Source organism: Chitinilyticum aquatile DSM 21506, from assembly GCF_000430805.1.
In the GTDB taxonomy this organism is placed as follows: domain Bacteria; phylum Pseudomonadota; class Gammaproteobacteria; order Burkholderiales; family Chitinibacteraceae; genus Chitinilyticum; species Chitinilyticum aquatile.
In genome coordinates, this window is record NZ_KE387259.1 from 113957 (window position 1) to 344642 (window position 230686).

Annotated in this window: 207 protein-coding genes, 8 tRNA genes, 5 pseudogenes and 2 riboswitches (2 of these 222 cut by a window edge); of the genes and pseudogenes, 124 read left to right on the forward strand and 96 right to left on the reverse strand. The window is 60.3% G+C overall.

The window, feature by feature from the left end; translation table 11 throughout:
- Window positions 1-69, forward strand: the 3' portion of a protein-coding gene (locus H559_RS0113715) for an FIST domain-containing protein (protein ID WP_028453133.1). 978 nt of this gene lie to the left of the window's left edge; only the last 69 of its 1047 coding nucleotides appear in the window; its start codon lies off the left edge, out of view; it ends in the stop codon at window positions 67-69.
- A 98-nt stretch (window positions 70-167) separates the two neighbouring features.
- Entirely contained in the window at window positions 168-599 is a 432-nt protein-coding gene (locus H559_RS0113720) for a DUF1841 family protein (protein ID WP_211230948.1), read from the forward strand.
- A gap of 78 nt (window positions 600-677) precedes the next feature.
- On the opposite strand, the gene H559_RS0113725 is transcribed toward H559_RS0113720, so the two are convergent.
- From H559_RS0113725 to cyaY, 3 genes are all read right to left on the reverse strand, one after another.
- The gene (locus tag H559_RS0113725) at window positions 678-2111 is read right to left on the reverse strand and encodes a beta-barrel assembly-enhancing protease (RefSeq protein ID WP_028453135.1); all 1434 of its coding nucleotides are present in this window, start codon (window positions 2109-2111) and stop codon (window positions 678-680) included.
- Between the two features lie 68 nt (window positions 2112-2179).
- The gene (locus tag H559_RS0113730) at window positions 2180-2584 is read right to left on the reverse strand and encodes a YqaA family protein (RefSeq protein ID WP_028453136.1); all 405 of its coding nucleotides are present in this window, start codon (window positions 2582-2584) and stop codon (window positions 2180-2182) included.
- Window positions 2581-2901, reverse strand: a complete 321-nt coding sequence (gene cyaY / locus H559_RS0113735; RefSeq protein ID WP_028453137.1) for an iron donor protein CyaY — start codon at window positions 2899-2901, stop codon at window positions 2581-2583. The genes H559_RS0113730 and cyaY overlap by 4 nt, the downstream gene beginning before the upstream one ends.
- Before the next feature lie 64 nt (window positions 2902-2965).
- Here cyaY and lptM point away from each other — a divergent pair, with 64 nt between their 5' ends.
- Window positions 2966-3259: an LPS translocon maturation chaperone LptM gene (gene lptM / locus H559_RS23070; protein WP_034641424.1), complete on the forward strand. Its 294-nt coding sequence runs from the start codon at window positions 2966-2968 to the stop codon at window positions 3257-3259.
- Window positions 3260-3326: 67 nt separating this feature from the next.
- Here lptM and H559_RS0113745 read toward each other — a convergent pair whose 3' ends face one another.
- The 4 genes from H559_RS0113745 to H559_RS0113760 form a co-directional block, all read right to left on the reverse strand.
- On the reverse strand, window positions 3327-3980 hold the full coding sequence (locus tag H559_RS0113745) for a Crp/Fnr family transcriptional regulator (protein ID WP_051279499.1): 654 nt from the start codon (window positions 3978-3980) through the stop codon (window positions 3327-3329).
- 63 nt (window positions 3981-4043) lie between these two features.
- Window positions 4044-4697 (reverse strand): Crp/Fnr family transcriptional regulator, encoded by a 654-nt coding sequence (locus tag H559_RS0113750; protein ID WP_028453139.1) that lies wholly within the window; start codon window positions 4695-4697, stop codon window positions 4044-4046.
- A 35-nt stretch (window positions 4698-4732) separates the two neighbouring features.
- Window positions 4733-5128 carry a hypothetical protein gene (locus H559_RS0113755; protein WP_028453140.1) on the reverse strand — a complete coding sequence of 132 codons (396 nt, stop codon included), beginning with the start codon at window positions 5126-5128 and terminating at the stop codon, window positions 4733-4735.
- A 102-nt stretch (window positions 5129-5230) separates the two neighbouring features.
- Entirely contained in the window at window positions 5231-5587 is a 357-nt protein-coding gene (locus H559_RS0113760) for a dihydroneopterin aldolase (RefSeq protein WP_028453141.1), read from the reverse strand.
- 73 nt (window positions 5588-5660) lie between these two features.
- On the opposite strand from H559_RS0113760, the gene plsY reads away from it, so the two are divergent.
- Window positions 5661-6290: a glycerol-3-phosphate 1-O-acyltransferase PlsY gene (plsY, locus tag H559_RS0113765; protein ID WP_034641433.1), complete on the forward strand. Its 630-nt coding sequence runs from the start codon at window positions 5661-5663 to the stop codon at window positions 6288-6290.
- 68 nt (window positions 6291-6358) lie between these two features.
- On the opposite strand, the gene H559_RS0113770 is transcribed toward plsY, so the two are convergent.
- Complete coding sequence (locus H559_RS0113770) at window positions 6359-6964, reverse strand: thermonuclease family protein (protein ID WP_051279502.1); 606 nt, start codon at window positions 6962-6964, stop codon at window positions 6359-6361.
- On the reverse strand, window positions 6957-7835 hold the full coding sequence (gene hpnC, locus H559_RS0113775; RefSeq protein WP_308417172.1) for a squalene synthase HpnC: 879 nt from the start codon (window positions 7833-7835) through the stop codon (window positions 6957-6959). The genes H559_RS0113770 and hpnC overlap by 8 nt, the downstream gene beginning before the upstream one ends.
- A 108-nt stretch (window positions 7836-7943) precedes the next feature.
- On the opposite strand from hpnC, the gene H559_RS0113780 reads away from it, so the two are divergent.
- The 8 genes and pseudogenes from H559_RS0113780 (at window position 7944) to H559_RS0113810 (ending at window position 14566) form a co-directional block, all read left to right on the forward strand.
- Entirely contained in the window at window positions 7944-8267 is a 324-nt protein-coding gene (locus H559_RS0113780) for a ComEA family DNA-binding protein (protein WP_051279504.1), read from the forward strand.
- Window positions 8268-8484: 217 nt separating this feature from the next.
- Window positions 8485-9216, forward strand: a pseudogene (locus tag H559_RS23425) (methionine ABC transporter ATP-binding protein); the annotation flags it as partial.
- A gap of 66 nt (window positions 9217-9282) precedes the next feature.
- Entirely contained in the window at window positions 9283-9498 is a 216-nt protein-coding gene (locus H559_RS23495) for an NIL domain-containing protein (protein WP_308417175.1), read from the forward strand.
- On the forward strand, window positions 9498-10166 hold the full coding sequence (locus H559_RS0113790; RefSeq protein ID WP_028453147.1) for a methionine ABC transporter permease: 669 nt from the start codon (window positions 9498-9500) through the stop codon (window positions 10164-10166). Before H559_RS23495 ends, H559_RS0113790 begins: the two co-directional genes overlap by 1 nt.
- 159 nt (window positions 10167-10325) lie before the next feature.
- Window positions 10326-11108, forward strand: a complete 783-nt coding sequence (locus H559_RS0113795) for a MetQ/NlpA family ABC transporter substrate-binding protein (protein WP_028453148.1) — start codon at window positions 10326-10328, stop codon at window positions 11106-11108.
- A 209-nt stretch (window positions 11109-11317) separates the two neighbouring features.
- Window positions 11318-13339 carry a BCCT family transporter gene (locus tag H559_RS0113800; RefSeq protein ID WP_028453149.1) on the forward strand — a complete coding sequence of 674 codons (2022 nt, stop codon included), beginning with the start codon at window positions 11318-11320 and terminating at the stop codon, window positions 13337-13339.
- A gap of 70 nt (window positions 13340-13409) precedes the next feature.
- Complete coding sequence (locus H559_RS20515) at window positions 13410-13763, forward strand: nucleotide pyrophosphohydrolase (RefSeq protein ID WP_034641436.1); 354 nt, start codon at window positions 13410-13412, stop codon at window positions 13761-13763.
- A 155-nt stretch (window positions 13764-13918) separates the two neighbouring features.
- Window positions 13919-14566 (forward strand): hypothetical protein, encoded by a 648-nt coding sequence (locus tag H559_RS0113810; RefSeq protein ID WP_028453150.1) that lies wholly within the window; start codon window positions 13919-13921, stop codon window positions 14564-14566.
- Between the two features lie 111 nt (window positions 14567-14677).
- Here the strand turns inward: H559_RS0113810 and H559_RS0113815 are convergent, their stop codons facing one another.
- Window positions 14678-15646 carry a threonine dehydratase gene (locus H559_RS0113815; protein WP_034641439.1) on the reverse strand — a complete coding sequence of 323 codons (969 nt, stop codon included), beginning with the start codon at window positions 15644-15646 and terminating at the stop codon, window positions 14678-14680.
- Window positions 15647-15709: 63 nt separating this feature from the next.
- Between H559_RS0113815 and H559_RS20520 the strand changes: the two genes are divergently transcribed.
- Window positions 15710-17083 (forward strand): aminotransferase-like domain-containing protein, encoded by a 1374-nt coding sequence (locus tag H559_RS20520; protein ID WP_034641442.1) that lies wholly within the window; start codon window positions 15710-15712, stop codon window positions 17081-17083.
- Here H559_RS20520 and H559_RS0113825 read toward each other — a convergent pair.
- The 6 genes from H559_RS0113825 to alr all read right to left on the reverse strand — a co-directional run bounded on the left by H559_RS0113825 (window position 17080) and on the right by alr (window position 23594).
- Complete coding sequence (locus H559_RS0113825; RefSeq protein WP_211230949.1) at window positions 17080-17748, reverse strand: DUF502 domain-containing protein; 669 nt, start codon at window positions 17746-17748, stop codon at window positions 17080-17082. The genes H559_RS20520 and H559_RS0113825 overlap by 4 nt on opposite strands.
- On the reverse strand, window positions 17745-18038 hold the full coding sequence (locus tag H559_RS20525; protein ID WP_034641444.1) for a hypothetical protein: 294 nt from the start codon (window positions 18036-18038) through the stop codon (window positions 17745-17747). Before H559_RS20525 ends, H559_RS0113825 begins: the two co-directional genes overlap by 4 nt.
- 13 nt (window positions 18039-18051) lie before the next feature.
- Window positions 18052-19260 (reverse strand): RtcB family protein, encoded by a 1209-nt coding sequence (locus tag H559_RS0113835; RefSeq protein ID WP_028453153.1) that lies wholly within the window; start codon window positions 19258-19260, stop codon window positions 18052-18054.
- A 653-nt stretch (window positions 19261-19913) separates the two neighbouring features.
- A complete protein-coding gene (locus H559_RS0113840) occupies window positions 19914-21077 on the reverse strand; it encodes a BaiN/RdsA family NAD(P)/FAD-dependent oxidoreductase (RefSeq protein ID WP_028453154.1) in 1164 nt (387 codons plus the stop codon).
- 118 nt (window positions 21078-21195) lie between these two features.
- Window positions 21196-22422, reverse strand: a complete 1227-nt coding sequence (locus H559_RS0113845) for an aspartate kinase (RefSeq protein WP_028453155.1) — start codon at window positions 22420-22422, stop codon at window positions 21196-21198.
- Window positions 22423-22523: 101 nt separating this feature from the next.
- Window positions 22524-23594: an alanine racemase gene (gene alr / locus H559_RS0113850; protein WP_028453156.1), complete on the reverse strand. Its 1071-nt coding sequence runs from the start codon at window positions 23592-23594 to the stop codon at window positions 22524-22526.
- Here alr and H559_RS22820 point away from each other — a divergent pair.
- Entirely contained in the window at window positions 23593-23766 is a 174-nt protein-coding gene (locus tag H559_RS22820) for a hypothetical protein (RefSeq protein ID WP_155845440.1), read from the forward strand. The genes alr and H559_RS22820 overlap by 2 nt on opposite strands.
- A 2-nt stretch (window positions 23767-23768) precedes the next feature.
- On the opposite strand, the gene H559_RS0113855 is transcribed toward H559_RS22820, so the two are convergent.
- From H559_RS0113855 to H559_RS0113910, 11 genes are all read right to left on the reverse strand, one after another.
- The gene (locus H559_RS0113855) at window positions 23769-24530 is read right to left on the reverse strand and encodes a transporter substrate-binding domain-containing protein (protein WP_028453157.1); all 762 of its coding nucleotides are present in this window, start codon (window positions 24528-24530) and stop codon (window positions 23769-23771) included.
- Window positions 24531-24589: 59 nt separating this feature from the next.
- Complete coding sequence (locus tag H559_RS0113860) at window positions 24590-25678, reverse strand: ABC transporter ATP-binding protein (RefSeq protein WP_028453158.1); 1089 nt, start codon at window positions 25676-25678, stop codon at window positions 24590-24592.
- A 12-nt stretch (window positions 25679-25690) separates the two neighbouring features.
- Window positions 25691-26548 (reverse strand): carbohydrate ABC transporter permease, encoded by an 858-nt coding sequence (locus H559_RS0113865; protein WP_028453159.1) that lies wholly within the window; start codon window positions 26546-26548, stop codon window positions 25691-25693.
- A complete protein-coding gene (locus H559_RS0113870; protein WP_028453160.1) occupies window positions 26541-27440 on the reverse strand; it encodes a carbohydrate ABC transporter permease in 900 nt (299 codons plus the stop codon). Before H559_RS0113870 ends, H559_RS0113865 begins: the two co-directional genes overlap by 8 nt.
- An 87-nt stretch (window positions 27441-27527) precedes the next feature.
- Window positions 27528-28772, reverse strand: a complete 1245-nt coding sequence (locus H559_RS0113875; protein ID WP_028453161.1) for an ABC transporter substrate-binding protein — start codon at window positions 28770-28772, stop codon at window positions 27528-27530.
- 146 nt (window positions 28773-28918) lie between these two features.
- Window positions 28919-29569 carry a response regulator transcription factor gene (locus H559_RS0113880; RefSeq protein ID WP_028453162.1) on the reverse strand — a complete coding sequence of 217 codons (651 nt, stop codon included), beginning with the start codon at window positions 29567-29569 and terminating at the stop codon, window positions 28919-28921.
- Window positions 29566-31857, reverse strand: a complete 2292-nt coding sequence (locus H559_RS0113885) for a PAS domain-containing sensor histidine kinase (RefSeq protein WP_162143337.1) — start codon at window positions 31855-31857, stop codon at window positions 29566-29568. The genes H559_RS0113880 and H559_RS0113885 overlap by 4 nt, the downstream gene beginning before the upstream one ends.
- A 247-nt stretch (window positions 31858-32104) precedes the next feature.
- Window positions 32105-32578 (reverse strand): copper chaperone PCu(A)C, encoded by a 474-nt coding sequence (locus H559_RS0113895; protein ID WP_028453165.1) that lies wholly within the window; start codon window positions 32576-32578, stop codon window positions 32105-32107.
- A gap of 48 nt (window positions 32579-32626) precedes the next feature.
- Window positions 32627-34372, reverse strand: coding sequence for an ATP-binding SpoIIE family protein phosphatase (locus H559_RS0113900; protein WP_028453166.1), 1746 nt, complete (start codon window positions 34370-34372; stop codon window positions 32627-32629).
- 18 nt (window positions 34373-34390) lie between these two features.
- Window positions 34391-34696 carry an STAS domain-containing protein gene (locus H559_RS0113905; RefSeq protein WP_028453167.1) on the reverse strand — a complete coding sequence of 102 codons (306 nt, stop codon included), beginning with the start codon at window positions 34694-34696 and terminating at the stop codon, window positions 34391-34393.
- 124 nt (window positions 34697-34820) lie between these two features.
- A complete protein-coding gene (locus tag H559_RS0113910; protein ID WP_028453168.1) occupies window positions 34821-35978 on the reverse strand; it encodes a sensor histidine kinase in 1158 nt (385 codons plus the stop codon).
- 166 nt (window positions 35979-36144) lie between these two features.
- On the opposite strand from H559_RS0113910, the gene H559_RS0113915 reads away from it, so the two are divergent.
- The 6 genes from H559_RS0113915 to H559_RS0113940 all read left to right on the forward strand — a co-directional run bounded on the left by H559_RS0113915 (window position 36145) and on the right by H559_RS0113940 (window position 42607).
- Window positions 36145-37098 carry a chemotaxis protein gene (locus H559_RS0113915; protein WP_028453169.1) on the forward strand — a complete coding sequence of 318 codons (954 nt, stop codon included), beginning with the start codon at window positions 36145-36147 and terminating at the stop codon, window positions 37096-37098.
- Window positions 37099-37130: 32 nt separating this feature from the next.
- A complete protein-coding gene (locus tag H559_RS0113920) occupies window positions 37131-38066 on the forward strand; it encodes a chemotaxis protein (protein ID WP_028453170.1) in 936 nt (311 codons plus the stop codon).
- A 41-nt stretch (window positions 38067-38107) separates the two neighbouring features.
- Window positions 38108-38497 (forward strand): chemotaxis response regulator CheY, encoded by a 390-nt coding sequence (gene cheY, locus H559_RS0113925; protein ID WP_028453171.1) that lies wholly within the window; start codon window positions 38108-38110, stop codon window positions 38495-38497.
- 32 nt (window positions 38498-38529) lie between these two features.
- Window positions 38530-39336, forward strand: coding sequence for a protein phosphatase CheZ (gene cheZ, locus H559_RS0113930; RefSeq protein ID WP_028453172.1), 807 nt, complete (start codon window positions 38530-38532; stop codon window positions 39334-39336).
- Window positions 39337-39356: 20 nt separating this feature from the next.
- Complete coding sequence (locus tag H559_RS0113935) at window positions 39357-41285, forward strand: chemotaxis protein CheA (RefSeq protein ID WP_028453173.1); 1929 nt, start codon at window positions 39357-39359, stop codon at window positions 41283-41285.
- A 104-nt stretch (window positions 41286-41389) separates the two neighbouring features.
- Window positions 41390-42607, forward strand: a complete 1218-nt coding sequence (locus tag H559_RS0113940; protein WP_028453174.1) for an EAL and HDOD domain-containing protein — start codon at window positions 41390-41392, stop codon at window positions 42605-42607.
- A 215-nt stretch (window positions 42608-42822) separates the two neighbouring features.
- On the opposite strand, the gene tgt is transcribed toward H559_RS0113940, so the two are convergent.
- Entirely contained in the window at window positions 42823-43938 is a 1116-nt protein-coding gene (gene tgt / locus H559_RS0113945) for a tRNA guanosine(34) transglycosylase Tgt (RefSeq protein ID WP_211230950.1), read from the reverse strand.
- A gap of 98 nt (window positions 43939-44036) precedes the next feature.
- Complete coding sequence (queA, locus tag H559_RS0113950) at window positions 44037-45077, reverse strand: tRNA preQ1(34) S-adenosylmethionine ribosyltransferase-isomerase QueA (protein WP_028453176.1); 1041 nt, start codon at window positions 45075-45077, stop codon at window positions 44037-44039.
- 205 nt (window positions 45078-45282) lie between these two features.
- Here queA and aroQ point away from each other — a divergent pair, with 205 nt between their 5' ends.
- From aroQ to H559_RS23430, 8 genes and pseudogenes are all read left to right on the forward strand, one after another.
- Window positions 45283-45738, forward strand: coding sequence for a type II 3-dehydroquinate dehydratase (gene aroQ / locus H559_RS0113955; RefSeq protein WP_028453177.1), 456 nt, complete (start codon window positions 45283-45285; stop codon window positions 45736-45738).
- 52 nt (window positions 45739-45790) lie between these two features.
- Window positions 45791-46249, forward strand: coding sequence for an acetyl-CoA carboxylase biotin carboxyl carrier protein (gene accB, locus H559_RS0113960; RefSeq protein WP_028453178.1), 459 nt, complete (start codon window positions 45791-45793; stop codon window positions 46247-46249).
- 61 nt (window positions 46250-46310) lie between these two features.
- Window positions 46311-47684: an acetyl-CoA carboxylase biotin carboxylase subunit gene (gene accC, locus H559_RS0113965; protein WP_028453179.1), complete on the forward strand. Its 1374-nt coding sequence runs from the start codon at window positions 46311-46313 to the stop codon at window positions 47682-47684.
- A 145-nt stretch (window positions 47685-47829) separates the two neighbouring features.
- Window positions 47830-48843: an SDH family Clp fold serine proteinase gene (locus H559_RS0113970; protein WP_028453180.1), complete on the forward strand. Its 1014-nt coding sequence runs from the start codon at window positions 47830-47832 to the stop codon at window positions 48841-48843.
- A gap of 12 nt (window positions 48844-48855) precedes the next feature.
- Window positions 48856-49302: a hypothetical protein gene (locus tag H559_RS0113975; RefSeq protein WP_028453181.1), complete on the forward strand. Its 447-nt coding sequence runs from the start codon at window positions 48856-48858 to the stop codon at window positions 49300-49302.
- Window positions 49299-49652, forward strand: coding sequence for a hypothetical protein (locus H559_RS0113980; RefSeq protein WP_028453182.1), 354 nt, complete (start codon window positions 49299-49301; stop codon window positions 49650-49652). Before H559_RS0113975 ends, H559_RS0113980 begins: the two co-directional genes overlap by 4 nt.
- An 87-nt stretch (window positions 49653-49739) precedes the next feature.
- Entirely contained in the window at window positions 49740-50627 is an 888-nt protein-coding gene (prmA, locus tag H559_RS0113985; RefSeq protein ID WP_028453183.1) for a 50S ribosomal protein L11 methyltransferase, read from the forward strand.
- Between the two features lie 44 nt (window positions 50628-50671).
- Window positions 50672-50776 (forward strand): annotated as a pseudogene (locus H559_RS23430) (MJ0042-type zinc finger domain-containing protein); the annotation flags it as partial.
- A gap of 13 nt (window positions 50777-50789) precedes the next feature.
- Here H559_RS23430 and H559_RS23220 read toward each other — a convergent pair.
- The gene (locus H559_RS23220; RefSeq protein ID WP_245579378.1) at window positions 50790-51050 is read right to left on the reverse strand and encodes a hypothetical protein; all 261 of its coding nucleotides are present in this window, start codon (window positions 51048-51050) and stop codon (window positions 50790-50792) included.
- Here H559_RS23220 and H559_RS23225 point away from each other — a divergent pair.
- The 5 genes from H559_RS23225 to H559_RS0114015 all read left to right on the forward strand — a co-directional run bounded on the left by H559_RS23225 (window position 50954) and on the right by H559_RS0114015 (window position 55524).
- Window positions 50954-51838, forward strand: coding sequence for a DUF3426 domain-containing protein (locus H559_RS23225; RefSeq protein ID WP_505636076.1), 885 nt, complete (start codon window positions 50954-50956; stop codon window positions 51836-51838). The two genes, H559_RS23220 and H559_RS23225, sit on opposite strands and share 97 nt — an antisense overlap.
- A 116-nt stretch (window positions 51839-51954) precedes the next feature.
- Window positions 51955-52482: a thiol peroxidase gene (tpx, locus tag H559_RS0114000; protein ID WP_028453185.1), complete on the forward strand. Its 528-nt coding sequence runs from the start codon at window positions 51955-51957 to the stop codon at window positions 52480-52482.
- 123 nt (window positions 52483-52605) lie between these two features.
- A complete protein-coding gene (gene tpx, locus H559_RS0114005; RefSeq protein ID WP_028453186.1) occupies window positions 52606-53106 on the forward strand; it encodes a thiol peroxidase in 501 nt (166 codons plus the stop codon).
- A gap of 94 nt (window positions 53107-53200) precedes the next feature.
- A complete protein-coding gene (locus H559_RS20535) occupies window positions 53201-54028 on the forward strand; it encodes a DUF3025 domain-containing protein (protein ID WP_051279507.1) in 828 nt (275 codons plus the stop codon).
- 230 nt (window positions 54029-54258) lie between these two features.
- Window positions 54259-55524 carry an extracellular solute-binding protein gene (locus tag H559_RS0114015; protein WP_034641451.1) on the forward strand — a complete coding sequence of 422 codons (1266 nt, stop codon included), beginning with the start codon at window positions 54259-54261 and terminating at the stop codon, window positions 55522-55524.
- Window positions 55525-55637: 113 nt separating this feature from the next.
- On the opposite strand, the gene H559_RS0114020 is transcribed toward H559_RS0114015, so the two are convergent.
- Window positions 55638-56171, reverse strand: a complete 534-nt coding sequence (locus H559_RS0114020; protein ID WP_028453188.1) for a gamma carbonic anhydrase family protein — start codon at window positions 56169-56171, stop codon at window positions 55638-55640.
- A 713-nt stretch (window positions 56172-56884) separates the two neighbouring features.
- Here H559_RS0114020 and H559_RS20540 point away from each other — a divergent pair.
- The 3 genes from H559_RS20540 to H559_RS0114045 all read left to right on the forward strand — a co-directional run bounded on the left by H559_RS20540 (window position 56885) and on the right by H559_RS0114045 (window position 60182).
- Window positions 56885-58423, forward strand: coding sequence for an alpha/beta hydrolase (locus H559_RS20540; RefSeq protein ID WP_051279509.1), 1539 nt, complete (start codon window positions 56885-56887; stop codon window positions 58421-58423).
- Window positions 58424-58545: 122 nt separating this feature from the next.
- The gene (locus H559_RS0114040; protein ID WP_028453190.1) at window positions 58546-59616 is read left to right on the forward strand and encodes a DUF3829 domain-containing protein; all 1071 of its coding nucleotides are present in this window, start codon (window positions 58546-58548) and stop codon (window positions 59614-59616) included.
- Window positions 59616-60182 (forward strand): hypothetical protein, encoded by a 567-nt coding sequence (locus tag H559_RS0114045; protein ID WP_028453191.1) that lies wholly within the window; start codon window positions 59616-59618, stop codon window positions 60180-60182. The genes H559_RS0114040 and H559_RS0114045 overlap by 1 nt, the downstream gene beginning before the upstream one ends.
- A gap of 77 nt (window positions 60183-60259) precedes the next feature.
- Here the strand turns inward: H559_RS0114045 and H559_RS0114050 are convergent, their stop codons facing one another.
- Window positions 60260-61381: a hypothetical protein gene (locus H559_RS0114050; RefSeq protein WP_155845441.1), complete on the reverse strand. Its 1122-nt coding sequence runs from the start codon at window positions 61379-61381 to the stop codon at window positions 60260-60262.
- Complete coding sequence (locus H559_RS0114055; protein WP_028453193.1) at window positions 61378-62475, reverse strand: hypothetical protein; 1098 nt, start codon at window positions 62473-62475, stop codon at window positions 61378-61380. The genes H559_RS0114050 and H559_RS0114055 overlap by 4 nt, the downstream gene beginning before the upstream one ends.
- Window positions 62476-62591: 116 nt before the next feature.
- Here H559_RS0114055 and H559_RS0114060 point away from each other — a divergent pair, with 116 nt between their 5' ends.
- The 9 genes from H559_RS0114060 (at window position 62592) to H559_RS0114100 (ending at window position 70134) form a co-directional block, all read left to right on the forward strand.
- On the forward strand, window positions 62592-64643 hold the full coding sequence (locus H559_RS0114060; RefSeq protein WP_028453194.1) for a M3 family metallopeptidase: 2052 nt from the start codon (window positions 62592-62594) through the stop codon (window positions 64641-64643).
- 99 nt (window positions 64644-64742) lie between these two features.
- Entirely contained in the window at window positions 64743-65168 is a 426-nt protein-coding gene (locus H559_RS20545) for a hypothetical protein (protein ID WP_051279511.1), read from the forward strand.
- A gap of 83 nt (window positions 65169-65251) precedes the next feature.
- Entirely contained in the window at window positions 65252-65920 is a 669-nt protein-coding gene (locus tag H559_RS21895) for a hypothetical protein (RefSeq protein ID WP_028453195.1), read from the forward strand.
- Window positions 65921-66157: 237 nt separating this feature from the next.
- The gene (locus H559_RS0114075) at window positions 66158-66655 is read left to right on the forward strand and encodes a type III secretion system chaperone family protein (RefSeq protein ID WP_155845442.1); all 498 of its coding nucleotides are present in this window, start codon (window positions 66158-66160) and stop codon (window positions 66653-66655) included.
- 8 nt (window positions 66656-66663) lie between these two features.
- On the forward strand, window positions 66664-67377 hold the full coding sequence (locus tag H559_RS0114080; protein WP_028453197.1) for a hypothetical protein: 714 nt from the start codon (window positions 66664-66666) through the stop codon (window positions 67375-67377).
- A gap of 14 nt (window positions 67378-67391) precedes the next feature.
- Window positions 67392-68201, forward strand: a complete 810-nt coding sequence (locus H559_RS0114085; RefSeq protein ID WP_034641454.1) for a hypothetical protein — start codon at window positions 67392-67394, stop codon at window positions 68199-68201.
- A gap of 188 nt (window positions 68202-68389) precedes the next feature.
- A complete protein-coding gene (locus tag H559_RS0114090) occupies window positions 68390-69154 on the forward strand; it encodes a hypothetical protein (protein ID WP_034641456.1) in 765 nt (254 codons plus the stop codon).
- Window positions 69155-69242: 88 nt separating this feature from the next.
- Window positions 69243-69776 carry an SEL1-like repeat protein gene (locus tag H559_RS0114095; RefSeq protein WP_028453200.1) on the forward strand — a complete coding sequence of 178 codons (534 nt, stop codon included), beginning with the start codon at window positions 69243-69245 and terminating at the stop codon, window positions 69774-69776.
- A gap of 109 nt (window positions 69777-69885) precedes the next feature.
- Window positions 69886-70134: a hypothetical protein gene (locus tag H559_RS0114100; RefSeq protein ID WP_211230951.1), complete on the forward strand. Its 249-nt coding sequence runs from the start codon at window positions 69886-69888 to the stop codon at window positions 70132-70134.
- A gap of 44 nt (window positions 70135-70178) precedes the next feature.
- Here H559_RS0114100 and H559_RS20555 read toward each other — a convergent pair whose 3' ends face one another.
- On the reverse strand, window positions 70179-70793 hold the full coding sequence (locus tag H559_RS20555; RefSeq protein ID WP_245579385.1) for a CoA pyrophosphatase: 615 nt from the start codon (window positions 70791-70793) through the stop codon (window positions 70179-70181).
- A gap of 122 nt (window positions 70794-70915) precedes the next feature.
- Window positions 70916-71006: riboswitch (glycine riboswitch) on the forward strand.
- A gap of 156 nt (window positions 71007-71162) precedes the next feature.
- On the opposite strand from H559_RS20555, the gene gcvT reads away from it, so the two are divergent.
- From gcvT to H559_RS0114125, 4 genes are all read left to right on the forward strand, one after another.
- On the forward strand, window positions 71163-72257 hold the full coding sequence (gene gcvT, locus H559_RS0114110) for a glycine cleavage system aminomethyltransferase GcvT (RefSeq protein WP_028453202.1): 1095 nt from the start codon (window positions 71163-71165) through the stop codon (window positions 72255-72257).
- A 104-nt stretch (window positions 72258-72361) separates the two neighbouring features.
- Window positions 72362-72748 carry a glycine cleavage system protein GcvH gene (gene gcvH / locus H559_RS0114115; RefSeq protein WP_028453203.1) on the forward strand — a complete coding sequence of 129 codons (387 nt, stop codon included), beginning with the start codon at window positions 72362-72364 and terminating at the stop codon, window positions 72746-72748.
- A gap of 149 nt (window positions 72749-72897) precedes the next feature.
- Window positions 72898-75756: an aminomethyl-transferring glycine dehydrogenase gene (gene gcvP, locus H559_RS0114120; protein ID WP_034641458.1), complete on the forward strand. Its 2859-nt coding sequence runs from the start codon at window positions 72898-72900 to the stop codon at window positions 75754-75756.
- Window positions 75757-75863: 107 nt separating this feature from the next.
- Complete coding sequence (locus H559_RS0114125) at window positions 75864-76379, forward strand: glycine cleavage system transcriptional repressor (RefSeq protein ID WP_028453205.1); 516 nt, start codon at window positions 75864-75866, stop codon at window positions 76377-76379.
- A 111-nt stretch (window positions 76380-76490) separates the two neighbouring features.
- Here H559_RS0114125 and H559_RS0114130 read toward each other — a convergent pair whose 3' ends face one another.
- Entirely contained in the window at window positions 76491-77120 is a 630-nt protein-coding gene (locus tag H559_RS0114130) for a trimeric intracellular cation channel family protein (protein ID WP_034641460.1), read from the reverse strand.
- A gap of 422 nt (window positions 77121-77542) precedes the next feature.
- Window positions 77543-81430: a response regulator gene (locus tag H559_RS0114135; RefSeq protein WP_081413076.1), complete on the reverse strand. Its 3888-nt coding sequence runs from the start codon at window positions 81428-81430 to the stop codon at window positions 77543-77545.
- A gap of 143 nt (window positions 81431-81573) precedes the next feature.
- Between H559_RS0114135 and metG the strand changes: the two genes are divergently transcribed.
- The 10 genes from metG (at window position 81574) to clpB (ending at window position 96221) form a co-directional block, all read left to right on the forward strand.
- Window positions 81574-83619: a methionine--tRNA ligase gene (metG, locus tag H559_RS0114140; RefSeq protein ID WP_028453208.1), complete on the forward strand. Its 2046-nt coding sequence runs from the start codon at window positions 81574-81576 to the stop codon at window positions 83617-83619.
- A gap of 75 nt (window positions 83620-83694) precedes the next feature.
- Window positions 83695-84672, forward strand: a complete 978-nt coding sequence (locus tag H559_RS0114145; protein ID WP_051279516.1) for an L-threonylcarbamoyladenylate synthase — start codon at window positions 83695-83697, stop codon at window positions 84670-84672.
- Window positions 84673-84799: 127 nt separating this feature from the next.
- Complete coding sequence (locus H559_RS21900; RefSeq protein ID WP_051279518.1) at window positions 84800-85348, forward strand: GspH/FimT family pseudopilin; 549 nt, start codon at window positions 84800-84802, stop codon at window positions 85346-85348.
- Complete coding sequence (locus H559_RS21905; RefSeq protein ID WP_162143339.1) at window positions 85338-85973, forward strand: PilW family protein; 636 nt, start codon at window positions 85338-85340, stop codon at window positions 85971-85973. The genes H559_RS21900 and H559_RS21905 overlap by 11 nt, the downstream gene beginning before the upstream one ends.
- Before the next feature lies 1 nt (window position 85974).
- On the forward strand, window positions 85975-87210 hold the full coding sequence (locus tag H559_RS0114160) for a pilus assembly PilX family protein (protein ID WP_028453211.1): 1236 nt from the start codon (window positions 85975-85977) through the stop codon (window positions 87208-87210).
- Window positions 87210-87794: a prepilin-type N-terminal cleavage/methylation domain-containing protein gene (locus H559_RS20570; RefSeq protein ID WP_034641461.1), complete on the forward strand. Its 585-nt coding sequence runs from the start codon at window positions 87210-87212 to the stop codon at window positions 87792-87794. The genes H559_RS0114160 and H559_RS20570 overlap by 1 nt, the downstream gene beginning before the upstream one ends.
- 174 nt (window positions 87795-87968) lie before the next feature.
- On the forward strand, window positions 87969-90233 hold the full coding sequence (locus H559_RS0114170) for an arginine/lysine/ornithine decarboxylase (RefSeq protein WP_028453212.1): 2265 nt from the start codon (window positions 87969-87971) through the stop codon (window positions 90231-90233).
- An 88-nt stretch (window positions 90234-90321) separates the two neighbouring features.
- Window positions 90322-91872, forward strand: coding sequence for a diguanylate cyclase domain-containing protein (locus tag H559_RS0114175; RefSeq protein ID WP_028453213.1), 1551 nt, complete (start codon window positions 90322-90324; stop codon window positions 91870-91872).
- Window positions 91869-93473: a GGDEF domain-containing protein gene (locus H559_RS21910; RefSeq protein ID WP_162143340.1), complete on the forward strand. Its 1605-nt coding sequence runs from the start codon at window positions 91869-91871 to the stop codon at window positions 93471-93473. Before H559_RS0114175 ends, H559_RS21910 begins: the two co-directional genes overlap by 4 nt.
- Window positions 93474-93635: 162 nt before the next feature.
- Window positions 93636-96221: an ATP-dependent chaperone ClpB gene (gene clpB, locus H559_RS0114185; protein WP_028453214.1), complete on the forward strand. Its 2586-nt coding sequence runs from the start codon at window positions 93636-93638 to the stop codon at window positions 96219-96221.
- A 136-nt stretch (window positions 96222-96357) separates the two neighbouring features.
- Here clpB and H559_RS0114190 read toward each other — a convergent pair whose 3' ends face one another.
- Together H559_RS0114190 and H559_RS20580 are read right to left on the reverse strand one after the other, a co-directional pair.
- Window positions 96358-98877: a beta-N-acetylhexosaminidase gene (locus tag H559_RS0114190; RefSeq protein WP_155845444.1), complete on the reverse strand. Its 2520-nt coding sequence runs from the start codon at window positions 98875-98877 to the stop codon at window positions 96358-96360.
- 455 nt (window positions 98878-99332) lie between these two features.
- Complete coding sequence (locus tag H559_RS20580; RefSeq protein WP_162143341.1) at window positions 99333-100061, reverse strand: substrate-binding periplasmic protein; 729 nt, start codon at window positions 100059-100061, stop codon at window positions 99333-99335.
- A gap of 75 nt (window positions 100062-100136) precedes the next feature.
- On the opposite strand from H559_RS20580, the gene purL reads away from it, so the two are divergent.
- From purL to H559_RS0114210, 3 genes are all read left to right on the forward strand, one after another.
- Window positions 100137-104087: a phosphoribosylformylglycinamidine synthase gene (gene purL, locus H559_RS0114200; protein ID WP_028453216.1), complete on the forward strand. Its 3951-nt coding sequence runs from the start codon at window positions 100137-100139 to the stop codon at window positions 104085-104087.
- 205 nt (window positions 104088-104292) lie between these two features.
- Window positions 104293-104613, forward strand: a complete 321-nt coding sequence (locus tag H559_RS0114205) for a hypothetical protein (RefSeq protein ID WP_155845446.1) — start codon at window positions 104293-104295, stop codon at window positions 104611-104613.
- A gap of 4 nt (window positions 104614-104617) precedes the next feature.
- Window positions 104618-105340 (forward strand): N-acetylmuramoyl-L-alanine amidase family protein, encoded by a 723-nt coding sequence (locus H559_RS0114210; RefSeq protein WP_051279523.1) that lies wholly within the window; start codon window positions 104618-104620, stop codon window positions 105338-105340.
- Window positions 105341-105538: 198 nt separating this feature from the next.
- Here the strand turns inward: H559_RS0114210 and H559_RS0114215 are convergent, their stop codons facing one another.
- The 9 genes from H559_RS0114215 to yajC all read right to left on the reverse strand — a co-directional run bounded on the left by H559_RS0114215 (window position 105539) and on the right by yajC (window position 113979).
- Entirely contained in the window at window positions 105539-106633 is a 1095-nt protein-coding gene (locus H559_RS0114215) for a porin (protein WP_028453219.1), read from the reverse strand.
- A 336-nt stretch (window positions 106634-106969) separates the two neighbouring features.
- Window positions 106970-107728: a flagellar brake protein gene (locus tag H559_RS0114220; protein WP_162143342.1), complete on the reverse strand. Its 759-nt coding sequence runs from the start codon at window positions 107726-107728 to the stop codon at window positions 106970-106972.
- A gap of 94 nt (window positions 107729-107822) precedes the next feature.
- Entirely contained in the window at window positions 107823-108410 is a 588-nt protein-coding gene (locus tag H559_RS0114225; protein ID WP_028453221.1) for an SCO family protein, read from the reverse strand.
- A gap of 17 nt (window positions 108411-108427) precedes the next feature.
- Window positions 108428-109126 carry a dethiobiotin synthase gene (gene bioD, locus H559_RS20585; protein WP_051279527.1) on the reverse strand — a complete coding sequence of 233 codons (699 nt, stop codon included), beginning with the start codon at window positions 109124-109126 and terminating at the stop codon, window positions 108428-108430.
- Window positions 109127-109182: 56 nt separating this feature from the next.
- Window positions 109183-110076: a malonyl-ACP O-methyltransferase BioC gene (gene bioC, locus H559_RS0114235; RefSeq protein ID WP_028453222.1), complete on the reverse strand. Its 894-nt coding sequence runs from the start codon at window positions 110074-110076 to the stop codon at window positions 109183-109185.
- Window positions 110073-110720: a DedA family protein gene (locus tag H559_RS0114240; protein WP_028453223.1), complete on the reverse strand. Its 648-nt coding sequence runs from the start codon at window positions 110718-110720 to the stop codon at window positions 110073-110075. Before H559_RS0114240 ends, bioC begins: the two co-directional genes overlap by 4 nt.
- A 77-nt stretch (window positions 110721-110797) precedes the next feature.
- Window positions 110798-111733, reverse strand: coding sequence for a protein translocase subunit SecF (gene secF, locus H559_RS0114245; RefSeq protein WP_028453224.1), 936 nt, complete (start codon window positions 111731-111733; stop codon window positions 110798-110800).
- Window positions 111734-111748: 15 nt separating this feature from the next.
- Window positions 111749-113578 carry a protein translocase subunit SecD gene (gene secD / locus H559_RS0114250; RefSeq protein ID WP_028453225.1) on the reverse strand — a complete coding sequence of 610 codons (1830 nt, stop codon included), beginning with the start codon at window positions 113576-113578 and terminating at the stop codon, window positions 111749-111751.
- A 74-nt stretch (window positions 113579-113652) separates the two neighbouring features.
- Window positions 113653-113979, reverse strand: a complete 327-nt coding sequence (gene yajC, locus H559_RS0114255) for a preprotein translocase subunit YajC (RefSeq protein WP_028453226.1) — start codon at window positions 113977-113979, stop codon at window positions 113653-113655.
- A gap of 633 nt (window positions 113980-114612) precedes the next feature.
- On the opposite strand from yajC, the gene smpB reads away from it, so the two are divergent.
- Window positions 114613-115134, forward strand: a complete 522-nt coding sequence (smpB, locus tag H559_RS0114260; RefSeq protein ID WP_281171390.1) for an SsrA-binding protein SmpB — start codon at window positions 114613-114615, stop codon at window positions 115132-115134.
- A 277-nt stretch (window positions 115135-115411) separates the two neighbouring features.
- On the forward strand, window positions 115412-116509 hold the full coding sequence (locus H559_RS0114265) for a porin (protein ID WP_028453228.1): 1098 nt from the start codon (window positions 115412-115414) through the stop codon (window positions 116507-116509).
- Window positions 116510-116572: 63 nt separating this feature from the next.
- Here H559_RS0114265 and H559_RS0114270 read toward each other — a convergent pair whose 3' ends face one another.
- The 4 genes from H559_RS0114270 to typA all read right to left on the reverse strand — a co-directional run bounded on the left by H559_RS0114270 (window position 116573) and on the right by typA (window position 122013).
- Window positions 116573-118342: a M61 family metallopeptidase gene (locus H559_RS0114270; protein ID WP_028453229.1), complete on the reverse strand. Its 1770-nt coding sequence runs from the start codon at window positions 118340-118342 to the stop codon at window positions 116573-116575.
- A gap of 18 nt (window positions 118343-118360) precedes the next feature.
- Window positions 118361-119626: a GGDEF domain-containing protein gene (locus H559_RS20590; RefSeq protein ID WP_051279528.1), complete on the reverse strand. Its 1266-nt coding sequence runs from the start codon at window positions 119624-119626 to the stop codon at window positions 118361-118363.
- A gap of 66 nt (window positions 119627-119692) precedes the next feature.
- Entirely contained in the window at window positions 119693-120088 is a 396-nt protein-coding gene (locus H559_RS0114280; RefSeq protein WP_028453230.1) for an RNA-binding S4 domain-containing protein, read from the reverse strand.
- Window positions 120089-120198: 110 nt separating this feature from the next.
- Window positions 120199-122013: a translational GTPase TypA gene (gene typA, locus H559_RS0114285; RefSeq protein ID WP_028453231.1), complete on the reverse strand. Its 1815-nt coding sequence runs from the start codon at window positions 122011-122013 to the stop codon at window positions 120199-120201.
- A gap of 1096 nt (window positions 122014-123109) precedes the next feature.
- Here typA and H559_RS0114290 point away from each other — a divergent pair.
- The 3 genes from H559_RS0114290 to H559_RS21915 all read left to right on the forward strand — a co-directional run bounded on the left by H559_RS0114290 (window position 123110) and on the right by H559_RS21915 (window position 126234).
- Window positions 123110-123676 (forward strand): recombinase family protein, encoded by a 567-nt coding sequence (locus H559_RS0114290; protein ID WP_028453232.1) that lies wholly within the window; start codon window positions 123110-123112, stop codon window positions 123674-123676.
- Window positions 123677-123855: 179 nt separating this feature from the next.
- Window positions 123856-124377 (forward strand): KilA-N domain-containing protein, encoded by a 522-nt coding sequence (locus tag H559_RS20595; protein WP_051279530.1) that lies wholly within the window; start codon window positions 123856-123858, stop codon window positions 124375-124377.
- Between the two features lie 1050 nt (window positions 124378-125427).
- Entirely contained in the window at window positions 125428-126234 is an 807-nt protein-coding gene (locus H559_RS21915; RefSeq protein WP_028453233.1) for an antA/AntB antirepressor family protein, read from the forward strand.
- A gap of 307 nt (window positions 126235-126541) precedes the next feature.
- Here the strand turns inward: H559_RS21915 and H559_RS0114305 are convergent, their stop codons facing one another.
- From H559_RS0114305 to H559_RS0114335, 5 genes are all read right to left on the reverse strand, one after another.
- A complete protein-coding gene (locus H559_RS0114305; RefSeq protein WP_028453234.1) occupies window positions 126542-128353 on the reverse strand; it encodes a synaptonemal complex protein 1 in 1812 nt (603 codons plus the stop codon).
- Window positions 128350-128826, reverse strand: a complete 477-nt coding sequence (locus H559_RS0114310; RefSeq protein WP_028453235.1) for an ABC-three component system middle component 2 — start codon at window positions 128824-128826, stop codon at window positions 128350-128352. The genes H559_RS0114305 and H559_RS0114310 overlap by 4 nt, the downstream gene beginning before the upstream one ends.
- Window positions 128819-129850, reverse strand: coding sequence for an ABC-three component system protein (locus H559_RS0114315; protein ID WP_028453236.1), 1032 nt, complete (start codon window positions 129848-129850; stop codon window positions 128819-128821). Before H559_RS0114315 ends, H559_RS0114310 begins: the two co-directional genes overlap by 8 nt.
- A gap of 679 nt (window positions 129851-130529) precedes the next feature.
- A complete protein-coding gene (locus H559_RS0114330; RefSeq protein ID WP_155845448.1) occupies window positions 130530-131987 on the reverse strand; it encodes a site-specific integrase in 1458 nt (485 codons plus the stop codon).
- 49 nt (window positions 131988-132036) lie between these two features.
- Window positions 132037-132113, reverse strand: a tRNA-Arg gene (locus H559_RS0114335).
- A gap of 302 nt (window positions 132114-132415) precedes the next feature.
- Here H559_RS0114335 and H559_RS23435 point away from each other — a divergent pair.
- Together H559_RS23435 and H559_RS23440 are read left to right on the forward strand one after the other, a co-directional pair.
- Window positions 132416-132739 (forward strand): annotated as a pseudogene (locus H559_RS23435) (c-type cytochrome); the annotation flags it as partial.
- A 63-nt stretch (window positions 132740-132802) separates the two neighbouring features.
- Window positions 132803-133033, forward strand: a pseudogene (locus H559_RS23440) (c-type cytochrome); the annotation flags it as partial.
- A gap of 498 nt (window positions 133034-133531) precedes the next feature.
- Here the strand turns inward: H559_RS23440 and H559_RS0114355 are convergent.
- A complete protein-coding gene (locus H559_RS0114355) occupies window positions 133532-136213 on the reverse strand; it encodes a bifunctional acetate--CoA ligase family protein/GNAT family N-acetyltransferase (RefSeq protein ID WP_028453240.1) in 2682 nt (893 codons plus the stop codon).
- A gap of 178 nt (window positions 136214-136391) precedes the next feature.
- On the opposite strand from H559_RS0114355, the gene ppa reads away from it, so the two are divergent.
- From ppa to H559_RS0114395, 8 genes are all read left to right on the forward strand, one after another.
- Window positions 136392-136922 (forward strand): inorganic diphosphatase, encoded by a 531-nt coding sequence (gene ppa, locus H559_RS0114360; RefSeq protein WP_028453241.1) that lies wholly within the window; start codon window positions 136392-136394, stop codon window positions 136920-136922.
- A 183-nt stretch (window positions 136923-137105) separates the two neighbouring features.
- Window positions 137106-138734, forward strand: coding sequence for a methyl-accepting chemotaxis protein (locus H559_RS21920; protein WP_051279532.1), 1629 nt, complete (start codon window positions 137106-137108; stop codon window positions 138732-138734).
- A gap of 340 nt (window positions 138735-139074) precedes the next feature.
- Window positions 139075-140277, forward strand: a complete 1203-nt coding sequence (locus H559_RS0114370) for an ammonium transporter (RefSeq protein WP_028453242.1) — start codon at window positions 139075-139077, stop codon at window positions 140275-140277.
- Between the two features lie 188 nt (window positions 140278-140465).
- On the forward strand, window positions 140466-141260 hold the full coding sequence (locus tag H559_RS0114375) for a sugar phosphate isomerase/epimerase family protein (RefSeq protein WP_028453243.1): 795 nt from the start codon (window positions 140466-140468) through the stop codon (window positions 141258-141260).
- A 121-nt stretch (window positions 141261-141381) separates the two neighbouring features.
- Window positions 141382-141978: a hypothetical protein gene (locus H559_RS21925; RefSeq protein ID WP_028453244.1), complete on the forward strand. Its 597-nt coding sequence runs from the start codon at window positions 141382-141384 to the stop codon at window positions 141976-141978.
- A gap of 253 nt (window positions 141979-142231) precedes the next feature.
- Entirely contained in the window at window positions 142232-143143 is a 912-nt protein-coding gene (locus H559_RS0114385; RefSeq protein WP_028453245.1) for a TraB/GumN family protein, read from the forward strand.
- A gap of 223 nt (window positions 143144-143366) precedes the next feature.
- On the forward strand, window positions 143367-144404 hold the full coding sequence (locus tag H559_RS0114390) for an aldo/keto reductase (protein ID WP_028453246.1): 1038 nt from the start codon (window positions 143367-143369) through the stop codon (window positions 144402-144404).
- Window positions 144405-144608: 204 nt separating this feature from the next.
- On the forward strand, window positions 144609-144935 hold the full coding sequence (locus H559_RS0114395; RefSeq protein ID WP_028453247.1) for a hypothetical protein: 327 nt from the start codon (window positions 144609-144611) through the stop codon (window positions 144933-144935).
- A gap of 26 nt (window positions 144936-144961) precedes the next feature.
- Here the strand turns inward: H559_RS0114395 and H559_RS0114400 are convergent, their stop codons facing one another.
- Both H559_RS0114400 and H559_RS0114405 read right to left on the reverse strand, forming a co-directional pair.
- Window positions 144962-145720 carry an ABC transporter ATP-binding protein gene (locus H559_RS0114400; RefSeq protein ID WP_028453248.1) on the reverse strand — a complete coding sequence of 253 codons (759 nt, stop codon included), beginning with the start codon at window positions 145718-145720 and terminating at the stop codon, window positions 144962-144964.
- Complete coding sequence (locus tag H559_RS0114405) at window positions 145720-146706, reverse strand: FecCD family ABC transporter permease (RefSeq protein WP_051279533.1); 987 nt, start codon at window positions 146704-146706, stop codon at window positions 145720-145722. The genes H559_RS0114400 and H559_RS0114405 overlap by 1 nt, the downstream gene beginning before the upstream one ends.
- 91 nt (window positions 146707-146797) lie before the next feature.
- Between H559_RS0114405 and H559_RS0114410 the strand changes: the two genes are divergently transcribed.
- Window positions 146798-149716 carry an HD domain-containing phosphohydrolase gene (locus H559_RS0114410; RefSeq protein ID WP_028453250.1) on the forward strand — a complete coding sequence of 973 codons (2919 nt, stop codon included), beginning with the start codon at window positions 146798-146800 and terminating at the stop codon, window positions 149714-149716.
- A 208-nt stretch (window positions 149717-149924) separates the two neighbouring features.
- On the forward strand, window positions 149925-150716 hold the full coding sequence (locus tag H559_RS20615) for a substrate-binding periplasmic protein (RefSeq protein WP_051279535.1): 792 nt from the start codon (window positions 149925-149927) through the stop codon (window positions 150714-150716).
- A gap of 30 nt (window positions 150717-150746) precedes the next feature.
- On the opposite strand, the gene H559_RS0114420 is transcribed toward H559_RS20615, so the two are convergent.
- From H559_RS0114420 to rpsU, 7 genes are all read right to left on the reverse strand, one after another.
- Entirely contained in the window at window positions 150747-151592 is an 846-nt protein-coding gene (locus tag H559_RS0114420; RefSeq protein ID WP_245579379.1) for a cobalamin-binding protein, read from the reverse strand.
- Between the two features lie 61 nt (window positions 151593-151653).
- The gene (gene cobO / locus H559_RS0114425; protein WP_028453252.1) at window positions 151654-152253 is read right to left on the reverse strand and encodes a cob(I)yrinic acid a,c-diamide adenosyltransferase; all 600 of its coding nucleotides are present in this window, start codon (window positions 152251-152253) and stop codon (window positions 151654-151656) included.
- A 65-nt stretch (window positions 152254-152318) separates the two neighbouring features.
- On the reverse strand, window positions 152319-154163 hold the full coding sequence (locus H559_RS0114430) for a TonB-dependent receptor domain-containing protein (RefSeq protein WP_028453253.1): 1845 nt from the start codon (window positions 154161-154163) through the stop codon (window positions 152319-152321).
- A 128-nt stretch (window positions 154164-154291) separates the two neighbouring features.
- Window positions 154292-154505: riboswitch (cobalamin riboswitch) on the reverse strand.
- Between the two features lie 125 nt (window positions 154506-154630).
- Window positions 154631-156565, reverse strand: a complete 1935-nt coding sequence (rpoD, locus tag H559_RS0114435; RefSeq protein WP_028453254.1) for an RNA polymerase sigma factor RpoD — start codon at window positions 156563-156565, stop codon at window positions 154631-154633.
- Between the two features lie 133 nt (window positions 156566-156698).
- Window positions 156699-158666: a DNA primase gene (gene dnaG / locus H559_RS20620; protein WP_051279537.1), complete on the reverse strand. Its 1968-nt coding sequence runs from the start codon at window positions 158664-158666 to the stop codon at window positions 156699-156701.
- Window positions 158667-158758: 92 nt separating this feature from the next.
- On the reverse strand, window positions 158759-159199 hold the full coding sequence (locus H559_RS0114445; RefSeq protein ID WP_028453255.1) for a GatB/YqeY domain-containing protein: 441 nt from the start codon (window positions 159197-159199) through the stop codon (window positions 158759-158761).
- Window positions 159200-159301: 102 nt separating this feature from the next.
- The gene (rpsU, locus tag H559_RS0114450; RefSeq protein WP_028453256.1) at window positions 159302-159514 is read right to left on the reverse strand and encodes a 30S ribosomal protein S21; all 213 of its coding nucleotides are present in this window, start codon (window positions 159512-159514) and stop codon (window positions 159302-159304) included.
- A 160-nt stretch (window positions 159515-159674) separates the two neighbouring features.
- Here rpsU and tsaD point away from each other — a divergent pair, with 160 nt between their 5' ends.
- On the forward strand, window positions 159675-160688 hold the full coding sequence (gene tsaD, locus H559_RS0114455; protein ID WP_028453257.1) for a tRNA (adenosine(37)-N6)-threonylcarbamoyltransferase complex transferase subunit TsaD: 1014 nt from the start codon (window positions 159675-159677) through the stop codon (window positions 160686-160688).
- A gap of 113 nt (window positions 160689-160801) precedes the next feature.
- Here tsaD and H559_RS0114460 read toward each other — a convergent pair whose 3' ends face one another.
- Window positions 160802-161452: a fumarylacetoacetate hydrolase family protein gene (locus H559_RS0114460; protein WP_028453258.1), complete on the reverse strand. Its 651-nt coding sequence runs from the start codon at window positions 161450-161452 to the stop codon at window positions 160802-160804.
- A 38-nt stretch (window positions 161453-161490) separates the two neighbouring features.
- Window positions 161491-162411: a CobD/CbiB family protein gene (locus H559_RS0114465; RefSeq protein ID WP_028453259.1), complete on the reverse strand. Its 921-nt coding sequence runs from the start codon at window positions 162409-162411 to the stop codon at window positions 161491-161493.
- 186 nt (window positions 162412-162597) lie between these two features.
- Here H559_RS0114465 and H559_RS0114470 point away from each other — a divergent pair, with 186 nt between their 5' ends.
- Complete coding sequence (locus H559_RS0114470) at window positions 162598-163191, forward strand: superoxide dismutase (RefSeq protein ID WP_028453260.1); 594 nt, start codon at window positions 162598-162600, stop codon at window positions 163189-163191.
- Between the two features lie 176 nt (window positions 163192-163367).
- Window positions 163368-164159 (forward strand): hypothetical protein, encoded by a 792-nt coding sequence (locus H559_RS0114475; protein ID WP_028453261.1) that lies wholly within the window; start codon window positions 163368-163370, stop codon window positions 164157-164159.
- 79 nt (window positions 164160-164238) lie between these two features.
- Here H559_RS0114475 and H559_RS0114480 read toward each other — a convergent pair whose 3' ends face one another.
- From H559_RS0114480 to H559_RS0114525, 10 genes are all read right to left on the reverse strand, one after another.
- On the reverse strand, window positions 164239-165030 hold the full coding sequence (locus H559_RS0114480) for a phytanoyl-CoA dioxygenase family protein (protein ID WP_051279539.1): 792 nt from the start codon (window positions 165028-165030) through the stop codon (window positions 164239-164241).
- A gap of 67 nt (window positions 165031-165097) precedes the next feature.
- The gene (gene ypfJ, locus H559_RS0114485; protein ID WP_028453263.1) at window positions 165098-165994 is read right to left on the reverse strand and encodes a KPN_02809 family neutral zinc metallopeptidase; all 897 of its coding nucleotides are present in this window, start codon (window positions 165992-165994) and stop codon (window positions 165098-165100) included.
- Between the two features lie 99 nt (window positions 165995-166093).
- Complete coding sequence (locus H559_RS20625) at window positions 166094-166984, reverse strand: hypothetical protein (RefSeq protein WP_051279542.1); 891 nt, start codon at window positions 166982-166984, stop codon at window positions 166094-166096.
- A gap of 163 nt (window positions 166985-167147) precedes the next feature.
- Window positions 167148-167804: an adenylate kinase gene (adk, locus tag H559_RS0114495; protein WP_028453264.1), complete on the reverse strand. Its 657-nt coding sequence runs from the start codon at window positions 167802-167804 to the stop codon at window positions 167148-167150.
- 36 nt (window positions 167805-167840) lie between these two features.
- Window positions 167841-168626: a 3-deoxy-manno-octulosonate cytidylyltransferase gene (gene kdsB, locus H559_RS0114500; protein WP_028453265.1), complete on the reverse strand. Its 786-nt coding sequence runs from the start codon at window positions 168624-168626 to the stop codon at window positions 167841-167843.
- Between the two features lies 1 nt (window position 168627).
- Window positions 168628-168807: a Trm112 family protein gene (locus H559_RS0114505; protein ID WP_028453266.1), complete on the reverse strand. Its 180-nt coding sequence runs from the start codon at window positions 168805-168807 to the stop codon at window positions 168628-168630.
- On the reverse strand, window positions 168746-169792 hold the full coding sequence (gene lpxK, locus H559_RS20630) for a tetraacyldisaccharide 4'-kinase (protein WP_051279544.1): 1047 nt from the start codon (window positions 169790-169792) through the stop codon (window positions 168746-168748). Before lpxK ends, H559_RS0114505 begins: the two co-directional genes overlap by 62 nt.
- Window positions 169779-170273 carry a YcxB family protein gene (locus tag H559_RS0114515; protein WP_155845451.1) on the reverse strand — a complete coding sequence of 165 codons (495 nt, stop codon included), beginning with the start codon at window positions 170271-170273 and terminating at the stop codon, window positions 169779-169781. Before H559_RS0114515 ends, lpxK begins: the two co-directional genes overlap by 14 nt.
- Window positions 170274-170359: 86 nt before the next feature.
- Complete coding sequence (locus tag H559_RS0114520; protein ID WP_028453268.1) at window positions 170360-170788, reverse strand: ExbD/TolR family protein; 429 nt, start codon at window positions 170786-170788, stop codon at window positions 170360-170362.
- 13 nt (window positions 170789-170801) lie between these two features.
- Complete coding sequence (locus tag H559_RS0114525) at window positions 170802-171419, reverse strand: MotA/TolQ/ExbB proton channel family protein (protein ID WP_308417173.1); 618 nt, start codon at window positions 171417-171419, stop codon at window positions 170802-170804.
- 340 nt (window positions 171420-171759) lie between these two features.
- Between H559_RS0114525 and xseA the strand changes: the two genes are divergently transcribed.
- Entirely contained in the window at window positions 171760-173118 is a 1359-nt protein-coding gene (gene xseA / locus H559_RS0114535; protein ID WP_028453270.1) for an exodeoxyribonuclease VII large subunit, read from the forward strand.
- Window positions 173119-173142: 24 nt separating this feature from the next.
- On the opposite strand, the gene H559_RS0114540 is transcribed toward xseA, so the two are convergent.
- The 5 genes from H559_RS0114540 to H559_RS0114560 all read right to left on the reverse strand — a co-directional run bounded on the left by H559_RS0114540 (window position 173143) and on the right by H559_RS0114560 (window position 177925).
- Window positions 173143-173823 carry a Fe2+-dependent dioxygenase gene (locus H559_RS0114540; protein ID WP_028453271.1) on the reverse strand — a complete coding sequence of 227 codons (681 nt, stop codon included), beginning with the start codon at window positions 173821-173823 and terminating at the stop codon, window positions 173143-173145.
- A 105-nt stretch (window positions 173824-173928) separates the two neighbouring features.
- Entirely contained in the window at window positions 173929-176082 is a 2154-nt protein-coding gene (locus tag H559_RS20635; protein WP_051279545.1) for a TonB-dependent receptor, read from the reverse strand.
- Window positions 176083-176156: 74 nt separating this feature from the next.
- Entirely contained in the window at window positions 176157-176570 is a 414-nt protein-coding gene (locus tag H559_RS0114550) for an ExbD/TolR family protein (RefSeq protein ID WP_028453272.1), read from the reverse strand.
- Window positions 176557-177228 carry a MotA/TolQ/ExbB proton channel family protein gene (locus H559_RS0114555; RefSeq protein WP_028453273.1) on the reverse strand — a complete coding sequence of 224 codons (672 nt, stop codon included), beginning with the start codon at window positions 177226-177228 and terminating at the stop codon, window positions 176557-176559. Before H559_RS0114555 ends, H559_RS0114550 begins: the two co-directional genes overlap by 14 nt.
- A 4-nt stretch (window positions 177229-177232) precedes the next feature.
- The gene (locus tag H559_RS0114560; protein ID WP_051279547.1) at window positions 177233-177925 is read right to left on the reverse strand and encodes an energy transducer TonB; all 693 of its coding nucleotides are present in this window, start codon (window positions 177923-177925) and stop codon (window positions 177233-177235) included.
- Window positions 177926-178098: 173 nt separating this feature from the next.
- Between H559_RS0114560 and purB the strand changes: the two genes are divergently transcribed.
- The 3 genes from purB to H559_RS22825 all read left to right on the forward strand — a co-directional run bounded on the left by purB (window position 178099) and on the right by H559_RS22825 (window position 181598).
- Complete coding sequence (purB, locus tag H559_RS0114565) at window positions 178099-179469, forward strand: adenylosuccinate lyase (protein ID WP_028453275.1); 1371 nt, start codon at window positions 178099-178101, stop codon at window positions 179467-179469.
- Between the two features lie 167 nt (window positions 179470-179636).
- Window positions 179637-181088: a YdgA family protein gene (locus tag H559_RS0114570; RefSeq protein ID WP_028453276.1), complete on the forward strand. Its 1452-nt coding sequence runs from the start codon at window positions 179637-179639 to the stop codon at window positions 181086-181088.
- 138 nt (window positions 181089-181226) lie between these two features.
- A complete protein-coding gene (locus H559_RS22825) occupies window positions 181227-181598 on the forward strand; it encodes a hypothetical protein (RefSeq protein ID WP_155845452.1) in 372 nt (123 codons plus the stop codon).
- A 98-nt stretch (window positions 181599-181696) separates the two neighbouring features.
- On the opposite strand, the gene H559_RS0114580 is transcribed toward H559_RS22825, so the two are convergent.
- Both H559_RS0114580 and pxpA read right to left on the reverse strand, forming a co-directional pair.
- Window positions 181697-183067, reverse strand: coding sequence for a peptide MFS transporter (locus H559_RS0114580; protein WP_051279549.1), 1371 nt, complete (start codon window positions 183065-183067; stop codon window positions 181697-181699).
- A gap of 67 nt (window positions 183068-183134) precedes the next feature.
- Window positions 183135-183875, reverse strand: coding sequence for a 5-oxoprolinase subunit PxpA (pxpA, locus tag H559_RS0114585; RefSeq protein WP_028453279.1), 741 nt, complete (start codon window positions 183873-183875; stop codon window positions 183135-183137).
- A 619-nt stretch (window positions 183876-184494) separates the two neighbouring features.
- Between pxpA and nirB the strand changes: the two genes are divergently transcribed.
- The 4 genes from nirB to H559_RS0114605 all read left to right on the forward strand — a co-directional run bounded on the left by nirB (window position 184495) and on the right by H559_RS0114605 (window position 188443).
- Complete coding sequence (gene nirB / locus H559_RS0114590; RefSeq protein ID WP_028453280.1) at window positions 184495-187044, forward strand: nitrite reductase large subunit NirB; 2550 nt, start codon at window positions 184495-184497, stop codon at window positions 187042-187044.
- Window positions 187044-187364 carry a nitrite reductase small subunit NirD gene (gene nirD / locus H559_RS0114595; RefSeq protein WP_028453281.1) on the forward strand — a complete coding sequence of 107 codons (321 nt, stop codon included), beginning with the start codon at window positions 187044-187046 and terminating at the stop codon, window positions 187362-187364. The genes nirB and nirD overlap by 1 nt, the downstream gene beginning before the upstream one ends.
- A 78-nt stretch (window positions 187365-187442) precedes the next feature.
- Window positions 187443-188132, forward strand: a complete 690-nt coding sequence (locus tag H559_RS0114600) for a helix-turn-helix transcriptional regulator (protein WP_028453282.1) — start codon at window positions 187443-187445, stop codon at window positions 188130-188132.
- Window positions 188133-188368: 236 nt separating this feature from the next.
- Window positions 188369-188443, forward strand: a tRNA-Thr gene (locus H559_RS0114605).
- Between the two features lie 21 nt (window positions 188444-188464).
- Here the strand turns inward: H559_RS0114605 and H559_RS0114610 are convergent.
- Window positions 188465-188974, reverse strand: coding sequence for a GNAT family N-acetyltransferase (locus H559_RS0114610; protein ID WP_028453283.1), 510 nt, complete (start codon window positions 188972-188974; stop codon window positions 188465-188467).
- A 66-nt stretch (window positions 188975-189040) separates the two neighbouring features.
- Entirely contained in the window at window positions 189041-189829 is a 789-nt protein-coding gene (locus H559_RS0114615; RefSeq protein ID WP_028453284.1) for a TatD family hydrolase, read from the reverse strand.
- A gap of 100 nt (window positions 189830-189929) precedes the next feature.
- Between H559_RS0114615 and H559_RS0114620 the strand changes: the two genes are divergently transcribed.
- Window positions 189930-190883, forward strand: coding sequence for a TerC family protein (locus tag H559_RS0114620; RefSeq protein WP_034641474.1), 954 nt, complete (start codon window positions 189930-189932; stop codon window positions 190881-190883).
- Window positions 190884-191014: 131 nt separating this feature from the next.
- Here H559_RS0114620 and H559_RS0114625 read toward each other — a convergent pair whose 3' ends face one another.
- Entirely contained in the window at window positions 191015-192076 is a 1062-nt protein-coding gene (locus H559_RS0114625) for a DUF475 domain-containing protein (protein WP_051279603.1), read from the reverse strand.
- A gap of 251 nt (window positions 192077-192327) precedes the next feature.
- Between H559_RS0114625 and H559_RS0114630 the strand changes: the two genes are divergently transcribed.
- Window positions 192328-193185 (forward strand): PIG-L deacetylase family protein, encoded by an 858-nt coding sequence (locus H559_RS0114630; protein ID WP_028453287.1) that lies wholly within the window; start codon window positions 192328-192330, stop codon window positions 193183-193185.
- A gap of 309 nt (window positions 193186-193494) precedes the next feature.
- On the opposite strand, the gene recQ is transcribed toward H559_RS0114630, so the two are convergent.
- On the reverse strand, window positions 193495-195276 hold the full coding sequence (recQ, locus tag H559_RS0114635) for a DNA helicase RecQ (RefSeq protein ID WP_028453288.1): 1782 nt from the start codon (window positions 195274-195276) through the stop codon (window positions 193495-193497).
- A gap of 138 nt (window positions 195277-195414) precedes the next feature.
- On the reverse strand, window positions 195415-195969 hold the full coding sequence (locus H559_RS0114640; RefSeq protein ID WP_028453289.1) for an NUDIX domain-containing protein: 555 nt from the start codon (window positions 195967-195969) through the stop codon (window positions 195415-195417).
- A 134-nt stretch (window positions 195970-196103) separates the two neighbouring features.
- Here H559_RS0114640 and hutW point away from each other — a divergent pair, with 134 nt between their 5' ends.
- The 17 genes and pseudogenes from hutW to H559_RS0114715 all read left to right on the forward strand — a co-directional run bounded on the left by hutW (window position 196104) and on the right by H559_RS0114715 (window position 213476).
- Window positions 196104-197435: a heme anaerobic degradation radical SAM methyltransferase ChuW/HutW gene (hutW, locus tag H559_RS20645; protein ID WP_051279551.1), complete on the forward strand. Its 1332-nt coding sequence runs from the start codon at window positions 196104-196106 to the stop codon at window positions 197433-197435.
- Entirely contained in the window at window positions 197432-197977 is a 546-nt protein-coding gene (gene hutX / locus H559_RS23355; protein WP_308417174.1) for a heme utilization cystosolic carrier protein HutX, read from the forward strand. Before hutW ends, hutX begins: the two co-directional genes overlap by 4 nt.
- Window positions 197974-198342, forward strand: a pseudogene (locus tag H559_RS23445) (NAD(P)H-binding protein); the annotation flags it as partial. The gene hutX and the pseudogene H559_RS23445, both read left to right, overlap by 4 nt.
- Complete coding sequence (locus H559_RS23450) at window positions 198317-198628, forward strand: NAD(P)H-binding protein (protein ID WP_373277362.1); 312 nt, start codon at window positions 198317-198319, stop codon at window positions 198626-198628. The pseudogene H559_RS23445 and the gene H559_RS23450, both read left to right, overlap by 26 nt.
- A 70-nt stretch (window positions 198629-198698) precedes the next feature.
- Window positions 198699-198860, forward strand: a complete 162-nt coding sequence (gene hemP, locus H559_RS22400; protein WP_081413082.1) for a hemin uptake protein HemP — start codon at window positions 198699-198701, stop codon at window positions 198858-198860.
- 114 nt (window positions 198861-198974) lie between these two features.
- The gene (locus H559_RS20660) at window positions 198975-201134 is read left to right on the forward strand and encodes a TonB-dependent hemoglobin/transferrin/lactoferrin family receptor (RefSeq protein ID WP_081413083.1); all 2160 of its coding nucleotides are present in this window, start codon (window positions 198975-198977) and stop codon (window positions 201132-201134) included.
- Window positions 201135-201277: 143 nt separating this feature from the next.
- The gene (locus H559_RS0114665; RefSeq protein ID WP_028453290.1) at window positions 201278-202354 is read left to right on the forward strand and encodes a hemin-degrading factor; all 1077 of its coding nucleotides are present in this window, start codon (window positions 201278-201280) and stop codon (window positions 202352-202354) included.
- On the forward strand, window positions 202351-203187 hold the full coding sequence (locus tag H559_RS0114670; protein ID WP_028453291.1) for a heme/hemin ABC transporter substrate-binding protein: 837 nt from the start codon (window positions 202351-202353) through the stop codon (window positions 203185-203187). The genes H559_RS0114665 and H559_RS0114670 overlap by 4 nt, the downstream gene beginning before the upstream one ends.
- Window positions 203184-204218 (forward strand): FecCD family ABC transporter permease, encoded by a 1035-nt coding sequence (locus H559_RS0114675; RefSeq protein WP_081413084.1) that lies wholly within the window; start codon window positions 203184-203186, stop codon window positions 204216-204218. The genes H559_RS0114670 and H559_RS0114675 overlap by 4 nt, the downstream gene beginning before the upstream one ends.
- Window positions 204215-205033 (forward strand): heme ABC transporter ATP-binding protein, encoded by an 819-nt coding sequence (locus H559_RS0114680; RefSeq protein WP_081413085.1) that lies wholly within the window; start codon window positions 204215-204217, stop codon window positions 205031-205033. The genes H559_RS0114675 and H559_RS0114680 overlap by 4 nt, the downstream gene beginning before the upstream one ends.
- A 94-nt stretch (window positions 205034-205127) precedes the next feature.
- Window positions 205128-205934, forward strand: a complete 807-nt coding sequence (locus H559_RS0114685; protein WP_034641477.1) for a ChaN family lipoprotein — start codon at window positions 205128-205130, stop codon at window positions 205932-205934.
- 200 nt (window positions 205935-206134) lie between these two features.
- Window positions 206135-208813, forward strand: coding sequence for a cation-translocating P-type ATPase (locus tag H559_RS20665; RefSeq protein WP_034641481.1), 2679 nt, complete (start codon window positions 206135-206137; stop codon window positions 208811-208813).
- 75 nt (window positions 208814-208888) lie between these two features.
- Window positions 208889-209680 carry a HesA/MoeB/ThiF family protein gene (locus tag H559_RS0114695; protein WP_051279555.1) on the forward strand — a complete coding sequence of 264 codons (792 nt, stop codon included), beginning with the start codon at window positions 208889-208891 and terminating at the stop codon, window positions 209678-209680.
- On the forward strand, window positions 209673-210719 hold the full coding sequence (locus H559_RS0114700) for a substrate-binding domain-containing protein (protein WP_028453296.1): 1047 nt from the start codon (window positions 209673-209675) through the stop codon (window positions 210717-210719). Before H559_RS0114695 ends, H559_RS0114700 begins: the two co-directional genes overlap by 8 nt.
- A 281-nt stretch (window positions 210720-211000) precedes the next feature.
- A complete protein-coding gene (locus tag H559_RS20670) occupies window positions 211001-211432 on the forward strand; it encodes an NfeD family protein (protein ID WP_051279557.1) in 432 nt (143 codons plus the stop codon).
- Window positions 211433-211546: 114 nt separating this feature from the next.
- The gene (locus H559_RS0114710) at window positions 211547-212494 is read left to right on the forward strand and encodes an SPFH domain-containing protein (RefSeq protein WP_028453297.1); all 948 of its coding nucleotides are present in this window, start codon (window positions 211547-211549) and stop codon (window positions 212492-212494) included.
- Window positions 212495-212543: 49 nt separating this feature from the next.
- Window positions 212544-213476, forward strand: a complete 933-nt coding sequence (locus tag H559_RS0114715; RefSeq protein ID WP_028453298.1) for an exopolyphosphatase — start codon at window positions 212544-212546, stop codon at window positions 213474-213476.
- 68 nt (window positions 213477-213544) lie between these two features.
- On the opposite strand, the gene H559_RS0114720 is transcribed toward H559_RS0114715, so the two are convergent.
- The gene (locus H559_RS0114720; RefSeq protein ID WP_028453299.1) at window positions 213545-214405 is read right to left on the reverse strand and encodes a polysaccharide deacetylase family protein; all 861 of its coding nucleotides are present in this window, start codon (window positions 214403-214405) and stop codon (window positions 213545-213547) included.
- 93 nt (window positions 214406-214498) lie between these two features.
- Window positions 214499-214804 (reverse strand): PilZ domain-containing protein, encoded by a 306-nt coding sequence (locus H559_RS0114725; protein ID WP_028453300.1) that lies wholly within the window; start codon window positions 214802-214804, stop codon window positions 214499-214501.
- 128 nt (window positions 214805-214932) lie between these two features.
- On the opposite strand from H559_RS0114725, the gene H559_RS0114730 reads away from it, so the two are divergent.
- The 13 genes from H559_RS0114730 (at window position 214933) to H559_RS0114790 (ending at window position 223438) form a co-directional block, all read left to right on the forward strand.
- The gene (locus H559_RS0114730) at window positions 214933-215151 is read left to right on the forward strand and encodes a hypothetical protein (RefSeq protein ID WP_028453301.1); all 219 of its coding nucleotides are present in this window, start codon (window positions 214933-214935) and stop codon (window positions 215149-215151) included.
- A gap of 134 nt (window positions 215152-215285) precedes the next feature.
- Window positions 215286-215361: transfer RNA gene (locus H559_RS0114735), tRNA-Val, on the forward strand.
- A 7-nt stretch (window positions 215362-215368) separates the two neighbouring features.
- A tRNA-Asp gene (locus H559_RS0114740) sits at window positions 215369-215445 on the forward strand.
- Between the two features lie 34 nt (window positions 215446-215479).
- A tRNA-Val gene (locus H559_RS0114745) sits at window positions 215480-215555 on the forward strand.
- Window positions 215556-215562: 7 nt separating this feature from the next.
- A tRNA-Asp gene (locus H559_RS0114750) sits at window positions 215563-215639 on the forward strand.
- A gap of 34 nt (window positions 215640-215673) precedes the next feature.
- Window positions 215674-215749 (forward strand) — tRNA-Val (locus H559_RS0114755).
- Window positions 215750-215756: 7 nt separating this feature from the next.
- Window positions 215757-215833: transfer RNA gene (locus H559_RS0114760), tRNA-Asp, on the forward strand.
- Between the two features lie 134 nt (window positions 215834-215967).
- Complete coding sequence (locus tag H559_RS0114765; RefSeq protein ID WP_081413087.1) at window positions 215968-217224, forward strand: PAS domain-containing protein; 1257 nt, start codon at window positions 215968-215970, stop codon at window positions 217222-217224.
- A 57-nt stretch (window positions 217225-217281) separates the two neighbouring features.
- Entirely contained in the window at window positions 217282-221169 is a 3888-nt protein-coding gene (gene hrpA, locus H559_RS0114770; protein ID WP_034641485.1) for an ATP-dependent RNA helicase HrpA, read from the forward strand.
- A gap of 251 nt (window positions 221170-221420) precedes the next feature.
- A complete protein-coding gene (locus H559_RS0114775; protein WP_028453304.1) occupies window positions 221421-221996 on the forward strand; it encodes a septation protein A in 576 nt (191 codons plus the stop codon).
- An 18-nt stretch (window positions 221997-222014) separates the two neighbouring features.
- Window positions 222015-222317, forward strand: coding sequence for a YciI family protein (locus H559_RS0114780; protein WP_028453305.1), 303 nt, complete (start codon window positions 222015-222017; stop codon window positions 222315-222317).
- Between the two features lie 9 nt (window positions 222318-222326).
- Window positions 222327-222590 carry a BolA family protein gene (locus tag H559_RS0114785; RefSeq protein ID WP_211230956.1) on the forward strand — a complete coding sequence of 88 codons (264 nt, stop codon included), beginning with the start codon at window positions 222327-222329 and terminating at the stop codon, window positions 222588-222590.
- A gap of 41 nt (window positions 222591-222631) precedes the next feature.
- A complete protein-coding gene (locus H559_RS0114790) occupies window positions 222632-223438 on the forward strand; it encodes a peptidylprolyl isomerase (RefSeq protein WP_081413088.1) in 807 nt (268 codons plus the stop codon).
- A gap of 102 nt (window positions 223439-223540) precedes the next feature.
- Here H559_RS0114790 and H559_RS0114795 read toward each other — a convergent pair whose 3' ends face one another.
- Both H559_RS0114795 and H559_RS0114800 read right to left on the reverse strand, forming a co-directional pair.
- On the reverse strand, window positions 223541-224794 hold the full coding sequence (locus tag H559_RS0114795; RefSeq protein ID WP_034641488.1) for an HD-GYP domain-containing protein: 1254 nt from the start codon (window positions 224792-224794) through the stop codon (window positions 223541-223543).
- Window positions 224795-225013: 219 nt separating this feature from the next.
- A complete protein-coding gene (locus H559_RS0114800) occupies window positions 225014-227008 on the reverse strand; it encodes a UvrD-helicase domain-containing protein (RefSeq protein WP_028453309.1) in 1995 nt (664 codons plus the stop codon).
- A gap of 139 nt (window positions 227009-227147) precedes the next feature.
- Here H559_RS0114800 and H559_RS0114805 point away from each other — a divergent pair, with 139 nt between their 5' ends.
- Complete coding sequence (locus tag H559_RS0114805) at window positions 227148-228086, forward strand: flagellar brake protein (protein WP_028453310.1); 939 nt, start codon at window positions 227148-227150, stop codon at window positions 228084-228086.
- 69 nt (window positions 228087-228155) lie between these two features.
- On the opposite strand, the gene H559_RS0114810 is transcribed toward H559_RS0114805, so the two are convergent.
- The gene (locus H559_RS0114810; protein ID WP_034641491.1) at window positions 228156-229088 is read right to left on the reverse strand and encodes a 5-oxoprolinase subunit C family protein; all 933 of its coding nucleotides are present in this window, start codon (window positions 229086-229088) and stop codon (window positions 228156-228158) included.
- Window positions 229079-229750, reverse strand: a complete 672-nt coding sequence (gene pxpB, locus H559_RS0114815) for a 5-oxoprolinase subunit PxpB (protein ID WP_245579380.1) — start codon at window positions 229748-229750, stop codon at window positions 229079-229081. Before pxpB ends, H559_RS0114810 begins: the two co-directional genes overlap by 10 nt.
- An 83-nt stretch (window positions 229751-229833) precedes the next feature.
- Between pxpB and H559_RS0114820 the strand changes: the two genes are divergently transcribed.
- Window positions 229834-230686 carry the 5' portion of a cyclic di-GMP phosphodiesterase gene (locus H559_RS0114820; protein WP_034641493.1) on the forward strand. Its footprint extends 431 nt past the window's final position, so the window shows 853 of its 1284 coding nt (coding positions 1-853); it begins with the start codon at window positions 229834-229836; its stop codon lies beyond the right edge, outside the window.

The window sequence follows — 230686 nt, forward strand, 5'->3', positions numbered from 1 at the left end:
CAGCTTGCCCCCCTAGCCAAGGGACTGCAGGTTCTCGACAATAGCGTCCTGGTCGTCCTTTTCGACTGACCATGGTCGGCGCGCAGTAGCAATCATCCGGCAGCCAGCCGGCACACTACGTCGCCCATTGCACAACCCGCCATCCATCACTCGTCCGGAAGTGTCACATGCTGTTCAACCCCAGCCGGGAAGAAGCCCGCCGTTTTTTCATCAATACCTGGCAGAAACACCTGCACGGACAGGCGCTGGCCGATCTTGAAGCCATCGTGGTCGATATTCTGGAAGCCCATCCGGAATACCACCGTTATCTGCAGGAAGACTATCTGGATCGAGACTGGCCGCCCGAACATGGCGACACCAACCCCTTCCTGCACATCAGCCTGCACCTGGCGATCGCCGAACAGCTCTCGATCGACCAGCCGCCCGGCGTGCGGGCGCTCTATGGCGAACTGCGCACGCGCCACGGCGATGCGCACAAGGCGCTGCACGACATGCTGGAATGCCTGGGAGAAATGATGTGGCAGGCGCAGCGCCAGCAGACACAGCCAGATCCGGCGGTCTATCTGGATGGCCTGCGACAGCGCGCCCGCAACACGTGAACGCCGCCATCGCCATGAATACCCTATGGCGTACCAAGCTGCAGCCAATAGAAAAAAAAGGCTACAGACCAATACCCGCTAATTCCTGCGAAGCTGCTCCAGATCCCGAATGCGGGACTCGATACCGGAGAGCAGATAGAAATCCGTGCCGGGCTGCTGCAAGGCCAGCTGAAACTGCTCCAGTGCCGGGCCGTACTCCTGCAGGCGCACATAGTATTCACCCATGGCCCGGTGCTTCTGCATCAGCTTGTCCTCCGCGCCGTACACGCGTGCCGAGCGCAGATACAGCCAGGCGTCACCGGGATACAGTGAAATCCCGTCATCAACCAGCGCCCTGGCCTGGGCGAGTTGCCCGGCGGAGGTCATGGCATCAATCGTCCCGTACAGCAGCGCCCGGCTACCGACAAAGCGCGATGACGCTGCCTTCAGCAGGGTGACCGCCTCGGCATCCTTGCTCTGCCCCTGCAGGATCTGCCCGGCCAGATATTCCAGAGCCGGATGGGATTGCCCGCCAAACACGACCTTCGCCCTCTGCAATGCCTGCCAGGATGCGTCATACTCGCGCACCTGAAAATAGGCATAGGCTAGGCCATAGCGTGCAGCCGCCTCGCTGGCGTAACGCTTGTCCTGCACCGTTTTCAGGTAGAAATCCACCGCATTGCGCGGCCCCAGCTGCTGCGCACGCAACTTTTCACGCAGAAAGAGGAAATCCGGCGAGTCCGGCACCTGGCGGTATGGCTGCTCGCTGAGCCGTCCCTGCGCATCGGCAATCCGCTTGTAGGTCACCGGGTGCGTACGCAGAAACTCCGGCGCATTCGACTCGACCACGCGATTGTGTTTTTGCAAGCGCTCGAAAAACGCCGGCATGCTGGCTGGATCGTAACCGGCAGCAATCAGCGTCTGCATGCCCAGCCGATCAGCCTCCTGCTCGAAGGCATAGGTAAAATCGAGTTGCTGCCTGGCGGTTGCGCCGAGGCCAGCCATCATCACGGCGCCACCGGCACCGCTTTGCCCGGCCTGCGCCGCCAGAATGGCCAGCGCCAGCGAGGCCACCGAAATCCAGACTCCGGAGCGGGTGCCATCCAGCATCCGCGCCATGTGCCGCTGGCTGACATGGGCAATTTCATGCGCCAGCACACTGGCAAGTTCCGACTCATGCTGCGCCATCACGATCAGCCCGCTGTGCACGCCGATATAACCGCCCGGCATCGCAAAGGCATTCACCGACCGGTCCTGCAGCCCGAAAAACGTGAAACGACTGTCTCCGACCTCGGCCGCCTCGACCAGGCGATAGCCGACCCGGTTCAGGTAGGCCACCACCTCGGGATCATCGATCATCAAGCCGGTGCGGCGAATTTCAATCATCGCAGCCTGCCCGATTTCGCGCTCCTGCTGCGGACTGAGCGTCTGCGAAGCCACATCGCCAATATCAGGCAGATTGCTCGCCGACAAGGGTAAAGCCAGCAACTGGCTGGCGAGCGTTACGGCAACCATCGTTTTTCGCAAGAGCATTCCACGCACCCGAAATCAGTTTCAAGAAGCGGACGGGCCTGACGGCCTGTTCATCCGCCCAATTACAGCTACAGCCAGTGCAGGGCCAGCCCGGCCAACAGCAGATAGCGCAGCATCTTGCCGGCCACCACCCAGCCCAGCACCGGCCGCCATGGCCAGCGCAGCCAGCCGGCGATCGCGCACAGCGCATCACCCATCACCGGAACCCAGCTGAAAAAGAGGCTGGGCGGCCCCCAGCGCAGCGCCAATCGCGCAGCACGGCCCTGCCCCGGCGGCTGCGGCAGGCGACGCGCCAGCCACACGGTCAGCAGCGCGCCCAGTACATTGCCTGCCCCGGCAACCAGCACCAGCATCAGCCAGCTCTGCGGTGCATAAGCCAGCAAGGCAAGCAGCGCGGCTTCCGAGTTTCCGGGCAGCAGTGTTGCCGACAGAAACGCCGATGCAAACAGCCCGGCCAGCGCCCAGAGGGTCATGCCAGCGGGATGCTAACCGGTTCCCCGGCATGCAAGCTCAGCGCGGAGGAGAGATCGGCAAAGAATTCGCCTTCACCCCGCGTACTTTGCCACTGCCCATCCTGCCAGCGATAGTGAAAACCACCATTGCGCGCAGCCAGCCAGATTTCCTGGTTGGGGGTATGCCGGTTCACGATCACCTTGCTGCCGTCAGTAAACTCCAGCTCCAGTACATTGCCCGCGCGCAAGGGATCGATATCCACATCCAGATCATCAAGACACGATTCGATGTGCGCAAATACCGCATCGCTCTGCGCGAGGAATTCCCCTTCAGTCATGGCTTATCCTAATGCATGCTAAAATCGCGATTTTGCATCAAAGTGTGCCGGAGCGGCGTTTCGAATGCGCAAATTCATCCTGATATCACTCAGCCTTGGCCTGCTGGCCGCCTGCGGCTTCAAGGGACCGCTGTATCTGCCAGACAGCGAGAAAGGCAAGAAACGCACCGAACATGAACAGCGGCGAGCCTCTGCCGCCGCCGCCGCCGCCTCGGCCGCAGCCGCTGCCGCAGCAAAAGACGCCGAGATTGAAGCCACTGCGCGCCGCAAGGCCAGCATGGCCAGCGCGATGCAGTCCGAAAATCCGGCCAGCACCACGCCACAGCCAGATAACGCGCCCCCCGCCAGCCAGCCCTGAGCCCGGGGCTGCGAGCAATGCAAAAAGGCGGGAATATCCCCGCCTTTTTGCATTTTTATGCCCACGCTCAGAAGCGCTCGGGCAGCTTCTGCAGCAGAATGATGCGCTTGTTTTCCAGGCGGATATAGCCACCGAAAACCAGCTCTTTCAGAATCCGCGCAATCATTTCGCGCGAGGAGCCAACACGATCGGCAATCGCCTGCTGCGTCAGCGGCTCATTGACCATTTCCTGCCCGTCCACATCGACTACCAGCGACTCCAGCAGGGCGCGCAGACGGCCATATACGTCCAGCAGCGCCAGATTCTTCATCGTATAGGACAGACGGCGCACCATGCCGGCCAGATTCACGATCAGCATGTCTTTCACGTGCGGGAAGGCCTGCAGGGCAGCATGGAAATCGGTTTTGGTGAACATCAGGAAATCACTGTCTTCCTCGGCCTGCGTCGACCAGCCGCGCGGCTCGTCATCCAGCAACGAAATCTCGCCCAGCGCCAGCCCCGGCTCTCCAATCATGAATACGAATTCCTTTCCCTGGGCATCGCTCGTAAACATGCGGGTACGCCCTTCAAGCAGCACGTACATCGCATCTGCCGGGTCACCCTCGCGAAACAGGAACCCTCCCTTGGGTACATGGCGGCGCACTGCTGCACGCAATACATAATCCAGCTCTTCATCGTCAAAACCGTTAAAAAGGGGAATGGCGCGGATCAGCTCTTTCATGGATATCTCTTCGGTAGGGGGCAGCGCAAACACTGCCACAGGTATATTTCAGTTCATTTCGATTCAGAATCGCTCAGGCAGACGCTGCAGCAGCACGATCTGGCGCTGCTCGATTCGGACATAGCCACCAAACACCAGTTCCTTCATGATCTTGGCAATCATTTCGCGCGAAGCGCCCACCCTCTCGGCAATCGCCTGCTGGGTCAGCGATTCCGACACGACCTGCACGTCACCCTGATCAACCGCCAGGCTCTCCAGCAGCAGACGAACCCTGCCATAAACATCCATCAGCGCCAGATTCTTGACCGTTTCCGCCAGATGTTTGATGGTGCGATAGGCAGCGACCAGCATTTGATCCTTGATTTCCGGATGGGCATCAAGCAAAGCCTGATAATCACGACGGTAGATGACCTTCAGGTCGCAATCCTCTTCGGCGATCGCTGACACAAGACGCGGCTCCCCCATCAGCATCGCGCCCTCCCCCCAGGACATACCCGGTTCGATGAAGCCGAGTACATATTCCTTGCCGGCGTCATTACTGGAAAACAAACGCAGCCGACCACTGACCAGAATGTAGATCTGCTCGGCGGGCTCGCCCTCGCTGTAGAGCAACTGCCCTCTGGGCAAGACCTTACGAACAGCCAGGTTTTCAATCTGCTGCAGGATGGCTTCCGACAGGCTGGCAAAGGCCTCGATACTGGATAGCGGAGAATTCATATCAAATCGTCGTCCGGATTTGGATTGGCTGCGGCTCAATGAGCAGGAGCAGATTCGGCCGCCTTGTCGCCGTTCCCGGCCGACACGGTTCCCGGCTTTTCATCAGCCGAGCCCCCTTCCTTGAAGGAGGAAGCCGCTGGTGCATCAATATCCTGCTTGTTGATAGGTGAATCAGGCGGAGGCGGTACGATGTCGATCTTCTTCGTCAGCATGTACTCGTTCATTTCTTTCCAGCCAGCGAAGATATCCGCCTTGGGCACCTTGGGATTGCGACGGTAGCAATCTTCGAGCGAACGCCCGCTGTGCCGGCAGGCGGCACCAATCGCGTTGCCATTGGCCTGCTGCTTGTTGAGCGCCTGGTTGATCTGGTCACAGCCCTGCAAGGCGAGCAACAGGGGCAGAGCCAGCATCAGCTTACAGAGTGTTTGCACAAATCCCGCCCTCACAACACGATTCTCAAGACGATTGTAAGTGAATTAATGCCAATGTGCAGTAGTGACATTCCGCATGTCGCATCCCCGGCATGGTGATGCTCAGGCGCGGTGGCCGCGCTCGATGGAAACACCGACCCGTGCGACTTCGGTCAGAATGCCCGGCTTCACAACGGTCACCTTCACCCAGGGAGCGCCGAAGTCATGCAGGATGACGTGCGCGATGTGTTCGGCCAGCGCCTCCAGCAGCAGGAAATGCTGCTCCGCAAGTACCCGGCGCAGGTGCTGCACCAGCTGGTCATAATCAATCGTATCGCCCAGTTCGTCACTGACGCAGGCGCGCGCCGATGGCAGCCCCACATCCAGATCGATTTCGACCGCCTGGGGCGCCGTGCGCTCCCAGTCATACCAGCCGATCACGGTGCGGGCACGGATGCCGTGCAAGAAAATAGTATCCATCATTATCACCGGCGTTGGCCGGCACCCTCAAGAATGGCTAGAATCGCGAGCTTTGGATTGTAATGGAATCGGCATGACCCCGCTCGCCCTCACCCTGATTTGTTCGCTGGTCGCCTATCTGCTCGGCTCGCTGTCCTTTGCCGTGATCGTTTCGCGCCTGTCGGGCCTGGCCGACCCGCGCACCTACGGCTCCAACAATCCGGGCGCCACCAACGTGCTGCGCAGCGGCAACAAAAAGGCCGCCGCGCTGACGCTACTGGGCGATGCACTGAAAGGCCTGCTGGCCGTGGGGCTGGTGCGCCTGCTGGCCGCACCGCTGGGTTTGACCAACGAGGACATCGCGATTGCCAGCGTGGCCGTCATCGTCGGCCACATGTGGCCGGTGTTTTTCGGCTTCAAGGGCGGCAAAGGCGTCGCCACCTCGCTGGGCGTGCTGCTGGCGCTCAATGGCTGGATGGGGCTGGCCGTACTCGCCGTGTGGCTGTTTGTCGCCAAGGTGATGAAGATTTCGTCGCTATCCGCGCTGTGTGCGGCGCTGGTCGCGCCGCTCGCCTGCTGGCTGTTCACCCAGAACCAGAGCTGGCTGATGGCGGTAAGCATCATTGCCGCCCTGCTGATCTGGCGGCACAAATCGAATATTGCCGGCCTGCTCTCGGGGCGGGAAGGCAGGATCGGCCAGAAGGCCGATGACGAGAAAAACTGATACCCAAAACCCTATCACCCTGTAGCCAAACAATTAAAATGGCCACAGGGCGATACGCCTCTACAGATTCACTTTTCATCGCGGCGATCACGCCGCCACTGCCAGGGCGGCGTGGGGTCTGAATCCTGCCACAGCCCCAGCCCGCCCGCCTTGGCTGCGTCCTCCGCCTCCGTGAACTCGCGGAACTCGCCAGCAGCAAGATCCTTCTTTGCATACTGGCGGTACACCCAGGCATAGCCTTCCGCGACCTGCTCCAGATTGATATAGCGTCCGTCGCGGCGCACTTCCGCCACGCCCCGCCCATAGCGGTCGACGTCGGTAATTCTTGCTTCAACCACGGCACGATAGACCCGGTCTGACAATGACTTCTTGGCCTGCATGCCAAAGGCCTGCTTTTTTTCGGGGCTGTCGATGTAGGCCAGCCGCAGCTTGTATTCGACCTTGCCCTCGCCGAGCAATGTCACGGTATCCCCGTCCGCCACGCCAACCACTTCGCCCTGCAGCACCATGCCGCGACTGAGCTTGCCCTTCTCCGTCGGCCCCTGCAGTTGCGGCAGGCAGGCAGCCAGCGCCAGCAACAGCACGACGGCAGCAAGAATCCGTTGCGGCCAGCTGCGGGCCCCTGCCAGCTGCCGTACGCCGCGCAGCACAGCATTTGCCGGATTTCTAGCCATGGCAACCTCCCGCTTCACGCTGCGGGCGATACCACGGCGCCAGCAGTGCACGGCCGAGAATGAACGGCCAGTCTCCCGCCTTCAGCTCGGGGCGTGCGGTAAAGACGTCGTAATCAACCTGCTTCAACTTAGTCAGCACGCGATCGGCCGACAGCACGATGGTGCGGATTTCCAGCCCGACACGGCCAGGCAATTCCAGCCCCAGCGGGGAACCGGCACGCAGCATTTTCCAGGTGCGCTCGCACTGGAAAGCCTGCAGGCGGCGGAAAGCCGGTGTAGCTACGCCGACGGCCAGATCATCTTCGCTCACGCCGAAGCGCGCCAGATCGTCCTGCGGCAGATAGATGCGCCGGCGCGGCTTGTTGAAATCAATGGCGACGTCCTGCCAGAAATTCACCAGCTGCAGCGCCGAACAAATGCCGTCGGACATTGCCAGCTTGCGGGTATCGGTCTGCCCGAAAATATGGAGCAGGATGCGCCCGACCGGATTGGCCGAACGGCGACAGTAATCCATCACCTCGCCGAAATCCTGATAGCGCTGCTTGGTCACGTCCTGCCGGAAAGCCGAGAGCAGATCTTCAAACAGCTGCAACGGAATTGCGTAATCACGGATCACCGGCGCCAGCGCGGCGTAGCGCGCGGTCTGCGGCTCGATGCCGGCATCGATGCGCGCGAGCTCGGCGCTGCATTCTGCAAGCTGCGCCAGCCGTTCCTCGACGCTGGCATCACCCTCGTCGGCAAGGTCGTCGGCATGCCGGGCGAAATGGTAAACCGCCGCAATCGGCTTGCGGAACCGCTTGGGCAGCAGCAGCGAGCCCACCGGGAAATTCTCGTAGTGTTCGACACTTTGATGGGGGGTCAGCGCGACCAAATTCCATTCCTTTACACAGTCTGACGTTGAATTGATGCACCGCAAAAGCCTGCTATAGTGAGCAGGCAATGCAATTGCGCCATTCTAACCGACCGGAGATTGAAACCCATGCTGAAAAAACTGCTTGTCGCCCTGTTTGCCGGCCTTGCCCTCTGCACCACCGCACTGGCGGCGGTCGACCTCAACACCGCCAACCAGCAGCAACTCGAGAGCCTGAAGGGCATCGGCCCGGAAAAGGCCAAGGACATCATTGATTACCGCACCAAGAATGGCCCGTTCAAGACGACAGAGGACATCATGAAAGTGCCGGGCATCAAGGAAGGCACCTACGCCAAGATCAAGGGCGATATCACCGTCGGTGGCAAGGCGGCAGCTCCGGCAGCACCAGCCAAGGCTTCGGCCGCAAAGGCATCGGCGCCAGTCAAGAAATAAGCTGCTTTCCGGCGCAGAGCCCCCCGCTTGCGGGGGGCTTTTTCATGCGCGCCGCAAAACGGAGCACCGCATGATGGTGCTTTCCCTGCTGCCGGGAAATGCGCATTCCCTTTATCCTTACCATGCGCCGGCATGTAAACAGCATTATTTGTACTTACAGCTCCGCCGGGGCAATGTTATAAAAAGACCACCCAGCCACCCCAGCCAAGGGCCTTCTGTGATCCAGTTAAACCAGATCCATAAAAGCTACCGCGTCGACGGGCGCGACATCCCCGCACTGAACGGCATCGATCTGTCGGTCGCCGCCGGCGAAATTTTCGGCGTCATCGGTCATTCCGGTGCCGGCAAATCCACGCTGATCCGCCTGATCAACCTGCTCGAACGCCCCAGCGCCGGCCGCATCCATATCGACGGCAGCGACATCACCGCACTCGATGGCGCGGGCCTGCGCACCCTGCGCCAGCAGGTCGGCATGATCTTCCAGCACTTCAACCTGCTGGGTTCGAAAACCGTGGCGCGCAATATCGCCTTTCCGCTGGAAATTGCCGGCGGCCTGAGCCGTGCACAAATCGACGCCCGCGTTGATGAACTACTCGACCTCGTCGGGCTGGCGGAGCACAAGCACAAATATCCGTCGCAGCTCTCCGGCGGGCAAAAGCAGCGCGTCGGCATTGCCCGCGCGCTGGCCAACCGTCCCAAAGTACTGCTGTGCGACGAAGCCACCAGCGCGCTTGACCCGCAGACCACCCAATCGGTGCTGCAGCTGCTGGCGAAGATCAATCGCGAGCTGAACCTGACCATCGTGCTGATCACGCACGAAATGGATGTGATCCGCAGCATCTGCGACCGCGTAGCGGTGATCGACGGCGGCAAGATCGTCGAAATGGGGCCGGTGACGCAAGTCTTCCTGCACCCGCAGCACCCAACCACGCAGCGCTTTGTCTCGGAAGCCGAGCACATCGACGAAAGCGTGCAGCAGGATGCCTTTGCCCATGTGCCGGGCAAGATCGTGCGCATGACCTTCATCGGCGAAACCACCTACGAAGGTTTTCTCGGCAACGCCGCACGCGAGTTCGGCATTGATTTCAGTATTCTCTCGGGGCGCATCGAGCGCATCAAGGAGACCCCCTGCGGCCAGATGCTGCTGGCGTTTACCGGTGATGATGCAGCCGTTGCCGCTGCGTTTGCCCAGTTCCGCAGTCGCGGCATTGATATTGAGGAGCTCCGCTGATGGACCTGAGTTTTCTGAGCGAAATCGACTGGCCGGAAATCGGCACCGCCAGCCTCGACACCCTGCTGATGCTGGGCGGCTCGCTGCTGTTTACCGTGCTGCTGGGCCTGCCGCTGGGCATCGTGCTGTTCCTGACCTCCAGGGGCCAGCTGCTGGCCAACGCGGCACTGAACCGCGCGCTCGGCGTCGTCGTGAACGTGCTGCGCTCGATCCCCTTCATCATCCTGCTGATCGCGCTGATGCCGGTCACCGAATTCATCACCGGCACGCGCATCGGCCTGCTGGGGATGATTCCTCCGCTGGTCATCGGCGCCGCGCCCTTCCTCGCGCGGCTGGTGGAAACCGCGCTGCGCGAAGTCGAGCACGGCGTAATCGAAGCCGCGCAGGCCATGGGCGCAAACACGCGCCAGATCCTGTGCGGCGTACTGCTGCCCGAATCGCTGGGCGGCCTCTTGGCCGGCATCACCGTCACCGCCATTACGCTGGTGTCCTACACCGCCATGGCCGGTCTGGTGGGCGGCGGCGGGCTGGGCGATCTGTCGATCCGCTACGGTTATTACCGCTACCAGACCGAAATCATGATGGTCACCATCGTGCTCTTGCTGGTACTGGTGCAGATCCTGCAGATGGCGGGCGACAAGCTGGTACAGCACTTTGGCCGCAAATAACCAGCGGTAACTTTTTTTAGTTCGAATCAGTCTTTTTGATTTTATAAGACGATGATAATCTCCCTTTTCAGCAAGGACACATACATAAAGGTATGCATCCAGAAGCAATAGCTTTAAAGGGCTATAGCCATATACCCATCCCAAAAGGAAGCAATGAACATGAAAACGCTCGTCGCACTTGCCGCTGCCGCCGCAGCCTTTACCGCCTTCTCCGCCTCCGCCGCAGAAAAGCTGACCGTTGCCGCCACGGCCATTCCGCACGCCGAAATCCTCGAATTCATCAAGCCGGCACTGGCCAAGCAGGGTGTCGAGCTGAACGTGAAAGTGTTCACCGACTACGTGCAGCCGAACGTCCTGGTCGCTGAAAAGAAAATCGACGCCAACTTCTTCCAGCACCAGCCCTACCTGAACGAATTCAACAAGGGCCGTGGCACCAATCTGGTCAGCGTGGCCGGCGTGCACGTCGAGCCCTTCGGCGCGTATTCCAGCAAGGTGAAAAAACTGGCCGACCTGCAAGAAGGCGCCACCGTCGCCATCCCGAATGACCCCACCAACGGCGGCCGCGCGCTGCTGCTGCTGGAAAAAGCCGGCCTGATCAAGCTGAAGGACAGCAAGAACATCCTCGCCACCCCGAAGGACATTGCGCAGAACAGCAAGAAGCTGAAGTTCAAGGAACTGGAAGCCGCCACCCTGCCGCGCGTACTGAACCAGGTTGACCTTGCGCTGATCAACACCAACTACGCGCTGGAAGCCAAGCTCAACCCGAGCAAGGATGCGCTGGTGATCGAAGGCGCCGAATCGCCGTATGTGAACATTCTGGTTGTGGAAGCCAGCAACAAGGACAAGGCCGCAGTAAAGAAACTGGCCGCCGCACTGAAGACCCCGGAAGTGAAGGCCTTCATTCTGGAAAAATACAAGGGTGCTGTCGTACCGGCTTTCTAAGCTGAACACGGATTGCTCATGAAAAACGGCACCTGCGAGTGCCGTTTTTCATGGCGACTACCCGCTGCCCGCCATACCCTCATGCCGCCAAGGTAAATAGTTCGTCGCGGTGCAGGGCAGGCCAATGCCATAATCACGGACGTACCCCACGTCTGTTTCAGTTCTTTGCAGTCCGGGTGCCCACTTCGAAACCACACAAGGAGGAGACGTTGGACACACCGCAAACCGTCGCGGCCTCGCGCCGCACCACGCTGTCCATGCCGGTTTTCATCCCGAGCATCATCATCATCGCCAGCCTGCTGGCTGTCTGCACCTTCAACCCCAAAACCGCCGAAGCCTTCTTCGCCGCAGGCCAGAGCTGGATCACCGCACATTTCAGCTGGTTCTACGTGCTGGCGGTTGCCACCTTCCTGATTGTCCTCATCACCATTGCCAGCAGCCGCTTTGGCGACATCCGCCTGGGCCCGGACGATGCGCGCCCCGATTTCAGCTTTACCTCCTGGCTGGCGATGCTGTTTGCCGCCGGCATGGGCATCGGGCTGATGTATTTCGGTGTGGGCGAGCCAATGATGCACTTCCTGTCTCCGCCTACCACTGAAGCCGGCACGATGGCCGCCGCGCAGGAAGCGATGACCACCACCTTTTTCCACTGGGGCTTCCATGCCTGGGCAATTTATGCCGTGGTCGGGCTGGTGCTGGCCTATTTCGGTTTCCGCTACAAGCTGCCGCTGACGCTGCGCTCGGGCCTGTACCCGATTTTCAAGGAACGCATCCACGGCCCCATCGGGCATGCAGTGGACGTATTTGCGCTGGTCGGTACGATCTTCGGTATCGCCACCACGCTGGGCTACGGCGTGCTGCAATTGTCCGCCGGCCTGCATCGCCTGACCGGCTGGGAAACGGGCAGCCAGCTCTTCCAGTTCGGCCTGATTGCGGTCGTCGTCGGCATGGCCGGCATTTCGGCGGCCACCGGGCTGGACAAGGGTGTACGGCGCCTGTCCGAGCTGAACCTGTTCCTTGCCATCGTGCTGCTGGCCTTCGTGCTGTTTGCCGGCCCGACGCTGCCGGTGCTGGGGATGCTGAGCGAAAACATCGGCAATTACCTGTCCGGCATCGTGAGCATGACCTTCCGCACCTTCAGCTATGCGCCAGCGAGCTCGGAAGGCTGGTTTGGCGGCTGGACGATTCTGTACTGGGCCTGGTGGATTTCGTGGTCGCCGTTTGTTGGCCTTTTCATTGCGCGCATTTCGCGCGGCCGCACCATTCGCGAGTTCATCATCGGTGTGCTGCTGGTGCCGACCGCCTTCAATCTGCTGTGGATGACCGTGTTCGGCAACACCGCCATCTGGCTCGATCTGAACAGCGCGGCCGGTGCGCTGGGCGCGACCGCCAACAATGTCGATGCGCTGCTGTTCAACTTCTTCGACCTGCTGCCGCTGGCCGGCGTGACCTCGACGCTGGCCGTCATCCTGATCGCCGTGTTCTTCGTGACCTCGGCCGATTCGGGCGCGTTTGTCATCGACAACATCGCCACGCAGGGCAATGACAGATCACCGATCTGGCAGCGCCTTTTCTGGGCGGCACTGCTGGGGCTGACTGCCGCCATCCTGCTGGCCGCTGGCGGCCTGAAGGCCTTGCAGTCGATGACGCTGATTGCAGCGCTGCCGTTTGCAATGATCATGCTGCTGCTGTGCGTGGGGCTGATTCGCGGCCTGTGCGCCGACCGCCTGCACTTCTCGCGCGAACTTTCACCCGCCACCAATTTCTGGAACGGGCAGATGTGGAAGGCCAGGCTGGATCAGCTGCTGCGCCTGCCGGACCAGGCCGACGTGGCGAGCTTCATCGCCCGCGTGGTCAACCCGGCACTGCAGGAGGTTTGCGCAGAACTGAACCGTCGCGGTGTCACCAGCCGCGTCGAGGAAGTCGCCGAGCATGGCGTGGCGCTGATCGTGCCGCAGGAAGCCGGCCGCGACTTCGTTTACGGCGTACGCATTGAAAGCCGCCCGGCACCGGCATTCAACCCGCTGGCCGCAGCCCAGAGTGGTGATGGTGACGACCCGCTCTTCGAGCCGATGACCTACTTCGAAGACGGTCGCGCCGGCTACGACATCCAGTACCTGACCCGCCAGGAAGTGATTGCCGACGTGCTGCGCCAGTACGAACGCTATCTGCAGCTGGCGCAGGTCAGCGGCACGCAGCTGCTGCATTCGGCACCCGGGCACACCGGCTGATTGCGCCCACTGACGTATTGGCCTGAAACCCTTTATCATCAAGGCTTTCAGGCCAATACCTTTTATAGCGATGGATATTCTCAAGGTTCAGCAGCAACTGCGGGATTTCAGCGCCGCGCGCGACTGGGATCAGTTTCACACCCCGAAAAATCTGGCGATGGCGCTATCGGTCGAAGCCGCCGAGTTGGTCGAGCTCTACCAGTGGCTGACGCCCGAGCAGGCCGCAGCCGCGAGTAGCGACCAGGCCTTTGCCACGCGGCTGGGCGAGGAAGTTGCCGACATCCTGCTCTATCTGCTGCGCCTGGCCGATCGCACCGGGCTTGATCTGGATGCAGCCGTCACGCGCAAGCTGCAGCTCAATGCGCAGAAATACCCCGTTGCCAGCAGTTACGGTCGCGCCAAGCATCTGGGCGAGCCGAGCTGATACCGCCTGTCTCCCCTTCCGGGTGTGCGGCTTGACCACGGCGCCCCCCTGTACGCCAGAATGAATTAATCCACTGATTTTTCGTGATTATTTCCATTCCGGCATGCAAGGGCATGCCGCTAGACTGGGATACCACATCCAGCGAGGAGACAGCCATGTCCACCACCATTTCCGCACTGCAGAGCACCACCCTCACTCCGGTGGCTGGCAAGGTGTCTGGCCGCCAGGATGGCAGGGAAAAGGCGCAGACGACGACTGTTGCGCAGGAAAAAGTCAGCCTGAACCAGACCGCAAGCTCCGCGCTGACCTACAGCAAACCGCGCGCGGAGGCCGCGACCGACATCCAGGCAATGCTCGACGAATCGAACCGCAAGGTCGACGAGCTGATGAACCTGATCCGCCCGCTGGTGGAGCAGCAGGGCCTGAGTCTCGCCAAAGTCGCCAGCGGCGAGCAGAAGCTGACCGTTGACCAGGCAACGATCGACAAGGCGAAAGCCGATATTGCCGAAGATGGCGAATTCGGCGTGCGCAAGGTTTCCGAGCGCATCCTGAGCTTCGCCAAGTATGCGATGGGGAACGACCCCGCCAACCTCGACAATATCCGCGATGCGGTGAAACTGGGTTTCGATCAGGCGAAAGAAGCACTTGGTGGCGCGCTGCCGGAAATCAGCCAGCAAACCTACGACACCATCATGGCAGAATTTGACCGCTGGGAAAAAGACGGCATCCCCGAAGGCAGCACCGTCAGCCTGAGCAAGCCGGAATCCGCGGCGAGCGGCACGGAATCCCGCAAGGCAGCCTGAATCAGCACTCCTTCCATCTGGCAAAAGCCCGGCAAGCCGGGCTTTTCTATTTTCAAGGGTATACAGCCAGAACCTTCTCAATTAAATGGCTACAGCAATATACCCATCAAATCAATGCAGGACAGCTCCAGACAGCACGCTGGCAAACTGGCCATGATCGACATTGGCTCCTGTCACCACCACGCCGACGCGCCGGCCAAAATTGCGCTCAGCCTCCAGCATCGCGCCCGCCAGTGATGCCGCGCCGGCACCTTCCGCCACATTGTGCGTATCGGTGTAAAGGCAGCGCATCGCCTCGGCCACCGCGGTGTCGCTCACCTGAACGAAGCGGCTGACGCCACGGCGGATGATGGACAGCGCCAGCGCGTCGGGCGTACGGCACGCCAGCCCGTCAGCGAGCTGCGTCGATACGGCATGCGATTGCAGTTCACCACTGGCAAACGACAGCGCATATGCGGGCGCATGAACGGATACCACGCCGACGATTTCGACCTGGTGCCCGAGCGCGGCTTTCGCCGCCACCATCGCACAGATGCCCGAGCCCATGCCAACCGGCACATACACCACATCCAGCTTCGGCTGGGCACGCAGGAATTCCAGGCAATAGCTCGCCACGCCCGCGATCAGGTCGGAGTGCAGCGCCGGCACGGCATGCAGGCCGGCTGCCGCAGCGTGGCGGGCAGCCATTTCGCGCGCGGCCTGGAAGTCCTCGCCCTGCTCGATCAATTCGACGCCCAGCGCGCGCATGGCGGCATTTTTTTCCCGGCTGTTGCCATGCGGCACGACGATGGTCGCCGGCAGGCCCAGGCGTTGCGCGGCAAAACCGACCGACTGCCCGTGATTGCCGCGTGTTGCCGCAATCAGCCCTTCCGGGCGCTGGCGCTGCAGCAGGCGCTCCAGATACACCAGTCCGCCACGCACCTTGAACGATCCGGTCGGGGCGTGATTTTCATGCTTGACCCAGACCTCGGCTCCCAGCCTCTGCGACAGCAGCGGCCAGTTGTATTGCGGTGTGGGAGGCAGAACAGAATGAACCAGGCTGGCGGCAGATTCGAGTTCGTTCAGACTGGGCAGCGTCATGGTGAAATCCTTGGCTTGAGGGTATGCTGCATTGTGTATGCATTTCGAAGGCAAAGTGTCTGCATGACAGCATGGATTCCCGACCTCGCCCGCTTCCCCGGCCCCACTTACCGCGCCATTGTCGATGCGCTGGCGCATGACATCCAGACCGGTGTCCTGCGCCCCGGCAGCAAGCTGCCGCCGCACCGTCTGCTGGCCGATCTGCTCGGCGTGAATGTCAGCACCATCACACGCGCCTACAAGGAGGCCGCCAGCCGCTACCTGATCGGCGGCGAGCATGGCCGTGGCACCTATGTGCTCGGCCATCAGGACGGGCTGAACCTGTTTGCACTGGCTGATCGCGAACGTTTCATCGATCTCTCGGTGAACACGCCCGCCTACCCGCTGCACGACAGTGATCTGGAGCAGTCATTGCAGCAATTGCTGCGCCAGGGCGATGCCGGGCGCCTGCTGCAGTACCAGAGTGCGCAGGCCTGGCAGCAGCAGCGCGTGGCTGCAGCGCGCTGGCTGGCGCTGCGTGGCGTCGAGGCAGCACCTGAGCGCATCATTCTGTGCGGTGGCGCGCAACATGCCGTCACAGCTGCGCTCAGCCTGCACTGCCGGCGCGGTGACACGGTGCTGGTCGAGGCGCTCACCTACCCCGGCATGATGGCGATTGCCCGCCAGCTCGGCCTGCAGCTGCACCCGCTCGGCATGGACAATGCCGGCGTGCGGCCCGATGCACTGGATGCGGCGCTGGCGCAGGACATCGGACGGATTGCGGTGCTGATGCCGACGCTGCACAACCCGACCACCATCACGATGCCGCTGGCACGCCGCCGCGCCATTGCCGAAGTACTGCAACGCCACGATGCGCTGCTGGTGGAAGAAGACGTCTACGGCCACCTGCCGCCCGATGCGCCACCCGCGCTGGCGACACTTGCCCCCGAGCGGGCCATTTACATCAGCAGCCTGTCAAAAAGCGTGGCACCGGGCTTGCGTTTCGGCTTTCTGCACGATCCGCACGCCAGCCGGCAGGCTCTCGACGATGCCCTGCACAATACAAGCTGGCTGGTCAGCCCGCTGATGGCACAACTGGCCTGCAACTGGATTCACGATGGCACGGCCGAGCGCCGGCTAAGCTGGCAGCGACAGGAACTGACGGCACGCCGCGACATCGCGCAGCCCCTGTTCGCGCCACTCGCCGCGCAGGGCATCAGGCTGGCGCTGCCGGAAGCCTGCCCGCACGGCTGGCTGCAATTGCCGGCCCGCATTGATTCGGAAGCACTGATCGGCAGATTGCGCCAGCAAGGTATAGCCACTGCAGCTGGCGGATTATTTGGGGTGCAGCGGCATACCCATGTCAACGCTCTGCGCCTCTGTGTAGGCGCTGCCAGCAGCCAGGCCATTCTGGCGGCGACGCTGGCCCGGATTGCGGACGAACTGGGCGAGTTCTAGAAGGCGGCTTGCCGCTCGACGGCCTTCTGCAGATCCGGCGGCGGTGTAATCCCCATCGAGACATAAATGCTGGTGAGCTTGTCGACGCCGATCTGCGCCGGGCGAATCCAGTCGGTCGGCACATACAGAAGGCCTCCGCCAATTGGCACGGGTGCAGTGGGGACCAGAATCGCCTGATAGGTACGCCCTTCCAGCTCGACCGGCACCGGGTTGGGCATCAGCGCCAGCACGGCGACGCCGTCGCCACCAAAAAAACACCAGACCGGGCTCATGGCACCGATGTCGGCATCCTCTTTCTGGTCCAGCAGGCCGACAAAGCGGTCGGCAAGGTTGTACAGATTGCCGAACAGCGGAATCTTGCGCAGCGTGTGATCGACCAGTCGCGCAATCGGGCGGTTCAGCCGCGATTGCACCAGCACGCCGAGCGGGTAGATGGCGGCCACCAGCAGGAGTGTTCCCAGCAGGTATTCCAGAATCGGATTGTTGACGAAGTGCTGCCCCAGATAGGCAAAGAGCTGACCCAGCCTGCTGCCGGGGCCGATGTACTGGTTAAGCAGATTGACCACCCAGGCTATCAGCGCAAGCGTCAGCATGAGGGGAAGAAGGGCAAGAAGGCCGGCCAGCCAGGTCGTCAGGATGGCCTTGAGACTGCGTTTGATGATCATCGATTTTCAGTGAAAGAGAAGCTGCCCCACAACGGGCAAGGCCGTACTTTACCACCGAACGCACGCGCGGCTTCACCGGCCCGCTGCACCATGAAAAAGGGCAAGCCTTGCGGCTTGCCCTCGGTTTCCTCCCATTCGTCACTGCCACCCCGGCCCTGCCAGCTGACCAGCCGGCTTTTCAGCTGCTGGCGCGCGTCGCGCCGTTGCGTTTTTTCACTCTTTCCATGTGCGCCCGCCTTGCGCTGGCGGGCCGCCAGCGCATAGGGATTGCGCGGTTTGGCTGTTTTCATCCTTTTCTCCTGATCAGCCCTTGATGCAAAGCACCTGTTTGAGGGTATGAACAACCTCGACCAGATCAGCCTGCTGGGCCATGACCCGGTCGATATCCTTGTAGGCAGCGGGAATTTCATCCACCACCCCGCCATCCTTGCGGCACTCCACGCCTTCCGTCTGTTTCGCCAGATCGAAGTGGTTGAAACGCTTTCTGGCTTCAGTCCGGCTCATGCGTCGCCCCGCGCCATGGCTGCACGAGCAGAAGGATTCGGCGTTGCCCAGCCCGCGGACAATATAGCTGCGCGTACCCATGCTGCCGGGAATGATGCCGAGCTGGCCAGCATGCGCTGCAATCGCCCCCTTGCGGGTGATGAATAGCGACTCGCCCAGATGGGTTTCCCGGCTCACGTAATTGTGATGGCAGTTGATCGCTTCATCGGTCAGCACGAAGGGGGGCAGATGCGGCTTCATCGCATCGACCACCAGGCGCATCATTTCCCTGCGATTGGTCAGCGCGTAGTCCTGCGCCCATTCGACGGCTTCGACATAATCATCGAATAGATCGGAGCCAGCGCTGAAGTAGGCCAGGTCACGATCAGGCAGATTGACCTGATGGCGCCGCATGTCTTTCTGTGCGGCATTGATGAAGTAGCGGCCGATGACATTGCCGGTGCCACGGCTGCCGGAGTGCAGCATCACCCATACCCGCAGGGCTTCATCCAGACATAACTCGATGAAGTGATTCCCGCCCCCCAGCGTGCCGATCTGGCAGATCCAGGTGCGGGCAAACTGCCGCTGCATTTTCATGAGCCCCGGATGGCGGCCAAGCAGGCTGTCCAGCCTGTCATTGAGCGGACGCGCAATGCGCTGATGCGATGATCCGCGTACGCGATCCCATTCATGCTGGCCGAAGCCCACCGGCACGGCCGCTTCAATGGCGGAGCGGACTCGTGCCAGCGTTTCCGGCAGATCGCTGGCCGTGAGCGACGTGCGCACGGCATTCATACCGCAGCCGATGTCCACGCCGACAGCGGCCGGAATGATTGCATTGCGGGTGGGAATGACCGAGCCCACGGTGGCTCCGATCCCGAGGTGAACATCGGGCATGGCGGCAATGTGGCCGTGCACGATCGGCAACTGGGCCGTGTTGAGCAATTGCTGCAAGGCATCAGGCGCGATATCGTCGGTCCAGATCTTGACGGGTACGCGCGCCTTGTCGAGTTGTTGTATTACTGGCATAAATTGAATTCCATAAACAAAAAGCCCCGGTTTCAAGCCGGGGCCTTTGGCGAACCCGGCGTGCCAGCGCACGCCGAATCCGGGGAATTCGGGCGCTGTATCAGGCGATGATTTTCACAAAACGGGTCACGGCTAAACTCCTTGTGCTGGGTACGTGAGCGAATCACGTGACGGGTTGAACAAACGGGCTGATGACTGCATTGCCGGAGCACCAATGAAAACGGGGTGCTCGAAGCACCCCGTTTATACCGCCGGATTCCGCTGTCCTGCTACTTCTTTGCTTCAACTTCACTACATTTGCAACTACTGCACAACAGTTGGGTTGAAAAAAACAAGCGACTCAGGAACTGCTACTGCATAAAGAACGAAGGCCGACCCGGTACTGCTTTTCATCTGCACTCTTTGTGCTCCAGCCACGGATGGCTGCGAATTGGGTCTGCACGTGAACTACAACAACAGCTAACGGAACTTCATTACTGCGTACTGCACTACTACTGCAACGGCTGTGTAACGACTTCTCAGCGGCATCCGGTTTAGGCAACCCTTGGGCGGGTTAGCTTAGGCGACCACTCGGGTCGCATCACGAAACTGCCAAACTTTAACTTCCAAGCTCTGCTCCTTTCGTGAGTTGCTGATGCAATTTCAAGATATACCTAAACATTCAAACCTGCAACATATCCGGATGACCAAGCCCACTGAAAATTGTAACCACCCAGCCAGCCGGTCACATCAACCACTTCGCCGATGAAGAACAGGCCCGGTACATCACGCGCCATCATGGTTTTGGAAGACAGCGCAGCGGTGTCCACTCCGCCCCGCGTCACCTCGGCCTTGCGGTAGCCCTGCGTGCCTGACGGGATGATGGCCCAGTGATGCAGGCGCTGCAGTATCGCCTCGATTTCCGGAGGGTTGAGCTGCTTGAGCGGCCGGTTTTCGTCGCCGAGAACGGCTTGCGCCACGCGACGCGGCAGATGCTCGGCCAGCAGGTTGAGTACGGACTTGTCGCGTTGAGCGACCGGGAAAATGGCCTCATCGGGCACATCCGGCAACATGTCAATCACGATGGGTTTACCCGGCTCCCAGTAGCTGGAAATTTGCAGAATGGCCGGGCCCGATACCCCTTTGTGCGTCAACAGGAGGGCCTCGCGAAAAGTGGTTCTGTCACAGGAAACAGTCGTGCCGTCGAGAGCGATTCCGGCCAGTTCACCCCACAGATCCTGCGGCTGGAATGTCAGCGGCACCAGCGCCGGGACAGTGGGTATCAGCGGCAAACCAAATTGCTTCGCCAGCTCGAAGCCAATACCCGTAGCACCTATCTGCGGAATCGATAAGCCGCCGGTTGCCACGACCAGTGACTGGCAAAGCCAGTTCTCTTTCGACGTCCGTACGACAAAGCCGCCTTCCGGCGCCTTTTCCACCTCGAACAGCTCGGTCCCCATGCGCCAGTTCACACCGGCATCGTCTGCCTCTTTCTTGAGCATGGCGATCACCGCTTCCGAGCCCTGATCGCAGAACAGCTGGCCGAGTGTTTTCTCGGTCCAGGAGAGGCCGTGCTTCTGCATCAGCGCCATGAAATCGTGCTGCGTGTACTGCTTGAGTGCCGACTTGACGAAGTGTGGATTGGCCGAGAGATAGCACTCCGGCCGAACATGCAGATTGGTGAAATTGCAGCGCCCGCCACCGGAAATGCGGATTTTCTCGGCCAGTTTTTCGGCATGATCCAGCAGCACGACACGCCGCCCCATCTGGCCGGCGGTAGCCGCACACATCATGCCGGCAGCGCCAGCCCCCAGCACCACAACATCGGTTTCCAGCATCTTTTTCACTCCATGTCCGCCGACAAGCGGCTGTCACTCTGTTGCAACACCATGAAAAAACCCCGGCATGCGCCGGGGTTTTGGCTGCGAAGGCCGAGGCCGCAGCCTCGCCAGTCGATCAGGCCGCCTGCTCCAGACCGAAAGCCTTGTGCAGTACGCGTACGGCCAGCTCCAGATATTTTTCGTCCAGCACCACGGAAATCTTGATTTCCGAAGTCGAGATCATCTGGATGTTGATGCCTTCTTCAGCCAGCGTGCGGAACATGGTGGACGCCACGCCAACGTGCGAGCGCATGCCCACACCGACGATGGATACCTTGCAAATCTTGTCGTCACCGCTGACTTCACGCGCACCCACGTGCTTCTTCACTTCGTCTAGCACCTTCAATGCGCGCGGGAATTCACCCTTCGGTACAGTGAAGGAGAAGTCAGTGGTGCCATCCTGGCCGACGTTCTGGATGATCATGTCGACGTCGATGTTGGCATCGGCCACCGGGCCGAGGATCTGGTAAGCGATGCCCGGCTTGTCCGGAACGCCGATCACGTTGATACGGGCTTCGTCACGGTTGAAGGCGATGCCGGAGATGACTGGTTTTTCCACGGTAGAGTCTTCCTCGAAAGTGATCAGCGTACCTTCGCCTTCTTCCTGGAAGGACGACAGCACGCGCAGTTTCACATTGTATTTGCCGGCAAATTCGACCGAGCGGATTTGCAGAATCTTGGAGCCCAGGCTGGCCAGCTCGAGCATTTCTTCGAAGGTGATGGTCGAAAGCTTGCGCGCTTCCGGCACCACACGCGGATCGGTGGTGTAAACGCCATCCACGTCGGTATAGATCTGGCACTCGTCAGCCTTGAGCGCGGCAGCCAGTGCCACACCGGAAGTGTCCGAACCGCCACGGCCCAGCGTGGTGATGTTGCCTTCGGCATCCACTCCCTGGAAGCCGGCGACGATCACGACGCGTCCTGCGTTCAGGTCAGCACGCATGTTGGCATCGTCGATGTGCTGGATGCGGGCCTTGGTGTGGGCGGAATCGGTAAGTATCTTGACCTGGCCACCGGTGTAGCTTACGGCATCAACACCCTGCTCTTTCAGCGCCATTGCAAGGAGGCCGATGGTGACCTGTTCGCCGGTGGAAACAATGACGTCCAGCTCGCGCGGATCGGGCTGAGCCTGGATTTCCTTGGCCAGCGCGATCAGGCGGTTGGTCTCACCGGACATCGCCGAAACCACGACCACAATGTCGTGCCCTTGCGCCTTGAACTTGGCCACGCGCCGCGCCACGTTCTTGATGCGGTCGGGAGAACCGACCGACGTGCCGCCATATTTCTGGACAATCAGTGCCATGATGCAACCTGCAGGTTGGAAAGTGTTTCAAAATAAGCCCGACATTGTAAAGCAATGCCCTGACTTGTGGGAGTATCAGCCGGACTGTTATGCAAAAAAACTCAATCGACTGTAAAGGGAACGCGCGGTGCCACGGCACACATCAGCTCGTAGGAAATCGTTCCGGCGGCAGTGGCTACTGCATCGATGCTGACCTGGCTACCCCATAGTTCGACCGGCGAGCCCACGACCGCAGCAGGAACCGGGTCCAGATCCACTGCCAGCATGTCCATCGACACCCGGCCGATCAGCCGTGTCAGCACGCCATTGACTGCCACCGGCGTGCCGGTCGGCGCATGGCGCGGATAACCATCCGCATAGCCGCAGGCGACCGTTCCGATCCGCATCGCGCGGTCTGCGACAAACGTCGCGCCGTATCCGACTGCGTCACCGGCAACAAGTTCACGCACGCTGATCAGTTCTGAAGTCAGCGACATGGCTGGCTGCAGGCCGATGCTGGCTGCACTGCGATCGGCAAACGGGGATGAACCATAGAGCGCAACGCCGGGGCGCACCCAGTCGCCATGCGCTTCCGGGTAATCGAGCAGCGCGGCCGAATTGGCAAGGCTGACCGGGACATCTAGGCCGGCGGTAGCGGCACGGAAACGCGCCAGCTGTGCGGCGATCCCTGCTTCGGGCTCGTCGGCAGTGGCGAAATGCGTCATCAGCGTCACGCTGGCGACACTGGGCATGGCTTGCAGCCGCGCCAGCAATGCCGGCGCGTCTTCAGCGGCGAAACCGAGGCGGTTCATGCCGCTGTTGAGCTTGAGAAAAATCGCCAGCGGCCGCGCCAGATCGGCATCAGCCAGCCAGCGCAACTGCTCCGGAGAGTGCACCGCGCAGCCGATTGCATGGCTGGCGCACAGCGGCAGCTCGTCAGCGGAGAACACGCCCTCAAGCAGGACAATCGGCTGTGTGTAACCCATTTCGCGCAAGCGGATGGCACTCGCCAACTCCAGGGTTGCCCAGCCATCCGTCGCGGCCAGAGCTGGCGCCACACGCTCAAGCCCATGCCCGTAGGCGTTGGCCTTCACCACCGCGAACATCATCGCGCCGGAGCTGCGCGCCTTGAGCAGGGCAAGATTGTGAGTCAGTGCGGCGGGATGGATGCGGGCAAGCAGGGGGCGGTTCATGGCCAAGCATTCACGAGGGATAAAGTCCGCCGATTATACGCCTGGCGTCAGCTGGCTGTTGGCAAAAATTGCCGCCAGCGGCCACAGGGATGCGGCTGGAAAAACAGGATACCCCAAATTGTATACATACAAAGCCATTTATTATCAATGGTTACAGACTCATACCCAATGAAATTACTTTTGATACTCTGCAGGCTGCAATTGAAACTGAGCCAGCACGGCCAGCCACTCCCGGTCGCGAGCCAGCCGCGCCGGCAACGCCAGCACAAAGTCATTCAATGCGGCATCGCTGCCGGACGTAAACAGATGGCGGTCATAGCGGCTGCGCGGCACCGCCGAGAGATGGGAATCACGGGGCAGTGAAGGAAAACGCTGCGCCAGCCAGAAATAGCCGCTGCGGGAAACAAAAATGGCGTCCACGCGCCCCGCCATCAATTTGCGAACATTGGCTTCCAGCGTCGGCACGTCCTCGCGCAAAATCAGGCCGCGGCCGACCAGCGCATCCACATCGACATAGCGATGCCCAAGAATGCCGCCCAGGCGCAAGCCCTGCAGGGATTCGGGGCCGCGCCATTCCAGCGCCAGCTCCGGCCGGGACAGCAGCAGATCCTCGTCATGCAGCAAGGCTGCGCTCCAGAGAAATCGCTGCTGCCGCACATCGTCGAACCATTGCGGATTCACCCAGGGCACTACACCCTGCCAGCCCGGCGTTGCCAGCAACTGGTCCAGCCGTTTGCGCGGCAGCATTTGCAGCACAAACGCGTAGCGCCCCTGCGACAGCGCACTCATGCGTTCGGCGAGGCGCTGGTTCAGCCCTTCGCCATCCGGAATCACAAACGGCGGGTAGTCATAATGACTGTAAAGCATGACCGTGCGCGGCGCCGCAGACGCCACGCCAAACAGCCAACACAGCAGGAAAATCAATCCCCGCAGCATGAGAAGCGCCCTCCCAGATCCGCCGTGCGATGCCCCGCGCCGCACACAGCGAAACATGTTCAGGATAGACGTGTTTCTGTTACCGCATCAAACAGCACGGCCTTGCCCAGATCCGGTGCGAGCCAGGCCAGCTCGCCCGGTTGCGGAGCGTGGCGCGGATGCACGCGAGCGATGATGTCACGGCCGTTGAGCTGGCTGAACAGCATGGTGTCAGGTCCGGTTGGCTCGATGATGCGGATACGGCATGCCACGCCATTGCCCGCCCCGGCCAGATCAAACTGCTCCGGCCGCAGCCCGAGAATCACGGCCTGCCCGACCCGGCCTGCCTGCGCCAGGCGCGGTGGCAGGGCGCAGAATACCGGCTCGCCCTCCCCTTGCAGCGCGACACCGATGACGCCCTGCTGTTCGGCAATGTGACAGGGAATGAAATTCATCGCCGGCGATCCGATGAAACCGGCAACAAACAGATTGGCCGGTGCGTCGTAGATTTCCTGAGGGCTGCCGAACTGCTGGATGACGCCATCCTTCATCACCGCAATGCGGTCGCCCAGCGTCATCGCCTCGATCTGGTCGTGGGTCACATACACAATCGTCGTCTTCAGGCGCTGGTGCAGCTGCTTGATCTCCGCGCGCATTTCCACGCGCAGCTTGGCATCCAGATTCGAGAGCGGCTCGTCGAACAGGAAGAGCTTGGGATTGCGCGCCAGCGCGCGTCCCATGGCCACGCGCTGGCGTTGCCCACCCGACAGTTCGCTCGGCTTGCGCCCCAGCAGGTGTTCGATCTGCAGCATCTTGGCGACACGGGCGATGATCTCGTCCTGCTCCGCTTTTGGCACCTTGCGTGTTTCCAGACCGAAGGCGATGTTCTGCCGCACATTCATCGTCGGATACAGTGCATAGCTCTGGAACACCATCGCAATGTCGCGGTCTTTCGGCGCGACATTGTTCACGACGCGGTCAGCGATGTGCACTTCGCCGCTCGTGGGCGCCTCCAGTCCGGCGATGATGTTCATCAGCGTTGATTTGCCGCAACCCGAAGGCCCCACCAGAATCAGAAACTGGCCGGCGTCGATCTCGATATTGATGCCCTTCAGGATGTGGGTATCCCCGAAGGATTTGGTCACGTTCTTGATGGCCAAAGCACCCATGTTTTTACTCCCTTAACCTTTTACTGCGCCGGCAGTCAGCCCGCGCACGAAATATTTGCCAGCCAGCACGTAGACGACAATGGTCGGCAGCGCGGCAATCAGCGCCGCAGCCATGTCGACGTTGTATTCCTTCACGCTGGTCGAGGTATTGGCCAGATTGTTCAGGCCAACAGTAATCGGACGCGATTCGATGCTGGAGAACACCACGCCGAACAGGAAATCGTTCCAGATCTGGGTGAACTGCCAGATAACGGTCACGGTCAGGATCGGCGTGGACATCGGCAGGATGATGCGGAAGAAAATCCGCCAGAAGCCGGCACCATCAAGCCGCGCCGCCTTGATGAGTTCATCCGGAATGCCGACATAGTAATTACGGAAAAACAGCGTGGTGCTCGCCAGCCCGCAAACCACATGCACGAAAACGAGCCCGCTGATCGAACTGGCCATGCCGAACACACCCAGCGTCTGCGCCATCGGCAACAGCAGTACCTGGAAGGGGATGAACACACCAAAAAGAATCATCGCAAAGACAACTTCCGAGCCGCGGAATTGCCATTTCGACAGTACATAGCCATTGACCGCACCCAGCACGGTGGAGATTGCCACCGCCGGGATCACCATCATCACCGAGTTCCAGAAATACGGCGCGAGACCGCCGCAATCGACCCCGGTGCACGCCGATGACCAGGCCTTGCTCCATGCAGCGAAGGTAATGTCGAGCGGCAGCGACAGCAGGTTGCCGGCGCGGATTTCATCCATGCTTTTGACCGAAGTAGTCAGCATCACGTAGAGCGGCAGCAGGTAGTACACCGCCACCAGGAACAGCACGCCATAAATGACAGTGCGCCAGAATTTGGATTGATCAGCCACGGCGCTTGCTCCTCAGCTCGGAATACAGATAGGGAACGACCAGAGCGGCAACAGTAGCCAGCATCATCATCGACGATGCGGCGCCAAGCCCCATCTGGCCGCGCGTGAACGCCATCTGGTACATGAAGGTCGCCGGCACGTCGGACGAAAAACCCGGGCCGCCACCGGTCAGCGCCATCACCAGATCGAAGCTCTTGATGGCGATGTGCGACAGGATCATCAGTGTGGAGAAAAAAACGGGGCGCAGCGCCGGCAGTACGATGCGCCAGTAGATGCGCGGCAGGCTGGCGCCATCGATCTGCGCCGCCTTGATGATGCTGTCGTCGATGCCGCGCAGCCCTGCCAGAAACAGCGCCATCACGAAACCGGACGACTGCCAGATCGCAGCAATCACCACGGTGTAGATCGAGTAATCCGGGTTCACCAGCCAGTCGAAAGTGAAATTGGCAAAGCCCCAGTCATGCATGAGCTTTTCCAGTCCGAGGCCCGGATTGAGCATCCACTTCCAGGCTGTGCCGGTAACGATGAATGAAAGCGCGAGCGGATAAAGATAGATCGTGCGCAACACGCCCTCGGCACGGATTTTCTGATCCAGCAGAACGGCCAGGAAAATGCCGATTCCCATCGCGCCGGCGATGAACAGCAGACCGAACAGGCCGAGATTCTGTACCGCCACCCACCAGCGCTCGTTCTCGAACAGGATGCGGTACTGGTCCAGGCCAACCCATTCGTAATTGGGCATGATGCGTGAAGCGGTAAACGACAGATAGCCGTTCCAGGCAATGAAACCGTAAATGAATACCAGCGACAAGACGAAGGATGGCGCCAGAACCAGGCGCGGCAGCCATCGTTCCGCGAAGCCGTAATGGGCGGAATGCGTGGTCGTAGACATGGTGGATCTCCGGCCCGCCACCGGATGGTGGCGGGTATACAGCTACAAGACTTGATTAATAATGGCTACAGAAACATACCCATCTCATCACTTGGTCTTGGCAGCGGTGGCAAGCTTGTCGGCGGCTTGCTGGGCTGTCATCTTGTCGTCATTCCAGAATTGCGAGATCACGTCGAACATCGCACCCTGGGTGGCGGACGACATCGCCATGCCATGAGCCCAGGACGGCGCCAGCGTGTTGCCGGCAGCAGCAGCCTTGAAATCTTCGGACGACTTCTTGCCGCATTCGTCAAACTTGCTCATGTCGAGGCCGGTACGCGCCGGAATCGACCCCTTGTTGAGGTTGAAGCTTTCCTGGAAGGACGGACTCATCAGTGCGGTGGCCAGATCCTGCTGGCCTTTCACTGCGTCCTTGTTCGGTTGCTTGAAGAAGACGAAACTGTCGATATTGAAGGTGAAATCCTTGGCTGTTCCCGGCGCGGCGACGCACAGGAAATCCTTGCCCGGCACCTTGCCGGCGGCCAGGAACTCGCCCTTGGCCCAGTCACCCATGAACTGCATCGCTGCCTTGCCGTTGATGACCATCGCCGTTGCCAGATTCCATTCGCGGCCCGGAGCGTTCTTGTCGGTGTAAGGCTTGAGCTTCTTGTAGGTGTCCAGTGCCTTCAGCATGGTCGGGCTCTTGATCGTTGCCTGATCCAGCTTCACAAATGCCTTCTGGTAGAAGTCCGCGCCACCCACGCCCAGCGCGATGCTCTCAAATACGGTGGAATCCTGCCAGGGCTGGCCGCCATAGGCGAGCGGCTGGATGCCGGCCTTTTTCAGCGCTTCCATTGTGACAAACAGCTCATCGATGGTGCCGGGCACCTTGGCATTGGCCTTTTTCAGCAGCGTCGGGTTGACCCACAGCCAGTTCACGCGATGCACATTCACCGGAGCAGCTACATACTGCCCCTTGTATTTCATCACATTGGCCACGACGGGAGGCAGCAAGGTATCCCATTTGTCTTTTTTGGCCACATCGTCGATCGATGCCAGCACGCCTTCAGCGCCCCATTCCTGGATTGCCGGCCCCTTGATCTGTGCGGCCGCCGGCGGATTACCGGAGACAACACGGGTTTTCAGGGCAGTCATGGCGTTTTCACCGCCGCCACCGGCCACGGCAAAATCCTTCCATTTGTGGCCCTTGCCTTCCATGGTTTTTTTCAGTTCGCCTGCCGCCTTGGCTTCGCCGCCAGACGTCCACCAGTGCAGAACTTCCACTTCGGCTGCCTGGGCGGAAAAAGCGAGCAACATGCCGGCAGACAGCGCCGCGAGTTTCGGGTAAGCCATGTATCGATCTCCTAGTCGTGGTATGAACCGGATCTTTATCGGTAGACCCTGGTGTAGTGCACTTTAGATTGACTACACGGGAGACAACATCAGGTAATCACCGCTTGGGGCAAGGCCTTACACTCAAGCAATGATTCGCTGTCAGATCAGGGGTGCGGGCACCACGATTCCAGTGGAATATCCTTCAGCATCGCCGCCAGCTCCATCGCTGAATGCACGCGCATCTTGGTAAAGATGCGGGCTCGATGCACTTCGACGGTCTTGATGCTGATGTCCAGCCGGTCAGCTACCTGCTTGTTGAGCTTGCCAGCCAGAATCTCGCGCAGGACCTGCCGCTCGCGCGGGGTCAGCTCCTCAAGACGCGTCAGCACCGAATCCTGATGCGTGCGGCTGGCACGCACTTCAGCGTCGCGCGCCAGGCAGGCCTCGACCTTGGCCAGCAACTTGTGATGATCGCAGGGCTTTTCCAGAAAATCGGCCGCCCCCTCTTTCACCGCATTGACCGCCATCGGCACATCACCATGGCCGGTGAGGAAAATGAGTGGCGGCATGTAGGCGAAGTCTTCTTTCAGGCGGGCAAACAGAGCCAGCCCGCTCATCCCCGACATCCGCACGTCGACAATCAGGCAGGAATAATTTTCGGGGTGGCCTTCCTCGAGAAACAGTTCGGCCGAGGAGAAGGTCTTGACCGGCCAGTTGCGGGTTTCGAACAGCAGATCCAGCGAGTCGCACACGGCAACGTCGTCATCGATCACGGCGATCTGGGGCTTGTATTGATTCACGTGGACTGGATTCATGCGGACTCCTGGGAAGAAAAACCCGCCTGCACGACTGGCAGCCGGAAACAGAAAAGCGTACCGCCGGCCGGGTTTGCTTCGGCCCAGAGATGCCCGCGGTGCTGCTCGATCACCGAACGGCAGATATTGAGGCCCATCCCCATGCCATCGGTCTTGGTACTGAAAAAGGGCTGGAACAGTTGCTCGGGGTGGGCAATGCCGCTACCCCGGTCAGCAACCCGCACCAGCAGGTAATGATCCTCGCGTTCGGCGGTCACCGTAATGCGGCGGTCTGCCACCGGCGTATCGGTCATTGCCTCGATGCCGTTCTTGATCAGGTTGAACAGCACCTGCTCCAGCATCACGCGGTCTCCGGACAGCGCCGGCAGGCGCGCGGGCAGGCGGATATCAATCGTAGTACGGAAACGCTTGGCTACCGGCTCGAGCAGCTGGCGCGGCATTTCCAGCAATTCTTCAAGACGCAGGATTTCGGTTGTCGGCGTACGCTTGAGCACGAATTCGCGGATGCCCCGGATGATCTTGCCGGCGCGGCGCGACTGTTCGCCAATCTTGCCCAGTGTGGTGCGCACCTTTTCCAGCGGCGGCACCGGCTGCTCCAGCAGACTGGCGCAGGCAGCACTGTAGCTGGCAATCGCAGCCAGCGGCTGATTGAGTTCGTGCGACAGGCTCGAAGCCAGCTCGCCCATGCTGACAAGCCGGGCGGTATGCTGGAGTTTTTCATCGCGCATGCGTTCTGCCTCGACGGCCTGCCGCTGCGCGGTAATGTCGGTAGCGATTTCCAGCCAGACCGCCTGCCCGTCCACCCACTGGATCGGCCGGCGCTGCACCTGATACCAGCGATTGGTCTGCACATCGAGGCAATCCGCCACCATGCCTTCGCCGGGCAGAGCCCTGTCCTGCTGCATCGGCAGAAGACAGACGGAACCGGCATCATCGGGCAGGCGAAAGGTATTGGCGTGATGCTCATTGCGGTAGCGCAATTCGCCGGTCTGCATGTCCCAGACGGATACGGCCGCCATCAGCCCGTCGAGTACGGTCAGCATCTGCTGGCGCGACGCGGCCAGCGCTTCGCGCTCCTGCCTGAGTTCGGTGATGTCGTACATTGACGCCATCCAGCCGCGATGCTCGCCCCGGCTGTCGATCAGCTTGGAGGAATACAGGCGCACATCAAAGCGTTCGCCATTGCGCCGCATGAAACGCAGCTCAAAGCCGTTGGCCGGACAGTCTCCCTGCAGGATGGCCTGATATGCCGCCGAACACCTTGCCAGCTCCTCCGGAGGCCAGAAGGGCATCGGCGGTTGCTGGCCGATCAATTCGGCGCTGCTCCAGCCCACCATTTCTGCAAAGGCCGGGTTCACGTACATCAGCCGGCCCTCGCGATCCATGGCTCGCAAGCCGCTGACCAGCGAGTTTTCCATCGCGGCACGGAACAGGATTTCATCCGACAGCACCCGCTCGGCCTTCTGCCGCTCCTGCAGACGCTGCCGCATCAGGTGCAGCGCCCAGCCAACCAGCAGCACAAAACACAGCACCAGACACCAGACACCAAGCCGTACCCAGGCGCCATGCCGTTGCTGCACCGCTACAGCGCGCAGGCGCAAGCCCTGCCCCGGCGGGTCAAAACTGACTTCGCGCACCACCGCACCTTCGAGCAGCGGCATATTGCGCAGGGGGGCCAGCACCTTGCCCTGCACGTCGATCAGCTGCAGATCGTAGCGCTGCACCATCCACCACGGAACGCGCTGCTGCAGCAGGCCAGGCAAACCATAGGTGATCAGTACCGCGCCCTGATAGACCGTGCCATGAAAAAACGGCACGGCCTGCATCACCATCGCCGCATCATCATGATGCAGGACGTTCGAATAGACCGGATAACCCAGGATGGCCGCACCATCCAGCATTTCAGTCACGCGGGCATCTTCCAGTGCCGGCAGCGACGGGGGGCGACTGCTGTAGACCGGCAGGCCGCTTTGTCGCACACCGGAGGCATTCACCCATTCAATGGCCAGAATTTCCGGATTGCCGCGCAGCAGTCCTTCCGCCCTGACCCGGAAATCGTTGCTGCTGATTGCGCCGGCCGCCAGCGCATAAGCGAGGTTCTCCAGCACGTTCTGGTTGGTCTGCAGACGAACCCTGACTTCCTGCTCCTGCCAGAGCAGATCCTGCGCCATGGTCGCCTGTTGGCGACTCACTTCCTTGTGCCAGTCCACCCACAGATAGACGCCGAGCGCAACAACGACCAGTGCCAGCATGATGTAGGCGAAAGACCAGGGCCATTGCCTGCGCAAGCGAAAACCGATTCCTGACCACAAGCTGTTTTTCATAGCATCAAGCATAAGGCTCCGGCTCCGGCGGCCACATACAGTATTGCCCTAGAATTCATCATCTCGCTACGCACAGGCTCAATGTGCGCAACGGGCAGCCCCATAGCAATAATACTATAGGGTATATGCTCATAAACAATCATTTCCAAGGGATACAGGGTTATACCCAACAAAAAAGGCTGCCGAAGCAGCCTCTTTCGATCGGGAACCATCAATGTCCGGCATGGCCTTCTTTTGCACCCATGGCCTCGATCTGGACATCGACCCTGACCGTACCACTCTTGGCAAAAACAAGTGTCATCGGGAAGGTTTCGCCTTCCTTCAGCGGGCGCTTAAGGTCAATCAGCATGACGTGGTAACCACCGGGGGCCAGTTTGACTTCTGCACCCGCCGGTAGGGCAACCCCCTTGACCGCCTTCATCTGCATGACGCCATCGGCCATTTTCATCTCATGCAACTCCACCCTGGCTGCGACATCACTTTCCGCGCGCAGAAGTTCATCGGCATCGCCCCCGTTCCTGATCTGCAGGAAGGCACCTGCAACCTTGGCCCCCGGAGCCGTCGCGCGCGACCAAGGATGGTCAATTTTCAGCTTCCCAAGCGTAAAGTCATGTGCGATGGCCAAGCTGGAACACATCAGCAATGCACCAGCCCAACCCAGTAGAACTTTCTTCATTTCAGTCATTTCCTGCGTGCTTCAAGTAAATCGATAAGTTTCAAAACAGTTGTACCATCAGTCTGCTGCATTAACATGGGGCTGCCGATTGCGGGATGGCCGGTAAAATGCCAGAACTTCGCTGCCGTTGCCGACAAACTGCACGCCCACGCAGAGCGCCCGCAAAAGCAGAATGCCCCTGCCATGCGCAAATGTGGTCTGCCCTGCTTCAGCCCTGCTCCAGCCAGACCAGTCAAAACCGGCACCACTGTCTTTAACACGGATTTGCAGCAACTCGCTGCCACCATAGTCCAGTCCGGCCAGGTCGATTTCTATCCGCCCCTCGGTCAGCCCTGCAAGGCGAACCGCCCTTTCCTGCAGGTATTCTTCCATGCCGGCAGCAGTCTGTTTCAGTTTCGAATCCAGTCCCAGCAGGCCGTGGTCAACCGCATTCACGAACAATTCGGTGAGAATCAGAAAGACATCGGACTGGGAGTGCGTCAGTGATTTGACCTCGTTCACAAAGGTCATCATGAAAGGCACAGTATTGATATAGCGCAGTTCATCCGCGCCAAGCGTCAAGCTGTAGCGCCATTTGCACAGATCCAGCGCTCGCAGCGAAGGCATGGTAAACCCCGGCTCGATGGCCGGAGATTCCGTCCCGGCACGCTCGGCTGGCTTGGCATCAACACCAAATGACATCAGCACCAGCGAAACATCGTCATGGTGCGAATGGCCTTGCAGAAATTCGGACAGGCTTTCCTTGACGCTCTCAATCCGGTTGCCGCATAGATTATTGCCTATCGCCTCCAGTACACGTTCGATACCGAAAGCGCCGCCCTCTGGGCCGTTTGCCTCGATCAACCCATCCGAGCAGGCAACCAGCAATCCGGCTTGGTCGAAATAATGCCTAACCGGGGCAAAATCCATACTGTGGCTGGGAATGATGCCCAAGGGAAGATTGGAAGACGGCACACTTTTAAGCAAACAGCCCTGCAGATCGACAATCTGCAGGGCAGGCATGCCGCCATTCCAGATTTCAACGCAGTCATTGGCTTCATCCAGCGCCAGCAGGGTGACTGCAACGAAACGTCCGACCGGCAAGACCTGCCGAATCTTGTTGTTCATCTCGGCCAGAATGTCGGAAATGCTGTAGCCCTTTTCCGTCATGCTGTAAAAAGGCTGGGTCAGCGGCAATACATTCAGCGCTGCAGTCAGGCCATGGCCAATCCCGTCTGCCAGCAGTACATGCAACACCTGACCTGGTGTGCGGGCCGCCGCGATCAGATCTCCTGACAGGCTCTCGGCTGGCGAAAGCCAGTATTCCAGACCAGGATCGGACAGTCGCTCGGCATTCACCATCTGGTCGATCAGATGGCGGGCAACCCGTTTTTCTTCTTCCGCGCGATCATAGTAATCGGCAAGTTTGGTTGATTGCTCGACCACCTGCCGATTGAGGTCGAGCGTTCTGCTGAACGCCTTGAGCTTGGCTTCAAGCACACGGAAATTGACCGGCTTGTTGATGTAATCATCAGCGCCCTGCTCAATTGCCTCGGCCAGTCGGTTCTCTTCACCGACACCGGTGACAAAGACAATAGGTACCCATAGCGCCCCGGCCTCCGCCTTGATCATGGCGGCGGCCTCCGGGCCGGACATGACCGGCATCATCATGTCCATCAGCACCAGGTCCGGTCGTTGACCACGCCATGCCTCTACCGCTTCCACACCATTACGCGCCTGGATTGCCGTATGACCAAGGGCCTCGACAAAGCGCGATATCAGAAGCAGTACAGCATCCGTATCGTCAACTACAAGGATTTTCATTTATATGCGAAAGATGGCTTAGCGGATAGTGAATATCTTGCCAAAACAGGCGATTTCCAGAACCTGTTTAACCGCATCCCGGCAATTCACCAGGGCCAGTGTCTTGTTTGCCGAGCCAATTTTTTCCTTCAACAAGAGCAGCATTCCCAGAGCAGAACTGTCGAGATAATTGACATTCTGGAAATCAACCAGCACTTCACGGACATCTGCGTTGGCAATCAGTGATTCACATACCTGGCGGAATTCGCGATGAGCACTGAAATCAAACTGCCCAGACAGAATCACACGCCCTGTGCTGCCTTCGATTTGTACTGTCGGCGTCATATCTATCACGACCTCTAATTACTTGTTTTATTGAAAAATGCGGCTCGGCAAAATGCGCCACGATTGGAAACGCTCAACTGCACGCACAGCCTGCGCAAGAATTGCTCTTTAAGGTAGTACGCACCTAAACGACAGGCAAGCGTAATATGAACATCGCCCCATGATCCGGAAGGTTTTCAACACTCACATCCCCCCCCCAGGCCGTTACAAGATTGCGAACAATGGCCAACCCCAATCCAGTACCCTCTTTTCGCGTGGTGAAGAATGGCTCGAACAGGCGAGGAAGTACTTCAGGCAAGACTCCTGGTCCCTGATCCGCAATCGACAGACAGGCCATTCCATCCTTCTGCCAGAGTCTAACTCGCAACGGCATACCGACGAAAGCCACATGAAGGGCGTTTTCGATCAGATTGCCTATCACGCCGATCATTTCACGCCGGTTAACCAGTATGCACACATCGTCCGCCTCCACCCGGCACTCCAGGTGAACTCCTGCAGCAGCAATGGCTTCGGCTAGATGATGGACGCTCTCAGCAAGTACATCAGCAAAAACCAGAACTTCAGCCTGCTGCTGCTGCCCCCTGACAAAACGCAGCATATTTTGAATCAAAACCTCCAGATGCTGTAAGCGATTTTGTATCTTGCCAGCAACACGTAGGCGATCCTGCTCGCCAAGTCCTGCCTTAGACAGATGCCCTGCATACAGCATGGCCGCAGCGAGCGGAGTGCGAAGCTGATGCGCCAAACCTGCTGACATCTCACCCATGGCGACAAGACGCTCATTGCGGGCCAAGGCATGCTGCATCTGATGGAACTCAGTCATGTCATGGATGAGAACCAGGCTGCAATCCTCTTCCGGCACCGGGTTGGTGACTACAGAAAACCACACTTCCTTGCCATCTCGCAGAAACCGCTTCAAATCCATTTCTTCGGTGGATTCCAGATGCAGTTGCTGCCATACATCCCAGCTATCGCCGGGATGCAGATTGGGCAACATGGCCCTGGCTGCGCGATTCAGCGAAGAGACTTCACCACCAGCCCCCAACTCGACCACGCCACCAGGCAACTGTTCGAGAAGTGCGGACAGCCGCCGGAAAAGAGCTCCCTTTTCATCAAGCTGTTGCTTCAGCTTCCCGTTTGCCAGTTCAAGCTGATCTGTAAGAAATCCAACTTGCTGCTGCAGATCGGCATATGATGAAGAAAGCTGACGGGATGCTTCGGCAAACATCGAAAATGCTGCCTCCAACTCAAGCGGATCAAGCCGCTCAGGGGGTGAAGCCATGATCAGGTATCCTTGTTGCAGTGGTTCTTTTCGATTATAAAGAGGCGAGACGTTGTGCAGATGCAGGTTCAGGCTGAAGAATCGTATGCCATTTGTTAAATGTAACGGTTAAACTGCCGATAACAGCGTTTTCTAATGCACGACATGGATTCAACAGGAGGAAGTTGTGTCAGATCTTCTGAAAAACATCGACGCCCGTACCAAACTGGCCGGCACAAACAAACTTGAAATCCTCTTGTTCACCTTGGGTCTGGATCAGCGCTCCGGCCGTAGGGAGACCTTCGGAATCAACGTTTTCAAGGTCCGCGAGGTCATGCGCACCCCGGAAATTACGCAGGCACCTGAAATGCCCTCCTCCGTGGAAGGCATGGTCAGCCTGCGTGGCACACTCGTTCCCGTGATCGACCTGGCCAAGTACGCGGGAATTGTGACCGAAAGCAAGCCGGAAATCATGATAGTTTCCGAGTACAACGGCCATACTCAGGGCTTTCTGGTTGAAGCGGTCGATACCATCCTGCGACTGGACTGGTCGGTGATGCGGGTTCCGCCCGACATGCTGACCATGCAGATGGGCGGCCTGGTCACCGCTGTCACCGAACTTGAAAGTGGCAAACTAGTCATGATGCTGGATGTCGAAAAAGTTCTGGCCGAGACAACAGCCGGCGCAACACAGATTGACGTCAACACCATTATCCAGGACAAAAATTTCGTCACAAAAACAGTCTACTTCGCCGATGATTCGGTGGTCGCACGCAAGCAGATCGAAATGACGCTGGATGCAATGCAGGTGCGCCACATGCACGCCATCAATGGCAAACGAGCTTGGGATGACCTCCTGCGTCTCGCGCAATCGGCAGACATTCAGGGCAAAACCGTCAAGGATCTGGTCCAACTCATCCTGACAGATGTTGAAATGCCGGAAATGGATGGCTACATGCTCACACGGATGATCAAGAGTGATCCTCGCTTTGTAGGCATTCCGGTTCTGATGCATTCATCGCTATCGGGGCTTTCCAATCAGAAACTTGGTCAATCCGTCGGGGTTGATGGCTACGTGGCAAAGTTCGAGCCACATAAGCTTTCTGAAACAATCGCCAATTTTCTGCTCAAAGATGTTTAACAATTAATGTGTCTAGATAGCGAGTAATCATCATGACTCAACAAGCAAATCTGCTGGATAGTGTCGATGCGCGCACCAAACTCGCAGGCTCCAACAAAATGGAGATTTTGCTCTTCACTCTGGGCACGCGTGAAATTTTCGGCATCAATGTATTCAAGGTTAGGGAGGTTTCGCAGACCCCCAAAATCACAAAAACTCCGAACATGCCACATGGTGTGGAAGGCGTCATTTCCTTGCGGGGCAACATTATTCCTGTCATTGCCCTGTCACGCTTTGTGGCCACACAGGAGCCGACGGATGCCGACACGACCAGCACCATGATCGTGACCGAGTTTTCCAAACACACCCAGGCATTTCTGGTTCATGACGTTGACAGAATCATTCGAGTGGACTGGGACAAGGTTCGTGCTCCGGAAACCATGCTTGCAGGCAATCAGGCACTGATCACCGCCATCACCGAGCTGCCTGACGGCAAGCTGGTTTCCATTCTGGATGTGGAACAGATCTTGTCGACCGTCATTGGCGAACCGGTTATCCCCGAACTCCCCAAAGCGGCCCTCGACCCCGATACTTTCATGTTTTTCGTCGACGATTCCATGGTGGCCCGCAAAGAAATCGTTGGTGTACTCGACAAGATCGGCATCAAATACTACCAGGCAAACAATGGCAAGGAAGCCTGGGACAAATTGCAGAATCTGGCCAATCGCGCAGCACACGATGGCGAACGGCTGAAAGATAAATTGAAGATGGTACTGGTTGACGCCGAAATGCCGGAAATGGACGGCTATGTACTAACCAAATACATCAAGTCTGACCATCGCTTCCAGGGAATTCCGGTTGTCATGCACTCCTCGCTTTCCTCGAATGCAAACAGGGCAATGGGATCGAGTGTCGGCGTAGATGCCTATGTTGCGAAATTTGATCCTCTGATTCTTGCAGACACTCTGACCCCACTTCTGGTCAGCTAAATTATTGAATACCAGCCGCATATGCTGGGCGGAGTAAACATATGAATGATCAGAACATGCGCTTCCTCGTCGTGGATGACTTTTCCACGATGCGCCGCATCGTCCGAAACCTGCTGAAAGAACTGGGCTATTCGAATGTCGATGAGGCAGAAGATGGCCAGGTCGCAATGCATAAATTGAAAAATGGTACATTTGATTTTGTAGTTACCGACTGGAACATGCCGAATGTCACCGGTATTGAACTGCTCCGCCAGATCAGGGGAGATGCGCAACTCAAGCATCTACCTGTATTGATGGTTACGGCAGAAGCCAAGAAAGAGAATATTATCGAAGCAGCTACTGCAGGGGCCAACGGCTATATTGTCAAGCCATTTACTGCGGCTACTCTGGATGAAAAACTGAAGAAAATTTTCGCCAATATGGCCAAATAAACAAAACGAATGCAGAAGCACAGGAGAGAACTGTGAGCGATAACGCACTGAATAGCGGTGACTCGGCAGAGCTGGAAGCACTGTTTGATAGCATTCTGGCCACAAGCCAGCCAGCAGCAACGCCAGAACCCAGCGCCACCGCGACCGTAACATCAACTAGCGCCCCTGCACCGACGGAGCAAGAAGAAGAACGCATCGCGACTTCGCAGTCCGAAGAACATGACGCCATGGCCGAACCTGCCAAGTCGATGTTTTCGCACATTGGCCAGTTGACGCGCAAGCTGCACGACACACTTCGCCAGCTTGGCTTGGACAAATCACTGGAACAGGCTGCATCCCAGATTCCTGATGCGCGTGATCGCCTTTCCTATATTGCAACGATGACCGAACAGGCTGCGGAGCGAACGCTAAATGCGCTGGATGTAGCCAAACCGTTGCAAGACAAGATCGGCACGGATGCCGCAACCCTCCATGCTGAATGGAACAAACTTTTTGCCAATCAGCTGAGTGTTGACGAGTTCAAGCGCCTTGCCGAGAAAACCAGAGACTATCTTGGCAATACCAGCCACGACTCGGACAAGATAAACGCCCAGATGCTCGAGATCATGATGGCACAGGATTTTCAGGATCTGACTGGCCAGGTTATCAAGAAAGTACTGACCATGGCCAAGGAAATGGAGCAGCACCTGCTCGATTTCCTGCTGATGTTTTCTCCGCAAGGTATCAAGCAGGATGAAAGCTCATTACTTAATGGTCCGGTAGTCAAAGCAGAAGGTCGCACCGATATCGTCACCAATCAAGAACAAGTTGATGATCTGCTGGAAAGCCTCGGGTTCTAAGCCCCACAAGGAGAGCGATAATGAGTGACTTTGGCGGAATGGAAGACCTTCTTCAGGATTTTCTGACGGAATCGTCGGAATTGCTCTCTGAAGTAGACAACAAACTTGTCGAGCTGGAAAAGCGCCCGAATGACAGGGCTCTTTTGAATGATATTTTCCGTGGGTTCCATACTATCAAGGGTGGGGCAGGCTTTCTGAACGTCGACCCTATGGTTAGCCTCTGCCATCGCACCGAAAATCTGTTCGACAAATTGCGCAATGGTGAAATCACACTCACCCCCGAAATCATGGACGCCATTCTGGCTGCAACTGGCGTAGTGAGGGACATGTTCGGCGCAATGTCACAAGCCCGCCAACCTGCACCGGCCGACCAGCACTTGCTGCAGGCACTGGATAATGTGCTGGAGGGAAAGAGCGCTGCAGCGGTTTCGCACGAGCCCCCTCCCGTCAAACCCGTAGCAGAGGAACGCGCTCCATTGCCACAGCCTGGAAGTCCGGACTGGAATCAGCTTTATGACGGACTGCTCGGTACGACCACCGCAAGTAGCCATAATGCACGCGAGGAACAACGTCCTTCTCCGGCTCTATCGGTGGAAATTCTCGAACCAGAAGAAGCGGAGCCCCAAGTTGCCGCACCAGTCAGACAGGTTGTCGCTGACCCGATGTCCGCATTGAAACCGGCTCCTGCAGCGACGCTCAACAAGCCGGCAACATCAAGCCAGCAACTTTCAGCTCCTGAAACCACCATCCGTATCGATACGGTTCGCCTTGATCAGGTATTGAACCTGTCCGGCGAAATTGGCCTGACCAAAAACCGCCTGACTACATTGCGCTCGGACATCATGGCCGGCAAGATGGATAGTGCAACGCTGAAGTCAATGGACGAGGCCATCGGACAGCTCGATCTGCTGGTCGGGGATCTGCAGAATGCGGTCATGAAAACCCGCATGCAGCCGATTGGCCGACTGTTCCAGAAATACCCCCGCCTCGCTCGTGACCTAGCCCGCCAGCTTGGCAAGGATGTCGAACTGGTCATTACGGGTGAAGAGACCGAGCTCGATAAAACAATGCTGGAGGATTTGAATGACCCTCTGGTGCACTTGGTGCGCAATGCGGTTGATCACGGCATTGAAACGGCGGATGAACGCGCAGCCAGCGGCAAATCGAGCAAGGCGATCGTAGAACTGTCAGCAACTCAGGTCGGAGATCACATCCTGATCGAGATCACCGACGATGGCCGTGGCATGCGCCCTGACGTCATCCGTCGCAAAGCTGTGGAAAAAGGCCTAATTGACGTCGAGACGGCCAACAGCCTGGACGACAAGCAAAGCCTGCAGCTGATTTTCCTGCCCGGCTTTTCCACCAAGGATCAGATTTCCAGCGTTTCCGGACGCGGCGTCGGCATGGATGTAGTGAAAACCAACATCCAGCGCCTGAATGGCCGGATTGACATCCAGTCCATTGTTGGCGAAGGCTCACGCTTCACGATTTCGCTGCCGCTCACGCTGGCCATTCTGCCAGTTCTGGTTGTCAAGGTTTGTGACCAGCCGTTTGCTGTTCCTCTGGCCATGGTGAGAGAAATCATCACCATCCGGCAAGACCAGGTTCAGGAGGTATCCGGCCGGGCGACCATTGTTGTGCGCGATGAAATTCTTTCCGTGCGCTCGCTGGCTCATCTGATCGGCTGGCAGGAAACCCAGCTTCCGCAGTTTGGCGTACTGATGCAATCGGCAGAGCATTCCTTCATCCTTGCCGTGGACAGTTTCATCGGGCGTGACGATGTTGTCATCAAGCCGCTCCAGAACATTCGCCCCAAGGGAATTGCTGGTGCTACCCTGTCCGGGGATGGCTCCATCGTACTCGTGCTCGACATGGAAGACCTGCTGGCCTCGGCTCATGCTGACAACTCGGCCATCATGACCTCACGCTTGGTGGAACAAACCTACTGAGACCGGCAGGACAGACTAGGTGGGACTGACAGACCAGGTTTCCGTCAGTCCCTGCAGCCCCGTTTACTGACCGCTTTGCGGTTGAACCGCAAATGGAATACAAGATGCAAGAACATGCATTCGTCGGGCGACAGCCCATTCTGAACCGACAGCAGCAGATCATCGGCTATGAGCTGCTTTTCCGGCTCGACAAGGATTCGGTGAGCGCCGATTTCACCAGCGACATGCAGGCCGGCACCAATGTTCTCGTCAACACCCTGTCGAATATGGGCACGGACTGGCTGGTAGGCAGCAAGCTGGCGTTCATCAACGTTGCGGAGGCCATGCTGGAGAGCAACTTCCTCGAGTTGCTGCAACCCAATCGCGTCGTACTGGAAGTCGTTGAGTCGACCCAACCGACGCCGGAACTGCTGGAGCGCCTGAAAGACCTGCGTACCCAGGGTTTTGGGATCGCGCTGGATGATTTTGTCCTGACACCGCAAACCGTGCCCTTCATGGAGCATGCCAACTATATCAAGCTGGATATCCAGCAGCTTGGCATGCCACAGGTTCCCGGCCTGTCGAAGGAACTGCGGCGCTACCCAGCTCTGCAGGTCGCCGAAAAGGTTGAAACCAAGGAAGAATTCAAGCAGTGCCTCGATATTGGCTTTGACTGCTTCCAGGGCTATTACTTTGCCCATCCGGAAACGCTCTCTGCCAAGGTCATCAACCCAGGCTATGCCAATATCCTGAACCTGCTGAACATGCTGCGGAACAATGCTGAGATCCGTGACATCGAGAATGCGCTCAAGCGCGATGTGGCACTGTCATTCAAACTGCTGCGCTACATCAACTCGGCCGGTTTCGGACTTTCCTGCGAGATCCAGTCCTTCCGCCATGCAGTCACGATTCTTGGCTACCAGAAACTCTATCGCTGGCTGACTCTGCTTCTGGTTACCGCCGGCGCGGAAACTGGCGCTGCGCCGGCACTGCTCAAGACTGCGGTCACCCGTGGCCGTCTTGTGGAGTTGCTAGGCAGCCATTTCCTCGACGGTCAGGAACGCGACAACCTCTTCATTGTCGGGATGTTCTCCCTGCTCGACGTGCTGCTCGACATGCCGATGGACCAGATTCTGGAAACACTGATCCTGCCGGAAAACGTCTGCGATGCCCTGCAGCATCGTAGCGGCATCTACGGCCCCTTCCTCGAACTGACCGAGGCCTGTGAAGATCCGGAAATGACCGAAGTGCCGCGCATCTGCGAGCAATTGCAGATCAGTCCGGAAATGCTGAACAAGGCGCATGTGCAATCGCTGGCATGGGTTGAAGAACTCGGAGTGTGATTTACCTCGGGCAGCAAAGCACGTAGCACCATGTCAAAAAGCCGTTCCTGCCAAGGAACGGCTTTTTACTTTCCCCCAGATAATGGAGCAACAGTGATGGCGGAAGCGAACCTGGAATGATCAACAAGTACACCGCCTGAAATCGACTACACCCCGCCCCTTGCTCAAACCAGCCCAGGGCAAAAAATTCGCTCCGAGCCCCGGGCGATGCATCATCAGACTCCGCGGGCACGATCCCCATGGAAACGGGTAACAAAGGCCGGGAAAGCATCGGCCTCGATGGCTGCACGCATTTCCGCCATCAGTACCTGGTAGTAGCGCAGGTTGTGGATCGTATTGAGCTGGGCACCAAGAATTTCGCCACTGCGGAACAGATGGTGCAGGTAGGCACGGCTGAAGTTGCGGCAGGTATAACAATCGCACGACTCGTCGAGCGGGCGCTTATCCTGGCGATGGAAGGCATTCTTGATCTTGATGTCGCCATAGCGCGTGAACAGCATGCCATTGCGCGCGTTGCGGGTAGGCATCACGCAGTCGAACATGTCGATACCTTGCGAAACTCCGTAGACCAGATCTTCCGGCGTTCCCACGCCCATCAGGTAGCGCGGCTTGTGCACCGGCAGCTTCGGCGCGGTGTGCGCCAGAATGCGGACCATCTCTTCTTTCGGCTCGCCGACACTCAAGCCACCAATGGCCATGCCGTGAAAGCCGATGTCGTCGAGGCCGGCCAGCGATTCGTCACGCAGATCTTCATGCATGCCTCCCTGCACAATGCCAAACAGCGCATTCGGATTTTCCAGTCGATCGAATTCATCACGCGAGCGACGCGCCCAGCGCATCGACAAGCGCATCGAATCGGCTGCCTGCTTGTGATCTGCCGGGTATGGCGTACATTCGTCGAAGATCATCACGATGTCGGAATTGAGCACCTTCTGGATGCGCATCGATTCTTCCGGCGTCAGCATGAGCTTGTCGCCATTGACCGGACTCTGGAAACGCACCCCCTCCTCGGTGATCTTGCGCATGTCGCCCAGGCTAAACACCTGAAAGCCACCTGAGTCGGTGAGGATCGGCTTGCTCCAGCCCATGAAATCGTGCAGGCCGCCGAACTGGCTGACCACCTCCAGCCCCGGGCGCAGCCACAGGTGGAAGGTATTGCCCAGGCAGATTTGCGCTTCGATTTCATGCAGATCACGCGGCGTCATCGCCTTGACCGTGCCATAGGTTCCCACCGGCATGAATACCGGCGTTTCCACCACACCGTGGTTAAGCGTCATGGTGCCGCGACGCGCGCCACCACTGGTAGTTTTCAGTTCAAAAGTCAGACTCATGCTTTCCTCGCAAACCGGATAAACAGTCCGGCGCCACATTACATAACAAGGTATATACCCACGGCCATTTAAATAAAATGGCTACAGGCGCATACCCATCAAATCTGCTTTTCCAGCAACATGGCATCGCCATAGCTGAAAAAACGGTATTCATTCTTTACGGCATGCGCATACGCAGCACGCATCGTATCCAGCCCGGCAAACGCGGCGACCAGCATCAGCAGGGTCGAGCGCGGCAAGTGGAAATTGGTGATCAGGCGATCAACGATGCGGAACTCGTAACCGGGCGTGATGAAGATATTGGTATCACCTTCCGGCTCGGCCAGCAGACCCTGCTGCGACGCTGCTTCGAGCGCACGCAGGCTGGTGGTTCCCACCGCGATGATGCGCCCGCCAGCCTCTTTGGCGGCCTTCAGCCGCGCTACCACATCCGGCGCGATGCGGTAGCGTTCGTGATGCATCGTGTGGTCCTTGATGTTTTCCACCTGGACAGGCTTGAAGGTGCCTGCCCCCACATGCAGAGTCAGAAACTCAGTCGCGATACCGCGGCTGCGCAACTCCGCGAGCAAGGCATCGGTAAAATGCAGGCCGGCCGTTGGCGCCGCCACCGCACCGGGGTCACGGGCGTATACGGTCTGGTAGCGCTTCGCGTCCTCCTCATCCGGTGTATGCGTGATGTACGGTGGCAGCGGCAGACTGCCCGCAACATCCAGCATGTCGAGCACCGTACGCACACCTTGCGGAGCGCCATCAAAATCAAACTCCAGCAGAAACATCTCGGCCTGCCGTTCGATCATCGTCGCGCGAAAGCCGCCGTTGAAATGCAGAATCGCACCGGGCTTCGGGGATTTGCTGGCCCGCACCATCGCCAGAACCCGGCTTTCGCCCAGTACCCGCTCGACCAGCGCCTCGATCTTGCCACCGGAAGCCTTCTCGCCGAACAGACGCGCCTTGATCACGCGCGTATCATTGAACACCAGCACATCACCGGCACGCAGCAACTCCGGCAGGCAGGCAAAACGGTCATCACGAAGCGCAGCACCGTCCACGTGCAGCAGACGGCTTGCCCCGCGCTCGGCAGGCGGAAACTGTGCGATCAGGTGTTCGGGCAAATCATAGTCAAAATCGGCAATATGCATCGGAACAGACCCGCAAGGGCGAAGTAGCAAAACTACGGGATGATACCATCTGTTACGCCCGCGAGGCCGCACCAACATTAGTTTCCGCTACTACAAACCGCCGAACGGGCGTGGAAAGTTACCGGAAAATGCCGGCTTTTTCTGGACAAGTTCGCCCATCCTGCGGCAAACTCCCGCCGATAAACGATGACGATAGGTTGATTGCATGTCTGAAACGCAGTCGATACTGGTGTTACACGGCCCGAACCTGAACCTGCTGGGTGTACGCGAACCCCAGCACTACGGAGCGGAGACGCTGGCCAGTATCAACCAGAGACTGATTGACCTCGGGCAGGCACATGGCGTACCCGTCACGTGCTTCCAGTCCAACCGCGAATACGAGCTGATCGAGCGCGTACATGCCACGCTAACCGATGGCACTGCATACATCGTCATCAATCCGGCCGCGTTCACCCACACCAGTGTGGCGCTGCGCGATGCACTGGCCGGAGTCAAAAAACCGTTTGTGGAAGTTCATCTCTCCAACGTGCATGCCCGCGAGGCATTCCGTCACCATTCCTATTTTTCGGATCTGGCGACCGGGGTGATCTGCGGGCTGGGTGCCAAGGGTTACGAATATGCCCTGCACTTCGCGTTGGCCCAATTACAGCCGGCAAACTGAAGAACCGGCGTTTCGAGCTTTCTCACTGAGTAGAGATAAAGGGGTTGTTCTCATGGATCTGCGTAAACTTAAAAAACTGATCGACCTGGTCGAAGAGTCCGGCATTGCCGAACTGGAAGTGACCGAGGGCGAGGAAAAAGTTCGCATTACCCGCGTCAATCAGAATGTGGCCGCATTTGCGCAGCCCATGCACTATCAGCTGCCGCCTGCTGCGGCGCCTGCTGCTGCCCCCGCTGCAGCCGAAGCCCCTGCCGACATCGGCAATGGCCTGCCGGCCGGGCATGTCGTCAAGTCACCGATGGTCGGTTCCTTCTATCGCGCGTCCGGCCCGGACAGCAAGCCGTTTGTCGAAGTTGGCCAGACCGTCAATGCTGGCGACACGCTGTGCATCATCGAAGCCATGAAGCTGATGAATGAAATCGAAGCCGATGTCTCCGGCACCGTGAAGGCCATCCTGATCAGCAATGGCGAGCCGGTCGAATACGGCGAACCGCTGTTTGTTATCGCTTGATTCTGTGAGACGTCCGGCGTGATTTCGCCGGTCTCCCGCAACCTCACGGAGTTTCCCCAGCATGTTTGACAAGATTCTTATCGCCAACCGCGGCGAAATTGCGCTGCGAGTTCTGCGCGCCTGCCGCGAAATGGGCATCAAGACCGTGGTCGTGCATTCCGAAATCGACCGCGAAGCCAAATACGTCAAGCTGGCCGACGAATCGGTCTGCATCGGCCCGAACCCCTCGCCACAATCCTACCTGAACATGGCAGCCCTGATTGCCGCAGCCGAAGTCACTGGCGCGCAGGCCATCCATCCCGGCTACGGTTTCCTCAGTGAAAATGCTGACTTCGCGCAGCGCGTGGAAGAGTCCGGTTTTGCCTTCATCGGCCCGACACCGGAATCGATCCGCATCATGGGCGACAAGGTATCGGCCAAAGACGCCATGAAAAAGGCCGGCGTACCCTGCGTACCCGGCTCGGATGGCGCGCTGCCGGACGACCCGAAGGAAATGATCGCCATCGGGCGCAAGGTCGGCTATCCGGTCATTATCAAGGCTGCAGGCGGTGGCGGTGGCCGCGGCATGCGCGTGGTACACAACGAAGAAGAACTGCTGCGCTCGGTCGAAATGACCAAGAGCGAAGCGCAGGCAGCGTTTGGCAACCCGGTGGTCTATATGGAGAAATTCCTGCAGACGCCGCGCCATGTCGAAATCCAGATTCTGGCCGACCAGCATGGCAATGCCATCTATCTCGGCGAACGCGACTGCTCGCTGCAGCGCCGCCACCAGAAAGTCATCGAAGAAGCACCGGCACCGGGCGTGACCGATGAGCAACGCAAGCGCGTCGGCGAAGCCTGCGCGGCCGCCTGCCGCCTGATCGGCTACCGTGGCGCCGGCACTTTCGAATTCCTGTACGAAAACGGCGAGTTCTACTTCATCGAGATGAACACCCGCGTACAGGTGGAGCATCCTGTCACCGAGATGATCACCGGAATCGACATCGTGCAGGAGCAGATCCGCGTTGCGGCCGGCCTGCCACTGCAGTACACGCAAGAAGACGTCGTACTGAAAGGCCACTCGATCGAGTGCCGCATCAATGCCGAAGACCCGCTCAAGTTCATCCCGAGCCCGGGTCGCATCACCACCTGGCATACTCCAGGTGGTCCGGGCGTGCGCGTTGATTCGCACGTCTACACCGGCTATTTCGTTCCGCCCAACTACGACTCGATGATCGGCAAGATCATCACCTACGGCAAGACGCGCGAGCAGGCGATGGCACGCATGCGCATCGCCCTGTCGGAAATGGTCGTGCAGGGCATTTCGACCAACATTCCACTGCACCAGCAGCTGTTGCTGGATGCGGAATTCATCAAGGGTGGCACCAGCATCCACCATCTGGAACACCAGATGCCGGAAATCCGCGCGCTACTGGAAAAGAAGCTCGCCAGCTAGGCAAGCCATACACCCTTGCATCAAAAAAGGCAGCTTCGGCTGCCTTTTTTGTCGTCAACGTCACAGCTGGCAAATACGGCATAGCCATGATGGTGTGCCCGCTGCTAGGATTCTTGCTTCCTCTGTCAATATTTTGCAGGTCAGCATGGACGATCAAGCGCAGCAAACCATTCAGGAAAAGCAGCCACCGGTGCTGTTCAAGGAAACCCAGCAACTGGTACGCCAGATTTCCGCACAACTCGACGGCACCCTGCTGTGCTACTGGAACAACCCGCGTGGTGAGGTGTGCCACAACGATGTCCTGGTGTTGTACGAACTGCTGGAAAGCATCGGCCGCCAGGAAAAAGTCTATCTTTTCATCAAATCGAATGGCGGCAATGGCAAGGCCTCGCTGCGCTTCGTGAACCTGCTGCGCCAGTACACACAGCGCTTCATTGCGCTGGCACCACTGGAATGTGCGTCGGCGGCCACCATGATTGCCATCGGCGCCGACCAGATCCAGATGGGCCCGCTGGCATACCTGACTGCAGTCGATACCTCGCTCACGCACGACCTCTCGCCCATCGACCGCGACAATGACCGCGTCAGCGTCAGCCTGGACGAACTCAAGCGCGTAATCCGCCTGTGGCGCGAAGAGAAATCCGACTCAATGGAAAACCCCTTCAAGTCGCTCTACCAGTATGTGCATCCGCTGGTGATCGGCGCGGTTGACCGCGCCGATTCGCTGTCGATCATGCTGTGCCGCGAGTTGCTCGCCAGCCATATGGATGATGAAAGCGCCATCGAACGCATTGCCAGCGAACTCAATACCAAGTATCCGTCGCACTCGTATCCGATCCTGATTGACGAAGCGCGCAGGCTGGGGCTGAAAACCGATCCGATGGACCCGCGCATCAATCAGCAGCTGCTGCAGCTCAACAAGCTCTACAGTGAAATGGGCCAGAAAGCCACCACCGATTACGACGACACGCATGCCCACGGCAACGAAATCCTCAATATTTTCGAAGCCCCGGGCATCCAGCTCTACTTCCAGCAGGACATGGACTGGTTCTACCGCGAACAGGAACGGCGCTGGATCCGCATGAACGACAACTCCAGCTGGCGCAAACTGGAAAGCATCGGCGGCAAAACACGCCGCAGCGTGCTGCATATCGCCTGACGGGATGCCGGCATGAGCACCCACCACATCATCCAGTCCGGCAACTGGCAAATGGAAATCCCGGCCGACTGGGAAGAGCCGGATCCGGATTCGGACCGGCTCTACTTTGAGTCGGCCGACGGAGAAAAAGGCCTCTATCTGCTGAGTATCCATTACGAGGCTGGCGAAGACGCCCACAGCGTGGCCGACGAGCTGCTCGCACTCGACGCGGCCGGCTGGGAGGATGACCCAAGTTACGAATGGCAGATACCCTGCAACGAACGCCTCGAAACAGACGCCGGCCTCATCCATTACTTCGAGCGTTACGACCCCGTCCTGCAATACCGCATCGTCACCAAACTGCTTGTGCGCCTGCCGGTCGTGGTGCGTGGCACATTTCACGATTATGCGTGCACTGATCATGAGACCTCGCGCGTTTGGTTCAGCCGGATGATTGCCTCACTGGAGTTGCATGCATGAGTTATGACCTCTGTTTCTGGCGCCAATCAGGGCTGGAAACAAGCCTTCCAGCCGATATTCATGCCACTCTCTGCGCGGGCGAGTTCCATCCGGGGCTGGATGAGCTTCCGGTCGCAGCCATGCTGCAGGCGCTGGCAACGCTGCTCGGGCCGGACTGGGAGCAATCCGATCCGAGCTGCTGGCAGTCACGACATGGCAAGCCCCGTGTTTTCGAGCTGGCTCATTCCTCACAGCATTTTCTGTTCTGCTGCAAGGGACTGACTGGCGATGACATGAACCAGCTCATCGACTGGGCATGGGAATTCGATTGCCGCCTGTTTGACCCGCAAACCGGCGAGCGCTACGCATAGCTGACACCCTTCCGCCAGCCAGTCCTTTCCCGCAGCCGGCGCAGATGCGACAATGTCGGTCATTTTCCCTGTACTTCCGGATTTCCAATGCCCTGGCAAGAACTGCGCATCACCACTGACTCCCGCCACGCCGAAGCCCTTTCCGACGCACTGTTTGACCTCGGCGCCCTCTCGGTTTCCATCGAAGATGCCGCCGCCGGAACCGCAGCAGAAAAGCCCATCTTTGGCGAACCGGGCGAACCGGTGGACCAGCTCTGGGACAACAGCATCGTGGTCGCGCATCTGGATGAAGGCATGGATGCCGACCTGAGCGTGGCTGCAGCAGCCCAGGCCATCGGCGAGCCTTTGCCACAGTACGAGGTGGTCACGATCGAAGAACAGGACTGGGTACGCCTGACGCAATCGCAGTTCGACCCGATTCCGATTTCGCAGCGCCTGTGGATCACGCCGACCTGGCATGAATGCCCCGATCCGGCCGCGGTCAACATCCAGCTTGATCCGGGCCTGGCATTCGGCACCGGCAGCCACCCCACCACCCGCCTGTGCCTGCAGTGGCTGGATGCCAATCTCAAGGGCGGAGAAACCGTGCTGGACTATGGCTGTGGCTCTGGCATTCTGGCCATCGCGGCGAAAAAGCTCGGCGCCGGTGACACAGTGGGCGTCGACATCGACCCGCAGGCCATGATCGCGTCCGCGCAGAATGCCGAACAGAATGAGGTAGACATCGCCTTCTTCCTGCCGGATGACGTTCAGGGCGGCCAGTTCGACGTGGTTGTTGCCAATATTCTCACCAACCCGCTGAAGGCTCTGGCGCCCATGCTGGCCGGCCGGGTAAAGACGGGCGGCCGCATTACGCTTTCGGGCATTCTGAGCGAACAGGCCGACGACGTGATGGCGATCTACGCACAATGGTTCGACTTCGCCCCAGCCGCCAGCCATGAAGGCTGGGTGTGTCTCTCCGGCACACGCCGCTGACATCCTGCGCCAGCCTGTGAGGAAAACCGGCTAGAATACGCGCCATGAGCCAGATCACCCGCTGCCCCAACTGCGCCACGACCTTCCGCGTATCCGACCAGCAACTGGCCGCATACGGCGGCAAGGTACGCTGCGGGCGTTGTGCCTTTGTATTCAATGCGCTCAACTGCCGTGTAGAAGGTGAAGTGGCGGCAACGGCAACTCCGGCCGGCGCGGGAGAACAACCGGCCACCCCGGCAGCACGCAGCAGCACTCCAGCCGCACGCCCGCAGCAGGCGGCAGGAAACCCCAATCAGCCAACGGAGGCAAGCCAGCCCGCAACCGTGGTGGCACCTGCACCTGCACCTGCACCTGCACCTGCACCTGCACCTGCACCTGCACCTGCACCTGCACCTGCACCTGCACCTGCACCTGCACCTGCACCTGCACCTGCAACCGAGCATACCCAGAGCCATATACAGCCACAAGCTGCAATTCAAAAGGGCTCCACAGCAATACCCGACAATGAACAATCAGCAAAGGACAAGGCTCGACTAAAATCCTTGCGGCGTAGCGACCGCCTGGCTGCACACACACACATGCCGCTGCCCGGTAGCCGCAAGGCAGTGCTCCCGGAACCGGAAACGATGCCGGAAGCCGCTGCCGCAGTAAGCAGCAAGGAAAAGAGCAGTTCCGATTACAACCCGATCCGCCTGCCGGAAGACGAGGCTCTGTTCGATCCGGTGCCCGTGCACAGGGGCGAATGGAAGTGGGCCATTCTGTCCGGACTCATGCTGGCACTGCTCCTGGCGCAAGCCGCCTTCCTGTTCCGCCAGTCGCTCAGCATGCGTCATCCGGTGCTGCGTCCTTACTTCGTGCAATTGTGCGGAGAATTCGGCTGCGCAATGCCGCTGCCGCGCGAAGCTGACCAGCTGAAGCTCGAGTTTTCCGAGCTGACCTTCGTTCCGGGCCACCCGAACCTGATCCAGATGACCGCCACCCTGCGCAATCTGGCCGCCTTCGAGCAAAGCCTGCCCCTGCTGGAACTGACGTTGACCGATGACCAGAAGCGCGTGATCGCCAAGCGTGTTTTCAAGCCGCAGGATTACCTCGCCCCCGGCGAAAAGAACCGCCAGTCACTGCTGCCGTCGGACGAATTGCACGCCTTCCTGCAGCTTGACCAGGGCGAAGCGCAGGCGACTGATTTCTCGCTGTTCTGGTTCTACGACTAGTTCACACCCGCAGCCGCAGCACAGACACCGCAACATCCGGTGGACGCCGGCACTGGCGCTGCTGCCCGGACTAGCCTACGCTGTAAGCACTGTCCTTTTTTACGAGGTTGTGCCCCATGTCCACCGTCTTGCTCAATGGCACCCCGATCAATGTCGGCGGCCGCTTTCCCCGCGCCGGAGATCCGGCCCCCAGTTTCATGCTGGTCGATACCAATCTGCAGGATGTTGCGCTCTCGAAATTCTGGAAACGCAAGAAACTGATCGCTGTCGTACCCAGCCTGGATGCCGCCATCGGCATGGTGATTGCCAAGCGCATGGAGGGACTGGGCTACGAACTGGACCACACCGTACTGCTCACCGTATCGGTCGATACGCCCTACGCACTGTCGCGCATCGGCGAGAGCGAGGGCTTTCACAAGGTGCAGCTGATGTCCACACTCCGCGGACGCGATTTCCACAAGGATTATGGCGTCATGATCACCGACGTGCCGCTCTCCGGCCTGATGGCTACCGCGCTGATCGCACTGGACGAAACAGACACCGTCGTCTACTCCGAACTGGTCAGCGACATCAACAGCGAGCCGAACTACAACGCGGCCATCGAAGCCCTCAACCCGCCAAAGGCAGAAGAAACCGAAGCCTGAGGCGCGCGTCACAAGCCTTCGCAGAGCAAGCCCGCAATTGCGGGCTTGCTTTTGCCTTCATCAATTGTTAGATTCAATCAAACAAGCAATCCCAATAGCCACACACTTCATAAGGAGATACCCATGGCTTCCGTTACCCTTGGCGGCAATTCTGTTGCACTGAATGGTTCTTTCCCGCAAGCAGGTGCCAAAGCGCCTGCGTTTACGCTCGTCGGCAAGGACCTCGCCGATGTTGCGCTGGCCCAGTTTGCCGGCAAGCGCAAGATTCTCAACATTTTCCCGAGCGTCGATACGGCCGTGTGCGCCGCCTCGGTGCGCCGTTTCAATGAAACGGCAAGCCAGCTGGCCAATACCGTCGTCCTGTGCATCTCGGCCGACCTGCCGTTCGCGCAGAGCCGCTTCTGCGGTGCCGAAGGCCTGGAGAACGTTGTCACCCTGTCGACCATGCGCGGCCGCGATTTCCTCGCAGCCTACGGCGTCGACATCGCCAGCGGCCCGCTCGCCGGCGTTGCTGCACGTGCCGTCGTCGTACTGGATGAAAACGACACGGTGCTGTTCAGCCAGCTCGTTCCGGAAATCAAGGACGAGCCGGACTACGCTGCAGCTCTCGCCGCACTGGCCTGATTCACCACCGCCTGTTTTGCAATGCGCCGGCACTCGCCGGCGCATTTGTTTTATAGTGCCGCTTACGCCCTCTTCCCGATAGCCACTCCGCCTCATGCCGTCCCTGCCCTGGCCACACCCGGCATTCAGCCATCCGGGGTTCGCGCCGTTCCGGCCCTTTCTCTCCCGGTTCAGCCTCTTTCCCGATCATGCCGACTGGGCTGCATGCGCAGCACCTTGCCAGCTTGACAGCGGCATCCCGGTCCGTTTCGTCGCCCCCGAACTCATTAGCGATTACTACGAAACCGCCATCACCCGCGACGGCACGGTAGCAACGCGCGCAGACAACTGGCATGACGCCTTCAATGCACTGATCTGGCACCATTTTCCGCACAGCAAACTCGCATTCAATGCCCTGCATCAGCGGGAAATCACACGCAGCAGCAATCCGGCGCAGCGAGGACCGGTACGCGATGCCGCCACGCTGCTCGATGAATGCGGGCTGCTGATTACCAGCAGTGACCCGGCGCTACTGGATGCGCTGGCAGCCCATGACTGGCAAGCACTCTTTGCTGCTGAGCACTGGAGCGTGCGGCTGGGTGCCTGCGTGATCGGCCATGCCACGCTGGAAAGCCTGCTGAATCCCTTCATCGGCCTCACCGGCAAATGCGTGCCGGTGCTCGTGCCACCCGAGTATTTCAATCAGGATTCGCAGCACCAGCTGGCAGCACTGGATCGCACCCTGGCAACGGCAATCAGCGCAGGCTGGCTGCAATCGCCACGCCAGTTGCCCGTACTGCCCTGGCTGGGAATTCCGGGCTGGTGGCCGGAACAGGATGCGGCTTTTTACGCGGATACGACACATTTCTGCCCGCAACCCCCTCGGCAGCGTCACAGTCACACCACGAGAGCTCAAAACGCATTAACATTAGTAATCGCTTAGCAGGGTGGTACTCGAGAGCCGGGTTCCGGCCCGACGTGCGCAGGGACAAACCCGCCGCATGCCAGCCCTCTGAGCTGGATAGCCCTGATACTTGCTTTCATCCTGTTGCCCGGCATGGCCGTGCAGCAGGGAACACAGGCTGGATTGCACCAGCCTGCCAGGCCAGCGCGGGCCGGCGGCAAACCGGCTGGCGCATGTCAGATACCGAACACGCGATGCGGAGAATGTGCATGAAACACCCGTGGAAAGCCTTGTGTACCACAGCCCTGCTGGCCTTGCTGGCAAACCCGGCCAATGCCAAGGTCAAGATCGAATTCTGGACCATGAGCCTCGCACCGAAGTTCGAGCCCTATTTCAAGACGCTGGAAAAGAAATATGAAGCCGAGAACCCGAATGTCGACGTGGTCTGGGTGGACTACCCGTGGGACCAGATCCGCGGCAAGGCCTTTGCCGCCATCGCGGTAAACCAGTCGCCGGCACTGATCAACTTCAACGTGGAATGGGCGTATGACTTTGCCCAGTTCAACGCCATCCGCCCGATTGATGACATGCTGGGTGCGGATCGCGACAAATACACCGCCGGTGCGCTGGCTGACGTGACCTTCAAGGGCGGCAAAACCTACGCCTTCCCCTGGTACAACGCGGTATCAGTGCTCGCCGTCAACAGCACCATCTTCAAGCAGGCCGGACTGAACCCCGCACAACGCCTGACCACACTGGACGAACAGCTCGCCGCAGCCACCGTCATCGCCAGCAAAACCAAGATTCCGGGCCTGGCGCCGACTCTGGGTCAACCCATCGGGCTGTTCATGGCAGAAGGCCTGCCCATCGTGCAAGATGGCCGCGCAGTGTTCAATTCGCCCAAGCATGTCGAACTGATCCGCAAGTATGCAGCCGCCTACGCGGCAGGCGCTCTGGCCAAGGACGGCCTGTTCGCCGAAGACAATTTTGCCAATTCGATCAAGATGTACAACGCCGGCAAGCTGGCCATGCTGGAGACCTCGCCGACCGCATTGAAAACGGTAAAGGAAGAAGGCAAGGCCGTGTATGCCGTGACTGAAGTGATGCCGGCCACCGCCGGCCCGACCGGTGTGGTGAAGGGCGGCTGGCTGTTCAACTTTGTCGTGCCGAAAAACATCGATCCGGCCATCGTTCCCGAAGTCGCCAAGTTCGCCAAGTTCCTGACCAACGACGCCAATCAGCTGGAATTCTCCAAGGCCACTGGTGGCACCTTCCCGTCGGTGCGCCAGGCGACGCAGGATGGCTTCTTCCAGAAGCTGCCAGCCAATGCCGGCGCACTGGAAAAGGGTCGTGCGATCGGTGCGGCCTCGCTCGACAACGTGCGTACACTCACGCTGCTGGGTGTGGCCAACCCCGACCCGCTGCGCAAGAAGCTGATTGAAGAAGTGGAATCTGCCGTTACCGGCCGCAAGGACGCCAAGCAGGCACTGGATACCGCAGCGGCCTACTGGAATGCCAACATGAACAAGAAGTAAACCTGCTACGGCAGAACGACAATGCCCTCGCTTGCGAGGGCATTGTCGTTTATACGCACCAATGTATTGACTTACAGCCATTCACGCGAAATGGCTACAGGCACATACCCTGACTATATCGCATCACGGTATTTCGCCATCAGGCGGACATAGTGCGCGGCGGAATAGTTGAAGCTTTCCAGTTCCTCGGGTGTCAGATCACGCACGGCCTTGGCGGGTCGGCCGACGTAGAGCTTGCCGGATTCCAGTTCCTTGCCGGGCGGTACCAGCGAGCCGGCGCCGATCATCACGCGTTTGCGGATGACGGCGCGGTCCAGAATGATGGTTCCCATCCCGACCAGCACTTCATCTTCAATCGTGCAGCCATGCAGAATCACGCCATGGCCAATGGTCACGCGATTGCCGATCACCAGTGGCGCGCCAGCCGGGTCGTCCGGGCGCTTGTGCGTGACATGAAGCACGGCATTGTCCTGCACATTCGAATCATCACCGATATGGATGTGGTTCACGTCGCCGCGCAGTACCGCGCACGGCCACACCGAAGCATTGCGGCCCAGCTTCACATCGCCGATTACCTGCCCGGCTTCGTGCACCCAGGCTCCTTCGCCCAGCTGCGGGCTAATGCCGTCAAATTTGCCGATTGCCATCCTGTTTCTCCCTCCTTTAGGCCAGCACAAAGCACGAGCTTAGCAGAAAGCCCTGTCGGCAAGACCGGGATCAGCCGTGAGCGCCCCTTCAGTCATGCCTATCACACCGGGGCCGCCGGGCTTGGTTCGGCATGAAGTGCGCGCGCTCGTCCAGCCAGTGCCCGGTTTTAGGGTGCAATGCCCAAGCCTACATCCTCACCAATCTCTACCAGGGGCACACAGCCAATCTGACCGTAGTGGCACAGGAACTGGTTAGCCTTGTCGGGCATTTTCGCCTGAACTAAATACATTGCAATGTATATGGCTGCAACCCTTCACATGAAATGGATGCAGCCACATACCAAAAACCCATCCTGATTATGTCTCTGCTTCAGAATCGTCATTCCCGCGTACGCGGGAATCCAGATGACAGTATGAAATCAGGCTTTGCTCTGGATGCCCGCCTTCGCGGGCATGACGAAAAAAGAGTATCTGAAAGAGAGACATAATCAGGAAACCCATACCCTTTTCGTCTGACTGCAAATTCATTTCTGCGCGACTAGGCTGCATGACGCCATTGCACAAGACTCCCCAGCCGAGGCTATGCCGCTGCAGCCGCATAAAACAGCATCCGGCCGCCGGTGTCGGTCTTTGTCAACACGGTGACAGAAAGGCACAAAACCGACCGCCGGATTGCCGTAATATCGCAGCATCATTCCTGACCTGCTGCCGCCATGTCCCTGCGCCATCACCTACTCCGGCTTACCCCTATCCGCTACCTGCTGCGCCTGCCCACTGTCCGCCTGGTGATGATCCTGCTGGCGGGTGCGCTGCTGCCGGTGATCGCGCTCACCGTGCTGTGGCTGCGGCAGCTGCCCGAACTCTCGCTATGGCATACGCATGTCCCACCCGGAGAATTTACCGCGCAGCGTCAGGATATCCGCACACTGGCCGATTACCGCAAGCTCGAGGATGCCTTGCTTGCCGACGTGGCCAGCCAGGTCGTCGCGCGCACACCCGCTGACGAGCAGCGCCTGATCAACCGCTACTCGCCGCGCTCGCTGGCCAACCCGCTGGATTACGCACAGAACTGGAACCGCACCTTCGAGCTGCCGGGCGACGCCGCCAAACCGGCGGTACTGCTGCTGCACGGCCTGTCCGATTCGCCCTACAGCCTGCGCACACTGGCGCAGGCACTCAACCGTCAGGGCTACCACGTGGTCGGCTTGCGCCTGCCGGGGCACGGCACCGTACCGGCGGCGCTCACGCAATTTGCCTGGCAGGACGCGGCAGCGGCAGTGCGGCTGGCAATGCGCGATCTGGCCGCACGCCGGCAGCCAGTCCACCTCGTCGGCTATTCGACCGGTGCGACTCTCGCGCTGGAATACCAGCTGGCCAGGCTGCGCGGCGAGGCCTTGCCGCCACTGGCGAGCATGACGCTGATTTCACCCGCCGTTGGCGTCACGCCTGCTGCCGGCTATGCCAGCTTCGTCAAGCTGCTGGCACCGATCAGCGGCATCGGCGCTGCGGCGTGGAGCGACATCGTGCCGGAGTTCGACCCCTACAAGTACAACTCCTTTCCCTTCAATGCCGCCGTCCAGATCGACCGACTCACCAGCGCGGTCAAGGCCGGCATCCGCCAGCAGGCGCCACTGCAGGACTGGCCACCGACCAGCGTCTTCATTTCAGCTGTCGACAACACGGTCGTTCCGCAAGCGGCCGTGACCGACTTCATGAGTCAGCTGGCCTCGCCGGGGCATCAGCTCATGCTGTTCGACCGCAACCGCTACATCGAAATGAGCCCGGTACTGCGCGACGATCCTGGCCAGTGGGCGCTCGCACTGGCCGACCAGAGCACGACACGGCCCTACCGTCTGCTCTTGCTGAGCAATCGCCGCGACACCAGCAGCCAGGAGCTGCTGATCGAGGACTATCCGGCCGGCAGCCTCGTGCATGAAGACCGGCTCAGCGATTACGTCTGGCCCGAAGGTGTCTTCGCGCTTGCCCATGTATCGCTTCCCTTCCCGCCCGACGATCCGCTGCTGGGGGTGGAAGGCGCAGCCAAAACCACGCCACTGAACCTCAGCCGCCGCCTGGTGGGCGAGCGCGGCGTGCTTGCCATTGGCGCGGGCGATCTGCTTCGCCTGCGCTACAACCCCTTCTACACGCTGGTGGAAAACGAAACGCTGTCATTCATCGCGCAGCATTCTGCAACGGGAGCCAAAACCCGGACCGGGCAGCAGACCCCAACACAGACGCAGCCGCTCAAGTAATCACTGACCGGAGAGTCATCGTCATGCAGTGAAGCCGCGCACAACGGCCTTCTGCTCGCCGGCGCGCACTGGACGCAATCTGCTAGGATTGCGCCACATTACTTTCACACAGAGAAATAATCATGAAGGGGATAACCAGTGCAATTCTGATTACGGCGCTCAGCACAGCACTCAGCGGTTGCGACCGTCTGCAGCAAGCCAGCAGCAGCGCGGCCAGTGCGGTCACGCAAGCCGGACAGGCCGTGCAGAAGCAAACCCGGGTCAATCCGGCCGACAAGATGAACGGCTATCTTTCTGTCATCGAACTCGCCGGCAGCATCAGCACCGGCGACGCCAATGGCAATCAGCAAAATCATTTCCTGACCCATACACTGAGCCGTCTCGAGCAAAGCAATGACACGATTGCCGAGATGAGCAACGCACAGGGTGAACCGATCCGCAGCAAGGTTTTCAGCATGCCCAACAATGGCATCAGCGTCAGCCTGAAAGTCATGAGCCCGATCAGCAGCGATAGCGTGAGCAACTATGCGGAAGCCATCAAAACACTACGCGCCATGCAGCCGGCCTACCCCAAGGCGGACGAAATTGCCGGCCAGCTGCCAGCGGCCCTGCAGGCAGCGGCGCAGGCGCATAACAAACTGGTCGACTACTACAAGAGCGAAGCCTACAAGCTCGATGATCTGGCTAAGGCCAAGACACTGCACCGCGATTTCCTCAGTGCCTACGCGGCACTGGCGGCCCTGAACGCAAAGCTGTCGGCCGAGCGCGAAATTGTTTATGAGCAGATGCACCAGCAAGAACTGGCCGAGCTCAGAAGCAGCGGGCAAAAAGCACTGCTGAGCGTATTCGAAACACACGACGCCGCCACCGCACTGGTCGAGCAGATGATTGATCTTCACAACAAGGGGCAGCTGGCCCGCCATCCCCGCGAGCAGTTGAGCCAGCAAATCGACCGGCTTGAGCAGTTCGCCGCGCAGACAGAAGCCATGGCCAACGATCCGGCCCAGCTGAAAACCGAAGACCTGAAACAGTACGAACTGGAAAATCTGGCACGCGAAACCCGCATGCTGATCGTGCAGGCACGCCTGCTGGAACGCTCACTGGGCAAGTCCGGACAGGCGTTGCAATATCTTGAGCGTATGGACCAGATTCGCGGCACGATCATCAATCACTACAACCAGATCGTTTCCTGATGAACCGGCAGCACACGCTGCCTGCTGCCATATGGCACAGCAGCCAGGCAATCCTGCTGCTGGCTGCGCATCTGATCCTGCTGGGACTGGTCGCACCGCAACTGCCCTTCTTGCTGATGGCCGCGTTCTGGCCCGATGCTCTGCCACACATCGCGACGGGCTGCCGTGCGGCGCTGGGCAGCCTGCTGGTATTGCTGTTGCTAGGCTGGCACTACCGTACACGGCGCAGCGCAATCTCCAACTCCAGGCCTGAATGGTGGCCGTTCGCGGACCGGTTGATGCAGGCTCTGGCAATCATCCTGACCCTGATCCTGCTGGGGGCATGGCTACTGGGTACGCGGGAATGGTTTACCCGCCCCGACGCCCGCAGCAGCCTGCCCTTCCCCCTGCTGATCCAGATTGCCTGTCTGGCCGGGCTGGCCGCACTCTGGCCACAAACCGGTGCAGTCCGCCTGCGCCAGCTAGCCCTGCTGATTGCGGTTCTGAGCCTGCTGTTTGCCACATTCAGCCAGCAGTTTGGCTGGCACCTGGACTACGAAAGCTGGATCAGGCACGGCATGCCCTGATCGCTCAGGCCACTTCTGGATTGCGCCGGCAGCGCATACAGAAACAGAGCGCGAACCGATGCAGATTGCTTCAAAGCTCAAAGACTGGCATGACTGCGGCAGGTTTCGCACAGCAAAGCAAAGCGGCTGGCGCGACGGCCGCCACCGGGCCAATGGCTCCAGACATAGCGCCGGGCGGGCGCGCTCCTCCCCTGAAAGAGGATGAATGCCGCAGGCAGGGGAGTCTGCACATAGCTTTCCTCGGGAATATCGCGCGGCTGGCGACCGATTTCGTGCGTGCGCCGTTCGGCCCAACCCATCACGGCAACGGTTTCCAGTTCGACCGACTCGATCTGCTGCCAGCGCAAGCTGCCATGCCGCAGACTGCGGATGCCGGCAGCGCTGACCACGACACGATCCAGATAGGCAATCGCCAGACCGGCCGCGTACAGCAGGCAAATCACGCCAAACAGAAACAGCCACACAGCATCACGCAACTGCAGTGCAGCGGGCACCGCCGTCATCAGGCCCACGAGCAGCAGCCAGAAAAACAGCCCGCCCTGTTCCTGCATCGGATAAAACACCGCGCCCTTGCGCCAGACGTGCGCTGGATAAACCGGCGCACTTGCGGCGGCGGGCAGATAGTGCAGCAATCGGCCCAGTTCGGTGCGGAAGTGAACGCCGGGATCGCTGTCATCACCCCATCCCGTACGGTCGGGAAAACTCAGCATGCGCAGTGTCGGCTTGCCGGGCGCATCAAGGTAGAGCACGGCCTGAATGGCATCGGCCAGATTGCGGGTCTGGGCATGGCCGAATCCCGCCATCATCTGCAACTCGACCCGCAGCGTCAGCGCATCCCAGCACCATGACTCGCCACTTTCCAGCCGCAAGCCTGTGTGATCGAAGCGCAACGCCAGCTCGGGTGGCGAATGCCGATAGCCATAAATGCCGACCAGCAGCCACGCCAGGGGGATCAGCAGCAGTACAGCCGCGCCCTGCAGGCTCAACAGCGATCCACCGCCAAGCAGATACGAGCCGCCATCAATCATCACGAAGATCAGCGCAGGCAAAAACAGCACCAGCCCCACAATCAGCACCAGTACCGAGTACTGATCCAGCAACTGCTGCAGTGGCGTCATGCACTGCACACTGAGCCGCCCTTCCCTGTGCCCGCCAGGCAAATCGCTTCCCTGCGCCTGTTTTCTCCTGCTCTTGCTCATGCCTTATTTCCTGAATCAGGCCTGCCAAAACGCCGCAGCGCATCCTCGCACAGCGCACTCAGATCGGCCGCGCGCCGGCTGCCAATCAGCAGCTCAGGCCACGACCAGCGCAGCGGCGCGCGACTGGCATCATGAAAGTGCAGCAGCACGCTGTACTGATCAGCCCCCTGCGAAAGATCGGTCACCTCCGCATCCACCGCGCGGATGTCCTGCCAGCTCACCCGGCCATACACGCGACTGCTAAAGCCCGCCTCGTCAAAATCGACCGTGTCGTTTTGCTGCACGATCATCACCCCCACGCCCGCAAGCATGCACAGCATCAGTAACGATACAGCCAGCCAGTCGGGAACCGCAGGCCCCAGCGCCTGCAGAACAAACATCCCCGCAAAACACAGCAGCAAGCTCAGGACGAAGGCCGCCAAAGAACGCCTGCCCGCCCCCTCCGGTGCTCGCTCGGCGATCGGGTGCCAGCGCGCACCGCGCTCCCACGGTAGCCAGCTTTGCCAGCGGCGCCAGCCCCCTGCCTGCACGCCGCCCGGCAGGGGCCAGTCAAACTGGCGGCTGGCAAACGCACCGGCCGGCAGCAGTCGCTGCAGGGCCGCCAAGTGCGCCAGCAGATCCGGATTGCTGTTCCGATCCAGGCGGAACTGCCGCTCGGGCTCGCCGGGGAGCCGCAGCCAGAGCCGCGCCTGCCGCACCGTTGCCGCACGACGGGTCGGAGCACCAACAGCATTGGTCAAACGCCAGCGTAGCCGGACATCACCCCAGGGTATCGGGCTGCAATCGCCCAATTGAAGGGCTGTGGACGTATACACCAGCGGGGTATCTTCAATGCGGGGCGCCAGCCAGAACAGCAACCCGGCACCAGCCGTGCCGCCGCCCAGCCACAGCCACCACGGCCGCCCGAAAGAAGGCAGCACCCGGTCACCAAGCAGCCACAGCATTACCCCATTGAGCGCAATCAGCACGAACACCAGCAAGGCTGTGCCCAGCAGCTTTTCCAGCCGCTCGCTGGCGGGAGTGACGGGCTGCAGCTGCAGGGTGCCGGCCACAAGAGCGGGTTGCGGGGGCTTGGTGCGCTTTTTGGCGGGCATGCGCTTCCGTACAGGATCGTGATTCGGGCTGTCGATTATGCCATTAGCGGTGCGCTTGTTTTTGCTGCCACCAGCCCCATGTAATCAAGATCACCCAAGCTGCCGAGTTACCCGCCATGAGCACTGCCAACCCGCTTCTCGATTTTTCCGGCCTGCCGCGCTACGCCGAGGTCAAACCCGAACACGTCAACCCGGCACTGGACGAGCTGCTGGCCGCTGCGGAAACCGCCGTCAAACACAGCGAATCCGTCGTCGATTCCGGCGATATCCGCTGGGACACCTTTGTCGCCCCCGGCCACGACGCCATGGAACAGCTCGGCCGCGCCTGGGGCGTGGTCGCGCATCTGGAATCAGTGGTTTCCAGCCCGGAGCTGCGCGAGGTCTACAACGCCAACATTCCGCGCATTTCCAACTTCTACACCGAGCTGGGCCAGAACGAAAAGCTCTACGCCGGCTACAAGGCGCTCTTGGCCAGCGGTGAATTTGCCGGTTATTCGCAGGCTCGCAAGACCATCGTCGAACACGCGGTGCGCGACTTCAAACTCTCCGGTGCCGAGCTGCCGGACGCGCAAAAGCAGCGCTATGCCGAGATCGCCGAAAAGCTGGCCGAGCTGACCACCCGCTTTGCGCAGAACGTGATGGATGCTACCGACGACTATGCGCTGTATATCGATGAAGCCAGCGAACTTGATGGCGTACCGGCCGATACCCTGGCAGGTTTCAAGGCAGCCGCCGAGACTGAGGGCAAGAGCGGTTTCAAGATCACGCTGAAGATGCCGTCCTACCTGCCCATCCAGCAATTCGCCAGCAGCCGCGACCTGCGCGAAAAGCTCTACCAGGCCTATGTGACGCGTGCGTCCGAATTCGGCCCGGCCGAGCGCGACAACACGCCGCTGATTCATGAAATCCACCAGCTGCGCCAGGAAGCCGCGCAGCTGCTCGGTTTTGCCACCTTCGGTGAAGAATCGCTGGCGACCAAGATGGCCGATACGCCATCTGAAGTGCTGGGTTTCCTGCGCGACCTGGCGGTACGCGCCAAGCCCTATATGCTGGAAGACCGCGCCGAGATGGAAGCCTGGGCCAAAGAGAAATTGGGCTACGACCAGCTGCAGCCCTGGGACTCGGCCTTTATCGCCGAACAGATCCGCGAAGCGAAATACGCGTTTTCCGAGCAGGAAGTGAAGCAGTATTTCACCGAGCCCACGGTACTGGCTGGTTTCTTCCAGCTGGTCGAGCAGCTCTACAGCATCCGTTTCGTGCAGGAAGACGCACCGGTCTGGCATCCGGACGTGCGCTACTACCGGCTGGAAAACCTTGATGGCAGTCCAGTCGGCGGCATCTACATGGACCTCTACGCGCGCGAAGGCAAGAAAGGCGGCGCGTGGATGAACGACGTGCGCGGCCGCCACAAATTCGACGACGGCCGCGTGCAAACGCCAATCGCGCTGATCGTCTGCAATTTCGCCAAGGGCATCGACGGCAAGCCTGCGCTGTTCCCGCATGACGACGTGATCACCCTGTTCCACGAAATGGGCCACGCGCTGCACCACCTGCTGACCGAAGTCGACGAACTCAGCGTGTCCGGCATCAACGGCGTCGAGTGGGACGCTGTCGAGCTGCCCAGCCAGTTCATGGAAAACTTCTGCTGGGAATGGCAGGTGCTACCACAGCTCACGCACCACATCGACAGCGGCGCATCCCTGCCGCGTCCACTGTTCGACAAGATGCTGGCCGCCAAGAACTTCCAGTCCGGCAGCTTCATGCAGCGCCAGCTGTACTTCTCGATCTTCGACATGGAGCTGCACCAGCGCCTGCCCGCGCAGAACGTGGTCGAACTCGCGCGCGAAATCCAGCTGGAGCTCGGCATCCCGCTACCACCGGACTACAACCGCTTCCCGCAATCGTTCAGCCACATTTTCGCCGGCGGCTACGCGGCGGGCTACTTCAGCTACAAGTGGGCCGAAGTACTCAGTGCCGATGCCTATGCGGCCTTCGAGGAAGCCGCCGCAGCCGGCGAGCCGATTGTGAACCCGAAGGTCGGTGCGAAGCTGCGCAGCGAAATTCTGGCGCGTGGCGGCGAGCGTGACGCGCTCGCCAACTTCGTAGCCTTCCGTGGCCGCAAACCGCAGATCGATGCGCTGCTGCGCCACACGGGGCTGGCGAAGTAGTCCGAGACTTATGCAACGAAAACAGGCAGCCAACGCTGCCTGTTTTCATTTCCAGGCTCAAGCCTTAGAGTAGTTGGACACCCGAGCAAGGAGATGCGCATGACGACTACACAGCTCTGGCTGCAGTCCAGCATGTTTACCATCGAGCCCGATGAAGACCAGCAGACCAATCCCGGCTGTTATGGTCGACAACTTGCGCACTGGCTAGCGGGGCAATTGCAGCAGAGCTGGCCAGCGGCAGAGGTCATTGCGGAAGACTGGGGCTGGTGTATCGTGGTTCAGCGCCAGCCGTTTCTGCTATGGGTCGGCTGCAGCAATGTTCTTGATATTAACGAGGCAGGAGGCTCCGGCACTCCATCAAAACAGGACCAGATCGTCTGGTCCTGTTTTGTCGAAGCGGAAATCCCCCTGCTGCGGAAGTTATGGCGCAAACCGGATACGCAGCCTGCGGTGAAAAGCCTGTTTGGGCAAATCCGGCAGATCATTGCGGCTGAGCCTCTACACCGACTGTGCGAATCGCCATGAAGCAGCTTGTTCGACGGCACAGCATCCGCCTGAGGGCGCGGCTCATCGGGATTTGTCAGTAAAACTGGATACAGGAACAGGCCATGGGGCTGGATGCCGTTGAATTGCTCTGCGCTGTCGAAGACGAGTTCGGCATCGTGATTGCTGACGATGTCGCAAGCAGCATCACCACGCCACGCCAGCTGGCCGATGCCGTGGCCGCTCAGCTGACCACGGCGAACACTCAGCCTCCAGCTTGCATCAATCAGGCGCAATTCTACCGTTTGCGCTCCTGGCTGCAGGCCGAGTACGGCATCGCCCGCCGCAGCATCACACCAGACACCGCCATCCGCTCGGTGCTGCCGCCATCGCTGCGACAGCACTGGCGGCAACTCAAAACCGCCATCGGCCGGCACGACATGCCGAATTTGCGCTGCACCAATCTGGTTCGGCTGCTGCTCGTCGCAGGCTGGCTGGGCGGCATCGCCTTATTGAGCTGGTTTGGATTGAGTCCAGGCATCAGCATCCTGATTGCCCTTGTTCCGGGAGGATGGTGTATCGCTTGGCTCTCAACCAAACTCGCCAGTGCGCTTCCCAATGGCATCACAAAATTACGCGACCTGCTGCCCCATTTGGCACACGCTCAACCCTGGCAACGAAGCGACGACGAAATCCTGCAGCGCGTCATCCAGCTCACCAGTGTGCAGCTCGGCATTCCGCTTGCCAACATTCATCCGGATTCGCATTTTGTGAAAGATCTGGGGCTTAGCTGAGAAAGTTACCCCCGCCAGATACATGTCGCGCCTTGGCGGCAACGGTCAAGTGCCCCCCTGCCTTTTCCAGTGCGCGGCGTAGCCGCCTGTGACCTAGCTCACACAGGGTAGCGGTATACCACTGCGCACAAAACCAACAAATCTTGTCAGCATTTACCAACCAAGGTATAAGCTGCAGCCTTGCCCGTACCCAGCTACGCCAGTGGCGCCTTTCTGCACGACTGCCAAGGTTCGTTCATGCGATCAGTCCTCATCACCTCCTTCTGCACCCTCACCATCCTGCCCGGCCTGGCTCAGACCGAAGAAGCCGCCGGCATCACGCCGCGCATGTTCATGGCCGAGGCCATCGAGCGGGCGATTGGCCCCGACAAGGACGCGGTTACGCAGGAAGAAGACGCGCAGGGGCAACCGGTCATTCTGGTCAACCGCAAAAGCATGCCCTATCAGATCACGCTGCGCGGCTGCAAGGCGCAGCAATATTGCAAGCAGGCGGAATTTACCGCCCGCTGGCCAGCCAGCAAAGCGGTAACGCTGAACGTGGTCAACGAACACAACCTGCTCAAGGGCCGCTATGGCCGCATGCAGCTGGACAAGCAGCAACGCCCGGTGCTGCAGGCCTACTTCCCGCTCTACACCATGATGGGGCCGGACGACATCAGCACACTGGTCTGGCACTGGAATAACGAGCTGAAGGATGCCAACTGGGTGGTGACAACCATCCAGCCCAAAGAGTAAGCCGCACCATGATCGAGCACATCCGCCACCCACTGCCTTTTCTGCGCATCTATCCGCCCGACGAGCAGGTCTTTGCCGAGCCAGTGGCGCGACAACGCCAGCATCTGATGCCGCTCGTCTCGGTCGATCTTTCGGCGGTCAATCCAGGCTGGCAAGGCTGGCTGCACGTAGTCAATCCGTATGAACCTCTGGATGGCCAGGTGGGTGATCAGACTGGCGAGTATCACGGCGGTTACGTGCAGAACAACTGGCTGGCATTTCGCGTTGATGACGCGCAGCGCTATCACTGGCTGGGTGACTGGCGCTATTTCCTGCTGGAGTGCGATTTGAGCACCGGCGATACCGGGCAGGCGAGCTTGCGCAATTTCCAGCAGCAACTGGCCCACCACTACGCCAAAACCGAGCGGGGCTACCAAGACCGCAAAGCCAAATATCTGGCCAAGGGCTGTCTGCCCTGCCCGTGGTCGGACGAGCCCTTCCCGCTCGTCGAGCAACTGGGCGGCACGGCGGCCTACGACAACTGGTGCTGCATGGGCCGGCGCGAAGCAGTCCCGGTGAATATCGACGACCGTGATGATGTGTATCCGATGACACCGGACGGTGAACGCTTCCAGTTCGTCTGCAGCGTCGATGCCAGCCATTACGGTGACTACGGGACGCTGATTCTGCTCTTCTATCACCCGGGCCTGCGCATTGCGCTGCAAACGTTCAACTGGTCATAAACCGGAGGCTGAGCTTGGATAATCTCTTGTGGGGCAATTTTCCGGATCTCGCAATTTTTCGCCAGCGCGAAAAACTGCACGGCTACTCGCTGGAAGACATGCGCCCCAGCCTGAGTCAGGGCTTGCCCTATCCGCCGGATTTCGCCAGCCGCTTTCCCCGGTTGGCCGAATTGCTGGATCGGGCGCGCGTAACGGATTTTGTGCTGGATGACCTGCACAAAGAGATCAGGCTACTGGCATGGACAACGCACAGCGGGGCCTGGGTATGCTGGACGTGCTGCCCGCCACAGGATATTGCGCTTCTCGAGACAGGTCAGCTCCATCCCGAACAGCAACTGCTGCTAGAGGTAGTCGGTGGAATCTGTTTGTGCCCTGGCATCATCAACGCGGGCGAGCTCGACTCCAGCCCGGCAGACAATTTCGCACTGAATCAGGATTTCGTCTTTTTTGCGTCGGACACCCCGCTCGACACGCTGCTCTGGGTTGAAGATTATGACTACGCCCATGCAACGCAAGATCCACAAAGCAATGACGGTGAACGCGTGCACAACTACACCAGCTTTGACGATGGCAGCTGGCTGGTATTGGCTCACGCGGCCGATGGCAGCGAAGTGCTCTGCCACCGCGAAACAGGACAATTACTGGTCTTCGCGGGCAGCCACTGCAATCCGCGTCTGAAGCCTCACCCTGTATATCGCTGGACAGGCAGCTACGGTGGCCAACAGACGGACTACCTGCTGCAAATCGAAGGAGTTGCCGGTTGGCACGACTGGGTCGAAATGCTGGCAAGCCAATGGCTTACGCACACCCAGCCAAGTGCTTAACCCAAATCGCCGTCCTGACATGGCAATGTCCCAAACTCTGTGCGTGGCTGAATTTGCTGCAATTCGTCACGGCCAATCCCCACGACAAGAGACCACTGCGGCAAAACATACATCCTCTCTGATACCAATATACACAACACCCCATACCATCACAGCCAATGATCACAGAGCTTTGCCCGCCAATACCCATGCAAGCACTCCTTGAACCTGTCGCACTATCCAGCAGCCGCTTTCCCTGCCCCAGCTACCGCCTAAGCGGCCTCGTGGATAACGACAGTTTGATGGCCATCTACGGCGAGATGTCGGCGGCACACCCGCACAGCCGCTTTCTCTTCACGCTGGACGATCTGGGCCAGGCCCTCTACACCTCGATGCACTGCCGATCGTCACTGGATCTGGATAATGCGCACGGGCTGGATCTGTCCGTCCTGCCAGCCAGCTGTTTTGATGACGGCGAGTATTACGGCGCCATGATGCACCCGGCTGAATTTTTCATCCGCGAGCGCAATTGCCGCCAGCTGATGGCATCGGCCCGGCTGGAAGACGCCTTTGCCTGTGGCCTGAGCCTGAACGATGACGACCGCTGCCTGCTGGGTGCCGCCTGCGCCGATTTGGGCACCGTACTGGATGATGTCTGCTATCTGCTGCAAGTGCCCGTAGCGCGTGCCTGCGATACGCTGTTTGCCTTTCCGAACGGCTACTTCGCCTGCGATCTGGGCCCGGCAGCTCTCTACGCCTTGGCGCGACATCTGGAAGACGAATTCGGCTACCGGCTCTGCGGCCTCGGCGCCGCGCTGGTGGCCTTCCTGCCAGACCGCAGGCTGGATGCAAACGCACTGGCCAGCCTGTGCGACGTGCTGGCTCAGCTCTATGGCGACGATGCGCTGCGCTACTGGTTCGCCCCGCACATCGACGGGAGGCAACTGCTGGTGCTGAAATATACGGACGGATAAAGCGTGCACGGCCAGAAATGGCCAGCACCAGTCAAAAACAACTGCCTTGCCAATACACAGAAGCGGCCGCTTCACAGGAACTGAAATCATGACCTCACTGCATCGCACTGCACTTTGTCTGCTTGCCACCCTGTTGCTGGCCGCTACGGCGCAGGCCGCCCCCGGTGATGCCGAGGTGGAAAAAGGTATCCATGCCTATTTCAAGGAAGAAAACACGGCCAAGGCCTTCAAGTATTTCCAGGCGGGAGTGGCCAAGGGCAATGCGCTGGCAATGGCCCATCTCGGCCAGATGTACGAGCACGGCGAAACCGGCAAGGTGGACATGAACAAGGCGCTGGGCCTGTATCTGGATGCGGCGGAAAGGCAGGAGTCACAAGGCTTCATGCAACTGGCCCACTTCTTCAATGAAGGCCGGCCGCCCATCAAAAAGAACTGGGCCGTCGCCTGGGCGCTGGTCAATACCGTCCCCTTGCGTGAAGATTATTCGACCAGCCTGCGCGATGCGCTGGAATGGCAAGCCAGCGACGAAGAGAAGAATGCCGGCAAGGCGCTGATTGCCCGCATCCGACAGGAAGGCGTCCGCCCGGCCCTGCGCCCCTATCTGCCGGCCAGCGTGAAGTAAACCAGCTACCCCGACAGATAATTATTTAATGTATTACTACACAGCCCTTGCGACGAAATGGCTTCAGACTCATACCTATCACCCTATCAAACCTGCACAAGGAAACGCCATGCGTAAAATGACCTCCGCCGTTCTGGCAATGACTGCGCTGCTGGCTCTTGCCGCCTGCAGCAACCCTGCCAAACCGCCACTGCCGGGCAGTGACCGCGATAAGCATGGCTGCATCGGTTCGGCTGGCTATAGCTGGTGCGAGCACGAAGGAAAATGCGTGCGGCCCTGGGAGCTGGCCAGCGAGAAAGGTCTCGCCAGCGAGGCCGTCGACGCCTACTGCCGGCAGCCGCGCGCTGATGCCAAGTAGCCTTGCCATTTGAAGGTTGAAGCCGCAGGAACCCGCATGTCTGGTCAGGCTGCCGGCGGCACATCCTTCTGCCCCAGCAGCACCGCCAGCTGCAGCAGCATTCCTGCCGTTGCGCCCCACACGGTGCGCCCGTCGCACTCGATAAAGAGGCTCATCCCCGCCTTGCCATTGCGCTCGACGCGCCGCCACTCATAGCGTGACGTATCCAGCAGCGCCAGCAGCGGCAACTCGAACACCTCGGCCACTTCATCAGGGCAGGCCTCGGCGCGATACGCCGTGTCGAGCAGCGCCAGCACCGGCGTGACATGGAACTGCGTGATCGTGATGTAGCCGGGCAGCAGCCCCAGCGGGCGCACCAGAGCAGAATCAAGGGCGATTTCTTCCCGCGCCTCGCGCAGGGCCGTCGTGACGAGATCGGCATCATCCGCATCGACGGCACCACCGGGAAAGGCGATCTGGCCGGGATGCTTGGGCAGATGCTCGGCCCGGCGCGTCAGCAGCAGCATGGGTTCGCTGCGCGGCACAACAGCCACCAGCACCGCTGCCTGGCGGGTGGCGTGGCGCAGCTGCCAGTCGCCGCGCACCTCGCGCGGACCATGCTGCAGGCCATGGGCAAACCAGCTTTCCAGCATGCTGGCATTCATTGCGGCAGAAGGCATCACCGGTCTATCAATCCTGCGATGGAGAATAATTCCCCAGTCTAGCGCAGCACGGCGAAAAACCGCAGGGCAGGCTGAATCGATTTGGCGCTTGCCTGCCGCACCGCCCTTCACGATAATCCCCGCTGGATGCAGGAGAGCGCGGTACATCAGGCCGCCACCGAAGGCGCAACACACCCGGAATCGCTCAGGTAAACGGACTGCATTCAGCACCAACACTCTGGAGAGTGGCGCGTCCTGCATGCACAGTGGCGCACCCGCCGAAGGGGCTAACGGCAGCGATGCCGGAAAATCTCAGGCCGTGAGACAGGGGGGTGAGGACATGGACGCGACAAGTCCATGCAATGCACAACCACCCCTGGATGACTCATGAGCACTCAAACTACTCCGCTCAACGCCACCCACCGCGAATCCGGCGCCAAGATGGTCGATTTCGCCGGCTGGGACATGCCGATCCATTACGGCTCGCAGCTGAAAGAACACGAAACCGTCCGCGCGGATGCCGGCATGTTCGACGTGTCGCACATGACCGTGATCGACGTGGCCGGCGAAGACGCCACGGCCTACCTGCAAAAACTGATCGCCAACGACGTGGCGCGCCTGGGCTTTGACGGCAAGGCGCTCTATTCCGGCATGCTCAACGAGGCTGGCGGCGTGATTGATGATCTGATCGTGTATCGCGTCGACGGCTTCGCGGGCTACCGCGTAGTGGTCAATGCGGCCACCCGCGACAAGGATCTGGCCTGGATGCAGCAGGTGGCCAGCAGCTTCAAGGTCGAACTGCAGGAACGCGCGGAACTCGCCATGATCGCCGTGCAGGGCCCCAACGCCATCGCCAAGGCCTGCAAGGTGATTCACGAAGAATGGGAAAGCACCGTCAAGGCGCTCAAACCTTTCCAGGGTATTGCCCTGCAAGGCGGCTGGTTCATTGCCCGCACCGGCTACACGGGCGAAGACGGCCTGGAAATCATGCTGCCGGCCGATGAAGCCGCGCTGTTCTGGAAGGCACTGGCCCACGCCGGCATCGCCCCGATTGGGCTGGCCGCGCGCGACACCCTGCGCCTGGAAGCCGGCATGAACCTGTACGGCCACGACATGGACGAAAGCATTTCGCCGCTGTCGGCCGGCATGGGCTGGACCATCGCCTGGGAACCGGTGGAGCGTGACTTCATCGGCCGCAAGGCGCTGGAAGCACAGAAAGCCGCCGGCGTGGCGCAGGTTCAGGTCGGCCTCGTGTTCGAGGGCAAGGGCGTGCTGCGCGAAGGCATGCGCGTCGTGACCGAGAACGGCGACGGCGTGATCACCAGCGGCACATTTTCTCCTACCCTGAAGCAGTCCATCGCCATTGCCCGCATTCCGGCGGGCAGCAGCGGCCAGGTGTCGGTCGATGTGCGCGGCAAGCTGGAGCCGGCGCGCATCGTCAAGATGCCCTTCGTGCGTAACGGCAAGGCCGTCTTTGCCTGATACAGATGACCTGACGCAGTTAACGTCTGCATGGGTATCACCATGCAGGCCAGCAAGACCAATACCTACAAAGCAATACCATTCAACCTATCTGAGGAAAGATCATGAGCAAGGCACCTGCTGAACTGAAATACGTTGAAACCCACGAATGGCTGCGTCTGGAAGCCGATGGCTCCGTCACCATCGGCATTACCGACCACGCACAGGAGCTGCTGGGTGATGTCGTTTACGTTGAGCTGCCGGCAGTGGGCAGCGTACTGGCCAAGGATGCACAGGCCGGCGTGGTCGAGTCGGTCAAGGCCGCCAGCGACGTGTACGCACCGATCGCCGGTGAAGTCGTGGCGATCAACGACGAACTGGTCGGCGCGCCGGAAACCGTCAATGCCGATCCGTATGGCGCGGCTTGGTTCTTCCGCATCAAGCCGGCCGATGCCTCGGTGCTCGACGGCCTGATGAGCGCCGACGACTACCTCGGCCAGATCGGCGCCTGATCATCGCCTGACTGCGCACCGTCAGCACCCGCAGACACACAAGGTATTGCCTTGCAGCCATTCAATAACAAAGGCCGCAGGGCAATACCCATACGATAACCACTGCGCGGTGCGGTGCGCGCCTGCCTCACGGATACAGAGATACACGCATGAGCACGCTTACCCAACTGGAAGGCCACGACGCCTTCATTCATCGCCACCTTGGCGTCTCCGCCGCGGAAGAAGCCGCGATGTGCGCGACGCTGAAGGTCGCCAGCCGCGCCGAGCTGGTCGCCCAAACCGTCCCCGCGCAGATTCGTCTGAATGCCCCGCTGGCGATTGGCGCACCGATGCGCGAAGAAGACGCGCTGGCCAAAATCCGCGGCTATGCCAGCCAGAACATCATCAAGAAGTCGCTGATCGGCCTGGGCTATTACGGCACCCACCTGCCGACCGTCATCCTGCGCAATGTGCTGGAAAACCCGGGCTGGTACACCGCCTACACACCGTATCAGGCCGAAATCGCGCAAGGCCGCCTGGAAGCCCTGCTGAACTACCAGCAGATGATCATCGACCTGACCGGTCTGGAGCTCGCCAACGCCTCGCTGCTGGATGAAGCCACCGCCGCCGCCGAGGCGATGGCGATGGCGCGCCGCATTTCCAAAGCCGCCAGCAATGCCTTCTACGTTGACGAAGGCGTGTTCCCGCAGACGCTGGACGTGCTGAAAACCCGCGCGGAAGGCTTCGGCTTCACGCTGATCACCGGCCCCGCAATGGATGCCGCCAAACACGACGTGTTCGGCGCACTGTTCCAGACGCCGAATGCCAGCGGCGAACTGACCGACTTCACCGCGCTGATCGGCGAGCTGAAGGCCAAGGGCGTGGTCACTGCCATCGCCTGCGACCTGCTGGCGCTGGTACTGGCCAAGGCGCCGGGCGAAATGGGCGCGGACATTGCCTTCGGCTCCGCCCAGCGTTTCGGCGTGCCGATGGGCTTTGGCGGCCCGCACGCAGCGTTTTTCGCCACCCGTGACGAGCACAAGCGCTCGGTTCCCGGTCGCATTATCGGCGTATCAGTGGACGCACGCGGCAAGACCGCACTGCGCATGGCGCTGCAAACCCGCGAGCAGCACATCCGCCGCGAAAAGGCCAACTCCAACATCTGCACCTCGCAGGTGCTGCTGGCCAATATCGCCGGCTTCTACGCCACCTATCACGGTCCGGAAGGCCTCAAGCGCATCGCCAGCCGCGTGCACCGCAGCACCCAGATTTTCAAGGCCGCGCTGGTACAGCACGGTGTATCTGTCCAGAACGCGCAGTTCTTCGACACCCTGACCATTGCCAGCAGCGACGCGGGCAGCATCGCCGCCCGTGCACTGGCAGCAGGTTTCAATGTGCGCGTTGCCGCCAACGCCATCAGCATGTCGTTCGACGAAACCACTACCCGCGCCGATCTGGCCGCCCTGCTGGCCGCCTTCGTGCCGGGCGCGACGCTCGACGTCGACGCCGTTGATGCGCAAGTCGCCTCTGCCAGCGAATTCGGCCCGGCGCGCTCTTCCGCCATCCTGACGCACCCGGTGTTCAACCGCTATCACACCGAACACGAAATGCTGCGCTATCTGAAGCGTCTGGAAAACAAGGATCTGGCGCTGACGCACTCGATGATTCCGCTGGGCAGCTGCACCATGAAGCTCAACGCCACCAGCGAAATGATTCCGGTGACCTGGCCGGAATTCGGCAACATCCACCCGTTCGCCCCGGCGGATCAAACCCGTGGCTACGAGCTGCTCTTGAATGAGCTGACCGAGATGCTGAAAGCGGTTACTGGTTTTGCCGCGATCTGCATGCAGCCGAACTCCGGCGCGCAGGGCGAATACGCCGGTCTGGTGGCGATTCAGCGCTACCACGCCAGCCGTGGCGAAGGTCATCGGAAAATCTGCCTGATTCCGAAATCCGCGCACGGCACCAACCCGGCCACCGCGCAGATGTTGGGCCTGTCGGTGATCGTGGTGAACTGCGACGACAACGGCAATGTGGATGTCGAAGACCTGAAGGCCAAGATCGCGCAGCACGCCGCAAATCTCAGCTGCCTGATGATCACCTACCCGTCCACCCACGGCGTGTTCGAGGAGGCGATCAAGGACATCTGCGCCCTGGTGCACGCCGCGGGTGGCCAGGTGTACATGGATGGCGCGAACCTCAATGCGCAGGTTGGCCTGACCAGCCCGGCAACCATTGGTGCCGATGTCAGCCACATGAACCTGCACAAGACCTTCTGCATTCCGCACGGTGGCGGCGGTCCCGGCATGGGCCCGATCGGCCTGGCCGCGCATCTGGCACCGTTTGCGCCGAATCATTCTGTCAATGTGGTTTCCGGCCCGAATGTCGGCCAGAGTGCCGTATCCGCCGCGCCGTACGGCTCGGCGTCGATTCTGCCGATTTCGTGGATGTATATCGCCATGATGGGCGGCAGCGGTCTCACCGCTGCAACCGAAGTCGCCCTATTGAACGCCAATTATGTGGCCACAAGGCTTTCCGGGCATTACCCGGTACTGTATACCGGCAGCCAGGGCCGCGTGGCGCACGAGTGCATCATCGACATCCGCCCGATCAAGGCGGCGTGTGGCATCACGGAAGTCGACATCGCCAAGCGCCTGATGGACTACGGTTTCCACGCGCCGACGATGAGCTTCCCGGTGGCCGGCACCATCATGATCGAGCCGACCGAGTCGGAATCGAAGAGTGAACTCGATCGCCTGATCGACGCGCTGATCGCCATTCGCGGCGAAATCGCGCAGGTGGAAAGCGGCGCACTGCCGGCGGACAACAACCCGCTGAAAAACGCCCCGCACACGCAAGCCGACGTGATTGGTGAGTGGGATCGCCCGTATAGCCGCGAAGCCGCCGTGTTCCCGCTGGCGTGGGTGGCAGCCGCCAAGTACTGGCCGAGTGTGAACCGCATCGACGACGTGTACGGCGATCGCAATCTGTTCTGCGCCTGCGTCCCAATGGACGAGTATCAGGCCTGACATGGTTAGCAAACCCCTGCCGGCGGCATTGCACAGGGGTTTGTCATCCACGCCCAATAACATCCGGAGCTGCGGCCTGCTTGCCGCACCCTGAAAAGGAACAAACCATGAGCCAAACCCTGGTTCTTACCGTGCTGGGCGACGACCGCCCGGGTCTGGTCGGCGAACTCGCTTCTGTCATTGCCGCGCATGATGGCAACTGGCTGGAATCGTCGTTCTCGCAACTGGCCGGCAAGTTCGCCGGCATCGTCCGTGTCGATGTTGCTGACTCCAAGGCAGCCGGCCTGCAGGCCGCGCTGCTGGCGCTGAGCAATCTGCACATCGTCTGCGAAGTGGCCGGCAGCAGCGCGGTGCAGTACACCCGCGCGCTGTCACTGAGCCTGGTCGGCCACGACCGCATCGGCATCGTGAAGGAAGTCAGCCAGGTGCTGGCGCGCCACGCGGTGAATGTGGTCAGCCTCTCGACGCACACCGACAGCGCTCCGATGTCCTCGGAGCTGATGTTCCACGCCGACATCGCGCTGGAAGCGGGCTCCGCGCTCGATACGCGTGCGCTCAAGGCCGATCTGGAGCAGTTGTCGGACGACCTGATGGTCGACGTGCAGCTGGGCGAGCTGCTGTAAGCGGTGTTACTCCGAAAGAACAACCGGTCTGCAGGGCCGGTTGTTCTTTATAAAACTACAGGGTATACGTGCGCAGCCCTTTTAATAAAATGGCTACCGCGCAATACCTGATCACGTTTTCTTCGGCAGCCGCAGCTCGCTCTTGTGTGCAACCAGCCGCAGTGCAAGGCCGCCGGCAAACAGCAGCCAGTTCACGCCATCCCCGGCCCAGCCGACCTGAAACAGCCCATAGAGCACCAGGGCCACCAGAATTGCCACTGTGCCGTAGAAATCCTCGTGCAGGATGAAGGGTACATCGTTGCAGAGCATGTCGCGCACCAGCCCGCCACCCACCGCCGTCACAAAACCCAGAAAGGCCACCGCAAAGGCATTCAACCCCAGCGCCAGCCCGAGCTGCGCACCGGCAATCGAAAACGCCACCAGGCCGATCGAATCGGCAACGATGAAGACGCGCTGCAGCATGCGGCTGTCCATGCGCTCAAGTTTCATAAGCCAGGCCAGCGCCAGCGTGGCAAAGATGGTGTACAGCGGCGAGGAATCGAGAAAGATGCGCGGCAGGCTATTGACCAGCACATCGCGGATCATCCCCCCGCCGATGGCGGTGAGAAGCGCCAGAATGCACACGCCCAGCAGGTCGAAGCGCTTTTTCGCGCCGATCAGATAGCCGGTGATGGTGAACGAGACGGTACCGATAAAGTACAGCCAGTCGAATTCAAATGGAGCATCCGGAAGCAGCAGCATGGCGTAGGCAGGTTAGGCTCTGTTGAGGTTTGATTGATTTTTACGCGATGGGCTATTTTGCCCCAGTGCAAGGCATTTGCCACGCCGCAGTACGCGTACTGTCAGTGGCAAATAACGCCGCAATGGGGCAAAAGAGTCCATGCCCGCAGGGCAGCCTCGCCATTCTTGCCGGATGCTTTGTCGCCAATGCTCGAAAATGCTCGCATTCCCTTGTGCTTGGCTTCGCGCCCCGACAAGTTGGCGGGGCTGCGTAAAAACCAATCAAATCTCAGCAGAGCCTAATGGCAAGTCCGCCATTTTACCTGCGGGGGCTCCACTGCGGCAGCATTCAACCCGGATAATCCATTGGGACACGGGATGATGGCGAAGCGGCCGCCAGCGCCCGTGTAGGCTCGAAGAGCCGCCCAATGGATTATTCGGGTTCAGTCCAGTGCGGCAAGAAGGGCTTGTGCGAGATCAGACAGCCGGGTGAGATCGGCGTCGATGCTTTCCATCGGCAGGCCTTCGCGGGCGGCCACTTCGATGCTGCGTGCCAGCGCAGCCAGCTGGGCGGCTCCCAGCTGGGCGGAGGCACCCTTGAGCTTGTGCGCATGATGCACCAGCGTATGCGGGTCGCTGGCGGCGCGCGCCTGCGCAAGACCATCGAGGCAATCACGCACGGTGGGCTTGAACAACGCGAGCAACTCGTCACGCATATCCAGACCGACCTGCTCGAGCAGCGAGGTAAACATGGCGTCGATCGAAGCGAGTTCTGCGGGAATATCCGGGCTCGTCATGGGGTTCGTATCCTCGTTGGCGAGCGCGTGGCTCGTTGTGCCGGAATTCGCCGGCATTCGCATGCTTGCAACCCAGTTTAGCAAGACTTTCTGCAGGTCCGCCTGCGTGACCGGTTTGGCCAGAAAATCGTCCATGCCGGCCTGCCGGCAACGCTCGACATCGGACTGGAAGGCATTGGCGGTCAGCGCAATGATCGGTACACCGGACTGCGGCAAGCCGGAGGCGCGGATCGCACCGGTGGCCTGATAACCATCCATGACCGGCATCTGGCAATCCATCAGCACCAGATCATAGTTGTGGCATTCCACCGCAGCAACCGCTTCGCGGCCATCCGCCGCCACATCGACCCGGCAGCCGAGCTTCTCCAGCATGATGGCGGCCAGCTTCTGGTTGACCGGATTATCGTCCACCAGCAGGACATAGGGCTTGAATGCGGCCAGCTGTTCGGCCTGCCGGTGCTGGGTAATCAGCGGGTGCGCGATTTCGCCACGTTCGTGCAGACGCAGTGATTCGGCAATCACGTACTGCAACTGGCTTTGTCGCAGAGGTTTGTTCAGGTAGCCGGCGAATCCTGCAGCGGCAGCCTGCTGCCCGCCGCCGGGCAGGCTGCTGGAACCAAGCAGGATCATCGGCAGGCCATCACCAAATCGGGCGCGTACCGTACGGGCAAAGTCGATGCCATCCCTGTCGGGCATCTGCAGGTCGACCAGCGCCAGATCGAAGGCTGCACTCTCTTCCTGCAGACGCGCCAGCGCGGCATCGGCGGAGGCAAAGAGCTCGCAGCTCATCCCGAGCACGGCGAGCTGCTGCTGCAGAAGCAGCCGGTTGGCCGGCACATCATCGAGCACCAGCGCATGCCTGCCACCCAGATCGACCTCCGCCGGCGCGTCAGCCACAACCTCGCCGGGCTGCAATGTGACTTCAAACCAGAACTGCGAGCCGACGCCGGGACGGCTTGCCACACCGATGCTTCCGCCCATGGCCTCGACGAGCTTCTTGCAGATCGACAAACCCAACCCTGTTCCGCCAAAACGGCGGGTAGTCGATGCATCGGCTTGTGTGAATGGCGCAAACAGCGAACGGATCGTTGCTTCCGTCATGCCGATCCCGGTATCGCTGACCTCGATGCGCAGGCGAACCTGGCCGGCAGCCCCCGGCAATACCCGCACTCGCGTCACTACTTCGCCCTCTTCGGTGAACTTGATTGCGTTGTTCTGCAGATTCAACAGGATCTGGCGCAGCCGCCCCGGATCGCCCTTCACCATGCGCGGCACTTGCGGATCGATCAGGCAGGCCAGCGCCAGCCCCTTGCCTGCAGCTTTCTCGGACAGGATGTTGAGCGTGTCCTCACAGGTATTGCGCAAATCGAAATCAATGGCTTCCAGCTCGAGCTTGCCGGCCTCGATCTTGGAAAAATCGAGCAGATCGCTGATCAGTGTGAGCAGTGCATCGCCCGCAGTCTGGATGGAGCCGACATAATCGAGCTGGACGTCATCAAGATCGGTGTCGCGCAGCAGCATGGAAAATCCGAGCACCGCATTGAGCGGTGTGCGGATTTCATGGCTCATATTGGCCAGAAAATCCGTTTTGGCCTGACTGGCCTGCTCGGCATTCTGTCGCGCCTGCTGCAGGGCAAGTTCAACCGCCCGCTGCTGCGTGATGTCGGTTGCTATGCCGACAAAGCCGGCCAGCTGCTGACTCTCGTCATGTACGGCGGTAACAACCAGGCGCACGGTCAGCCTTGAGCCATCCTTGCGGATATAGGTCCAGTCGTTGCTGTCCGACTGCCCCTCCTGCGCACGGCAGACAAACACGTCAAAGCCGGAAATGTCACGCCCCAGCTCAAGCGAAAGCAGCTGACCACGCGCCTTTACTTCCGCCGGATCATGCAGAACGGCGGGCGTTAGCTGCCCCACCATTTCCGCCGCACTGTAACCTAGCATCAGCTCCGCGCCACGGCTGAATACACGGATCAAGCCATTGGTGTCCGTAGCAATGATCGAAAAGGCAGTCGCCGAATCCAGCACGCCGCGCAGCTGTGCCTGACTGGCCTGCAATTGCTCGAGCAGCGCCAGGCGCTCGGCTTCATGCTGTTTTACTGCGGACAGATCACGAGCCACCGCAACAAAGAAGCGCTCGCCTTCCAGATCGAAACGGTTGAGAACAATTTCCACCGGAAAGGTCTGCCCATCGGCGCGGCAGCCCTCCAGAGCACGGCCACGCCCCATGATGTGGCGGTTTTGCTCGGAAGAATCCTGCATCTGGATCTGGTGTGCGGCCCGCTGCGGGACGGGCATCAGCACGCCGACATTGCTGCCGATGGCTTCTTGCTGCGACAGGCCGAACATTTCTTCTGCGGCCCGGTTGAAGGTCACGATCCGCCCCTGCCGGTCACTGGTGATGATCGCATCCGAAGTATTGTCGAGCACGGCTCCCAGCTGCATGCCACGTTCACGAGCAGCCACGCTCATCTCTTCGGCCAGCCTGAGCGCCTGCTGGCGGGTACGCCCCAGCACCAGCACCAGCGAGCAGGAGGCCGCCGTCATCAGCAAGCTGCCCAGCAGGAAAATCTGTGGCAGGGGGTTGGCCATGCTGCGCTCGAATGCGCGATTGCCACTGATGGCCAGGGTCAGGCGCTGCCCGCCTGCTTCGAATACTTCGACACGGTGGAAACGGCGGGAGTCGAACACCTGGCGCCCCTGCGAGCGGATGTGATCGTCATGGTCATACAAGGGGAGGCCGTCCTTGCCGGGAAGACCAGACCACAGCTCGAAATCGAAATGATCGCCGGCAAGCTTCCCGACATTCTCGACTAATCCGGACACGGTAACCGGCGCATACGCCCACCCCAGCAGCGCGGCTTCGCGCTCGGTATCGGTGCCAAGCGCCATCCCCGACTGGTAACACGGCAGCAGGAAAAGAAAGCCGGTATTGTTCGGCCCGCCTTGCTGCAGGGTAATCGGGGCGGTCATTCCCAGCTCGCCTGCATGCATCGAATAATCTGCGGCCGCACGCCGATGGGCTTCGGAGGCGATGTTCAGGCCGTGAGCGGGCCGATTGGCGTCCAGTGGCTCGATGCGTTCGATCACGAACAGATGACCGGAATACGGTGCCAGATTGTGGATGGCAAAACCCGGATCGCTCTTGCGCTGCTGGCGCACATAGGCATCCAGCCCTGCCTCCTCCACGTGCCGAATGAATCCGAAACCCAGGGCGCCGGGATAATTACGCCCGAGTTCCTGCGCTTCGACATAGCGCCGGAACTGCACGGAATCAATATTCCCCTGCTGAACCTGCAGCAGGCCACGCACACCGCGCAGACCATACTCATAATTGCGGATGCGCTGCTGCAGAGCCTGCGCCAGCGGATTGGAGAGTTGGGTAAAACGCTGCTGCGCCTCGCGCTCGTCGGCCTGACTGGTGAAATACCAGAGCAACACACTTGCCAGCACGCCCAGAATGGCGAAAATCAGAGCAATCAGGCGGCTTTGCTGCAGCAGACGCTGGATGAACGGCATCAGGGATCGGCTCATGGCGGAAAACTGCTTCACTATAGCCTGTATCCCCCGCTACCACCCGCCCCGCTCCGGCCCGAAAGGCGCGGCAACTCGACAATAAGCCTTGCAGCACTCTGCGGTATAATCGGCGGATTGTTTTTTCCAGACTGCCACGGCCCATGTCCCGCAAAATCCTCGTCACCTCTGCCCTGCCGTATGCCAACGGCGCGATCCACCTCGGTCACCTGGTCGAGTACATCCAGACCGACGTCTGGGTGCGCTTCCAGAAAATGCGCGGCCACACCTGTCACTACGTGTGCGCCGACGACACCCACGGCACGCCGATCATGCTGCGCGCCGAGAAGGAAGGCATCACGCCCGAAGCACTGATCGAGCGCGTGCACGGCGAGCATCTGCGCGACTTCACCGGCTTCCACGTGGCGTTCGACAACTATTACAGCACCAACAGTGCAGAAAACCGCCACTTTGCCTACGACATCTACGGCAAGCTGAAAGCCAATGGCAAGATCGTCAGCCGCACCATTTCGCAGCTGTACGACCCGGTGAAGAACATGTTCCTGCCGGACCGCTTCGTGAAGGGCGAATGCCCGAAGTGTGGTGCGAAAGATCAATATGGCGACAACTGTGAAAGCTGCGGCACCACCTACGCCCCGACCGATCTGAAGAACCCCTACTCGGCCGTGTCCGGCGCCACGCCGGAGCTGCGCGATTCCGAGCACTTCTTCTTCAAACTCGGCGACTGTGAAGACTTCCTGAAAAACTGGACCACGACTGAGGGCAAGCTGCAGGCCGAAGCATCGAACAAGATGCAGGAATGGTTCGAGGCCGGTTTGAGTGACTGGGACATCTCGCGCGACGCGCCCTACTTCGGCTTTGAAATACCCGATGCACCGGGCAAGTATTTCTATGTCTGGCTGGATGCGCCGGTCGGCTACATGGCCAGCCACAAGAACCTGTGCGACCGGCTTGGCATCGATTTCGACAGCTACTGGAACAAGGACAGCGACGCCGAGCTCTACCACTTCATCGGCAAGGACATTCTGTATTTCCACGCGCTGTTCTGGCCGGCGATGCTGGAGTTCTCCGGCTACCGCACGCCGACCGCGATCAACGCCCACGGCTTTTTGACGGTCGATGGTGCCAAGATGAGCAAGTCGCGCGGCACCTTCATCACCGCCGAATCCTATCTGCGCCACCTGAACCCGGAATGGCTGCGTTACTACTTCGCCGCCAAGCTGTCCAACACGGTGGAAGACATCGACCTGAATCTGGAAGACTTCAGCGCACGCGTGAATTCGGACCTGATCGGCAAGTACGTCAATATCGCCAGCCGCGCCGCTGGCTTTATCAGCAAGCGTTTCGGTGGCGAACTGAGTGAAATGCGTGGTCTTGGCATTGACGCCTCATACATTGCGTATCACGGACTTCTTCATAATTTGCGGAGCAAGTCGGAGGCAATTGCATCACTCTATGATGCACGACTTTATGCACAAGCCATTCGGGAAATTATGGCTCTCGCAGATCAAATTAATCAGTTCGTTGACCAGCAAAAGCCTTGGGAACTAGCAAAACAAGAAGGGAAAGACACCGAGCTTCATTATGTGTGCAGCGTGTTGATCAACGCCTTCCGCATCCTCACCATTTACCTGAAGCCGGTGCTGCCCAAACTGGCGCAGGACGTGGAAGCCTTCCTGAATGTCGCGCCGCTGCAATGGGCCGACGCGCAGAACCTGCTGCTGGCGCACTGCATCAATCCGTACAACCACCTGATGACCCGCATCGACCCCAAGCAGATCGAAGCCATGGTAGAAGAAAACAAGCAAAGCCTCGCACCAGTTGTCGAAGCGCCGAAACTCGATTACGAGGTGCCGCCGATTGCGGAGACCATCAGCATCGACGACTTCATGAAGATCGACCTGCGCGTCGCGCGCATCGTCGAGGCCAAGGCCGTCGAAGGTGCCGACAAGCTGGTGTCGCTGACACTCGACATCGGCACAGAAACCCGCCATGTGTTCGCCGGCATCAAGTCCGCCTACAAGCCGGAAGACCTGCAGGGGCGGCTCACCGTGATGGTCGCGAATCTGGCACCGCGCAAGATGAAGTTCGGCATGTCCGAAGGCATGGTGCTGGCCGCTGGCGGTGATGGTGGCCTCTACATCCTCAACCCCGATTCCGGTGCCAAGCCGGGCATGCGGATCAAGTAACGACCATGGGTATTACCCTGCAGCCTTTGCGTGCATTTGGCTGCAGGGCAATACCCTTTTCTTTTGGATTCAGCCATGTCCACATCCAGCACTTCACTCGACCAGGCTCTCGCGCTGTTGCGCGCGGGCGAGCTCGTCGGCATTCCGACCGAGACGGTGTACGGGCTGGCTGCGGACGCGGGCAACCCGGAAGCCATTGCCAAAATCTTTGCCGCGAAAGGTCGCCCGGCTGACCACCCGGTGATCGTACATATTGCGGGTGCTGAACAACTGGCCGACTGGGCGACCGACATTCCCGCTGCAGCGTGGCAACTGGCGGAAGCGTTCTGGCCTGGCCCGCTGACGCTGATCCTGCCGCGCAAAGCCTCCACCCCGCTGGCGGTGACCGGCGGGCAGGATTCGGTTGGCGTGCGCGCGCCGGCACACCCGTTGACGCACGAACTTTTAAAACAGTTCCGTGGCGGCTTGGCCGCGCCTTCGGCCAACCAGTTCGGCCACGTCAGCCCGACCACGGCACAACACGTGCGCGATGAATTCGATACCGCCACGCTGCAACTGGTGCTGGACGGCGGGCCGTGCGAAGTCGGCGTGGAATCGACCATTGTCAGCCTGATTGGCGCCCCCAAGCTGCTGCGCCCCGGCGGCGTGCCGCGCGAGGCCATCGAAACCCTACTGGGTATCGAGCTGGAGCACCATCAATCCGCCAGCTCCGCCAAGATACGCGCCTCGGGCCTGCTCGACAGCCACTACTCGCCGCGCACACCGCTGCTGACTGGTGCGCTCGATGTACTGCGCGCCGAAGCCGGTGAACGCGTGGAAGCTGGCCAGAAAGTGCTGCTGCTGTCCTTTGCCGGCACGGCACCACAAGGCGTGAGCGCCGCCGTGCTGCCCGACGATCCGGAACAGTTTGCCCGCGACATCTACGCCACGCTGCGCCATTACGACCGCAAGGGCTTTGCCGCGCTGCTGCTGGAAAACCCGCCGCAGTCCCCCGCCTGGCTGGCGGTGAACGACCGTCTGCGCCGCGCGGCACATCAGAAGCTCGGCGGCTGATCTTCGGCGGCTGATCTTCATCAGCACGCCATCTACCGGTTTCCCACCACCATTGGGGCGATGCCTGATTGGCATTCGCTCCATTGTGCGCAATGCTGGATGTAAGCATTCAACTTACAGGCCAGCCATGCGCGCCCGCCATTCCGGCTTCACGCTGATCGAGATGATGATAACCGTGGGGATTCTCGGCATCGTTCTGGCAATTGCCGTACCGAACCTCTCGGCTTTCGTCGCGCGCACGCACCTGAAAGGCGTCGCCGACAACCTGGCGCAGGATCTGGTCTTCGCCCGCAGCGAAGCCGCGCGGCAGAACAAGTCCGTGCGTCTGACGCTGCAGGGCGGCACGTCGAGTTGCTATGGCCTGAGCATCAAAGCCACCCATTGCGACTGTGCGGTCAGCGATACCGGCAGCAGCAGTTATTGCGAGCTGCGACGGGCGGGTGAATTTCCCGCGGGCATTACGCTCGCCGGGGTCGACAATGCCTTCGACCAGCTGATTTTCGACTCCGCGCGCGGCCTGCCCGTCAGCAGCAGCCATGCCACGCTGAGCAGCAATCAGGAAGTGCAGATCAACGGCCGCGACAACCGGCAGCTGATCGTAAAGATGAGTGTGCTTGGCAGCGTCTGCATCTATGCCCCCGGCAAAAATACAGCGGGGTATCCAAATGCATGCTAAATCTCGCAATGGTCACAGCCATATACCCATAAAGAATGGATTCACCCTGATCGAAATCCTGGTGGCACTCGCCATCGGCCTGCTGGTGATCGGCGCAGCGTATTCCTACTTCATCAGTACGCTGCGCACCAGCAATGCACTGGTGGCACAAAGCCGCCTGCAACAGGAAATCCGCTCGGCCGCCGACCTGATGCAGCGCGACCTGCGCCGGGCCGGCTATGTGCCCAATGGCGATACCACGAATGCGACGCTGGTCAATACGATCTGGATCGGCAAGACCGCCAGCAGCCTGCCCAATGACAACTGTGTCATCTACCGCTATGTCGATGAGCGCGGTGCGCTGCGCAATGGCGGTTTTCTGCTGGGCCCGGACGGGCGGCTGTACATGAAGAATGCCGGAAGCAGCAACACCTGCCAGATCAGCAGTGACTGGATCGCCATCAGCGCCAGCAACTTCACGACGGTCAGCCGTTTCACGGTGGTCTACACCGGCGGCCCTCGCCCGCGCCTTGCCATCGGCCTGACGGGCACGCTGCAGAACGACAGCAAGGTCAGCTTCCCGCTTGACCAGACCATTACCCTGTTCAATGCGCCCGCCAAGGGTGCGGCCACCACCGGCAGCTGACATGAAAGCGCACCTTCATCCCCGTCACGCGCTGCACCGGCAGCAAGGCCTCGCCACCCTGCTGGTGGCCGTCGTCATGCTGATCGTGCTGGCCTTCATCACGCTTTACAGCAACCGTGCAGTCTTCATCGAGCAGCGCACCACCACCAACCAGTACAAGCGCACGCTGGCGCTTGAGGCGGCCCAGTCGGGCATTGACGGCTTTCTGGGAACGCTGGGCGGCACGGACACCGCCCAGAACTTCCAGAAGTACTTCCAGAAATCTGGCGGGGACTGGCAACTGAAGAACAATTATGACAACTCGGCCAAGCTGAACACAGCCGGTTATCTCAACACCAGCAATGCAGCCTACAACCACGACTTTACGCTCTCCGGCCTGCGGCAAGCCGCCAGTGGCACGCTCCCCCTCCCCCTGACCGAGGCGGGAGCCAACATCGCGGGGTTTGCGCAGACTTACGAAATCTACCTGGCTGTGCTCGGCACCAACCGCTTCCGCATGATCGGCCGTGGCTGTGCGGACAGTTGCGACTACTCAGAGGCGTTCGTGATGATCGATTTTTCGATATCGGGCGGGGCCATCTGCCCGCTGGACATCAACGGCGCGCTGACCGTCCAGAACAATGCCAGCATTCACGGCATAACCAATGGCGTGAACGGCTTCACCTGTGGCATCAGCGTCGGCAGCATCGCGGGAACCACCGGTGATGTCGCGGGCTGCAAAGTCGGTAACTGTTCGTCGTCCGACAAATACGACCCACCCTACGAGGTGTCGGGAACGGTGGACAAGAATGCGCACTTCCAGAAATATTTCAGTGCCACACCAGCCGCCATCAAGGGCAGCAGCAGCACCTGCGTGATCAGCGGCAACGCCACACCTGCGACCATTACCAGCCAGTGCAGCGGCAAGAATCAGGTCTGGATCACCGGCAACCTGACGGTCAGCAGTGCCACCGGCTGGCTCGGCGTGATTGCTGCTCCGGGGCAAACCCTGATCGTGGAGGGCAATCTGTCGCTCGGCAACACCCTGCAGATGATGGGTTTCCTCTACGTATTCGGCAACACCGCCGCGCCATCGAGTGCGACTGGCGCATTCCATATCATCGGCGGAGCGGCATTTGCCGGAGATGTGACCGGCAACCTTTCCTTCAATGTAACTGCCGATACGGCCTATTCGAAGATTCCGAGCGGCGGCAGTGCAAAACCGGCCGCCAGCGCCGGTTCGTGGAGGGATTTCTGATGCCGGCCCGCCAGACCCAGCGCGGCATCAGCCTCATTGAGGTAATGATCGCGGTGGCCATTCTCGCCGTCGGGCTGATGATCCTTTCCCGCTTTACCGGCACGCTCTATCGCGATGTGGCCTATAGCGCGGATCGCTCCAGGGCCCAGGCCATGGCGCAACAAAAAATCGACGAGTTGCGCGCTACCGGCGTCAGCAGCCTTGCCAATGGCGCGGATGGCGCTGCGGACTGCAGCACGTCGACATTCCGCCGTTACTGGCGCGTCGCGACCCCGGCCAATCCGCCGGGCGTGCGTGCGGTATCCATGAATGTCTGCTGGACGGACAGCCGGGGCCAGGCCCAGATCCTTGCGATCAGTACCTATATCGGCACCGGCGCGGCGGCACCGACAACGGCGCCGACGGTCTCCCCCAGCACAGCGCCCTCGGCGACGCCAACGCCGGCCTACCCCGCCTGGCAGGCCAATACGGCATATCCACAGGGAAGCATCGTCTCCTACAACGGCGCGAATTACCGGGCCGATTACCCCATACCGGCTTCCGGCACGGCACCGGATGGCTGGAACTGGTGGAGCAAACTCTGAGCCGCTGACGGGCGGCCCGGTCAATGGTAAGAATCGTCACACCCTTGACCCGAAAACCCGCTAACATAGCGCGTTTTTCGGGACGTCCAAGGCCGGTAACAGCCCGCGCTCATGCAGGTTGCCAGAGGTACCGCGCTCCCTTTCCACCCCAACATGTCTGGAAAGGACACGCCAATGCGTTTTTACTTCCCCCTCGTCATCATCGACGAAGATTTCCGCTCTGAAAACACCAGCGGCTCCGGCATTCGCGAGCTGGCTGCGGCCATCGAGGCCGAGGGCATGGATGTGGTCGGCTACACCAGCTACGGTGACCTGACCTCGTTTGCCCAGCAGCAGAGCCGCGCAGCCGGTTTCATCCTGTCGATCGACGATGAGGAATTTGGTGGCGGATCTCCGGAAGAAACCAAGGATGCGCTAACCCACCTGCGCCACTTTGTCGAGGAAATCCGTCGCCGCAACCCGGACATTCCGATCTACCTGTATGGTGAAACCCGCACCGCGCGCCACATACCCAATGATGTATTGCGTGAGCTGCACGGCTTCATTCACATGCATGAAGATACCCCCGAATTCGTGGCCCGCCACATCATCCGCGAGGCGAAGTCCTACCTCGACGGGCTGGCGCCGCCCTTCTTCCGCGCGCTGACCCACTACGCCCAGGACGGCTCCTATTCCTGGCACTGCCCGGGTCACTCCGGCGGCGTGGCCTTCCTGAAATCCCCGGTCGGCCAGATGTTCCACCAGTTCTTCGGCGAAAACATGCTGCGCGCCGACGTGTGCAATGCGGTGGACGAGCTCGGCCAGCTGCTGGATCACACCGGCCCGGTGGCAGCAAGCGAGCGCAACGCCGCACGCATCTTCAATGCCGATCACCTGTTCTTCGTCACCAACGGCACGTCGACCTCCAACAAGATCGTGTGGAACTCGACCGTGGCACCGGGTGACATCGTGGTGGTGGACCGCAATTGCCACAAGTCCATCCTGCACGCGATCATGATGACCGGCGCAGTACCGATCTTCCTGATGCCCACCCGCAACCACTACGGCATCATCGGCCCGATCCCGCGCAGCGAATTCGAACCGGAAGCGATCCGCAAGAAAATGCTGGCCAACCCCTTCTGCCGCGAAAAGCTGGCCGAAAACCCCGACATCAAGCCGCGCGTGCTGACCATCACGCAGTCGACCTACGACGGCATTCTGTACAACGTCGAGGAAATCAAGGGGCTACTGGACGGTGAAATCGAGACGCTGCATTTCGACGAAGCCTGGCTGCCGCATGCGGCCTTCCACGACTTCTACGGCGACTATCACGCGATTGGCGAAGACCGCCCGCGCTGCAAGGATTCGATGATCTTCTCGACGCAATCCACGCACAAGCTGCTGGCCGGCATTTCGCAGGCCTCGCAGATCCTGGTGCAGGATGCGATCGACAACAAGCTCGACCGCGACATCTTCAACGAAGCCTACCTGATGCACACCTCCACCAGCCCGCAATACGCGATCATCGCATCCTGCGATGTGGCGGCGGCAATGATGGAAGCACCGGGCGGTACCGCGCTGGTGGAAGAATCACTGGCCGAGGCGCTGGAATTCCGCCGTGCGATGCGCAAGGTCGACGAGGAATACGGCCAGGACTGGTGGTTCCGCGTCTGGGGCCCGGATGACCTCACCGACGAGGGCCTGGATCACCGCGACGCGTGGATGCTGAAGGCCGGCGAAAACTGGCACGGCTTTGGCGATATCGCCGAAGGCTTCAACCTGCTCGACCCGATCAAGGCAACGATCTTGACCCCGGGGCTGAATGTCGACGGCAACTTTGCCGATAGCGGCATTCCGGCCGCCATCGTGGCCAAGTATCTGGCCGAGCATGGCGTGGTGATCGAGAAAACCGGCCTGTATTCCTTCTTCATCATGTTCACCATCGGCATCACCAAGGGCCGCTGGAACACCATGGTGACTGCATTGCAGCAATTCAAGGACGATTACGACAAGAATGCCCCGCTGTGGCGCATCCTGCCGGAATTCATCGCCCAGTTCCCTCAGTACGAGCGCGTGGGCCTGCGCGACCTGTGCCAGCAGATTCACGGCATCTACCGCGACAACAACGTTGCCAAGCTGACGACCGAGATGTACCTGTCCGATCTGGTGCCGGCGATGAAACCGTCCAAGGCCTTTGCCAAAATGGCACACAAGGAAATCGAGCGCGTACCGCTGGACGAACTGGAAGGCCGCGTCACCGCCGTGATGCTGACGCCCTACCCGCCGGGCATTCCGCTGCTGGTACCGGGAGAAGTGTTCAACAAGACCATCGTTGACTATCTGAAATTCGTCCGCGAGTTCAATGGTCGTTTCCCGGGCTTCGAGACATACACTCATGGCCTTGTGGCGGAGGACCACCCCGGTGGCAAGTGCTACTTTGTTGATTGTGTCGCCAATTGATACACAGCAGTAACAGAAACGGCCCGGCAAGTTTGTCCGGGCCGTTTTCCTTCTATAATCGGCAAGTACCGATCACGGATTTTCCTGCATGCCCGCCGACGAGCGAGTCTATCAACTGCTGCAGCAAGCCCGGTCTGAAACCCGCAACGGTTCAGCCAGAGCGGCAGCCTTGCTGGTCGATCAGGCAGAAGCATTGCTGAACCGTGTCAATGACAGTGGGCTTGAGGCTGCGATACACCTCGAGCGGGCTCGTATTGCCTGGGGGCTGGTGCGCTACACGGAAGGGCTGCAGCACATCCGCAGGGTGCTCAGCCTCAGTGATGAAGCGCCCCTGCTGCGGGCTGAAGCACTCAGCCTGCAGGCCTTGCTGCAGAATGCGCAGGGGAATTACAGCAAGGCGCTGGAAGGCTGGATTCTCTGCCTGGAAGAAGCCGGCACCAGCGGCAACCCTGAACTATATATCGAAGCCTATCTCGGTATCGGGCACTACTATCTTTATGACAATCAGCCGGCGCGCGCACAGCTTTACCACCGCTACGCCTTCCACCTGGCCGAACAACACTCCGACCCGCAATTGCGGCTGAAGTCAGCCCTTTTCCTGCTTTTCGATCTGGTCCAGTCCGGGCAGGCCGAAGAAGGATTGCACGTACTCGCGGTTGCCCGGGAAAATATCGACGCAGTGCACACTGACCCGGCCTGGCAGGCAGAAATCCATCACTATGCCGCAGCCATTCACCTTGAGCTCGGCCACATCGGCGAAGCAGAAGCAGCATTGCAGAGTTCCCTGCAGATCAACATGAGGGAAATGCTGCTCTGGGGAGAAACCCAGAACCGCATGCTTCTTGCCAAGCTCTATCAGGCACAGGGCAAGATCACCCAAGCCGGCACGACACTGGAAACAGCGATTGCCATCGCCAGCAGTTTCGATCAGGGCTACCTGCTGCAGCAAATCTGCCTGCAGCTTGTCGCATTGCGCGAAGCTGCCGGTGATTTTGCGGCCGCCCTTTCTGCCCACGAATCGTATCACCGCTTTGCCGTCGGCCATCGCCGCCAGCTCAAACGCAACCAGCGCCAGCTCACGCCAGCACGCATGGCACAGCTTGAATTGCGCTTGCAATTGCTCAAGGCGCGCTACGACCTTGCCCTGCTGCAGCAAGCAGGCGTGCAAAAACCGGGCGAACAGACAGAAGACCCACTCACCGGCCTGCTGCGCCGCAGTGCTCTGGAAAGCCTGCTGCAACAATGGCAGCACGGCGGGCACAGCGACCGTATCACGCTACTGCTCTGGCAATTGCACGGTCTGCCTGTATTCAACGAGCTCTATGGCAGCACCGCCGGAGACCGGCTTATCCAGCGTTGCGCCAGCCTGGTACAGGAAGCCGCCCGCCAGTTCCATGGTGCAGCCATCCGCTTCAACGGCTCCGGTTTGCTGCTGATTGTCGACCGTGCCGTCAGCGGTGCAGCCTGCAGGCACCTGCAGGAATGGATACCCCAGTTGCGCTGGGAATACGAAAACGCCTTTTTGTCGCACAGCCTGACTCCGGTCGACTGGATTGCTGACGACAAGCCCGGCCCCCAGATTATTGCAGCCAGCCCGCAATGGCGCTGGCCGGCAACCGGCAACGAGGTGATCGCATGAGCAGCACAGCCGGCGACCACAACCTGCCCTTCATTTTCCAGCTGCATGACCTGCTGATGCGCGACCCGGTGGCGGCCCAGGCCGAGGCGGCATCCCAGATCGCGACCCGGCACGACCCGGTCGAGCGTGTCGCACTCAATCTGCTGCATGCCATCTGCACAGCTCGCACTGGTGATTTCGTCAACGCCGAACACCAGCTGACCAGAGCGCTGCGCAACGCCAGGCAGCGCAACTTTCATTACCTGATCGCCGAAGCGCGCGATGAACTGGCCGGCATTCATCTCATCCGCGGACAGATCGACATCGCACTGCGGCAATGGCTGGACTGCTTCGAGGCCTCGCTGAAGGAAGACAGCCGCTATGGTCTTGTCCGTGCCCACCTCGGTATCGGCAAGGTGTTTTATGCCCTGGGCAAGTATGACGAGGCCAAGGAACAGCATCTGCGATCGGTCGAGCTTTCCTACTCGCTCAAGGATGTCAGCCTCAGCTCCTCCATCCATCTCTGCCTCGCCGCCGACTATCTCAAGCTGGCAGAATTCGACCGTGCCTTCGTGGCACTGGCCATCGCCGAAGACCACCTGGAGCATGCCACACAAGCGGAACACGCCCGCTGCGAGCTCCTGATCTACCGCGGCCAGATCTATGCCGCGCGCGGGCAGTGGCAGGACGCACTGGCGCTGATGCAACAGGCATTGCAATTGAGCAAAATGCACAGGCTGATCTGGAACGAGGCACTGGCTGTACTGGAAACCGGGCGCATCCACTTTATCCTGAACAATCTGCCCGCCGCACGCGAGCAACTGGAAGTGGCACGGGGGCTCGCAGGCCAGATCACATCCACCCTGTTCGAGATGCAGGCCGAAGAACTGCTCTACAGCATCAGCAAGCAGGAACAGGATTATCCGGCAGCTCTGCATCACCATCGCCGCTACACAGAGCTGACCCTGGCGCTAATCGACACACAAAACCGGCACCAGATCGATCCGACCACGCGCCGCCGCATGCGCCGCATGGAAAACGAGCTGGCCCTGGCTCAATCCGAAGAAGAAAACACCAGTCTGCTGGCGCGATTGCACCTGCACGAAGAACACATCCAGGCTCTCAAGGTCGAGGCTGAAACCGACCCGCTCACCGGCGTCTACAACCGCCGTGCGCTTGAAGAACGCCTGGATCGCGAGCTTTACCGGGCCAGCCAGACTCACCGCCCCCTGAGCATCCTGATGCTCGATATCGACCACTTCAAGCAGGTCAACGACCTGCACTCGCACCTGACCGGTGACGCCGTATTGCGCACGCTTGCCGGCATCGTCCAGACCTGCTGTCGGCAGGACGAATTCATCACGCGCTACGGCGGGGAAGAATTCACCATCCTGCTGCCAGGCGCGGCGGTCGAAACCGCGCGGCAGGTGGCCGAGCGGATCAGGCTATCGATTGCCCAGCATGACTGGACCAGCATCAAGCCGGAGCTCGGTACCATCACGGTCAGTATTGGCGTCACGGAAAGGCACGAGGGTGACTCGGCGCACGATCTGCTGGCCCGCGTTGACCACTTCCTGTATCAGGCCAAAGAGCAGGGACGCAACCGCACCTGCGGAGAGTAAGCACAGGTATTTGCACACAACCATTTCAAAAAATGCCTGCAGCAGCATATCCATCACCCGATATACCCCTGTCACCACATGTCATCTCTTCAGCCTGCCGCTTGAAATGCTCGCGGGAAAACCCATCTAAGCTATGACCATGAATTAAAGAGGGTTTTCACCATGCGACTCGACAAACTCACCACCAAATTCCAGCAGGCGCTGGCCGACGCGCAAAGTCTGGCGCTGGCCAATGACAACCCGGCTATCGAGCCGGCGCACGTGCTTGCCGCCCTGCTGGCAGATCAGGATTCCGGTGCCCCGGCATTGCTGGCGCGCGCCGGCGTCAATGTGCAGGCGCTGAAAAACGCGCTGGATGGCAAGATCAAGCAGCTCGCCAAGAATGTCAGCGGCGACCACGACATCAGCATCGGCCGCGACCTGGGCAATTTGCTCAATGCAACCGAAAAACTGGCCATGAAGCGCAACGACCAGTTCATCGCCAGCGACCTCTTCCTGCTGGCGCTCACTGCTGACCGTGGCGACGCCGGCAAGCTGCTCAAGGAGCACGGCGGGCAGACCAACTCGATCGAAGCGGCCATCAACGCCGCGCGCGGCGGCGAGGCGGTCAATAGCGCCGACTCTGAGACACAGCGCGAAGCCTTGTCGAAATACACCGTCGACCTGACCGAGCGCGCCAAGGCCGGCAAGCTCGACCCGGTGATCGGCCGCGACGACGAAATTCGCCGCGCGATCCAGGTGCTGCAACGCCGCACCAAGAACAACCCGGTGCTGATCGGCGAGCCGGGCGTGGGCAAGACGGCGATCGTCGAAGGGCTGGCGCAGCGCATCGTCAACGGCGAAGTGCCCGACTCGCTGAAATCCAAGCGGGTATTGGTTCTGGATCTAGCATCTTTGCTCGCTGGCGCCAAATACCGCGGGGAGTTTGAGGAGCGCCTGAAAGCCGTGCTCAATGAACTCGCCAAGGACGAAGGCAACAACATCATCTTCATCGACGAGCTGCACACACTGGTCGGCGCCGGCAAGGCCGATGGCGCGATGGACGCCGGCAATATGCTGAAACCGGCACTGGCGCGCGGCGAGCTGCACTGCATTGGCGCCACCACGCTCGACGAATACCGCAAATACATCGAAAAGGATGCCGCGCTGGAGCGCCGCTTCCAGAAAGTATTGGTGGACGAACCGAGCGTCGAGGCCACCATTGCCATCCTGCGCGGCCTGCAGGAAAAGTACGAAATCCACCACGGCGTCGACATCACCGACCCGGCCATCGTCGCCGCCGCCGAGTTGTCGCACCGCTACATCACCGACCGCTTCCTGCCGGACAAGGCCATCGACCTGATCGACGAAGCCGCCAGCCGCATCAAGATGGAAATCGATTCCAAGCCGGAAGTCATGGACAAGCTGGAACGCCGCATGATCCAGCTGAAGATCGAGCGCGAAGCAGTCAAGAAGGAAAAGGACGAAGCCTCGCAGCGCCGCCTGGCGCTGATCGAGGAAGAACTCGAACGCCTGCAGCGCGAGTTCAACGATCTGGAAGAAATCTGGAAAGCCGAAAAAGCCTCGGTGCTCGGCAGCCAGGCCATCAAGGAAGACATCGAGAAACTGAAAAACCAGATGGAAGCGCTCAAGCGCGCCGGCGAATGGCAGAAAGTGTCCGAGCTGCAATACGGCGAACTGCCGGCGCTGGAAGCCAAGCTGAAAGCCGCCGAAGCCAGCGAGGCCGGTGGTAGCGACAAGCCGAAGCTGCTGCGCACCCAGGTCGGTGCCGAAGAAATCGCCGAGGTGGTCAGCCGCGCCACCGGCATCCCGGTCAGCAAGATGATGGAAGGCGAGCGCGACAAGTTGCTGAAAATGGAAGACGCGTTGCACCGCAGCGTGGTTGGACAACACGAGGCGGTCACACTGGTGGCGGACGCCATCCGTCGTTCACGCTCGGGTCTGGCCGATCCGAACCGGCCGTATGGCTCCTTCCTGTTCCTCGGCCCCACCGGCGTCGGCAAGACGGAGCTGACCAAGGCACTGGCGGCCTTCCTGTTCGATACCGACGAGCACATCATCCGGCTCGACATGAGCGAATTCATGGAGAAACACTCGGTCGCGCGGCTGATCGGCGCCCCGCCGGGATATGTCGGCTATGAAGAAGGCGGCTATCTCACCGAGGCCGTCCGCCGCAAGCCCTACTCGGTCATCCTGCTCGACGAGGTGGAGAAAGCCCATCCGGACGTGTTCAACGTGCTGCTGCAAGTACTCGACGACGGGCGCCTCACCGACGGCCAGGGTCGCACGGTGGATTTCAAGAACACCGTGATCGTGATGACGTCGAACCTCGGTAGCCAGCACATCCAGATGATGGCGGATTCGGATTACCAGGTGGTCAAGCTCGCCGTGATGGCCGAGGTGAAGACGCATTTCCGCCCCGAGTTCATCAACCGCATTGACGAGGTGGTGGTGTTCCACGGCCTGGATCAGGCGGCCATCCGCAATATCGCCCGCATTCAACTTGGCCGGCTGGAAGCGCGGCTGGCGCAGATGGACATCAGCCTCATCTGCAGCGATGCCGCGCTCGACCTGGTGGCGGAAGCCGGCTTCGATCCGGTGTATGGCGCACGGCCGCTGAAGCGCGCGATCCAGCAGCAGATCGAGAATGTGCTGGCGAAGGAACTGCTCGCCGGCCATTTCGGCCCGAAGGATGTGATCAGAGTCGATGCCAGCGAGGTTAAAATCAGCTTCAGTCGCGACCGCTGATCAATCCGTCCAACAAGAAAAAACCCGCCTAGGCGGGTTTTTTCTTGTTGCCGGACGACATCGGTACTGTCAAATACACAGTAATGTATAACCATAAAACCCTTTAATTAAAAGGGCAGCACGGCCATACCCCGCATCAAGCCACCTTTACAGTCCAGCTCTTGCGGTTGCTGCTGCTGAACGTCGCCAGCTTGACCGTGCCGGCCACTTCCACCGGTGCGATATAGCGCGGCGAGGTAGCGATCGGCTCGCTGCCATCGGTGGTGTAGCGGATGGTCAGGCCTGGCGCCGAGACATTGGCGTAGAGCTTGCCGTTCTCGATCTTCGCGCCCGGTTGCGGGATACGGTAACCGTAGCCGCCAAGGAAGCCGTCCAGACGCGGCAGTTCGCGCTGGCCAAGGCGGTTGGCAAACTCGTTCCAGTCCGTATCCATCTTCGCTTGCCGTGCAACCGCATCCTCGATTGACGTCCAGCCCGGATCAGCCGCCCAGGCACGCTCGGCCAGGGCAATGACGCGCGGCATTGCCAGATATTCGAGACGGCCGGCGTTGCGGACGTTTTCCGACCACAGCTGCCCCTGGATGCCGAGGATGTTCTGGACGCCCTCTGCCGTCAGTCGCACCTTCTTGTCCAGTGCCTCGCGATCAAGCGGATGGCCGAAGAGGTTGACCGTGGCCGTGGTGAAGATGTCCAGCGGGCAGAATTCGTAGGCATAACGCGTTTCGATGAAACCGCCCCAGTAGTAGCCCGGTTCAGCAGGATCCTTGGCATAGGCCAGATCGAAGTAGAGGTTGGTTACGTTCGACAGCACCGTCTTGTAGCCGGCGTTGGCCAGCTGGTAGGCATAGTCTTCCTGGCCCCAGCCCCAGACGTTGTTCCAGACATAGGGCTGGAAGTTGGCGTTGACGAACTTCGGATTCGGCACGTGATGCGTGGCACCGTCGTGAGTTTCCTTGACCAGTGCGATCTCTTCCCAGCCACCAAAGGTCAGGCCATGCTTTTTCAGCATGCCGCGATAGCGTTCCATGAAGTAATTCAGCAGATCCTGAATGGTGGCCAAGCCGTGCTCTTTCATGAAGGCCTGGCACAGTGGCGAACCTTCCCAGGCGCCGTGCGGCACTTCGTCACCACCGGTGTGCATGGTCTTGAACGGGGCTCCAGCTTCCTTGTACATCGCGTGCACTTCATCGAGCACCTTTTCGATGAAGGCATACGCGGAATCCAGTGCAATGCAGATGACGTTGTCGTGCCAGAGCTGGACCGATTCGTACTTGGATGCATCGTTGAAATCATTGAGCAGATACTGCTTGGCTTCCGCTTCGCGGCCTTCACTCATCAGGCGGTGATAGCGCGCTTCCATCGCCTTGATCGCCGAGCGGGCGTGGCCGGGAACGTCGATTTCCGGCACCACTTCGATATGGCGGGCGGTAGCAAAACGCAGGATTTCAAGGTAATCCGCACGGCTGTAATAGCCGGTGCCGGAGGAACCTTCTACCTCGGCGCCAGAGCCGAAACACGGCACCAGATTGTCACGCTCGTCGGCGGTATAGCCGCGCTTGCTGCCGATGTCGGTCAGTTCCGGCAGGCCCGGGATTTCCAGGCGCCAGCCTTCGTCATCGGTGAGGTGGAAATGGAATTTGTTGAGTTTGTAGAGCGCCATGCAATCGAGCAGGCGCAGGACCGACTCCTTGCTGGAGAAGTTGCGACCGACGTCAAGATGCATGCCGCGATAGGCAAAGCGCGGCGAATCGACGACATGGCCGCAGGGCACCAGCAGCGCTTCCTGTGGATTGAGGAAGCTGTCTACCGGCAGCAGCTGGCGCAGGCTCTGGATGCCGTTGAAGACACCATGCGCGCTTTGACCTGTGATCGTGACACCGTCCACACCGATGTCGAGGCGGTACGCTTCATCTGTCGCGCCCTGTACGGCAACTTTGCCAAGCTGCAGCGTAATCGCAATGCGACCGGGTACCCTGATGGCCGAGCGCTGCAGTTCCACTCCACTGACATCGTGCAGTGCGCTGCGCAGGAAAGCCGCCTCGCAGGCAAGTGCGGCATCGTGCACGATCAGCGTATCGGCATCGATCACGCAGGCATGATCGTTGAACGCGGCATCAAGCGGAGTCGGCGTGATCTTGCCGACCTTGGCCGGGGCCATCACGCTCAGTCCGGCATTATCAGCGTAGCGGCTTTCAGCCGACCACTTCTGTGGTGTTTTGTCATTCGCGTTGCGATCACGTGCAGCATCGGTCGCAAAAGGCAGGATGCGCGGGTCGCCGATGGCTTCGGCACGGGCGGCCGGGGTGCCTTCGTCATAAACGATGTAGAAACCCAGCGGCGCATCGGTGTTTGAGATGGTCCAGAACATGCCTTCATAGGCAATCAGGCGAGTATCGCCACTGGCCAGCTTGCCGAATTCGGCGGTCGGCTGCATGCGCCAGAGGTCGCCATTGACCTGCTCGATCAGCACGCCCCCCGTCACGGTTTCCGGCTTGATCTTGCGGCAGGTATTGAAATAGATCGTCCAGCCCTTGCCGGCAAGATCCAGCTCGGACAGGTTGACAAGCTTCATCTCGGCCAGGAAATTGTCGCCATTATGGCCATTTCCCAGGCACTGCCAGGTGAATTGAAGATGAGATCCGGCGGGGTGTGTCATTGTGATTGGCTCCGCATGTTTAATTGTTCGGGGCATCAGCCCCATTCCTCTCTGCTCCCTCAGCACGTCAGCGCTGAAGCGCTTGCGTCCCTGTCGGCAAACAGTGCGCACATCAGCAAGCGATCATACTCCAACTGACTGCTCCCCTCAGTCCGAGGCGCCTGTGTTGTATAGTCCGCCGCAACAGACTCAACAAGCCGGAGTACGCATACTGTCACCGAACAGTACCCTGTTGCATCCATCCGGTCTTTGCCCTGCTTGCCGAGTTTTGCCGCTCGCCACGCATCCGGTTGGCATAAGGGTAGCGGCAGTACCGGATGGCTCAATCCCAGTCTGCGATGACCGCAGACCGTCCTGACCATACAACGGTTGCACACATTCACCTCATGCTACGTCGGGAAGCAGGCAAATCTCAGGCAGCTCATGCGGAAGGCTCAAGCTCACTGCTCTAGGAGCTAGCGGCCAAAATACCGTTTCTGCAGGGCCGCAAGCTCCCCTCGCTGCTGCAAACGTCCAAAGGCTTGCTGCAGTGCCTGCAGTTTCTGGGGTTCCAGCGCTCGGTTCACGCCGATGTAGTAGTCGCTCTGACCATCCACCAGCAGCGCGGGAACGATTTCCGATCGTTGCCCGCCCGCCTTCTCGAGATTGAGGTAAGCCGATGCATCCAGCGCCAGCATGAGATCGATGCGCTCATGTCGGAGCTTTCTGACATTCATGAAATCATCATTGCCCGGCTCAAGCTGCTCCCCCTGCCGGAAACCGCTGGCCACTAGCTGCCGGGTGGCAGCAGATTCTCGTACCACACCGATGCGATACGCCTTGGCATCAGCAAGATCGTTCAGGCGAATATCGCTACGCTTGGCCAGCCGAAACAGATAGACCTGCCGCTTGGCAACCGGTCCGATCCAGAAAAACTGGTTTTCCCGCTCGGGAGTGCGGACCAGTGTAAACAGCAGCGAGTCACGATCCGCCTGAGCGGTCTGGTAAGCCCTGATCCAGGGCATGACCTGGATATCAATCGTCATTCCCGACTCAGCCGCCATTTTCTGCAATAGTTCGACCGAAAAACCGGCTGGCCGACCATTTTCCAGGTAATTCAGCGGGGGCAGATTTTCAGTGTAGGCCACCACATCGGCCGCAGCGGCTGGTCTGGGCAGCAGGCTGGCCAAGATGCATAAAAGCACGGCAAACCAGCAGATAAACGGGTTTTTCGGTATTATCACGTCTTTGTTTCTCTTGGCATTGTGGACTTTCCAGACATGGCTGAAGTGCTCACACTGCGCGGTGGTACCGCGCTCTCCCCGTTCCGTATCGACAAACTGGCCAGCACACTGGCTGCCCAGGGTCTTGCTCTTCAGTTGTATGCTGAATACTGGCACTTTGTCGAGTTGTCTGCTCCGCTCTCGGAGGCCGAGCGCGACACGCTGGAACGCATTCTCAGCTATGGCGAGCCGGCACGTCCGGAACTTGCCGCCGGCAGCATGCTGCTTGTGCTGCCACGCTTGGGCACCATCTCGCCCTGGTCCTCGAAAGCCACCGACATCGCGTTGCACTGCGGCCTGGCTGGCAAGGTCATCCGCATCGAGCGCGGCATGGTGATCCATGCCAGCAAGAATGGCCAGCCACTGTCCGCTGCCGAGCGCAACACCTTACAGCCTCTGGTTTACGATCGCATGACCGAGCAGGTTTTCGATTCGCTCGATGCCGGCCGGGAGCTTTTCCGTCATTTCGAACCCAAGCCGCTGCTGTCGGTCGACATCCTTGGCGGTGGCAAGGCAGAGTTGGTCAAGGCCAACGGTGAATTTGGCTTCGCGCTGTCGGACGATGAAATCGACTATCTGGTTGAAAATTACCAGAAAATCGGCCGTAACCCGACCGATGTCGAACTGACCATGTTTGCACAGGCCAATTCCGAACACTGCCGCCACAAGATTTTCAATGCCAACTTCATCATCAATGGCGAAGCACAGGATTACAGCCTGTTCGGCATGATCCGCGAATCGCACAAGGCCGCACCGGAAGGCACGGTTGTTGCCTACTCCGATAATTCCTCGGTCATCGAAGGCGCGGAAATCAACCGCTTTTACCCCGATGCAGTAACGAAGGAATATACGGGCCACGCGGAAAAAACCCACATCCTGATGAAGGTGGAAACACACAACCACCCGACCGCCATTTCGCCCTTTGCCGGTGCGGCCACCGGTAACGGCGGCGAAATCCGCGATGAAGGTGCCACCGGCCGCGGCTCCAAGCCGAAATCGGGCCTCACCGGCTTTACCGTTTCCAACCTCAACATCCCTGGCGCCATCCAGCCCTGGGAAGATCCGGCTTACGGCAAGCCTGATCGCATCGCCTCGGCACTCGACATCATGCTCGAAGGCCCGATCGGTGGTGCGGCATTCAACAACGAATTCGGCCGCCCCAACCTCACCGGCTATTTCCGTACCTTCGAGGAAACCGTCAACGGCGAGCGCCGTGGCTACCACAAGCCGATCATGATCGCCGGCGGCATGGGTAATATCCGCGACATCCACGTCGGCAAGAATGCATTACCCGATGGCGCGCTGCTGATCCAGCTCGGCGGCCCGGGCATGCTGATTGGCATGGGCGGCGGCGCCGCGTCCTCGATGGCGACCGGCGCGAACGCCGCTGATCTCGACTTTGATTCCGTTCAACGCGGCAACCCGGAAATCGAACGCCGTGCGCAGGAAGTCATCGACCGCTGCTGGCAACTGGGTGAGAAGAACCCGGTCGAGTCCATCCACGACGTTGGCGCCGGCGGCATTTCCAACGCCTTCCCCGAGCTGGTGAACGATGCCGGCATGGGTGCCATCTTCGATCTGCGCAAGGTGCATATCGAAGAGCGCGGCATGGCACCGAAGGAAATCTGGTCGAACGAATCGCAGGAGCGCTATGTGCTGGCGATCAAGCCGGAAGCGCTGCTGACCTTCGAAGCGATTGCCGAGCGCGAGCGGTGCCCGTTTGCCGTTATCGGTCGTGTCACTTCTGATCGCCAGCTGGTGGTGGAAGATCCGCATTTCGGCAACAAGCCCGTTGACATGCCGATGGATGTGCTGCTCGGCAAGCCGCCGAAAATGACGCGCGATGTGCAGCGCATCAAGCCGGAAATGCCGGTTTTTGACTCTTCCACGCTCAACCTGAAAGACTCCCTCTACCGCGTGCTGCAGCTGCCGTCGGTTGCCGACAAGAAATTCCTGATCACCATCGGCGACCGCACCGTGGGTGGCTACACTGCGCGCGACCAGTTTGTCGGCCCCTGGCAGGTGCCGGTCGCCGACGTGGCCGTCACCGCCATGACTTACGACACCAATGTGGGCGAGGCCATGGCAATGGGCGAGCGCACGCCGCTGGCTCTGATTTCTGCACCGGCCTCTGGCCGCATGGCGGTCGGCGAAGCACTGACCAATATCGCCGCAGCCCCGATTGCCAAGCTGGGCGACGTGAAACTCTCGGCCAACTGGATGGCTGCTGCCGGCCACCCGGGTGAAGACGCCAACCTGTACGACACCGTCGAGGCTGTCGGCCTGGAAATGTGCCGCGAACTGGGCGTGAGCATTCCGGTCGGCAAGGATTCGCTGTCGATGAAGACCGTATGGGAAGATCAGGGCGAGAAAAAGGCCGTGGTCGCCCCGCTCTCGCTGATCATCTCTGCCTTCGCGCCAGTCACTGACGTGCGCAAGACGCTGACACCGCAACTGGTCAATGACCGAGACACCGATCTGTTGCTGATTGATCTGGGCTGCGGCAAATGCCGCCTGGGCGCCTCCGCACTGGCGCAAGTCAACAAGCAGGTCGGCAACTGGGCGCCGGACGTGGTCAGCGTTCCGCATCTGAAATCCTTCTTCACGACGGTGCAGAGCCTCAATGCCCAGGGCAAGCTGCTGGCCTACCACGATCGCGGTGACGGTGGCCTGATTGCGACTGTCGCGGAAATGATGTTTGCCAGCCATGTCGGCGTCACGCTGGAAATTGACGAACTCTGTATTGACCGCCGCCGCCAGCAGCGCGCGCACGATGAAGTCACGCCGGAAGACGTGACCCGCGCCGAAAACGGCCGCGTGATGGGCGTGCTGTTCAACGAAGAATTGGGCGCTGTGCTGCAGGTAAAACGCAGCGACACGGCGGCAGTCATCGCCGCGTTCATGAACGCGGGCCTGGCCAGCGAGTTGCACGTCATCGGCCACCTGAATGGCGATGACAAGCTGAAGATCAAGAAACGCAACCATGTCCTGCTCGACGAGACGCGCATCGACCTGCACAAGGCCTGGTCGTTCACCAGCTGGCAAATCCAGCGTCTGCGCGACAATCCGGCCTGCGCAGACAGCGAATATGCACTGCTGTCCGACAGGAACGACAAGGGCCTGTTTGCCAAACTGAGCTTTGATCCGAGCGAGGACATCGCCGCGCCGTTTATTGCGACCGGTGCCAAGCCGCGCATCGCCATCCTGCGCGAACAGGGCGTCAATGGTCATGTCGAAATGGGCGCCGCCTTCACGCGCGCCGGTTTTGCCGCCACCGACGTGCACATGAGCGACATCATTGCCGGCCGCGTCAAGCTGGATGACTTCCAGGGTCTGGCGGCCTGCGGTGGCTTCTCCTACGGCGACGTACTGGGTGCTGGCGAAGGCTGGGCAAAGAGCATTCTGTTCAACCCGCAGGCCCGCGAGCAATTCGAAGCCTTCTTCGGCCGCAGCGACACCTTCGGCTTGGGCGTATGCAACGGCTGCCAGATGATGGCCAACCTGTCGGGCATCATCCCGGGCGCGGAAAACTGGCCAAAATTCACGCGCAACCAGTCGGAGCAGTTTGAAGCCCGCTTTGTGATGGTCGAGCTGCCGGAGTCGCCGTCGCTGTTCTTCGGCGGCATGACCGGCAGCCAGTTCCCGGTCGTGGTCAGCCACGGCGAAGGCTTTGCCAACTTCAGCCAGCAGGGCAACATCAGCCAGGCCATCGTTGCAATGCGCTATGTCGACAGCCACGGCAAGGTCACGCAGACCTACCCGCTCAACCCGAATGGCAGCCCGCAAGGCATCGCCGGTGTCACCACGGCTGATGGACGCTTCAGCATCATGATGCCGCACCCGGAACGCGTCTTCAGAACAGCTCAGAACAGCTGGCACCCGGAATACTGGGGCGAGGACGGCGGCTGGATGCGCATGTTCCGCAACGCCCGCAAGTGGCTGGGCTAAGGAACAAGTTGCACTGAAGTAAATCCAAGCGAAGGCCGCTGCATGCGGCCTTCGTCTTTCCCGGGAAACCGGTAAACATACACAACCAAGTATTGCTGCATACCCCTTGCAATAAAAGGGCTACATGGCAATACCCATGAGGTAATTGAAAGTGGCTTTTTATCTACGCCCTGACCAGGTTCCCGAACTGCAGGACTTGAGCAAAATGGAGCAGCGTATCCTTCTGCGCGGCACCTTCCTGAAAGAACGCGCCATCTCCACGGTATTCCTGCTTGTCATCATCGTCGCCAGCGTGCAGTTTGCGCTCAATCCGCTACTGCAACACTTCATGCCAACCCTGCGCAATGACAGCATGGTCTATGCCGGCATTCTGATTGCCTGGCTCTTCATTCTGATGAACGTTCGCGACATCATCCTGATGAATATGCTGCGCCCCAAGTTTGCAGCCAAGCGCGCCGAGGCGACCGCGCAGAAAGTTGCCGCACTGGAAGGCGCAAGACAGAACGAACAGCAGGACGGCAAGTAGCAGAATGATGCGCCAGGCGAAACCCGCATTCCTGCAAACGCTGGTCATGGCCAGCGTTTTTTGTAGCGCCAGTGTGGCCAGCAGCCACGCGGCACGCATCGTGATCGACGTCGGCCACAACCTTGCCAACCCCGGCACGACCAGTGCTTATGGTGAAACCGAATTCAGCTACAACCAGGCCCTGGCGGATGTGGTCGTGAAGCAGTTGCAGGCGGCAGGGCATGTGGTGAAGGTCGTCGGCGCAGATGGCCTGATGAACGAACTGAAGCCACGCGCCGAAGCCGCAAGTGGCAGCGACCTGTTCATTTCGCTGCACCATGACTCGATGAAACAGGAATATCTGGAAGAATGGCTGGTCAACGGTCAGTCACAATGGATGAGCGAGCGCTTTCGCGGCTATTCGCTTTACGTATTTTCCGACGGACCGGCTTACGCACAAAGCCTGCATTGCGCAGGCATGATCTCGCAAGCCATGCAAAGCCGAGGCTTTCAGCCCACCCTGCATCACAGCGATGGCATTGCCGGCGAAAATCGGCCACTACTGGATCGCCAGCTGGGCATTTATCAGGCCAATTTTGCCGTTCTCAAGCACAACAGCATCCCTGCCCTGCTGCTCGAAGCCGGAGTAATCCGGCACCCGGAAGAGGCAAAACAGCTGAAGCAGCACGCAGTACAGCAAAACATCGCCAAGGCCATCATCGCCGGGCTGGATTGCCTGCTGCGTTAAACAACCACCTTGCGGCATCGGCATCAGGGAATCTGCGTAGTCAGAATGCGCAGGCCATTACATTACCGCATCAGCGATTATCTGCAGCACAATCCACTCGCGCCCGCAGGCAAAAGGCCTTTCGCAGATCAAAGAGCAATAAAAAAGGGCAGCTTGCGCTGCCCTTTTCGTATCTAAGCGTTTGACTAGGTCAGACGATTAGAAGCCAGTCCAAGTACCAACGGTCAGGCGGAAGCTGTTGTCTTTGCTTGCAACAGAACCGTCATAACGCGGGGAGTAGTTACCACCTACGTCGTTGGAAGTGCTGTCATACATGTGATAACGGCCTTGTACGAAGAACACGGAGTTCTTGGAGATGCTGTAGTTCCATTGACCAGCGATTTGCTGAGCACCGGAGTTACGGGAACCCGGGTTAGCGCCACCGCTTACATCAGCGTCCATCAGTTGCTGGTAGGAAACAGTGATGCTGTTCTTGCCGAAGCTGTAGCCACCACCGATCAACCACTGATCAGCTTCAGCTTCAACGTTGTTCAGGGTAACGCTGTTGTGCTTGTACAGACCACGCAGGTTGAAGTCGCCGAAGTTGTAGCGAGCGCCAACGAAGTACAGTTCGGTTTCGTTTTGGCTGCCCTTAACATTCAGCCAGCTAGCAGTGTCGCCGCCGAAGGATTGTTGGGTGTGAGCGCGGTTGTTCAGGACTTGATAACCAGCGTTCAGGTTGAAACCACCCCAGGAACCATTCAGGCCCAGATCCCAGCCGTCAGCATTGGAGCCGTCAGCTGCGTAGGAACCGATGATGTACTGAGCAGTCAGGCCAACACCGCTGAAGGACGGAGTAGCGTAGCGGATGGAACCGCCGAAGCCATCACGACCAGTCCAAACAGCCAGAGTACCTTGGTCAGCGGTCATGTTGCCCGAACCGTTAACACCGTACGGCCAGTCCAGAGTCAGGTAGGTGTCGGTGAACTGGTTACCAAAGCGCAGGTTACCCCAGCTGCCTTCGTAGCCGATCCAGGCTTCACGAGCACCCCAGGAATCGTATTTCCAGTCAGTAGCGACTTTCTGAGCCAGGCGCCAGGACAGGGTATCACCGTTGTCCAGCTTGTCCTTGCCATCAACGTTGATGGTGATTGCGATTTCTTCGTACAGTTGGGTACCGGAGCTGTTACCTTCAGCACGGTTAGTACCAACCATCAAATCCATTTCAGCGGAACCGCTGATTGCCACTTCGGCCATAGCCGGAACTGCGAATGCTGCTGCCAGGGCAGAAGCGATCAGAACACGCTTGAACATTTAGTTTTCTCCTAGACACGAGAGGTTTGTTAAAACCACCTGTATTAACATCAACCAGTTGAATGTTTGATGCCTACGAATCGGAGAATACGCAATCCTTCCCGAGCACGCAAAACTACACTGCATCAGCAAGTCCTATTGTTGGATATCTGCAACATCAAGAGAGTGCCGCCACGGCAAAGTCAAGCAGGGCAAGGGTTTGCCGGCATTTTGCAGGCGCAGCGCCTCCCATTTCCCGGTTTATCAGGGTACTGAATCACAAGAATCGTTGCTGGTGGGCAAGTGCAGATGAGACGGCCTTCACAAAGGACAAAGGGCGGGATTACCCGCCCTTTGTCAGTCCAGCAAGGCCTTGCGATCCCGTTCGAGCTGCACCATCAGGCGCTGCAGACTGGCCTCGACAGTACGGGAAACTCCCAGAAATTTGGCACCGACAAAGCAGCGGGGCCCGGTGTTCAGCGTCATTGCACGCAGGGAACGAATTTCGAGACTGATTTTTACCTGCCCAAGCGGGCCTAGCTCGAACCATGCATCGCTGAATTGCTGTCCGACCTCGATCTGCGACATGACTTCGACGGGCAGCCACGCACCGAAGCCCCCCAGTGACAGGTCATGCAGCTCCAGTGTCAGGTTGGCACCACTTGCCAGCTTCAACTGACAGCGATAGGGGCTGGCCATCGGAGTGGTCAGCCGGAAATACTCCCGCCGCTGCAACTTGATCAGGCTGGGCGGAAATGCGGCAATAAAAGCCGGCTTTCCCTCAAAGGAGCAAGTGCGGGCGCCGCCAATCGCGAACTGGATTTTCACGCCTTCCGGCGCAGCCACCATCAGTATCTTGTCGGCCTTTTGCAGTGCATCATTGGTCGGCGGATGTCCCCCAAGATCAAAAATGAACTGCCGCGCCTTGCTGTCCACATCGAGAACCCGGGTCAGCATCATGCCCTGCCCCTGATTAAAATACACCGCCAGCGACGTCGCACGCTGGGCAAGCTGGCGCAATTCGTAGGCCACGGCCATGGGAGAGTCGTGCACGAAGGGAGACAAATCCTGCTCATGCGCTATCGGTTGCTGCAAATGATCGGTTTGGTTGGTCATTTCACGCTGCACAGCATCTGTTATTTGAGCGATGTATATTTCACGACGGGATTGAATGATAGCTGTTTTGGGCCCACGAACTGGACAGACTGAATTATCCGCCGCTCTTTTCCTGCAACAGCAAGCGCAGATCATGCACCAGCACAGCAGGGTCGCTGCCGTAATTGATCAGTACGCGACTCTTCCCCTGTCGATCCAGCAGATACATGCCCGCCGTATGGTCGACAGTGTAATCCTTGCCTTCACCCTGTTTGCGATAAACAACCTGGTACTTTCGGGCCACATCGGCAATCTGTTCGGCAGAGCCGGTCAGACCGACAAATGACGGGTGAAAGGCGGGAACATACTGCGCCAGCAGATCCGGCGTATCGCGCTCAGGGTCGACCGAAACAAAGAGCACCTGCACATCCCTGCCAGCGTCGCCTAGCTGCGGCAGTACATCGCGCATCTCGGCCAGCGTGGTCGGGCAGACGTCCGGGCAATGCGTGTAGCCAAAAAAGAGAGCCACCACCTTCCCGCGATAATCCGCCAGGCTGTGCGGTTTTCCTGCTGCATCGCGCAGCGAAAAATCGCCGCCAATCGCCTGGCCGGACAAATCCGCCCCCTGGAATTCGGGTGCAGGCTGGCAGGCCTGCAAGAGCAAGGCCATGAGCGCTACACCTATCATTCGCAAGCCACGCATGCTGATCTCCTCCGGTTTCATGACTGTCGCACGGGCAATTCCAGCGCGGCCAGCAGCCCAGAATCTACCGGTAATACCAGCTCGCCGGCATCGGGCCTGTGCTCCAGCTCCGCCAGCAAGGGGGCCGGCATGTGCGCGGTGAGGTAGGCGAGATTGTCTGCATAGCGATTCATGGCTGGCTCGAGCGGATTGGCGACCCACCCCAGCAAGCGACATGAACTGGCAAGAATCGCCGCCGCACTGAGCATGGCATGATTGATGCAGCCCAGCCGCATGCCGACGACCAGAATGACTGGCAGATCAAGCGCAGCCGCCAGATCGGCCATGGTCAATTCATCGCTCAGCGGTGCCAGCCAGCCACCCGCACCTTCAACCAGCACAACATCGGTCTGCTGCCGCAGCCCGGCCAGACAATGCTGCAGATGAGCCAGATCGATGCGGACACCGGCTTCGCGCGCGGCAATGTGTGGCGAGACGGGCGGCTCGAACAGATAAGGCGCGGCCAGCTCGCTTGCCACTGGCACCGTGCTCGCCGCGGCGTGCACGGCCACATCGGCACTCCACAGGCGGCCATCACGCCACTCGCAGCCGGACGCAACCGGCTTCATGCCGGCAACGCGCAAACCGGCACGCCCCAGACCGCGCAGCAGCTGGGCAGTGACCACGCTCTTGCCTGCGTCGGTGTCCGTTCCGGTAATAAAAACAGCTTTACCCATTAATGTATTACCCCACAACCATTCAACCAGAATGGCTACAGAAGCATACCCTCCATTTATCGCCGTGGCCGAAACTCAATGATCTGCGCCCCATCGGGAAGATGCCGCACAGGCCCGCTTTCCGGCTTCCACGCATGCCCATAAATCACTTCATAGGTACAGGGCAGCACCCCGTCACGCCGCAGGGTTTCGTACTGTGCCTGCACCTGCCGCCAGGCGGCCTTGCCCATCAACCCTTGCCGGCGCCCGTCAGTGTGGTTGCTGGCACCGATGTCCTTCAGGTCGCGCATGACACCACGGGCATCCTTGTAGGTCAGAGTCAGATATTCCATGTCCATCACCGGACCGGCAAAGCCCTGCTGCCCCAGCGCATCGCCCAGATCATGCATGTCGATGAAGCGATTGACATGGCTATAGCCATCAACGCCATCGAATGCCACACGCAACTCTTTCAGCGTATCCGGCCCAAGTGTGGCGAACATCAGCAGGCCGCCGGGCTTGAGCACGCGGAAAAACTCGGCGAAGACGGCATCGGGCGTATTGCACCACTGGATCGTCAGGCTTGACCAGATCAGGTCAAGCGAGGCATCGGCAAAGGGCAGCGCCTCGACATCGCCACAGACGGGCATCGCCTTCTGCCGGTCGAGCAAACCGAAGAGCTTGCGCAAGCCGCCCGACTGCTTGCGGGCCACCACCTGCAACATTCCCGGCGCCAGATCCAGCGCAAGCAACTGCGCAGTAGCAAAGCGCTCGCGCAAGGCCGGCAAAGCGTAGCCAGTTCCACAACCGGCATCCAGCACCCGCGCCGGATTGAGCTTCACCAGCGACAGGCGGTCGAGCATGCGGTCCGCCACTTCGCGCTGCAAAACCGCCGCCGCATCATAGCTCTCCGCTGCCTTGTCGAAGGCGGCGCGAACTGCGGCCTTGCCGGTGTAGAACGCCTCGCTCATGCCTGCACTTTCCGCTGCTGCCATTTATTGCGCAGGAAGTGGATCAGCATCGGCGCAAAGGAAATGCCGACGATCAGCAGTACCATCACGGTGAGATTCTTGCGAATGAACTCGACATTGCCGAAGTAATATCCCAGCGTCACCAGCCCGCCCACCCAGACCAGGGTGCCGAAGACACTGAACGCCAGAAAACGCAGATAAGGCATGCCACTCATGCCGGCCACAAACGGCGCGAAGGTACGCACGATCGGCACAAAGCGCGCCAGTGTGACGGTCTTGCCGCCATGGTGCGCATAGAAAGCCTTGGTCTGTTCCAGGTAATCGCGGCGGAAAATGCGCGAGTCGGGATTGCGGAAGAGGCGCTCGCCCGCCGTGCGTCCAATCACGTAGTTGGTGCTGTCGCCCAGAATTGCCGCCGCAATCAGCGTGGCACTCAGCACCACCGGATCCATCTTGCCCAGTGCCGCAACCAGACCAGCGACGAACAGCAGGGAATCGCCCGGCAGGAAAGGCATCACCACCAGCCCGGTTTCGCAGAAAATGATCAGGAACAGCATCAGATAGATCTGCGTGCCATACAGCGTCGCCCACTGCTCCAGCACCAGATCCAGATGCAGGAAGAGATCAAGAAAATTGAATTCCATGCTTGTCATTCCTTGGCAAGACAAAAACGCCGACGAACATGTCCGTCGGCGTATCTGGCAGCTGCGCAGGCAGCTGCTTAAACTACGGCTTCTTCCTTGACGACGGTCTGCTTGACCATATTGTCACGGGAAACACCAAACATCAGCAGCAGCGGCGAGGCCACCAGCACCGACGAATAGATACCGAACACGATGCCGATCGTCAACGCCATCGAGAAGCCATGCAGTGCCGCACCACCAAACACCAGCATCGACAGCACCATGGCTTCGGTCGAAGCGTGCGTGATGATGGTCCGGCTCATGGTGGCCGTGATCGCGTTATCGATCACTTCGGGAACAGTCTTGCCACGCATGGTCGGCTTGTGGAAGTTCTCGCGAATCCGGTCGAACACCACCACCGACTCGTTTACCGAGTAGCCCAGAACTGCCAGCACACCGGCCAGCACCGCCAGCGAGAACTCCCACTGGAAGAAGGCAAAGCAGCCAAGGATGATGACCACATCGTGCATGTTGGCGATCACGGCGGAGACTGCGAAGCGCCATTCAAAGCGGACGGCCAGATACATGATGATGCCCAGGCAGACGACAGCCAGTGCAGTCAGGCCATGAGTGACCAGTTCGTCACCGACCGAGGGGCCGATGAATTCGACCTTCATCACCTTCACATCCGGGCGCGACGATTTCAGCACATTGAATACTTCATCGGACAACTGCGCGCTGGTTTTGCCCTTGATGTTCGGCAGACGCACCATCACATCGCGCGCGGTGCCCAGTGACTGCACCTGCGCCTCGCCATATTTCAGGCTGTCGACGTGCTGGCGAATCTGCTGGAAGTCGGCCGGCTGCTCGTAGCGCAGCTCAACGACTGTCCCACCGGTAAATTCGACGCCGAAGTTCAGTCCCTTGTGCACCAGGAAGAAAACAGCCACCACAAAAGTAAGCAGCGAAATCGCCGTGGTGAGCTTGCCATAGCTCATGAACGGGATATCGCGCTTGATATGGAAAAATTCGATCATGTGCTTATCCCCTTAAACCGCAAGCGATGTCAGACGGCGACGATAGCCGTAGATCAGGTTGACCAGACCGCGCGAGAAGAATACTGCGCTGAACATGGACGTCAGAATGCCGAGACAATGCACGACGGCAAAGCCCTTGACCGCACCGGAACCGAACAGGAACAGCGCCCCGCCAGCAATAAAGGTGGTGACGTTCGAATCCAGAATGGTGGCAAACGCATGGCGATAGCCCTCAGAAATCGCCATCTGCGGACTCATGCCATTCCGTATTTCTTCCCGGATCCGCTCGTTGATCAGCACGTTCGAGTCAATCGCCATACCGAGCGCCAGCGCAATCGCGGCAATGCCCGGCAGGGTCAGCGTTGCCTGCAACATGGACAGCAGAGCCAGCAGGAAAAGCACATTGACCGCCAGCGCCACAGCCGAAACCACACCGAACATGCGGTAGTAGATCATCATGAATACTGCGATGGCGACAAAACCGTAGAGCGTGGAGTTGAAGCCCTTCTGGATGTTTTCCTTGCCGAGGCTCGGGCCGATGGTCCGCTCTTCAACGATATTCATCGGCGCAGCCAGCGAACCGGCACGCACCAGCAGGGAAATGTCGCTGGCTTCCTTGACCGTCATGCCACCGCCTTCGATGACAAAGCTGCCACCCAATTCGGCATTGATGCGCGGCGCGGTAATGACTTCGCCCTTGCCGCGCTCGACCAGAACGATGGCCATGTTCTTGCCCACATTTTCACGGGTCAGGTCGCGGAAGATGCTGGCCCCCAGCGAATCGAGCTCAATGCCGATAACCGGGTTGTTGTTCTGGTCGTAACGGGGCTCGGCCTTGACGATGTTGTCACCGGTCAGCTCGACTTCTTTCTTGATCAGGATGGTTTCAGTCTGGCCCTTGCGCACGCCGGCCATCGGCAGCAATTCATAACCGGCCGGAACATTGCCATTTTGTGCTTCCATGTGCTTGGCCGGATCGGTTTCCGCCATGCGGACTTCCAGCGACGCGGTGCGCCCCAGAATGTCCTTGGCCTTGGCCGTGTCCTGCACGCCCGGCAACTGGACAACGATACGTCCTTCGCCCTGCTGCTGGATAATCGGCTCGGCCACACCCAGCTCATTCACGCGGTTGTGCAGCGTGGTGATGTTCTGCGCAACGGCATCGGTCTTCATCTGGCTGAGGCTGGCCTGGCTGAAGGAGGCCACAACCCGGAAGTTGCCCTCGGTCTTGCTCGGCGTCAGGACGATATCCGGCATGGCCTTTTTCAGGACAGCCATAGTTTGGTCCACCGTTTCGGCATCGCGCAGCTGCACGCTGACACTGTCACGCTCCAATGAGACGCGACCGTAACGCACTTTCTTGTCTTTCAGTTCGCGCCGGATGCTGCTGCCCATTTTCTGCATCTGCTTGTCGACGGCGGCCTTCATGTCGACTTCAAGCAGGAAGTGCACGCCACCACGCAGATCGAGGCCGAGAAACATCGGCTTGGCGCCAATGCCGCTGAGCCATTCCGGTGTATTGGAAAGCAGGTTCAGGGCAACGATGTAGTTCTCGCCCAGTGACTGCTGGATCACATCCTTGGCCTTGATCTGCTGCTCGACATCCTTGAAGCGCAGCTTCAGTGTATCGGTCCCCGGCAGTACGGCCGTGGGCACCAGGCCGGCCGCATTAAGCTGGCCCAGCACTTTGTCTTTTACTGCGGCATCGACCTGCGCGGACGAGCGCGCTGCAGAAATCTGGACGGCGGGACTTTCGCCGTAGAAATTCGGAAGGGTGTACAGCAGACTGACGACCAGCGTCAGAGCCATCAGGCCATACTTCCACAATGGATAGCGATTCATGGGGCTTCCCCTGAGTGCGTGGCTTGCACGCAAAAGCAACGGCCGGTCATGCCGGCCGCATTGTTTTTATCGACTTACCGGTTGCTTTTCAGTGTGCCCTTTTCGACCTTCTGGCCGATGGCACCGCGCTGAACCAGCATTTCAACGCCGTCAGCCACTTCTACAGTGACATAGACATCAGAGATTTTGACAATCTTGGCGATGGTGCCACCAACCACGACTTCATCACCCTTCTGCAGTTCCTGCAGCATTTTCTGGTGCTCTTTGGCTTTTTTCTGCTGCGGACGGATGATCAGCACCCAGAACAGGGCAAAAATCACAACGAGGGGCAGAATCTGTTGCACGAGACCCATCTGGGGCGCGGCAGCGGCCGTGTCGGCAAAGGCTGGAGCGATAAACATGGAAATACCCTGTAAGTAGGAAACTGACAAAACGGCCAATCATAGCCCTTGCAGACGGCAAAATCCACCGCAAAGGCCGGCACGGCCGCATTCTCTGACACAGGGCAGGAAAAAGGTTCCATTTCCGGAACACCGACAGGCGAACAGATACGACAACCCCCTGCCGGAAACCGGACAGGGGGTTGTCGTTTGCTGCATGTCTGGTGGGCCCCCCGGGAGTCGAACCCGGCACCAACGGATTATGCTTACCAGCTACGGCTTTCGCCGCCCCTTTCGGGTTTGTGGTCTGGACTGTCTCTTGTCTTTACGACCCGCCCTTACAGTCTCTACACGTTCCCGGCACAACGCCGGGCTTCGCTCGGGATTACCACGACCACTTGAAGCGGCCAGAGGCTTCCCCGAATTTGAGCAGTTCTACCATCAGGCAGAGCTAACTTGCCCCATGGCAACCCATATGTCTGCAAGCCATACCAGTAAAGGCTTAGGCCGGCATACCCTCAAGTCCGCTGCTCTAACCAAGCATGAGCTAGAGGCCCTGTTTTGCAGCTTGGGCGCCTGCGCACCTGCCTGCAAAGGTGGTCGATTGTAGTGGAAACCCCTGGCATCGCCAAGTACCGCGACTTCCCGGCCTACATGCCGCATAGCCAAGCCGGACAACTTTCCATAAAATGCCATTTTGCAGCAAAGCGGCACACGTTCATGGTCATTACCGATAATCGCAAGGCTTTTCACGAGTACTTCATCGAAGAACGCTATGAAGCCGGGCTTGTTCTGCAGGGGTGGGAGGTCAAGGCCATCCGCGCCGGGCGTATCCAGCTCAAGGAATCCTACGTCATCTACAAGAACGGCGATTTCTGGCTTTTTGGCGCGCACATCTCGCCACTCCCCACCGCATCCACCCACATCACTCCCGACCCGACCCGCACCCGCAAGCTGCTACTCAAGCAGCGTGAAATCGAGCGACTGGGTGGCAAGGTTGACCGCTCTGGCTATACGGTAGCCGCGCTGAACATGCACCTGACCCGTGGCTACATCAAGCTTGAAATCGGTCTCGCCAAGGGCAAGAAACAGCATGACAAGCGGGAAAGCGAGAAAGAGCGGGAATGGCAGCGCGAAAAGGCCCGACTGGTACGCAGCGAATCAAAGCGAGGCTAAGATTATAAACAAATAGCCTTTCAGTATTTTTAGAGATATTCAAACCGCATTACATTCTCTCCCGTGGTCTGCAGATGCCGGAACTGCGATCGGTTTTTGTGGCTAATTTGCCACAAATGACCAGATCGAAAGCGCAATAACGAAACCTTGTCACATGGTTTTAATCTTGTTGCCACACAATCGGCCTGTTTCCAGAGCACAGCTATGGACATCGCACAGACCCAAAGCACACAAGGCTGCAAGGCTGCTGCCTAAAATCAATCGGAGAGTATAAGAAATGCAAAAGATCATTGCCGCGGCCATTGCCGCCGCCTTCCTGGCACCGGTAGCCATGGCTGAAGTCACCATCGGTGGCTCGATCCGTACATCGGTTGACTATGTTGACCTGAAAGGAGCAACCGCAACCACCATCGCCGACTCCCATGCTCAGCGTGTTGCCGATCAAAGCTCACGCATTTATGTACAGGGAACCGACAAGCTTGACGGTGGCGGCAAACTCGTCTGGCGCCTTGAAAGCGGTGTAATGGTGGGTGGCGTTGGCGGCGGTTCAGCTTCTGGCCTGTGGGGCTCACGTGAAGCCTGGATTGGCTACCAGGAAGACTCCCTCGGTAATCTGCGCTTCGGTAAGATGGACAACGCTTACAAGAATGCGGCCAAGTCCTTCATTCCGGCAATTGATGGTTACTTCAATGATGATTCCGGCTGGCAAGGCGGCTCCCAGATCCTCCGGCGTCTCGGTGGCCGTTCTGGCGAACAGATCAATTACATCAGCCCGAACTGGAGCGGCGTTCAAATCCAGGGTTCGTACGACCTCGGCGCTTACAACACAGCAAATACAGGCCATACCGACAACTTCGATGCCGCTCTGACCTACAAGGCTGACATGTTTGCGCTCGGCGCTGTTTACGGCTATGCCAATGACCGCAAGATCAGCTTCGGCTCGGTTGATATCGGCACTGGTACTTCCAACACTGCACTGGGCACCAGCATCCAGGGTTATCAGCTGGGCGGCAGCTTCTTCTGGGGCAAGGATTTCAGCCTCAGCGCCGTTTACGAAAACGTCGAATGGGATGACGGCAAGATCAGCCGCGACCAAGACAGCTTTGGCGTAGCCGCAATGTACAAGATGGACAAGTTCACCTTCCACGGTGGCTATGTATGGGCAGGTGACGTGAGCGGCCTCGCCGACACTGGCGCGGATCAGTTCTCGATCGGCGCCCGCTACAACCTGTCGAAGCAATCCAGCATCAACCTGAGCTACACCAATCTGAAGAACGACCGCAACGCCAAGTTCAAGTCAGAAGCTCCGGGCGTATCGATTGCAGCCGGTCAGGATCAGCAAGTGTTCACCCTGGGCTTCCGCAACGACTTCTAATAGTCTTTCGCTCCCCAAAACAAAAACCAGCCTCCGGCTGGTTTTTGTTTTAATGAAGACCAATCATCCGCCAGTCATAAAATCAGGGGCTGAAATAGAGGGTTTAAGGCGCAAACCGACATGATTGGCCGGCATAAAACACGGCTCCAGATGCGACTCGATCAGCTCATCCCGGCGAAATGCATGAAGATGCAGGGCCTCACCCTGGTTGGCAGCAAGCATGGCATCCAGCTTATCCGGGGTAACACGCAACCCCGCAGCCGCAACCAACACATCACCCGCAGCAAGGCCAGCGCGCTCGGCGGGTGAAGCACTCAGAACATGGGTGATGCGCACCCCTTCCGGAGCGGCTTCATATCTAGCCCCCATTCCACGCGAACCCGGAACAGGCAAGTCCAGCCAGCCCCCCTTGTCTTTCGCAGACGCGGCCGGGCGCTGCTGCCACTCAACCCCCTCACTTTCCAGCAGCTCTTGCAAAGGCAGCTCAGCTCCACTGCGCAGCGCCAGATCAAAAAAACCACTCAGATTGGCACTTGCCAGCTCTGTGGCCAAGCGTTCGAATTCGCCATCAGGCACCCCAAGCCCGGGTTTGCCGTAAAGTCGCCACAGGGCACGCATCACATCATCCAGCGATTGCCGCCCCTGACTGTGCTTGCGGATCAAGAGGTCAGTACACAGCGCCACCAGCGCCCCCTTGGCGTAATAGCTGGCCAATGCATTCGGACTGTTTTCATCCTGCCGGTAATACTTGACCCAGGCATCAAGGCTGGCCTCCTCCAGAGTCTGCACACGGCTGCCGGGATTGCGACGCACCGCTGTTATCGTCTGCGCCAGTTGATTGAGGTATTCCTGCACACTGAGCAAACCGGTTCGCACCAGCACCAGATCGTCGTAATACGAGGTTACCCCCTCAAACAGCCAGAGCTGGCGGGTGTAATTCTCCCTGTCCAGCCGGTAAGGAACAAACTCAGCCGGCTTGATGCGCTTGACCAGCCAGGTATGAAAATACTCATGACTGACCAGACCCAGAAATTGCCGGTAGCCCGCCTTCCGGGCAGTTTCATGCGCGAGCGGCAAATCATCACGACTGCAAAGCAGGGCCGTGGAATTGCGGTGCTCCAGCCCGCCATAACCATCTCCGGTTGCCATGGTCAGGAAGTGATAATCTGCAAACGGTGCGGGCTCTCCCCAGAAGGCGATCTGGTACTCGCAGATTTTCCGCGCATCCTCGATCAGGCGGGATTCATCCACACGGTGGCGTCCGGCAAGAACAAAATGGTGCGGCACGCCTGCAGCAAGAAACTGCAGTCGCCTGAAGTCGCCAAGCTCAACGGGATGATCGATCAGTGCATCATAGTTATCCGCCAGAAAGCGACTTCCATCTGCCGCAAGACGTGGCAAACCTGTCGCCACCCGCCAATGGGCGAGCACCGCAGGCAAGACGATATCCAGCTGACATGGAATGGATTCCTGCCCTTCTACCGCCAGAAACACGCTAGTGCCATTGAAAAAGCCGCGAAACTGATCCAGATAGGCCCCGCGCACCGAGAGATCAAACGCATACACGCGGTACACCACCCGCAGCGGCAAGCTGTCCGGCAAAGGCGCGACCTGCCAGCGGTGCTTGTCGAGCTTGGCGAGTACCACCGGCTCATCGCCAGCAAATGCCGCAATACTGACCACATGGCGAGCAAACTCGCGGATCAGGTAACTGCCGGGAATCCACACCGGCAAGACCAGAATCTGGCCAGAGGGATCCGGATCGGGGATATTCAGTTCGACATCAAAGAGATGGGAATGCGGTTCTGAAATAGAGAGGGTGTATTGCAGCATAAACTCCAGCCATGAGAATCAGCACATAGTGGCCATACCGATCTGGTTGCGCCCGGCTCGCTTGGCCTGATAGAGCGCCCGATCCGCCGCCTCGACCAGCTGGGATGCGCTCATGCCGTCCTCGAGCGCAGCAACACCGGCACTGAATGAAACTTGCAGAGTCACCTCACCCACCAGATGCCTGAGTTGGAAAAAGGCCATTCTGATCTCATCCATCCGCTGGGCGGCACGAATCTGGGACAGGCCGGGCATGATAATGGCAAATTCTTCGCCACCATAGCGTCCGATGAGATCCGACAAAGGCGCCATCTGCCGCAGCAGGCGCGCCAGGCTTTTAATCACACGATCACCTACGGCATGACCATGCAGATCATTCACCTGCTTGAAATGATCAATGTCGATCATTGCATAACTAAGCGGATAGCTCTGCGCCCGTGCGGCCACGGTCTGGACTTCCAGCTGCTGAATCAGGTGCGTATGGTCAAGCAAACCGGTGAGGCTGTCGCGCGTCATCCACTGCCGCAAGCGACGATAACGCTCAGCCGTAATGCTCACCGACGCCAGCAATTCGTCGCTTTCCTGGTTTTTGATCAGGAAATCATCCCCCCCCATGCTGCGCGCCTGCCACTGCCGGCCACGGCTGGTCTCGGTCGAGAGAAATACGATGGGAATACTGTCGAACTGCGGATGCTGCCGGATCAGTCGTGCCATTTCATCGCCGCCGCACTCGGGCATATAGACATCCATGAGCACGATTTCCGGCCGGAAACGATCCAGCGCCAGAAAAATGTCGAGCGGATTGTGCAGCGTACGCACCTGCATGCCAGCCTCTTGCAGAATGTGACTCACCCAGCGGGTGATCGTCTCCGAGTCATCCACCACCAGTACGCGATAGGGATTACCCTTCCCCGCATCGGCAAGCTGATCAAGACGGTCAATCAGGCGCTGGGTATCGATCGGCCAAGACAGAAAACCGGTCACCCCCAAACGCATCAGTGCGATCTGCCGGATGACAGGAACATCACTGGTGATGCAGAAAACCGTCCCCTTGTAAAGCCGGGTCAGCAAGGGCAGCACATCGTCCGTCGCCGCATCTTCCAGGCCGGCTTCATCGATCAGCACAGCCAGCGCCGGCTGTTCGTGCAAGGCTGCCAGCAAGGCGCTTTTGCGGCTAAAAACCAGCACGGGAACACCAAAGCTGAGCAGCTGGGCTTGCAACGATTCAACTGCGGCGCGCTGGGCTGTGCCAATCAGCAAAGGCAGGGCATTGGCTTGACTATTCATGACGACCTGCGGAGAAAGGATTCAATCAAGACGATTTTTACTTGAGTCAGCATAGCAGTTTGTCAGCTAACTGCCCGAACCGAAGCGATCAATCTGGCGACGCAGCTTCTTGGTCGGGCGCCCCTTGACCACTGCCGGGTCAAGCTGCGGTGCCAGACTACGCTCAAAGGCCAGCGCTTCGCGTTTTCTGATACTTTCCTCGCCTTCCACGTAGAGCGTGCGCGCCACGTCTGCCGAGCCACGCCGCTCGGCCAGCGCCAGGACCGTCACGGTAAACTCGCCATGCTCAACCTGAACGCGCACCACATCACCAGGCTTGACCGTGCGCGCCGGTTTGGGTCGATCACCATTCAGGTGCACACGCCCACCCTCGACTGCATCGGTTGCCAGTGAGCGCGTCTTGAAAAAGCGCGCCGCCCACAACCATTTATCAATGCGTACCTTGTCCTGCGCATCCGCCATACACACTCACCTATAGCGACAGAGCCATTCTTTAGAATGGGCTACAACCATATACCCATCAAAAAAGGGACAGCATGGCTGTCCCTTTCTTCATCCAGCCAGCCTCTGGCTCAGCTTTCTGCCTTGGCGGCACGGCGACGATCATGCTCCTGCAGATGACGCTTGCGGATGCGGATGGTCTTCGGCGTAATTTCCACCAGTTCGTCATCGTCGATGAACTCGACGGCAGACTCCAGCGTCAGCTTGATCGGCGTGGTCAGGCGTACGGCTTCGTCGGTACCGGAAGCACGCACGTTGGTCAGCTTCTTGCCCTTGATCGGGTTCACCACCAGATCGTTGTCGCGGCTGTGGATACCGATGATCATGCCTTCGTACAGCTTGTCGCCCGGATGCACGAACATGCGACCGCGATCTTCCAGGTTCCACAGCGCATAGGCCACGGCTTCGCCGTTTTCCTGCGAGATCAGCACGCCATTGTGACGGCCCGGCATGTCCGGCTTGACCGGTGCATAGTCGTCGAACACGTGGCTCATCAGGCCGGTACCACGGGTCATGGTCATGAAATCACTCTGGAAGCCGATCAGGCCACGCGCCGGAATGTGGTATTCCAGACGGGTGCGGCCCTGGCCGTCAGATTCCATATTGGTCAGTTCACCACGACGGCGACCGATTTCTTCCATCACACCGCCCTGGTGAGCATCTTCCAGATCGATGGTCAGGTTTTCGTACGGCTCGCACTTCTGGCCGTCGATTTCCTTGTAGACGACGCGCGGCTTGGCTACGGCCAGCTCGAAGCCTTCACGACGCATGTTTTCCAGCAGGATGGTCAGATGCAGTTCGCCACGGCCGGACACGCGGAACACGTCGGTGTCTTCGGTGTCTTCCACACGCAGCGCCACGTTGGTCAGCAATTCCTTGGTCAGGCGGTCGCGGATCTGGCGGCTGGTGACGAACTTGCCCTCGGTACCGGCCAGCGGCGAGGAGTTCACCATGAAGTCCATGGTCAGCGTCGGCTCGTCGACGGTCAGCATCGGCAGACCGACCGGCTGTTCCTTGTCACAGATAGTCACACCAATACCTATATCTTCGATACCGGAAATGATAATGATGTCGCCGGCTTCGGCTTCCGCCACTTCGACGCGGTCCAGCCCCTGGAAGCCCAGCACCTGGTTGATACGACCGGTCGCAACCTGATCTTCGTGGTTCATCACGACAACCTGCTGGCCCGGCTTGATGCGGCCATTCAGCACGCGGCCAACACCAAGGCGGCCGGTGTAGGTTGAGTAGTCCAGCGCAGCAATCTGCAGCTGCAGCGGCGCATCGGCCGACCCCGGGGGCGTCGGAACATGAGCCAGCACGGTTTCGAACAGCGGACGCATATTGTCGGATTCAGCCGCCAGATCAAGCTTGGCAAAGCCGTTCAGGCCGGACGCGTAGATGATCGGGAAGTCGAGCTGCTCGTCGGTCGCGCCCAGCTTGTCGAACAGGTCGAAGGTCTGGTCAACGACCCAGTCCGGACGCGCGCCCGGACGGTCGACCTTGTTGATCACCACGATCGGCTTCAGACCCAGCGCCAGCGCCTTCTTGGTCACGAAGCGCGTTTGCGGCATCGGACCTTCAACCGCGTCGACCAGCAGCAGCACACCGTCAACCATGCCGAGCACGCGCTCGACTTCACCACCGAAATCCGCGTGCCCCGGGGTGTCGACAATATTGATGTGAGTACCTTCAAAATCGATGGCGGTATTCTTGGCCAGAATCGTGATGCCGCGCTCTTTTTCGAGATCGTTGCTGTCCATCACGCGCTCGTCAACCTGCTGGTTGTCGCGGAAGGTGCCGGATTGGCGCAGAAGCTGGTCAACCAGCGTGGTTTTGCCGTGGTCGACGTGGGCAATGATGGCAATGTTGCGAAGGGCGCGTGACATGTGATCCCGAAAAAGAGTCAATCTGATAAACCGGGGATTGTAGCACGCGTTTGCAGCATTACCGTGACAATGCGTATCGCCTTGAGCGATCAAAATGGCTGGACGGTTAAACCGTCTCGCCATTCAAGCCAATGGTGAATGAACCGCCTCGCGCTAGATCCTTTAGTCGCCAGTGGCAAACGCTGACTTTCATTGAATCGACCTGAACTTTCTATGACAAGCGAGAAGTTAAGAGCAATTCGCCGCTGGCGTTCAAGGGCAATAGCACGGTTGACGCATACAGGGAGAGGGTGAAGTGCGCGGTCTTGGAGACTTCATGCGGTAAACGCACGCGAAAGATAGTAAGAAGAACCGGAGTGATGCAGGCGGGCAGGACGTGCCGGATTCCCTGCTGGTGTACGCACACGAATACGCACACATGATGGCCGAGCGGTATTTTTAGTCTCCGCAAGACCAGAGGAAGCTTGGCGCACCCAGCAGGGATCGAACCTGCGACCTTCAGCTTCGGAATTTTCCATAGTTTTTATCCCCATGATTTGCTGAATAAACAGTGACTTACGGCGCATTCCGAGACATTTTACTTTCCCGGTTACTCGCACCATTTTTTGCCTCAGAAATGATTTTACCGCAAATTTCTGAACGACCCCCTGACTAGTGGGCGCTGGGTCTTACCCCCCGGTGGGGGCCACCTCAAGCCGCCTCAGTGCCTCATCCCCAGCCTCGCCCGTTGCTTCACTCTGCTGCCACTCAATGCGGGAATGGTAGCCACAGCACCTAGCTCACAAGGTAATCCTTTTAAGCCATAGCTCAGGCCCCTAGCTCATTAGTGTTGATTCATGATTATTGGCTAGGCATGATGGGAACCTCTAGAACTTATGAGCCACCTGTGCAAATACCATATATTTTATGGAGTTTCGGGGAGACCTCCTTCCGTTACGGGCTTATGACCACGATAGGGAGACCGGCAGGAACGCCTACAGGGTGGCCTCTATAATACCCGACAAATCCACTCAGGTACTTCTGCCCATATCTGTTCTTTTTGGACTGACCTAGAGAACCACCAGCAGCACCCTGACCGACAGCCAAGGACCACACCATGACCACGATTGCTTATCTCCGAGTATCAACGGACGACCAAACCACCGAGAACCAGCGCCAGCAGATTGCAGCCCGGTACAGCATCAGCAAGTGGTTCCGGGATGAGGCCATTAGCGGCACTGTGAGGGCCTCTGAGCGTCCCGCACTGAAGGAGTGCCTTGGGTATCTCCGGGAGGGCGATACGCTTGTAGTGGCTGCCATTGACCGGCTAGGTCGCAATACCGTGGACGTGCTGCATACCGTGGAAGCAATCCAAGCTAAGGGGGCCTCCGTGGTCAGTATGCGGGAGGGGTTCGACCTTGGGACACCTATAGGCAAGGCCCTGCTGACCATGCTTGCGGCTGTTGCAGAGCTGGAGTTGTCCAACCTGAAGGCAAGGCAAATGGCTGGCATTGAGCGTGCCAAGGCAGCAGGAAAGGCTATGGGGAGACCGGCAAAGGTGGATGCTGCCGAGCTGGTGACGTGGAAGCAGGAGAACAAGGCCAGCATCAAGCAGACAGCGGTTCAGTTCGGGGTCTCAGAGGCGACCGTAAAGAGGGTATGTGCGGCGGCAAAAGCTGGCTGATGCAGGCAAAAATGGCATCCTGTACATTGTGTTACACAAGATAAATATCCTTTGTAAACAGTGTTATAGAAATGCCCCCACGTAAATACGCGGCAGAAATCGCAGCAAAAAGGGGCGCTGTTTTACCTGCTCCGCTGCTGTGGCATAGTCCGGCCTCAACTTGAACGGAGAGCCGCCACATGACTACTACCAACGCCCTGATTACCGCTAACACTCTGACCATTGCCAACGCCACAATTCGCCAAGATGCCGATGGCCGCTACTGCCTGAATGACTTGCATAAGGCAGCTATTGTATCTGGGCTTGCTGGAGAGTCGGTGCATCGGGACTGCAACGCCTATTTTGACAAGCGTTATGGTCGGGGGGCTGAAGTTGCAGCCGAAATCGACTTTCAAGCCCAACTTGCGGGAAATCACGCCTTTAAAAGTTTCATCCAGAAACGTGGTCGCTATGGTGGAACCTACGTCTGCAAGGAACTCGTTTACGCCTACGCAATGTGGATTTCTCCCAAGTTCCATGTGGAAGTCATCCGGGCCTATGACCGCTTGGCTACTGACGGTGTGGCTGTACATCGCAATGCTGTCGAGGAGTTTCTTAGCGACCCCTTGAAGTTCATGGAGCCGCTCATGCAGCAGGCAAAAATCCTGAAGGCCGAACGGGACACACGGCTCCTTCATCAGCGCCAGCCAGCCCCACAATGACATCCAGACGATTATCTGAATAAGGCCAGTTGGCAAGGGATGCGGGGAGGTGTACAGAAGCGTATATCACCCCGGTCTCCACCCCTAGAAGCAATCCCTGAGTTTCGGAAACAATATATAAGGGGGCCGGGAGAACACTGGAGAAGGCTGTGAGTGGTTCTCTGAGACCAGTTCACCACCAAGCATCAATTCCACAGGTACGGGGACACCAAGACCAGCTAAAGCGGCTCAGACACTATCGCCTTGGTAGATTCCTTGGCTGATTGTGCGCTGATAGGCATGTGTCTTCTGACCACCGGGAGGCCTCTAGGAGGCTGGTTCAGAGTATCTATGCCTACGTCCTATGACATGAGATACCCCCACGTAAGGATATAAGGGAACGCTATCCCTTTGCTTGACTACTTCTGCTGTTTTCTCGGCTGTCTATGTAACTTTTTAATATCCCCACGCATAGCAGAAGGGAACCCACTGCCCAGACTAATTTTCCGCTGCATGGCATTTACCCCCACGCTAGGGCAGAAAACGCTACCGACCAACCCACCATAGAAGGAGGCCAACATAGCACGACCAGCGCGGACTATCCCCAACGCATACACTACTTTTATATTCGACCACATCGAATCCGGCGTTCGGCTTCCCTGTTATTGGGACGACCAAGTAAATGGAGCCGCCAACCTCACCACCAGCAGCACCCAAGCAAACCCCCTCAGCGTTAAACGCATCATCGGCATCCTTGCCAACCTCTCCCGCATTACCTCCGCAGACGTCGCTGAGTACCTCCAGCGCGTAACCGGAACGCCAGTATCAGACCGCCTTGCCCGGATGTACGTTGCAGCCTGTGGTGTGGTCCTGACAGGCATCACAGCGTATTACCTCAAGTACCCCCAGGACGACCCCTTGCAGTACCTATAACAGCATCCACGCTGCATTCAATCATTCCAGCCTGTTAAAGCAAGCCCGTTCGTTGCCGTGTCCGTTCCCCGTGGTGGGGAGCTGGATAGCGGATACGGAGTGGACTTCGCACGGGCTTACTTTAGGAGAAACACCACCATGCAACACCGCAAACACGCTCAAACCGGCAAGACTCTGACCGTCCTCTCTCGGAACATCACCAAGCGCCGATTCGTGCAGGAGGGCCTTGGGACCGCCGCCGATTGGGACAACCTCCGCAAGTACCGCTGCAAGCTGGCCTTTATGGATGATGCTCAAGACGGCTGCACAGTGTCCGCACGGGAGCTGCACAAGGCATTGGACAGCAAACGGAAGTTTACGGACTGGATTGCGTACCGTTTCGACCAGCTCAAGCCCGTGGAAGGCTCAGATTATTTGAATCACAAATTTGTGAAGCAAATCCGAAAGAAGGCCGGTAGTACCGGGAGCATCACGCTGGACGATTACCTGCTGACCCCTGAGCTGTCCAAGCACATCGCCATGATGGAAGGCACGGACGCCGGTATGGTCGTTCGTTCGTATTTCATCTGGTGCGAGAGAGTGGCCCGCAAGTTCCAGCCATACAACCTCATCCGTGCTGGCCGCTTCACCGAACTGGACAAGGAGCTGAAGCATGAACTTGCCAAGCGTGGATTCACCGGCAAAACCGAGCTGGTCCACCGGGAACTCTGCCAGATTGTCACCGGATTGACCCCTGCCGAATGGGAGCAGCACACCGGCCAGCGTCCACGGGACGAAATGAGCCTGACCGACCAAGCACGCTATCAGGACGCCTACGCCTTTGTAGTGAACCTGATTCGCGCCGGTCTGAAGTGGTCAGTTGTAAAGAGCCTCCTGTCGCAGAACAAAAAGCTCCGTGTCGACTCCGGCCCGTATCTCGGACTGGCCCTTGCGGATGAGTTCTGACCAGCACTGAGTTTTGGACAAAAATGTCCAAAAGGTCCCGCCCGTAGTACCTCCCCATGGTTCCACAAGACCCCTATGCCATATCTCAGGCTGGCGTCATTACGTCCATTGCCCCGACAGAGTGGTAAATCTGAGGCCCCCGGCAAGTGTTTCTTCCGGGGTCTTCTTTATCCGCTGGGGGCATCTTGAGGGCGAAAACTACCTGACCCTAGCGACGGCATTCAAAGTTGGCCGAGGTGTTGTCCAGATGGCCTGTGTGGTCTTGGGAATGATGGGGTGTTAGCTGATGGAATTAAGTGGTATTTACTTACTTCATGGGGAAAAAACCTTGTCGGCCTTTAGAGTTACTCTTGCCGACAAATTCTGTATAACGTAATTTACTCAAGGTAGCAGAATTCGGTTCCTCGTTTTCGAGGATGATAATTTGTCCGGGTTCCGAACGTGTGGCTAACCAAGTATAGAAGCGGTCTTTGACACTTTCATCAAGCAGTTCATCCTTGTCACTGCCTTTGGCGTGCTTGGGGTCTTTGTAGGTAACCACTGGGGAATCGATGATGGTCACTCCCAGATGGGGGTAGTTATTACTAAGAGCTCTTTCCATCAGGGCAACCATGTAAGCCGTCAGGAAAATGCCCCGTTTGCCCTTGCCGTACGATGTCCGCTTACGCTGGTTAATCTCAATATCTGACACGCCACCATCAAAGTAGACCGAGTCAACACCCGGCACCCCCCACTCACCTAAGAGCTGTTTGACTCGCGTACATAGACTTGTCGCACTATCAGACATGTCACGTTCAACGACCTGCGTTTTCCGCCTGCTTTTCTCCTTCATCTCAGTAAGTCGGACTTTGAGGCTATCCGCCCTTGTGAGATTGTTGATTGCAACTGCAAGCACAGTTTTCTTTTCAGAAAGAGCTACAAGTCCGTTTGTCGTATCAATATCCTTGTGGGCCAGAAGAGCGCTCTGCTTGTTGTCATTTTCGCGTGCTTTTTCTTCCGATTTTTTCAACGCTTCAGTAACCTCTGCTAGCTCGCCAAGAACATCATCCAAGGCATCCTTCAAGCCATCCCGAAGACTTGAAATCTTCTCGATTTCTGCAAGCACAGCTTGACGTAGCATTGGTGCTTGCTCATTTTGCTCTTGATGCCGTACTTGGTGTTGAATGTCCGTTCGGCATAACGGGCACGGTCGAGTCTCAAAGCTTGATGCGACAGAGGCAGCCGTAGCAATTGCTTGCAGCCGTTGCTGGTCGCTTATGTATTTTTTATCGAGGAGTCGAAACCGATTCTCTGCTTCTTTGAAGGCGGAAAGTTGACGATATAAATACCTATTTTCTCTATCAATTTCTAGCCGTGCTTGTTTTAGCTCGGAAAGTTCCGATGAGTGAGTTTTTATGTACTGGTTGATTGAATCAATTTCAGCAGTAACTTTTGATAGCCCCTCTTGAGCATCCAGTAATGTCAGCCCCTCAGGAACATCAGCAAGCAAGCTGGTAATTTGCTCATTGATGGCTTCTACATGGCCTTTTGCAACATTTCGCTCGCTAGTCGATGGAGGAAGGGGCATTTCGGAGTCATCGGAGCCCCGCAATATCACAGCCAGAGCGGACTTGTTTCTAGTTTTATTGTTGGTATCTTTGCCTTCAAACGGGACGTTATCTAGCGTCTCGATTTCATCGAAAATACTGACCCGACGAAGGTCACCAGCGGTCAGATTCCCTAGTTGGCCGGTTTTTGCCAGTATTTTCATACCGACACTGCCACACCAGATTGGCAGTAGGTCGCTTATACCTTGCTCAAGAACCTTCGGGCCATTCTGAGGTGGGCGTGTGTGGAATCCCTCGTAGACCAGTTCAGACCCATCAGTCAGGTCTCGGAGCAATGTGAATTTGCGCCCGTTTTTGAGGATTAGTTGGAGCGCAGCAAGCGTATATCCTTCCGAGTATCCTACATCTTTGGGCTTCTGGTTACTGCCTAAGCAATACCGGAAACACTCAACAATATACGATTTACCAGTGTCGGTCGGGCCGAAAATAAGATGGGATTCGCCATTCAGCTTTAATTTGGCCTCCTGCTTGCCGGGGCCTGTAACCACCAATTCATGTAAACTAATTGTCATTCGGATTCCTCTGTAAATTCAGAAGATACGAGCTCGGCGCCCCATAGCGCACCCCGGACGCCGAAAAGAGCTTCAAGAGCTTTGTCATCCTTGTCACCCAAGACAGATGTTACCCACTGGCAGCGTTTGTATAATTCGCGGGAATATTCGTTGCCAATGAGGCTGACCAATGTGGGTCCATTTTCACCCAGTTGAAAACTGATGCCGTTAGGGCCGGCTTCTACCTCAACAAAAGAGCGCTGTGCCATTAAATAAAGGCCTTCTTCAATCACTTGTCGGCGGCTGGCGTATTCACCTCCCCGCAATGGAACAGGAGTATGCAGACTTTCTGGGCCATTAAGGTCGGCGGAGTATATGGCCGCATAGTCGAAATAAACCAAACGCTGAAGGTCGACCTTTCTCGGATAAAGTGCCATCAATAGGTATACCATCCGAATGCCGAGTTCGAATGACGTATTGAATACCTCACTCATCATTATCTACCCATGTGGCTCGCCCCAAATTTGCTAGATGGTGGCAGGTTCCCCCAAGGTCGCCTGCTTGCAAGCGCGCGTGTAGCGGATTTGAGGACACCTGCAGAGCGTTTGCCGTGTCCAGCACTTTTGTAAGTCTGGTAAGTCCGTTCACGTCGGGGAGGCTGAGGTCGCTGCCTATGCCGACTTCGACCTGATTCACCAAGTCGTCGAAAGCCCCTGGGAGTTTGTCTCGACTGAATCGGTTAAGTCCTTCTGCACTGTAAAAAAGCATGCGCTGGGATTTGAAATGCTTTCTGTATTTTTGTGGCACTTCAGATGCTTCAGATATTGCAACTTGTGTCATCTCTTGGTAAACATCCAGAAGGGCTCTGACATACTGATTTTCTTTTGCTTCCGGGTTTTCTGGCATTGTAGGATTTGGTCCCCGGGCAGCTAATACGCCAAACAACTCCCAATGCTTGTTGGAACGAGAATGGATTTCGAGTAGGTCGGCACTAGTCTTGACCTTAATGACTGCGAATGGAAAATTAGTAACGAATGTTTCAAGTTCTGGTGTAAGGGATTTATTAAATGTCCCGAAATTGCCATTCTTGTTTTTCCATTCAGTAAGAATCCATAGCTTTAATTTGTCAGGATTTAGAACTAAATCATAAAGTGCTGGGCCGATTTTTAGTGCGCAAATGTAGTAATTTTTAGGGCGTGTGTATTCTGAAGAAAAAACACACCAAAGAAACTTTGCAAGCTCAGGAGCAAAGCTACTTGGAGATAGAGTGCCGGAATAGTACTTGCCTTGGTAAAGGTCCCAAGAGTTTTCGGCAGGTAAATGCTCAGAATAGCCGCAAACATCCCTACCTTTGTCTCCCGCGCCACCAAGATGGATTACTTGGATGTACTGCTTCTCTTTCATGAGTTGCCGTACACATTGTTCGATAAATGCTTCCCACTTTTCATCATCCATTAAAAGTAGGCGCTCTTCAGGCGTAGGGTGCTCGGGGCCAGGATGGTAAGTGGGAGAGCTCATGTTTGAGTTGTTTTGCGGTAGCTTGAACAAATTTAATAGGCAATAAGCTGCCAGCTAATCATACGAAGCGGGCAGAGATGCCTTAGCGATTGGTGGCTTGAACATGGCTTACGTGGCAACAATGTTGACACATGACGGACGACGAGCCACCGATGCAATTATATCTATGAGCAACTTCAGATTAGAGTGTGGCCATTGCTTTTTGCTTGCGAGGCCTGTTTGAAAATAACACGATAAAATTACGCTAACCTTGTTGTTTAGGCTACATGGTTCTCCTGGAAATGCTTGGTCTCCTTCTTCGTAAGGCAGAAATGCAACACTCTGCGGAATCAGCAGGGCACCATACTGGCCGCATTCATCAGTTTGACTGGCTCGACCAGTCCCGCAACGTCTTCAAGCCTACTCGGAGCCTGTCGGTAGGTTTTACCTGACTCAGACTTGAAGCTGTGGCCCATGATGGGGGTGATGGTTGCCTCTGCGGTTTCCACCGGGAACACCCGCCAGCATCGCGTAATGGCCGCGTGTCGGTGCGAATGGAAAACAAGCCGCTTGCCCTCTGCCCGAGAGGCGTTCATTCAGAACAACCAAGCGGCAATCCGAATGGCCTGTCAGGGGCTGGCTAAGACCGGCTCTATAGCAATGGCTGACCGATTGGCTGAACAGTTCCGCAGGCAGTACGTTAGGAGCCGCTGATAGCTGCGTTCATAAGCCGAACAGGCTCAATGAGCCCTTGCACATCCTCAAGCCTACTCGGAGCCTGTCGGTAGGTTTTACCTGACTCAGACTTGAAGCTGTGGCCCATGATGGGGGTGATGGTTGCCTCTGCGGTTTCCACCGGGAACACCCGCCAGCATCGCGTAATGGCCGCGTGTCGGTGCGAATGGAAAACAAGCCGCTTGCCCTCTGCGTCTGTCCTAAGGTGGGGCAAGTGTCGGTCAATATAGCGTTTGTATTCCGTGGAAAACTTGGAGGAATCCCCCCGGTAATCCGTCATGGATTCAAACAGCGTCGTATTGGGCTGCCAGCCTTCAGGCCAAACTGGTGTAGGCACGACACGGGTTGAAAACTTGTTCTTGAGGGTCCGCCTGTCGGTATCTCGGACAACAATTCCTTGTACCGACCCATCCTTCACGATGAAATCATCCGCCTTGAGGCCAATGACTTCATTCAGACGCATACCTGTATAGGCTGCAATAATGATGGCCTGTTCCAGTTCGGGGAAGTTGCCCCGGCCTTCTTTGGCGTGCTTCACCAGTTCAATTGTCTGTTCTGGCGTGTAGGCTGTCCCGGCTTCTTCATCCTTCAGGTTTATCAGACGGGTTAGCTCGTTTTCTCCTGCCTGTTTCCCTGCGTGCTCAAGGATTGCCCGGCATTCGCTCATGTACTTGTTAATGGTCGCTGGCTTATTGCCGTTCTCTATGTAGGCCGTTTGCAACAGTTCCCAATCCGCAAGACTCCGTGAATAGCAGTCAGTGTTTCCCCAGGTATCAATCATTACCTTGCTGACACTGGCAACGTATTGACGCTTGCCCTTGTGGGTTCCCTCGCTCCAGTTGCCTGCCCGTAGCTCGGCAGCCGCTTTCTGTTCAAAGAGTTGCTCAAGGGTTGCCGATGGCTTTTCCTGCTTGATGGCTGGCTCAGGAGGGGCGGCTACCTGATGCGGGGCGTCTGGCTTGGCAATCGCTGCAATCTCATTAAGTGAGCCTGTGCGGTGGGCTTCAAGCTGTGCTTTGGAAATATCAAGGACGGCTTGCTGGGTCTCCCGGACCTCCCGGAGTGACTCCCCGGTGGCGTAGCGGATATATGCCTGTGCATTCAGTACGGCATTTTGCAACGCCTCAACGGATTGCAGACCATCTTGCAACACTTCCTGCGCCAGTTCCTTTAATCGCTTGCGGTAAACGCTGACTTCCATTGAATCGACCTCAACTTCTCTGACAAGTGAGAAGTGAAGCGCAATCCGTCGAAGTCGCTCAAGGGCAATAGTACGGTTTGACGTGCAGAGGGAGATGGTGAAGTGCGCGGTCTTGGAGACTTCATGCGGTAAACGCACGCGAAAGAAGTAAGAAGAACCGGAGTGATGCAGGCGGGCAGGACGTGCCGGATTTCCTGCTGGTGTACGCACAAGAATACGCACACATGATGGCCGAGCGGTATTTTTAGTCTCCGCAAGACCAGAAGAAGCTTGGCGCACCCAGCAGGGATCGAACCTGCGACCTTCAGCTTCGGAAACTGACACTCTATCCAACTGAGCTATGGGTGCTTCTTAAACAGCAAGGTGGGCGATGTTAGCGTGTTTGCGGAGATACGTCCACCGCCTTGGCGGTTTGTACGCAACAGGATTACCAGTATAATTGCCCATTGCCACGCGGGGGTATTCATGCCCCCGTATAACGAACGATTAATAAAGATATAAAGGGATGCAGCATGAGCGGTTCCAGCGGAGCAGCAAGCAAGGGCCTGATGGGCTTGATTGTGGTACTGGTAGCAGGATTGGTGGTTCTTGCTTACCTGCTTTTCAAGCTGTTTACCAGCGGGAGTGGCATTAATCCGGGTAGCCCGACGATGACGGCATCGGCGGTCACCGCGCGCATCGCGCAAGTAGGCTCTGAAAAGGTGGTTGAAGGTGGCGCGCCCGGTACACGCAGCGGCAAGGCTGTTTACGACTCCCTGTGCTTCTCCTGTCATGCCACGGGCGCGCAGGGTTCGCCGAAATTCGGTGATGTCGCTGCCTGGGCTCCGCGTATCAGCAAGGGTTTCGAAACTCTGGTCAACCATGCGATCAATGGTTTCAACGCCATGCCGGCGCGTGGTGGTGGTGCCGACCTCACTGACGATGAAGTGAAGCGTGCCGTTGCCTATATGGGTAATGCCGCAGGCGCCAAGTTTGAAGAGCCGAAGGCTGCTGGCGCCGCTTCCGGCGCGGCCGCTGCCGTTGATCCGGCTACCAGGGGCAAGGAAATCTATGAGCAACTGTGCGTTGCCTGTCATGCGACAGGGCTCAGTGGTGCGCCGAAATTCGGTGACAAGGCTGCCTGGGCCCCACGCCTGAAGGATGGCGCGGATGCGGCGGTGGCAATCGGCATCAAGGGCTTGAATGCGATGCCTCCCAAGGGCGGTTTTGCTGGCTCTGACGAAGAATTCAAGGCGGCAGCTCTCTATATCATCAATGCCAGCAAATAATGCGGCATCAAATTAAAAAACGGCAGCCAAGGCTGCCGTTTTTTTATGACATTATCGCCGGCAACCGTGGCAATGTCGTTTGCACTTCCCGCCAGCGCCGAATCCAATGCAAAACGGATCAGACAGCTGAAATCCGTCATCATCAACCGCAATGTCGGCTACGCCCACCTATACGCGGCATGAGCAGCAACACGATCAATGCCCTGCGCAAGGCCGTTACTGCGCAGGACACCCCGGCGCTGGAAGCCATGCTGCGTGACCCGGATCATGTCACCGTGCTCACCTGCATCGAACCCTGAGGCTGATGGGCAAACCGGCCGCCAGGCCTTGCTGCGCGCCAGTACGACCGACGATCTTTCTCCCGCCACGCAACAGGAAGTTCGCGACCGGCTAATCCCCCCCTGACCAAACCAGCCATAGCCATGCACGGTCAAACCAGGCCCAGGCTACGTATACAGCCACAACCCTTTTCAAACAATGGCTAAAGCCACATACCCTTCAGACAAGCTGCTTCACCACCCACTTCAGCCCGTCGTCATCCGGGTGTTTCTGGATGCTGAAGCCGAGGTGTTTCATGAAGGCAAGCATGGTCTTGTTGCTCGAGAGCACTTCACCTTCGATGACGGTGAGGCGCATGTCGCGCGCGGCGGCGAACAAGGCTTCCATCAGGCGGCTGCCCAGCCCCTTGCCCTGCCACTGGTCGCTGGTGACGACGGCGAACTCGCAGCTGGCCTTGTCCGGGTTGGCGGTAAAACGCGCGACACCGATGATTTCCTCGCCCTTTGCGCCCTCGACGGTAGCGACCAGCGCCATCTCGCGGGCGTAGTCGATCTGCGTGAAGCGCGCGAGCATCGCCTGCGGCAGCGTTTTCAGCGTGTTCATGTAGCGGTTGTAGCGCGATTCTTCGGAGAGGCTGGCGACAAAGGCGGCCAGCATTTCGGCATCCTCGGGGCGGATCGGCCGCAGCGTGAGCGGCAGGCCGTTCTTCAGCGAGGTAACCTGCATCAGCTGTGCCGGATAGGGATGGATGGCCATATGGCCATAGCGGCGGGCTCCATCGGGCACCTTGCCGATAATGATGCGGGCATCTACCGCGATCACGCCACTTTCATCGGCCACCAGCGGGTTGATGTCGAGCTGCTCGATCTGCGGCAGCTCGCATACCATCTCGGACACGCGCTGCAATACATGCTTGATGGCGTCGAGATCGACTGGCGTCTGGTTGCGGAAGGCGCCGAGCATGTTTTTCACGCGCGTGCGGCGGATCAGCGCATCGGCCAGGTATTCGTTCAGCGGCGGCAGCGCCACTTTCACATCGTTGAACACTTCAACGGCAATGCCTCCCGAACCGAAGGTGATCACCGGACCAAACGCACGGTCAGTGGTCACGCCCACCATCAGCTCGCGGCCTGATTTTTTGCCGTGCATGGGTTGAACAGTAAGGCCACGCACCATGTTTTCGCCCAGCAGGTTGCGTGCGCGCGTGAGCATGCGGTTGGCTTCCGTCGCGACATTGACAAGGCTGTTGAGCCCCAGTGACACACCATCAATGTCGGTCTTGTGCGTAATGCCGACGGCATCGATCTTGAGCGCCACAGGCAGGCCCATTCCCATTGCGGCATTCACGGCATCATCGGCCGAATTGGCGCGCATAGTCAGCGTCACCGGGATATGAAAGGCACGCAGCACGGCCTTGGATTCGAGTTCATCCAGCACCGTGCGCCCGCCGGCCACCGCACTGTCGATGATCATGCGGGCCGTTTCGATATCCGGAGCCTCCCATTCGCCCAGCGGGCTGGCGGTCTGCAGCAGCAATTGCTGGTTGTACTGCCAGGAGGCGAGTGAATAGAAGACCTCCACCGCGTGTTCTGGTGTGTGGAAATAGGCGGCGTGATTGGCGGCCAGCAGCTTGCGGCTGGCCTCCACCTTCTTGCCGCCGATCCAGGCCAGCAGGATGGGTTTCTCATTGGTCTTGCGCAACTCGATCATGGCCTGTGCGGTGCTCTGGTCGTCGGTGCCGGTCTGGGGGGTGAACACCACCAGCACACCATCGACGTTCGGGTCTTTCAAAACCAGCTCGGTGGCGGCACGGAAACGTTCGCTCGATGCATCGCCCAGCACATCAACAGGGTTGGTCACCTCGGATTGCGGCGGCAGCAGGGCATGCAGTGCGGCCTGCGTGGTTTCGTCCAGCCGGGGCAGTTCGATGTGCAGATCGCGGGCACGGTCAACCGCCATCATGCCCGCGCCGATGCCGTTCGTAATGATGGCCAGCCGGCGACCCCTGGTCTTGTAGCTGCCATTGAGTACCTGCGCCGCAATGAAGAGCTGGTTGATCGACCTGAGCCGCAAGACGCCGGCACGCTTCAAGGCCACGTCGAACACATCGTCACGGCCGATCAGTCGCTCGGAATGCGTGCGCCCCAGCCGCGCACCCTCGTCATAGCGCCCGACCTTCAGCGCCATCACCGGTTTGGAGCGCGCGGCGGCGCGTACCGCCGACATGAAGATGCGCGCGTCTTTCAGATCTTCGATATAAAGCAGGATGGATTTGGTTTTCGGATCGGCCACCAGATAGTCGAGCACCTCACCGACATCGACATCCGCCGCCGATCCCAGCGACACCACCGATGAAAAGCCGATGTCATGCGATTCGGCCCAGTCCATGATGGCGGAGGTCACCGACGACGATTGCGACACCAGCGCGAGGCCGCCAGCCTGGATCTTGCCCTGGAAATTGGCGGCAGCCAGCCGGCTGACCGGACGCGCCATGCCGAACACGCTGGGCCCGAGCAGGCGCATGCCGAACTGTCGCGCCAGCGCCACCAGGCGGTCCAGCAAAATGCGCGAGGCCGCATCGGTGCCGACAAAATCCTGCGACATGATGCACACGGCCTTCACGCCGGCACGACCACAGGCTTCCACTTCGTGCGCCAGCGATTCAGTGGGCGTGGTGATGATGGCCAGATCGAGCGGGCCAGGTACATCGCCGATTGCCGCAAAGGACGGCACGCCCTGTACGGTATTGTGATAGCAGTTGACCGGATACACACGGCCGACAAAACCGGCTTCGCGCAAATTGCCGAAGACTACCGCCCCGACCGAGCCTTCGGTATCACTGGCGCCGATCACGGCAATCGAGCGCGGGTCCAGCAAGGGGGAAAGGTAGTGGGGTTTCATGGTGCACCGCATCACAAAATGGAGTTATCCGCATTGTATAACGCGAAACTACGGCTGGCAGTGAGGACTTGTGTCAATGGCATGGCACTTTATCTGCCGGGCAGGGCCATCGCTACCAACACATCGGCGTGATCGCTATAATCGGCGGGTTTTCCACTCCACTTCAGGAATGAGCGTCATGGACGTAAGCAAGATTCCCGCCGGCAAGGACCTGCCGAACGATTTCAACGTCATCATCGAAATCCCGGCCAATGCCGCGCCGATCAAGTACGAGTTCGACAAGGAAGCCGGCGCGATTGTCGTTGACCGCTTCGTTGGCACCTCGATGTCCTACCCGATGAACTACGGCTTCGTGCCGCACACCCTGTCGCTGGATGGCGATCCGGTGGATGTACTGGTCCACACACCCTACCCGCTGGGCCCGGGCATGATCATCAAGTGCCGCGCCATCGGCGTACTGGGCATGGAAGACGAGTCCGGCCAGGATGCCAAGGTGATTGCCGTTCCGGTGGAAAAGATCTGCCCGATGTACAAGCACATCCAGAAGCTGGAAGACCTGCCGGAACTGCTGCTCGCACAGGTGAAGCACTATTTCGAGCATTACAAGGATCTGGAAGCCGGCAAGTGGGTCAAGGTCACCGGCTGGGGCGACAAGGCTGCTGCCCATGCCGAAATCATGGCCAGCTTCGAGCGCGCGCAGAAAGCGTGATTGCCCGGATGTCCGGATACGGGAAAAGCCAGCTGTGAAGCTGGCTTTTTTTGCGCCATGCCAGCCTGACTGCATTACACACACCACCCGAGGCTGCAGCAGGGATAATCCGCATGCCTGCTGCAGTCAGCTTGATCTAGAATGAACACTTAACCGTTCATGACTCCGGGGTTCACAATAACAATGAAAACACTGAAAGCAAAAATCCGTCTGGTTCTCATTCTGCTTACTTCACTGGCAGTAGTGACATTCAGTATCGTGAGCTATCTGCAGACCCGCGAAAGTGCACTGAACGCCATCGATGGCAAGCTGATCGCTGCAGCCAACGGCTATCGTTTCATCATCCCCGACTCCCTGCATGACACGCTCACACCGCGCGACCAGGCCGATCTGAAAGAAATGCGCGCCCTCAGCGTGAAACTGACCCGCTTTGCCGAATCCGTCGGCGTTCCCTACGTCTACAGCTTCGTGATGCGTGATGGCAAGCCACACTATGTTCTCTCGTCGCTCTCTGCCGATGAAGAAAAAGACCCGGCACAGGAGCAATACCTGAAAGCCTACGAAACGCCGAATGCCGAACTGCTCGCGGCCCTGCGCGACGGCAAGCGTACCTGGGCGGAATACGACAGCAGCTATGGCAGTTTCCGCTCGATCTACCAGCCTTTCCGCACCGCCAACGGTGCCACCATCGTGGCCGTTGCCGACGCAGACATGGCCGAGGTAAACGCCACACTGCGCACGGTGCTGCTGAAGTCGGCCGGCACCGGCTTCGCACTGATCCTGATTTCGGTGCTGGCCGCCTTCTGGCTGGGCAATCTGGTCACCCGCCCGCTTGAGCGCCTGCTCGCAGCCATGAAACAGCTCAACAGCGGCGAAGCCGACCTGACCATCCGGCTGGACGCCAGCACCCAGGATGAAACCGGAGCGATTGCCGGAGCCTTCAACCAGTTCATCGCCGAGCTGCACCGCCTGATGGGTACCGTACAGAGCGAGTCGACCCGGCTGACACAAGGCGTGCGCGACATCGAACGCGTGGCCGAACAGCTGGCCACCGAATCGCGCGCGCAGGCCGATCTGGTTTCTGCTACCGCCGCCACCATCGAAGAAGTCACCGTCAGCATTTCGCACATCGCCTCAAGCGCTTCGCAGGTGGAAGCCGCCGTCAGCCAGGCCGACCGTGGCGCCCGCGACAGCGTGAGCGCCATGCACGACATGCAGCAGCAGACGCATGCGATGAGTGCCGACCTGGGCGCGCTGGGCAGCTCGATGACCAAGCTGGAGCAGGAGTCCCGCCAGATCAACAACATCACCAATGTGATCAAGGACATCGCCAACCAGACCAATCTGCTGGCGCTCAATGCCGCAATCGAGGCCGCACGCGCCGGCGAACAGGGCCGCGGCTTTGCCGTCGTGGCCGATGAAGTACGCAGCCTGGCCGAACGCACCGCGCGTGCGACCGTCGAAATCGAAGCACTACTGGGCACCATCTGCACGGAAACCGCCAAGGCCGCCTCGCAGACCGAAGGCACCGCCCACACCGCGCAGTCCAACGAGGCACTGGTGAACGACGTCAACCAGCGCATTACCGCCATGCAGCAGGAAATGCAGTCGGTGCTGGGACAGATGAACGAAATTTCCGGCGCAACGCGCGAGCAATCGCTGGCGACCGAGCAGATCGCCCAGGTTGCCGAGCGCATCAACCAGCAGGTCAGCAGCACCGATCAGGCGCTGCAGCATACCCGCCAGACGCTGGCCGGCCTCAACCAGCTTGCCGGCTCGCTGCAGGGCGTGGTGCAGCGCTTCAAGCTGTAAGCCCTGCCGGTCATGTAGCAATAAACGCCGGAGCGCACGCTACCGGCGTTTTTTTCGTCCGCGCTGTCGGACGCGTAAAGGTAGCACCGCATTCCGGCACAAATACCCAACACGGTATAAATGCAGAGCCATTTAAAAGTAAAGGCTGCAGTCACATACCCAGAAAAATACAATACGCACCAAGTTGATGCGAGATGCCGGCAATCCGCACCACATTAGCGCAGGCATTTGCACCCAAATCGCGCCATATCCCTCGGCTACACAACATTTCCGCACCAAACGCGCACATGGCATGCCGTTTGCTAAAGCACGCGTCACAATTAAAAACACTGGAGATGACGTGGACGCTTTCCGTACCAGCACCGATGTGCTGTTCATTCTGCTCGGGGCCATCATGATTCTGGCCATGCATGCCGGCTTTGCCTTTCTGGAGCTGGGCACGGTGCGCAAAAAGAATCAGGTCAACGCCCTGGTCAAGATCCTCACCGATTTTGCCGTCTCGGCGCTGGCGTATTTCTTCATCGGCTACGGCATCGCCTATGGCGTGCATTTCTTTGGCCCGGTCAGCGAACTGGCACAGTTCAGCGGTTTCGGGCTGGTTAAGTTCTTCTTTCTGCTGACCTTCGCCGCGGCGATTCCGGCCATTGTGTCGGGCGGCATTGCCGAGCGCGCCAGATTTCACCCGCAATCGGTCGCCACCTTCCTGCTGGTCGGCTTCATCTATCCCTTTTTTGAGGGCATGATCTGGAATAACAATTTCGGCGTGCAGGACTGGTTCAAGCACGCGCTTGGCGCGAATTTCCACGACTTCGCCGGCTCGGTCGTCGTGCATGCCGTTGGCGGCTGGATCGGCCTGGCCGCCGTGCTCCATCTTGGTGCGCGCCGCGGCCGCTACCGCAAGGATGGAGCAGTCTCGGCTCACCCGCCGTCATCCATTCCTTTTCTGGCGCTTGGTGCATGGATTTTGATCGTCGGCTGGTTCGGCTTCAACGTCATGAGCGCGCAGAAGGTCGAAGGCATTTCCGGCCTGGTGGCGATGAATTCGCTGATGGCCATGGTCGGCGGCACGCTGGTGGCCATGGTACTGGGCAAAAACGACCCGGGCTTCATCCACAACGGCCCGCTGGCTGGTCTCGTGGCGGTATGCGCCGGCTCGGACATCATGCATCCGCTGGGCGCACTGGTAGTAGGCGGCGTGGCAGGTGCGCTGTTTGTCTGGCTATTCACCATCACCCAGAACAAATGGAAGATCGACGACGTGCTCGGTGTGTGGCCGCTGCATGGTTTGTGCGGTGCCTGGGGCGGCATTGCAGCCGGAATTTTCGGTCTGCAGGCACTCGGTGGCGCCGGCGGCGTTACCTTCGCGGCGCAACTGGCCGGTACTCTGTTCGGTATCGTGATTGCCTTTGCCGGCGGCTATGTCGTCTACGGCCTGCTGAACAAGACCTGGGGGCTGCGCCTGTCGGAAGAAGAAGAATTCAACGGCGCCGACCTGTCGATCCACAAGATCACCGCCTCGCCCGAGCGTGAAACCAGCTGGTAAGAAAGCCCAGAAATGGCCAGTAACTGCCACACGCCACTGAAAAGCAGAAATCGAGGGCATTCGGGCTGCCCCACATAAGCCGGACAGAGCAGCGGCCCAAGGGGTCACAAAAGCGCAAGACAGGAATGATTGTGCGGCGCGGATTGAACCAGAATGAAAGCAGTCAACTTCTGCGAACAGGATCCGGCATGAATACAGGCTGCACGACCCGCCCCTATCAGGAGCTGGATTTCCCACGGGCCTGCGCGGCCATTGCTGCGGCCGGATTCAGCGAAGTGGCGGTGTATTACAACGCCAGCGCAGCAGGAACTCCGGCCATCCCCGTCACGGCGCAAAGCACGGCGGCGGATGTTGCGGCGGCGCGGCAGGCGGCCAGCGCAGCGGGGCTGACTCCCTCGCTGCTGCTGGGTGGCTGGCAGCCGGACCTGGAGCTGGCGGCGGCGATTGACGATTACCGCCGCCTGATCGACAACGCCGCAGCGCTCGGTGCCTGCTGGCTGCTGGATCTGGGCTGCGATCAGCGCGAGCTGCGGGCGGATTATCTGGCGCTGATGCAGGCTGTTGCACCGCATGCCGAGGCTGCCGGCATCACGATCACGCTCAAGCCCCACGGCGGTATCGCCCTTACCGCTGCGGATCTGCTGGCACTGTACGGCACGGTGGCGCATCCGGCCTTCCGCCTGTGTTTCGACCCCGGCAATTTCATCTACTACAGCGCCGGAGCAATCCGCCCCGAAGACTGTGTCGATGCGCTGGCCCCGCATTGTGCTACCGCCATCATCAAGGATTGCGTACTAGGCCCGGGTGGCCCCGACGTGATGGTGACGCCCGGCGAGGGACTGGTGGATTTCCCGCAGATTTTCAGACAATTGCGCGCCGGCGGCTTTAGCGGCCCGGTCTATCTGGAATGCGTCGCCGGCAACTCGGCGGATGACAGGGACGAGAACGTGCGCCGTACCCGCACTCGCGCACTCGGCTGGTAGGCACGCCGGCCATCGCTGGCCGCTCCCCTGTAAAACGATGCTGACGTCTGAATCAGCATTGTCTTATTCATGTCATTCATGCTGCTTATACTGCCCGATCATCGCAGCGGGAAAACATGGCATGAGTCTGGATACACAGGTACAGCTACCGGGCAATCTCGTTTTCATCAAGACCAGCAAGGGGCAGGAAGAAATCGATGCGCGCAGCCACGGCCTGCCGCAACGTCTGCGCCGCCTGCTGATTCTGGTCGATGGTGCCAAATCGGTGGGCGCGCTGGCCGCCCTGCTGGTCGGGCTGGAAGTGGTGCCGCTGCTACGCGAACTGGAAACCGCCGGTTTCGTGATGCCGGCAGGCATTGATCCGCACAGTGAACGTGCACCGGTCAGCGGTCTTGCCTCCCCACCCATCGCCACCGACAGCCTTGCTGCGGCCCCGCCTGCCACTGCCCCCATCCCGGCTGCGGCCGCTGTAGCCGTAGAACCCGCCGCACTCAGCGAGCACCGCATCCGCATGATCCGCATGCTGATGCAGGAAAGCTGCGAACTGTATCTGGGCATTTTCGGCAAGGGCTTGCTGCCCGAAATCGCCGGCATCGACTCGGAGGCAGCACTGCGCAAGGTCTTCGGCCGCTGGCACATTGCCATGCGCGAATCGCACCAGAGCGACGCGCAGGCGCTGGCGCTAGTGGATGAAATCCGTACCCTGATGCGCTTCTGACACGGCAGACCAGGCTGCGACAGATTCACTCGCAGCCAGCCGGACAAAGGCACTATACTGTCGCCCTCGCCCGGGCCTTGTTGGACCGGCAGGCTTTCCCCGCCGCCACCCGGCACCGGGCAAAGCCCGGAACCAACCGGCGCCTGAAGCAATCAACGGCATATCTATTGTCTTTCATACATTTTCACCGGCTGCGCCGCTGAAAACGGGTCACAGGCTGTTGCACACAGCCTGTTCAAGGAGGTTCCACCCCATGCTGCATCGTCTTCGTCCGTGGCTGTCTGCCGCCGCCTTCGCTGCCCTGCTCGCCCCTTTGCCGGCACTCGCGGCTCCCTCCGCGTCCGCCGGCAAGGCCGACAACACGCTGTTGTGGAAAATCGAGAAAAAAGGCGTGGCCCCCACCTGGGTGTATGGTCTGGCTTATGTAACCGACCCGCACGCGACCGATTTCTCGCCGGCGATGAAGAAAGCGTTTATCGACAGCAAGCTCATCGGTACCGAGGTCAAGCTTGATTTCAACAGCATGATGGAAATGGGCAAGCAGATCCTGACGCCCGAGCCCAGCCTCGCCGCCAAAATGGACCCGAAATACTATGCCCGCCTGGTGCCGGAACTCGACGCACGCGGCTATCCGGAAGTCGCTACCGCCAAGATGAAGCCCTGGGGTGCGATCATGCTGATGCTGGTGCCGAAAAAGCAGACCGGCCAGATTCCGATGGACTTGCTTTTCTCCAAGATGGCCATCGAAAGCCAGAAGGAATATTTCGGCCTGGAAAGCATGGCCGAAGTCCTCAAGCGTTTCGAGAGCATCCCAGAAGCCAAGCAGATTCCGCTGCTGTATGCGCTGATCGACCAGCAGGACCAGCTGGCGAAAAACGACCAGAACTATATGGCAGCCTACCTGAAGCAGAATGCGTCGCAACTGCCCAAGCTGTATGAGCAGGAATACCCGCAGCTGCCGGCTTCTGAACTCGCCTGGTATGAAAAATGGCGCAGCGAGCAGATTTCCGGCCGTGCTCCGCAACTCGCCGAGCGCATCGGCAAGGCAGCCGACAAGGGCGATGCCTTCATCGGCATCGGCGCGCAGTTCCTGTCCGGCGAGGCCGGCGTGCTGCAGCGCCTGCGCAAGGCCGGCTACAAGGTCACACCGGTCAAGAGCAAGTAAGCGTAACGCTCCCGCCCATGGAACGGCAGGCAATCGCCTGCCGTTTTTATTTACCCACCATCCCATAATTCCACAGCCCCTCACATGAAAGGGCTGCAGCCATATACCCATAAGAAACCTTGCAAGTACAGGTTGGCCGCCGAGTTTTCATCGGCCACCGGGACGACAGGCGGCGGCGACTCTGGCACTATTTCCCCATCATCTGCAAAGCGGAACAATCACGATGGACTATCGCACCCTGCCCGGCACGGATCTGGCTGTATCCACCCTTTGCCTGGGCACCATGACCTTCGGCGAACAGAACAGCGAAGCCGAGGGCCATGCCCAGCTTGACCTGGCGTTTGACGCCGGCATCAATTTCATCGACACCGCCGAAATGTACCCGGTGCCGGCACGCGCCGAAACGCAGGGCAGCACCGAGCGGATCGTGGGCAGCTGGCTGCGCCGGCAGGAGCGCAGCAGAATCGTGCTGGCCACCAAGGTATCCGGTCCGAACCGCGGCATGGACTGGATGCGTGGCGGGCCGCAATTTACAAAGGAGCAGATCCACGCGGCCTGCGATGACAGCCTCAGTCGCCTGCAGACCGATTACATCGACCTCTACCAGCTGCACTGGCCCGCCCGCCATGTGCCGATGTTCGGGCAGACCTATTTCGACCCGGCCAATGAATACACGGATGCACCGGCTCTGGCCGATACGCTGGCGGCGCTGGGCGAGCTGGTCCGTGCCGGCAAGGTGCGCCATATCGGCGTCTCGAACGAAACGCCCTGGGGCGTGATGGAGTGCAAGCGCCTCGCACGCGAACTGGGTGTGCCGGTCATCAACACCATCCAGAACGTCTACAACCTGATCAACCGCGGTTTCGAGCTGGGGCTGGCGGAAGTCTGTCACCGCGAAAACGTGATGCTGCTGGTCTACAGCCCGCTGGCCTTTGGCCTGCTGTCCGGCAAATATGTCACCAACCCGCACGCGGACGGCCGCATGACGCGCTTCGCCAATTTCGGCGTGCGCTACCTCAAGCCCTACGTCAACGAGGCCGTTGCCGCCTATTCCGCACTGGCGCAGGAGTATGACCTGACACCGGCACAACTGGCGCTGGGCTGGGTGAAAAGCCGCTGGTTTGTCGGCAGCACGATCATTGGTGCCACCAGCATCGAGCAGCTGCAGGAAAACCTGTCGGTCTGCGATATCGCACTGCCGGACGAATTGCTCGCCGCCATCGAGGCGATCCATCGCCGCTGCCCCAGTCCGGCCCACTAGCAGCCGGTTGAAAAGCTCCGATTCGGGTGACATCAAGCGCCACGGTGGCGGGCTGTGATGCATGTCACGGTCGCTGTGGCGACAAACGCCCCGAAACATGACGTCATGCTGACAGCTCGTGCGCCGTGCAGCTAAACTGCTGGCGATGCCGCCTCCGGCCTTGTGCCGGATGGCCGGCCATACCGTCAATCAGGGAGATCATAATTGGAAGAACAAAAACACTCGGGACTGGGCATTGCCTCATTCGTCACCAGCGTCGTTACCGCCGGACTGATTTTTCTGATGTTCATCATCGCCGGCGTCATGGAAAGCACCACGCCGGGCGGCATCGACGAAAACTCGCCGGCCGCCATCATCGTGGGCCTGTGCATTCTTGGCCTGCTGGCACTTGACCTGCTGGCCGTCGGCCTGGGGATCGGCGGACTGGTACAGAGCGAGCACAAGAAGCTGTTCGCAGCGCTGGGCACCGCCTTTGCCGGCATCACGCTGCTGGGCACCATCCTGCTGATCATCATCGGCAACGCGCTCTAACACCATCCCGCAGTGGCGGGCACGCCTCAGGTCGGCATGAACCAGCGCCGTCCGCCGTCCTGCAATTCCCTGACCGGGTGCCGATAGAGCTCGCCCAGATGCGCAGCGGTGAGCACGTCGCCCACTGGCCCGGCCAGATAGCGGCCATCGCCAAAGAGCAGCAGCACGTGGCTGGCAATCTGCACCGCATGGTTCGGATCGTGTGACACCATCAGCACCGCAGTCCCCTGCGCCACGCAGTCCTGCAGCACCTGCAGCGCCTGCTGCTGGTGGCGCACATCCAGTTGCGACAGTGGTTCGTCCAGCAAGAGCAGTGGCGCCTCCTGCGCCAGCACGGTCGCCAGCCCGACGCGGCGGCGCTCGCCGCCGGACAAGGCCGCGAGATCGCGCCCGGCCAGCCCGGCCAGATCGAGGCGGGCCAACTGCGCGCGCGCCAGCGCCACATCAGCCTCGCTTTCCCACTGCCAGCGTGCCAGATACGGGAAACGGCCAGTCAGCACACGCTCCAGCACCGTCTGCGGAAAGGCCTGCTCATCCTGCTGCGCCAGCCAGGCCATCTGCCGTGCGCGCTCGCGGCGCGGGGTCTGATCGAGCGGCCTGCCGGCCAGCATGATCCTGCCGGCCGCCGGGAGCTGCCAGCCGGCCAGCGTGGCCAGCAGCGTGCTCTTGCCGCAGCCGTTTTCACCCAGCACCAGCCAGCACTCCCCTGCGCGGATCGTGATGGACAGATTGGTCAACAGGCAGCGGGCGCCGCGCGCGAGGGAGAGCGACTCGGTCACCAGCATCAGCGTCCACCCTTTTGCTGCAACAGCCACAGAAACACGGGCACACCGAGCAGGCCCATCACCACGCCGACCGGCAATTGCTGCGGAGCCAACAGCGTACGCGCCAGCACATCGGCCAGCAGCAGCACCAGCCCGCCACCAAGGACGGAAGCCGGCAGCAGCAGACGCAGATCCTGCCCCAGCAGCAGCCGCAGTGCGTGCGGCACGATGAGTCCGACAAAGCCGATCATGCCGGCCGTTGTCACCGCCAGCGCGCACGCCAGCGCGGCCAGCACATAAACCACCCAGCGAAGAGTATGCACATTCAATCCCAATGAATGCGAGTGCTGCAGACCTATACCCAGAATATTCAATGCAGGCGCCAGCAGAAAACCCAGCACCAGGAACACGGCCAGCCCGATCAGTGCCAGCTGCCAGCCCGCGCCCGAAAGATCGCCCAGCAACCAGAACACCATGCCGCGCAGGAGACCGTCCGGCGCAATGCTCAGCAGCAGCGACGACAGGGCGCCACAGAAGGCAGCCAGCGCAACACCGGTCAGCAACAATCGCGCCTGCGTGGCCGAATGGTCGCTGCCAGCCAGCCAGAACACGATCAGAATCGTCGCCAGCGCACCAGCGCCCGCCGCCAGATTCACGAGCAGCACGCTGCCACCCAGCAGCATGGCCAGCAAGGCGCCGACACTGGCGCCGCCAGAAGTACCAAGAATGTAGGGGTCGGCCAGCGGGTTGCGCAGCAATACCTGTTGCAGGCAGCCAGCCAGCGCCAGCAAGCCCCCCACCGCCACCGCCGCCAGCGTGCGCGGCAGCCGCAGATTGATAATCACATCGCGCGCTGCTTGCCCAGCTTCACCGGAGTGCAACACCTCTCCAAGCGGCAGGCTGCTGCTGCCAATCGCCAGGCTCAGCAGTATGGCCAGCAGCACCAGCAGCAGCAGGCCGGCGAGCACCAGGCCGAAGCGGCCCCGCTGCAATCGCTCAGCGGCCATGCACTTCTTCTTTCATTACAAAAAAGCCTCCGGTCAATTCGTGCCAGTCTTGCTACGATAAAGCCAGACCAGCCAACAAAACGAGCCCGCCGTGAACGATGCGCTGAAAAAAGAGCACCCCATTCCGCTCTACATCCACATTTCCTACCTGTTCATCGGTCTGCTGCTGAGCTATGCCGCCATCACCGGCTGGTATCAGTACCGCGAAACCTCGCAACTGCTCAAGGACAATGCCAAGGGGCGTTTCGAGCAGATCGCACGGATGACGGCCAGCGAGGTGCAGAGCCTCTACCGCCCGGCCGAAGTCAGCGTTTCACTGCTGGCCAACGAGCGGCTGATGAACGCCGGAACACTGGAAGCACGCCTCGACAGCCTGCAGTTTCTGGTCAATGCCATCGCACAGCAGCCGGCCAGCAGCAGCATCTACATGGGCTACGCCAACGGCGATTTTTTCATGCTGCGCCGCTATCTGGACGAAGCGGATCTGAAGCAGAAATTCAATCCGCCTGCGCTGACCCGCTGGATTGTACAGAGCATTGTCCGCGACGGAGAAACCGTTCGGGGCGAATACCTTTTTTTCGACGTCAAACTGCGCCAGCTCGGCAGGCAGCTCGACCCGGCCTACCGTTATGATCCGCGTCCGCGCGGCTGGTATGAAGCGGCCATCAAGCAGGATGATGTCATCATCACGCCGCCCTATTATTTCTTTACCTCCCAGTCTGCCGGCGTCACACTGGCACAACGCAGCAGCAACGGTCAGGCAGTGGCCGGGATCGACATCAATCTGCATAGCATCGGCACACTGCTGCAGCAATCACGCACGACGCCCGATTCACGCCTCCTGCTGGTCAGCCCCAATGGCAACATACTCGGCTCGCATCAGGGACAGGTGCAAACGGTAAAGCAAGCTGACGGCAGTGTGCGACTGCCAAGGCTGGATGAATTGGATACCCCTTTGCTGAACGCCATGCGCCAGCAAGGAGCCACCGCTCCCGGCAAGCCCTTCGTGCTGGACGTTGAGGGGCAGCAGTGGCAGGGAATGACCAGTGCCATTCCGCTGCTCGGGGACAAGTCACTGCTACTGATGATGGCCACGCCAATGAACGAGCTGCTGGTCGATGCCATCCGGATCCGTAATCGCAGCATCATTGTCACACTGCTCAGTGTCACATTCGGGCTGGCACTGGCAATGTGGCTTGCGCACCTGGCAGCGCGGCCACTGGATGCGCTCTCGGGCGAAATGCAGAAAATCGAGCGCTTCCAGTTCGACGAGCCCGTACGCCTGAAAACACACATTCTGGAAGTTGCGCGGCTTGGCAATGCGCTGGGCAACATGAAGGATACGGTACACCGCTTCATGGAGCTGTCGCAGGCTCTGGCAAGCGAAACCCGGTTTGATCGGCTGCTCTCGCGCATCCTGCGGGAAATGCAGGGCATCACCCGATCCGAGGGCGGCATCATCTACCTGCTCGAAGCCGACGGCCACACGCTGCAGGCGGCCCAGGCACGCTGGCAGGACGAACTGCTGGCCCTCGACACACCGCAAGGGATCGACCTGCACGACGAGCATCTGCTCAGCAACGCCCTGCGCGAATCGCGTCTGGCCAGCGCCACCTCCGGCTGCGATCTGCAGCAGGCTTTCCCCTTGCTGCCACTCGATGGCGGCGATCGGCTTACACTGCTGACGCTGCCGCTGCGCAGCAAGGATGGCGAACTGCTCGGCGTACTGGCACTGATCAGCGACGAACAGAAGCAGGAACTCGGTCCCGACCTGCTCGCCTTCATCAGCGCGCTGTCGGGCACCGCAGCCACCGCGCTCTATACGCAGCGCCTGCTGAACGAACAGAAAATCCTGCTGGAAGCCTTCATCCAGCTCATTGCCGGCGCGATCGACTCCAAGAGCCCCTACACCGGTGGCCACTGCCAGCGCGTGCCGGAACTCACCAAGATGCTGGCGCAAGCCGCTTGCGAGCAGAAGGATGGCCCATTCCGCGATTTCCATCTCAGCGAAGAACAATGGGAAGAACTGCACATCGCGGCCTGGCTGCACGATTGCGGCAAGGTCACGACGCCTGAATACGTGGTGGACAAGGCCACCAAGCTGGAAACGTTATACGACCGCATCCACGAAGTTCGCATGCGCTTCGAAGTGCTCAAGCGGGATGCTGAAATCCGCTGCTGGCAGGGCATTGCCAATGGCGGCGATCCCGATGCGCTAAAAACCGAACTGATGACCGAGCTGGCACAGCTGGATGAGGATTACGCCTTTGTCGCCACCTGCAACGAAGGCGGTGAATTCATGGCGGCGGAAAAAGTGGCAAGACTGCAGCAGATTGCTGCACGCCAGTGGCAGCGCACGCTGTCCGACCGCATCGGCATCTCGCACGAAGAAAAGGAACGCAAGGAACGCACGCCGGAGCCAGCACTGCCCGCGACCGAGCCGCTGCTGTCCGACAAGCCGGAGCACATCATCGTGCGCCGCGAGCGCGACCGCATAGGCGACGACAATCCCTGGGGGTTCCGCGTCACCGTCCCGGAGCATCTGTACAATCGCGGCGAACTCTACAATCTCGCCGTTGCCCGTGGCACGCTCTCGGAAGAAGAACGCTTCAAGATCAACGAGCACATCATCCAGACCATCATCATGCTGGAGAAACTGCCCTTCCCGCGCCATCTGCAGCGCGTGCCGGAAATCGCCGGCGGCCACCACGAGAAGATGGATGGCAGCGGCTATCCGAAACGGCTGCAGCGCGATGAAATGAGCCTGCCCGCACGCATGATGGCGATTGCCGACATTTTCGAGGCGCTGACCGCCATCGATCGCCCCTACAAGAAAGGCAAGACACTCTCGGAAGCCATCAAGATCATGAGCTTCATGAAGAAAGACCAGCACATCGATCCGGAGCTGTTCGACCTGTTCCTGCGTACAGGGATCTATCGCCGCTATGCTGAGCGCTTCATGCAGCCGGCGCAGATTGACGAAGTCGACATCAGCAGCTATCTGACCTAAATACAGCCAAGGGTATCGATATCCAAGACACTATTTTATTTGGCTGCACATCGATACCCATCAAGTTTTATTCACTGCATAGCACCGCGTGCCGCATGACCCAACCAGCATCACTCCTATCCGTACCTTTGCACGCAGGCTGGTTTGCCTTATGCCGCACGCATCCCTATAAACAGACTATCCCGTTTGCTGTCGAAGGATACTGCCCGTGCGAACCTGGCTGAGCATTCTGGCCACTCTGGCTCTGCTCTGCGCCATCGGCGCGGCCCAGGCACGCCAGATCGTCCGCGTGGGGGCTTACAGCTTCCCGCCGTATGTGACGATTGATGCCGCCGGCGAAGCACAGATCGAACTGGTGGAATTGCTCAACCGCCATCAGGACAGGTACGAATTCAGGATCGTCACCACCAGCCCCAGCCGGCGCTATTACGACTTCAGCCGCAATGCCTTCGACGTGATGTTCTATGAAAACCGCGACTGGGGATGGCAACGCTACCCGGTCGAGGTCAGCCCGGTGTACCTGACAGGAGGTGAACAGTATGTTGCGCTGCAACGCCCCGGCCGGACCCAGCGCTATTTCGATGATTTCAGCGGCAAGCGCATGCTCGGAATGCGTGGTTATCATTACGGTTTTGCCAGCTTCAACAGCGACCCGGAATTCCTGCGCCGCAAGTTCGGCATGATCGGTACCACCAATAACGAAGCCACGCTTCGCCTCTTGCTGGATGGCAAGGGCGATGTGGCAGTCGTGACTTCGGCCTACCTGAGCCAGTATCTGGCGGCGAACCCCGAACTGCGCTCCCGCCTTATGATTTCCGACCGGCTCGACCAGGAATACCGCCACACCATACTCGTCCGCAGCGATTTCGAGCCGAACGCAGCCGAACTGGCTGCGTTGCTGCGTGAACTTGAAAAATCCGGCGTGTTGCGCCCGCTGTGGCAGAAATACGGTTCGCCTGGACGCAGCGACCCCGACAAACTCACCCGGCCCAAGCCCTAGCACAGGGTACTGAATAACACCCAGCCAGATTCAGCGGCCCCCCTTGCGGGCCTGCTCGACCGCTTCACACAGGGCCGCGGTGCCTTCCACGAGTCTTGGCCCCATGCGCACCAGAATATCGGGCGGCAGCACATGCAGCTGACTATTCTGCACAGCCGGCAGACTGCGCCATTGCTGCCATTGCGCAAGCGGCCTGCCCTCTTCGCCACCGCTGGTAATGATGGCCTGCGGGCGCGCGGCCAGCACCGCTTCAATATCAACGGTGGGCACCAGCACAGGCTGCCCGGCAAACACATTGACCGCTCCGCACACCCGCAAGGCATCGCTGATGTACTGCTGGCCATTGATCGTCAGCAAGGGCTGCTTCCATACCTGATAGAACACGCGCACCGGCTGCCGCTGCGAGTAGGTTTTTTCCAGTCTGGCAAGCTGCGTGCGATAAGCCGCCGCCGCCCGAGACGCGCCGGCAGACTGCCCGGCGAGCACACCGAGGCGCTCCAGACTTGAAGGTATGTCGCTCAGCTTTCCTGATTCATTGACATAGACAGGAATACCCATTGCCCGTATCTGATCAAGCTGGCGCTGCGGGTTGCCGCTTTGCCAGGCGATGACCAGATCGGGCTTCAGGGTCCGGATGCGCTCCAGGTCAAAACCGTTGTAGCCGCCGACACGCTCGATCTGGCGGGCAGCGGGCGGGTAATCACTGTAATCGACCGCCCCCACGATCTGCCCGCCCGCGCCGATGGCAAACAGGTTCTCGGTCACGTGCGGCGCCAGGCTGATGATGCGCCGGGCCGGCTGTGCCAGTGTGATGGTCGTACCACGGTCATCCCGGACAGACACTGCGGCCTGAGCCACCGGCAGCAGTGAGGTCATGATTCCGCTGCAAATGATGGACCGCCGCAGCCATGATCGAGCCGGGAGCATCAGCATTGCTTCACCACTCCACGCCTTTCTGCGCCCGGATGCCGGCATTGAAGGCATGTTTTTCGTTGTCGATCACCGACACGGTGTCGGCGATGGCGTGCAGCTCCGGGATCGCCGCCCGCCCGGTGATGACCACATGCTGCATCTCCGGCCGGCTTTCCAGATCAGCCAGCACCACGGCCTTGTCGAGGTAGCCGTAGGATAGGCAGTAGGTCAGCTCGTCGAGCACGACCAGGTCATAGGACGCATCCGCCAGCATCCGGCTGGCAATCGTCCACGCTTCCTCGGCTTTGCGCGTGTCCCCTTCGCGGTTCTGCGTATCCCAGGTGAAACCGTCGCCCATCACATGCCATTCGCAATGCTTGCCGAGCAGCGCCTCTTCGCCGGTATCGGTGCGGCTCTTGATGAACTGCACGACGCCGACCTTCATGCCGTGACCGATGGCGCGGGCCACCATGCCGAAGGCCGACGAAGACTTGCCCTTGCCGTTGCCGGTAAGCAGGATCAGGATGCCGGTATCGATACTGGCCTCCGTAATTCTGGCGTCGATCAGCGATTTCTTGCGTGCCATGCGGGCAGCGTGGCGGGCATTGCGTTCCAGGTCGGACATGCGGCGTATTCCTGCATAAAAACGGTTAAAACCCGGCCAGCACGCCAGCCGGGGACGGACAGAGATTATTTCGGCTGCCAGCGCACGCTCAGGAGCCCGTTGATGCCTTGCGTTGCGTAGCCCGTGGCCTGGACGTAGTCCTTGTCCAGCAGATTGTTGACCCGCGCTGTGAGTGACCAGTCGCGTGCGACCTGCCAGCTTGCTGCCACGTTCACGAGGCCATAGCCGGCCAGCCGGATGGTATTGGCGGGGTCATCATAACGCGAGCCCATGCCCTGCAGTTCAAGACGGGCAGTCCAGTCGTTGCCGTGCAGGCCGGCATAGGCAAAGCCGCTGAATTCGGCGCGATAAGCCAGCTGCTTGTTGTAATCGCGCCCCTGGGTCGTGTTGGTGGCATCAAGCCAGTCCAGGTTGCCGCCGGCATTGAATACCTCGCCCTGCCAGTCCAGATTCAGCGTCACGCCCTGCAACGTCGCCTTGCCGATATTGTCGGTGGTATACGTCGCCGGATTGTATTGCAGCAGGTCGGTCAGGCGGTTGTGATACGCCGTTACGCCTGCCTGCAGGCGTGCGCTCTGGTAGCGCAGGAAGGCCTCGGTATTGCGCGACTCCTCCGGCTTGAGTTCCGGATTGCCGAAACCCGGGTAGTAGAGTTCGTTGAAGTTCGGCGCGCGATAACCGGTGCCATAGCTGGCTCCGAGCTGCCAGCCTGGCGTGATTTGCCAGGCCAGCGCGGCACTGCCGCTATTGTTGCGGCCAAATTGGGAATTGTCGTCACTGCGCAGATTCAGCTGCAGATTAACCGTGCCGAGCTGGGCCTGATAGCCGCCCAGTACGCTGTTGATGCGGCGATGGTCGACCGCGTACTTTTCGGTACTGCTGATGCGCTGTTCGAGCGATTCCAGTGCCAGCAGCAGCGAGCCGGCCCCCAGCGCAATGTCGTTCTGCCAGCCGATCTGGTTCTGGGTCGTCTTGAACGTACTCTTTTCCGCACTCCATGCGGACGGCAGCTGATAGTTGTCGCTGTCATCCAGGCTGATGCCGTACTGCAGCTTGCTGGTCCAGATATCGGTAATCGTGTTGCGGGTCCAGACAGTTGCTGCACCATTACGGCTTTCGTCGCGGTAGTCATAGGGGGCGGTCGTCCAGGCATTGTCGTAATGGTTTTCCGACCATGCCATCAGCAGGCTGCCACCGAATTCATGGCGCTCATTGATCTGGTGGCTGCCCGACAGCGACAGGCTCAGGTTCTCATAGCCATCCTTGTCGGTGTTGTTGGGGGCATTGCCCGGAGCAGCCAGCGCGCTGATCCCGTCGGTCCTGCTGTATGCCAGCCCGAGCGCGAAACGGCTGGCGCCCGTGCTGCCGGCAACGCTGGCGCTGGTTTCCACCGTGTTCTGTGTACCGTAGCCAACGCTAACGCTCGGCGTGATCGCGCCACTGCCACGCCGCGTGAAAATCTGGATGGCGCCACCGATGGCGTCGGCACCGTACAGGCTCGCCGCCGGGCCACGCAGGATTTCGATGCGCTCGATCTGATCCAGCGGCATGTTCTGCAGTGCTGCGGCTCCCGTTGTGGCCGAGCCGTAGCGCACGCCATCGATCAGCACGACGATCTGGTTGCCATTGGCACCACGCAGATACAGCGAATTGACCTTGCCGGCACCACCGTTGCTGCGCAGCTGGACACCTGCCTGCTGCGACAGGAGGGTATTCAGGTCCGAATTGCCGAAGGAGTCGATCTGCTCCCGTTCGATCACCGTCACATCGCCAAGCACAGCGCCGGCCTGCTGTGGCTGGCGTGCGGCGGTAACGACGATTTCATCGAGCAGTGGAGTTTCGGCAAAGGCAAAAGAAGGAGAAAAGGCTGCAGCAACAAGCAGGTATATGCTGGTAAAACGCGGTTTCATTGGCTTTCCTGGCAATACACCCCATGTGTATTGCAAAGCGCGGCAGGAAACGGCGAAGCAGCCGGCGCCCTTTGGCGCGGCAGACTCTTGCGGTTTCCCCTGCCGCAGTAAGGACACCCCGGCAAAATTGCCGGGAACGCATCAAGGCCGGTCTCCGGGCTTGCCAGACTTGATGCATCGCCTTCCCGCCAGGACTCTGGCAGTGGCTCGCAGCACAGGGCGTGCTGGCGTGGATGCATCCACACTGGTTTACCGTTGCAGGGGCAGCGCAGGTGTTTCACCTGCTTCCCGATTATCCCGCTGGCCAGATGGCCGGCAGGCACCTTGAATGGCGCGCACTATAACGCAAAACGGGCACTCTCACTTGTCATCCTTTGAAAGCCGCCGGAAATCATGCTCCGTTTTCCGTTCGCACAAACAAACATGGCGCCCGCAGGCGCCATGTTTGCTGAATGCCGATCCTGCGATCAGGATTCGGGATTGCTGTTGCTTTCGACAAAGCTCTTCAGGCGCTCCGAGCGGGTCGGGTGACGCAGCTTGCGCAGTGCCTTGGCTTCGATCTGGCGGATACGCTCGCGCGTTACGTCAAACTGCTTGCCGACTTCTTCCAGCGTGTGATCGGTATTCATGTCGATGCCGAAGCGCATGCGCAATACCTTGGCCTCGCGCGGAGTCAGGGTATCGAGCACTTCCTTGGTGGCTTCACGCAGACCGGCATAGACGGCGGCATCGGCCGGCGCCATATTGTTCTGGTCTTCGATGAAATCACCCAGATGCGAATCGTCGTCGTCACCGATCGGCGTTTCCATCGAGATCGGCTCTTTCGCGATCTTGAGGATCTTGCGGATCTTGTCTTCCGGCATTTCCATCTTTTCGGCCAGGATGTCCGGAGTCGGATCGACACCGGTTTCCTGCAGGATTTGCCGCTGGATGCGGTTCATCTTGTTGATGGTTTCGATCATGTGCACCGGAATACGGATGGTGCGCGCCTGATCGGCAATCGAACGGGTAATCGCCTGACGGATCCACCAGGTGGCGTAGGTCGAGAACTTGTAGCCGCGACGGTATTCGAACTTGTCCACCGCCTTCATCAGACCGATATTGCCTTCCTGGATCAGGTCGAGGAACTGCAGGCCACGGTTGGTGTACTTCTTGGCAATCGAGATCACCAGACGCAGGTTGGCCTCGATCATTTCGCGCTTGGCGCGACGAGCCTTGGCTTCACCGGTCGACATCTGGCGGTTGATTTCCTTCAGCTCCTTGATCGGGAGCATCGCCTTGTCCTGCAGCTCGCCCAGCTTCTGCTGCTTTTCCATCAGCGCGTGCTGATAGCGGCCAAGGATTTCGGAATACGAATGCCCGGCCGAAATTTCATCGAGCACCCAGTTGGTATCGCATTCACGGCCCGGGAAGGTCTTGATGAAGTGATCACGCGGCATGCGGACTTTCTGCAGACAGATGTCCATGATTTCGCGCTCGTGACTGCGGATGTCATCGACCATGCTGCGCAGCTGGTCGCACAGGTTTTCCACCTGACGAGCCGAGAAGCGGATTTTCTGGAATTCTTCGGCAATGGCAGCCTGCTGGGCGAGGTAAGTCTTACCCTGCACGCCTTCTTTCGCCAGCGCCTTGACCATCTTGTCGAAGAGCTTGCGGATCACGTCGAAGTGCTCGGCAGCCTGGGTTTTCAGCAGCTCGAGATTCGCGCTGGCAGCAGCGGCGCCACCATCGTCTTCCTCTTCGTCATCCGACTCTTCGTCGTCCAGTTCTTCTTCGGACAATTCGGGGGCAGGTGCTTCTTCCTCTTCCGGCGCATTCGGATCAATGAAGCCATCAATCACGTCATCGATGCGGATTTCGTCGGAAAGGCCCTTGTCCACCAGATCAAGAATGGTCTGGATGGTGGTCGGGCAGGCCGAAATGGCCAGAATCATGTGCTTGAGGCCTTCCTCGATCCGCTTGGCGATTTCGATTTCGCCTTCGCGGGTCAGGAGCTCGACCGTACCCATTTCACGCATGTACATGCGCACCGGATCGGTCGTGCGGCCAAATTCGGAATCCACCGACGACAGCGCGGCTTCGGCCTCTTCGACGGCATCTTCGTCGGCCACGGCAGGTGTAGCGTCGGACATCAGCAGGTCTTCGGCATCGGGTGCCTCGTCATAGACCTGGATGCCCATATTGGTGATCATGCTGATCACGCCTTCGATCTGCTCGGCATCGAGCATGTCTTCCGGCAGGTGATCGTTGATCTCTGCATAGGTCAGGTAGCCGCGCTCCTTCCCCTGCACGATCAGCAGCTTGAATTTCGCCTTGCGGACTTCGGGGTCGAGGCTTGCTTCCTCTTCTCCCTGGGCGCGAGGATTGATATCTTCTTTTACCAAATCTTTATCAGTCGCCATGTCGGTACAACGCTCAGCGTAACGTGCAAAAACGTAGAATTATATCAGAAAATTCAGGGCTTTTCCTGCCGCCCCCGCACTTTCCGTCCTGTACTACCCCAGACACTCCAGCAAAAAACAGCCGCAAACCAGCTCAAGCGCCGGCAGCAGCCTGCAGCAGCTGCAAATATTCCTGCTTTTCCTGTTCGGTCAATCCGCCATTTTCACGACGGTAATCCAGCTCTGCACGACGCTCCACCCGGCGCGGCTGAATGATGCGCCGCTCGATCAGGATGCAGGTATCGCGCAACTCCTGCGCGCGCTCTTCCTGCGGGAAACGCCCATAGAGCTGAAGCCCTTCCTGCAGGCACTGGTCCAGATAGTCAAATTCGGGGCGATCACGCCAGAACTCAAGCAGCAGAGCTCCCGGTTGCTGTGGCTGGCTGCGCGCCAGCGCCAGCAATTCGGACAGGAGGGCCAGCCGCCCTTCCTGCGGCCAGCGCGCTTCAACCGGATCAAGCTCCGCCACCGCGGAAGGATCACACAGCACCAGCCGGAACAGCTTGAGCATGGGGTCGAGTTGTGCACGCTGCGCTGGCGGCGCAGCCACCAGCCCCTTGGCCTCGCGCTCTTCCAGCTCGCGCTGGGCGCGCCAGTCGCCTGTGCGCCTTGAAGCACCAGCGCCTGGACGCACGGCACGCCCGGATTTTCTTTCCCGCCCCCGGAACGAGCCATCCGACTCCTGCACCGAGGAATAGCCCCCCTGGTAATAGCGTGGCGGCTCCGTGTCATCGTAGCGCCCCGGCTCTGGTGACTCAGCACTGCCCTGCGGCGCCTGCAGCTGCGCCATATCGGCCTGCGTCAGTTCGCACAACTCGCCCAGCCGCTTTTGTACCAGCAGGCGCAGCACCGGCGCCTCCTGCAACTGCTCAAGATACGGACGGGCGATATGCCAGAGTTTGGCGCGCCCCTCTTCACTGCTGAGATCCACCTGCAGGGCCAGTTCGCGCAGCAGATACTGCGACAGCGGCAAGGCCTCGTCATCGATCAGCCGCTCGAATGCCTCGCGACCAAATTCCTGCACATAGGAATCCGGGTCGTGCTCGGAGGGCAGAAACAGGAAGCGCACTTCCTTGCCATCGCGTACCAGCGGCAAGGCATTCTCCAGCGCCCGCCAGGCCGCACGGCGCCCGGCCTTGTCGCCATCGAAACCAAAAATCACCTCATCCGCGAGCTTGAGCAACTTTTTCACGTGTTCGGGCGTACACGCGGTCCCCAGGCTGGCCACGGCGTATTCGATGCCATGCTGGTGCAGCATGACGACATCCATATAGCCCTCGGTCACCAGCACGCGACCGCGATCACGAATCGCCGCCCGCGCCTGCGGCAGGCCATACAGCTCGCGCCCCTTTTCGAACACCGGCGTTTCCGGCGAATTGAGGTATTTGGGCTCACCCTGCCCCAGTACCCGCCCGCCGAAACCGATCACCGCACCGCGCTGGTTCATGATGGGGAACATCACGCGATCACGGAAGCGGTCATAACGGCGCTTGGTATCTTCCTTTTCGATTACCAGGCCGGCTTCGGGCAGCAGCTTGCTCCAGTCATAATCAGGGTATATGGCCTTAAGCGCTTGCCAGTCTTCCCCACCGGGGGCATACCCAAGACCAAAACGCGCAGCCGTCTTGCCCTCGACGCCTCGCTTGCGAAAGTAGGCAATCGCCTCCGGTGACTTTTTGAGCGCGCCGCGATAGAAATCGAACGCGCCTTTCAGCACATCGAGAATGCCGGGCTGGGCCTTGTCCGCCGGAGCACTTCCCATATCCTCCAGCGGCACCGCCATGCCCAGCCCCTCGGCCAGCTTGCGGATTGCCTCGGGATAATTCAGCCCCTCATACTCCATCACGAAGCCGATAGCCGTGCCGTGCGCACCGCAACCAAAACAGTGATAGAACTGCTTCGAGGGGCTGACGGTAAACGAAGGCGATTTTTCCTTGTGGAAAGGGCAGCAGGCCTGATAGTTCTGCCCGGCCTTTTTCAGCGGCAGATACTTCTCGACCACGTCGACGATGTCGACGCGGTTGAGAACGTCCTGAATGAAGGATTCGGGAATGCGGGCCAAGGCAGCTCTGCGGGAAAATCAGCGGATTAAGAGGAAACGCACAGACATGCGGCAAACGCAGGAAGCCCGGCCCCCTGCGGCAGACACCTCACTCAGGCAAGCCTGGCCTTGACCAGCTTGTTCACTTCCGTCATGTCGGCACGGCCAGCCAGCGCGCCCTTCAGCTCGCCCATGATCTTGCCCATGGAGGCCGGTGCTGCACCATGCTTCGCCACTGCGGCATCAACCGCTGCGGCCACTTCCTCGGCAGACAGTTGCTGCGGCATGTAGACCTGCAGCTCGTTGATTTCAGCCTGCTCTTTTTCGGCCAGATCGGGGCGCTGGGCGGCCTGATACTGGCTGATGCTGTCGCGGCGCTGCTTGACCATCTTTTCGATGACAGCAGCCACCGCCACATCGTCCAGCTCGACGCGCTCGTCGACTTCCTTCTGCTTGATCGCCGCCAGCAAGAGGCGAATCGTCGCCAGGCGGTCGGTTTCACGCGCCTTCATGGCGGTTTTCATGTCTTCGGTAATGCGGGCTTTCAAGGACATCGCAGTTCCTGTTCGGCTATCGGGCTAAGGGGGAGAAACGGATCAGTGCAGCATAAACGACAAAAGGCCGCCATCGGCGACCTTTTCGTACAACGCAGCTGATCAGTACAGCTTCGGCGGCAGTTGCTGGCTGCGCAGGCGCTTGTAGTGGCGCTTAACGGCAGCAGCGAGCTTGCGCTTGCGTTCTGCAGTCGGCTTTTCGTAGAACTCGCGGGCGCGCAGTTCAGTCAGCAGACCGGTTTTTTCTACGGAACGCTTGAAGCGGCGCATCGCTACTTCGAACGGTTCGTTCTCTTTAACGCGTACAGATGGCATGGATCGAATCCTGTTGTCTTGGCAGATGAGCCGCAGGCGGCTTCATGGGGAAAGCGGCAGATTATCCATGAAAGAAGCCGGCATGTCAAAGCCCTCTCTTCCCCTGTTGCATTCATGCGGCTACCATTCGGTCTCTTCCATCGCAACAAGACGCTACGCCATGCTGGTACTGGGCATCGAATCCTCCTGCGACGAAACCGGCGTCGCATTGTACGACACTTCCGCCGGGCTACTCGCACATCAGCTGCACTCGCAGATCGCCATGCACGCCGAATATGGCGGCGTCGTGCCCGAACTCGCCTCGCGCGACCACATCCGCCGCGTACTGCCGCTCACCACGGCCTGCCTCGCGGACGCCGGACGCACGCTGACTGATATTGATGCCATTGCCTACACCGCAGGTCCCGGCCTGTCGGGCGCGCTGCTCGTCGGCGCCAGCGTGGCCAATGCGCTGGCGTTTGCGCTCAAGAAACCAACCATCGCCGTGCACCACCTCGAAGGTCACCTGCTCTCGCCGCTGCTGGCCGACCCGGCTCCCGAATTTCCCTTTGTCGCACTGCTGGTTTCCGGCGGCCACACGCAACTGATGGCGGTGCATGGTGTCGGCCGCTATGAACTGCTGGGCGAAACGGTTGACGATGCCGCCGGCGAAGCCTTTGACAAGTCGGCCAAACTGCTGGGGCTCGGTTACCCGGGCGGGCCAGCGCTGTCGAAACTCGCGGAGTCGGGCGACCCGGCCCGTTTCACGCTGCCGCGCCCGATGCTGCACTCGGCCGATCTCGATTTCAGCTTCTCCGGCCTGAAAACGGCGGTGCTCAATCTCGTGAAAGCACAGGACAATCTCGACGAGCAAACACGCGCCGACATCTGCGCCGCCTTCCAGGAAGCCATCGTCGAGGTCATCAGCAAGAAGTGCATCAAGGCCATGAAGCAGACCGGCCTCAACCGGCTGGTGATTGCCGGCGGCGTCGGCGCCAACCGGCAATTGCGCGACGGACTGAACGACGCCTGCAGCAAGCGCGGCTGGCAGGTTTTCTACCCGCCGCTGCATCTGTGCACCGATAACGGCGCGATGATCGCCTTTGCCGGCGCACAGCGACTGAAATTTGCACAGACCGCTGGCAGCTTCGCAGTACAGCCGCGCTGGGATCTGGCCAGCCTGCCGGCCACCTGATATATACCCACACAGATATAAAGCCACAACTCTTTTATTAAAATGGTTATATCTACATACCCATTAAAAAAACCCGCCAAGGCGGGTTTTTTTAATGGGTGAAGCACTCATGTTCACGCCACCTGAAAACGGCTTTCGATCAGGCCGGGCAGGGTCAGCAGCAACTCATCGCCGGACACAATCGGCCCCACGCCCTCTGGCGTACCGGTAAAGACCAGATCACCGGACTGCAGGCCGAAGCGCGCGGATATCCACGCAATCAGCGTGGCCACGCCGAATGCCATGTCGCGCGTGCGGGCATGCTGCTTCAGCTCGCCATTGCGGTGCAGGGTGAATTCCAGCGCCTGGGGATCGGTAATTTCATCTGCGGCGACAAAGGATGTCAGCGGCGCCGCACCGGCGAAGCCCTTGGCCAGCGTCCACGGGTTGCCGGCCTTTTTTGCGGCCGCCTGCACGTCGCGCGCGGTCAGATCCAGCCCGAGCGCATAGCCGGCGACATGCGAGAGCGCATCGGCGGCGGCAATATTGCGCCCGCCGCGCCCGATGGCGACAACCAGTTCGGTTTCATGGTGGACTTCCTGCGACCAGGCCGGCAGCTGCAGCGGTTCGCCGGCAAACACCAGCGCGCTCGACGGTTTGAGAAACACCATGGGTTCAGTGCCGATGGTCGACCCCATTTCGCGGGCATGTTCAAGGTAATTGCGCCCGACGCAGAAGACATTCGCAACGCGCAGTGCTGTACCGGCAATCAGAATTTCAGGCATGGCAGGCTCCGCAGGAAAATGCCAGGGATAAAACGACTTTACGCCAGCCACTGGCCGAGCGAATACAGCAGCACGACAGCCACCCACAGCAACACGGTACGCCACACGAGACCCACGGCGCTCGGCAGGTAATCGGCGCTGGCCGGCTCGCCCACGCCGATTTCCGGGCGCAGCTTGATGGTGTGATCCTGATGCAGCGCTTCGCCCAGCTTCACGCCCAGCGCGCCACCGGCGGCAGCCAGCAGGATACCGCTGCTGTAATGGCTCCAGCGGTCAGCCTGCGTGCGCCAGCAGTAAATCGCATCTTCGAAATTGCCCATGATGGCGTAGCCCACAGCGGTGAGACGTACCGGCAGATAATCCAGCACGGCCAGCACGCCATCGGCAAAACGGCCAAACAGATCATCACGCCCACCCCACTTTTGCTGCAGGAGGCTTGCCGCGCGGTAGAGTACGGCCCCCGCCGGGCCAGCCACCCAGGCCAGCACCAGGAACCAGAACAGCGTGGCAAACACGAAACGGAAGGAATCCAGCACACCCTGCTCGATCGCCAGACGCGCCACTTCATCCGGTGTCAGCTCGGAAGTGGACTGCCCGGTCCAGTCGGCCAGCAACTCGCGGGCGGCCGCGAGATCTTCCTCCTGCAGCGCTTTCGAAATGCCGGTGAAGGCGTGACTGAACTGGCGGAATCCCATCGTGAAATACAGCAGCAGCACACTCCAGGCCAGCCCCAGAAACACGCTCGCCATGTTCAGCAGCCAGTAGCCCAGTGCGGCGACCAGCAGCAGCGGCAGCACGGCAATCAGCCAGGCATAGACACCATTGCGGTATTCGCCGGCATTCAGATTGCGCTCAAGCCGGTTGGCACCGCGCACGAAGGCCAGGTACAGCGGGTTGCGGTTGCTGATCGGGCGCAATTGCTCCAGCGCCAGCGCAAGAATGAGGACGAGAAGACTCATGGGCACACAATTCCGTAAAACGTGGCGCAACACCGCTGCGCCCTGCCCTGCACGATACCATAGCCCTGCCGGATGCCCAAAATCACCGCTCCGTGGCGGCAGGATTCGCGACAGGGTCTTGAAAAAAGGCCTACGCCCCCCTATCTTCATCCCGTTCTAACGCCAAACCATCCGGAGATACCCATAATGGAACACAAGCTGCCCGAACTGCCGTACGCCCAGGACGCCCTGACTCCCTACATGAGCGCCGAAACCCTGTCCTATCACTACGGCAAGCATCACCAGACCTACATCACCAACCTGAACAACCTGATCAAGGGCACCGACAACGAGTCGAAGAGCCTGGAAGAGATCGTCAAGACTGCTCCGGCCGGCGGCCTCTACAACAACGCTGCACAAACCTGGAACCACACCTTCTTCTGGCTGGGCTTCAAGCCGAACGCCGAAGGTGCCGATCGTGCACCGGCTGGCAGCCTGGCTGACGCCATCAACGCCAAGTGGGGCTCCTTCGACGAATTCAAGAAGGCATTCAACACTTCCGCCGCCGGCAATTTCGGCTCCGGCTGGACCTGGCTGGTGAAAAAGGCTGACGGTTCGCTCGACATCGTCAACACCGGCGCTGCAGGCACCCCGCTGACCACCAGCGACGTCGCCCTGCTGACCTGTGACGTCTGGGAACACGCTTACTACATCGACTACCGCAACAGCCGCCCGAACTACCTGGAAGGTTTCTGGAAGCTGGTTGACTGGGACGTGGTTGCTGCTCGCTTCGCGGCTTAATCCCCGACCGCGCGAGAAAAGGACGATACCCGTCGTCCTTTTTTTATTGCCAACGCCAGCCCGAAATGACGGACGGCCTCAAGGCCGCTGCAGCATGGCCGATACGGCGTTTACCCCGCCGCATCCGCGACGCCCCCTCACCCCGGCCACAAGGGCCGGCCAACCGGATGATCGCCATGAACAGCCTCAGCAACCTCCCCGCGCTTGGCAGCACTGCATTGCAAACGGGCAGCGCCGCACCACGCAACCTCGTGCCTGCCAGAAACAGCGATTCGCCGCTGCAGGCACCGCAGAAAACCAACGCCCTCGCGGAACGCGTGAGCCAGCTTGGTCGCAACACGGTCGATCTGGCGCAGCAGTTGCTGGGCAGCTTCGCACAGAACCTGTTCGGCGACGCGGCCAAAGGGATGAAGGTCGAATTCGACAGCTTTGCTCTGTCGGCCGAATCGACAGCCAGCGCGGCAGCGTATCGATCAGAAAGCGCCTCTGGCAGCACGGCGGCGGCGGCATTCCGGCTGGAGGATGCCAGCAGCTTCACCGGCCGCGGCAAGCTCACCACCGCCGACGGCCAGGTCTTCGAGTTTGAAATCGAAGTGCGCTACCAGTCGATACAGGAAAGCGCCTTTGCCACCGCCAGCCGCAACACACCGGCAAACCTCGGCAAGAACAACGGCGGTTCTGAAGCGCTGCCTGCCGCAGATCAGGACAAGGCTGCCACACCTGCGCTCGACAATCTGCGCAGCCAGTTTGCCGGCATCGCCAGCGAACTGCTCGACAGCCTGAGCGCCGAACCCGTGCGCCAGCCCTTCAGCATGAGCATACCGAATGACGGCCAGGAGCCGCTCAGGCTACTGGGCGATCTGGCACTGAAGCTGCTCGACCTGCCAGGCGGGCCGCGCCATGTCGATCTGGGACGCCTCGGCCACGACGAAAAGCCAGCAAACGGCAGGCTGGATGCTGCGGCCTGAACCGTAATAACCATGGGTATACAGCCATAGCCATTTAAATGAAATGACCATGACGATATACCCAATCTGGTATATCTAATCAGTCTTCAAGATGATAGGCAATACCCGGCAGGCTGGCCGAGCGCGTACCGGCCAGCGGCAGATTGTCGCTGGCGTGATAGCTGAACACGAGCGAATACTTGGTCTGGCTGCTGCGGTTGCGGCTGGCAGCGTGGAAGGTACGTGCATCGAACAGCACCACATCGCCCGGCGCAAGGCTGGGGAATTCCGCCCGCGCCACCAGCGGCACGGCCGCCGGATGCGTGGCATCCAGAAACTCCAGTGCATCGAAGGCCGCATCGGGCAGCTCGGCATGCTGCGAGCCGGGAATGAAACCGAGCGCACCGTTATCCGGATATTCCTCACCGAGCGCCAGCCACACCGACACCAGCTCGGGCCGGCTGAAACGCCAGTAACGCAGATCCCGATGCCAGCGCGTGTCGCTGGAAAAACTCGGCTGTTTAGTCATCAGGCTGTTGTGGTGTGCCTGCGTCAGCGTGATGTGCCGCGTATCCAGCAGGGCGCCGATCAGCGCCAGCAAGCGCGAATCACCAGCCCAGCCGGCAAAGACCTCGCCACGCGCAGCCATATTGCGCAGCCGGCGTATCGTCGCCGCACCCTCGCCTTCCTGCTGCGGCGCACCGGGATAACCCAGCTCGGCTTCGAGCTCGAAAGGCGGTACGCGCCGGACCAGTTCGTCCATCGCCGCAGCGCGGATCGCGGCCAGACGCTCGGGGGCGGCAAAGGCACGGAGAATCACCACGCCATCGCGCGCAAAGGCGGCATGAATGGCGGAAAAATCGGAATGGGGGGGAAGGAATTCGGCAGGCATGCCGGATTGTAACCGATACGGCCACGGTCGGTCCGCAATCGCGGCCGCAGCTTGCCCGCTGAAATGGTCAGGATTTGAAGGTGTTGCACTGCCCCGGATCGCCAGACTCGAAACCGCGCTTGAACCAGCGCTTGCGGTCGTCCGAGCTGCCGTGCGTGAAGGAATCCGGCACCACCGCGCCGCCGGCATGTTTCTGCAGCGTATCGTCACCGATGGCGTGCGCAGCATTCAGCGCCTCGTCCAAGTCGCCCGCATCCAGCAGTCCGCGCTGCTGCGCACTGTGGCCCCACACGCCCGCAAAACAGTCGGCCTGCAATTCCAGCTTCACCGAGAGTGCGTTCGCCTGCGCCTTGGGCAATTGCTGCTGGCGCTCGTGCACCTTGCCCGACGTGCCGAGCAGATTCTGCACATGGTGGCCGACTTCGTGCGCAACCACATAGGCCTGCGCGAAATCGCCCTGCGCACCAAAGCGCTTGTGCAGCTCGTCAAAGAAGCTCAGATCAAGGTAAACCTTGCTGTCAGCCGGGCAATAGAAGGGGCCGACCGCCGCAGATGCACCACCACAACCGGAGCGAACCTGGTCGCGGAACAGCACCAGCGCCGGCTGCTGATAGGTCCTGCCATTCTGCTGGAAGATCCGGCCCCAGGTGTCTTCGGTGTCACCAAGAATGCGCGCGACCATCTGCTTGTGCTGGTCGTTGTCGGTCGCTCCACGCGGGCCTTGCTGATACGACGCGGGGCGCTCGCCCGCCGGACCAACCAGACCCAGCATGCGCAGCATGTCGACCGGGCTCTTGCCCATCAATACGCCGATGCCGATGACGGCAACAATCAGCACGAGCACGCGCTTGAAGCCCAGAAAGTTGATCAGCATGAAGATGCCGCCGCCCAGCCCGCCTCCGCCGCCGCCCTCGCTGCGCCTGTCCTCGACATTGCTGCTCTCGCGCATTTCATCCCAACGCATGGCCGACTCCCTTTCCTTTTCAGCTAACTGCAGCTTAATCGATCAGACAGCAAACAGGCCAGCCTGCCGACCAGCCTCCGATTGCATGAACAGGCGGACTCAGAAGCGGCCGGACAGGGTCAAGCCGAGAATCGGCATGGCACTGTGTTTTTCCGTACTCACATCGTCGCCATTGGCATTCTGGATGACAAATTCGCCACCGACACCCGCGCCGGCATACGCATCCAGCCGCATGCTGTCATTGATGGCATAACCGGCGCGCACGAACAGCGGCACGGTCTTGTCCTGCATCACCCCGTTGGCGGCCAGCCTGTTGTTGCTGGCAAGCCGGTACTCATAGCTGCGCCAGGTACCACCGAAGCCAAGCTCGAAACGCGGCGCCGGCATCCAGCTCAGCTCAAGCCCTGCCGGCCCGACGGGGCTTACCGCAAAGGGATTCGCCAGCCTCCACTGGTCAGCCAGCTTCCAGTTCACGACCAGAAAAGGAAAAGCCTCCGTGCTCTCGAGTCGCTGCCAGACGGCCACACCAAGCCCGACCATGCGGTCAGGCGCAAAATAATGCGCCGCCGATACACTGACACCGTAACTCAGGCTGTCACTCTGGCTGGCGCCGGATTCAGCGGCATACTCCGCGCCGGGGGCAATTGCGTAAACCCAGCCACCACCAGTGGCATAGCTGTACGGCATGCTGAGAGTGGCTCGCCCAAGTGTTTTCCATGGTGACACTCCACCCCAGGCAGTCGCTTGCTCAAATGACCAGGACTGCTGGCCAAAGCCCATTGCCAAGCCGAGCCGCTGCTGCGGATCAAGTTGTTTGCTGCCACTAACCGAGGCCTGCCAGATAGTGGCACTGGCTTTGCCGCCCGAATCCAGGCTGAAATCGGGAATCCAGCCGGCAGTAGCTGCGGCACTGAGCTGGCCGTCTGCGGCATGCACCAGCGCAGTTGCGAAAAATGAGGCAAGGGCGAACGAGCGAAGCGGAAGAGGCATCAGGAATTCCCTAACTAGAGGAACAACAGGCAGGCATCATAACGTACCGGCATATGCAAAACGATGATAGCGGGTACCTGGGTTGCCGGGCCCGCATTACATGCTACGGCAGACATGCAAAGCCCCGCCGGAGCGGGGCTTTGCATGTCTGCCGACCGGACAATCAGGCGCCGAGCGCCTTCAGCACATCGTCGCGCACCACATCGACGGCACGGGTACCGTCGATCTTCACATACTTCGGTGCCTTGGCATCGCCCGAAGCCGCGCGCTGACCGTAGAAGCCGACCAGCACCTCGGTCTGCTCGTGATACACGGCCAGACGCTTGAGCACCGTCGCTTCTTCATCGTCGGCGCGCTGGATCAGTTCTTCGCCAGTCTCATCATCCTTGCCTTCGACCTTGGGCGGATTGAACTTGACGTGGTAAGTGCGGCCCGAAGCCACGTGCACGCGGCGGCCAGCCATGCGCTCGACAATTGCAGCATCGGGCACGTCGATTTCGACCACATAATCGATATCCACACCGGCAGCAATCATGGCTTCGGCTTGCGGAATCGTGCGCGGAAAACCGTCGAACAGGAAACCGTTGGCGCAGTCGGCATCGGTGATGCGCTCCTTCACCAGACCGATGATGATGTCGTCACGCACCAGGCCACCGGCATCCATGATCGCCTTGGCTTCCAGGCCCAGCGGCGTGCCGGCCTTTACCGCAGCACGCAGCATGTCGCCGGTGGAAATCTGCGGGATGTTGAATTTTTCACGGATGAAGTTGGCCTGTGTGCCCTTGCCGGCGCCCGGAGCGCCCAGAAGAATCAATCGCATCGTCTCTTTCCTGTGGGTTGAATACAAAACTACAACTTATGCCTTTGCCTCTTGCTCGGCAAAAGCGGCACGCGCCTTTTCCAGGTCTTCCGGCGTATCGACGCCGGGTGCGGGTATAAGGTCGGTCTGGTGAACGCCAATGGCATGACCATGCCACAGGACGCGCAGCTGTTCGAGCTTCTCGATGTCTTCCAGCCGCGAAGCGGGCAACTTTGAATACGCGCGCAGAAAGCCGGCACGGTAGGCATAGATGCCGATATGGCGCTGCGCGCCCAGTGCGGCGTCCAGCATCCAGTCACTGTCTTCGTTGTCGTCTGAAAAACCGTCACGATCCCAGGGAATCGGCGCGCGGCTGAAATACATCGCGCGGCCGTCAGCGGCAGTCACCACTTTCACCACATTGGGATTGAAGAAATCACTGGCCGATTCGATGGCATGGCTGGCTGTCGCCATTGCCCAGTCCGGATGCTGCGCCAGGAGGCCGGCCACCGCATCAATCAGCGCCGGATCGATCAGCGGTTCGTCACCCTGCACATTCACGACAATGGCATCATCGGGCAAGGCCATCCTGTCCACAGCCTCGGCCAAGCGGTCGGTGCCCGACGGGTGCCCCTTGCTGGTCAGCATGCAGGCATAGTTGTGCGCCACCACGGCATCCTGGATGGCGAGGTCGTCACACGCGACCATGACCATCTCCGCATCCGATTGCAGCGCACGCTCGACGACCCGCACCACCATCGGTTTGCCATGGATGTCGGCCAGCGGCTTGTTCGGCAGGCGGGTCGATTGCAGACGCGCCGGGATCAGCACGACAAAGCCCATATCAGACCTCCTCGTCCGCAGCCAGCTCGCGCGCTTCGCTTTCCAGCATGACCGGAATGCCGTCCTTGATCGCATAAGCCAGACGGTCACCCTTGCAGATCAGCTCCTGTTTGGCCTTGTCATACACCAGCGGGCCCTTGCAGACCGGGCAGACCAGAATTTCCAGCAGTTTGGCGTCCATGCAATTCCTCGTTAAGCCATTTGGCCAGATCGGGCGCCAACTGCGCCTGCACCGGCAAAACCCAGATTCTAGCACCGGCCGCCCCCAAATCGGGCAAGGCCGCCAGCTTCACTGCATCCTTTTCGGTCACGATCAGGGTGCCACTGGGCGGAATATCGGCCAGTGCGAAGGCGTGATGGTCGGGAAAAGCCAGCTCGCCACATGGCACGCCCATCTGCCGCAGAGTCGCAAAGAAGCGCTGCGGATTGCCGATGCCGCACAGCGCGGTCAGCGGCTGCGGCAAGCTGGTGGCCAGCACCCGCAGCTGCGGATCATCCAGCCGGTAAGCCAAGCCGGGCTGCAACTGCATGGCGTACTGGCGTGCATGCCATTGCCCTGCACCGCCACCATTGACAACCACTGCCGAGCAAGCAGCCAGTCGCGACCGCCCCTCGCGCAAGGGGCCGGCCGGCAGCAGCAGGCCATTGCCCAGCCCGCGCGCACCATCAATCACCGCGATTTCGACATCGCGCGCCAGCCGGTAATGCTGCAGGCCATCGTCGCAAAGGATCACACTCACATCGGGATGCGCCGCCAGCAAGGCGCGGCCGGCCGCGGCGCGATCGCGACAGACAAACACCGGCACGCCACTGGCGCGCGCCAGCAGCACCGGCTCATCGCCCACATACCCCGGGGCACTATCAGCCATAACCTCAGCAGGAGATTTGGCCGTACCACCATACCCCCTGGAAACGATGCCGACTCGCCAGCCGAGGCGCTGCAGCTCCTGCGCCAGATAGACCGTGAGCGGCGTCTTGCCGGTGCCGCCTACGCTGATATTACCGACGACGACGACCGAAACCGGCAGGCGCACTATGCGCTTGAGGCGGAATCTGAACAGGGCGCAACGGATTGCGGCCAGCAAGGCAAACAGCAGCGAAAAAGGCAGCAGGAGCAAGGCTTGCCAGGAATGGCGGCGATACCAGAATGATTCAACGGCCACCATCAAGCTCCAATAGGCGCTGCAAGCCTGCATCATCAAGTGCAGACTTCAGAATGATGATTGCTGAAGACTCATCCAGCAACAGGAATAGCCGCTGCTCATCTTGCTCAACCCGAACAATGGCCGCATTCTTGATCCGGCTATAACCGTTCTGGTTCTGTATGCAAAGCTCATCCACAGTGGCATGCAGGACATGCGGGCCGCGCAAGCCAGCCGATTTCACGATGGTTTTCATGGCCTGCTGCCTGCGAAAAAACTGCACCAGCATCAGACAGCCCCACCCAAGGAAAAAACACGCAAACATCAGCAGCCGTACTGACTCGGGAGAATGAAACAGGGCTAGGCCACAACAGACCAGAAAGGCAATGGCCCCCAGCGCATTGAATGCATTGCACGCCCAATCACGCCAGGAATCATCCGCAAAGGCGTTCCTGGCACACAACGTCTTCCACGCTAGGACGTCATCAAAAGACAATGAGAACATCACAGAAAAGCAGGTTTCGGCCGGAAGCGATACCGGGGGCAAGCAAAACGGGGCCGCAGCCCCGTTTGAGTTGATGCCAGCCTGCCTCATTTGGCCTGAGACTGCGTCTGCGTGGCAAACGTGAGCTTGCTGTAGTTGGCAATGCGCGCGGCCTCCATCACGTTGACCACGCTCTGGTGCGTCGCCTGCGCGTCGGCGTTGACCACCACCATCGGGTCGGCGTCGTCGCTGCCGGCGGCATTGCGCAGCTCGCTGGCAAACGCTTCGGCATTGAGGAAGGCCGCCGGCTTGCCGTTGATCACATACTGGCCACTGGCGGTAACAGCCACCTGGATGGTTTTCGGCTGCTCGGCCGCTGCATCGGCATCCGCGCTGGGCAGATTGATCTTCAGCTCGGCAAAGCGGGAATACGTCGTGGTGGCCATCACGAAAATCAGGATCACCAGAATGACGTCGATCAGCGGGATGAAATTGATTTCCGGCTCTTCCCGGTCACGCCCTTTACGGAAATTCATTGCAGCTCCCCGCTTAGTGGTGGCGATCGCCGTGGACCACTTCCACCAGCTTGACGGCCTGTTGCTCCATTTCGACGATGAAGCCATCAACCTTGCCACGGAAGTAGCGGTAGAACAGCAGCGCCGGTGCGGCCACGATAATGCCGCCAGCGGTGTTGTACAGCGCCACCGAGATACCGTGGGCCAGCTGCGCCGGATTGGTGCCGGAGGCCGGGGTCTGTGCGCCGAAGATTTCGATCATGCCGATCACGGTACCCAGCAGACCCAGCAGCGGGGTAATCGACGCGATGGTGCCCAGCGTATTCAGATAGCGATTCAGGTCGTGCGCGACGGCGCTGCCCACTTCCTCGATCGACTCCTTCATCACTTCGCGCGAGCTTTTCACATTCTTCAGGCCTGCGGCAAACACGCGGCCCAGCGGGCTGCTGGAGGCCAGCTTCTGCAGCATTTCGCCGGATACGCCATTGGCGCGGTATTCCTGCACCACATTGGCCAGCAGGCCATGCGGCAACACCAGTTTTTTCCGCAAGCTGAGCAGGCGCTCGATGATGATGGTCACGGCGGCAATGGAAGAAGCGATGATCAACCAGATGGGCCAGCCGGCGGCCTCGATGACGTCAAGCAACAACATGGATGCGTTTCCTGAGAAGGGGATCGTTTAGAATCACGTAACTTTAAACGGAATGACGAAGCGGTGGAAGCCGTGCAAGCCCGCATGCGGCAAATCCGTGTTGCGTAAGGGCTTTTTCGGCTTACCCACAATTGCTGTGGATAACTTTGTGAAGAAGTCCATGTAAATGGCGACAAACCCGCATTCTGCCTGCATTTTTCTGGATTGCCGCAAAAAACGACAAACACAAACAATCCTTATTTTTCAATAACTTGCAAACACATTATCAACTACAAGGTGCAAATTTGCCGCCAAGGCGCAACAAACCTTGTTTTTGTGGATTACTCGAAGGGAAATTGCCTTGTTCACCCATTTGTCAAGCCCCTCGCAAGCTGTAGTCAGTGTCACCGAACTGAACCGCACGGTGCGCCAGTTGCTGGAAGGCAGCCTGCCTGTACTCTGGGTGGCGGGCGAGATTTCCAACTTCAAGCGCTACGATTCCGGCCATTGCTATTTTTCGTTGAAGGACGCCGGCGCACAGGTTCGCTGCGTGATGTTCCGCAACCGGGCCAGCCTGATCGACTTCCGCCCCGTGGATGGCATGCAGGTGGAAATCCGTGCAGTCGTCAGCCTGTACGAGGCTCGCGGCGATTTCCAGCTCACCGTCGAAGCCATGCGCCCGGCCGGCAGCGGTGCACTGTTTGCAGCTTTCGAGGCGCTGAAGAAAAAGCTGGAGACAGAAGGCCTCTTTGCCGCCGGCCGCAAACGCCCGCTGCCCGCCTTTGCCCGTCGCATCGGGATTGTCTCCTCGCCGTCCGGCGCCGCCCTGCGCGACATGCTCAGTACACTGCGCCGACGCTGGCCCGGCATCAGCATCATCCTTTATCCGAGTGCCGTACAGGGCGCCCAGGCACCGGCCGAGCTGCTGGCTGCGGTAAAGACAGCGAGTACGCGCAATGAAGTCGATGTACTGATCGTCGGCCGTGGTGGCGGCAGTCTGGAAGACCTGTGGGCTTTCAATGACGAGCCGCTTGCGCGCGCGATCGCCGCCGCACCCATGCCGGTCATCAGCGCAGTCGGCCACGAAACGGATTTCACGATCACCGATTTTGTTGCCGACGTGCGCGCGCCCACGCCAACGGCAGCGGCAGAGCTGGCCAGCCCGGACCGGGCGCACTGGCTGCAGCGGCTGACTACACTGGACGTCCAGCTGGCGCGCGGCATCACCCGCATCCTGCAAGATCGCGCCCAGCAGCTCGATCAACTGGGCAGGCGTCTACGCCACCCGGGTGAAACACTGTGCACACAGGGTATCGAGCTGCAAGCATTATCAGAAAAAGCCCGCAACGCAATACGCAACCACGTATCCAGAACCAGCATGCAGCTGGCGCAACTGGAACGGCGCCTGCTGCGGCAACAGCCCGATCTGGCCGGTGCCGCATTCCGGCTGGAACGCCTGCAGCAACGCCTGCAGGCCGCTACGCGCCAGCAACTGGGCGAGCGGCAGCAGCGCCTTGCCTATGCACGCATCCGGCTGGAAACGCTCAATCCGCGCTCCGTACTCGCACGCGGCTATGGTTATGTCACGCTCGATGGCGGGCAACTGGCCGGCAGCGTCACGCAACTGCCGCCACGCACGCACGCCACCCTGCATCTGGCCGATGGCGAGGTCGGCATCCGCGTCGATGCGCCGGCACCCGCGCAGGAAAGCCTGTTCTGAGCGCCTGGCCGCAGACGGTGAAAATTACACCTCGCCCCAGCGGCGCAGCAGGTTGTGATACACACCGGTGAGCTGCACGGCGACGGGTGTGTCGCCCTGCTCCGCGCGCAACTGACGGATGGCACAGTCGAGCTCGAATAACTGCAGGCGCTCGCCCACATCGCGTACCATGCTCTGCAGCCACATGAACGAGGCTACGCGCGCGCCGCGCGTGACTGGTTCGACCCGGTGCAGGCTCGATGACGGGTAGAGAATCATGTCGCCCGCCGGCAGTTTGACTTCGTGCAGGCCATAAGTGTCTTCGACGATCAATTCGCCACCATCGTATTCGTCCGGCTCGGCAAAAAACAGCGTCGCCGACAGATCGCTGCGCACCCATTCGCCGGTGAGCGTAATGCGGCGAAAGGCATTGTCGACATGATTGCCGAAGGTCTGCCCCGGCCCGTAGCGGTTGAACAGCGGCGGAAAGATGCGTCTGGGCAGTGCGGCCGAGAAGAACAGCTCGTTCTTTTCCAGCGCGGCGAGGATGATCGCCCGGACTGCGTCGGCTTCCGGATCATCATTGGGCAATTGCTCGTTGTTCTTCACCTTGGCGGACTGGCTGCCGGCGGTGATGCGGCCATCGAGCCAGCCGGCACGGTCAAGCCGCGCCCGACAGGCACGGACGGTATCGGCGTCAAGCACGCCGGGGATGTGCAGCAGCATCTGAAACCTCGGTTCTGGTCGGATTGAACAGGCTGCCGGCGCAATACGAGCCTGCGCCGGCATACCCCACGCCCTATAACTCCATGGGCATTATTTCATAATGGCTTAGAAGGCATACTTCGCAGTCAACCTGGCGGAACGCCCAGTACCAGGTACGGCAAAGCCACGATACAGACCTTCATAGTGATCGGTATCGAACAGGTTGTAGACGTTCAGCTGTACCGAATAATCACGATACGACCACTCGGCCATCACGTCGGTACGGACATACGAAGGCAGGTAAGTGGTATTGGCATTGCTGGTATAGCGCTTGCCCACCGCAGTAAAACCGCCGCCGACCTTCCAGCTGCTGTCGATCTGGTACGTCGTCCACAGATTCCCGGTGTATTTCGGTGCATTTTCCGGCATGTTGCCAACCTCGTTCGGATTGGCGCTGGCGCCCACGGCATCAATTTCCGGATCCATCAGCGCGACACCGGCAAAAATCTGCCACCTGTCGGACAAACGGCCCGCGCCTTCGAATTCGATCCCGTCAGTGTGCCGCTTGCCGGAAAGCAGGTAAGGCTGATCTGCCGGACCACCCGGCTCGATGTCGGTCACCCGCTCATTGGTCTTTTCGCTGCGGAAAATCGCAGTGCGCAAGGCGAGCGTGTTGTCGAACAGATCCCACTTGGCGCCGATTTCCATATTGCGGTTCTTTTCCGGCGGGGTATTGGAGCCACGCGGATCCAGCGAGTAGGACTCGGCCGACGGATTGAACGATGTGCCATAGGAAGCGTAATACGATTGCTTGGCATCCGGCTGATACAGGAAGCCCGTGCGATAACTCCATACCTTGTCGTTGCGGTCACGCCCTGTGGCTTGCGGCTGCTGGCTGAATTTCACGGTGAAATCGTCCCAGCGCGCGCCCAGAATTACCTTGATTTGCGGCGTCAGCTCGATAGTGTCCTGTGCATAAAAGGCCAGAGTATCACCGGACAGATCGGAATAACCGGTCTTGGTGGTCGGGCCGCAGGAGAAATCGCGGAACGGGTCGGGCTTGCCGTAGGTCGTGCTCGGCAGCGTGCACGGCGACGAGCGCGCAGTGGTCAGCAGGGTTTCACGGCTGACCTCCATGCCGCCCAGCAGCTTGTGGCGGACCGAACCGGTATCAAACTGGCCGCTTATTTCGGTAATGTTGGCCAGAATGTCCTGGTCACGCATGCGCAACTTGCGGCTGCGACGAATTTCGGTGTTATCCGTCAGCATGCCCCTGGTGCTGGCAAGATTCAGCCCCGGCGCCGACGCGGACAGATCCAGCTCGTACTCGCCATAGCGGGTCATATTGCGCAGCAGCAGACCCGGAGCGATGTCATAGCTGATGTCGGCGGTGAAGACATCCGACTTGGTTTTTTCGTAATCGAATTTGTTCAGGCCGTAAAAACGGTCGGCGGGGCCAAGAGGCTTGCCTTCAAAATACGGCACGCCATAGTCGGGAACATTGTCTTCTTCATAATGCAGATACGACAGGTTGATGCGGGCCTTGTCACCCGCCTTGATTGCGAAGCTCGGCGCCACACCCCAGCGATTCATTTCCGCACCTTCACGGAAGCTCCCCGCATTCTGCCCCATCACATTCAGGCGGGCCGCAACATTTTCGCTCAATTGGCGGTTCAGATCGGCTTCGACCCGGTAATAGTCATCCGTCCCGACAGTGGCGCTGACTTCATGCCAGTTGCTGAAGAAAGGCGTTTTGCTGACCTGGTTGATGACGCCACCCGTTGAACCGCGGCCATACAGCATGGACGCCGAACCGCGCAGCACTTCAACACGATCCAGGTTGAAGGTATCTCGGTTGTATTGCGCGGCATCGCGGAAATTATCCAGATACAGATCGTTCGAGGTGTTGAACCCGCGCAGGCGCACACCATCGCCGCTAGCACCGCCTTCGGCAGCATTGAAGGTAACGCCGACTGCGTTGCGAAGGGCATCCTTCAGTGTATTGGCGTCCTGATCCTGCATCAGCTGCTGTGTAATGGACGTCACCGATTGCGGCACATCACGCGGTGCCTCCTTGCTGCGCCCGACGGACACGACCGGGGCGCTATAGGTATGGGCGGTGCCTTGCGGATCACGTGCCACTTCGCCGGTTACTTCAACGGGAGCCAGCACCGTGTCACTGGCGTTGGCTGCACCGGCGACTACACCAAACAGCGCAATCGCAGCTGGAAGGCGGGCAAGATGGCGGACTCCGCCAGTCTTTTTAGTATTACTTCTCATTATTATTTACTCTCCAGGGTAAAAAAAGCGGGGTTTCCCCCGCCAGAACTAATGAAGCAAACAGGTGTGGTGCATCATTCGCTACCGTTGGTCATCAATCCGATACGGCTCAGGCCGGCGCGCTGTGCTGCGGCCATTGTCTGTGCAATGTGTTCGTAACGCGCCTCCTTGTCGGCATACACATGCACCTCAGTAAGTGCATCCCTGGCAAAGGCAGCGGCAAAGCGGTCAGGCAGGTCGGCACGAGCCACATCGTCCTCGCCCCACTTCAGCGTGCCATCTGCGGTCACGGTCAGCCTGATGATTTCCTTTTTGTCTTCGATCTTGCTGGCACTGGCCTTGGGCAATTCGACCCGGACGGCGTGCGTCATCACGGGGGCGGTGATGATGAACACCACCAGCAGCACCAGCATCACGTCGACCAGCGGCGTGGTATTGATTTCTGCCATCGGCGCCTGCTCGCCACCGCCAAAACTACCGAACGCCATGATTCACCTCGGTCAGCAGCTGGGCATGCAGGTCATGCGTGAAACCGTCGAGCTCCTGTCCGAAACGCCGGTTGATGCGGACAAAGGCGTTGTAGGCAACGACAGCCGGAATCGCGACGGCCAGGCCGGCAGCAGTGGCGACCAATGCCTCGCCGATCGGACCGGCAACGGTTGCCAGCGAGGCATTGCCAGCCTGCGCAATGCCCAGCAATGCATGGTAGATGCCCCATACCGTGCCAAAGAGGCCCACAAAAGGCGCCACCGAGCCAGTCGTCGCCAGCCAGGTCAGGCCGCGCTCCAGCCGTGCAGTTTCCTGCTGTAGATGATTGCGCAACTTGCGCACCAGATAGTCGTCCAGTGATACGGACCTCCCCAGCGCAGCGCCTTCCTGGGCGCGGTAATGACGCAGGCCCTCGCCACCGGCATGGGCAATGCGCGCAGCTGGCGAGTCATGGCTGGCAGCCAGACTGATGGCCTCTTCCCAGTTCTTGGCGTCCCAGAACGCGCGCGTGAACTTGCGCTGCTGGCGGCCAGTCAGCCAGGACTGGCGCACCCGCACCGCGATGACAAACCAGCTGATCACCGACATCAGCACCAGCAGGGAGAATGTAGACAGCAGCACCGGATCACCGGACTGCAGGACCAAAGCCAGATTCATTGGATCACGCCTTCTTGATGGAAAAATTCACCGGCACCAGAACAGTGCCGGCCACAGCTTCATTGCCCAGCCGGGCGGGAACAAAACGCCAGCGCTTTACCGTAGAGAGCGCGGCGGCATCCAGACGCGGATAACCGCTGGAGCGGGCCAGCGCCACATCGGCTGCCTCGCCTTCCCGACTGACCTGCACGCGCAGCAGCACCGTGCCCTCCTCCGCCAGCGCCAGCGAACTGGGGGGATACGGTGGGCGCGGATTATTCAGATAATTCGCGTGAAAACTTGGCGCGGCACTCTCGGGCTGCGGACGGGACTCCGTCGCCTGCCCGGCCTGCCCTGCAGCCGGAGCAGCTGTACCGGCAGCAACCGGCTGCTCTGCTGCCTGCTCGGACGACCTGGCAACAGTCAGACTGGCCTGACTGGGCGCAGTGCTATCCGGCTGAGCGCGCAGTACCTCGCGTGGCGTTTTGCGCGGCGCAACCCTGGCAACCGGCGGCGTTTTGACCTTCGGCCTGGCTTGCGGCTGCGGCGCTGGCTGAACCTGCGGCTCGGCCGCCTTTTCGCCCATGGCGAGCACCATGGGCTGCAGCATGACCGGCTCGGCCTTTGCCTTCACCAGGGCAAACTGCGCCAGCCCGTAAATGGCTGCGCCGTGCAATGCCAGCACACCCAGCAAAGTAAACTTGTTATTGATAAGCATTCGTATATGATAAACGAGATTTGTTATCGTTATCAAGGAGGCGTTGCGATTTCTTACAGCATTTCCCTGCCGTCCGGCGCTGCCATGGCCAACGCCGGAGCGTGATTGGTCGCGAAGCGGCAAGGGATGCTAGAATTCCGTTTTTGTTTTGCCTGCCCGGACCTGAATACGCCATGGATCTTTCCGCACTGACCGCGCTGTCCCCGCTGGATGGCCGCTATGAGAAGCAGCTTGCCGAGCTGCGCCCGCACTTCAGCGAATTCGCGCTGATCAAGAACCGCGTCGCCGTTGAAGTCGCCTGGCTGAAAGCACTGGCTGCCGAGCCGGCCATCGCCGAAGTGAAGCCCTTCTCCGCCGCCACCATCGCCGAGCTGGATTCCGTCGTAGCCCAGTTCAACCCGGATCACGCGCTGGAAGTCAAAACCATCGAGCGCACCACCAACCACGATGTGAAGGCGGTCGAGTACTGGCTGAAGGAGCGCCTGTCAGGCAATCAGGAAGTCTCCGCCGCCAGCGAATTCATCCACTTTGCCTGCACCTCGGAAGACATCAACAACCTCAGCCATGCGCTGATGCTCAAGGGCGCTCGCGAAAAGGCGCTGCTGCCGCAACTGACCGCCATCATCGCCCGCGTGAAGGAACTCGCGCACGAACTGGCCGACGCGCCGATGATGAGCCGCACGCACGGCCAGCCGGCCACCCCGACCACCATGGGCAAGGAATTCGCCAATGTGGCCTATCGTCTGGAACGCCAGTTGAAGCGCATCGAAAGCGTGGAGCTGCTGGGCAAGATCAACGGCGCCGTTGGCAACTACAATGCTCATCTGTCGGCTTACCCGGGTTTTGACTGGGAAGGCTTTGCCCGCCGCTTCGTCGAAAGCCTCGGCATCACCTTCAACCCCTACACCATCCAGATCGAGCCGCACGATTACATGAGCGAGCTCTACGACAACTTCGCGCGCGTGAACACGATTCTGGTCGACTTCAACCGCGACGTCTGGGGCTACATCTCGCTGGGCTTTTTCAAGCAGAAAGTGAAGGAAGGCGAAGTCGGTTCGTCGACCATGCCGCACAAGGTCAACCCGATCGATTTCGAAAATTCCGAAGGCAATCTGGGCATCGCCAACGCCCTGCTCACGCACCTGAGCCAGAAGCTGCCGATCTCGCGCTGGCAGCGCGACCTGACCGACTCGACCGTGCTGCGCAATATGGGTGTCGGCCTCGGGTACTCGCTGCTGGGTTATGTTTCGTGCCTGAAGGGCCTGAACAAGCTGCTGGCCGACCGCAACGCGATGCTGAAAGATCTGGACGCCAACTGGGAAGTCCTGGCCGAGCCGATCCAGACCGTGATGCGCCGTTACGCCGTCGCCAATCCGTACGAGCAGCTGAAAGCACTCACTCGCGGCAAGAGCGGCATTACCCGCGAAACGCTGGCGGTCTTCATCGACGGTCTGGACATTCCGGCCGACGAGAAGGTGCGCCTGAAGGAACTGACGCCGTCGTCCTACCTGGGCATTGCCGAGGAACTGGCGCGCCGCATCTGAGTCTGAACTGACTTGCTGTCATCGTGACAGACCGGGCAAGAGGCACAGCCGGGACAGTACCCAGTGCGCGAAATGACTCGCGGGCAATAGTACTGTTTCGCACTGTGCCTCAAGTCTTATATGCTAGAACCCACGCAGCCCAAACATCCTGCAGGAGCGCAGAGAGAGTGAAACGCAAACTGATGATCGCAGCCGGCGCAGCGGTTGCCGTACTGGCCACGACCTATGTCGGCGGCAGCTGGTATGCCGGTGTGAAAGTCCAGGACACCATGAAGAAACAGCATGACTGGATCGCCAGCCTGCCCTACTTCATCGTCAAGAGCCACAGCTATGCGCCGGGCTGGTTCAGCTCGACCGAAACCACCACGCTGCAGATCGACCCTGGCATGTACGCCTTCCTGCTGGAGCGTGAAGGCCACCCGCTGCCGAAGATCGAATTCACCTACATCAACCATGTCAAGCATGGTCCGCTGCCGCTGCTGGGGCGCTTCAATCCGACGCCGTACAAGGCCGTGGTCACCACCGAATTCAAGTACAGCCCGGAAACCGAAAAGCTGCTCAAGCAGTTTTTTGGCGATCAGGCACCGATCGAAATCGAAAACCGCATCGCCTTCAACGACGATGGCGTAATGAAAATCCGCGTTCCTGCTGTCAAGGACTACTCGGAAGCGCTGTCCGGCGTGAAGGTCAACTGGGGCGGGCTGGATGCCACACTGGACTACGGCGGTGATTTCAACCGCGTGAAATTTGACGCCACCGCGCCCTTGCTGGAAAGCCAGGCCAAGGGGGTGTTCGAAGCCAGCCTGAAGGACGTGCGGATCAGTCTCGACAACCATCGCGGCAAGACCGGCGTAATGCTCGGCAATTCAAAAGCCAGCGTTGCCAGCTTTGATCTCAAGCTGCTCGACGGCACGCCGCTGCAGCTGCGTCTGGAGCAACTCGGCTACACCGGCCAGATCAGGGAAGAAGGCGACTACATCAACGCCAATGCCGACATCACCCTGCAGAAGCTCCAGCTCGACGAGCAGCCCTACGGTCCGGCCACGCTGCAGACCGAAGCTACGCACCTGCACGGCCCGACGCTGGCCAAGCTGGCGGATTCCTTCACCGCACTGCAGAAAAAACAGCTGCCGCGCGAGAAATTTACCGAAGAGCTGATGAAGCTGGCACAGACCGAAGGCATGCCGCTGCTCACGCACGACCCGCATCTGGCCATCCGCAAGCTGGAAGTGCAAATGCCCGATGGTGCACTGCAATTCGTGGGCGGCGTCGGCCTGAAGGGCTTCCAGCCGGAAGACCTGAACAACGGCCTGCAGTTCTTCAAGCGCCTCGACGCCAGCGCCGACTTCAAGATTCCGCGCAAGGCCGCCGAGACCATCGCCATCTGGCAATTCCGCGCCATGCTGGGCGGGCTGAACAGCCAGGCCAACCAGGACGACATCGACTTCCTTGCCACGCAGTTTGTCGAAGGCCAGATCGCCAAGCTGACCGAGCAGAAACTGCTGCAGGAAGACAAGGGCATCCTCTCGGCCAAGGCCAGCCTGTCGAAAGGCGTCTTCATCCTCAACGGCATCACGGTACCGATGCCGTGGGAAGAAGGCGGGCAACCACTGGAATAGAATCGCCACGCATTGAAAAGCCACCCAAGCAGGGTGGCTTTTTTATGGATTAAACATTACTGCAGGCTACCCCGTGCGTTGACGGTTCGATGCGGATTGCGCAAAGATCAACCGGAATCAACCATTCTGGAGCCAATCATGGAGCAGCAGCCCAACCCCTATGCATCACCCGCCAATTCAGTCAGTGATTCGCAAATCGAACCGCCTTCATTGTCTCTGCGCATGCTCGCCACACTTGGACGGGGTATTACATATGGGCTCTGCATCTGGTCAATCTATGGCTTTGTTATTCATCCTTTCCTGACGGATGCAGGGAGCGACTCCGGGGCGAATGAGGCGCAACTGAGTGCGTATCAAGAGCAATTGAAACGCTCCAATGCGATGTTGGCCGAAAGTGAGCGGCAACAAAAACACATGGCCGAACTTCTTGTCAAACAGGAAGAACAAGCCCAGCGTATGGATCGCATTCTCAGCGCGTGGGAACGACAGAGCGGCGCCGCTACACACTAGCGAACGCAATAAAGCCGCAGCGTTGGCTGCGGCTTTATACATTCATACCTATGATCCTGCAGCCATTTCAGGGAAATGGCTGCAGTGACATACCCTGCTTACCGAACACCATGCATGCGTTTCTGCAGCACCCCGGTCAGCAGCAGCAGCAGCGCACCTGCCACGAAAGCCATCACCACGAACAGCGTGAAGAAATCGGCCAGATCGGTGATCTGCCAGCCCATGAACACCGGCAGCGGCTTGCCGGCTTCGGGGTAGAAGCCCGCCAGTACGCCGGCAAACCAGTTGGCGGCGGCGTTTGCCAGGAACCACACGGCCATCAGCAGCGAGGCAAATTTGGCCGGCGCCAGCTTGTTGACCAGCGACAGGCCGATCGGCGACAGGCACAGCTCGCCCAGCGTGTGCAGCCAGTACATGGCCACCAGCCAGAGCATCGACATTTTCACGCCCGGCGCAATCTGCTTCACACCCAGCGCGATCACCAGGAAGCCGGCCGACAGCAGCAAGAGGCCGATCGCCATCTTGGTCGGCGACGCCGGCTCGCGGTCCTTTTTCGCCAGCGAGCTCCACAATTGCGCAAGCACAGGCGCAAACAGCAGCACGAATACGGGGTTGAGCGACTGGAACCACGATGTCGGCATTGTCCAGCCAAAGATCGTGCGGTCGGTCGATTCGCTGGCGAGGAAGGTCAGCGACACGCCGGCCTGCTCGAAGGCCGACCAGAAAAAGATCACGAAAAAGGACAGCACGCCGATGACCAGCATGCGGTCGATGTCGATGGTCGTCAGCGACTGGTCGACCTGCTTCTTCTCCTCGGCCGTCAGGCGCTTGGGCGGCAGGCCGATCGGCTCGCCTCCCGGCGTATGCAGATAGCGGTGCTGCAGCGTACCGAATACCACCAGCGAAATCAGCATGCCCATCCCCGCAGCCAGGAAACCCCAGCGGAAATCGGCCGGATTGCCGGTATCCCCCAGCGTGCCGCACACCAGCGGCGCCAGAAACGATCCCAGGTTAATCCCCATGTAGAAGATCGTGTAGGCCGCATCCTTGCGCGCATCGCCCGCGTGATAAAGCTGGCCGACCATGCTGGAGATGTTGGGCTTGAAAAAGCCGTTGCCCGCGATGATGAGGCCCAGACCCAGATAGAACAGCGGCACGGCCAGCGAGAGATTCTGGTACACGCTGCCGGCAAAAAAGAGGCAGAACTGGCCGGCTGCCATCAGCAGGCCACCCACCATGATCGAGCGGCGGTTGCCCCAGAAGCGGTCGGCCACATAGCCGCCGATCAGCGGCGAGAGGTAAACGAGACCGGTGTACTGGCCATAGAGCGCGGCGGTGAACTGCTTGTCGAAGGCCAGCGCCGAAATCATGAACAGCGCGAGCAGTGCCCGGTTGCCGTAATAGGAAAACCGCTCCCACATTTCCGTGGCGAACAGCAGGTATAAACCGCGTGGATGGCTGGATAACATCGGGCACCTCATCTTATCGATCTGTCATTATTCTGCCCGCATGGTCCGGTCTGCTGCGCCGGACTTTTTACACAAGTGAGGATTTCACTTCTACGGACAGTTCATCCAGCAGGCCGCGGATCTGCACGGCCTGCCTTACTGCTGAAGGATTGTCACCGTGCAGGCACAGCGAATCGATTCGGCATTTCACCCATTTGCCATCATAACTGCGCACTTGTTGATGCAGCACAAACGCGCGCACCTGATCCAGCGCCGCCGCATCATCGAGCACCGCACCGGGCTGGCTGCGTGGACGCAGGCTGCCATCGGCCTGGTAGGCGCGATCGGCAAAGCCTTCGGCCAGCGGCTGCAGCCCGGCTGCGGCAGCCTGCCGCAGCAGCACTGACCCGGGCTGGCCCATGATGGCCGGCGCCCCCAGAACACCCTGCGCAGCCGCGATGATCTGCGCTGCCAGCGCTGCGTCATGCATGGCTTCGTTATAAAGTGCGCCGTGCGGTTTTACATACCTCACACCCGCCCCCTGCGCGGCGGCAATCCGCTGCAGCGCCTGCAATTGCTGCACCAGACTGGCCTGAAGATCTTCCTGCGACATGACCAGCGCCTGCCGGCCGAAACCGGCACGGTCGGGATAGGACGGGTGCGCACCGATCACCACGCCATGGCGGAGAGCGAGTGCCACAGTGGCACGCATCGTGACATCACTGCCGGCATGGCCGCCGCAGGCAATATTGGCCGAGCTCAGCAGCGGAATCAGCGCGGCATCCTGCCCGCAGCCCTCGCCCAGATCGGAGTTCAGATCGACAAACATCAAATACACACCCCTGTATAAGCCCAAAGCCTTTTCATATAAATGGCTTCATCAACATACCCTTGCCGATCGCAAAGCATGAAGAATGATGGTTTCCCTTGTATCCAGCTGCGCACAAGCGAGGCAGGCTGTTCTGCAATGGAGAAGCAGAGAATTCCCGCCGCATCCGGTAATTAAGTCACGGAAAGTGCGCCCGGACCACGGCACACTGGGTCCTGCGCAGATAAACAGCTTTATCCCGCATCTCTCCTCTGAAGAATTCCAGCCGCCTCAGCGCGGCTGTTTTTTTGCCCGCAGCCCGCACCGCCTGATGCACTGCGGTAATTTTACACGCCGGGCGTGCGACTTCCTGCCGTGCCTTGCCCGGCCTGCCGGCCGATAATGGTTTCCATGGCGGACGGGCATTACGCAGCTTCCCGCCACTCTCCTGACACGAATTCCGGCCACCTTCGCGGTGGCCTTTTTTTTTGCCTGTCGCAACCGAACACCCTCAGCAAGCGCCTAGCCCGAAGTGACTAGGCACGAAGTACAGTCCGCTCCCGACCTTGGCTTCGGTCAATTTTTCTGCGCTCCCGCACGCCTAGCATGGTGGCATTCAATTTGATTCCGGAGCCGCAGCATGGCAAAAACCCGCCTTATCGTCGTCGGCAACGGCATGGTCGGCCAGCGTTTTCTCGAGGAGCTGTGCGAGAAAGGCAACCCGGCCGCCTTCGACATTACCGTCTTCTGTGCCGAGCCGCGCGTCGCCTACGACCGCGTGCACCTGTCCTCCTATTTCTCGCACCACACCGACGAAGACCTGTCGCTGGTCAAACCGGGCTTTTTCGAGAAGTACGGCATTTCTGTTCTGGTCGGCGAGGCGGTCAAGCAGATCGATACCGCGCAAAAACAGGTGCACTCGAACAAGGGCAAGATCCTGCCGTATGACAAGCTGGTGATGGCCACCGGCTCGTATCCGTGGGTGCCGCCGATTGCCGGCAGCGCGCACCACGAGTGTTTTGTTTACCGCACCATCGAAGACCTGAACGCCATCGAATCCGCCGCCAAGCAGGGCAAGAGCGGCGTGGTGATCGGCGGAGGCCTGCTGGGGCTGGAAGCCGCCGGCGCGCTGAAGGCGCTGGGGCTGGATACCCACGTGGTTGAATACGCGCCAGTGCTGATGGCCGAGCAGCTGGATCGCATGGGCGGCGAGATGCTGCGCCGCAAGATCAATTCGCTGGGGGTTTCGGTACACACCAGCCGCAATACGGTGAACATCGCCATGCACGGCGGGCGCACCGGCCTGCACCGGCTGAACTTTGCCGACGGCAGCACGCTGGATACCGATGTGATCGTCTTTTCCACCGGCATCCGGCCGCAGGACACGCTGGCGCGCTACAGCGGGCTGTTTGTGTCCGAGCGCGGCGGCATCGTCATCAACGACCAGTGCGTGACCAGCAATCCGGACATCTACGCGATTGGCGAATGCGCGTCGTGGCACGGCCAGTATTTCGGCCTGGTGGCGCCGGGCTACAAGATGGCGCAGGTCGCCGCCGACCACCTGCTGGGTCGCAAGGAATTGAACTTCACCGGCGCGGACATGAGCGCCAAGCTGAAACTGCTGGGCGTATCGGTCGGCAGTATCGGCGACGCGCACGGCAGAACGCCGGGCAGCCGCAACTACATCTTCCAGGACGACCAGGCGGGCATCTACAAGAAAATCGTCGTCTCGCCCGATGGCACGAAACTGATCGGCGCGGTGCTGGTCGGCGACGTGGACGACTACGGCCAACTGCTGCAGATGAAGCTCAACGATCTGCCGGTGCCCGAACACCCGGATACGCTGATCCTGCCTTCGTATGCCGGCGCCAAGCCGGCGATGGGCGTCGATGCCCTGCCCGCTTCGGCCGTAATCTGCTCCTGTTTTGACGTGAGCAAACAGCGCATTGCCGATGCGGTCGCCGCTGGCTGCCATACGGTGGCCGCAATCAAGGCGGAAACCGGCGCCGGCACCGGCTGCGGCGGCTGCGTGCCACTGATTGCCCAGGTGCTCAATGCCGAGCTGGCCAAACAGGGCTTCGAGGTGAAAAATCACCTGTGCGAACACTTCCCGCATTCGCGGCAGGAGCTGTTCCATCTGGTAAAAGTCGGCGGGCTCCGAACCTTCGGCGAAGTGCTGGCCAGGCACGGCCACGGCTACGGCTGCGAGGTGTGCAAGCCGACCGTGGGCTCGATTCTGGCGACGGTACACAACGACTACATCCTCAAGCCCGAACACACCCCGCTGCAGGACACCAACGACGTGTTCCTCGGCAATATGCAGAAGGACGGCACGTATTCGGTGATCCCGCGCATGGCCGGTGGCGAGGTTACCCCCGAGGGGTTAATGACTGTAGCCCAGGTAGCAAAAGACTTCCAGCTGTATACCAAGATCACCGGCGCACAGCGCATTGGCCTGTTTGGCGCACACAAGGGCGATCTGCCGGAAATCTGGCGCCGGTTGATTGATGCCGGTTTCGAAACCGGCCAGGCCTACGGCAAATCGCTGCGCATGGTGAAAACCTGCGTCGGCAGCACCTGGTGCCGCTTTGGCGTGCAGGATAGCGTTGGCCTGGGCGTCGAGCTGGAGCACCGCTACAAGGGCATCCGCACCCCGCACAAGATGAAATTCGGCGTATCCGGCTGCACCCGCGAATGTGCCGAAGCACAGGGCAAGGACGTCGGCATCATTGCTTCTGATGCCGGCTGGAACCTGTTTGTCGGCGGCAACGGCGGCATGAAGCCGCGCCACGCTGATCTGCTGGCGAGCGATCTCGACCACGACACCCTGCTGCGCTACCTTGACCGCTTCCTGATGTTCTACGCGAGCACCGCCGACAAGCTGCAGCGCACCGCGACCTGGCTGGAAAGCCTCGACGGCGGCATCGACTACCTGCGCGAAGTGATCGTGGACGACAGGCTAGGGCTGGGGGCACAACTGGAAGCCGACATGATGGAGGTCCGCGCCAAATACGAATGCGAGTGGAAAGCGACCGTCGAAGACACAAGCCAGCACGCCCGCTTCGCCCACTTCATCAACAGCCCGGCGCATGATCCGAACGTCGCGTTTGTACCCGCACGCGAGCAGCACCGCCCGGCCAGCCCGGCAGAACGCAAGATCATCCCGATCAAACCCGTGGAGACCGTGTAATGTGGACCACCGTGTGTGAACTCAAGGCCATCGTCCCCGGCACTGGCGTGTGTGCGCTGGTGGGCGATGCACAAATCGCCATCTTCCGCCCGCATGCGGATGACACCGTCTACGCCATCGCCAACATCGACCCATTCGCCGAAGCCAGCGTGCTCTCGCGCGGGCTGATCTGCGAGCATCAGGGCGAGCTGTGGGTGGCCAGCCCGCTGAAAAAACAGCGCTTTCGCCTGCGCGACGGCCTGTGCCTGGAAAACCGCGATTACTCGGTGGCGAGCTATGCCGTGCGGGTCAGCGACGGGCGTATCGAAGTCCAGTCCTGATCCCGCCGCCTGCAGGGCGAGATCAGCAAGGTGTATATTCTGCGGCATACTGTGGCAATCCTGTCACCTGTCCCTGCCATGCGCCGAGCCGACCGCCTCTACCAGATCACGCTGTTCCTGCGCAGCCGCCCGCTGACCACCGCACGCTGGCTGGCCGATGCGCTGAATGTTTCGGAGCGCACCATCTATCGCGATGTGGCCGATCTGATGTGCACCGGGCTCGATATCGAAGGCGAGGCCGGCGTCGGTTACCGGCTGCGCCAGCGCGACGAACTGCCGCCGCTGACCTTCAGCACGGCCGAGCTTGACGCGCTGCGGCTGGGCTGCCGCCTGGTCAGCGGCCGGGGCGACGCCGAGCTCGCGCGCGCGGCCAAGCTGGCGCTGTCGCGTATCGAGCTGGCGCTGAAACAGTCCGGACATGCGATGAACGCTACGCCGCTGTATGTGCCGCCACTGGACTGCCAATCCGGCCTGCCGGCGCTGTCCCCCTTGCGCGATGCCACCCGGCAGGAGCGCGTCGTGCAGTTCGACTATGTGCGCGCGGACGGGACGCCAAGCACGCGGCGCATTCACCCGCTGGGGCTGTTTTACTGGGAATCCTGCTGGACGCTGGTGGCATGGTGCGAGCTGCGCGACGATTACCGCCATTTCCGGCTCGACCGCATGCAGGGGGTAACGGTGCTGGCTGAGCGCTTCCCGCGCGTGTCCGGCCGCAATCTCGCGGACTATCTGCGGCGGGAAGGCATTGCGCCGGAGCGGCTGGGTTAACCCGCTGCACGGCAGAACAAAGCAATAGGTATCGATCTGCAGCCCTTTAATCAAAAGGGCCACATGAAAATACAGCGCACTGTATATCCGAACTGTACTGTGTAATCCGCCAGTCTTTCATGCCGAAGCAAGCTCGTCCAGGCACCGGAGCAGCCATAAACCGGGGGACCGGGCTTGTCATTCTCGCTGGCATCGCTATACTCGCGCCCTCTTGCAGTCGTCCGGCTGCATGGCACGCCGTTGTAGCTCAGGGGTAGAGCACTCCCTTGGTAAGGGAGAGGTCGCGGGTTCAATTCCCGCCAACGGCTCCAGCCTTCCCCCATCCCACGTTTTCAGTTCGAATCCGGCAGGCGCAGCCCCAGAATCAGCAGATCGCGCTCAATGCCATCGAGCACCGCCACGCGCGGCAGATTGCCCCAGGTCGCAAAGCCGGCACGGGCAAACAGCGCCAGGCTCGGTTCGTTATGGCCAAAAATGAAGCCCAGCAGCGTGTGCAGGCCCAGTTTCGGCGCGCGCTGGATCGCCTCCTCCAGCAGCCAGCGCCCCAGCCCGCGTCCACGTGCGCGCTCGTCCAGATAGATGCTGACTTCTGCCGTGCCGTCGTACGCCGGCCGGCCATAAAAGCTGGAAAATGACAGCCAGCCGAGCAGTGCGCCCTCCTCTTCCACGACCCACAGCGGGCGCTCGGGCCGCTGGTGCGCGGCAAACCAGCCCTGCCGGCTGGCCACCGTGACCGGCTCGGTATCCGCCGTCACCATCCGGGAAGGCACGGTGCTGTTATAGATAGCGACAATCGCCGGCAGGTCATCCTGCGTGGCAATCCGGGTCTGCCAGTTCGGCATGATTCACTCCTGTATTCGGGTATATGGCTGTAAGTATTCTATCCAGAGGGCTACGAGGCAATACCCTTATCCCTCTGTAATCCGCAGTACGCGCCGGACTGCCGCATTGCTGCTCTGCGCCAGTTCCAAAAGCGAGATGCCGCGCAATTCCGCCAGGCATGCGGCAATCCGTGGCAGTTCAGAAGGCTCATTGCGCGCCGGCGGCGGGCCTGCGAGCCAGGCCGGCACCATATCGGGGGAATCGGTTTCCAGCACCAGATACTCCAGCGGCAATTCGGCAGCGAGCCTGCGGATGCGCAGTGACCCGGAGTACGTCAGCGCGCCGCCAAAGCCCAGCGCAAAGCCCTGCCGGATGAAGGCGTCGGCCTGCTGCAGGCTGCCATTGAAAGCATGTGCGATGCCGCCCTTCACGCCCCACTTGCGCAGGTATTTCAGCACCGGGTCCTGGCAGCGGCGGATGTGGACGATCACCGGCAGATCCAGGTCGCGCGCGAGCTTGAGCTGCGCTTCGAAAAAGGCAATCTGCCGGTTCATGTCGAGACCGGGCACAAAGCCGTCCAGCCCGATTTCGCCCACGGCCACCGCCGGCTCGCGCGCCAGCCAGTCGACCAGGCACGCCAGATCGGCATCGCGGTGCTCGTTCACATACACCGGATGCAGGCCGTACGCCGGCCAGGCGCCATATTGCCGCGCGACCGCTCTGGTCGACGCAAAGGTGGCCCGGCTGACCGCCGGCACCACCCAGTTGCCCACGCCAGCCGTGCGCGAGCGCTGAATGACATCGACAAGATCGGCGGAGAATTCGGCGGCGTCGAGATGACAGTGGCTGTCAATCCACGCTTCGTTACATGCCATGCGGAACCTTTCGATTTCTTCTATATCATTAAGGCCTGAATCCGGCGGGCGGCCTTCTGCCCGGAGGCCGGAGACTGACAACAATACAGGAAATGAGCCAATGGATTTTGCAATGTATCTGCCATGGATCGTGTTTGCCGTGGTAGTGATCACGCTGCTGGTATTCGACCTCGGCGTGCTGCACAAGGACAGCCACGAAATCAGCGTGTCTGAAAGCCTGAAACTCTCCGCCTTCTACATCGCCGCCGGCGTGGCTTTTGGCGGTTATGTGTGGTGGAGCAAGGGCGCCGGCGCCGGCATGGATTACTACACCGGTTTTCTGGTCGAGAAATCGCTGTCGATGGATAACGTCTTCGTCATTTCGCTGATTTTCACCGCACTGGCCATCCCGCGCCAGTACCAGCACCGCGTGCTGTTCTGGGGTATTCTGGGCGCCATCGTGATGCGTGCCATCATGATCGGCCTAGGCGCGACGCTGGTGCACCAGTTCAGCTGGATTCTGCTGATTTTCGGCGCCTTCCTGGTGTTTACCGGCATCAAGATGCTGGTCGCCAAGGATGAAGAGCCCAGTGTCGAGGACATGAAACTCTACCAGTGGCTGAAAGGCCATCTGCGCATGACGCCGAAACTGCACGGCAACCAGTTCTTTGTCGAAGGCAGCAGCATCGGCGAGAAAGCCGGCCGCGTGGCCACGCCGCTGTTCCTGGCACTGCTGATGGTCGAGGGTGCTGATCTGGTGTTTGCGGTGGATTCGATTCCGGCGATTTTCGCGATCACGCAGGACCCGTTCATCGTCTACACCTCGAACATCTTCGCGATTCTGGGCCTGCGCGCGCTGTATTTCGCACTCGCCGCCATGGTGCACCGTTTCCACTACCTGAAATACGCCTTGGCGATCGTGCTGGTGTTCATCGGCGTGAAGATCGGCCTCGTCTACATCGGCGTCAAGATTCCATCGCTGATCTCGCTGACGGTGACCTTCGGCCTGCTGCTGGCCGGCGTGCTGTATTCGCTGCACAAGACTCGCGGTGAGCCGATTCCGGAAAAGGAATGAGGCGCGACGCATAAGGCGGCATATACCGCCAACCCCATGCGCAGGCAGCCTTTCTGATAAAAGGGCTACCGCCTGATACCTACAACAAGGGCCAGTGCATTGCACTGGCCCTTGTCATTTCGCAGCGCGGCTCAGCGATCTTCGCGCTGGCGGTCGAGTTTCTTCTGCGGCCGCACCAGCCAGGAATGCACTCCGGCCAGCACGATCAGGAAGGCCGCCATGCCGCCGGTCACCGCTTCATGGATATGCATGTGCGTGGCCAGCAGCATCACCGTTGCCAGCGCACCGATCGCCCAGAAGGCACCATGTTCCAGATAGCGGAAGGTGCTGAGCGTACCCTTGTAGACCAGCAGCAAAGTGAAGGAGCGCACGAACATCGCGCCGATGCCCAGACCAATCGCGATCAGGAAGATATTGCTCGTCAGCGCAAACGCGCCCAGCACGCCATCGAAGGAAAAGGATGCGTCGAGCAGCTCCAGATAGATGAAACCGCTCCAGCCGGTTTTGGCGGCCGCCTGATCGTCGCCCATCAGCGAGCCCAGGCTGTTGACGACCGTATAGACCACCACACCCCACAGGCCGGCGGTGAGGAAGCGGTAACCTTCATCAGGATCAAGCAGCGAGGCCAGCACCAGCAGCACCAGCAGGGTCAGCAGCAAGGCGGCCATCTGCATGCGCCCGAGCCGGGACAGCAGCTGCTCAAGTGGCGCAAACCAGTGCTCGTCCTTGTTGGCATCGATGAAGAAATTCCAGAACACCATCAGCAGGAAGGTGCCGCCGAAGGCGGTCACCTCGGTATGCGCTGATTGCAGGATGTGCGAATAGCTGGCCGGGTTGAGAATGGCCAGCGACAGCACGTCATGACTGGCCCAGCTGCCATTGGCAAGCCAGTGCCACAGCGCCATCGGCCCCGGCATCGGCGCCATGCCGGCAATCACCGCCACGATGAGCAGCGGGAACAGCATGCGCATGCCGAACACGGCAATCAGCATGCCCCAGACCAGAAAACGCCGCCGCCATTTTTCGTCCCAGTGCTTCAGCACCGAGGCATTGACCACGGCATTGTCAAACGACAGGCTCGTTTCCAGCAGCGCCAGATTGAATGCGGCCCAGACACCGACCCAGCCACCGATCCAGGCGGCCAGCGCCAGCCCGATCAGGGTCACGAGAAAGGAAGAACGGAAATAATGCATGCGGAAGGGCCGGCAATAGCGGAAAAAACGCATTATGCGCCGGGCAGCGCCCAGCCTGAAAGCTGATCTGGCGCAGGGCGCGGAGTACGGGGCTGCGGGAAGATGCGCCAGTCCGGAACATAGAGCAAGCCGCAATCCGTTTTTCCCCGGCGACACCGGAGAAAACGTGGCGCAGGCCGTTTGACAGCGTCCTGCTATACTCCCTGATGTTTGTCTGAACACGCATTACGCGACCGAATACGGAGACCCGCATGACCAACCCTTACCTCGCCCTTGTAGAAACCCACGCTGCATTGCTGCAGAAAACCGATGCACCGCTGTTCGCCGACCTCTCCACGCTGACGCCGGCCAAGGACACAGCCGCTGCCGATGCACCGGTCGTGGCGATTTTCGCACCGCACCCGGACGACGAGTGCATCATCGGCGCGCTGCCGCTGCGCCTGCAGCGCGAAGCCGGTCACCGCGTGGTGAATGTGGCCGTCACGCAAGGTTCGAACGTGCCGCGCAAGGCCGAGCGCTGGGCCGAGCTGAAAAATGCCTGTGACTACCTGGCCTGGGGCCTGCGCGAAACCATCCCCGGCGGTCTGGAAGGCGTGAACTGCAAGACCCGTGACGGCGATGCCGCCGCGTGGGCTGCCAAGGTCGACGTGATTGTCGGCATCCTGAACGAACTGAAGCCGGCTGTCGTAGTCTGCCCGAACGACAACGACGGCCACGCCGCCCACATCGGCACGCACTATCTGGTGCTCGATGCGCTGAAGAAGGCTGGTCACGCCTGCCTCGTGGTGCAATCTGAATTCTGGCGCGCGATGGCGACGCCGAACGCGCTGATCGGCAGCAACAGCGTCGATACCGCCGACCTGATCGCGGCATTGGCCTGCCATGTGGGCGAAGTGCAGCGCAACCCCTACCACCTGCGCCTGACTTCGTGGATGGCCGACAATGTGCGCCGTGGCGCCGAAGTCGTCGGTGGTGCCGGTGTTGCCGCGCCGTCGTTCTCTTTCGGCACGATCTACCGCATCGACCGCTTCGACGGCCAGCAACTGGTTGCCAGCGAGAAAAAGTACGTTTTGTCCGAACAGGATGACGTGCGCGCGATCTTTGCCTGATACAGCGCAAACTCTGAACGGGCTGACTGGCGTTTAATGGCGGTCAGCCTGCTCGAAGCAGGCAGTGAACAGTACGAAAGCAGCACAAAAAAAATCCGCCTCACAAGGAGGCGGATAACAAAAGCGTGTTTGACACGCCAGCAGGTTACACTGTGGGTTCCGAATCCGGAACGACTTCAAGCAATTTATGCGTCAGCTTGAGCGCCGTCAAATTGACGTCGCAACAGTGCAACATAAACGCATAAGCCCCGGAAAAAGCAGCATCAGGCATAAGGGAATCACCTTACTTTTCCTGCCTGCATGCGGAAATCAGCCGGCGATCACCGCCAGGAAGGCATCGCCGTACTTGTCGAGCTTGCGGTCACCCACACCGGTCAGGCGGCCAAACTCATAATGATCCGCCGGGCGCGCTCGCACCATTTCCTTGAGCGTTGCATCACTGAAAATCACATAGGCCGGCACATCCTGTTCGTCGGCAAGCTGCTTTCTCAGTTTGCGCAGCGCCTGCCACAGCTCGCGATCCGCCACTGAATCAAATTCGGCGTCCCTGTCCTTGTAGCTGAACTTCTGCGTGCGCTCGCGCAGGTAAACCGCCTGCTCGCCGCGCAGAATGGCGCGGGCAGCATCGGTCAGCTCCAGCCCGCCCATGCCACCGGGCTTCAGTTGCAAGGCACCACAGGCCAGCAGCTGGCGGTACACGGCACGCCAGTCAGCCTCATGCACCTTGGCACCAATCCCGAACGTCGAAACGCGATCATGGAACAACTCGGCCACCTTGTCGGTTTTCTTGCCACGCAGCACGTCGATCAGGTGCCCGACGCCGAAACGGTTGCCCGTTCGATAAACACACGACAGCGCCATTTTCGCCGCATCACTCATGTCGATCAGCTTGGGCGGATTCAGGCAATTGTCGCAATTACCACAGGGCTGAGCACTCTCGCCAAAGTAGGCGAGCAGCGTCTGGCGCCGGCAGGCCGTCGCCTCGCACAGGCCCAGCATGGCGTCGAGCTTGCGCTTCTCGACGATTTTCTGCTCTTCGCTTGAGCCGCCCTGCGCGATCATGTCGGCGAGCAGAATCACGTCGTTCAGGCCATAGGCCAGCCAGGCATTCGCCGGCAGGCCATCGCGGCCGGCGCGGCCGATTTCCTGGTAATAGCCCTCGATGGATTTGGGCAGGTCCAGATGCGCGACAAAGCGCACATCGGGTTTGTCGATGCCCATGCCAAACGCGATCGTCGCCACCATCACCACGCCCTCTTCGCGCAGGAAGATCTGCTGGTGCTTGGCGCGTGTACTGGCATCAAGCCCGGCATGGTAGGGAAAGGCGCGGATTTCCTGCGTCCTGAGCCATGCCGCCGTATCCTCGACACGCTTTCGCGACAGGCAGTACACAATCCCCGATTCGCCCTCGTGCTCGCGGCGCAGGAAGCTCAGCAGCTGCTCTTTCGATTTCTGCTTTTCGACGATGGTGTAGCGCAGGTTCGGCCGGTCGAAACTGGTGACAAACTGCCGCGCCGAGCGCAGGCGCAGCTTGTCGAGCATTTCCTCACGCGTCGCGTGATCGGCCGTGGCGGTGAGCGCAATGCGCGGAATGCGCGGAAATTCGTCGGCCAGTACGGACAGGCCCATGTATTCGGGGCGGAAATCGTGCCCCCATTGCGACACGCAATGCGCCTCGTCGATGGCAAACAGGTTCACCGGTGCATCGCGCAGGATTTCCAGAAAGCGCGGGGTGACGAGGCGCTCCGGCGCGACATACAGCAGCTTCAAATTGCCGGAAACGAAATCGCGGATGACCTGCCGCGCGGCGTCGGCATCGAGCGTCGAATTGAGAAAGGCGGCTTCGACGCCCAGCTCGCGCAGCGTTTCCACCTGGTCCTGCATCAGCGCAATCAGCGGCGACACTACCACGCCGCAACCAGGGCGCAGCAGCGCCGGCACCTGGAAGCACAGCGACTTGCCGCCACCGGTGGGCATCAACACCAGCGCGTCGCCCCCCTCTGCTACATGACGGACGATGGCTTCCTGCTCGCCACGGAAGGCGTGGTAGCCAAAGACGTGCTGCAGGATGGAATGCGGGGAGTCGCTCACTCAGGTCTGGCCGGACAGGAAAAGCAGCATTGTAGACCAAGCGGCCTCCTTGCCGGAGGGCGATTCCCGGCCTTCAACAAGCTCCTGCGATAGTCGTAACCAAAAAACGCGTGGAGTCTCACAAGCGGCCCAGCCTGCTCAGGCTATAGCCGCCTGCTTCTGCTGCAGCCAGAAAATCCCGCTGATGGTCTTGCCATCGGTAATGCGGCCATCGAGCACGGCGGCAGTCAGCTCGGCCAGCGTCATGGCAATGCATTCGACAAACTCGCCCGCGTCAAGCTGCGCCTCGCCCGCCTGCAGCCCCTGCGCGAGGAATACGTGGATTTCTTCGTTGGCGTAGCTGATCAGCGGGTGGATCACGCCCAGGCAGTCCCACGATTCAGCGGTGTAGCCGGTTTCTTCCAGCAGCTCGCGCTGGCCACAGGCCAGCGGGCCTTCGTTATCGTCCAGTTTTCCGGCGGGGAATTCGATGAACACGCGGTGCAGCGGGTAGCGGTATTGCCGCTCCATCAGAATGCGGCCGTCAGGCAGCACGGGCAGGATCATCACCGCGCCGGGATGGACGACGTATTCGCGCGTGGCGAGCGAGTCATCGGGCAGGCGTACGGTGTCGCGGTTGATGTGCAGCAGATTACCATCGAATACGCGGGAGGAATCGACGGGATGCTCGGTCAGGTGCAGATCGTTGGTCATGGAGGCTCCACACGGCAAAGCAGCCAGTGTAGCGCAGGATGACTTCCCCCCTGCCGGCCGGCGGTTTGATTTTGCACAACTCCCTGCCCCTTTTTTAAATGTTAATGTTTATCATTATCTAAAAGGACATTACCATGGGTTCAAACCTGACGCGCCACCGGCTGCCACTTCCGCCGGAAGACGTGCAGGCCGGCGCCTTTGCCCGGCGGCAGGCGCTGATGCCGATGTGGGGGGCGCAGCCGATTGCCGCAGCAGACTGGCCGGCCACCTGGCAGTCGCGGCAATCCGTTCTCCCCGCAGCGGGCAGCCTCGCGTATATCCACATCCCCTTCTGCGCGAACCATTGCGTGTTCTGCGGTTTTTACCGCAATGGCTGGCTGGAAAGCCAAGCCAGCCTGTTTGTCGAGCGCCTGATTGCCGAACTGGCGCATGAGGCCGTGTCGCGTCCGGCTGGCGGCCGGATTGACGCGGTGTATTTCGGCGGCGGCACGCCAACCCTGCTGCCGCCTGCCGATCTGGCGAAGCTGATTGCTGCCACGCGCCGCTATCTGCCACTGGCGGAACAGTGCGAGATCACCATCGAGGGCCGGCTGGATGCCCGCTCGGCCGAGCTGGTAGCGGCCTGCACAGAGGCCGGTGCGACCCGTTTTTCCTTTGGCGTGCAGACCTTTGCCACGGCCTTGCGCCGCCGGCTTGGCCGCAAGCACGATGGTGAACAGGTTGCGGGCTACTTGCGCAGCTTGCGCGGGCAAACCGACGCCACGCTGGTCGTTGACCTGATGTTCGGCTTGCCGGGCCAGGATGAATTTAGCCTGCTCGACGATCTGGCCATCGCCACAACACTGGGCATGGACGGGCTGGACCTCTACGCCTTCAATGCCTATCCGGGGCTGCCCATGCTGCGCATGATCGAGAAAAAAGCACTCGACCCGCTGCCGGGCCTGCCGGAACAGGCGCTGCACTATGCGCTGGCCGTCAATACCCTGCGCGACGCAGGCTGGCAGCAGCTCAGCAACAGCCACTTCGCCAGCGGCTGCAGGGAGCAGAACCGTTACAACGCGCTGATCAAGGCCGGCCGCGACTGCCTGGCATTCGGCGCGGGTGCAGGCGGCAAGCTGGGCGGGGTCAGCTATCAGGTGCAGAGCGATCTGGCCACTTACCTCGCCACACCGGCTACAGAAAAACCGCTTTCACACATGGCGCTGCAAAGCCCGCAGCATGCCCTGATCGGCCAGCTGCAGGGAGCGCTGGATCAAGGCGAGCTGGACACCAATCTGCTGGCCAATCAGCCCGGGCTTCTTGCCCGCCTCGCAGAGTGGCAAGAGCAATCGCTGCTGCGCCTTGCAAACGGCAAGGCCAGCCTGACCACCGCCGGCCGCTTCTGGGGCCCGACCATTACCCGTGAGCTGGTCATGCTCGCGACATCCGCCACTACCACCCCCACCTCCGCAGGAGCATCACAATGACATCTCCCACTACAGTCAGCCGGCTGGACGAAAGCGCACGCCAGCAACTCACGACTCGCCTGGCGAACAACCCCGGCATCATTCTCGAACAGCTGGCCGCGACGCACGGCTGCAGCATCATGGAAGTAATCGAATGCCTGCCCGCTGGAATGTGGCAGCGCTTGCCCGGCACCAGCTTTGTGCCGCTGCTGCAGGAAATCCATGGCTGGCAGACGCCGGTAACACTGCTGGTACACAGCGACGATGCCATTCTGGAGTTCACCGGCCCGCTGCCACCCGGATCGCTCGGTCATGGCTTCTACAACCTGGAAAATGCCAGCGGCCTGCATGGTCATCTGCGCTACCAGCACTGCGCGGCCATCTATCTGGTCGAGCGCCCCTTCATGGGCAAACCCACCGTCAGCCTGCTGTTCTGCAATACAGCTGGCCAGGCCATGTTCAAGATTTTCGTGGGACGGGGCGAAACGGGTGAATTGCTGGAACAGCAGCACCAGGCTCTGCTGGATTTTGCCGAAGCCCATCGCTGCAAAGTGTGCGCATGAAACCGGCGTGCGATCTGCTGATCTTCGGCGCCAGTGGCCAGACCGGCCGCTGGCTGGTGCAGCACGCCCGCGCACGCGGGCTGACTGTCGCCGCCATGCTGCACCCGGAGCGTGATTCGAGCGAACTGGCAAGGGCGGGAGTAGTGATCCTGCGCGGCGACGCACTGCACGCGGCAGACTGCCGCGCGGCCATCGGCAATGCCCGTCCCGGCACGGTGGTCAGCCTGCTGGGCGGCAAGGATGGTCAGGGGCGCCGCGTCGATGCCACCGGCAACGGCCATGTCATCGCGGCCATGCAGGCTCTGCCGGATTGCAAACGGCTGCTGCTGGTTACTTCCTATGGCTGTGGCGAGCAGTTCGCTGAGCTGGGCGCGGGAGCACAACAGGCACTGGGGCGAGGCTCTGGCCGCCAAAACGCAGGCAGAGCAGGCTCTGCGGCAAAGCGGGCTGGCCTGGACCATCATCCGGCCCGGCGGCCTCAGCAATGCTGCGGGCTGCGGTCACTACACACTCAATCCGCCTCCGCAGGATCGGGCGCCGTCTTATCTCGCCCGCAGCGATGTGGCGCTGGCCATCTGCAACCTGCTGGCTGATCCCGATGCCATCGGCAAGACCATCACGGTATTCGGTCATCCGCAACAGGGCCGCTGATCGGCAATCTTGCTTTCAATTCATTCCCACATCTTGATATCAAGAATCATTCTCGTTATTATCTTGACCCATGAACAAGACGCCGATCATACCGCTGCCCGCTGCCGCTGCACTTACCACACTGCATAGTCATCAGTTGCTCAACGGCCAGCGCCAGGTCGTGATTGAGCATCGCGGCGAGCGCTACATCCTGCGCGAAACCAGTCAGGGCAAGCTCATCCTGACCAAGTAGCCGCAAAACAAACCTGCAAGCCAGCCAGTCCCGCCTTCTTGGCGTGGTAGCCAGCCGCAACATGTGCCCGCCCGGGCACAGCACCCGCTATCACTTTGCCAGAGAAGAACCGGAATGAAAGCTGCCCCCCACTACCTAGCCCTCACCCTGCTCGCTGGCGCGATGCAGACACTTTATGCCAATGAAGCCGGGACACTGGCCACGGCCCAGACTCTGCCCACCGTGGTCGTCACCGCGACACGCAGCGAGGCGGAGATCGATACGCTGCCGCCCTCGGTATCGGCAGTCAGTCGCGAACAACTCGACGAGGGCTTCATCCGCGACTACACCGATCTCGCCAAGACCGAACCTGATCTGAGCATGAGCCGCCACCCGCGTTACGGCCTCTCCAGCGTGAACATCCGCGGCCTCGACGGCAACCGCGTACTGATGCTGGTCGACGGCATCCGTCTGCCCGATGCCTTCGCCTTCGGGCCCTACCAGAACAGCGGTCGCGATCTGGTCGACTTCGACACGCTGAGCGCGATTGAAATCGTCCGCGGCCCGGCATCCACGCTGTACGGCTCGGATGCACTCGGCGGCGTGGTCGGCCTGCGCACACTCGAACCCGTCGAGTTGCTGCGTGGCCGCGGCAATTTTGCCGGCCAGGTCAGCGCCGATATCGACAGCAGCGACGACAGCGCCGGCACGCGCGCGACCGTCGCCGGAATGGCGGGCGATCACAATTTCTGGCTACTGCAGGCCGGCATCCGCAGTGGCCACGAGCTGGACAATATGGGCACCAACGACAGCAAATCGTCCGCCCGCACCACGCCCAATCCGCAGGACTACAAAACCACCAGTGCACTGGCGAAGGTGCGCACACTGCTTGATGGCGGACATACCCTCGGGGTGACCGCCGACTTTTTCCGGCGTGACACCGACTCCACCCTCTACACCGACCTCGGCAACCCGATGACGCCCTCGGTTCGCGCCAGCCGCGCCGAAGACCAGACCGAACGCTGGCGCATTTCCGGCGAATACGATTTCGCCGCCCCCGGTGCCGGAATCCTGATCGACAGCGCCAGCGTGCGCGTGTATGCGCAGCAGGAAGACACGGTGCAGAAAACGCTGCAGACCCGCACCACGGCAGCAAACTGGAGCCGTACCTCCGAGTACAGCCAGGACCAGCTCGGCTTCTCCGCCCAGGCAGGCAAGACGCTGCAAAGCGGCACGCTCAGCCATGCGCTGCTGATCGGCACCGAAATCCTGCGCTCGGACCTCACCCAGTTCCGCACCGGAACGCCGGCGAGCGCGGCGCTTGACGTGCGTGACGTACCCAAGACCAGCACCACGCAATGGGGCTTCTTCGCCCAGGATGAAATGCGCTTCGGCAACAGCGGCTTCACGCTGACGCCGGGCCTGCGCTACGACCGCTACGAGCTTGATCCGCAAACCGACGCAGCCTTCGACAAGCAGGGCGGCAGCGCCGTCGGCCTCTCGGACGGCAAGCTCTCGCCCAAGCTGATGGCCAGCTGGCAGGCCAGCGAGGCACTGACGCTCTTCGCGCAGTACAGCCACGGTTTCCGCGCGCCCAATGCCATGGAACTCAACGGCAGCTACATCAACTACGCCATGGGTTACGGTGCCGTCGCCAACCCGGATCTCAAGCCCGAAACCAGCCGCGGCTACGAGCTTGGCGCACGCTTTGGCAACCGGCTTGCCGGCGGCAGCGTGACGGTGTTCGACAACCGCTACAAGGATTTCATCGAGCAGGTTTCGATCAATTGCCCCGGCAGCCCGCTATGCGTACCCGGTACGGCGCTGCTCTACCAGTCGCAGAACCAGGCGCGGGTTCGCATCTACGGCTCGGAAGCACGCGCGCACTGGGAGTTCAGCCCGGGCTGGCGCAGCTGGGCCAGCGTGGCCTACGCCGTCGGTAAAAACGAAAGCACTGGCCAGTGGCTCGACAGCGTAGCGCCGCTCAAGGGCGCACTGGGTCTGGAATACAGCCAGAGCAACTGGGGCAGTACCCTGACGCTCAGCGCAGCCGACAGCCACCACCGTGTTTCGGATGAAAGCTACTTCAAGGCGCCGGGCTACGGCGTGCTGGATCTCACCGCCTGGTGGGAGCCGGTGAAGGATGTCCGCCTGAATGCCGGCCTCTTCAACCTCGGCAACAAGAAATACTGGCTCGCCAGCGACGTGGTCGGCGTCCCCGCCACCAGCAGCGTTGTCGACCGCTACAGCCAGCCGGGAACCAGCCTGCGCGCCAATGTGAACTGGAAGTTCTAAACCGCCGCGCCCGCCCGCCGGCGGGCGCTGGTCAGCCGGCAGGGCAAGAACGTCCTGCCCTTCTTCCTTTCCCGGTCAGGCCAGACCGGGAAAGACCAACCAGGAGGCTGCCTACCGCAGCCCGCCAGCCGCAAGGAAACATCATGAATGCCATCAATACCGCCGAGCTGCGCAGCACACTGCGCGCCAGCCATGCCGCCCTATGCGAACAGGAACCGAAACTGCGCCTGCGCGACATTGCCCGTCGCCTGAACGCCAGCGAAGCCGAACTCGTGGCCGCCGGCTGTGGCGTTGACAGCGTCGCACTGGCCGGCACGCCGCAGGAACTGTTCCGTGACCTGCCCGGCTTCGGCCGCGTGATGGTGCTCACCCGCAACGACTGGTGCGTACATGAGCGCCACGGCGAGTACGAAAAGGTCGAAGCCGAGAAAGCCATCGGCCTTGTGCTGGGCAGCGACATCGACCTGCGCATGTTCTTCAATTACTGGCAGTTCGCCTACGCCGTGACCGAAGGAGGCGGCGACAGCGGCAAGGACGTACGCCGCAGCATCCAGTTCTTTGCCGCCGACGGCGAAGCTGTCCACAAGGTATATCTCACCAGCCAAAGCAATACGGACTACTGGGACAGATACCTTGAGACCCATAAGGCAGCGGAAACGACACTGCCGGCGGTCGTGCCCTATCCGCCGGAAAGTGCCGCCCGCCACGCCGCTGCACCGGCAGCTTTGCGCTCCGCATGGCTGGCACTCACCGACACGCACGGCTTTTTCCCCATGCTGCGCAAATTCGACATCCAGCGCCTGGGCGCGCTCGAGGCGGTCGGCCCCGATCTGGCACAGCAGGTCGCCAGCGATGCGGTGCAGACCATGCTGAACTCCGCTGCGGCTCAGGAGCTGCCCATCATGTGCTTCGTCGGCAGCCGCGGCATGGTGCAGATTCACTCCGGCCCGGTCAGGAAGCTCATGCGAACCGGCCCTTGGTTCAATGTGCTCGACCCGGATTTCAACCTGCACCTGAACACGACCGCCGTTGCCAGCAGCTGGGTGGTGAACAAGCCGACCAGCGATGGCTGGGTCACCTCGCTCGAGCTGTACTCGGAAACCGGCGAGCTGATCGTGCAGTTCTTCGGCGTGCGCAAGCCCGGCATCCCGGAAGACCGCGCCTGGCGGGCGCTGCTGGAGAGCCTGTGCAGCACGCCGCTGGCGGGACAGTCCGCATGAAATCCCTTCTTCGTCTGATTTTCCTGCCCTTGCTGCTGCTGGCCGGTCAGGCACTCGCCGAAGCACCACAGCGCGTTGTCATTCTGGGCGGGTCGCTGACCGAAATCGCCTTCACGCTGGGCGCGGGCGATCGCGTGGTCGGCGTTGACCAGTCGAGCATCTACCCGGCTGCCGCCAAAGCCCTGCCCAAGGTCGGCTATTACCGCGCGTTCTCGCTCGAAGGCGTACTGGCGCTGAAGCCCGACCTGATTCTCGCCAGTGACCAGGCTGGCCCGCCCGCCGCCATCGAACAGCTGCGCCGGCTCGGCAAACGCGTCATCGTGCTGCCGGCCGCCCCCACGCTGGCGGCACTGGAGCAGCGCATTTACGGCATTGCCGGCGCACTGCAGCTGCGCAACGACGGGCGGGAGCTGGTTACCCGCCTGCAGCGCGAAGTCGCCGCACAGCAACGGCTTCCCGCCAGCAGGCTGCGAACCCTGCTGCTGATCAGCCGCAGCGACCGCCCGGAAGGCGCCGGCCGCGACACGGCGGCGCACAGCACGCTGCAGCTCGCCGGGCTGCAGAATGTGCTCGCCGGACAAAAAGGCTACAAACCGCTGGCCCAGGAGGGTATCGCCGCACTGCGCCCCGAGCTGATCGTCACCTCGACCATGTCGCTGCAGGCCGTCGGCGGCATCGACAAGCTGCTGGCCATGCCGGGCATTGCCCAGACCCCCGCCGCCCGCCAGCGGCGTGTCGTGGTGCTCGATGACCTGCTGCTGCTCGGCTTTGGCCCGCGACTGCCCGAGGCGTTACAGCAATTGCAGCAGGCTGCGGCAGGCAAGGCGCCATGAACACCGCCACCCTCGCCATCGCCCCCTCCCGCCCATGGCGCAGCCCGGCCGGAATGCTCGGCCTGCTGGCGGCGCTGCTGATGCTGCTGGCACTGCTGTCGCTCAGCATCGGTGCGCTAGGTATACCGCTGCAAGCCATTATTCGCATAGGCTTTGGCGACATACCTGCAAATGATCCGGAAATGCAGCTCTGGCGTGACATCCTGTTCGACGTGCGCCTGCCGCGCGTGCTGTTCGGCGCACTGGCCGGCGCCGTGCTGGCGCTCAGCGGCGCGATGGCGCAGGCGCTCTTTCGCAACCCGCTGGCCGAACCCGGCCTGATCGGCATCTCTGCCGGCGGCGCGCTGGGCGCCGTGGCTGCCATCGTGCTGGGCAGCGGCAGCCTGCTGGTGCTGGGGCCGGCCGCTTTTGCCGGCAGCCTGGCGGCAACCGCCTGCGCCTATCATCTGGGCCGGCGCTACCCCGGCATGGCCGGACTGCTGCTGGCCGGGGTGGCGATCAACGCCATCTGCGGCAGCCTGATCGGGCTCTTTACCTATCTGGCCGATGACCAGCAGCTGCGCAGCCTGACCTTCTGGGGGATGGGCTCGCTGGCTGGCGCGAGCTGGCCGCAGCTTTCGCTTCTCGCACCCTGGCTCCTGCTGCTGTCGCTGCTGGCACTGCGCTACTGGCGCGCACTCAATGCCCTGCTGCTGGGCGAGCGCGAAGCCTGCCATCTCGGCTTTCCGATCAAGGCATTGCGCCGCACGCTGATCCTGCTGATGGCACTGCTGATCGGGCCACTGGTCGCCGCCACCGGCGGGATCGGCTTTGTCGGACTGGTCGTGCCGCACCTGATGCGCCTGCTGCTGGGGGCCGACCATCGCCTGCTGCTGCCCGCGGCGATGCTGGGCGGCGCCTGCGGGCTGGTCGCTGCCGACTGGCTGGCGCGCATTGCCGTCGTTCCGGCCGAGCTGCCGATCGGTATCGTCACCAGCCTGATCGGCGGGCCGTTTTTCCTCTACCTGCTGCTGAAAGGACGTGCCGCATGAACACTCCGTCCACTCCACCGGCCAGCGCTGCGCTCACGGGCCGGGCGCTGGCCTTCCACCGGCGCGGCAAGGCCATTCTCGACGGCATCGACTGCGCGGTTTTTCCTGGCGAAGTGCTTGGCATTCTCGGCGCCAACGGCGCCGGCAAATCGACGCTGCTGGCACTGCTCGCCGGTGACGAAATACCGGCCAGCGGCGAGATCGCCCTCAATGGCGTAGCGCTCGCCCGTCTCGACCAGATGGCACGGGCACGCCAGCGCGCCGTGCTGCCGCAGCAGGCCACGCTAGCCTTTGCCCTGCCGGTGCGCGACGTGGTGGCAATGGGTGCCTACCCCTTCCCCGAACTCAGCCCCGCCGGGCTGGACGTACTGGTGAGCCAGGCACTGCACGATGCCGGCATCGCCCATCTGGCCGCCCGCGCCTATCCGGAGCTGTCGGGTGGCGAACAGCAGCGCGTGCAGTTTGCCCGCGTGCTGGTGCAGGTGCGCGCCGGCCGCCAGCCCGGCGAAGCGCGCTACCTGCTGCTGGACGAACCCACCGCCAGCCTCGACCCGCGCTTCCAGCACAGCCTGCTGCAGGTAGCGAGCCTGCTGGCCGAACGCGAACACACCGGCGTGATCGTCGTGCTGCACGATGTCAATCTGGCGGCGCGCTGGTGCCACCGCATCGCGCTGCTCGCGCAGGGCCGGCTGGTCGCCAGCGGGCCGCCTGCCGACGTGCTGCAGGGCGCCGCGCTGGAACAAACCTATCAGCTATCCTGCACGGTAATGCCACACCCGCAGCAGCCGTCACGCCCGCTGGTGCTGTTTGCCTGAGTTGCCGTGCAGAAATGGTCCCCGCAAAACGGGTCGACATGAACCGAGAACGGCTCAGACCCTCATTCAATCCATCCATTCATCCGGATACATCATGCTGCACCGCTTCTTCCTGCTTGCCCTCACCGCCCTGCTCGCCGCCTGCGCCCAGCTGGCACCGCCCTCCGCCGCCGCGCCACGCTATCTGCTGCTGGGCGAAGTCCACGATAACGCCGAAGGGCACCGCCTGCGCGTGGCCGAACTGGAAAAACGGCTGGCTGCCGGCTGGCGCCCGGCGCTGGCGCTGGAACAGTTCGACCTTGCCCAGCAGCCGCAACTGACGGTCGCACAAACCCGCTGCGGCAGCGATGCGCAGTGCATTGTCGACACCGCCGCCGGCAACGCCCGCTGGGACTGGCCGCTCTATCTGCCGCTGCTGGAACTGGCCCAGCGTTACCAGCTGCCGCTGCTGGCCGCCAATCTCTCCCGTGCGGACGCCGGCAAGATCGTGCGCGGCGGCTTTGCGGCGGCGCTGGATGAACGCATCATCGCGCGCTATCAGCTCGATGCGCTGCCAGCCGATGTGCTGGCCGGCCAGATCGATGCCGTCCGCCTCGGGCACTGCAACCAGCTGCCCGAAGCGTTGCTGCCCGGCATGGCGCGCGCACAGATTGCCCGCGACGTGATGATGGCCGAAACGCTGCAGAATGCCGGCCGCGATGCGGTGCTGATTGCCGGCAATGGTCACGTCCGCCGCGATATCGGAGCTGTACGCTGGCTGCCAGCCGGGCAGGTCGAGACGATGGCCTGGCTGGAAAACGCGCAGCCTCCCGGTATTGTCGACCGGCAAATCCTGATTGCCGCCAGCCCGCGTGACGAGCCCTGCGCCGGCGTCCCCGCTGCGGCAGCTGCGGCAAAGTAGCGGGAAGCGGCTGGCACGCCACTTCACCACCACTCTGGCGAGCAAATATAGGCAACACGGTATATACCCATAGCCATTTACCCTGAATGGCTGTGGGCATATACCCACTAGCAATACCATTCACCCCATCCAACATGGCTTCAGCACCCCGCCGTGACAGGGGCTGCCTATGCTGATAGAAACATTGCGGCAGCCTTCTCATGCATGTCACCCATCTTGCTGATGCCGAAGCGCTGGCCAGCCTTGGCAGTTCGGCCGACGGCCTCGATAGCGCCACCGCCCGGCTGCGCCTCACTGAATACGGCCCGAACCGCGTCGAGGAGGTCGCCGGCGTGCCGCTGTGGCGACGGCTGGCGCAGGAATTCAGCCATTTCTTTGCGCTGATCCTCTGGCTGGCAGCCGCCCTGGCCTTTTTCGCCGAATGGCGTGCGCCCGGTGAAGGCATGTGGCAGCTCGGGCTTGCCATCGTGCTGGTCATCATCATCAATGGCATCTTTTCCTTCTGGCAGGAATATCGCGCCGAGCAGGCACTGGCCGCACTGCGCGAGCTGCTGCCGCTGCAGGTCAAGGTGTTCCGCGACGGCGTACGGCTGACGCTGCCGGCCGCGGCGCTGGTACCGGGCGATCTGATCGAGCTGGAAGAAGGCGACCAGGTGCCGGCCGACTGCCGGCTGATCGAAGCCAGCGCCGTGCGCGTGAATCTGTCCACCCTCACCGGCGAAGCCGAGGCGCAGGGCCGCAGCACCGGCAGCGACCAGCCCGGCCATGTACTGGACGCGAGCAACCTGCTGTTTGCCGGCACCTCGCTCGTTGCCGGCCAGTGCCGCGCCATCGTGTTTGCCACCGGGATGCGCACCGAATTCGGCCGCATCGCCCACCTGACCCAGACCGCCGGGGAAACCAGCTCGCCACTGCAGCGTGAAATCCGGCGCCTCTCGAAACTGGTTGCGCTGTTTGCGCTGACGCTGGGCGTGGTCTTTTTCGGCATCGGCACACTGATGGGGCTGCCGTTCTGGACCAATCTGATGTTCGCCATCGGCATCATCGTGGCGAACGTTCCCGAAGGTTTGCTGCCCACCGTGACGCTATCGCTGGCGATGGCGACGCAGCGCATGGCCAGACGCAATGCGCTGGTGCGCCACCTCCCGGCGGTGGAAACGCTGGGCTCGACCACCGTCATCTGCAGTGACAAGACCGGCACGCTGACGCAGAACCGCATGCAGGTGCGCCAGCTCTACGCCGGTGGCCACCTGCTGACAACGGATGGCGCGACAGCCAGCGGCCTTGTCCGGCTCGCGACCAACGCGCACTACTGCCATCAGCTCAAGCTCGTCGTGCAGGAAGGCCAGCCGCGCTGGCTGGGCGACCCGATGGAAATCGCGCTGGTCGAATTTGCCACCAGCGCGCCCGTCCCATCGGCCGAAGTGCGCGATGAAATCCCGTTTACCGGCGAGCGCCGCCGCATGTCGGTGATCCTGCGGCATGACGCAGCCGACTGGCTGTACTGCAAGGGCGCGCCGGAAAGCGTGCTGGCGCTCTGCAGCGCCCACGACACCGCCGCGGGCACGCAGCCGCTGGATGATGCCGCACGCCAGCGGATCATCGCGGCACAGGAAGCCATGGCCGCACAGGGCTTGCGGGTACTGGCCCTTGCCTGGCGGCGCTTGAATGATGAGGCTGATCGCGCCGAGGAAGAGCTGGTGTTTTCCGGCCTGATCGGCCTGCATGACCCGCCGCGCCCGGAAGTGCCAGCCGCGATTGCGCGCTGCCATAGCGCCGGCATCAAGGTCATCATGGTCACCGGCGACCATCCGCACACGGCCACGGCGATTGCCCGGGAAATCGGCCTGGTCCGTGGCGATACCCCCGTGGTGATGCTGGGCGATGCACTGCGGCTGATGACGCCGGCACAGCTGCAGATTGCCCTTGAGGCGCCGGAAATCGTGTTTGCCCGCATCAGCGCCGAACAGAAGATGCTGGTGGTCGAGGCGCTCAAGCGCAAGGGCGAAATCGTGGCCGTCACCGGGGACGGTGTCAACGATGCGCCGGCGCTGAAGGCCGCGCACATCGGAATCGCCATGGGGCTGGGCGGCACCGATGTGGCCAAGGGCGCAGCCGACCTGATCCTGCTCGACGACAATTTTGCCAGCATCGTCAACGCCGTCGAGGAAGGGCGCGCGGTGTTCGAGAACATCCGCAAATTCCTCACCTACATCCTCACCTCCAACATCCCCGAGTTGCTGCCCTATCTGGGCTTTGTGCTGCTGGATATTCCCTTGCCGCTGACCATCATCCAGATTCTTGCCGTTGATCTGGGCACTGACATGCTGCCGGCGCTGGCGCTGGGTGCGGAAAAACCGCAGCACGCGCTGATGCGCCAGCCGCCCCGCGCGCGCGACGAGCGCCTGTTGTCGTGGCCGCTGCTGGCGCGCGCCTATCTGTGGCTGGGACCGCTGGAAGCCGCCGCATCGCTCACGGTCTTCTTTGCCGTGCTGCAACTGGGCGGCTGGCAGTACGGCAGCGAGCTGGCCCGGTTCAACCCGCTCTATTTGCAGGCCACCACGGCCTGCCTCGCCACCATCGTGATCGCGCAGGTGGTAAATGTCTTCGTCTGCCGCCACCCGCAGCGCGCGGCCTGGCAGTTCGGCCTGGCCAGCAACCCGCTGCTGCTGGCCGGCATCGCCTTCGAACTGCTGCTCTTGCTGGCGATTGTCTACCTGCCCGCCGGCCAGGCGCTGTTTGCCACGGCCCCCTTCACACCCGGCTTCTGGCTGCTGATGCTGGGCTTCGCTGTCCTGATGGGGATTCTGGAAGAAGGCCGCAAGGCATTCGTGCGGCGCGGCGTACGCAAGTCACACGCGCTTGACCCGGCGCAGTAGTCATTGCGGCCAGCTCTTGCCCGGCGCGTTTTTCTGGAATAATCGCCCTTAATCCCGCACCAGCCAGCGACTGCCATGACGTTCTGCCCCACCCGTACCGCCGATGTCGACCTTGATGATGACAGCCTGCTGCGCTACAGCCGGCATATCCTGCTCGACGAGCTGGGCGTGGAAGGCCAGCAGCGCATCTGCGCCGGCCACGTGCTGATCATCGGCGCGGGCGGCCTGGGTTCCCCGGCGAGCCTCTATCTGGCGAGCGCCGGCGTGGGGACTCTGACCATCGTCGACGATGACCATGTCGACCTGACCAATCTGCAGCGCCAGATCGTGCACACCGAAGATCGTGTCGGCGTGAACAAGGCCGAGTCGGCCAAGGCCACGCTCGCGGCACTCAATCCGCATATCACCATCAACGCCATTACTACGCGCGCCACTGCAGCGGAACTCGCCGCGCTGGTTGCCAGCGCCGACGTGGTGCTCGACTGCTGCGACAACTTCGCCACTCGCCATGCGGTGAACCGTGCGTGCGTGGCCGCAAAGGTGCCGCTGGTGTCCGGCGCGGCGGTGCGTTTCGACGGGCAGCTCACCGTATTCGACCCACGCCAGAACGATGCGCCGTGCTACCACTGCCTGTTCGGCGAAGATGGCGACGCCAGCGACAGCCCGTGCGCGACCTTCGGTGTATTTGCACCGCTGGTGGGCATCATCGGCGCCGCACAGGCTGCCGAGGCACTCAAGATATTGTCCGGCTGTGGCACTCCGCTGACTGGCCGCCTGCAATTGCTCGATGCGCGCGAGATGCGCTGGCGCGAAATGAAATACAAACGCGATCCGGCCTGCCCGGTGTGCGGAGGCCGGCATGGCTAAGGGCAGCAGCAGCGGCGACAGGCCGCGCCGCCCCACACTGCAGGACGTGGCCGACCGTGTCGGCACATCAAAAATGACCATCAGCCGCTACCTGCGCGACCCGCAGCAGGTGGCCGAAGCCACGCGCGAGCAGATCGCGGCGGTGATGGCCGAGCTGGGCTACATCCCCAGCCGTGTTCCCGACATGCTCGCCAATGCCAAAAGCCGCGCCATCGGCGTGCTGCTGCCGTCGATGTCGAACCAGGTTTTTGCCAGCGTGGTGCGCGGCATCGAAAGCATCACGCAGCCGGCCGGCTATCACTGCCTGTATGCCCACTACGGCTACGACGCGCTGCGCGAGGAAGAACAGATCCGCCAGCTGCTGTCGTTCCACATCGACGGGCTGATCCTCTCGGAAACGGTGCACACCGACACCACGCTGCGCATGCTGGACGTCGCCGGAATTCCGGTGGTGGAAGTGATGGAGCTGCCGGCGCGCCCCATTGACCAGGCGGTGGGAATGGATCACGAAGCCGCCGCCACGGCGATGGTGAATGCGATGCTGACCTGCGGCAAACGTCATATTGCCTATCTGGCCGCACGACTGGACCGCCGCACGCTGCTGCGCGAAGCGGGTTACCGCGCCGCGATGACCGCCGCCGGGCTTGTCCCTTGCGTGATTGCCAGCGAAGCGTCGTCGAGCTTTTCGCTCGGCGGCGAGCTGCTGCAGCAGGCACGGCAGGCACTGTCTGATCTCGACGGCGTGTTCTGCACCAATGACGACATCGCCGCCGGTGCCCTGCTCGCCGCGCAGGCGCACGGCTTGCGGGTACCGGAGGATCTGGCTGTGGCCGGCAGCAACGCGCTCGACATCGGCCGCGCACTCAGCCCGCAGCTCGCCAGCATCGTCACGCCCCGCGAGCAGATCGGCCGGCTGGCGGCCGAACGCTTGCTGGCACGCATCAACGGCGAGCATTTCGCCACGCCGGTCATTGATGCCGGCTTTACGCTCTTCCACGGTGGCAGCCTGGGCACGGCAAGCCAGCAGGAAAATACATAGCAATGTATATGCGCACAACCCTTTAATAAAAAGGGCCATTGCCATATACCCATCAAAGCAACATGCCATCATCATAATGGCACCTGCGGAGGCAAGTCCGCGTTACCCCGATGCCTCACGATGGCGCACAAGACTACCCAAACCCTGACGAGTCAATTACAGTAGCACTGTACTGGCACTGGCCTGCCATTGTCTTTTCCGGCCGGCCGCAGCCAGCGTGACGCGCAAGCGATCCAGTATGTTTGCCAGATGCCGGAACAACCGGCGAGGGAGTCATCGTCATGTCCCTGCTTGCCTGGTGGCTGATTGCCGCCCTTCTTCTTGCCGGTCTTGAAATGGCCACCGGCACCTTCTACCTGCTGGCACTGTCTGTCGGCCTGCTCCCGGCAGCGCTGACCGCCTGGCTGCAGGGCGACCTGACCAGCCAGCTCATTGCCGGTGCGCTCGGCTGTCTGGTCAGCCTCGCCGTCATCCGCAAATGGAAAACCCGCCTGATTCCATTGCGCCCCGAGCGCAATGAAGACACCGGCCAGCGTGTGCAGATCGAAAGCTGGCTGGACGAGCGCCATGCGCGCATCCATTACCGCGGCACACAATGGGATGCGGAGCTGGCCGCCAACGAGGCGCGCGATGATGCACTACCGCACTACTACATTGCCGGCCGCGACGGCGTGCACTTCACCATCAGCCGCGAACCGCCAGTACCGAACTAAATACATAGCACCCCATCAGCTTGCAGCCATTGATAATAAAAACATCCAGAGACATACCCATCAATAATCCAGGCCGGCACCGCATTGCTCCTGCCGGCAGCAAGGAGGTTTCCGATGTACGCCTTTCCGATTGCCCTGTTTCTGCTGGTCGTCATATTCGTCGCCAAAACGTTCAAGATCGTTCCGCAACAGAGCGCCTGGGTGGTCGAGCGCCTGGGCCGCTTTCATGCCGTGCTGCAGCCGGGCCTGAATCTGGTGATTCCCTTCATTGATCGCGTGGCCTACAAGCACTCGCTGAAGGAAGTACCCCTCGATGTGCCCAGCCAGATCTGCATCACGCGCGACAACACGCAATTGCAGGTGGACGGCATTCTCTACTACCAGGTCATGCAGCCGGAGCTGGCTTCTTACGGCACCAGCGATTACGTGCTGGCGATTACCCAGCTGGCACAGACGACGCTGCGCTCGGTGGTCGGCAAGCTGGAGCTGGACAAGACGTTTGAAGAGCGCGACGAGATCAACCGCGCAGTGGTCTCGGCACTGGACGAAGCCGCCACCAGCTGGGGCGTGAAGGTCCTGCGCTATGAAATCAAGGACTTGACCCCGCCGAAGGAAATCCTGCACGCCATGCAGCAGCAGATCACTGCCGAACGCGAAAAGCGCGCGCGCATCGCGCAATCGGAAGGGGTGCGCCAGGAGCAGATCAACCTCGCCAATGGCCAGCGCGAGGCGGCCATCCAGCGCTCGCAGGGCGACATGCAGGCGGCCATCAACGAATCCGAAGGTGAAAAGCAGGCGGCGATCAATCGCGCAACCGGCGAGGCCGAAGCCATTCGCCTGATGGCGACGGCCAATGCGGAGGCGATTGCCCGCATTGCAGCGGCCATCGGGCATCAGGGCGGCATCGAAGCGGTCAACCTGAAGGTGGCCGAGCAGTATGTCGCCGCATTTGCCAACCTCGCCAAACAGGGCAATACCATCCTGCTGCCGCAGAATGTCGGCGATGTGGCAGGCCTCGTCGCCACCGCAATGAACGTGGTGAAGTCGGCAAAAACCGGCTAAAACAAAACCTGATCGAACAAGGGCAGCGATTTCAGAAAGGGAGAAAGGCATGGCAGAACAGAAATACCGGCTGGTCACGCGCAGCGACTTCGATGGTCTGGTGTGCGCGGTGCTGCTGAACGAACTGGAGCTGATCGACGACATCCTGTTCGTGCATCCGAAGGACATGCAGGATGGCAAGATCGCCATCTCCGACCGCGACATCACGACCAACCTGCCCTATGTGGCCGGCGCACATCTGGCATTCGACCATCACCTGTCGGAAACCATCCGCAACACCGGTGAGCGCAACAACCACATCATCGATCCGGATGCGCCGTCGGCCGCCCGCGTGGTGTATGACTATTACGGCGGCGCGGAGCGCTTCCCGAACATCAGCACCGACATGATGGAAGCGGTCGACAAGGGCGACTCGGCCAATTTCACCCGCGAGGAAATCCTCAACCCGGAAGGCTGGGTGCTGCTGAATTACCTGATGGATGCCCGCACGGGGCTGGGGCGTTTCCGCGAGTTCCGCATCAGCAACTACACGCTGATGATGGATCTGATCAAATACTGCCGCGACCATGGCATCGAGGACATCCTGGCGCTGCCGGATGTGAAGGAACGCGTCGAGCTGTATTTCGAGCACGCTGCCGCCGCCAAGGAGCAACTGCAGCGCTGCAGCCGCATTTACGACAATCTGGTCGTGCTTGACCTGCGCGAAGAAGAAACCATCTACGCCACCAACCGCTTCATGGTTTACGCACTCTTCCCGCAGTGCAATATCTCGATCCACGTGCTGTGGGGCGTGCAGAAACAGAACACCGTGTTCGCCACCGGCAAGTCGATCCTGAATCGCTCGTCCCAGACCAATATCGGCGAGCTGATGCTGAAATACGGCGGCGGCGGACATGAAAATGCCGGCACCTGCCAGGTCAGCAACGAAGAAGCATCCGACAGGCTGCGCGAGCTGATCCTGCAGATCACCGCCGATGGCTGAACACCCCGGTCAGCCCGGTTGATGCAACAAGCGCCGCGATTGCGGCGCTTGTGCATTTCGGATTCTGCTCAGGGGAAAAGCGGCCCTTGCTGATCGCCCGCCGCACCCTGCGCCCAGGCAACAGAGTGATAATGCACCTGCGTAATCGGCCAGCTTTCCGCCAGTGCCCTGACCCCGACCAGACTGTGCCCCTGCGCTAGCCAGGCTTGCAGGAGGCCGCGCAGCACATCCAGCGCCCCGGGGCAAAGCAGCGACTCGGCACGCAGCATCAGCAAGGCATAATCATTTTCCTGCCAGCCTGCGCTTTGCTGCAGTAGTGAATCGCGCAACTGGGCAGATTCCCGCAGCAAATCGAACGCTGGCAGGCTGACCGGCATGGCCAGGCACTGCGCCAGCTCCGCGTTGGCCACGGGCCAGAATGGCCCGGAGCCTTCCGTGGCCGAAACACAGTAGAAACCATGCCGCTGCAGCAGACGGTACGCCATGCGGTTCATGCGGTTGCCCGGTGCAGCAAAGAGTGCGGGAGCCTCGCCAAAAATCTGCCGGTAAGCATCGATGACCTGCAGGATTTCAGCCTCGAAATCGCTCTCCGGTATATAAGCCCCCTGCAGAAGACGCAGCCAGTCAACACTTGATGGTGGCATGACGCCGCATTCGAAGCCGAGATCCCTGACCTGCCGAATCACGCCACTGCAGCGACGGGCAAGGACGGGAGCCGGCCAGAAACGCCCGTAGGCCAGCGCGGCACGGCCAAGCTCCCGGCGCCGCAACCAGCTATCCCGCCAGGCCAGGCCTGAACGGTCAGCACCAAGACTGAAGAAAAAACTGCCCGAACACTCCAGCTCTTGCAGCAGGGACAGGGCAGCGGGGACGGCACGTTCGGCACCGGCCAGATGGCTTACATCGATTCTCAGGGCAATAGCGGTCATGGGCGCAGATGAAAAGGCGAATCACAAACCGGCACGGTCACGCCGGGGCCGCTAGCTTATCATGTCCGGGCCAGACTCGCCGGAGCCAGCCCTTCAGCGCAACACCGTGACGATGGACAGGCCGAGCTCGTACATCTCCTTCTGCTGCAAGGCATGGCAGCGCATGACCCTGACATGCAGCGCCATAGGCTCCCTTGGCGACCCCGGGGCTGATGGAGGCATTACATAGACCTCGAATTCTTCCTGCGGACGCGGCACATAATTGGTTTTAACCGTCAGCCCCTGCACACTCAGATCGGTGCATTCACCGTAATAAGACATCCCCAGATCCGGCAGGCGCAGTTTTACCTTGCAGCTTACCGGCACGCGCAGTGCCGAGCGCTGGTCCTGCGGTGACATGCCGGGAGAATTCCTGCGCTTCATCGGTTTCCAGCTCCATCCATGACCGCAGAATCATATAATGGAGGACGGCCTGCGTACATAAGCCGATACTGATTTTCACCCTTCGCTCGACCAACGGGGGCGCCATGAGCAACATCAGCAGCATCCGCGCATTCAGCGCACAAATGTCCCAGACCCTGGTTCAGGGCGCGCAGCAAACCATGGGCGAAGTTCTGCAAAATGCAGAACGCCTCGACCGCAAGAAAGGCAATATCGCCGAAGCGGGACTGGAACGTGTCCAGCAAAGCAACGCGATTGCCGAGAAAAATGCCGAGCAGCGCCAGCGTATCGATATTTTTGTCTGAATCGCAAATACGCAGCACAAACAGCAACTTAATCCCAAACAGCGTGACCACGGCCGTAAAGCCGGATGTTTTTTGGCTTTCAGGGCTTGACGCTCACAAGGACGCATGATTAAATGCGCCCCTCTTCAGACGAAGGGTTGTTAGCTCAGTTGGTAGAGCGTCTGCCTTACAAGCAGAATGTCGGCGGTTCGATCCCGTCACAACCCACCACCCCTTTGAAGCAGACGTTTGGTTGGTTGTAATTCCGGCCTGTCACGCCGGGGGTCGCGGGTTCGAGCCCCGTCCGCTCCGCCAGCACTACAGCAGTAAATCAGCAGTACCTCAATATGGGTTGTTAGCTCAGTTGGTAGAGCGTCTGCCTTACAAGCAGAATGTCGGCGGTTCGATCCCGTCACAACCCACCACCGCTGCGGAGCGGTAGTTCAGTTGGTTAGAATACCGGCCTGTCACGCCGGGGGTCGCGGGTTCGAGCCCCGTCCGCTCCGCCAGCACTACAGCAGTAAATCAGCAGTACCTCAATATGGGTTGTTAGCTCAGTTGGTAGAGCGTCTGCCTTACAAGCAGAATGTCGGCGGTTCGATCCCGTCACAACCCACCACCGCTGCGGAGCGGTAGTTCAGTTGGTTAGAATACCGGCCTGTCACGCCGGGGGTCGCGGGTTCGAGCCCCGTCCGCTCCGCCACCCCCCTTGTCACACCCAACCTGTTGCAGCATGACCACGCAGCAAGCCCTGCAAACCACTCACTGGTCTGCTTTGCGGTTACACTTGCATTCCAGTTTTCTGCGACTTGGTCCAAAAACGACAGGAATTCGACAATGGCCGAAAGGGCAACGACAACACAGCCCCCCTCTCCCTGGTATAGACGCCCGCCCTGTCTGTGCAATATGGCCGCCACGGCACTACTCGCCGCCGCCCTCATCAGCCTGCTTGCCAGCGCCCTGCCACTAGCCACCCTGCTTCTCGCTGCAGCACTGATCAGCAACCTTTCCTCGCTCGAACTGGAACGCCGCCGTCGCAGCAAGCCTGCCCGCCTGTCCGCCGCTCCGACGACCATAATCCATCGCCCGCCTCCGAGTCACGGCGAATTGCTGGCAGACATTCCCGACCTGCTCTGGCTGATCGAAGGCAGCAATCGCATAATCACACCGCTGAATGCCAGCAAACTTGGCAACCACCCGAGTGGCAACGGAGAAAAGGATCGCCTCAGCGCCATTCTGCCCAGCCGGGCCGCCCGGCTATACCTGGAGGCATTGATTGCCCTGCACAGCGACAACACGCCTCAGCGCTTCGAATACCAGCTGGGCCAGAATGATGGGGAGCAGAGCACCTTCGAAGCGCGACTGATCCCGCTGGCCAACAACCGCTGCCTCGCGCTCATCCGCGATATCAGCCACATCAAGGCCATGGAAGAGGCTCTCTTCCACCAGCAATTGTTCGTACATCAGATCATCGACGCCAGCCCCGCACTGGTATTCGTGCGCGACCGTCACGGCCGCTTCCTGCTGGTCAATCGCGCCACCCAGAATTCACTGGGACATGAACTACTGGTGCAATCGCACATGGCCTGGATGGATCCTGACCGCCCGTTTGCCACCGGCGATGACGAAGTTCTGGAAGAGCAGCGCACCATCCGCCTGCTGGATCAGTGGACGCTGCCGAACGGGCAGGTGCACTGGTTCGACGTCACCAAGCAGCCACTGGTGCGTGACGATGAAACCTACATCCTGAACATCGCCATCGACATCACCCACCTCAAGGCCGCCGAAACGGCACTCGCCAGCGGCGATAGCCTCTTGCATGCCGTGGCCGATGCACTGCCTCACCCCTTCCTGCTGATCGAGGAAGGCATGGTCGAGTTCGCCAACTACGCGGCCTGCGATCTGCTGGGAATGACGCCGAACGAACTGATCGGCGAACCGCTTGACCGGCTGGCCAGCAACGCAGACCGGCTGATCAGCGGCGAGACCGGGGCGGCCAGCCTCGAACGCAGCAACGCTCCCAGCATCCCCTGCGCAATTCATCCGGTCGAGCGCGCTTCGCGCCCGGCCCACCTGATCGTCCTCGGCGGCTAGCCCTTCCGGCGTGTTAAAATCCGCGGCTTGCTCCTCCATGCGACAAGCCCACACCTGATGTCCCGCCTCTCCGCCGCACTCGCCCAGTCTCTCTCCGATTGCCAGAGCGCCGACCGCTTTGCCCTCGGCAAACTGGCGCGCAGCCTGCATGAACGCCTGCAGCGCAAGCAACCCAGCAATCGCCTGCAAGCCCAGCTCGACCAGCAGCTCGCCGCATCGCTAGCGAAAACAGTTCGCCGCCGCGAGCGCCTGCCACGCCCGAAATTCGACGACGCGCTGCCGGTCAACCAGAAGAAAGACGAGCTGCTTGCCGCCATCGACAAACATCAGGTCGTCATCGTCTGTGGCGAAACCGGCTCGGGCAAAACCACGCAACTGCCCAAGCTCTGCCTGGCACTGGGGCGCGGCGTGCACGGCCTGATCGGCCACACCCAGCCACGACGGCTCGCCGCCCGCTCGGTCGCGCAGCGCATCGCCCAGGAACTGGAAAGCGAACTCGGCCAGCATGTCGGCTACAAGGTGCGCTTCAACGAAAAAAGCAGTGGCGACAGCTACATCAAGCTGATGACCGACGGCATTCTGCTGGCCGAAACCCTGTCGGACAAATTCCTTGCTGCGTACGACACGCTCATCATCGACGAGGCGCACGAACGCAGCCTGAATATCGACTTTCTGCTCGGCTACCTGAAACAACTGCTGCCGCGCCGTCCCGACCTGAAGGTCATCATCACCTCCGCGACGATTGATGCGGAACGCTTCAGCCAGCATTTCAACGGCGCACCGGTCATCGAAGTTTCAGGTCGCACCTATCCGGTGGAAGTACGCTATGCGCCGCTATCGGCACGCGACGAAGACGACGCTGAAATCGAAATGGAAGAAGCCGTCGTCAATGCCGTGGAAAATCTGTGGCTGCGTGATGGCAATGGTGATGTACTGGTTTTCCTGCCCGGCGAGCGCGAAATCCGCGAAACCGCCGAAGAACTGCGCAAGGCAAAATTGAGGGATGCTGAAATCCTGCCGCTGTTCGCACGACTGTCGAACGAAGACCAGCAGCGCATCTTCCGGCCGAGCAACGGCCGCCGCATTGTTCTTGCAACCAACGTCGCCGAGACTTCGCTGACCGTACCCGGCATCCGCTATGTGATCGATTCCGGCCTCGCGCGCGTCAACCGTTACAGCCCGCGCGCCAAGGTCGAACAATTGCTGGTCGAGAAAATCAGCCAGGCCAGCGCCCGCCAGCGCGCAGGCCGCTGCGGCCGTGTGGCGTCGGGCATCTGCGTACGGCTGTACAGCGAAGACGATTTCAATTTGCGCAGCGGTTTCACCGACCCGGAAATCGTGCGTTCCAGCCTTGCCGCCGTCATCCTGCGCATGGCCGCTCTCAAGCTCGGCCGCGTGGACGAGTTTCCCTTTATCGAAGCGCCATCGGGCAAACTGATTGCCGACGGGTATGCACAGCTACGCGAACTGGGTGCTGTTGACGAGAGCGATACCCTAACCCCTATCGGCCAGCAGCTCGCCCGCCTGCCGGTAGATCCACGACTGGCGCGCATGCTGCTGGCCGGCCACGAGCAGCACTGCCTGGCTGAAATCCTCATCATCACCAGCGCGATGTCGGTACAGGATCCGCGCGAGCGTCCGTTCGACGCGCGCGACGCCGCCGATCGTGCGCAACAGCGCTTCAATGACGAAAAATCGGACTTCCTGTCCTACCTGCACCTGTGGCACTGGTTCGAAAAGGAATCCGCCGAAAAGTCATCCAACCGCCAGCTGGTCCAGCGCTGCCACGAGCACTTCCTGTCGTGGCTAAGGCTCAGGGAATGGCGCGACCTGCACCGCCAGCTTGCCGACATCAGCGATGACATGAACTGGCGCCTGAACACCGCCCCCGCCACCTTCGAGCAGATCCACAAGGCATTGCTCACCGGTCTCCTGGGCCAGATCGGGATGAAATCGCAGGAGTCAGACGAATACCTCGGCGCGCGCGGCATCAAGTTCCATGTTTTCCCCGGCTCGGGGCTGAAAAAATCGCGCCCGAAATGGCTGCTGGCGGGCGAGCTGGTCGAGACCAGCAAGCTGTTTGCGCGAACTGTCGCCGCGATCGAGCCGGAATGGGTGGAAAAACTCGCACCGCATCTGGTCAAGCGCCAGTATTTCGACCCGCACTGGGAAAAAGACCAGGGCCAGGTGACTGCCAGCGAGCGCGTCACCCTGTACGGTCTGCCCATCGTGAACCGGCGCAAGGTTAATTACGGCGCGATCAATCCGGTTGAAGCGCGTGAATTGCTGATCCGCGAAGGCCTGGCGCGCTTCAACCTGAACACGCGCGGCAAATTCAACGACCACAATCTGGCCCTGCTGCTCGCTATCGAAGAACTGGAGCACAAATCACGCCGGCAGGATGTCCTCGTCGATGAAGAAACCCTGTTCCGTTTTTTTGATGCCATCCTGCCCGCTGACATCGTCAACGCAGCCGGCTTCGAGGCCTGGCGCAAGGAGGCGGAGAAAACCAGTCCGCAACTGCTGTTTCTGAGCCGTGAAGACCTGATGCGTCACGGCGCGGCGGCAGTCACGGAAGAGCAATACCCGGAAACCTTCAGGCTGGCAGACGCCAAACTCAAGCTCGCCTACCGTTTCGAGCCCGGCCATCCGCTCGATGGTGTCACGCTCACGCTGCCGCTGCACCTGCTCAACCGCGTGAATCACGCCACCTTCGACTGGCTGGTGCCGGGCATGCTGCGCGAGAAAATCACCCTGCTGATCAAGGCGCTGCCCAAGCCAATCCGCCGCCAATGTGTGCCTGTTCCCGAGTTTGCCACACGGATGATGGTCGAACTTGAGCGCGCCAATCGCGAAGAACCGTTGCTGCCCCAGCTCGCGCAGGCCGTCACGCGCGGCATCGGCCAGGCAGTGTCCGCCGATGATTTCGCCAGCGCCGAATTACCCGCCCACCTGCTGATGCACTTCCGCATCATCGACGACGCTGGGCAGGAACTCGCGCACGGCCGCGACCTGATTGCCCTGCGTGCACAGCTGGGCGAAGCCGCGCAGCTCACCTTCCGCGACGCCGACGAAGAAAGTACCGGCATCGAAAAATCCGGCATCGTGAAATGGGATTTCGGCGACCTGCCCGCCAAGCTCAACTTCAAGCGCAACGGGCGCAGCATGACCGGTTATCCCGCCCTGATCCCCGACGAAGAGGCGCTCGCCATCCGGCTGTTCGATACCGAGCACGCCGCACTGGCCGCGCATCGCGAGGGTGTGGTGCGCTTGCTGCAGCTCGAGCTGAAAGAGCACCTGAAACAGCTGCCGAAAAGCCTGCCGAACTTCAGCCAGCTCGCCATTCAGCTGCGCGCGCTCGGCAATGCCGACATGCTGATGGATGACCTGGTCGGCTGCATCTGCAACCGCGCCTTTCTGGGCGAAGACGAGCCGCCGCGCCGGAAAAAGGATTTCGACGAGCAGAAAAACCGCGCCAAGGTGCGGCTGCCATCGGTGCGCGATGCGGCGCTGCGCGCACTCAGTGACGTGGCCGCGGAATACATGCCACTCTGCAGCATCATCGCCAAGGCCGGCGCGCTCTCGCACGAACTGAAAACCCAGCTCGGCCAGCTGGTTTATGCGGGCTTCATGCAGCAGACTCCGTGGGAACAGTTGCCCCGTCTGCCGCTCTACCTGAAAGCCATGCGGGTTCGGCTTGAAAAGCGCGTCAGCAATCCGGCGCGCGACACACAACGCGGAGCGGAAATCCAGGAACTGTGGCAGCGCTGGGAAAACGAGCTGGCCAAATGGCAGCGCGAAGGCCGCGACACGGCGCCCCTGCTGCCCTTCCGCTGGATGCTGGAGGAATTGCGCATTTCACTGTTTGCACAGGAACTGCGTACCCCTTACCCGGTCTCAGTGAAGCGGCTCAACAAGATCTGGGATGAGCTGACCCGACGATAAACAGGGTATAGCCACGCAGCCATTTAAGTAAAAAGGCTGCACAGGCATACATGGCAATGTATTAAACAAGCACCGGTAGCCGGCCCGCATCTGGCCGGGCGAGTCTGGGCAAGCAGCGTTTGCTGCACACGATGATTGATCCGGCCCTCTGACATCTGAAACAGCAGAAGGCTGGATTAATCACACCGCGCACACCTTGCTCGCCCCCCATTACGGCCGCATAATCTGCGCTCCCTCTTCAGGCGACCTTCATGAAGTTTCTGTTTGATCTGTTTCCGATTCTGCTGTTTTTCGGTGTCTACAAATTCAGCGGCGACATCTACTGGGCAACCGGCGGTGCGATCGCTGCGACCGTGCTGCAGGTAGTCTACTGCCTGATCCGGCACCGCAAGGTCGAAACGATGCTGTGGGTGAATCTGGTGCTCATCACCTTGCTGGGTGGCGCAACAATCTACCTGCACAACGACGCCTTCATCTTCTGGAAACCAACCGCGCTCTATCTGTTCATGGCACTGGCGCTCTTGGCCGGCTGGTATCTGAAGCAGACCAATCTGATCAGAAAACTGATGGGCGAGCAGATCACGCTGCCCGATCCGGTCTGGCTGCAAATGCTATGGGGCTGGGCGCTGTTTTTCGCCGCCATGGCCGCCGTCAACACCCTGGTAATCGCGCTCAACTGTTTCGGCTTCGACCAGTCCATGCGGGTCAACCTGAAAATCTGGGGCAATATCGCCCTGCCCTTCGCCTTTGTCATCGCCCAGAGCATTTATCTGGCCAGGCACATCGAGCCGGAAACGGCGACGGCAGGCAAGGCAGAATCTGAATAATCGTTAAGGGACAGCACCATGCCGCTCTACAGTATCATCGGCACCGACGTTCCCGATTCGCTGGAACGCCGGCTCGCCAACCGCCCGCCGCACCTCGAACGCCTCAAGGCGCTGCAGGAAGCCGGCCGGCTGGTCCTTGCCGGCCCGTTTCCGGCCATTGACAGCGTCGACCCCGGCCCGGCCGGTTTCTCCGGCAGCCTGATCGTCGCCGAATTCGCTTCGCTCGACGAAGCCCGCACCTGGGCGGCGGCCGATCCGTATCAAACTGGCGGCGTCTACCAGGATGTCGTCATCAAACCCTTCAAACAGGTACTGCCATAATTGTCTGGTATGATTGATCTCGACGCAGAAATCCGCTCCCGCCTGGCCCCACTGCAGCCCGAAACCCTGCAACTGGACGACGAGAGTGCTGCCCACGCCGGCCATGCCGGCAGTGGCGGTGGAGGCCATTTCAACCTCCTGATCATTTCGCCGCAGTTTGCTGGCAAACGCCTGCTTGACCGGCATCGCATGGTCAAGGATCTGCTGAAAGATCTGATGCCGCACGCGATTCACGCACTCAGCATCCGCGCACTCAGCCCGGACGAGTTATAACCCGCCCGGCTGCTGCCGGGTGCAATACAGAAGGAAACTGCATGTTCAAGCCCAACCGCATTACTCTCGCCATCGCCGGCAGCATGCTGGCCCTGAGCGTTACCTCCATCACTGCAAGTGCTGCCGTTGCCACTGTAAATGGTGTTGCCATTCCGGACAGCCGCATGAACGCGGTCGTGAAGCAAGTCACCCAGCGTGGCCAGAAAGACACCCCGGAACTGCGCGCCCGCATCAAGGAAAAACTGATTCAGGACGAAATCCTGGCGCAGGAAGCCGTGAAACGCGGTCTGGACAAGACTGCCGACTACCAGGCTGGCCTCGACATGGCCAAGCAGCAGCTGCTGATCGGCGCGCTGGGCAATGACCTGATGAGCAAGGCCCAGGTTTCCGATGCCGATGTGAAGAAAGAATATGACCTGATCAAGGCCAATATGAGCCCGAAGAAGTACAAGGCTCGCCACATCCTCGTCAAGACCGAAGCTGAAGCCGATGCCATCCTGGCCGACCTGAAGAAGGGCAAGAAGTTCGAAGAACTGGCCAAGACCAAGTCGCTGGACAAGGGCAGCGCCGTACAGGGTGGTTCGCTGGGTGGCCCGCAAGGCGAATGGGTTGATCCGAAGCAGTTCGTTCCGCCGTTCGCCGATGCACTGAACGCGCTGGCCAAGGGCCAGATCAGCAAGGCACCGGTGAAGACCGAATTCGGCTTCCACATCATCAAGGCCGATGACGTGCAGGAGAACAAGGTTCCGGAATTCAAGGACGTGAAGGAACAGCTGACCCAGTCGATGCAGCAGAAAGCAGCGCAGAAGCAGGTCGAAGAGCTGACCAAGAAAGCCGACGTCAAGTAATACGCTGCGTCGACAGCCCGAAACCCGCTTGCCTGCAAGCGGGTTTTTTCATGCCTGCTATCCACAGGCCAGCCGGGCGTCAACGCGCATCTGCCTGAATTCCTATGCGACAAGCGCCGTTTTCCGCACCCCCACCGCAGCCAGGTCAACGGCCCCCAGATGGCGTTCGATCTGCTCGAACAGGCCCGAATCGAGCAAGTGCCGGTCAGCCCGGGCACGCAGGAGCCGCAGGATGGCATCCGGCGACATGGCATTGCGGTAAGGGCGGTTCTGCGCCAATGCCTGATACATGTCGGCCACATGGATGATGCGGGCCTCTGGCGGCATCTGCGCATCCTGCAGATGGAAGGGATAACCGCGTCCATCCAGCGTTTCATGGTGCCAGGCGGCCCAGCGCGCCATGTCGTCTATGCCACGCAGGCGTTTTAGCACCATATAGGTGGCAAAACTGTGCGCGCGCATGACACCGGCATCGTGCTCATTCAGTCCGCACGGGCTATCCAGAATATCGTCGGGAATCTGCAGCTTGCCGATGTCATGCAACAGGCCGGCAACTTCGACCATTTCGCAGCGCTCGTCATCAAGCCCGCCCAGCGCCGCCAGATAGCGTGAAACACGTGCCACGCCCAGCGAATGCTCGGCAGTAAAGGGGGATTTGGCGTCAATCACGTCGGCCAGCAGGTAGGCGCCCTGCTTGAAATCCGCCCAGCTCATGATCTCGTTGCCCGCTTGCGCGCGCATTTCATTCTGGTAATCAAGCACGCATTCGCTGTCGAGCATCAGCCAGAACGATTCGCATCGCGATGCTTCGGCAAATACCCCGATCCAGTACGGTGAAAACAGTGTCCCCGACAGGGCCAGCAGCTGATCGCGCAGCATGTTCGAGATGGCCAGCGTGCTGCGGTCAGCGTAGCTCGCGCGGGAGAGCGTATCGATGCGGTCGGCCAGAAACACCAGCGCGGCTTCTGTACGCACCGTATCCGGCAAGTCCAGTGTCTGCAAGGTTTCCCAGCGCGTGTGGTGATGACGGACAACTGGCGCCAGATCGGCCAGCGGCGCGCAGCGCGCCAGCAATGCCTCGCCGCGGATGCAGTGCGCCTCGGCTCCCTGCCATTCCAGCTCCATCGCGATGGCACGATGCTGCACCGTCGAGGAAACACCACAGTCATGCAGCAGGCCAAGCCGGTAGGCGCGCTGCCGTGCCGGCCAGTCGGCGCCAGCGGCCAGCGCCAGCTCGGCAGCCAGCAAGCCGACCCGGCGGCCATGCCAGGCGTCGTCCAGCCCGACCAGATCGATCGCGTGGGCGAAGGTGAAAATGAAGTCTTCCAGCTGAACCGAAGGGAGAATGGTGCTCATGGCCAAATCCTGACGTTAAGCTGATTCAAGTCTAGATTAACCTCGACAGAAATTCAGCCCGGCCTTACCAGCGGCACCCGGACAAAAGCATGGGTATATACACCTACCCTTTTGAAATAAATGGCCAAACAAACATACCCTACACCCTATATGGAGAAGCCGGATAGAATGTCCGTTTTGCAGAAGCCAGCCCGCTCCAGCCGCAGGCAGCAGACGGCATCAGCCCAGACGTGCCAGAATGCTGGCCGCCATGCCGCGCGCTTCCTGCTTGGTGATCGCCGGGGTGTTCTTGTCGGGAGCCAGGCGCCCCGAGAAACGCACATCCTCAACCGGCATTTCCCTGAGGAAACGGCTGGGCTGCGTAATTTGCCATTCGCCGGCGCGGCGGCGCTTGCCGCACCAGGTGATGGTCAGCGTGCGCTGTGCCCGGGTGATGCCGACGTACATCAGCCGGCGCTCTTCCTCGACGGTGCCGGCCTCGATGGAATTCTGGTGTGGCAGGATTTCTTCCTCGCAGCCAACCAGAAACACATGCGGGTATTCCAGGCCTTTCGACGCGTGCAGCGTGGTCATTTTCACCGCATCGACCTCTTCCTCGTCGCGCCCTTCGAGCATGGTGATCAGCGCAATCGTCTGGGTAAGTTCAAGCAGGTCCTTGCCGTCGCGCTCGCCCTTCTTGGCGATCCAGTCGACGAAATCCATCACCGTGTTCCACTTGGTTTCGGCCGGGCGCGCTTCCTCGCTGTCGTACAGCCAGGTTTCGTAGTCGATGGCCTTGAGCATTTCCATCAACAGAGGACCAGCCGGCTCGCGTGGCGCGCGGAACTGCATGCGGCCGATGAAATCGGCAAAATCTTTCAGTGGCGTGTACTGCGCAGCCTGCACCTGATGAATGAACCCTTCCTCGTATACCGCTGCATACAGCGATATATTTCGCTGCTGGGCATATACCCCTAGCTTCTCCAGCGTGACATTGCCGACACCGCGTTTGGGCGTCGTCACCGCGCGAATGAAGGCCGGGTCGTCCTTGTCGTTCACCAAGAGGCGCAGGTAGGCGAGGATGTCCTTGATTTCAGCCTTGTCGAAAAACGACTGCCCGCCGGAAATCTGGTAGGGAATCCGGTGCTCGCGCAGCGCCTGCTCGATGATGCGCGCCTGGAAGTTGCTGCGATACAGGATGGCGTAATCCTTGAAGTCGGTCTGCGCTTCGAACTTGTGCGCCAGCAGCTTCATCGCGATCAGCTCGGCCTCGTGCTCCTCGTTCTTGGTTTCGACCACCTGGATCGGATCGCCCACGCCCAGTTCGCTCCACAGGGTTTTCTCGAACAGCTTGGGATTGTTGGCGATCACCGCATTCGCACAGCGCAGGATTCGCGCCACCGAGCGGTAATTCTGCTCGAGCTTGATCACGCGCAGCTGCGGGAAATCGTCCTGCAGCGTGCGCAGGTTTTCCATGTTCGCGCCGCGCCAGGCGTAAATCGACTGGTCGTCGTCACCCACGGCGGTGAACTGGCCCGAAACATTGCACAAGAGCTTCACCAGATCGTACTGCGTGGTATTGGTATCCTGGCACTCGTCGATCAGCAGGTATCGGAGCCGCGAACGCCATTTCTGCAGGATTTCGTCATTGCGCTCCAGCAGATCGACCGGCAGGCGGATCAAATCGTCAAAATCCACCGCCTGATAGGCCGTGAGCGTGTCCTGATACTGGCGGTAGAGTCGCGCCAGATGCATTTCACCGTCGCTGGCGGCATTGCGGATGGCGTCGTCCGGGCCGATGCGGTCATTTTTCAGCAGCGAAATCTGGCTGACCGTCTGGCGGATCAACCCCTTGTCGGTGGTCTGCAGGATGTCGGAGAGGATTTTCCAGCTGTCGGCCGAGTCCAGAATCGAGAATTGCGGCTTGTAGCCCAGATGTTTCGCCTCTTCACGCAGGAAACGCATGCCGAGGCTGTGAAAGGTTGAGACAGTCAGGCCGCGCAACATGGGCGCGGGCAGCAAGGTGGAAACCCGCTCCTGCATTTCGCGCGCCGCCTTGTTGGTAAAGGTGATCGCGGCGATATTGCGCGCGTCCATGCCGGCCTGTTCGATCAGGTAGGCGATTTTCTGCGTGATTACCCGCGTCTTGCCGGAACCGGCGCCGGCGAGCACCAGGCAGGGCCCGTTCAGGTATTGCACGGCGGCGCGTTGCGCGGGGTTGAGCAGATGCAGCATGGATGAAAAGCCCGATAGATCAGTGTCTTGCGAGGGCGCGATTCTAGCACGTGCACAGTGGCAGCGTCCGGTGATTGGCAGGACCGGAAAAGTAGATTACAAATGCAAGCATTAACGACTGCTAATAGAACGGCTCCCGATGCCCGAGGACGATCTCTTACCGCTGCGCAAACAGGATCTGCAGGTCGGTGCTGCCCTGCCCTATCCTGTCTACGACCGTCAGCGCAAGCTGCTGATCGCCGCCGGTGACGTGATCCAGAACGAAAAACAGATCGAAACGCTCACCGCCATCGGCTTTTTCTGCAATCCGCAGTGGAACGCCCCTCGCGCCGCAGCTCCAGCAGGCGGCGCGCGCGTGCATCGCCCGGCGCCCCCGCCCGAGCCCGAAGCCCCGGACAACGAAGCGCGGGGCGAACGCACGCAGGTACAGAAAACCCTGGCACAGACCAAGCTGCAGCCTGGCATGGTGGTCTACCTGCAATCGGCCGGCGATGCGCTCAAGCCCAAGGCAGCGGTCAAACTCATCGGCTGGCTGGAGAAAACGGCGATTCTGGTCAGCGCCGTCGGTGCCAACGGCGCGGTACTGCCGTTTCGCGACGATGAAGTCGTGCAGTTCAAGGCGATTGCCGGCAAGGACATCATTTCCTTTTTCGCCCGCGTGGTGAAAATGAGCTACACGCCCTACCCGCTGCTGCATCTGGCCTGGCCGGAACAGCTGCAGATCCACCAGCTGCGCAAGAGCCTGCGCGTGAATACCCGCCTGATCGCCAGCGCCAGCCGGGCGGCGCCCGCGCAGCCCGGCAATTTTTCAGCGCGTGTGGTCAATCTCTCCGCCGGTGGTGCAATGCTGGAAAGCGCCGACCCACTGGGCAGCAAGGGCGACGGCTTGCAGCTGGGCATGCGCATCCCCGCGGCGGGTGAATCGCACACCATCAGCATTCACGCGGTCATCCGCAATATCCATGATCCGGAAATCAATCCGGACGCGCGCGGCTGGGGCGTTGAATTTGTCGATCTGCCAATGGCCGAGCGGCTGATCCTCGAACACTACATCTACCAGATGCTGCTGGAAAATTGAGCCAAACCCAGCGCACACCACACCATACCCTGCGGCATATAGCGCCACAGCCAAACAAATAAAAATCGCTCAAGAACATACCCCAAGCGATTTCTGCAAACGGGCCAGCCATTCACGCTGCAGCCGCAAGGCGGTCAGCGCCTCGGCCTGATCGACCCTGACAAAATGCACGCTCTGTCCGGCACGCCACTGGCCACAGCGCCAGACATCCGCCGCGATCACCTGGGCAATCAGCGGATAACCACCGGTGAGCTGCGCGTCGGCCAGCAGCACAATGGGCTGCCCGGCAGGCGGCAGCTGCACGCTGCCGGGCAGGACCGGATGCGAGAACAGGCTTTCATCCGTGAACCGCTCCAGGGCCGCCCCCTGCAAACGAGCCCCCATGCGGTTGCTGGCCGAGTCAATTTGCCAGGCTGTCTGCAGGAAGGTGTGGCGCGCAACGTCGTCTAGCCACGGCCATTGCGGCCCCGGCAGGATGCGCACCCAGTCGGCCAGTGCCGGCATGCGGATGGCCCGTCCGGCCGCGCTACGCCCTCCCGGCGCAACCGGCAGCTCGTCACCGGGCCGTAGCGCACGCCCCTGCCAGCCACCGCATGCGGCCTGCAGACGGGTACTGCGGCTACCCATGAATTCATCAGCATCAAGCCCGCCGGCAACCGCCAGATAACTGCGCAGCCCGGCATGTGGCGCAGCAATGTGCAGCTCCTCGCCCTTGTGCAGCACAAACGCCGTCGCCATGGTTCTTGGCCTGCCATTCACCCGCATGCTGCACGGCGCACCGGTCAGCGCCAGCCAGTGATCCTGCCCGGCGCGGATGCGCACATTGCCCAGCGTGATTTCCAGCACGGCGGCTGAGCCCGGATTACCCACCAGCCAGTTGGCCAGCCGGCACGACAGGGGGTCAGCGGCACCGCCAGCGGCAATCCCGGCCTGCATCGCGCAAGGCGAGCCGAGATCCTGTACCGTGGTCTGGATGCCGGATTTCAGAACGATCAGCGACATGATGCCTGCTCCGGCACGAAACGCACGCGGTCCCCGGGTTGCAACAGTGCAACCGGGTCCCGGGCGGGGTTGAACAGACGGCTGCTGCTGCGGCCGATCAGCTGCCAGCCGCCCGGCGCAGCTTGCGGGTAGATGCCGGTCTGGCCACCGCCGATTCCCACACTGCCGGCCGGTACGCACAGACGGGGCTCGGCGCGGCGCGGCGTTGCCAGCAACGGATCCATGCCGCCCAGATAGGGAAAACCGGGCAGGAAGCCGAGGCAATACACCTGGTACTCGGCTGCCGCATGGCGCTCGATCACTTCCGCCGGCGACAGGCCACAGCATTCGGCCACGACATCCAGGTCGGGGCCATGCGCCCCGCCATACGTCACCGGCAGCAGATGCAGCACGGCACTGGCACGTTCCACCGCTTCCGCCTGCTGCCAGCCCGCCAGCAACAGCTCGCTTGCCTCGTCCGCCGGGCAAACCAAGGGATCAAACGACAGGCCAAGGTGATACACCCCCAGAACAGGCTGCCAGCCGCTTGCCCGCAGGGCATCCGCCAGCTGCCACAAGCGCTGCTGGCACTGCAATTGCGGCGGAGTCTGCAGCACCAGCATGCCTTCGCCCACGGGGAACACGATCACGCCGGTGCAGTCCGGCACTGCGGTGTCTTCCACTATTCGGAATCTCCTGAAAAATGACGACGAAGCATCCATACTGGTTGCTGAGCGCAGCTGACCAGCAAACTACAAAAAACGTCATGATCCTACAAAGCCAACCCGCTGAAGCCCATTATCTGCACCCTGACCAATTGCAGGTCGGGATTTACATCCATCTTGACCTGGGCTGGATGGATCACCCCTTTGCACTGGGGAGCTTCAAGATCAAATCGCCGGCGCAGATTGCCACGATCAGGCAGCTCGGCCTGCAGCGCATCCGCTATTCGCCCGAGCAGAGCGACTGCCCGCCCCTTTCCGAACCAGCCAGCGATGCCGGTCCCGCGCCGCCTCCGCCGACAGAGCCCGACCCCGAGCTGCAGGCAAGACTGGCGGCCAAACGCGAGGCCCAGGCAAAGGCCGCGCGCCGGCAAGCGCTGCTGCAGGCCTGCGAGCGGGATTTCACCCAGGCCGCGCAAGTCGTCCGCCAGATCAACAAGCAAATCTACTCGCGTCCGGAAGAAACCGCAGCACAGGCCGACCGTCTGCTCGGCCACATGCTGGATTCGCTGCTGGTGGAAAGCGATATCGCGCTGCAGCTGATGAATGACAAGGGTGGCAGCGACGAGCTGTATTTCCACTCGCTGAATGTGTCCGTGCTGGCCCTGCTGCTTGGCAAGGCACTGGGCCTGCCGCGCGACGACATCCACCAGCTCGGGCTGGCCACCCTGCTGCACGACGTAGGCAAAACGCGGATTCCCGATCGCGTGCTGCTGAAAACCGACACGCTCACTCTGGCCGAACGCAAGCTGCTGGCCCAGCATTGCGAATGGAGCATGGAGGCGGCAAAGGCGGCCGGCCTGTCCGAGCAGATCCAGCGCATCATCCTGCAGCATCACGAGCTGGCCGATGGCAGCGGCTATCCGCAGCAGCACAAGCTGGCCGATATCGACCCGC

Excerpts from the sequence above, each read along its gene's own strand:
- pxpA (WP_028453279.1), bottom strand. The coding sequence starts at position 183,875 with ATGTTTGTCGATCTGAACTCCGATCTGGGCGAGGGCTGCGGGCAGGAT.
- H559_RS0114050 (WP_155845441.1), bottom strand. The coding sequence starts at position 61,381 with ATGAGCAAGAGCAGGAGAAAACAGGCGCAGGGAAGCGATTTGCCTGGC.
- smpB (WP_281171390.1), top strand. The coding sequence starts at position 114,613 with ATGCCGCATAGCCAAGCCGGACAACTTTCCATAAAATGCCATTTTGCA.
- H559_RS0114100 (WP_211230951.1), top strand. The coding sequence starts at position 69,886 with ATGCGTAAAATGACCTCCGCCGTTCTGGCAATGACTGCGCTGCTGGCT.
- H559_RS0114130 (WP_034641460.1), bottom strand. The coding sequence starts at position 77,120 with ATGCTGCTGCTTCCGGATGCTCCATTTGAATTCGACTGGCTGTACTTT.
- H559_RS0114780 (WP_028453305.1), top strand. The coding sequence starts at position 222,015 with ATGCCGCTCTACAGTATCATCGGCACCGACGTTCCCGATTCGCTGGAA.
- lpxK (WP_051279544.1), bottom strand. The coding sequence starts at position 169,792 with ATGGTGGCCGTTGAATCATTCTGGTATCGCCGCCATTCCTGGCAAGCC.
- H559_RS23450 (WP_373277362.1), top strand. The coding sequence starts at position 198,317 with ATGGCTGTGGCGAGCAGTTCGCTGAGCTGGGCGCGGGAGCACAACAGG.
- H559_RS0114675 (WP_081413084.1), top strand. The coding sequence starts at position 203,184 with ATGAACACCGCCACCCTCGCCATCGCCCCCTCCCGCCCATGGCGCAGC.
- H559_RS22825 (WP_155845452.1), top strand. The coding sequence starts at position 181,227 with ATGGAGCAGCAGCCCAACCCCTATGCATCACCCGCCAATTCAGTCAGT.
- H559_RS0114090 (WP_034641456.1), top strand. The coding sequence starts at position 68,390 with ATGCAAGCACTCCTTGAACCTGTCGCACTATCCAGCAGCCGCTTTCCC.
- H559_RS0114525 (WP_308417173.1), bottom strand. The coding sequence starts at position 171,419 with ATGTTGTTGCTTGACGTCATCGAGGCCGCCGGCTGGCCCATCTGGTTG.
- H559_RS0114765 (WP_081413087.1), top strand. The coding sequence starts at position 215,968 with ATGGCCGAAAGGGCAACGACAACACAGCCCCCCTCTCCCTGGTATAGA.
- H559_RS0114620 (WP_034641474.1), top strand. The coding sequence starts at position 189,930 with ATGGATTTTGCAATGTATCTGCCATGGATCGTGTTTGCCGTGGTAGTG.
- H559_RS0114220 (WP_162143342.1), bottom strand. The coding sequence starts at position 107,728 with ATGACCAACCAAACCGATCATTTGCAGCAACCGATAGCGCATGAGCAG.
- H559_RS0113720 (WP_211230948.1), top strand. The coding sequence starts at position 168 with ATGCTGTTCAACCCCAGCCGGGAAGAAGCCCGCCGTTTTTTCATCAAT.
- H559_RS20665 (WP_034641481.1), top strand. The coding sequence starts at position 206,135 with ATGCATGTCACCCATCTTGCTGATGCCGAAGCGCTGGCCAGCCTTGGC.
- H559_RS0114305 (WP_028453234.1), bottom strand. The coding sequence starts at position 128,353 with ATGACAATTAGTTTACATGAATTGGTGGTTACAGGCCCCGGCAAGCAG.
- H559_RS0114725 (WP_028453300.1), bottom strand. The coding sequence starts at position 214,804 with ATGTCACCGCAGGACCAGCGCTCGGCACTGCGCGTGCCGGTAAGCTGC.
- H559_RS0114550 (WP_028453272.1), bottom strand. The coding sequence starts at position 176,570 with ATGGCGTTCGGTAGTTTTGGCGGTGGCGAGCAGGCGCCGATGGCAGAA.
- bioD (WP_051279527.1), bottom strand. The coding sequence starts at position 109,126 with ATGGGTAAAGCTGTTTTTATTACCGGAACGGACACCGACGCAGGCAAG.
- H559_RS0113905 (WP_028453167.1), bottom strand. The coding sequence starts at position 34,696 with ATGACGCCGACAGTACAAATCGAAGGCAGCACAGGGCGTGTGATTCTG.
- H559_RS20625 (WP_051279542.1), bottom strand. The coding sequence starts at position 166,984 with ATGCCTCTTCCGCTTCGCTCGTTCGCCCTTGCCTCATTTTTCGCAACT.
- H559_RS20635 (WP_051279545.1), bottom strand. The coding sequence starts at position 176,082 with ATGAGAAGTAATACTAAAAAGACTGGCGGAGTCCGCCATCTTGCCCGC.
- H559_RS20525 (WP_034641444.1), bottom strand. The coding sequence starts at position 18,038 with ATGAAAACAGCCAAACCGCGCAATCCCTATGCGCTGGCGGCCCGCCAG.
- H559_RS0114460 (WP_028453258.1), bottom strand. The coding sequence starts at position 161,452 with ATGCCTGAAATTCTGATTGCCGGTACAGCACTGCGCGTTGCGAATGTC.
- H559_RS0113770 (WP_051279502.1), bottom strand. The coding sequence starts at position 6,964 with ATGGCTAGAAATCCGGCAAATGCTGTGCTGCGCGGCGTACGGCAGCTG.
- tsaD (WP_028453257.1), top strand. The coding sequence starts at position 159,675 with ATGCTGGTACTGGGCATCGAATCCTCCTGCGACGAAACCGGCGTCGCA.
- H559_RS0113815 (WP_034641439.1), bottom strand. The coding sequence starts at position 15,646 with ATGACGCTGCCCAGTCTGAACGAACTCGAATCTGCCGCCAGCCTGGTT.
- H559_RS20660 (WP_081413083.1), top strand. The coding sequence starts at position 198,975 with ATGAAAGCTGCCCCCCACTACCTAGCCCTCACCCTGCTCGCTGGCGCG.
- H559_RS21900 (WP_051279518.1), top strand. The coding sequence starts at position 84,800 with ATGCGCGCCCGCCATTCCGGCTTCACGCTGATCGAGATGATGATAACC.
- H559_RS0114240 (WP_028453223.1), bottom strand. The coding sequence starts at position 110,720 with ATGGAATTCAATTTTCTTGATCTCTTCCTGCATCTGGATCTGGTGCTG.
- H559_RS0114125 (WP_028453205.1), top strand. The coding sequence starts at position 75,864 with ATGAGCCAAACCCTGGTTCTTACCGTGCTGGGCGACGACCGCCCGGGT.
- cyaY (WP_028453137.1), bottom strand. The coding sequence starts at position 2,901 with ATGACTGAAGGGGAATTCCTCGCGCAGAGCGATGCGGTATTTGCGCAC.
- H559_RS0114375 (WP_028453243.1), top strand. The coding sequence starts at position 140,466 with ATGAATACAGGCTGCACGACCCGCCCCTATCAGGAGCTGGATTTCCCA.
- accB (WP_028453178.1), top strand. The coding sequence starts at position 45,791 with ATGGATCTGCGTAAACTTAAAAAACTGATCGACCTGGTCGAAGAGTCC.
- H559_RS0114405 (WP_051279533.1), bottom strand. The coding sequence starts at position 146,706 with ATGGCCGCTGAGCGATTGCAGCGGGGCCGCTTCGGCCTGGTGCTCGCC.
- H559_RS0114520 (WP_028453268.1), bottom strand. The coding sequence starts at position 170,788 with ATGAATTTCCGTAAAGGGCGTGACCGGGAAGAGCCGGAAATCAATTTC.
- H559_RS0114785 (WP_211230956.1), top strand. The coding sequence starts at position 222,327 with ATGATTGATCTCGACGCAGAAATCCGCTCCCGCCTGGCCCCACTGCAG.
- kdsB (WP_028453265.1), bottom strand. The coding sequence starts at position 168,626 with ATGGGCTTTGTCGTGCTGATCCCGGCGCGTCTGCAATCGACCCGCCTG.
- H559_RS20670 (WP_051279557.1), top strand. The coding sequence starts at position 211,001 with ATGTCCCTGCTTGCCTGGTGGCTGATTGCCGCCCTTCTTCTTGCCGGT.
- hrpA (WP_034641485.1), top strand. The coding sequence starts at position 217,282 with ATGTCCCGCCTCTCCGCCGCACTCGCCCAGTCTCTCTCCGATTGCCAG.
- H559_RS0113870 (WP_028453160.1), bottom strand. The coding sequence starts at position 27,440 with ATGTCTACGACCACGCATTCCGCCCATTACGGCTTCGCGGAACGATGG.
- H559_RS0113790 (WP_028453147.1), top strand. The coding sequence starts at position 9,498 with ATGGACCTGAGTTTTCTGAGCGAAATCGACTGGCCGGAAATCGGCACC.
- lptM (WP_034641424.1), top strand. The coding sequence starts at position 2,966 with ATGCGCAAATTCATCCTGATATCACTCAGCCTTGGCCTGCTGGCCGCC.
- H559_RS0114680 (WP_081413085.1), top strand. The coding sequence starts at position 204,215 with ATGAACACTCCGTCCACTCCACCGGCCAGCGCTGCGCTCACGGGCCGG.
- secD (WP_028453225.1), bottom strand. The coding sequence starts at position 113,578 with ATGAATCGCTATCCATTGTGGAAGTATGGCCTGATGGCTCTGACGCTG.
- H559_RS0114055 (WP_028453193.1), bottom strand. The coding sequence starts at position 62,475 with ATGCCCGCCAAAAAGCGCACCAAGCCCCCGCAACCCGCTCTTGTGGCC.
- H559_RS0114670 (WP_028453291.1), top strand. The coding sequence starts at position 202,351 with ATGAAATCCCTTCTTCGTCTGATTTTCCTGCCCTTGCTGCTGCTGGCC.
- H559_RS0114385 (WP_028453245.1), top strand. The coding sequence starts at position 142,232 with ATGCTGCATCGTCTTCGTCCGTGGCTGTCTGCCGCCGCCTTCGCTGCC.
- H559_RS0113940 (WP_028453174.1), top strand. The coding sequence starts at position 41,390 with ATGCAAGAACATGCATTCGTCGGGCGACAGCCCATTCTGAACCGACAG.
- H559_RS0114695 (WP_051279555.1), top strand. The coding sequence starts at position 208,889 with ATGACGTTCTGCCCCACCCGTACCGCCGATGTCGACCTTGATGATGAC.
- hemP (WP_081413082.1), top strand. The coding sequence starts at position 198,699 with ATGAACAAGACGCCGATCATACCGCTGCCCGCTGCCGCTGCACTTACC.
- H559_RS0114190 (WP_155845444.1), bottom strand. The coding sequence starts at position 98,877 with ATGACACACCCCGCCGGATCTCATCTTCAATTCACCTGGCAGTGCCTG.
- purL (WP_028453216.1), top strand. The coding sequence starts at position 100,137 with ATGGCTGAAGTGCTCACACTGCGCGGTGGTACCGCGCTCTCCCCGTTC.
- H559_RS21910 (WP_162143340.1), top strand. The coding sequence starts at position 91,869 with ATGAGCAGCACAGCCGGCGACCACAACCTGCCCTTCATTTTCCAGCTG.
- H559_RS0114075 (WP_155845442.1), top strand. The coding sequence starts at position 66,158 with ATGCGATCAGTCCTCATCACCTCCTTCTGCACCCTCACCATCCTGCCC.
- H559_RS0114775 (WP_028453304.1), top strand. The coding sequence starts at position 221,421 with ATGAAGTTTCTGTTTGATCTGTTTCCGATTCTGCTGTTTTTCGGTGTC.
- H559_RS0113810 (WP_028453150.1), top strand. The coding sequence starts at position 13,919 with ATGTCCACCACCATTTCCGCACTGCAGAGCACCACCCTCACTCCGGTG.
- H559_RS21895 (WP_028453195.1), top strand. The coding sequence starts at position 65,252 with ATGGGGCTGGATGCCGTTGAATTGCTCTGCGCTGTCGAAGACGAGTTC.
- H559_RS0114475 (WP_028453261.1), top strand. The coding sequence starts at position 163,368 with ATGAACAGCCTCAGCAACCTCCCCGCGCTTGGCAGCACTGCATTGCAA.
- H559_RS0113750 (WP_028453139.1), bottom strand. The coding sequence starts at position 4,697 with ATGAATTCTCCGCTATCCAGTATCGAGGCCTTTGCCAGCCTGTCGGAA.
- H559_RS0114015 (WP_034641451.1), top strand. The coding sequence starts at position 54,259 with ATGAAACACCCGTGGAAAGCCTTGTGTACCACAGCCCTGCTGGCCTTG.
- H559_RS0113725 (WP_028453135.1), bottom strand. The coding sequence starts at position 2,111 with ATGCTCTTGCGAAAAACGATGGTTGCCGTAACGCTCGCCAGCCAGTTG.
- H559_RS0114515 (WP_155845451.1), bottom strand. The coding sequence starts at position 170,273 with ATGTTCTCATTGTCTTTTGATGACGTCCTAGCGTGGAAGACGTTGTGT.
- H559_RS0114160 (WP_028453211.1), top strand. The coding sequence starts at position 85,975 with ATGAAAGCGCACCTTCATCCCCGTCACGCGCTGCACCGGCAGCAAGGC.
- H559_RS0113910 (WP_028453168.1), bottom strand. The coding sequence starts at position 35,978 with ATGGCTTCACCCCCTGAGCGGCTTGATCCGCTTGAGTTGGAGGCAGCA.
- H559_RS0114280 (WP_028453230.1), bottom strand. The coding sequence starts at position 120,088 with ATGGCGGATGCGCAGGACAAGGTACGCATTGATAAATGGTTGTGGGCG.
- adk (WP_028453264.1), bottom strand. The coding sequence starts at position 167,804 with ATGCGATTGATTCTTCTGGGCGCTCCGGGCGCCGGCAAGGGCACACAG.
- cheY (WP_028453171.1), top strand. The coding sequence starts at position 38,108 with ATGAATGATCAGAACATGCGCTTCCTCGTCGTGGATGACTTTTCCACG.
- H559_RS0114205 (WP_155845446.1), top strand. The coding sequence starts at position 104,293 with ATGGAGCAGCGTATCCTTCTGCGCGGCACCTTCCTGAAAGAACGCGCC.
- H559_RS0114640 (WP_028453289.1), bottom strand. The coding sequence starts at position 195,969 with ATGACCAACGATCTGCACCTGACCGAGCATCCCGTCGATTCCTCCCGC.
- H559_RS0114560 (WP_051279547.1), bottom strand. The coding sequence starts at position 177,925 with ATGCTTATCAATAACAAGTTTACTTTGCTGGGTGTGCTGGCATTGCAC.
- H559_RS0113795 (WP_028453148.1), top strand. The coding sequence starts at position 10,326 with ATGAAAACGCTCGTCGCACTTGCCGCTGCCGCCGCAGCCTTTACCGCC.
- H559_RS0114700 (WP_028453296.1), top strand. The coding sequence starts at position 209,673 with ATGGCTAAGGGCAGCAGCAGCGGCGACAGGCCGCGCCGCCCCACACTG.
- ypfJ (WP_028453263.1), bottom strand. The coding sequence starts at position 165,994 with ATGCGTTGGGATGAAATGCGCGAGAGCAGCAATGTCGAGGACAGGCGC.
- accC (WP_028453179.1), top strand. The coding sequence starts at position 46,311 with ATGTTTGACAAGATTCTTATCGCCAACCGCGGCGAAATTGCGCTGCGA.
- H559_RS20520 (WP_034641442.1), top strand. The coding sequence starts at position 15,710 with ATGACAGCATGGATTCCCGACCTCGCCCGCTTCCCCGGCCCCACTTAC.
- bioC (WP_028453222.1), bottom strand. The coding sequence starts at position 110,076 with ATGAGCGAGGCGTTCTACACCGGCAAGGCCGCAGTTCGCGCCGCCTTC.
- H559_RS0114175 (WP_028453213.1), top strand. The coding sequence starts at position 90,322 with ATGCCCGCCGACGAGCGAGTCTATCAACTGCTGCAGCAAGCCCGGTCT.
- tpx (WP_028453186.1), top strand. The coding sequence starts at position 52,606 with ATGGCTTCCGTTACCCTTGGCGGCAATTCTGTTGCACTGAATGGTTCT.
- H559_RS22820 (WP_155845440.1), top strand. The coding sequence starts at position 23,593 with ATGGCCAAGCATTCACGAGGGATAAAGTCCGCCGATTATACGCCTGGC.
- H559_RS0114540 (WP_028453271.1), bottom strand. The coding sequence starts at position 173,823 with ATGCTGCTGCACATCCCCGGCGTGCTTGACGCCGATACCGTCCGTGCC.
- clpB (WP_028453214.1), top strand. The coding sequence starts at position 93,636 with ATGCGACTCGACAAACTCACCACCAAATTCCAGCAGGCGCTGGCCGAC.
- H559_RS0114355 (WP_028453240.1), bottom strand. The coding sequence starts at position 136,213 with ATGAAACCCCACTACCTTTCCCCCTTGCTGGACCCGCGCTCGATTGCC.
- H559_RS0114045 (WP_028453191.1), top strand. The coding sequence starts at position 59,616 with ATGAACCGGCAGCACACGCTGCCTGCTGCCATATGGCACAGCAGCCAG.
- cobO (WP_028453252.1), bottom strand. The coding sequence starts at position 152,253 with ATGTCCGACCTGGAACGCAATGCCCGCCACGCTGCCCGCATGGCACGC.
- H559_RS20545 (WP_051279511.1), top strand. The coding sequence starts at position 64,743 with ATGACGACTACACAGCTCTGGCTGCAGTCCAGCATGTTTACCATCGAG.
- H559_RS0114145 (WP_051279516.1), top strand. The coding sequence starts at position 83,695 with ATGTCCACATCCAGCACTTCACTCGACCAGGCTCTCGCGCTGTTGCGC.
- H559_RS0113980 (WP_028453182.1), top strand. The coding sequence starts at position 49,299 with ATGAGTTATGACCTCTGTTTCTGGCGCCAATCAGGGCTGGAAACAAGC.
- gcvH (WP_028453203.1), top strand. The coding sequence starts at position 72,362 with ATGAGCAAGGCACCTGCTGAACTGAAATACGTTGAAACCCACGAATGG.
- H559_RS0113855 (WP_028453157.1), bottom strand. The coding sequence starts at position 24,530 with ATGCTGCGGGGATTGATTTTCCTGCTGTGTTGGCTGTTTGGCGTGGCG.
- H559_RS0114625 (WP_051279603.1), bottom strand. The coding sequence starts at position 192,076 with ATGCATTATTTCCGTTCTTCCTTTCTCGTGACCCTGATCGGGCTGGCG.
- H559_RS0113860 (WP_028453158.1), bottom strand. The coding sequence starts at position 25,678 with ATGGGTGCTTTGGCCATCAAGAACGTGACCAAATCCTTCGGGGATACC.
- H559_RS21915 (WP_028453233.1), top strand. The coding sequence starts at position 125,428 with ATGCAACACCGCAAACACGCTCAAACCGGCAAGACTCTGACCGTCCTC.
- H559_RS0114210 (WP_051279523.1), top strand. The coding sequence starts at position 104,618 with ATGATGCGCCAGGCGAAACCCGCATTCCTGCAAACGCTGGTCATGGCC.
- H559_RS0114630 (WP_028453287.1), top strand. The coding sequence starts at position 192,328 with ATGACCAACCCTTACCTCGCCCTTGTAGAAACCCACGCTGCATTGCTG.
- H559_RS0114805 (WP_028453310.1), top strand. The coding sequence starts at position 227,148 with ATGCCCGAGGACGATCTCTTACCGCTGCGCAAACAGGATCTGCAGGTC.
- H559_RS0114505 (WP_028453266.1), bottom strand. The coding sequence starts at position 168,807 with ATGGACGCCAAACTGCTGGAAATTCTGGTCTGCCCGGTCTGCAAGGGC.
- H559_RS0114225 (WP_028453221.1), bottom strand. The coding sequence starts at position 108,410 with ATGCGTGGCTTGCGAATGATAGGTGTAGCGCTCATGGCCTTGCTCTTG.
- H559_RS0114215 (WP_028453219.1), bottom strand. The coding sequence starts at position 106,633 with ATGTTCAAGCGTGTTCTGATCGCTTCTGCCCTGGCAGCAGCATTCGCA.
- plsY (WP_034641433.1), top strand. The coding sequence starts at position 5,661 with ATGACCCCGCTCGCCCTCACCCTGATTTGTTCGCTGGTCGCCTATCTG.
- rpoD (WP_028453254.1), bottom strand. The coding sequence starts at position 156,565 with ATGGCGACTGATAAAGATTTGGTAAAAGAAGATATCAATCCTCGCGCC.
- H559_RS0114720 (WP_028453299.1), bottom strand. The coding sequence starts at position 214,405 with ATGACCGCTATTGCCCTGAGAATCGATGTAAGCCATCTGGCCGGTGCC.
- H559_RS20535 (WP_051279507.1), top strand. The coding sequence starts at position 53,201 with ATGCCGTCCCTGCCCTGGCCACACCCGGCATTCAGCCATCCGGGGTTC.
- alr (WP_028453156.1), bottom strand. The coding sequence starts at position 23,594 with ATGAACCGCCCCCTGCTTGCCCGCATCCATCCCGCCGCACTGACTCAC.
- H559_RS0114270 (WP_028453229.1), bottom strand. The coding sequence starts at position 118,342 with ATGCTGCAATACACCCTCTCTATTTCAGAACCGCATTCCCATCTCTTT.
- metG (WP_028453208.1), top strand. The coding sequence starts at position 81,574 with ATGTCCCGCAAAATCCTCGTCACCTCTGCCCTGCCGTATGCCAACGGC.
- H559_RS0113835 (WP_028453153.1), bottom strand. The coding sequence starts at position 19,260 with ATGCCAGTAATACAACAACTCGACAAGGCGCGCGTACCCGTCAAGATC.
- H559_RS20595 (WP_051279530.1), top strand. The coding sequence starts at position 123,856 with ATGACTACTACCAACGCCCTGATTACCGCTAACACTCTGACCATTGCC.
- H559_RS0114555 (WP_028453273.1), bottom strand. The coding sequence starts at position 177,228 with ATGAATCTGGCTTTGGTCCTGCAGTCCGGTGATCCGGTGCTGCTGTCT.
- H559_RS0114600 (WP_028453282.1), top strand. The coding sequence starts at position 187,443 with ATGCGCCGAGCCGACCGCCTCTACCAGATCACGCTGTTCCTGCGCAGC.
- nirD (WP_028453281.1), top strand. The coding sequence starts at position 187,044 with ATGTGGACCACCGTGTGTGAACTCAAGGCCATCGTCCCCGGCACTGGC.
- H559_RS0114800 (WP_028453309.1), bottom strand. The coding sequence starts at position 227,008 with ATGCTGCATCTGCTCAACCCCGCGCAACGCGCCGCCGTGCAATACCTG.
- queA (WP_028453176.1), bottom strand. The coding sequence starts at position 45,077 with ATGCATATTGCCGATTTTGACTATGATTTGCCCGAACACCTGATCGCA.
- H559_RS0114615 (WP_028453284.1), bottom strand. The coding sequence starts at position 189,829 with ATGGCATGTAACGAAGCGTGGATTGACAGCCACTGTCATCTCGACGCC.
- H559_RS0113875 (WP_028453161.1), bottom strand. The coding sequence starts at position 28,772 with ATGGCTTACCCGAAACTCGCGGCGCTGTCTGCCGGCATGTTGCTCGCT.
- rpsU (WP_028453256.1), bottom strand. The coding sequence starts at position 159,514 with ATGCCATCTGTACGCGTTAAAGAGAACGAACCGTTCGAAGTAGCGATG.
- H559_RS0113975 (WP_028453181.1), top strand. The coding sequence starts at position 48,856 with ATGAGCACCCACCACATCATCCAGTCCGGCAACTGGCAAATGGAAATC.
- H559_RS0113900 (WP_028453166.1), bottom strand. The coding sequence starts at position 34,372 with ATGAAAATCCTTGTAGTTGACGATACGGATGCTGTACTGCTTCTGATA.
- H559_RS21905 (WP_162143339.1), top strand. The coding sequence starts at position 85,338 with ATGCATGCTAAATCTCGCAATGGTCACAGCCATATACCCATAAAGAAT.
- H559_RS0114795 (WP_034641488.1), bottom strand. The coding sequence starts at position 224,794 with ATGAGCACCATTCTCCCTTCGGTTCAGCTGGAAGACTTCATTTTCACC.
- gcvT (WP_028453202.1), top strand. The coding sequence starts at position 71,163 with ATGAGCACTCAAACTACTCCGCTCAACGCCACCCACCGCGAATCCGGC.
- tpx (WP_028453185.1), top strand. The coding sequence starts at position 51,955 with ATGTCCACCGTCTTGCTCAATGGCACCCCGATCAATGTCGGCGGCCGC.
- hutX (WP_308417174.1), top strand. The coding sequence starts at position 197,432 with ATGACATCTCCCACTACAGTCAGCCGGCTGGACGAAAGCGCACGCCAG.
- H559_RS0113920 (WP_028453170.1), top strand. The coding sequence starts at position 37,131 with ATGACTCAACAAGCAAATCTGCTGGATAGTGTCGATGCGCGCACCAAA.
- H559_RS0113745 (WP_051279499.1), bottom strand. The coding sequence starts at position 3,980 with ATGAAAGAGCTGATCCGCGCCATTCCCCTTTTTAACGGTTTTGACGAT.
- H559_RS0114470 (WP_028453260.1), top strand. The coding sequence starts at position 162,598 with ATGGAACACAAGCTGCCCGAACTGCCGTACGCCCAGGACGCCCTGACT.
- H559_RS0113970 (WP_028453180.1), top strand. The coding sequence starts at position 47,830 with ATGGACGATCAAGCGCAGCAAACCATTCAGGAAAAGCAGCCACCGGTG.
- H559_RS0113840 (WP_028453154.1), bottom strand. The coding sequence starts at position 21,077 with ATGCTGGAAACCGATGTTGTGGTGCTGGGGGCTGGCGCTGCCGGCATG.
- H559_RS0114265 (WP_028453228.1), top strand. The coding sequence starts at position 115,412 with ATGCAAAAGATCATTGCCGCGGCCATTGCCGCCGCCTTCCTGGCACCG.
- H559_RS0114580 (WP_051279549.1), bottom strand. The coding sequence starts at position 183,067 with ATGTTATCCAGCCATCCACGCGGTTTATACCTGCTGTTCGCCACGGAA.
- H559_RS0114685 (WP_034641477.1), top strand. The coding sequence starts at position 205,128 with ATGCTGCACCGCTTCTTCCTGCTTGCCCTCACCGCCCTGCTCGCCGCC.
- H559_RS0114170 (WP_028453212.1), top strand. The coding sequence starts at position 87,969 with ATGCGTTTTTACTTCCCCCTCGTCATCATCGACGAAGATTTCCGCTCT.
- H559_RS0113780 (WP_051279504.1), top strand. The coding sequence starts at position 7,944 with ATGCTGAAAAAACTGCTTGTCGCCCTGTTTGCCGGCCTTGCCCTCTGC.
- hutW (WP_051279551.1), top strand. The coding sequence starts at position 196,104 with ATGGGTTCAAACCTGACGCGCCACCGGCTGCCACTTCCGCCGGAAGAC.
- H559_RS20590 (WP_051279528.1), bottom strand. The coding sequence starts at position 119,626 with ATGAATAGTCAAGCCAATGCCCTGCCTTTGCTGATTGGCACAGCCCAG.
- H559_RS0114060 (WP_028453194.1), top strand. The coding sequence starts at position 62,592 with ATGAGCACTGCCAACCCGCTTCTCGATTTTTCCGGCCTGCCGCGCTAC.
- H559_RS0114710 (WP_028453297.1), top strand. The coding sequence starts at position 211,547 with ATGTACGCCTTTCCGATTGCCCTGTTTCTGCTGGTCGTCATATTCGTC.
- H559_RS20570 (WP_034641461.1), top strand. The coding sequence starts at position 87,210 with ATGCCGGCCCGCCAGACCCAGCGCGGCATCAGCCTCATTGAGGTAATG.
- H559_RS21920 (WP_051279532.1), top strand. The coding sequence starts at position 137,106 with ATGAAAACACTGAAAGCAAAAATCCGTCTGGTTCTCATTCTGCTTACT.
- H559_RS0114715 (WP_028453298.1), top strand. The coding sequence starts at position 212,544 with ATGGCAGAACAGAAATACCGGCTGGTCACGCGCAGCGACTTCGATGGT.
- H559_RS0113880 (WP_028453162.1), bottom strand. The coding sequence starts at position 29,569 with ATGAATCCAGTCCACGTGAATCAATACAAGCCCCAGATCGCCGTGATC.
- H559_RS20555 (WP_245579385.1), bottom strand. The coding sequence starts at position 70,793 with ATGCCTTCTGCCGCAATGAATGCCAGCATGCTGGAAAGCTGGTTTGCC.
- H559_RS0114020 (WP_028453188.1), bottom strand. The coding sequence starts at position 56,171 with ATGGCAATCGGCAAATTTGACGGCATTAGCCCGCAGCTGGGCGAAGGA.
- H559_RS0114445 (WP_028453255.1), bottom strand. The coding sequence starts at position 159,199 with ATGTCCTTGAAAGCCCGCATTACCGAAGACATGAAAACCGCCATGAAG.
- tgt (WP_211230950.1), bottom strand. The coding sequence starts at position 43,938 with ATGAGTCTGACTTTTGAACTGAAAACTACCAGTGGTGGCGCGCGTCGC.
- H559_RS20540 (WP_051279509.1), top strand. The coding sequence starts at position 56,885 with ATGTCCCTGCGCCATCACCTACTCCGGCTTACCCCTATCCGCTACCTG.
- H559_RS0114420 (WP_245579379.1), bottom strand. The coding sequence starts at position 151,592 with ATGACCTCACTGCTGCCGGTGGCTCAGGCCGCAGTGTCTGTCCGGGAT.
- H559_RS0114430 (WP_028453253.1), bottom strand. The coding sequence starts at position 154,163 with ATGAAACCGCGTTTTACCAGCATATACCTGCTTGTTGCTGCAGCCTTT.
- H559_RS0113825 (WP_211230949.1), bottom strand. The coding sequence starts at position 17,748 with ATGATCATCAAACGCAGTCTCAAGGCCATCCTGACGACCTGGCTGGCC.
- H559_RS21925 (WP_028453244.1), top strand. The coding sequence starts at position 141,382 with ATGAGTCTGGATACACAGGTACAGCTACCGGGCAATCTCGTTTTCATC.
- H559_RS0113935 (WP_028453173.1), top strand. The coding sequence starts at position 39,357 with ATGAGTGACTTTGGCGGAATGGAAGACCTTCTTCAGGATTTTCTGACG.
- H559_RS0114465 (WP_028453259.1), bottom strand. The coding sequence starts at position 162,411 with ATGAGTCTTCTCGTCCTCATTCTTGCGCTGGCGCTGGAGCAATTGCGC.
- H559_RS0114665 (WP_028453290.1), top strand. The coding sequence starts at position 201,278 with ATGAATGCCATCAATACCGCCGAGCTGCGCAGCACACTGCGCGCCAGC.
- H559_RS0114810 (WP_034641491.1), bottom strand. The coding sequence starts at position 229,088 with ATGTCGCTGATCGTTCTGAAATCCGGCATCCAGACCACGGTACAGGAT.
- H559_RS0113730 (WP_028453136.1), bottom strand. The coding sequence starts at position 2,584 with ATGACCCTCTGGGCGCTGGCCGGGCTGTTTGCATCGGCGTTTCTGTCG.
- H559_RS0114135 (WP_081413076.1), bottom strand. The coding sequence starts at position 81,430 with ATGAGCCGATCCCTGATGCCGTTCATCCAGCGTCTGCTGCAGCAAAGC.
- H559_RS20515 (WP_034641436.1), top strand. The coding sequence starts at position 13,410 with ATGGATATTCTCAAGGTTCAGCAGCAACTGCGGGATTTCAGCGCCGCG.
- H559_RS0114390 (WP_028453246.1), top strand. The coding sequence starts at position 143,367 with ATGGACTATCGCACCCTGCCCGGCACGGATCTGGCTGTATCCACCCTT.
- H559_RS0114315 (WP_028453236.1), bottom strand. The coding sequence starts at position 129,850 with ATGAGCTCTCCCACTTACCATCCTGGCCCCGAGCACCCTACGCCTGAA.
- H559_RS0113760 (WP_028453141.1), bottom strand. The coding sequence starts at position 5,587 with ATGGATACTATTTTCTTGCACGGCATCCGTGCCCGCACCGTGATCGGC.
- purB (WP_028453275.1), top strand. The coding sequence starts at position 178,099 with ATGGATCTTTCCGCACTGACCGCGCTGTCCCCGCTGGATGGCCGCTAT.
- yajC (WP_028453226.1), bottom strand. The coding sequence starts at position 113,979 with ATGTTTATCGCTCCAGCCTTTGCCGACACGGCCGCTGCCGCGCCCCAG.
- ppa (WP_028453241.1), top strand. The coding sequence starts at position 136,392 with ATGGACGTAAGCAAGATTCCCGCCGGCAAGGACCTGCCGAACGATTTC.
- H559_RS0114040 (WP_028453190.1), top strand. The coding sequence starts at position 58,546 with ATGAAGGGGATAACCAGTGCAATTCTGATTACGGCGCTCAGCACAGCA.
- H559_RS23495 (WP_308417175.1), top strand. The coding sequence starts at position 9,283 with ATGACCTTCATCGGCGAAACCACCTACGAAGGTTTTCTCGGCAACGCC.
- H559_RS0114790 (WP_081413088.1), top strand. The coding sequence starts at position 222,632 with ATGTTCAAGCCCAACCGCATTACTCTCGCCATCGCCGGCAGCATGCTG.
- H559_RS0113895 (WP_028453165.1), bottom strand. The coding sequence starts at position 32,578 with ATGACTGAAATGAAGAAAGTTCTACTGGGTTGGGCTGGTGCATTGCTG.
- typA (WP_028453231.1), bottom strand. The coding sequence starts at position 122,013 with ATGTCACGCGCCCTTCGCAACATTGCCATCATTGCCCACGTCGACCAC.
- H559_RS0114080 (WP_028453197.1), top strand. The coding sequence starts at position 66,664 with ATGATCGAGCACATCCGCCACCCACTGCCTTTTCTGCGCATCTATCCG.
- gcvP (WP_034641458.1), top strand. The coding sequence starts at position 72,898 with ATGAGCACGCTTACCCAACTGGAAGGCCACGACGCCTTCATTCATCGC.
- H559_RS0114310 (WP_028453235.1), bottom strand. The coding sequence starts at position 128,826 with ATGAGTGAGGTATTCAATACGTCATTCGAACTCGGCATTCGGATGGTA.
- nirB (WP_028453280.1), top strand. The coding sequence starts at position 184,495 with ATGGCAAAAACCCGCCTTATCGTCGTCGGCAACGGCATGGTCGGCCAG.
- H559_RS0114610 (WP_028453283.1), bottom strand. The coding sequence starts at position 188,974 with ATGCCGAACTGGCAGACCCGGATTGCCACGCAGGATGACCTGCCGGCG.
- H559_RS0113845 (WP_028453155.1), bottom strand. The coding sequence starts at position 22,422 with ATGGCACTGATTGTCCAGAAATATGGCGGCACGTCGGTCGGTTCTCCC.
- H559_RS0114400 (WP_028453248.1), bottom strand. The coding sequence starts at position 145,720 with ATGCTGGTGACCGAGTCGCTCTCCCTCGCGCGCGGCGCCCGCTGCCTG.
- H559_RS0114730 (WP_028453301.1), top strand. The coding sequence starts at position 214,933 with ATGAGCAACATCAGCAGCATCCGCGCATTCAGCGCACAAATGTCCCAG.
- aroQ (WP_028453177.1), top strand. The coding sequence starts at position 45,283 with ATGTCTGAAACGCAGTCGATACTGGTGTTACACGGCCCGAACCTGAAC.
- H559_RS0114095 (WP_028453200.1), top strand. The coding sequence starts at position 69,243 with ATGACCTCACTGCATCGCACTGCACTTTGTCTGCTTGCCACCCTGTTG.
- prmA (WP_028453183.1), top strand. The coding sequence starts at position 49,740 with ATGCCCTGGCAAGAACTGCGCATCACCACTGACTCCCGCCACGCCGAA.
- H559_RS0114290 (WP_028453232.1), top strand. The coding sequence starts at position 123,110 with ATGACCACGATTGCTTATCTCCGAGTATCAACGGACGACCAAACCACC.
- H559_RS0114480 (WP_051279539.1), bottom strand. The coding sequence starts at position 165,030 with ATGCCTGCCGAATTCCTTCCCCCCCATTCCGATTTTTCCGCCATTCAT.